Origin of the sequence: Salipaludibacillus neizhouensis (assembly GCF_002886185.1) — a bacterium.
In the GTDB taxonomy this organism is placed as follows: Bacteria; Bacillota; Bacilli; order Bacillales; family Salisediminibacteriaceae; genus Salipaludibacillus; species Salipaludibacillus neizhouensis.
Map to the genome: position 1 here is coordinate 2,271,671 of NZ_KZ614146.1, position 230,686 is coordinate 2,502,356.

At 37.0% G+C, this 230,686-nt stretch carries 239 protein-coding genes, 5 tRNA genes, 1 other RNA gene, 3 pseudogenes and 3 riboswitches (2 of these 251 cut by a window edge); of the genes and pseudogenes, 69 read left to right on the forward strand and 179 right to left on the reverse strand.

The features are described from left to right. From murG to CEF18_RS10690, 14 genes are all read right to left on the reverse strand, one after another. On the reverse strand, positions 1-312 hold the 5' end (the start) of the coding sequence (gene murG / locus CEF18_RS10625) for an undecaprenyldiphospho-muramoylpentapeptide beta-N-acetylglucosaminyltransferase (protein ID WP_110936451.1). It extends 783 nt beyond the left edge of the window; only the first 312 of its 1,095 coding nucleotides appear in the window; its start codon is at positions 310-312; its stop codon lies beyond the left edge, outside the window. A gap of 227 nt (positions 313-539) precedes the next feature. After that, the gene (spoVE, locus tag CEF18_RS10630) at positions 540-1,640 is read right to left on the reverse strand and encodes a stage V sporulation protein E (protein ID WP_110936452.1); all 1,101 of its coding nucleotides are present in this window, start codon (positions 1,638-1,640) and stop codon (positions 540-542) included. A 105-nt stretch (positions 1,641-1,745) separates the two neighbouring features. Then, positions 1,746-3,119, reverse strand: coding sequence for a UDP-N-acetylmuramoyl-L-alanine--D-glutamate ligase (gene murD, locus CEF18_RS10635; protein WP_110936453.1), 1,374 nt, complete (start codon positions 3,117-3,119; stop codon positions 1,746-1,748). After that, on the reverse strand, positions 3,116-4,093 hold the full coding sequence (gene mraY, locus CEF18_RS10640; RefSeq protein ID WP_110936454.1) for a phospho-N-acetylmuramoyl-pentapeptide-transferase: 978 nt from the start codon (positions 4,091-4,093) through the stop codon (positions 3,116-3,118). The genes murD and mraY overlap by 4 nt, the downstream gene beginning before the upstream one ends. A 15-nt stretch (positions 4,094-4,108) precedes the next feature. Beyond that, the gene (locus tag CEF18_RS10645; protein ID WP_110936455.1) at positions 4,109-5,446 is read right to left on the reverse strand and encodes a UDP-N-acetylmuramoyl-tripeptide--D-alanyl-D-alanine ligase; all 1,338 of its coding nucleotides are present in this window, start codon (positions 5,444-5,446) and stop codon (positions 4,109-4,111) included. Position 5,447: 1 nt separating this feature from the next. Beyond that, on the reverse strand, positions 5,448-6,914 hold the full coding sequence (locus tag CEF18_RS10650) for a UDP-N-acetylmuramoyl-L-alanyl-D-glutamate--2,6-diaminopimelate ligase (RefSeq protein WP_110936456.1): 1,467 nt from the start codon (positions 6,912-6,914) through the stop codon (positions 5,448-5,450). Positions 6,915-6,994: 80 nt separating this feature from the next. Beyond that, positions 6,995-8,932: a stage V sporulation protein D gene (locus CEF18_RS10655; RefSeq protein ID WP_110936457.1), complete on the reverse strand. Its 1,938-nt coding sequence runs from the start codon at positions 8,930-8,932 to the stop codon at positions 6,995-6,997. A gap of 322 nt (positions 8,933-9,254) precedes the next feature. Continuing rightward, a complete protein-coding gene (locus CEF18_RS10660; protein ID WP_110936458.1) occupies positions 9,255-11,447 on the reverse strand; it encodes a penicillin-binding protein in 2,193 nt (730 codons plus the stop codon). A gap of 38 nt (positions 11,448-11,485) precedes the next feature. Next, entirely contained in the window at positions 11,486-11,857 is a 372-nt protein-coding gene (gene ftsL, locus CEF18_RS10665) for a cell division protein FtsL (RefSeq protein WP_223292284.1), read from the reverse strand. A gap of 2 nt (positions 11,858-11,859) precedes the next feature. Continuing rightward, the gene (gene rsmH, locus CEF18_RS10670) at positions 11,860-12,807 is read right to left on the reverse strand and encodes a 16S rRNA (cytosine(1402)-N(4))-methyltransferase RsmH (RefSeq protein ID WP_110936459.1); all 948 of its coding nucleotides are present in this window, start codon (positions 12,805-12,807) and stop codon (positions 11,860-11,862) included. A gap of 107 nt (positions 12,808-12,914) precedes the next feature. Continuing rightward, entirely contained in the window at positions 12,915-13,346 is a 432-nt protein-coding gene (mraZ, locus tag CEF18_RS10675; protein ID WP_110936460.1) for a division/cell wall cluster transcriptional repressor MraZ, read from the reverse strand. A gap of 114 nt (positions 13,347-13,460) precedes the next feature. Then, entirely contained in the window at positions 13,461-15,098 is a 1,638-nt protein-coding gene (gene bshC, locus CEF18_RS10680) for a bacillithiol biosynthesis cysteine-adding enzyme BshC (protein WP_110936461.1), read from the reverse strand. A 196-nt stretch (positions 15,099-15,294) separates the two neighbouring features. Beyond that, positions 15,295-15,675 (reverse strand): DUF3397 domain-containing protein, encoded by a 381-nt coding sequence (locus CEF18_RS10685; protein ID WP_110936462.1) that lies wholly within the window; start codon positions 15,673-15,675, stop codon positions 15,295-15,297. Between the two features lies 1 nt (position 15,676). After that, positions 15,677-16,564 carry a 2-dehydropantoate 2-reductase gene (locus CEF18_RS10690; protein WP_110936463.1) on the reverse strand — a complete coding sequence of 296 codons (888 nt, stop codon included), beginning with the start codon at positions 16,562-16,564 and terminating at the stop codon, positions 15,677-15,679. A 173-nt stretch (positions 16,565-16,737) separates the two neighbouring features. On the opposite strand from CEF18_RS10690, the gene CEF18_RS10695 reads away from it, so the two are divergent. Further along, positions 16,738-17,211: an N-acetyltransferase gene (locus CEF18_RS10695; protein ID WP_183040902.1), complete on the forward strand. Its 474-nt coding sequence runs from the start codon at positions 16,738-16,740 to the stop codon at positions 17,209-17,211. A 118-nt stretch (positions 17,212-17,329) separates the two neighbouring features. On the opposite strand, the gene CEF18_RS26845 is transcribed toward CEF18_RS10695, so the two are convergent. The 3 genes from CEF18_RS26845 to CEF18_RS10710 all read right to left on the reverse strand — a co-directional run bounded on the left by CEF18_RS26845 (position 17,330) and on the right by CEF18_RS10710 (position 19,140). Continuing rightward, entirely contained in the window at positions 17,330-17,878 is a 549-nt protein-coding gene (locus CEF18_RS26845; protein WP_110937658.1) for an RsfA family transcriptional regulator, read from the reverse strand. Positions 17,879-18,396: 518 nt separating this feature from the next. Next, positions 18,397-18,570: a 50S ribosomal protein L32 gene (gene rpmF / locus CEF18_RS10705; RefSeq protein WP_110936465.1), complete on the reverse strand. Its 174-nt coding sequence runs from the start codon at positions 18,568-18,570 to the stop codon at positions 18,397-18,399. A 54-nt stretch (positions 18,571-18,624) separates the two neighbouring features. Next, entirely contained in the window at positions 18,625-19,140 is a 516-nt protein-coding gene (locus CEF18_RS10710) for a YceD family protein (RefSeq protein WP_110936466.1), read from the reverse strand. Positions 19,141-19,356: 216 nt separating this feature from the next. Between CEF18_RS10710 and CEF18_RS10715 the strand changes: the two genes are divergently transcribed. Then, positions 19,357-20,589, forward strand: coding sequence for a nucleotidyltransferase (locus CEF18_RS10715; protein WP_110936467.1), 1,233 nt, complete (start codon positions 19,357-19,359; stop codon positions 20,587-20,589). Positions 20,590-20,762: 173 nt separating this feature from the next. On the opposite strand, the gene CEF18_RS10720 is transcribed toward CEF18_RS10715, so the two are convergent. Next, positions 20,763-21,806: a SepM family pheromone-processing serine protease gene (locus tag CEF18_RS10720; protein ID WP_110936468.1), complete on the reverse strand. Its 1,044-nt coding sequence runs from the start codon at positions 21,804-21,806 to the stop codon at positions 20,763-20,765. 429 nt (positions 21,807-22,235) lie between these two features. Between CEF18_RS10720 and ylbJ the strand changes: the two genes are divergently transcribed. Beyond that, on the forward strand, positions 22,236-23,456 hold the full coding sequence (gene ylbJ / locus CEF18_RS10725; RefSeq protein ID WP_110936469.1) for a sporulation integral membrane protein YlbJ: 1,221 nt from the start codon (positions 22,236-22,238) through the stop codon (positions 23,454-23,456). 78 nt (positions 23,457-23,534) lie between these two features. Here ylbJ and coaD read toward each other — a convergent pair whose 3' ends face one another. The 8 genes from coaD to CEF18_RS10770 form a co-directional block, all read right to left on the reverse strand. Beyond that, complete coding sequence (coaD, locus tag CEF18_RS10730; protein WP_110936470.1) at positions 23,535-24,017, reverse strand: pantetheine-phosphate adenylyltransferase; 483 nt, start codon at positions 24,015-24,017, stop codon at positions 23,535-23,537. Then, the gene (rsmD, locus tag CEF18_RS10735) at positions 24,018-24,614 is read right to left on the reverse strand and encodes a 16S rRNA (guanine(966)-N(2))-methyltransferase RsmD (RefSeq protein WP_407690393.1); all 597 of its coding nucleotides are present in this window, start codon (positions 24,612-24,614) and stop codon (positions 24,018-24,020) included. 294 nt (positions 24,615-24,908) lie between these two features. Further along, on the reverse strand, positions 24,909-25,184 hold the full coding sequence (locus CEF18_RS10745) for a YlbG family protein (protein ID WP_110936472.1): 276 nt from the start codon (positions 25,182-25,184) through the stop codon (positions 24,909-24,911). Between the two features lie 264 nt (positions 25,185-25,448). After that, positions 25,449-25,892 carry a YlbF/YmcA family competence regulator gene (locus CEF18_RS10750; protein WP_110936473.1) on the reverse strand — a complete coding sequence of 148 codons (444 nt, stop codon included), beginning with the start codon at positions 25,890-25,892 and terminating at the stop codon, positions 25,449-25,451. 127 nt (positions 25,893-26,019) lie between these two features. After that, complete coding sequence (locus CEF18_RS10755; protein ID WP_110936474.1) at positions 26,020-26,259, reverse strand: YlbE-like family protein; 240 nt, start codon at positions 26,257-26,259, stop codon at positions 26,020-26,022. 28 nt (positions 26,260-26,287) lie between these two features. Next, on the reverse strand, positions 26,288-26,707 hold the full coding sequence (ylbD, locus tag CEF18_RS10760; RefSeq protein WP_110936475.1) for a spore coat protein YlbD: 420 nt from the start codon (positions 26,705-26,707) through the stop codon (positions 26,288-26,290). 73 nt (positions 26,708-26,780) lie between these two features. Next, positions 26,781-27,875 (reverse strand): CAP domain-containing protein, encoded by a 1,095-nt coding sequence (locus CEF18_RS10765; RefSeq protein WP_110936476.1) that lies wholly within the window; start codon positions 27,873-27,875, stop codon positions 26,781-26,783. A gap of 223 nt (positions 27,876-28,098) precedes the next feature. After that, positions 28,099-28,527: a CBS domain-containing protein gene (locus CEF18_RS10770; protein ID WP_110936477.1), complete on the reverse strand. Its 429-nt coding sequence runs from the start codon at positions 28,525-28,527 to the stop codon at positions 28,099-28,101. A 153-nt stretch (positions 28,528-28,680) separates the two neighbouring features. On the opposite strand from CEF18_RS10770, the gene CEF18_RS10775 reads away from it, so the two are divergent. Continuing rightward, positions 28,681-29,034, forward strand: coding sequence for a YugN family protein (locus tag CEF18_RS10775; protein WP_110936478.1), 354 nt, complete (start codon positions 28,681-28,683; stop codon positions 29,032-29,034). A gap of 329 nt (positions 29,035-29,363) precedes the next feature. Then, positions 29,364-30,422 (forward strand): sporulation integral membrane protein YtvI, encoded by a 1,059-nt coding sequence (ytvI, locus tag CEF18_RS10780; protein WP_110936479.1) that lies wholly within the window; start codon positions 29,364-29,366, stop codon positions 30,420-30,422. 459 nt (positions 30,423-30,881) lie between these two features. Here ytvI and CEF18_RS10785 read toward each other — a convergent pair whose 3' ends face one another. The 6 genes from CEF18_RS10785 to cyoE all read right to left on the reverse strand — a co-directional run bounded on the left by CEF18_RS10785 (position 30,882) and on the right by cyoE (position 36,468). After that, on the reverse strand, positions 30,882-31,340 hold the full coding sequence (locus CEF18_RS10785) for a DUF420 domain-containing protein (protein ID WP_110936480.1): 459 nt from the start codon (positions 31,338-31,340) through the stop codon (positions 30,882-30,884). 272 nt (positions 31,341-31,612) lie between these two features. Beyond that, on the reverse strand, positions 31,613-31,960 hold the full coding sequence (locus CEF18_RS10790) for a cytochrome C oxidase subunit IV family protein (protein ID WP_110936481.1): 348 nt from the start codon (positions 31,958-31,960) through the stop codon (positions 31,613-31,615). 4 nt (positions 31,961-31,964) lie between these two features. Then, positions 31,965-32,585: a cytochrome (ubi)quinol oxidase subunit III gene (locus tag CEF18_RS10795; RefSeq protein ID WP_110936482.1), complete on the reverse strand. Its 621-nt coding sequence runs from the start codon at positions 32,583-32,585 to the stop codon at positions 31,965-31,967. Further along, positions 32,585-34,420, reverse strand: a complete 1,836-nt coding sequence (gene ctaD / locus CEF18_RS10800; RefSeq protein ID WP_110936483.1) for a cytochrome c oxidase subunit I — start codon at positions 34,418-34,420, stop codon at positions 32,585-32,587. The genes CEF18_RS10795 and ctaD overlap by 1 nt, the downstream gene beginning before the upstream one ends. A 26-nt stretch (positions 34,421-34,446) precedes the next feature. Next, positions 34,447-35,502 carry a cytochrome c oxidase subunit II gene (gene coxB / locus CEF18_RS10805; RefSeq protein ID WP_110936484.1) on the reverse strand — a complete coding sequence of 352 codons (1,056 nt, stop codon included), beginning with the start codon at positions 35,500-35,502 and terminating at the stop codon, positions 34,447-34,449. Between the two features lie 33 nt (positions 35,503-35,535). Further along, positions 35,536-36,468: a heme o synthase gene (gene cyoE, locus CEF18_RS10810; RefSeq protein ID WP_407690394.1), complete on the reverse strand. Its 933-nt coding sequence runs from the start codon at positions 36,466-36,468 to the stop codon at positions 35,536-35,538. A 486-nt stretch (positions 36,469-36,954) separates the two neighbouring features. Here cyoE and CEF18_RS10815 point away from each other — a divergent pair, with 486 nt between their 5' ends. After that, positions 36,955-37,872, forward strand: a complete 918-nt coding sequence (locus tag CEF18_RS10815; protein WP_110937660.1) for a COX15/CtaA family protein — start codon at positions 36,955-36,957, stop codon at positions 37,870-37,872. Between the two features lie 122 nt (positions 37,873-37,994). Here the strand turns inward: CEF18_RS10815 and CEF18_RS10820 are convergent, their stop codons facing one another. Both CEF18_RS10820 and glsA read right to left on the reverse strand, forming a co-directional pair. Next, positions 37,995-38,276 (reverse strand): Fpa/YlaN family protein, encoded by a 282-nt coding sequence (locus tag CEF18_RS10820; protein WP_110936485.1) that lies wholly within the window; start codon positions 38,274-38,276, stop codon positions 37,995-37,997. 136 nt (positions 38,277-38,412) lie between these two features. Next, positions 38,413-39,345 carry a glutaminase A gene (gene glsA / locus CEF18_RS10825; RefSeq protein ID WP_110936486.1) on the reverse strand — a complete coding sequence of 311 codons (933 nt, stop codon included), beginning with the start codon at positions 39,343-39,345 and terminating at the stop codon, positions 38,413-38,415. 93 nt (positions 39,346-39,438) lie between these two features. Here glsA and CEF18_RS10830 point away from each other — a divergent pair, with 93 nt between their 5' ends. Then, positions 39,439-39,927 (forward strand): hypothetical protein, encoded by a 489-nt coding sequence (locus CEF18_RS10830; RefSeq protein ID WP_110936487.1) that lies wholly within the window; start codon positions 39,439-39,441, stop codon positions 39,925-39,927. 93 nt (positions 39,928-40,020) lie between these two features. On the opposite strand, the gene CEF18_RS10835 is transcribed toward CEF18_RS10830, so the two are convergent. Continuing rightward, positions 40,021-41,349 carry a PhoH family protein gene (locus CEF18_RS10835; protein WP_110936488.1) on the reverse strand — a complete coding sequence of 443 codons (1,329 nt, stop codon included), beginning with the start codon at positions 41,347-41,349 and terminating at the stop codon, positions 40,021-40,023. Between the two features lie 183 nt (positions 41,350-41,532). Further along, on the reverse strand, positions 41,533-41,985 hold the full coding sequence (locus tag CEF18_RS10840) for a pyridoxamine 5'-phosphate oxidase family protein (protein WP_110937661.1): 453 nt from the start codon (positions 41,983-41,985) through the stop codon (positions 41,533-41,535). A gap of 203 nt (positions 41,986-42,188) precedes the next feature. Between CEF18_RS10840 and CEF18_RS10845 the strand changes: the two genes are divergently transcribed. After that, positions 42,189-42,392 (forward strand): YlaI family protein, encoded by a 204-nt coding sequence (locus tag CEF18_RS10845; protein ID WP_110936489.1) that lies wholly within the window; start codon positions 42,189-42,191, stop codon positions 42,390-42,392. A gap of 106 nt (positions 42,393-42,498) precedes the next feature. On the opposite strand, the gene CEF18_RS10850 is transcribed toward CEF18_RS10845, so the two are convergent. Then, on the reverse strand, positions 42,499-42,849 hold the full coding sequence (locus CEF18_RS10850) for a YlaH-like family protein (RefSeq protein WP_110936490.1): 351 nt from the start codon (positions 42,847-42,849) through the stop codon (positions 42,499-42,501). A gap of 199 nt (positions 42,850-43,048) precedes the next feature. Here CEF18_RS10850 and CEF18_RS10855 point away from each other — a divergent pair, with 199 nt between their 5' ends. Beyond that, on the forward strand, positions 43,049-43,246 hold the full coding sequence (locus CEF18_RS10855) for a DUF5325 family protein (protein ID WP_110936491.1): 198 nt from the start codon (positions 43,049-43,051) through the stop codon (positions 43,244-43,246). A gap of 13 nt (positions 43,247-43,259) precedes the next feature. On the opposite strand, the gene CEF18_RS10860 is transcribed toward CEF18_RS10855, so the two are convergent. Continuing rightward, entirely contained in the window at positions 43,260-44,042 is a 783-nt protein-coding gene (locus CEF18_RS10860) for an inositol monophosphatase family protein (protein WP_110937662.1), read from the reverse strand. Between the two features lie 133 nt (positions 44,043-44,175). After that, positions 44,176-44,364 carry a hypothetical protein gene (locus CEF18_RS10865; protein WP_110936492.1) on the reverse strand — a complete coding sequence of 63 codons (189 nt, stop codon included), beginning with the start codon at positions 44,362-44,364 and terminating at the stop codon, positions 44,176-44,178. 468 nt (positions 44,365-44,832) lie between these two features. Between CEF18_RS10865 and CEF18_RS10870 the strand changes: the two genes are divergently transcribed. Then, positions 44,833-45,453 carry a DUF1054 domain-containing protein gene (locus CEF18_RS10870; protein ID WP_110936493.1) on the forward strand — a complete coding sequence of 207 codons (621 nt, stop codon included), beginning with the start codon at positions 44,833-44,835 and terminating at the stop codon, positions 45,451-45,453. A 54-nt stretch (positions 45,454-45,507) separates the two neighbouring features. Further along, positions 45,508-45,561 (forward strand): annotated as a pseudogene (locus CEF18_RS27165) (hypothetical protein); the annotation flags it as partial. A 113-nt stretch (positions 45,562-45,674) separates the two neighbouring features. Here the strand turns inward: CEF18_RS27165 and CEF18_RS10875 are convergent. Beyond that, complete coding sequence (locus CEF18_RS10875) at positions 45,675-45,953, reverse strand: UPF0223 family protein (protein ID WP_110936494.1); 279 nt, start codon at positions 45,951-45,953, stop codon at positions 45,675-45,677. Between the two features lie 249 nt (positions 45,954-46,202). On the opposite strand from CEF18_RS10875, the gene CEF18_RS10880 reads away from it, so the two are divergent. Further along, positions 46,203-47,681 (forward strand): aminotransferase class I/II-fold pyridoxal phosphate-dependent enzyme, encoded by a 1,479-nt coding sequence (locus CEF18_RS10880; RefSeq protein WP_110937663.1) that lies wholly within the window; start codon positions 46,203-46,205, stop codon positions 47,679-47,681. A 75-nt stretch (positions 47,682-47,756) separates the two neighbouring features. Here the strand turns inward: CEF18_RS10880 and CEF18_RS10885 are convergent, their stop codons facing one another. Beyond that, complete coding sequence (locus tag CEF18_RS10885) at positions 47,757-48,902, reverse strand: M23 family metallopeptidase (protein WP_110936495.1); 1,146 nt, start codon at positions 48,900-48,902, stop codon at positions 47,757-47,759. Positions 48,903-48,927: 25 nt separating this feature from the next. Beyond that, the gene (locus tag CEF18_RS10890) at positions 48,928-49,830 is read right to left on the reverse strand and encodes a polysaccharide deacetylase family protein (RefSeq protein ID WP_223292285.1); all 903 of its coding nucleotides are present in this window, start codon (positions 49,828-49,830) and stop codon (positions 48,928-48,930) included. 248 nt (positions 49,831-50,078) lie between these two features. On the opposite strand from CEF18_RS10890, the gene CEF18_RS10895 reads away from it, so the two are divergent. Both CEF18_RS10895 and CEF18_RS10900 read left to right on the forward strand, forming a co-directional pair. Beyond that, positions 50,079-51,593 (forward strand): glycine betaine uptake BCCT transporter, encoded by a 1,515-nt coding sequence (locus CEF18_RS10895; protein WP_110936496.1) that lies wholly within the window; start codon positions 50,079-50,081, stop codon positions 51,591-51,593. A gap of 196 nt (positions 51,594-51,789) precedes the next feature. Then, positions 51,790-52,206 (forward strand): hypothetical protein, encoded by a 417-nt coding sequence (locus CEF18_RS10900; protein ID WP_110936497.1) that lies wholly within the window; start codon positions 51,790-51,792, stop codon positions 52,204-52,206. Positions 52,207-52,494: 288 nt separating this feature from the next. Here the strand turns inward: CEF18_RS10900 and lpdA (CEF18_RS10905) are convergent, their stop codons facing one another. The 5 genes from lpdA (CEF18_RS10905) to CEF18_RS10925 all read right to left on the reverse strand — a co-directional run bounded on the left by lpdA (CEF18_RS10905) (position 52,495) and on the right by CEF18_RS10925 (position 58,471). After that, on the reverse strand, positions 52,495-53,904 hold the full coding sequence (gene lpdA, locus CEF18_RS10905; RefSeq protein ID WP_110936498.1) for a dihydrolipoyl dehydrogenase: 1,410 nt from the start codon (positions 53,902-53,904) through the stop codon (positions 52,495-52,497). Positions 53,905-53,906: 2 nt separating this feature from the next. Beyond that, positions 53,907-55,208, reverse strand: a complete 1,302-nt coding sequence (locus CEF18_RS10910) for a dihydrolipoamide acetyltransferase family protein (RefSeq protein WP_110936499.1) — start codon at positions 55,206-55,208, stop codon at positions 53,907-53,909. A gap of 91 nt (positions 55,209-55,299) precedes the next feature. Beyond that, positions 55,300-56,277: an alpha-ketoacid dehydrogenase subunit beta gene (locus CEF18_RS10915; protein WP_110936500.1), complete on the reverse strand. Its 978-nt coding sequence runs from the start codon at positions 56,275-56,277 to the stop codon at positions 55,300-55,302. A gap of 3 nt (positions 56,278-56,280) precedes the next feature. Next, on the reverse strand, positions 56,281-57,369 hold the full coding sequence (pdhA, locus tag CEF18_RS10920; protein ID WP_110936501.1) for a pyruvate dehydrogenase (acetyl-transferring) E1 component subunit alpha: 1,089 nt from the start codon (positions 57,367-57,369) through the stop codon (positions 56,281-56,283). Between the two features lie 448 nt (positions 57,370-57,817). Then, complete coding sequence (locus tag CEF18_RS10925; RefSeq protein WP_110936502.1) at positions 57,818-58,471, reverse strand: YkyA family protein; 654 nt, start codon at positions 58,469-58,471, stop codon at positions 57,818-57,820. A 234-nt stretch (positions 58,472-58,705) separates the two neighbouring features. Here CEF18_RS10925 and CEF18_RS10930 point away from each other — a divergent pair, with 234 nt between their 5' ends. From CEF18_RS10930 to CEF18_RS10950, 5 genes are all read left to right on the forward strand, one after another. Next, positions 58,706-58,894 (forward strand): YjcZ family sporulation protein, encoded by a 189-nt coding sequence (locus CEF18_RS10930; RefSeq protein ID WP_110936503.1) that lies wholly within the window; start codon positions 58,706-58,708, stop codon positions 58,892-58,894. A 241-nt stretch (positions 58,895-59,135) separates the two neighbouring features. Then, a complete protein-coding gene (gene def, locus CEF18_RS10935) occupies positions 59,136-59,717 on the forward strand; it encodes a peptide deformylase (protein WP_110936504.1) in 582 nt (193 codons plus the stop codon). Between the two features lie 419 nt (positions 59,718-60,136). Continuing rightward, the gene (locus tag CEF18_RS10940) at positions 60,137-60,349 is read left to right on the forward strand and encodes a DNA-dependent RNA polymerase subunit epsilon (RefSeq protein WP_110936505.1); all 213 of its coding nucleotides are present in this window, start codon (positions 60,137-60,139) and stop codon (positions 60,347-60,349) included. A gap of 3 nt (positions 60,350-60,352) precedes the next feature. After that, positions 60,353-62,017 (forward strand): ribonuclease J1, encoded by a 1,665-nt coding sequence (gene rnjA, locus CEF18_RS10945; protein WP_110936506.1) that lies wholly within the window; start codon positions 60,353-60,355, stop codon positions 62,015-62,017. 195 nt (positions 62,018-62,212) lie between these two features. Then, a complete protein-coding gene (locus tag CEF18_RS10950) occupies positions 62,213-63,157 on the forward strand; it encodes a DUF4349 domain-containing protein (RefSeq protein ID WP_183040899.1) in 945 nt (314 codons plus the stop codon). Positions 63,158-63,444: 287 nt separating this feature from the next. Here CEF18_RS10950 and CEF18_RS10955 read toward each other — a convergent pair whose 3' ends face one another. Beyond that, on the reverse strand, positions 63,445-64,113 hold the full coding sequence (locus tag CEF18_RS10955; RefSeq protein WP_110936508.1) for a potassium channel family protein: 669 nt from the start codon (positions 64,111-64,113) through the stop codon (positions 63,445-63,447). Between the two features lie 221 nt (positions 64,114-64,334). Between CEF18_RS10955 and CEF18_RS10960 the strand changes: the two genes are divergently transcribed. Beyond that, a complete protein-coding gene (locus CEF18_RS10960; protein WP_110936509.1) occupies positions 64,335-65,174 on the forward strand; it encodes a mechanosensitive ion channel family protein in 840 nt (279 codons plus the stop codon). Positions 65,175-65,260: 86 nt separating this feature from the next. Here CEF18_RS10960 and CEF18_RS10965 read toward each other — a convergent pair whose 3' ends face one another. The 6 genes from CEF18_RS10965 to CEF18_RS10990 all read right to left on the reverse strand — a co-directional run bounded on the left by CEF18_RS10965 (position 65,261) and on the right by CEF18_RS10990 (position 70,377). Next, complete coding sequence (locus CEF18_RS10965) at positions 65,261-65,503, reverse strand: YkuS family protein (RefSeq protein WP_110936510.1); 243 nt, start codon at positions 65,501-65,503, stop codon at positions 65,261-65,263. A gap of 255 nt (positions 65,504-65,758) precedes the next feature. Further along, positions 65,759-66,901, reverse strand: coding sequence for an N-acetyldiaminopimelate deacetylase (locus CEF18_RS10970; protein WP_110936511.1), 1,143 nt, complete (start codon positions 66,899-66,901; stop codon positions 65,759-65,761). A gap of 2 nt (positions 66,902-66,903) precedes the next feature. Continuing rightward, positions 66,904-67,623, reverse strand: coding sequence for a 2,3,4,5-tetrahydropyridine-2,6-dicarboxylate N-acetyltransferase (gene dapD / locus CEF18_RS10975; protein ID WP_110936512.1), 720 nt, complete (start codon positions 67,621-67,623; stop codon positions 66,904-66,906). Between the two features lie 104 nt (positions 67,624-67,727). After that, complete coding sequence (locus CEF18_RS10980; RefSeq protein WP_110936513.1) at positions 67,728-68,780, reverse strand: HD-GYP domain-containing protein; 1,053 nt, start codon at positions 68,778-68,780, stop codon at positions 67,728-67,730. A gap of 41 nt (positions 68,781-68,821) precedes the next feature. Beyond that, a complete protein-coding gene (locus CEF18_RS10985) occupies positions 68,822-69,901 on the reverse strand; it encodes a mechanosensitive ion channel family protein (protein ID WP_110936514.1) in 1,080 nt (359 codons plus the stop codon). Between the two features lie 44 nt (positions 69,902-69,945). Then, entirely contained in the window at positions 69,946-70,377 is a 432-nt protein-coding gene (locus CEF18_RS10990) for a universal stress protein (RefSeq protein WP_110936515.1), read from the reverse strand. Positions 70,378-70,498: 121 nt separating this feature from the next. On the opposite strand from CEF18_RS10990, the gene CEF18_RS10995 reads away from it, so the two are divergent. The 6 genes from CEF18_RS10995 to CEF18_RS11020 all read left to right on the forward strand — a co-directional run bounded on the left by CEF18_RS10995 (position 70,499) and on the right by CEF18_RS11020 (position 74,536). Continuing rightward, on the forward strand, positions 70,499-71,155 hold the full coding sequence (locus CEF18_RS10995) for a potassium channel family protein (protein WP_110936516.1): 657 nt from the start codon (positions 70,499-70,501) through the stop codon (positions 71,153-71,155). Between the two features lie 16 nt (positions 71,156-71,171). After that, positions 71,172-71,867, forward strand: coding sequence for an ATP-binding cassette domain-containing protein (locus tag CEF18_RS11000; RefSeq protein WP_223292286.1), 696 nt, complete (start codon positions 71,172-71,174; stop codon positions 71,865-71,867). A 434-nt stretch (positions 71,868-72,301) separates the two neighbouring features. Further along, entirely contained in the window at positions 72,302-72,742 is a 441-nt protein-coding gene (locus tag CEF18_RS11005) for an Hsp20/alpha crystallin family protein (RefSeq protein ID WP_110936518.1), read from the forward strand. 4 nt (positions 72,743-72,746) lie between these two features. Next, complete coding sequence (locus tag CEF18_RS11010) at positions 72,747-73,103, forward strand: YppG family protein (RefSeq protein WP_110936519.1); 357 nt, start codon at positions 72,747-72,749, stop codon at positions 73,101-73,103. 87 nt (positions 73,104-73,190) lie between these two features. Further along, entirely contained in the window at positions 73,191-73,943 is a 753-nt protein-coding gene (gene nfsA, locus CEF18_RS11015) for an oxygen-insensitive NADPH nitroreductase (RefSeq protein ID WP_110936520.1), read from the forward strand. Between the two features lie 128 nt (positions 73,944-74,071). Beyond that, the gene (locus CEF18_RS11020) at positions 74,072-74,536 is read left to right on the forward strand and encodes an S-ribosylhomocysteine lyase (protein WP_183040898.1); all 465 of its coding nucleotides are present in this window, start codon (positions 74,072-74,074) and stop codon (positions 74,534-74,536) included. 112 nt (positions 74,537-74,648) lie between these two features. Here CEF18_RS11020 and CEF18_RS11025 read toward each other — a convergent pair whose 3' ends face one another. Both CEF18_RS11025 and CEF18_RS11030 read right to left on the reverse strand, forming a co-directional pair. Continuing rightward, complete coding sequence (locus CEF18_RS11025) at positions 74,649-75,074, reverse strand: GNAT family N-acetyltransferase (protein ID WP_110936521.1); 426 nt, start codon at positions 75,072-75,074, stop codon at positions 74,649-74,651. Next, on the reverse strand, positions 75,074-75,589 hold the full coding sequence (locus CEF18_RS11030) for a YjcG family protein (RefSeq protein WP_110936522.1): 516 nt from the start codon (positions 75,587-75,589) through the stop codon (positions 75,074-75,076). The genes CEF18_RS11025 and CEF18_RS11030 overlap by 1 nt, the downstream gene beginning before the upstream one ends. 389 nt (positions 75,590-75,978) lie before the next feature. On the opposite strand from CEF18_RS11030, the gene CEF18_RS11035 reads away from it, so the two are divergent. The 3 genes from CEF18_RS11035 to CEF18_RS11045 all read left to right on the forward strand — a co-directional run bounded on the left by CEF18_RS11035 (position 75,979) and on the right by CEF18_RS11045 (position 77,014). After that, positions 75,979-76,539 (forward strand): phosphatidylglycerophosphatase A family protein, encoded by a 561-nt coding sequence (locus tag CEF18_RS11035; protein ID WP_110936523.1) that lies wholly within the window; start codon positions 75,979-75,981, stop codon positions 76,537-76,539. A gap of 146 nt (positions 76,540-76,685) precedes the next feature. Beyond that, entirely contained in the window at positions 76,686-76,865 is a 180-nt protein-coding gene (locus CEF18_RS11040) for a hypothetical protein (RefSeq protein ID WP_110936524.1), read from the forward strand. A 74-nt stretch (positions 76,866-76,939) separates the two neighbouring features. Further along, a tRNA-Val gene (locus tag CEF18_RS11045) sits at positions 76,940-77,014 on the forward strand. Positions 77,015-77,372: 358 nt separating this feature from the next. Here CEF18_RS11045 and CEF18_RS11050 read toward each other — a convergent pair. Next, on the reverse strand, positions 77,373-77,702 hold the full coding sequence (locus tag CEF18_RS11050) for a hypothetical protein (protein WP_110936525.1): 330 nt from the start codon (positions 77,700-77,702) through the stop codon (positions 77,373-77,375). Positions 77,703-78,305: 603 nt separating this feature from the next. After that, positions 78,306-78,605, reverse strand: coding sequence for an HPr family phosphocarrier protein (locus CEF18_RS11055; RefSeq protein ID WP_183040897.1), 300 nt, complete (start codon positions 78,603-78,605; stop codon positions 78,306-78,308). A 190-nt stretch (positions 78,606-78,795) separates the two neighbouring features. On the opposite strand from CEF18_RS11055, the gene CEF18_RS11060 reads away from it, so the two are divergent. Then, on the forward strand, positions 78,796-79,089 hold the full coding sequence (locus CEF18_RS11060) for an MTH1187 family thiamine-binding protein (protein WP_110936527.1): 294 nt from the start codon (positions 78,796-78,798) through the stop codon (positions 79,087-79,089). Between the two features lie 57 nt (positions 79,090-79,146). Here the strand turns inward: CEF18_RS11060 and CEF18_RS11065 are convergent, their stop codons facing one another. After that, positions 79,147-80,142, reverse strand: coding sequence for a zinc-binding dehydrogenase (locus tag CEF18_RS11065; RefSeq protein ID WP_110936528.1), 996 nt, complete (start codon positions 80,140-80,142; stop codon positions 79,147-79,149). A 256-nt stretch (positions 80,143-80,398) separates the two neighbouring features. Between CEF18_RS11065 and CEF18_RS11070 the strand changes: the two genes are divergently transcribed. After that, complete coding sequence (locus CEF18_RS11070) at positions 80,399-80,704, forward strand: hypothetical protein (protein ID WP_110936529.1); 306 nt, start codon at positions 80,399-80,401, stop codon at positions 80,702-80,704. A gap of 226 nt (positions 80,705-80,930) precedes the next feature. Here CEF18_RS11070 and ppc read toward each other — a convergent pair whose 3' ends face one another. Next, positions 80,931-83,687, reverse strand: coding sequence for a phosphoenolpyruvate carboxylase (ppc, locus tag CEF18_RS11075; RefSeq protein WP_110936530.1), 2,757 nt, complete (start codon positions 83,685-83,687; stop codon positions 80,931-80,933). Between the two features lie 680 nt (positions 83,688-84,367). On the opposite strand from ppc, the gene CEF18_RS11080 reads away from it, so the two are divergent. From CEF18_RS11080 to CEF18_RS11095, 4 genes are all read left to right on the forward strand, one after another. Next, complete coding sequence (locus tag CEF18_RS11080; RefSeq protein ID WP_110936531.1) at positions 84,368-85,117, forward strand: sulfite exporter TauE/SafE family protein; 750 nt, start codon at positions 84,368-84,370, stop codon at positions 85,115-85,117. Between the two features lie 83 nt (positions 85,118-85,200). Further along, a complete protein-coding gene (locus CEF18_RS11085) occupies positions 85,201-85,686 on the forward strand; it encodes a DUF456 domain-containing protein (protein ID WP_110936532.1) in 486 nt (161 codons plus the stop codon). 21 nt (positions 85,687-85,707) lie between these two features. Then, positions 85,708-86,406 carry a hypothetical protein gene (locus tag CEF18_RS11090; RefSeq protein WP_110936533.1) on the forward strand — a complete coding sequence of 233 codons (699 nt, stop codon included), beginning with the start codon at positions 85,708-85,710 and terminating at the stop codon, positions 86,404-86,406. A 51-nt stretch (positions 86,407-86,457) separates the two neighbouring features. Beyond that, positions 86,458-86,910, forward strand: coding sequence for a hypothetical protein (locus CEF18_RS11095; protein WP_110936534.1), 453 nt, complete (start codon positions 86,458-86,460; stop codon positions 86,908-86,910). A 140-nt stretch (positions 86,911-87,050) separates the two neighbouring features. On the opposite strand, the gene CEF18_RS11100 is transcribed toward CEF18_RS11095, so the two are convergent. The 3 genes from CEF18_RS11100 to CEF18_RS11110 form a co-directional block, all read right to left on the reverse strand. Further along, on the reverse strand, positions 87,051-88,496 hold the full coding sequence (locus CEF18_RS11100; RefSeq protein ID WP_110936535.1) for a DEAD/DEAH box helicase: 1,446 nt from the start codon (positions 88,494-88,496) through the stop codon (positions 87,051-87,053). Positions 88,497-88,535: 39 nt separating this feature from the next. Continuing rightward, a complete protein-coding gene (locus CEF18_RS11105) occupies positions 88,536-90,779 on the reverse strand; it encodes a poly(ethylene terephthalate) hydrolase family protein (RefSeq protein WP_110936536.1) in 2,244 nt (747 codons plus the stop codon). A 233-nt stretch (positions 90,780-91,012) separates the two neighbouring features. After that, on the reverse strand, positions 91,013-92,302 hold the full coding sequence (locus CEF18_RS11110) for a glycosyl hydrolase family 18 protein (RefSeq protein WP_110936537.1): 1,290 nt from the start codon (positions 92,300-92,302) through the stop codon (positions 91,013-91,015). 276 nt (positions 92,303-92,578) lie between these two features. On the opposite strand from CEF18_RS11110, the gene CEF18_RS11115 reads away from it, so the two are divergent. Next, entirely contained in the window at positions 92,579-93,634 is a 1,056-nt protein-coding gene (locus CEF18_RS11115) for a DUF3900 domain-containing protein (protein ID WP_110936538.1), read from the forward strand. A gap of 1,264 nt (positions 93,635-94,898) precedes the next feature. Here the strand turns inward: CEF18_RS11115 and CEF18_RS11125 are convergent. The 3 genes from CEF18_RS11125 to CEF18_RS11135 form a co-directional block, all read right to left on the reverse strand. Then, complete coding sequence (locus tag CEF18_RS11125) at positions 94,899-96,530, reverse strand: DUF1593 domain-containing protein (protein ID WP_223292287.1); 1,632 nt, start codon at positions 96,528-96,530, stop codon at positions 94,899-94,901. 779 nt (positions 96,531-97,309) lie between these two features. Further along, positions 97,310-98,404, reverse strand: a complete 1,095-nt coding sequence (locus tag CEF18_RS11130; protein WP_110936539.1) for a UDP-N-acetylmuramoyl-tripeptide--D-alanyl-D-alanine ligase — start codon at positions 98,402-98,404, stop codon at positions 97,310-97,312. A 289-nt stretch (positions 98,405-98,693) separates the two neighbouring features. Further along, positions 98,694-99,470, reverse strand: a complete 777-nt coding sequence (locus CEF18_RS11135; RefSeq protein ID WP_183040895.1) for a YheC/YheD family protein — start codon at positions 99,468-99,470, stop codon at positions 98,694-98,696. 359 nt (positions 99,471-99,829) lie between these two features. Here CEF18_RS11135 and CEF18_RS27170 point away from each other — a divergent pair, with 359 nt between their 5' ends. Then, on the forward strand, positions 99,830-99,991 hold the full coding sequence (locus tag CEF18_RS27170) for a DUF3898 domain-containing protein (RefSeq protein WP_223292373.1): 162 nt from the start codon (positions 99,830-99,832) through the stop codon (positions 99,989-99,991). A 191-nt stretch (positions 99,992-100,182) separates the two neighbouring features. Here CEF18_RS27170 and CEF18_RS11145 read toward each other — a convergent pair whose 3' ends face one another. Together CEF18_RS11145 and CEF18_RS11150 are read right to left on the reverse strand one after the other, a co-directional pair. Next, on the reverse strand, positions 100,183-101,241 hold the full coding sequence (locus CEF18_RS11145; RefSeq protein ID WP_183040894.1) for a homocysteine S-methyltransferase family protein: 1,059 nt from the start codon (positions 101,239-101,241) through the stop codon (positions 100,183-100,185). A gap of 95 nt (positions 101,242-101,336) precedes the next feature. Beyond that, positions 101,337-102,257, reverse strand: a complete 921-nt coding sequence (locus tag CEF18_RS11150; protein ID WP_110936541.1) for a LysR family transcriptional regulator — start codon at positions 102,255-102,257, stop codon at positions 101,337-101,339. A gap of 158 nt (positions 102,258-102,415) precedes the next feature. On the opposite strand from CEF18_RS11150, the gene CEF18_RS27020 reads away from it, so the two are divergent. Both CEF18_RS27020 and CEF18_RS11155 read left to right on the forward strand, forming a co-directional pair. After that, positions 102,416-102,505, forward strand: coding sequence for a DUF3900 domain-containing protein (locus CEF18_RS27020; protein ID WP_317624110.1), 90 nt, complete (start codon positions 102,416-102,418; stop codon positions 102,503-102,505). Between the two features lie 43 nt (positions 102,506-102,548). Beyond that, on the forward strand, positions 102,549-102,809 hold the full coding sequence (locus tag CEF18_RS11155) for a DUF3898 domain-containing protein (RefSeq protein WP_223292374.1): 261 nt from the start codon (positions 102,549-102,551) through the stop codon (positions 102,807-102,809). Here the strand turns inward: CEF18_RS11155 and CEF18_RS11160 are convergent. The 8 genes from CEF18_RS11160 to CEF18_RS11195 all read right to left on the reverse strand — a co-directional run bounded on the left by CEF18_RS11160 (position 102,806) and on the right by CEF18_RS11195 (position 110,229). Then, positions 102,806-102,997 (reverse strand): hypothetical protein, encoded by a 192-nt coding sequence (locus tag CEF18_RS11160; RefSeq protein WP_110936542.1) that lies wholly within the window; start codon positions 102,995-102,997, stop codon positions 102,806-102,808. The genes CEF18_RS11155 and CEF18_RS11160 overlap by 4 nt on opposite strands. A gap of 392 nt (positions 102,998-103,389) precedes the next feature. After that, complete coding sequence (locus CEF18_RS11165; RefSeq protein ID WP_110936543.1) at positions 103,390-104,061, reverse strand: ribonuclease H family protein; 672 nt, start codon at positions 104,059-104,061, stop codon at positions 103,390-103,392. 125 nt (positions 104,062-104,186) lie between these two features. Further along, a complete protein-coding gene (gene thiE, locus CEF18_RS11170; protein ID WP_110936544.1) occupies positions 104,187-104,864 on the reverse strand; it encodes a thiamine phosphate synthase in 678 nt (225 codons plus the stop codon). Further along, positions 104,857-105,678 (reverse strand): bifunctional hydroxymethylpyrimidine kinase/phosphomethylpyrimidine kinase, encoded by an 822-nt coding sequence (thiD, locus tag CEF18_RS11175; RefSeq protein ID WP_110936545.1) that lies wholly within the window; start codon positions 105,676-105,678, stop codon positions 104,857-104,859. The genes thiE and thiD overlap by 8 nt, the downstream gene beginning before the upstream one ends. A 23-nt stretch (positions 105,679-105,701) precedes the next feature. Further along, positions 105,702-106,508, reverse strand: a complete 807-nt coding sequence (thiM, locus tag CEF18_RS11180; protein ID WP_110936546.1) for a hydroxyethylthiazole kinase — start codon at positions 106,506-106,508, stop codon at positions 105,702-105,704. Positions 106,509-106,737: 229 nt separating this feature from the next. Beyond that, positions 106,738-106,841: riboswitch (TPP riboswitch) on the reverse strand. A 161-nt stretch (positions 106,842-107,002) separates the two neighbouring features. Continuing rightward, a complete protein-coding gene (locus CEF18_RS11185) occupies positions 107,003-108,340 on the reverse strand; it encodes a C40 family peptidase (protein WP_183040893.1) in 1,338 nt (445 codons plus the stop codon). A gap of 392 nt (positions 108,341-108,732) precedes the next feature. Further along, complete coding sequence (locus CEF18_RS11190; RefSeq protein WP_110936548.1) at positions 108,733-109,296, reverse strand: DUF2179 domain-containing protein; 564 nt, start codon at positions 109,294-109,296, stop codon at positions 108,733-108,735. 138 nt (positions 109,297-109,434) lie between these two features. Then, entirely contained in the window at positions 109,435-110,229 is a 795-nt protein-coding gene (locus tag CEF18_RS11195; protein WP_110936549.1) for an SDR family NAD(P)-dependent oxidoreductase, read from the reverse strand. A gap of 160 nt (positions 110,230-110,389) precedes the next feature. Here CEF18_RS11195 and proC point away from each other — a divergent pair, with 160 nt between their 5' ends. The 3 genes from proC (at position 110,390) to CEF18_RS11210 (ending at position 112,886) form a co-directional block, all read left to right on the forward strand. Beyond that, entirely contained in the window at positions 110,390-111,205 is an 816-nt protein-coding gene (gene proC, locus CEF18_RS11200) for a pyrroline-5-carboxylate reductase (protein WP_110936550.1), read from the forward strand. A 194-nt stretch (positions 111,206-111,399) separates the two neighbouring features. Further along, the gene (locus CEF18_RS11205) at positions 111,400-112,215 is read left to right on the forward strand and encodes an ion transporter (protein WP_110936551.1); all 816 of its coding nucleotides are present in this window, start codon (positions 111,400-111,402) and stop codon (positions 112,213-112,215) included. Between the two features lie 350 nt (positions 112,216-112,565). After that, complete coding sequence (locus CEF18_RS11210; protein WP_110936552.1) at positions 112,566-112,886, forward strand: MerR family transcriptional regulator; 321 nt, start codon at positions 112,566-112,568, stop codon at positions 112,884-112,886. A gap of 213 nt (positions 112,887-113,099) precedes the next feature. On the opposite strand, the gene CEF18_RS11215 is transcribed toward CEF18_RS11210, so the two are convergent. Further along, positions 113,100-113,354, reverse strand: a complete 255-nt coding sequence (locus CEF18_RS11215; RefSeq protein WP_110936553.1) for a hypothetical protein — start codon at positions 113,352-113,354, stop codon at positions 113,100-113,102. A 201-nt stretch (positions 113,355-113,555) separates the two neighbouring features. Between CEF18_RS11215 and cbpB the strand changes: the two genes are divergently transcribed. Beyond that, positions 113,556-114,017 (forward strand): cyclic-di-AMP-binding protein CbpB, encoded by a 462-nt coding sequence (gene cbpB / locus CEF18_RS11220; protein ID WP_110936554.1) that lies wholly within the window; start codon positions 113,556-113,558, stop codon positions 114,015-114,017. A gap of 299 nt (positions 114,018-114,316) precedes the next feature. Here the strand turns inward: cbpB and CEF18_RS11225 are convergent, their stop codons facing one another. The 7 genes from CEF18_RS11225 to CEF18_RS11255 form a co-directional block, all read right to left on the reverse strand. Further along, positions 114,317-114,748, reverse strand: coding sequence for an SRPBCC family protein (locus CEF18_RS11225; protein WP_110936555.1), 432 nt, complete (start codon positions 114,746-114,748; stop codon positions 114,317-114,319). A 22-nt stretch (positions 114,749-114,770) separates the two neighbouring features. Next, positions 114,771-115,208 carry a YaaR family protein gene (locus CEF18_RS11230; RefSeq protein WP_110936556.1) on the reverse strand — a complete coding sequence of 146 codons (438 nt, stop codon included), beginning with the start codon at positions 115,206-115,208 and terminating at the stop codon, positions 114,771-114,773. A gap of 289 nt (positions 115,209-115,497) precedes the next feature. Continuing rightward, complete coding sequence (gene hag / locus CEF18_RS11235; protein WP_110936557.1) at positions 115,498-116,346, reverse strand: flagellin Hag; 849 nt, start codon at positions 116,344-116,346, stop codon at positions 115,498-115,500. A gap of 20 nt (positions 116,347-116,366) precedes the next feature. Next, entirely contained in the window at positions 116,367-116,789 is a 423-nt protein-coding gene (fliS, locus tag CEF18_RS11240) for a flagellar export chaperone FliS (protein ID WP_223292375.1), read from the reverse strand. A gap of 85 nt (positions 116,790-116,874) precedes the next feature. Then, positions 116,875-117,174: an EscU/YscU/HrcU family type III secretion system export apparatus switch protein gene (locus tag CEF18_RS11245; protein WP_183040892.1), complete on the reverse strand. Its 300-nt coding sequence runs from the start codon at positions 117,172-117,174 to the stop codon at positions 116,875-116,877. After that, the gene (locus CEF18_RS11250; RefSeq protein ID WP_110936559.1) at positions 117,171-119,540 is read right to left on the reverse strand and encodes a hypothetical protein; all 2,370 of its coding nucleotides are present in this window, start codon (positions 119,538-119,540) and stop codon (positions 117,171-117,173) included. The genes CEF18_RS11245 and CEF18_RS11250 overlap by 4 nt, the downstream gene beginning before the upstream one ends. 275 nt (positions 119,541-119,815) lie before the next feature. Further along, positions 119,816-121,096 (reverse strand): DNA polymerase IV, encoded by a 1,281-nt coding sequence (locus CEF18_RS11255; RefSeq protein ID WP_110936560.1) that lies wholly within the window; start codon positions 121,094-121,096, stop codon positions 119,816-119,818. Positions 121,097-121,307: 211 nt separating this feature from the next. Between CEF18_RS11255 and CEF18_RS11260 the strand changes: the two genes are divergently transcribed. Continuing rightward, positions 121,308-121,496, forward strand: a complete 189-nt coding sequence (locus tag CEF18_RS11260) for a hypothetical protein (protein ID WP_110936561.1) — start codon at positions 121,308-121,310, stop codon at positions 121,494-121,496. Positions 121,497-121,534: 38 nt separating this feature from the next. Here CEF18_RS11260 and CEF18_RS11265 read toward each other — a convergent pair whose 3' ends face one another. From CEF18_RS11265 to CEF18_RS11285, 5 genes are all read right to left on the reverse strand, one after another. Beyond that, on the reverse strand, positions 121,535-122,035 hold the full coding sequence (locus CEF18_RS11265) for a MarR family transcriptional regulator (protein WP_110936562.1): 501 nt from the start codon (positions 122,033-122,035) through the stop codon (positions 121,535-121,537). A 113-nt stretch (positions 122,036-122,148) separates the two neighbouring features. Further along, on the reverse strand, positions 122,149-123,267 hold the full coding sequence (locus CEF18_RS11270) for a M20/M25/M40 family metallo-hydrolase (protein ID WP_110936563.1): 1,119 nt from the start codon (positions 123,265-123,267) through the stop codon (positions 122,149-122,151). A 362-nt stretch (positions 123,268-123,629) separates the two neighbouring features. Then, positions 123,630-125,177 carry an acyl-CoA carboxylase subunit beta gene (locus tag CEF18_RS11275; protein ID WP_110936564.1) on the reverse strand — a complete coding sequence of 516 codons (1,548 nt, stop codon included), beginning with the start codon at positions 125,175-125,177 and terminating at the stop codon, positions 123,630-123,632. A gap of 1 nt (position 125,178) precedes the next feature. Beyond that, entirely contained in the window at positions 125,179-126,015 is an 837-nt protein-coding gene (gene mce / locus CEF18_RS11280; RefSeq protein ID WP_407690416.1) for a methylmalonyl-CoA epimerase, read from the reverse strand. Positions 126,016-126,030: 15 nt separating this feature from the next. Beyond that, entirely contained in the window at positions 126,031-127,674 is a 1,644-nt protein-coding gene (locus CEF18_RS11285) for an acyl-CoA mutase large subunit family protein (protein ID WP_110936566.1), read from the reverse strand. A 203-nt stretch (positions 127,675-127,877) separates the two neighbouring features. Here CEF18_RS11285 and prli42 point away from each other — a divergent pair, with 203 nt between their 5' ends. After that, on the forward strand, positions 127,878-127,964 hold the full coding sequence (gene prli42 / locus CEF18_RS27175) for a stressosome-associated protein Prli42 (RefSeq protein ID WP_183040939.1): 87 nt from the start codon (positions 127,878-127,880) through the stop codon (positions 127,962-127,964). Between the two features lie 43 nt (positions 127,965-128,007). On the opposite strand, the gene CEF18_RS11290 is transcribed toward prli42, so the two are convergent. The 13 genes and pseudogenes from CEF18_RS11290 to CEF18_RS11345 form a co-directional block, all read right to left on the reverse strand. After that, positions 128,008-128,517: a L,D-transpeptidase gene (locus CEF18_RS11290; RefSeq protein ID WP_110936567.1), complete on the reverse strand. Its 510-nt coding sequence runs from the start codon at positions 128,515-128,517 to the stop codon at positions 128,008-128,010. Positions 128,518-128,568: 51 nt separating this feature from the next. Beyond that, positions 128,569-129,537, reverse strand: a complete 969-nt coding sequence (locus CEF18_RS11295) for an aromatic acid exporter family protein (RefSeq protein ID WP_110936568.1) — start codon at positions 129,535-129,537, stop codon at positions 128,569-128,571. Positions 129,538-129,692: 155 nt separating this feature from the next. Then, positions 129,693-129,767: transfer RNA gene (locus tag CEF18_RS11300), tRNA-Arg, on the reverse strand. An 85-nt stretch (positions 129,768-129,852) separates the two neighbouring features. Beyond that, positions 129,853-130,203: a hypothetical protein gene (locus CEF18_RS11305; protein ID WP_110936569.1), complete on the reverse strand. Its 351-nt coding sequence runs from the start codon at positions 130,201-130,203 to the stop codon at positions 129,853-129,855. Between the two features lie 152 nt (positions 130,204-130,355). After that, the gene (locus CEF18_RS11310; RefSeq protein ID WP_110937669.1) at positions 130,356-130,769 is read right to left on the reverse strand and encodes a BrxA/BrxB family bacilliredoxin; all 414 of its coding nucleotides are present in this window, start codon (positions 130,767-130,769) and stop codon (positions 130,356-130,358) included. A gap of 372 nt (positions 130,770-131,141) precedes the next feature. Beyond that, positions 131,142-132,341 carry a metal ABC transporter solute-binding protein, Zn/Mn family gene (locus CEF18_RS11315; RefSeq protein WP_110936570.1) on the reverse strand — a complete coding sequence of 400 codons (1,200 nt, stop codon included), beginning with the start codon at positions 132,339-132,341 and terminating at the stop codon, positions 131,142-131,144. Positions 132,342-132,557: 216 nt separating this feature from the next. Continuing rightward, positions 132,558-133,853 (reverse strand): dihydrolipoamide acetyltransferase family protein, encoded by a 1,296-nt coding sequence (locus CEF18_RS11320; RefSeq protein ID WP_110936571.1) that lies wholly within the window; start codon positions 133,851-133,853, stop codon positions 132,558-132,560. A 17-nt stretch (positions 133,854-133,870) separates the two neighbouring features. Further along, entirely contained in the window at positions 133,871-134,854 is a 984-nt protein-coding gene (locus tag CEF18_RS11325; protein ID WP_110936572.1) for an alpha-ketoacid dehydrogenase subunit beta, read from the reverse strand. Positions 134,855-134,858: 4 nt separating this feature from the next. Further along, on the reverse strand, positions 134,859-135,854 hold the full coding sequence (locus CEF18_RS11330; RefSeq protein WP_110936573.1) for a thiamine pyrophosphate-dependent dehydrogenase E1 component subunit alpha: 996 nt from the start codon (positions 135,852-135,854) through the stop codon (positions 134,859-134,861). 85 nt (positions 135,855-135,939) lie between these two features. Continuing rightward, the gene (gene lpdA, locus CEF18_RS11335; RefSeq protein WP_110936574.1) at positions 135,940-137,364 is read right to left on the reverse strand and encodes a dihydrolipoyl dehydrogenase; all 1,425 of its coding nucleotides are present in this window, start codon (positions 137,362-137,364) and stop codon (positions 135,940-135,942) included. 177 nt (positions 137,365-137,541) lie between these two features. Then, a pseudogene (locus tag CEF18_RS26455) lies at positions 137,542-137,714 on the reverse strand (butyrate kinase); the annotation flags it as partial. 115 nt (positions 137,715-137,829) lie between these two features. Continuing rightward, on the reverse strand, positions 137,830-138,930 hold the full coding sequence (gene bcd, locus CEF18_RS11340; protein ID WP_110936575.1) for a branched-chain amino acid dehydrogenase: 1,101 nt from the start codon (positions 138,928-138,930) through the stop codon (positions 137,830-137,832). Between the two features lie 271 nt (positions 138,931-139,201). After that, positions 139,202-141,268 (reverse strand): sigma 54-interacting transcriptional regulator, encoded by a 2,067-nt coding sequence (locus CEF18_RS11345; RefSeq protein WP_110936576.1) that lies wholly within the window; start codon positions 141,266-141,268, stop codon positions 139,202-139,204. 179 nt (positions 141,269-141,447) lie between these two features. On the opposite strand from CEF18_RS11345, the gene CEF18_RS11350 reads away from it, so the two are divergent. Beyond that, positions 141,448-141,687, forward strand: coding sequence for a DUF2627 domain-containing protein (locus tag CEF18_RS11350; RefSeq protein WP_110937670.1), 240 nt, complete (start codon positions 141,448-141,450; stop codon positions 141,685-141,687). Positions 141,688-141,764: 77 nt separating this feature from the next. Here CEF18_RS11350 and spo0A read toward each other — a convergent pair whose 3' ends face one another. The 27 genes from spo0A to CEF18_RS11485 all read right to left on the reverse strand — a co-directional run bounded on the left by spo0A (position 141,765) and on the right by CEF18_RS11485 (position 165,825). Beyond that, on the reverse strand, positions 141,765-142,562 hold the full coding sequence (gene spo0A, locus CEF18_RS11355) for a sporulation transcription factor Spo0A (protein WP_110936577.1): 798 nt from the start codon (positions 142,560-142,562) through the stop codon (positions 141,765-141,767). Between the two features lie 421 nt (positions 142,563-142,983). Continuing rightward, positions 142,984-144,264 (reverse strand): SpoIVB peptidase, encoded by a 1,281-nt coding sequence (spoIVB, locus tag CEF18_RS11360; protein WP_110936578.1) that lies wholly within the window; start codon positions 144,262-144,264, stop codon positions 142,984-142,986. Positions 144,265-144,431: 167 nt separating this feature from the next. Continuing rightward, positions 144,432-146,156 carry a DNA repair protein RecN gene (recN, locus tag CEF18_RS11365; RefSeq protein ID WP_110936579.1) on the reverse strand — a complete coding sequence of 575 codons (1,725 nt, stop codon included), beginning with the start codon at positions 146,154-146,156 and terminating at the stop codon, positions 144,432-144,434. 32 nt (positions 146,157-146,188) lie between these two features. Then, a complete protein-coding gene (ahrC, locus tag CEF18_RS11370) occupies positions 146,189-146,638 on the reverse strand; it encodes a transcriptional regulator AhrC/ArgR (protein ID WP_110936580.1) in 450 nt (149 codons plus the stop codon). 161 nt (positions 146,639-146,799) lie between these two features. Beyond that, complete coding sequence (locus tag CEF18_RS11375; RefSeq protein ID WP_110936581.1) at positions 146,800-147,612, reverse strand: TlyA family RNA methyltransferase; 813 nt, start codon at positions 147,610-147,612, stop codon at positions 146,800-146,802. A 3-nt stretch (positions 147,613-147,615) separates the two neighbouring features. Further along, positions 147,616-149,505 carry a 1-deoxy-D-xylulose-5-phosphate synthase gene (dxs, locus tag CEF18_RS11380; RefSeq protein ID WP_110936582.1) on the reverse strand — a complete coding sequence of 630 codons (1,890 nt, stop codon included), beginning with the start codon at positions 149,503-149,505 and terminating at the stop codon, positions 147,616-147,618. A 9-nt stretch (positions 149,506-149,514) separates the two neighbouring features. Then, the gene (locus tag CEF18_RS11385) at positions 149,515-150,129 is read right to left on the reverse strand and encodes a hypothetical protein (protein WP_110936583.1); all 615 of its coding nucleotides are present in this window, start codon (positions 150,127-150,129) and stop codon (positions 149,515-149,517) included. A gap of 697 nt (positions 150,130-150,826) precedes the next feature. After that, positions 150,827-151,702, reverse strand: a complete 876-nt coding sequence (locus CEF18_RS11390; protein ID WP_110937671.1) for a polyprenyl synthetase family protein — start codon at positions 151,700-151,702, stop codon at positions 150,827-150,829. An 18-nt stretch (positions 151,703-151,720) separates the two neighbouring features. Continuing rightward, positions 151,721-151,954 carry an exodeoxyribonuclease VII small subunit gene (locus tag CEF18_RS11395; RefSeq protein WP_110936584.1) on the reverse strand — a complete coding sequence of 78 codons (234 nt, stop codon included), beginning with the start codon at positions 151,952-151,954 and terminating at the stop codon, positions 151,721-151,723. Positions 151,955-151,965: 11 nt separating this feature from the next. After that, the gene (gene xseA, locus CEF18_RS11400; protein ID WP_110936585.1) at positions 151,966-153,318 is read right to left on the reverse strand and encodes an exodeoxyribonuclease VII large subunit; all 1,353 of its coding nucleotides are present in this window, start codon (positions 153,316-153,318) and stop codon (positions 151,966-151,968) included. A gap of 12 nt (positions 153,319-153,330) precedes the next feature. Then, a complete protein-coding gene (gene folD, locus CEF18_RS11405; RefSeq protein ID WP_110936586.1) occupies positions 153,331-154,182 on the reverse strand; it encodes a bifunctional methylenetetrahydrofolate dehydrogenase/methenyltetrahydrofolate cyclohydrolase FolD in 852 nt (283 codons plus the stop codon). Between the two features lie 40 nt (positions 154,183-154,222). Then, a complete protein-coding gene (nusB, locus tag CEF18_RS11410) occupies positions 154,223-154,624 on the reverse strand; it encodes a transcription antitermination factor NusB (RefSeq protein WP_110936587.1) in 402 nt (133 codons plus the stop codon). Positions 154,625-154,904: 280 nt separating this feature from the next. Then, positions 154,905-155,315, reverse strand: a complete 411-nt coding sequence (locus tag CEF18_RS11415; RefSeq protein ID WP_407690395.1) for an Asp23/Gls24 family envelope stress response protein — start codon at positions 155,313-155,315, stop codon at positions 154,905-154,907. An 11-nt stretch (positions 155,316-155,326) separates the two neighbouring features. After that, positions 155,327-156,691, reverse strand: coding sequence for an acetyl-CoA carboxylase biotin carboxylase subunit (gene accC, locus CEF18_RS11420; protein WP_110936589.1), 1,365 nt, complete (start codon positions 156,689-156,691; stop codon positions 155,327-155,329). Positions 156,692-156,703: 12 nt separating this feature from the next. After that, positions 156,704-157,225 carry an acetyl-CoA carboxylase biotin carboxyl carrier protein gene (gene accB / locus CEF18_RS11425; protein ID WP_110936590.1) on the reverse strand — a complete coding sequence of 174 codons (522 nt, stop codon included), beginning with the start codon at positions 157,223-157,225 and terminating at the stop codon, positions 156,704-156,706. 206 nt (positions 157,226-157,431) lie between these two features. After that, the gene (locus CEF18_RS11430) at positions 157,432-157,755 is read right to left on the reverse strand and encodes a hypothetical protein (protein ID WP_110936591.1); all 324 of its coding nucleotides are present in this window, start codon (positions 157,753-157,755) and stop codon (positions 157,432-157,434) included. Between the two features lie 318 nt (positions 157,756-158,073). Next, complete coding sequence (locus CEF18_RS11435; RefSeq protein ID WP_110936592.1) at positions 158,074-158,688, reverse strand: SpoIIIAH-like family protein; 615 nt, start codon at positions 158,686-158,688, stop codon at positions 158,074-158,076. Beyond that, positions 158,685-159,362 (reverse strand): stage III sporulation protein AG, encoded by a 678-nt coding sequence (spoIIIAG, locus tag CEF18_RS11440; protein WP_223292288.1) that lies wholly within the window; start codon positions 159,360-159,362, stop codon positions 158,685-158,687. Before spoIIIAG ends, CEF18_RS11435 begins: the two co-directional genes overlap by 4 nt. Beyond that, positions 159,355-160,008 (reverse strand): stage III sporulation protein AF, encoded by a 654-nt coding sequence (gene spoIIIAF, locus CEF18_RS11445; protein ID WP_183040891.1) that lies wholly within the window; start codon positions 160,006-160,008, stop codon positions 159,355-159,357. The genes spoIIIAG and spoIIIAF overlap by 8 nt, the downstream gene beginning before the upstream one ends. Positions 160,009-160,025: 17 nt before the next feature. Continuing rightward, positions 160,026-161,216 carry a stage III sporulation protein AE gene (gene spoIIIAE / locus CEF18_RS11450; protein ID WP_110936594.1) on the reverse strand — a complete coding sequence of 397 codons (1,191 nt, stop codon included), beginning with the start codon at positions 161,214-161,216 and terminating at the stop codon, positions 160,026-160,028. Beyond that, entirely contained in the window at positions 161,216-161,620 is a 405-nt protein-coding gene (gene spoIIIAD, locus CEF18_RS11455; RefSeq protein WP_110936595.1) for a stage III sporulation protein AD, read from the reverse strand. The genes spoIIIAE and spoIIIAD overlap by 1 nt, the downstream gene beginning before the upstream one ends. Before the next feature lie 15 nt (positions 161,621-161,635). Beyond that, positions 161,636-161,842 (reverse strand): stage III sporulation protein AC, encoded by a 207-nt coding sequence (spoIIIAC, locus tag CEF18_RS11460; RefSeq protein WP_110936596.1) that lies wholly within the window; start codon positions 161,840-161,842, stop codon positions 161,636-161,638. Positions 161,843-161,867: 25 nt separating this feature from the next. After that, the gene (spoIIIAB, locus tag CEF18_RS11465) at positions 161,868-162,380 is read right to left on the reverse strand and encodes a stage III sporulation protein SpoIIIAB (protein ID WP_110936597.1); all 513 of its coding nucleotides are present in this window, start codon (positions 162,378-162,380) and stop codon (positions 161,868-161,870) included. Next, complete coding sequence (gene spoIIIAA, locus CEF18_RS11470) at positions 162,377-163,291, reverse strand: stage III sporulation protein AA (protein ID WP_110936598.1); 915 nt, start codon at positions 163,289-163,291, stop codon at positions 162,377-162,379. Before spoIIIAA ends, spoIIIAB begins: the two co-directional genes overlap by 4 nt. A 259-nt stretch (positions 163,292-163,550) precedes the next feature. Continuing rightward, positions 163,551-164,108 (reverse strand): elongation factor P, encoded by a 558-nt coding sequence (efp, locus tag CEF18_RS11475; protein WP_110936599.1) that lies wholly within the window; start codon positions 164,106-164,108, stop codon positions 163,551-163,553. A gap of 22 nt (positions 164,109-164,130) precedes the next feature. Further along, positions 164,131-165,201: a M24 family metallopeptidase gene (locus CEF18_RS11480; RefSeq protein ID WP_110936600.1), complete on the reverse strand. Its 1,071-nt coding sequence runs from the start codon at positions 165,199-165,201 to the stop codon at positions 164,131-164,133. Positions 165,202-165,327: 126 nt separating this feature from the next. Further along, entirely contained in the window at positions 165,328-165,825 is a 498-nt protein-coding gene (locus CEF18_RS11485; RefSeq protein ID WP_223292289.1) for a YqhR family membrane protein, read from the reverse strand. Between the two features lie 248 nt (positions 165,826-166,073). On the opposite strand from CEF18_RS11485, the gene CEF18_RS11490 reads away from it, so the two are divergent. Together CEF18_RS11490 and CEF18_RS11495 are read left to right on the forward strand one after the other, a co-directional pair. Then, a complete protein-coding gene (locus CEF18_RS11490) occupies positions 166,074-166,451 on the forward strand; it encodes an SA1362 family protein (RefSeq protein WP_110936602.1) in 378 nt (125 codons plus the stop codon). Positions 166,452-166,519: 68 nt separating this feature from the next. After that, positions 166,520-167,329 (forward strand): hypothetical protein, encoded by an 810-nt coding sequence (locus tag CEF18_RS11495; protein WP_110936603.1) that lies wholly within the window; start codon positions 166,520-166,522, stop codon positions 167,327-167,329. A gap of 23 nt (positions 167,330-167,352) precedes the next feature. On the opposite strand, the gene CEF18_RS11500 is transcribed toward CEF18_RS11495, so the two are convergent. From CEF18_RS11500 to CEF18_RS11510, 3 genes are all read right to left on the reverse strand, one after another. After that, positions 167,353-168,243 carry a patatin-like phospholipase family protein gene (locus tag CEF18_RS11500; protein ID WP_110936604.1) on the reverse strand — a complete coding sequence of 297 codons (891 nt, stop codon included), beginning with the start codon at positions 168,241-168,243 and terminating at the stop codon, positions 167,353-167,355. A gap of 431 nt (positions 168,244-168,674) precedes the next feature. Further along, positions 168,675-169,100, reverse strand: a complete 426-nt coding sequence (mntR, locus tag CEF18_RS11505) for a transcriptional regulator MntR (RefSeq protein ID WP_110936605.1) — start codon at positions 169,098-169,100, stop codon at positions 168,675-168,677. Between the two features lie 247 nt (positions 169,101-169,347). Further along, positions 169,348-171,903, reverse strand: coding sequence for a vitamin B12-dependent ribonucleotide reductase (locus tag CEF18_RS11510; RefSeq protein WP_110937673.1), 2,556 nt, complete (start codon positions 171,901-171,903; stop codon positions 169,348-169,350). 452 nt (positions 171,904-172,355) lie between these two features. On the opposite strand from CEF18_RS11510, the gene CEF18_RS11515 reads away from it, so the two are divergent. Continuing rightward, on the forward strand, positions 172,356-172,730 hold the full coding sequence (locus tag CEF18_RS11515; protein ID WP_110937674.1) for a rhodanese-like domain-containing protein: 375 nt from the start codon (positions 172,356-172,358) through the stop codon (positions 172,728-172,730). A gap of 223 nt (positions 172,731-172,953) precedes the next feature. On the opposite strand, the gene gcvPB is transcribed toward CEF18_RS11515, so the two are convergent. The 3 genes from gcvPB to gcvT are packed head-to-tail and all read right to left on the reverse strand — an operon-like array spanning position 172,954 to position 176,877. Next, on the reverse strand, positions 172,954-174,417 hold the full coding sequence (gene gcvPB, locus CEF18_RS11520; protein ID WP_110936606.1) for an aminomethyl-transferring glycine dehydrogenase subunit GcvPB: 1,464 nt from the start codon (positions 174,415-174,417) through the stop codon (positions 172,954-172,956). Continuing rightward, positions 174,414-175,760: an aminomethyl-transferring glycine dehydrogenase subunit GcvPA gene (gene gcvPA / locus CEF18_RS11525; protein WP_110936607.1), complete on the reverse strand. Its 1,347-nt coding sequence runs from the start codon at positions 175,758-175,760 to the stop codon at positions 174,414-174,416. The genes gcvPB and gcvPA overlap by 4 nt, the downstream gene beginning before the upstream one ends. Positions 175,761-175,782: 22 nt before the next feature. Continuing rightward, on the reverse strand, positions 175,783-176,877 hold the full coding sequence (gene gcvT, locus CEF18_RS11530) for a glycine cleavage system aminomethyltransferase GcvT (RefSeq protein ID WP_223292290.1): 1,095 nt from the start codon (positions 176,875-176,877) through the stop codon (positions 175,783-175,785). Between the two features lie 201 nt (positions 176,878-177,078). After that, positions 177,079-177,185, reverse strand: a riboswitch (glycine riboswitch). 182 nt (positions 177,186-177,367) lie between these two features. On the opposite strand from gcvT, the gene CEF18_RS11535 reads away from it, so the two are divergent. Further along, positions 177,368-179,044, forward strand: coding sequence for a DEAD/DEAH box helicase (locus CEF18_RS11535; protein ID WP_110936609.1), 1,677 nt, complete (start codon positions 177,368-177,370; stop codon positions 179,042-179,044). Then, complete coding sequence (locus CEF18_RS11540) at positions 179,031-179,843, forward strand: YqhG family protein (RefSeq protein WP_183040889.1); 813 nt, start codon at positions 179,031-179,033, stop codon at positions 179,841-179,843. The genes CEF18_RS11535 and CEF18_RS11540 overlap by 14 nt, the downstream gene beginning before the upstream one ends. Before the next feature lie 98 nt (positions 179,844-179,941). On the opposite strand, the gene CEF18_RS11545 is transcribed toward CEF18_RS11540, so the two are convergent. The 7 genes from CEF18_RS11545 to comGC form a co-directional block, all read right to left on the reverse strand. Then, complete coding sequence (locus tag CEF18_RS11545) at positions 179,942-181,066, reverse strand: RNA-guided endonuclease InsQ/TnpB family protein (RefSeq protein ID WP_110937675.1); 1,125 nt, start codon at positions 181,064-181,066, stop codon at positions 179,942-179,944. A 339-nt stretch (positions 181,067-181,405) separates the two neighbouring features. Further along, a complete protein-coding gene (locus CEF18_RS11550) occupies positions 181,406-181,609 on the reverse strand; it encodes a YqzE family protein (protein WP_110936611.1) in 204 nt (67 codons plus the stop codon). A gap of 86 nt (positions 181,610-181,695) precedes the next feature. Continuing rightward, positions 181,696-182,076 (reverse strand): competence type IV pilus minor pilin ComGG, encoded by a 381-nt coding sequence (gene comGG / locus CEF18_RS11555; protein WP_110936612.1) that lies wholly within the window; start codon positions 182,074-182,076, stop codon positions 181,696-181,698. Beyond that, positions 182,073-182,570, reverse strand: a complete 498-nt coding sequence (comGF, locus tag CEF18_RS11560) for a competence type IV pilus minor pilin ComGF (RefSeq protein ID WP_183040888.1) — start codon at positions 182,568-182,570, stop codon at positions 182,073-182,075. Before comGF ends, comGG begins: the two co-directional genes overlap by 4 nt. Next, complete coding sequence (locus tag CEF18_RS25910) at positions 182,530-182,874, reverse strand: hypothetical protein (RefSeq protein WP_147421959.1); 345 nt, start codon at positions 182,872-182,874, stop codon at positions 182,530-182,532. Before CEF18_RS25910 ends, comGF begins: the two co-directional genes overlap by 41 nt. Continuing rightward, on the reverse strand, positions 182,861-183,304 hold the full coding sequence (comGD, locus tag CEF18_RS11565; RefSeq protein WP_110936614.1) for a competence type IV pilus minor pilin ComGD: 444 nt from the start codon (positions 183,302-183,304) through the stop codon (positions 182,861-182,863). Before comGD ends, CEF18_RS25910 begins: the two co-directional genes overlap by 14 nt. A gap of 5 nt (positions 183,305-183,309) precedes the next feature. Then, the gene (gene comGC / locus CEF18_RS11570) at positions 183,310-183,627 is read right to left on the reverse strand and encodes a competence type IV pilus major pilin ComGC (protein ID WP_110936615.1); all 318 of its coding nucleotides are present in this window, start codon (positions 183,625-183,627) and stop codon (positions 183,310-183,312) included. A gap of 137 nt (positions 183,628-183,764) precedes the next feature. Between comGC and CEF18_RS25915 the strand changes: the two genes are divergently transcribed. Beyond that, on the forward strand, positions 183,765-183,920 hold the full coding sequence (locus tag CEF18_RS25915; protein WP_183040886.1) for a hypothetical protein: 156 nt from the start codon (positions 183,765-183,767) through the stop codon (positions 183,918-183,920). Between the two features lie 75 nt (positions 183,921-183,995). Here CEF18_RS25915 and comGB read toward each other — a convergent pair whose 3' ends face one another. The 3 genes from comGB to CEF18_RS11585 form a co-directional block, all read right to left on the reverse strand. Further along, positions 183,996-185,018: a competence type IV pilus assembly protein ComGB gene (gene comGB / locus CEF18_RS11575; protein WP_110936616.1), complete on the reverse strand. Its 1,023-nt coding sequence runs from the start codon at positions 185,016-185,018 to the stop codon at positions 183,996-183,998. Next, on the reverse strand, positions 185,015-186,085 hold the full coding sequence (comGA, locus tag CEF18_RS11580) for a competence type IV pilus ATPase ComGA (RefSeq protein WP_110936617.1): 1,071 nt from the start codon (positions 186,083-186,085) through the stop codon (positions 185,015-185,017). The genes comGB and comGA overlap by 4 nt, the downstream gene beginning before the upstream one ends. Before the next feature lie 409 nt (positions 186,086-186,494). Beyond that, positions 186,495-186,986 (reverse strand): YtxH domain-containing protein, encoded by a 492-nt coding sequence (locus tag CEF18_RS11585; RefSeq protein WP_110936618.1) that lies wholly within the window; start codon positions 186,984-186,986, stop codon positions 186,495-186,497. Between the two features lie 250 nt (positions 186,987-187,236). On the opposite strand from CEF18_RS11585, the pseudogene CEF18_RS11590 reads away from it, so the two are divergent. Further along, a pseudogene (locus tag CEF18_RS11590) lies at positions 187,237-187,946 on the forward strand (helix-turn-helix transcriptional regulator). Between the two features lie 149 nt (positions 187,947-188,095). Beyond that, a complete protein-coding gene (locus CEF18_RS11595; RefSeq protein ID WP_110936619.1) occupies positions 188,096-188,338 on the forward strand; it encodes a DUF2626 domain-containing protein in 243 nt (80 codons plus the stop codon). 42 nt (positions 188,339-188,380) lie between these two features. On the opposite strand, the gene CEF18_RS11600 is transcribed toward CEF18_RS11595, so the two are convergent. Then, the gene (locus tag CEF18_RS11600; RefSeq protein WP_110936620.1) at positions 188,381-189,517 is read right to left on the reverse strand and encodes a class I SAM-dependent methyltransferase; all 1,137 of its coding nucleotides are present in this window, start codon (positions 189,515-189,517) and stop codon (positions 188,381-188,383) included. A 103-nt stretch (positions 189,518-189,620) separates the two neighbouring features. Beyond that, entirely contained in the window at positions 189,621-190,262 is a 642-nt protein-coding gene (locus CEF18_RS11605; protein ID WP_110936621.1) for an MBL fold metallo-hydrolase, read from the reverse strand. Positions 190,263-190,550: 288 nt separating this feature from the next. Here CEF18_RS11605 and CEF18_RS11610 point away from each other — a divergent pair, with 288 nt between their 5' ends. Then, positions 190,551-190,730 carry a DUF2759 domain-containing protein gene (locus CEF18_RS11610; protein ID WP_110936622.1) on the forward strand — a complete coding sequence of 60 codons (180 nt, stop codon included), beginning with the start codon at positions 190,551-190,553 and terminating at the stop codon, positions 190,728-190,730. A gap of 149 nt (positions 190,731-190,879) precedes the next feature. On the opposite strand, the gene CEF18_RS11615 is transcribed toward CEF18_RS11610, so the two are convergent. The 5 genes from CEF18_RS11615 to CEF18_RS11635 form a co-directional block, all read right to left on the reverse strand. After that, the gene (locus tag CEF18_RS11615) at positions 190,880-191,932 is read right to left on the reverse strand and encodes an MTH1187 family thiamine-binding protein (RefSeq protein WP_110936623.1); all 1,053 of its coding nucleotides are present in this window, start codon (positions 191,930-191,932) and stop codon (positions 190,880-190,882) included. Positions 191,933-191,965: 33 nt separating this feature from the next. Next, the gene (locus CEF18_RS11620; RefSeq protein ID WP_110936624.1) at positions 191,966-192,535 is read right to left on the reverse strand and encodes a hypothetical protein; all 570 of its coding nucleotides are present in this window, start codon (positions 192,533-192,535) and stop codon (positions 191,966-191,968) included. Positions 192,536-192,851: 316 nt separating this feature from the next. Further along, positions 192,852-193,820 carry an ROK family glucokinase gene (locus tag CEF18_RS11625; RefSeq protein ID WP_110936625.1) on the reverse strand — a complete coding sequence of 323 codons (969 nt, stop codon included), beginning with the start codon at positions 193,818-193,820 and terminating at the stop codon, positions 192,852-192,854. Between the two features lie 80 nt (positions 193,821-193,900). Further along, a complete protein-coding gene (locus tag CEF18_RS11630) occupies positions 193,901-194,080 on the reverse strand; it encodes a YqgQ family protein (protein ID WP_110936626.1) in 180 nt (59 codons plus the stop codon). A 48-nt stretch (positions 194,081-194,128) separates the two neighbouring features. Beyond that, a complete protein-coding gene (locus tag CEF18_RS11635; RefSeq protein WP_110936627.1) occupies positions 194,129-194,641 on the reverse strand; it encodes a hypothetical protein in 513 nt (170 codons plus the stop codon). Between the two features lie 148 nt (positions 194,642-194,789). On the opposite strand from CEF18_RS11635, the gene CEF18_RS11640 reads away from it, so the two are divergent. Then, positions 194,790-195,182 carry a YueI family protein gene (locus CEF18_RS11640; RefSeq protein WP_110936628.1) on the forward strand — a complete coding sequence of 131 codons (393 nt, stop codon included), beginning with the start codon at positions 194,790-194,792 and terminating at the stop codon, positions 195,180-195,182. A gap of 38 nt (positions 195,183-195,220) precedes the next feature. Here the strand turns inward: CEF18_RS11640 and CEF18_RS11645 are convergent, their stop codons facing one another. Further along, positions 195,221-196,678, reverse strand: a complete 1,458-nt coding sequence (locus tag CEF18_RS11645) for a spore germination protein (protein ID WP_110936629.1) — start codon at positions 196,676-196,678, stop codon at positions 195,221-195,223. A 148-nt stretch (positions 196,679-196,826) separates the two neighbouring features. On the opposite strand from CEF18_RS11645, the gene CEF18_RS11650 reads away from it, so the two are divergent. Continuing rightward, entirely contained in the window at positions 196,827-197,729 is a 903-nt protein-coding gene (locus CEF18_RS11650) for a hypothetical protein (protein WP_110936630.1), read from the forward strand. Positions 197,730-197,743: 14 nt separating this feature from the next. Here CEF18_RS11650 and CEF18_RS11655 read toward each other — a convergent pair whose 3' ends face one another. The 6 genes from CEF18_RS11655 to CEF18_RS11685 form a co-directional block, all read right to left on the reverse strand. After that, positions 197,744-199,321: a rhomboid family intramembrane serine protease gene (locus CEF18_RS11655; RefSeq protein WP_183040885.1), complete on the reverse strand. Its 1,578-nt coding sequence runs from the start codon at positions 199,319-199,321 to the stop codon at positions 197,744-197,746. 17 nt (positions 199,322-199,338) lie between these two features. Continuing rightward, positions 199,339-200,070: an HAD family hydrolase gene (locus tag CEF18_RS11660; protein ID WP_110936632.1), complete on the reverse strand. Its 732-nt coding sequence runs from the start codon at positions 200,068-200,070 to the stop codon at positions 199,339-199,341. A gap of 384 nt (positions 200,071-200,454) precedes the next feature. Then, positions 200,455-201,411: an L-lactate dehydrogenase gene (locus CEF18_RS11670; RefSeq protein ID WP_110936634.1), complete on the reverse strand. Its 957-nt coding sequence runs from the start codon at positions 201,409-201,411 to the stop codon at positions 200,455-200,457. A gap of 74 nt (positions 201,412-201,485) precedes the next feature. Beyond that, positions 201,486-202,508 (reverse strand): ThiF family adenylyltransferase, encoded by a 1,023-nt coding sequence (locus tag CEF18_RS11675; protein ID WP_110936635.1) that lies wholly within the window; start codon positions 202,506-202,508, stop codon positions 201,486-201,488. A gap of 27 nt (positions 202,509-202,535) precedes the next feature. Then, positions 202,536-203,366, reverse strand: coding sequence for a DUF92 domain-containing protein (locus CEF18_RS11680; protein WP_110936636.1), 831 nt, complete (start codon positions 203,364-203,366; stop codon positions 202,536-202,538). Positions 203,367-203,465: 99 nt separating this feature from the next. Continuing rightward, positions 203,466-204,041 (reverse strand): 5-formyltetrahydrofolate cyclo-ligase, encoded by a 576-nt coding sequence (locus CEF18_RS11685; protein ID WP_110936637.1) that lies wholly within the window; start codon positions 204,039-204,041, stop codon positions 203,466-203,468. A gap of 247 nt (positions 204,042-204,288) precedes the next feature. Between CEF18_RS11685 and CEF18_RS25920 the strand changes: the two genes are divergently transcribed. Further along, positions 204,289-204,450, forward strand: a complete 162-nt coding sequence (locus tag CEF18_RS25920) for a hypothetical protein (protein WP_183040884.1) — start codon at positions 204,289-204,291, stop codon at positions 204,448-204,450. 349 nt (positions 204,451-204,799) lie between these two features. On the opposite strand, the gene rpmG is transcribed toward CEF18_RS25920, so the two are convergent. Then, positions 204,800-204,949: a 50S ribosomal protein L33 gene (gene rpmG / locus CEF18_RS11690; protein WP_110936638.1), complete on the reverse strand. Its 150-nt coding sequence runs from the start codon at positions 204,947-204,949 to the stop codon at positions 204,800-204,802. Between the two features lie 385 nt (positions 204,950-205,334). Beyond that, positions 205,335-205,931, reverse strand: a complete 597-nt coding sequence (locus CEF18_RS11695) for a hypothetical protein (RefSeq protein WP_147421958.1) — start codon at positions 205,929-205,931, stop codon at positions 205,335-205,337. 199 nt (positions 205,932-206,130) lie between these two features. On the opposite strand from CEF18_RS11695, the gene CEF18_RS11700 reads away from it, so the two are divergent. Further along, positions 206,131-206,472, forward strand: a complete 342-nt coding sequence (locus CEF18_RS11700; RefSeq protein WP_110936640.1) for a hypothetical protein — start codon at positions 206,131-206,133, stop codon at positions 206,470-206,472. Positions 206,473-206,499: 27 nt separating this feature from the next. Then, positions 206,500-207,060 carry a hypothetical protein gene (locus CEF18_RS11705; RefSeq protein WP_110936641.1) on the forward strand — a complete coding sequence of 187 codons (561 nt, stop codon included), beginning with the start codon at positions 206,500-206,502 and terminating at the stop codon, positions 207,058-207,060. Positions 207,061-207,195: 135 nt separating this feature from the next. Here CEF18_RS11705 and CEF18_RS11710 read toward each other — a convergent pair whose 3' ends face one another. The 9 genes from CEF18_RS11710 to CEF18_RS11750 form a co-directional block, all read right to left on the reverse strand. After that, positions 207,196-209,241, reverse strand: coding sequence for a peptidoglycan D,D-transpeptidase FtsI family protein (locus CEF18_RS11710; RefSeq protein WP_110936642.1), 2,046 nt, complete (start codon positions 209,239-209,241; stop codon positions 207,196-207,198). 95 nt (positions 209,242-209,336) lie between these two features. Then, positions 209,337-209,528: non-coding RNA, 6S RNA (gene ssrS / locus CEF18_RS11715), on the reverse strand. A gap of 61 nt (positions 209,529-209,589) precedes the next feature. Continuing rightward, positions 209,590-210,846 (reverse strand): MFS transporter, encoded by a 1,257-nt coding sequence (locus CEF18_RS11720; RefSeq protein WP_110936643.1) that lies wholly within the window; start codon positions 210,844-210,846, stop codon positions 209,590-209,592. A 131-nt stretch (positions 210,847-210,977) separates the two neighbouring features. Beyond that, positions 210,978-211,586, reverse strand: a complete 609-nt coding sequence (locus CEF18_RS11725) for a superoxide dismutase (protein WP_110936644.1) — start codon at positions 211,584-211,586, stop codon at positions 210,978-210,980. Positions 211,587-211,875: 289 nt separating this feature from the next. Further along, entirely contained in the window at positions 211,876-212,232 is a 357-nt protein-coding gene (locus CEF18_RS11730; RefSeq protein ID WP_110936645.1) for an iron-sulfur cluster biosynthesis family protein, read from the reverse strand. 98 nt (positions 212,233-212,330) lie between these two features. Beyond that, a tRNA-Ser gene (locus tag CEF18_RS11735) sits at positions 212,331-212,423 on the reverse strand. 10 nt (positions 212,424-212,433) lie between these two features. Further along, a tRNA-Ile gene (locus CEF18_RS11740) sits at positions 212,434-212,510 on the reverse strand. Positions 212,511-212,534: 24 nt separating this feature from the next. After that, positions 212,535-212,611: transfer RNA gene (locus CEF18_RS11745), tRNA-Met, on the reverse strand. A gap of 148 nt (positions 212,612-212,759) precedes the next feature. Further along, a complete protein-coding gene (locus CEF18_RS11750; protein ID WP_223292293.1) occupies positions 212,760-214,382 on the reverse strand; it encodes a Na/Pi cotransporter family protein in 1,623 nt (540 codons plus the stop codon). Positions 214,383-214,615: 233 nt separating this feature from the next. Between CEF18_RS11750 and CEF18_RS11755 the strand changes: the two genes are divergently transcribed. The 3 genes from CEF18_RS11755 to CEF18_RS11765 all read left to right on the forward strand — a co-directional run bounded on the left by CEF18_RS11755 (position 214,616) and on the right by CEF18_RS11765 (position 216,575). Next, positions 214,616-215,425 carry a DUF1189 domain-containing protein gene (locus CEF18_RS11755; RefSeq protein ID WP_183040883.1) on the forward strand — a complete coding sequence of 270 codons (810 nt, stop codon included), beginning with the start codon at positions 214,616-214,618 and terminating at the stop codon, positions 215,423-215,425. Between the two features lie 317 nt (positions 215,426-215,742). Then, positions 215,743-216,078 carry a helix-turn-helix domain-containing protein gene (locus CEF18_RS11760; RefSeq protein ID WP_110936647.1) on the forward strand — a complete coding sequence of 112 codons (336 nt, stop codon included), beginning with the start codon at positions 215,743-215,745 and terminating at the stop codon, positions 216,076-216,078. A 260-nt stretch (positions 216,079-216,338) separates the two neighbouring features. Further along, positions 216,339-216,575: a helix-turn-helix domain-containing protein gene (locus CEF18_RS11765; RefSeq protein ID WP_183040882.1), complete on the forward strand. Its 237-nt coding sequence runs from the start codon at positions 216,339-216,341 to the stop codon at positions 216,573-216,575. Between the two features lie 106 nt (positions 216,576-216,681). Here the strand turns inward: CEF18_RS11765 and CEF18_RS11770 are convergent, their stop codons facing one another. The 3 genes from CEF18_RS11770 to CEF18_RS11780 all read right to left on the reverse strand — a co-directional run bounded on the left by CEF18_RS11770 (position 216,682) and on the right by CEF18_RS11780 (position 219,150). Continuing rightward, a complete protein-coding gene (locus CEF18_RS11770; RefSeq protein WP_110936649.1) occupies positions 216,682-216,831 on the reverse strand; it encodes an anti-repressor SinI family protein in 150 nt (49 codons plus the stop codon). A gap of 39 nt (positions 216,832-216,870) precedes the next feature. Next, a riboswitch (cyclic di-GMP riboswitch) is annotated at positions 216,871-216,961 on the reverse strand. 356 nt (positions 216,962-217,317) lie between these two features. Further along, a complete protein-coding gene (locus CEF18_RS11775; protein ID WP_110936650.1) occupies positions 217,318-217,953 on the reverse strand; it encodes an NfeD family protein in 636 nt (211 codons plus the stop codon). 285 nt (positions 217,954-218,238) lie between these two features. Beyond that, complete coding sequence (locus tag CEF18_RS11780; RefSeq protein ID WP_110936651.1) at positions 218,239-219,150, reverse strand: DUF1002 domain-containing protein; 912 nt, start codon at positions 219,148-219,150, stop codon at positions 218,239-218,241. 318 nt (positions 219,151-219,468) lie between these two features. On the opposite strand from CEF18_RS11780, the gene CEF18_RS11785 reads away from it, so the two are divergent. Both CEF18_RS11785 and ispG read left to right on the forward strand, forming a co-directional pair. Then, entirely contained in the window at positions 219,469-219,831 is a 363-nt protein-coding gene (locus CEF18_RS11785; protein WP_110936652.1) for a hypothetical protein, read from the forward strand. A gap of 96 nt (positions 219,832-219,927) precedes the next feature. Then, positions 219,928-221,037 (forward strand): flavodoxin-dependent (E)-4-hydroxy-3-methylbut-2-enyl-diphosphate synthase, encoded by a 1,110-nt coding sequence (gene ispG / locus CEF18_RS11790; protein ID WP_110936653.1) that lies wholly within the window; start codon positions 219,928-219,930, stop codon positions 221,035-221,037. A gap of 60 nt (positions 221,038-221,097) precedes the next feature. Here ispG and CEF18_RS11795 read toward each other — a convergent pair whose 3' ends face one another. Next, positions 221,098-221,697, reverse strand: a complete 600-nt coding sequence (locus CEF18_RS11795) for a hypothetical protein (RefSeq protein WP_110936654.1) — start codon at positions 221,695-221,697, stop codon at positions 221,098-221,100. Positions 221,698-221,871: 174 nt separating this feature from the next. Here CEF18_RS11795 and CEF18_RS11800 point away from each other — a divergent pair, with 174 nt between their 5' ends. Then, a complete protein-coding gene (locus tag CEF18_RS11800; protein WP_110936655.1) occupies positions 221,872-222,435 on the forward strand; it encodes a 5' nucleotidase, NT5C type in 564 nt (187 codons plus the stop codon). Positions 222,436-222,508: 73 nt separating this feature from the next. Here the strand turns inward: CEF18_RS11800 and CEF18_RS11805 are convergent, their stop codons facing one another. From CEF18_RS11805 to CEF18_RS11820, 4 genes are read right to left on the reverse strand one after another with little or no spacing between them, the layout of a single operon-like run. Then, complete coding sequence (locus tag CEF18_RS11805) at positions 222,509-222,934, reverse strand: Fur family transcriptional regulator (RefSeq protein WP_110936656.1); 426 nt, start codon at positions 222,932-222,934, stop codon at positions 222,509-222,511. A 19-nt stretch (positions 222,935-222,953) separates the two neighbouring features. Further along, positions 222,954-223,799, reverse strand: coding sequence for a metal ABC transporter permease (locus tag CEF18_RS11810; RefSeq protein ID WP_110936657.1), 846 nt, complete (start codon positions 223,797-223,799; stop codon positions 222,954-222,956). Positions 223,800-223,829: 30 nt separating this feature from the next. After that, positions 223,830-224,657 carry a metal ABC transporter permease gene (locus tag CEF18_RS11815; RefSeq protein WP_110936658.1) on the reverse strand — a complete coding sequence of 276 codons (828 nt, stop codon included), beginning with the start codon at positions 224,655-224,657 and terminating at the stop codon, positions 223,830-223,832. Further along, the gene (locus tag CEF18_RS11820) at positions 224,654-225,478 is read right to left on the reverse strand and encodes a metal ABC transporter ATP-binding protein (protein WP_110936659.1); all 825 of its coding nucleotides are present in this window, start codon (positions 225,476-225,478) and stop codon (positions 224,654-224,656) included. Before CEF18_RS11820 ends, CEF18_RS11815 begins: the two co-directional genes overlap by 4 nt. 169 nt (positions 225,479-225,647) lie before the next feature. Between CEF18_RS11820 and CEF18_RS11825 the strand changes: the two genes are divergently transcribed. Together CEF18_RS11825 and CEF18_RS11830 are read left to right on the forward strand one after the other, a co-directional pair. Continuing rightward, positions 225,648-227,183, forward strand: coding sequence for a Ppx/GppA family phosphatase (locus CEF18_RS11825; RefSeq protein ID WP_223292294.1), 1,536 nt, complete (start codon positions 225,648-225,650; stop codon positions 227,181-227,183). Positions 227,184-227,193: 10 nt separating this feature from the next. Further along, positions 227,194-229,299: an RNA degradosome polyphosphate kinase gene (locus CEF18_RS11830; RefSeq protein WP_110936661.1), complete on the forward strand. Its 2,106-nt coding sequence runs from the start codon at positions 227,194-227,196 to the stop codon at positions 229,297-229,299. Positions 229,300-229,551: 252 nt separating this feature from the next. On the opposite strand, the gene CEF18_RS11835 is transcribed toward CEF18_RS11830, so the two are convergent. Continuing rightward, entirely contained in the window at positions 229,552-230,265 is a 714-nt protein-coding gene (locus tag CEF18_RS11835; RefSeq protein ID WP_223292295.1) for a lytic transglycosylase domain-containing protein, read from the reverse strand. A gap of 308 nt (positions 230,266-230,573) precedes the next feature. Here CEF18_RS11835 and CEF18_RS11840 point away from each other — a divergent pair, with 308 nt between their 5' ends. Further along, positions 230,574-230,686 carry the beginning of a DUF2624 family protein gene (locus CEF18_RS11840; protein ID WP_183040880.1) on the forward strand. The gene runs 151 nt beyond the window's last position, so 113 of the gene's 264 nt are visible here — the first part of the coding sequence; the start codon lies at positions 230,574-230,576; its stop codon lies beyond the right edge, outside the window.

Below are 230,686 nucleotides of genomic sequence, written 5' to 3' on the forward strand. Positions count from 1 at the left end.
GCAAACATAACCGCCAGTTCCTATGACTACATCGGGTTTAAATTCTTTTATATATTTTTTGGCCACCCTGACAGCATTTAAAAACCGATAAACTGTTCGTATATTCTCCAAGGATAGCTTTCGTTTAAAACCTGAAATTTTGACCGTTTTAAAAGGGATTCCCTCTTTTGGAACAATAGAAGCTTCTAAACCATTATCCGTGCCAATATATAAGCATTCAAGCGAATGATCTTGTTTTTCTAAATGTCTAATAAGTGCAAGAGCGGGATAAATATGCCCACCCGTTCCTCCACCTGAAATTAATACCTTCATCAATATCCTCCTAATAACCGTTACCTAAAGATTCGTTAAACAATGTATTCTATCACGATAGTAAGGTTGCCATTATAATCTAATCATTCTTATTTTAACCGATATATAGAGTGATTTTAAGTGTATTTTAAATTCTTATTTATTTTTTTTAGTTATTCGATCATTTTAACGTAAAAACAATAAAAAAAACGCCTACTTTCTTCAGCAGGCGCCCTATTAAAATTAGTCTAAGCGGGAGTATGACGACTAATATTTAATAATATTCCAATTGTAGTAAGCATAATTGTTAATGAAGAACCGCCGTAACTCATCAAAGGTAATGTAATTCCAGTAACAGGCATTAACCCGATTACTACGCTAACGTTTATCATTACTTGAAAAGCAATCATCGCCGTGATTCCAGCAGCAAACAATGTACCAAATAAATCTGGTGCATAAAGAGCAATTCTAATCCCTCTCCATAAAAGAACTGCAAAACAGATTAGCACAAATCCACCACCGATAAAGCCAAGTTCTTCTGTAAGAATAGCAAAGATAAAATCGGTCTGAGGCTCCGGGAGATAGAAATACTTCTGACGACTTTCTCCAAATCCTAATCCAAGTAAGCCTCCAGGAGCAATTGCATAAAGAGATTGAATAATTTGAAAGCCACCCCCTAGAGGATCTTCCCAAGGATTTAAAAACGACGTAATTCTTTGAATACGATAAGGAGCTGAAGCGATTAAACCTATGAATCCAACGATACCAATACACCCTAATATTACAAAATGAGAAATCCTCGCCCCCGCAATAAATATCATCAGCACACTAGTTAAAATCATCACTGCCCCAGTTCCTAAATCCGGTTGGAGCATAATAAGCCCAAACGCAAGAAACAAAAGTGCCAAAGTAGGTATTAAACCTTTCTTCCATGTCACAATAAACTTTTGATTAACAGAAATGTATGACGCTAAAAATAATATCATCGCTAATTTCATGAACTCAGAAGGTTGGATCGAAAAAGCTCCAATCCCTAACCAACTCTGAGCCCCCCCTCTTACCAAACCTACACCTGGAATTAGTACGATGAGAAGGAGCAGGAAACAAACCCACAACGCTGCTTTTGAAAGGTCTCTCCATCTCCAATAGTCTATTTGGGTCATTAAAAACATAGAGACGAACCCAAGCGCAACAAAAATGAGCTGACGTTTCACAAAGAAATATGCGTCATCAAATCGATACTCTGCAGAAACAGAGCTCGCACTGTAAACCATCAAACATCCAACAGTCACGAGCATTAACGTGACAATAACTAAAAATATATCCGGTGAAGACCTAACTCTAGGCATAGAAAGAACCTCCATTCTTCATCAAGCTCCTTGAATGGAGGATCGCCAAGTAAAGAAGCTTGATTACATGTCTTTACTAACTATACCTATGAAAAATTAGGACAATCATTCCTGTAAGTTTTCATTAAATATTCTTTTAACAACACGTGTAAATTCATCGCCTCGTTGTTCGAATGTTCTGAATTGATCCCAGGATGCACAAGCTGGTGATAAAAGGATCACTTCACCTGAGACAGACTTCTCAAATGCTAGCCTCGTCGCTTCTTCTAAAGAAGACACCGTTTTGATAAATGGCACATTTGCTTTTCTTGCTGCTTCTGCTATCGCTTCTTTTGTCTCCCCGTATGAAACTATCTTCGACACGTGTTCGGATAGCAGCGGAATCAAGCCATCAAAGGAAAGCCCTCTGTCTAATCCACCAGCGATTAAAACAATTGGTTGCTTAAATGCACGTAATGCAGTCACCGTTGCCGGAACATTCGTTGCTTTCGAATTATTATAGAAACTTCTTCCAACCGCTTCCCCAACATATTCTAGACGATGTTTCACTCCTGCAAACGTCCTTAGTACATGTTTCACCTGATCCACCTTGCCTCCCGCTAATATAGCAGCAGTCGCCGCGGCCAAAGCATTGGATAAATTATGTTCACCCGGAAGTGATAATTCTTTTGCCTCCATTAACCGATGATTAAATACCTTTATCCAACCATCTTCAATCGAAGCGCCATTCTGTATCGTCACTTTAGTGGAAAATGGGATTAACTCTGCTTTCGCTTCCTGAACGATATCGCTAACAAGAGGATCATCTGCATTATAAATCAAGTAATCACTGTCGGATTGATTCAAAAAAATGTTTTTCTTAGCATTCATATATTCATCCATCGAGCCGTGATAATCAATATGTGCTTCCACTAAGTTTAAGAAAACTGCAATTCTTGGTGTAAATGTTTCAATGCCCATTAGCTGAAAACTGGACAATTCTACAACCATTTCATGCTGTGCAGTTGCCTGCTGAGCCACACCGCAAGAGACTTCCCCTATATTCCCAGCTAATAACGGTTCTTTTTCACCGCCATATAGCATCTCACCTATATACGTCGTTGTTGTTGTTTTACCATTCGATCCAGTAATACCAATCATTTCTGCTTCGGAAATTAAATACGCTAGTTCAACTTCTGTGTAAACTGGCAGCTTCATATCAATTGCCTTAACTACCAGTGGATGATCGTACCTTATACCTGGATTTTTCACGACATAATCGACTGTTTTGTTAATTAAATTTTCTGGATGCGAGCCGCAAACTACGGATACTCCAAGCTTCTCTAACTCTTGGGCTTGTGTATTTTCTTCATAAGGTTTTTGATCATTAACCGTTACCTTTGCGCCAAGCTTATGCAACAATCTGGCAGCCTCGGTACCACTTTTAGCCAATCCAATAACAAGCACATTTTTTTCTTCAAATTTTTTAATCATTTTCATGTCATCCACACCTCTAAATAAACGCCGGTTACAGCAAATAAAATTCCAACTGCCCAAAATGTTACAACAACACGCCATTCACTCCAGCCCGAAAGCTCATAATGATGGTGAAGAGGACTCATTTTGAAAATCCTTTTCCCCCTTGTTTTAAATGAAATCACCTGGATAATGACCGATAAGGTTTCAATAACGAAAACTCCTCCTACGATCACGAGTAAAAGCTCCATTTTCGTTAAAATTGCTATCATCGCAAGAGCTCCGCCAAGTGCTAATGAACCTGTATCCCCCATAAATACTTTTGCAGGATGTGCATTAAACACTAGAAACCCTAAGACTGCACCTACAACAGCTACAGAAAACAAAGAAACTGTGAGCATACCTGTTGAATAAGCAATAATAGCAAACGCCCCAAAAGCAACTGCTGATGACCCTGCCACAAGTCCATCCAAACCATCCGTTAAGTTAACGGCATTACTTGCACCAACAAGCATGATGATAATCAATGGAAAATAAAAGACCCCAATATCCACTGCCAATTCCGTTCCTGGTATACGAATATCTGTGGATAAACCTGCCTGTACGAGCACAATGTAAACGAGAGTTGAAATCCCTACCTGAGCAAAGAATTTCTGCTTTGAAGTTAATCCTAAATTTCTTTTTTTGGCTACTTTTATATAATCGTCTAAAAATCCTAGTAATCCGAATCCTGCTGTTACTAAAAGCAACAACCAAACTTCTACACCGATAGTATGAAATTGCCCTGCCATAACGAGAGTAGATAGAACGATAGAAAAGATAATCATCACTCCACCCATTGTCGGTGTACCTGTTTTTTTCTGGTGAGACTTTGGACCTTCATCTCGAATACTTTGACCAAATTTTAATCTCTTTAAAAAAGGGATAAAAATTGGCGATAGTACTACTGTTAACAAAAATGACACTAATAATGTAAATAACAAACCTTGTTCCAACATGAAAGGAACTCCTTTCTAACCTCTATTCAATTCTGTAATTATTTGTTCTAGTAGTGCTCTATTTGCTCCTCTGTATAAGATTAAACTAGAGGAATTAATGAGTTCTTTAAGCATATCAACTGTTTTAGCGTGATTTGGAAAGTGCCTAGTTATAAGTGTATCATTTGTCAATCTGTTTAATGCCTCTGTCACCCAAAAAGCTTTTTCTCCTATTGTTATAACATGCGTGATGGGGTCTGCTAACTTCGAAGCAAAAATTTCATGAAGCGTAATATCCAAGGGGGTAGATTGAAATCCTTCATCAACAATAACTACCCTATTTTCAAAAGAGTGTAAATACTTGACCATGTTAATACTATATTCAACATCACTGTGTTCTACTTTCTCATGGTCGAAAACTACTATAGAACCCGGAGCATTTCCTTTTACATCTAACCCCAGGTCTTCCATAGTCAGATCCTTTAATGAGTGAACTATCTGGTCCGCACCTATTCCTAAGTGAAGACCTGCTGCAATCGATGGTACGACACACTTCAGGTGATTGCTCAAATAAATTGGAATAATGAAATCAATGAGGATACCTTCCATTTGAAATCGGAGCGAATCTTCCTTTGTTTGAACAGATTTAATACTGAAAATATTACTGTCTTCGTAGCCAATTGTCATGACATCTGTTTTCCATTCACCTTCAGCGATCGGACGATCCCCATCCATCACAACAGTACCTGTTGCCTTCATACCTTCTACGATAGATATCGCTTGGGTATTTCCTCCAGTATTCTCACTAATAATTGCTAAAGAAGGCTTTACAATTTCACTTATTCTACTCACATGTGATGTTTTAGTAGAAGGAACATCCATAATAAAAACATCCGTATTACTTGGCATAGAAAGGATTGTTTCAAGTACATGAAGGACAGTGACACTGCTCCCACCTTCATATACAACAAACGGTTGATCGAGTACTTTTTTCAGAATTTTTTTAGTGGCTACTCTTGAGTAGTCACCTAGAACCACGATTGTAGTTGGATCTACATTAAACAAGTATTCATTTGCCATTCTTTCAAGCGCAAGATGGACATTATCAACGTAAAAGATTGGGAAACTTTCAGGCAGAGTAGTTGGAAGTTCTATTCCGTTCTGCCAAAAACTACCGACTGCACCATTTTCTATGGCTGTTTCAATTAATTGGTGTCCATCAAAACCACCATCGATAATCGGAGCATATATAATACCTTGTTTAATTCTATTACTATCGGTACTTACACCGGCAGAAACAAAATTAAATGTAAACTTTCCGCTAATCCGATCAGAAACAGTCTTGATGAGTTGATAATCAATATCGCCATTCATCTTATATCCGCTCCCTCATCGCTTCCCTTGCAATTTCCCGGTCATCAAAGGTGAAAGTTTGATCACCAATGATTTGGTATGTTTCATGACCTTTACCTGCAATCAAGATTACTTCGTCTTGACTCGCTTGGTTAATTGCAGTAATAATAGCGGTTTTCCTGTCTTCTATGATTTTATATCTATCTCCTTTAATTCCTTGTTTCATGTCATAAAGGATTGATAGGGGCTCCTCAGAACGAGGATTATCTGATGTTAAATAAACAAAATCAGCCAATTCATCTGCTATCGAAGCCATGAGAGGTCTTTTTGAGCGATCACGATCTCCCCCGCAACCAATAATGACGGATATTTTTCCTTTAGCAAAACCTTTGATTGTTTCCAGCACATTTTTTAAACTGTCTGGAGTATGGGCATAGTCTACAATGACGTGATAAGGTGTATCTCCTTCTATTCTTTCAAACCTTCCTGAAACGCCTTTTATAGCTTCTACACTTGTTTTAATAGAAGATATTGGCACTCCACTCGCATACGCTGCTGCGGCTGCTGCAAGTACGTTATACACGGAAAAAAGTCCGGTTAAATAAAGTTTAAACAGGTACTCCTCCCCCGCTACTTCCAATGTAAAGTTCGTGCCATCTTCCCGGATCTTTACATCTTTCGCACGGAAGTCAGCTTGTTCCTCGATGCCATAAGTAATAATGGGTACTGCTGTCATTGTTTCCAGCGTATTAAAATGTTTATCATCCACATTTAAAACAGCAATTTTTTTCACACTCTTATCAAAGTTACTGCCAAGTTGTGCAAAAAGTAATCCTTTTGCCTGTCCATATTTTTCCATCGTGCCATGATAATCCAGGTGGTCCTGAGAAAGGTTTGTAAAAACACCAATATTAAAGTCTGTTCCGTGGACTCGCCCTAATTCTAACGCGTGGGAAGAGACTTCCATTGTCACCGCTTCAACATTTTCTTTCACCATTTCCGCAAATTCTTTTTGCAATACGAGTGATTCCGGCGTTGTATTTTTCACACTGATTTCTTTTCCTTTGTACTTCATGTACATTGTACCAATTATACCTGTTTCCATTTTGAAATCAGATAAAATCTTCTCGATAATATGTGTCGTTGTCGTTTTGCCGTTTGTACCAGTCACACCAATCATATGTAATTTTGAACTAGGTAGTCCATAAAAATGAGCAGAAAGAATAGCCATTGCACGTTTGACATCTCTCACTTTAATCATTGGAACGTCTATAGTCAGCTCTTTTTCTACAACTAAAGCAACAGCTCCTTTCTGAATCGCGTGCTCAGCAAAATCGTGTCCATCTACTGTAAAACCAGGAACACAGAAAAATAAGCTGTTTTTTTTAACGAGACGAGAATCCATTTCAACATGGGTAATTTCAGGATTCTTTGTTCCGATATATTCAAAGGATGGTAATACCTCCGTCAGTGTTTTTAAATCGGTCATTTTGCTCCCTCTTTCATGTACTTCTTTATTTTGTAAAGCAGCACCTACAACCAAATCATAGGTGCTGACCCTTTAACATTTTACTGTTCTTCTTCGGTTTTGTCACCCAAATATATTCGAATTGTTGAACCTGTTTCTATTCTAGTTCCTGGATCAGGCGATTGTGAAACTACTTCCGTGCCATCCCCACTAATATCTAACTCAATATCATAGTATGCATCAAAAATCTCGCGCTTCGTTAAGCCTAATAAATCGGGTACTTCTATAACTGGTATGTCAGACCACGCCTCTTCTTTCTCTACTTGCTCTGTTCTTCTTGGAACGTCTAGAGCACGTAAACTGTCTTCAATAATATTTCCAACGATTGGAGCAGCTACAACCCCACCAAACTGTATCGTATCTTTCGGATTATCAATGGCTACATAAACAACAATTTCAGGGTCATCAGCTGGAGCAAAACCAATAAAGGATACAATATGGTTATTTTCTAAATACTTTCCGTCTTTTGCTTTCTGCGCCGTACCGGTTTTACCACCGACTCGGTATCCATCTACAAAAGCACCCCGTCCTGTTCCCTTAGCGACAACATATTCTAATGCTCTGCGAATTTCTGCAGAGGTTTCCTCTGAAATAACTTGTTTTTTCACTACTGATTCTTTCTTACTTATGGTGTCGCCAGTTGCGCCGTCTAGCCATTCTTTTGCTAAATAAGGTTCGTATAAAGTACCTCCATTTATTGCAGCTGAAACCGCAGTAACTTGTTGAATCGGTGTTACAGAGACCCCTTGACCAAATGAAGTTGTCGCCAGTTCAAGAGGACCAACTACATCCAAGTCAAATAGTATCCCTGTCCCTTCTCCTTGTAAATCAATTCCCGTTTCATTACCAAAACCAAAGTCATCGATATATTTAAAAAGTTTTTCTTTCCCTAACCTTTCGCCCAGTTCAACAAAACCGGGGTTACAAGAATTTTGGACAACTTCTAAAAAAGTTTGCTCCCCGTGTCCGCCTTTTTTCCAACACTTTAATCTTTTACCAGAAACTTTTACATACCCTGGATCATGAAAGTTATCTTCGTCGAGATCTACAACACCTTCTTCAAGGGCTGCAGCAAGTGTGATAATTTTAAACGTTGACCCTGGCTCGTACGTACTCCAAATTGGTTTATTTTGATTATAAATATCCGGTGGCACTTCCTGAAAGCTTTCCGGATCATAATCTGGCCGGGATGACATTGCGAGAATCTCTCCTGTTTTTGGATCCATCGCAATAGCCATTGCTCCATCTGGATTATAAGTGGCTTCGGCTTCATCCAGTTCCCTCTCGATAATTGTCTGAACGTTGGTATCAATCGTCAATTTTAAATCATCACCATTTTCAGGAGGCGTGTAACGATCTGCTAAGTTAGGCATCCTCTGTCCCTTAGCATCAGAGTAAAAGGATACATACCCTTTTTCCCCGGACAATTGTTCATCATAAAATAATTCGATACCAGTAAGGCCTTGGTTATCAATTCCAGCAAAGCCTAATACGTGAGACAAATACTTTCCATACGGATAGTGTCGCATATTATCTTCAGCAATATAAACACCCTCCAGCTGTAATAGACGAACTTCATTTGCTAATTCATTCGATATTTTTCTTCCCTCCGGATTTATGCGAACAATAGATGTATTTTGAGTCACATATTCATATGCTTTTTCAGAAGTCATATGGAGTACCTCAGCTAATTGCTCCGAAACCTTTACAGGATCCTTTATTTGCCTTGGAACAACTAATACGGTAGGAGCAGTGACGTTTATCGCGAGCGGTTCGCCATTTCGGTCAAGGATATCTCCTCTTTCGGCTTCAAAAGGAATATTTCTTCCCCAGGACTCTTCTGCCTTTTCAGAAATCTCCTCACCCATAACTACTTGCACGTACCATAAACGTGCTCCCATAATTAAAAACAGTACTACCCCCGCAATTAAAGTAAATATGAGTCTTTTTCTAACTGTTACAAAGGATACAGTTTTCATAAACAACCTCCTCACCAATCACTTGGTTCAGACATATGAAAGAAATGGACAGGTTAGAACGAAGCCACTGAAATATTATCTAAGAAAAACGCCGTAGCCGTCTTTTATTAAATACACCGTGATCTTTAGCCACCCCCGAGTAGCACCTACGTATTGCGTGTAGGTGCTACTCGAAAGGAGGTGGGTTTCCCTTGACACGTGTGGCGTAAAGATAGCTGTCAACTTATACTTTCTTATCTCCTCAAAAGGGCACTAAAAAAGTAAAAATCTCCTTTTTTAGTGCCCGTTAGAACTATTTCGTCCGAAATATCACCTTACTAAGCTAATCCATAAAGAATTCTTGCTCTTCTTCCTCCACAGCGTTATCTTCTGCAACCTCACCAATGTTCTCTTCATCTTCATTATCCTTAGAAAGGCTTACGCTCATACGACTAAGTTCATCCATTTCTGTACCAGCTTCTGGAGTTTGTTCTTGAACAAAACCGCTGCCATTCACTTCCATACCAATGTCTAGAAGTTTGCCTAATAAATAGACATCACGCAGTGACCAGCCAGAAATATCCGGAACTAGCGGCAGCTCATCGTCTGTTAAAAAGATAATTTTTTCTCCAGAGATTAATTGTGTGCCAGGTTCATGAGATTGACTGGTTATCTTATCGCCTTCTCCTATAACAATTACTTGAAGTTCCTTTTCAGTCAAAATAGTTTTGGTTTCTTCAAGGCTTTCACCTTGGTAGTCTTCCAACTCAATAGATTCTTGAACAGACGACACTTCATCATCTTCAGATGGAGCTATGTTTAAATATTGAAGACTTTGTTCCATCACATTACGGAAGATCATCGATACTGGTTCGGACCCAATTTGACCAGCATCTAGTTGTGGCCTGTCGACTGCAACATAAACAATCACTTCCGGATCATCTTTTGGAGCCATCCCTATAAAGGAATAAATATTTTCACCTGACAGATAGCCACCTGATTCACTAGGAATTTGCGCAGTTCCCGTTTTCCCAGCGATATCAAAACCGTCAATTGCATATGGTCTTCCCGTGCCATCTTCTTCTGTAACAACTGTCTCAAGAATATCCAGCACTTGGTTAGCCGTCTCTTCCGAAATCGGTTCCCCTGCAATAGTAGGCTCATTCTCATAATCCGTCTTTCCTGTATTCGGATTTACAATTCGATCAATAATGTATGGTTTCATCATCTTGCCATCATTTGCCACCGCTGTAGCTGCTTGGACTTGTTGGATAGGAGTAATAGCTGTCGCTTGTCCAAAAGCAGTTGTCGCTGCATCAATGGTATATTGTTCAGCAATGAGTCCTGTTGCTTCATTCGGTAAATCAATGCCTGTCGGTTCACGAAAGCCAAAGGCATCAATATAGCTATAAAGTTTTTCTGGTCCAAGTTTTTCAAGGGCAATTTTTGAAAAAGCTACGTTGGATGACCGTCTTACCCCTTCATCATAAGATATAGTCCCCCAACCTCTTCCACCATTATGATCATTAACTGTTTTATCTACAATTTCGATTGACCCTGACTCAAACGTTTCGTCCCCGTTGTAAACACCTTCTTCAATCGCTGCAGCCAAGGTGAATATTTTCATAGTAGAACCCGGTTCGAAACGTGAGGAAATGGTGTAGTTCGTATAGTTTTCAATGGATTCATATTCGTTCGGATTAAAACTAGGCCGATTTGACATGCCTAGGATTTCCCCTGTTTTTGCATTAGCAACAATCGCCATCACTCGTTCAGGATTAAAATCTTCAACCACTTGATTCATCGTCTGCTCAATAGCCATTTGAATTCGAGAATCAATGGTTAAATAGACATCATCGCCATTCTTTGGCTCTTTAATAGTCTCTTCTGAATCTGGAAGTTTTCGATTTCTTCCATCTTCTTGATAAGTAATCTCACCATCAGCTTCCAGAAGATATTCATTTAAACTGCTTTCAATACCCATTCGAGCGACCGACATATCTCTCTCTGTATAACCGATAATATGAGAGGCAAAAATTTGTTTTGGATAGTAACGTCGAGGATCCTCTCTGAACAAAATCCCCTCAAGCTTTAACTCTTCTATTTCTTCCCGCTTTTCGTAGCTCATATTTTTCGACTGTGCACCTAGTTCTACCTGAACAGAGTCTCGGGATAAGAGTTCTTCGAGTCTCTCTGCATCCATCTCTAATATAGGACTTAAACTTTGAGCGGTCGCTTTTGGATCCTTTACATAGCTATCAAATCTATCATCTAGAATCGCTATAACAGTATAAGAGGGTATTTCCTCCGCCAATACATCACCGTTATTATCATAGATAGACCCTCGTTCTCCATCAATAACATTTGTTTGCGACCATCGTTTAGCTACTAATTCCTCTAAGTCTACCCCTTGCACTTCTTTTGCAGCTTGTATGTAGACAAACCGAGAAAAGATCACCACGAATACAATAAACAAAAGAAACAAAAAGAAAACAGCTCTTTTTGTAACTTGGCTACTTTTTATTTGTTGCTGCATGAGAATCTGCCTCCCTTGTAATTTTCCAAAAGGAGCATTTAGTCATTACCATGAATAACTTTTACACTTTGGTCATTTAATTTCATACCAAGATCATTTTGCGCAATATCAAGAATTCTTTCCGGATCAGAAAGCTCTTTTACTTGAAGGGATAATCCATCATTCACACTTTCTAATTCCGAGATGCTAGTTTGGTTCTGTTCGATGTGATGATTCGCACTGTAAATAGTCGCATAATTTGATAGAATAAGATAGAGCGTAAACACGATAACTCCTGCTGTAATCATGTAAATAAGCTTTTCCCCTTTCGTAACCCCACCTTTAAATATGCGTTCTTTTACCGGTTTAGTAACTGTTCTTCGTTGCGGGGCAGTGGATTCATGCATTCTCTTTTCCACAAGTGGGCTCATTTTCATTCCTCCTCCTTCTTATTTTTTTCAGCAATCCTTAATTTTGCAGAGTGGGAACGGTGGTTCTCTTCCAACTCTTGCTCATTAGCTGTCACCGGTTTTCTCGTTATCAATGATAATTCTGGTTTTAAACTTTCAGGAATGACGGGCAAGCCTCTCGGAAGTTCTGGAAGACTGCTCTTATTTTTAAAAACTTGTTTACATATTCGGTCTTCCAAAGAATGAAAAGTTATAACAGCAATACGTCCTCCTGGTTTCAAGAGTGAGATAGCATCTTCGAGAGCTGTTTTAAATACATTTAATTCATCATTAACGGCAATTCTGATTGCCTGAAAGGTTCTTTTAGCCGGATGCCCACCTTTTCGTCTCGCTGGAGCAGGAATTGCTTCCTTAATGACCTCAACTAATTCAAACGTGGTAGTAATAGGAGCTGTTTCCCGTCTCTTTTCAATTTTACGGGCGATATATTTCGCGAATTTTTCTTCACCATACCGGGAAAAAATTTCTTGTAGCTTTTGAAAACTCCATTCATTTACGACTGTAAAGGCAGAAAGATCTTGGGATTGATCCATTCTCATATCTAACGGAGCATCATAGCGATAGCTAAATCCTCTTTCCGGTTCATCAAATTGAGGAGAGGAAACACCTAGATCGAAGACAAATCCATCCACTGCATCTATTTCTCTGCTTTCTAAAGAATTTTTAACAAACTCAAAGTTGCTATGTATGAAAGCTACTTGTGCAGAATAGTTAGACAGTCTTTCTCTCGAGTGTGCTAACGCCTTTTCATCTTGATCAAATGCAACTAGTTTCCCCTCAGGAGACAACTCTTGTAAAATCCGTTCACTATGACCCCCGCCACCTAAGGTACAATCGACATAAATACCATCAGGTTTGACATCTAGTCCTTTTACTGTCTCTTCTTTCAATACTGTTTCATGTTCAAACAAACGATCTCTCCTCCCTTCTGCATATGATTAACAAATAGCACCCTCCTATAAACCATAGGTGCTAATTTAACTTAAAAGTTGATGCAAAGCGCTTCCGCTTTTCCTTATTACAAATCAAAATCTACAATGCCTTCAGCAATTTCTGCAAACGACTCCTCTGATTCGGCAAAATATTCTTCCCAAACCTCTTTACTCCAAATTTCCACTCGGTTCGACACTCCGATAACCACACATTCCTTCTCTAAACCAGCATATTTACGAAGTGTAGAGGCAATATTTACTCTTCCTTGCTTGTCCAATTCACATTCCGCTGCTCCAGAAAAGAAAAATCTTGTAAATGCTCGGGCATCTTTTTTAGTAAAAGGTAAATTTTTAAGCTTGTCTTCTAGTATTTTCCATTCCGGTTCAGGATATACAAATAAACACTTATCCATTCCCCGTGTGACAACGAAGGTGGATCCTAATTCATCTCGGAATTTAGCAGGAACAATCATTCTGCCCTTATCATCAATGTTATGATGATGTTCTCCCATGAACATAAAGATCCACCTCCTCCCCACTTAATAACACTAACTTACCACATCCCTCCACTTTATACCACTTTCTTTTTGAAAATAAACGAAAAAAAATACTTCAGATTTCTCTGAAGTATTTTACATCGTCAAATATAAATGGTGACCTGTTTCAAGTAATTTTCGATGGTCTAACATTTCATTGAACGTATTTTTTACTAAATCTTCCCCGTATAAATTTAAAAAAGGAAAAATGTTCAAGTGTCTTTCTTGCCAATTGCCGTTTGGTCTGACCTCCACCTCTAAACACAATAATCTTTGAAGGTGAATCCTTTGCGTTGATTCGACAAAATGACTGATTTCTTTTTCATATACTTTTAATTGTTCTTTCATTTTTAGACGGAACTGGTCATGTAAAAGTAATGCACCTTTACCCAAAGGAGAAATACCTTCTTCAAGTTTATCCTCAAATTTAGCCAATCTCTTTTTTGCTTTTTTGAATACTTTCACATCATCAACAGCTTTTCCATCATTGATGATTTGCTCTCTTTTCTGCTGCGTTCCTTCAAACGTGATTTTTTTAGTATCTAGTTGATACCTTCTTATAGTTTTCTCGGACCTCCGTGATAAATAGGTGATATGATACCTTGGCTTCACCAATGGCATGCAACGGTCAAAGGAGTGAAAAACTTGTTTTAACGTCCCCCAATACTTTAACTCACCCGGTCCAGCTATAAACGTGTGCACGGGTAACAACAGGTCTTGCATTAAAGGGCGCGTGACAACATTATTACTTAATGCTAATTTCCCTGTAGTGACTGCTTCTAACATTTCGTCTTCTGACCACTTGCGAGAGCCTTCTTTTTCCTGATAGTTCCCATCCTCTAGTCGTTCTAGAAGAAAACGCTGCTTTTCCTCATGAAAGAAAAGATGAGCGTTTTGTTGGTCAATCGTAATAGGTTCTCCAAAGTCTGCCGCTTTCATCTCTCTGGCTTGTTCGAGAAACGAAGCTCTGATAGGGTCATTCTTTCGGATCATTTCCTGAAAGTAAGGCTGCTCAATTTGTCTGATTTGAGGGTCTGCAGCATCCATTAAAACCAAACCGGTGTCCGCAAACAAACGAGACAGCAACTTTGCACACCATTCGGAATACGTGTTTCCTTGCTCAATATCTTCTAGAAGTTTTTTGTAGAGACATGCCGTATGCTCAGTTTCAGGTAAAAATTGAAACGCATCCTTAACTAGCTTCTTCGCCTCTTCTTGATCGATGATTCTTTCAGATACAGGTTGCTTTAAATCATTCCGTTCTGTTATTTTAATTTTTTTTGTTTCTTTTCCGTCTGTGAAAAATGTGTGATTCACTTCATCAATGTCATGATCCTCACCGGCAATCCAAAATATAGGAATTACAGGACTAGAAAGGCTCTCTTCCAAGTTTCTTGCTTCAATAAGAATCGACAGAATTTTGTTCACCGTGTAAATTGGCCCAGTTAATAAACCGGCTTGTTGACCGCCAACTACGACAACACTTTCTTTTTGTTTCAAGCGTTCAATTTGCGCAAATGTACGGGGATATGCATTATATTTCTTATTATACGATGTTAACGCCTGCACGAGTTCTTCTCTCTGAAAGGACATCTTCATTAATTCGTCATACCTGGATCGTTGACTTTTACTGGATAAGTCGTAATCAAAAAAGGAAAGAGCATTACGGTTATTATTTAAATACTTATGTATAAAAGAGCCTGATTCATGCGTGTTAGTAATTTTCATTTCCATGACTGTGTTCAACCTTCCATTTTCAAATTGAACTAGATTAGTTTATCATTCGCGAGATTATGTAAAAAGTTCTATGATATTTATCTCTTGTGTTTGTAACAACTCCAGATGAAACCTTTCAAGTAGCGCTAAAGAAATTCTGCTTCATTATAACAGAAGATCATGCGACAACCAATGAAGAAGTCTTATGCTTTTCTTACGAGAATATTCGAAATACAAGTCCATAAATTGTTAAGATAAAATACAACGGTAAATACACGACAAACTGAAAGCGCCAAACGCTCTTAAACACCTTTTTTATTTGAATGTCATCATTATGCTTCCAATGTACAATCGTAAAAATAGTTGCAGACAGTAATAAAAATAAAAGTACGAAACTTCCAATTTCCAAGGACCATATTTCTCTACATAAAAAATAAACCGACATTATAAACAAAAATACGGTATAATCCACTGCTGTTTTAAAAGCATATTGCTTACTTTTCGTTATTTTAACTAACACAAAATATACTAAATAGAGTCCTAATATTGGAGCTGTTATAAGAGTAGCAATAAACCCAATAGCCAAGTCACCCATCTTACATCCCCTTTTCAATTTCTTTTACACGTTGATGAATTCCCCTTATCTTTTCAATAGGTATATTTTTCTTTTCGCTTTGTTCTAACAAATAGCCTGTTAAAGCGTCAATTTCAGTTTTTCTATTATGTAGAATGTCTATTAACATAGATGACTGGTTTTCTGCAGTTTTATGGATAACTCTCTGTACATTTTGCCATTCACTATCTGGAAAATCCAGTAAAAATCTAGCTTCTTGAAAAACTTCATAAGCCTTCTTCTTTAATTCACTATCTAGTAATAAACTTCCATTTCTAACTTTATGAATGGCAGTCAATGGATTAACGACGACATTCACCAGTAGTTTTTGTTTGATATCCACTAATATATTAGGACTCCATGTAATAGAAAAGGTACTGTCATTACTCCACAGATTAAAAAGAGGTTTTCCAGATAAACGTTCGCCACCTATTTTAATCTCTCCTTCCCCCGTATGACACACTCTAGTTAGAGATTGACGAATAGCTCCATGTGTAACAATACCAGCTAAAATAGGATTTTGAAGTGTCTTTCTAGCCTTTTCAAGATGTCCCATCCCATTTTGTAAAAACAACAATGGTGTCTCCGGAGGAATGATTTGTCGCAAATAATCTATCAAAGAATCCACACTCGTTTGTTTAACCGTTATAATAATTAAATCCTCTTTATTTGCTTGGAATTTGCTGAAGGTAACTACATCAACTTGATGACTCTTAATAAATCCGTTTTTTTCTTTAATAATACCATTTTCTTTTATCAGCCTGGTTTGTTCTTTTGTTCGTGTCACCAATTGGACAGTATGACCAAATGTCAATAGATAAGAGGTCACTAATAATCCAATCGCACCTCCACCAATTACCGTAACTTTCATAAGAACACCTCATTTTTCGATCCTAGGTCTTATTTTATCATAAGTGTTACAAAGAAAATATAAACCGGATAGATAACGTTTTCATTTTTGATTCATTTCAATTATAATATGAATATAGTTATCTTCTAACATTATCAAAATAAAATGGAAATGTAATTATGGAGGGGAAGCAATTGGATAAACATGAAGTGAGCAGACTAAAAGTAAATTTTAAAACCCTTGAGGAATTCGAAAATTTCAGAGAGTATGGTCAACAAGAGTTATCAATGAAGGAAGATTTAGAAGAAAATATTGTAGAAAATGATAGCGATTCTCCATTTTATGGCGTTTATTTCGGTAATAAATTAGTAGGTCGAATGAGTTTATATATGATTGATAAAAAATTCGATCAATATTTCGATCCATCGCAAGATTACTATGAGCTATGGAAATTAGAAGTTTTACCAGGCTACCAAGGAAAAGGGATTGGAAACAGTCTCGTGGATTTCGCTAAAAGCAAAGGACTCCCAGTAAAAACAAACGCTCGTCAAAGATCCGATGATTTTTGGGCAAAACAAGGTTTCGAAGCTCTGACTTACCAAACAGATCGGGATCGTGGAGAAAATCCATATGTATGGTTTCCAAAAGGAGTTTCTGAACAAATATAAAGAACCCAACAAAGCCCGAAGATTTGAAATAGTTCTTCGGGCTTTGCTATGTGTAAATTCGCTGTAACGGGAGTGTCCTGCTACTACATCGGTATTCAAAGGGGTTTCGCTTTTCTTATCATTTATTTAATTTTTCTCTATGTGTGGCACGTTGCATTGCGTGAATCATCACTTGATAATCCTCTCTCACTTCCTGGTAAGCATCCCTTAACTTCGCTAGCTCTGCTGTGAGCCGCTCATTTTCAAGGTGTAACTTAGATGTCTTTTCCGTCAAAGTTTGGTCTGAGTTGATTTTATTTTTTTGCCATGTCAAGAAAGAGATTATTTCATCCATCCACTCCAACTGTTCTGCGCTTGAGAGCTCTTTATGTGAAGCTATTGAGGTCAAGGAACTTTCTTGATCGGAAGGTTCTATGATCGTTGTTTGAAGTTGAGTACGTTTCAAATCTTTTCTTGTTTTTTTAGCTAACTGTATCGCTGCCACGTATTGTTTACGAATCGCAGAATTCCAACGAAAACCGCATGCGGCGGAAGTTCTAGAAAGTTTTTCAGCTACTTCTTCAAAGGCTGCAAGTTGAGTTCCACCTTCACGAATATGTCGCAACACTGTCTCAGCAAGCAATAAGTCCTCGTCTTGATTCCAAGCATCTTGTCTAATCAATACAATACCCTCCTTTCCGTGCCAATCTTTCAATTTCTTCTTATATGTATGCATATAGTAGAAAAGATAGACTTATAAGCACTAGAAATAGGTAAGGGACAAACAATGATTTTTAATATTTTTTATTTTTGAAGCCATCAACGGCTTTGTGCTTCACTTTCCGAAAGTCTTGCACACGCTGTTACTCCTTCATCCATAGAAGTGAAGATTGAATACCTTCTCTTGTCGGCAGAAGGGACTGGCACCAATGATATCTTGTTTCATTATCGATCCACCTATCAATAAATCCAAGGTTCTTCCATTCTCCCTCTTTATATATTTTAACAGAGAAAACAACAGAGCTTTATGATAACCAAACTTCCTCGTTAATGGACGAATGGTAAGCGAGGCATTGCCAAGTAATTTATTATGAGTGACCAGCTGTTAATCCCACAGGATTTGCTCTTTCATATTTAAACCGAAAAGTTCACAAAAAAACAGCATAAAAAAAAACAGGAAGGAGTTCCTTCCTGCTTCTAATTTATTTACTTACTTGCTACATCGCGTCCTTTATAAGATCCGCATGATTTACAAACACGGTGTGAAAGTTTCATTTCACCACAATCAGGACATTCTACCATTCCCGGCACACTTAACTTGATGTGTGAACGACGTTGATTCTTCTTCGTTTTACTTGTTTTTCTAAATGGTACTGCCATGAGTCCCACCTCCTTGGAGATAATTCAAATCAAGTAAACAATTAACATTGCTTACTATTTTTTGTCAAAAAACTTTTCCAGTTCTTTTAGCCGAGGATCCACCTTAACTTTCTCCTGCCCTTTGTCATCCATCGTTGTTAGTTCCCAACCACTTCCTGATTTCGGAGCCGGCCCTTCCTCTTTGTCACTGAATACGCGCAAAGGCTTCTCTAGCAAAATGCGCTCTTGTACAAAAGGTACTAGATCAATCATGTTATCCTTCAGTTGGTGAACTTCTTCATCTTCATCGAAGGTCGCCCAATCATTTAACTGAAATACTTCAGTTGCGTTCATGGTAAAAGGATACTCCACATCATTTAATGTCCGAGCACACGGAAGTGTCATAGAACCTGCAATTTCTAATTGAAATGTGACAGAATTTCTTGTAACAGAACCATCTCCCTTTACTCGAACGGGAGTAATCTCACGAATTTCACTATCTAGTTTTTTTAATTCACTAAAGTCGACTAATTCATCTAGTTGCAATCCTTTCTCCTGAAGAGATTGCACTTGCTGCACCGACCATTTCATTCTTAATCACCTCAAGACAACAAATGTAATTATATCTTTCAAAAAAACGTTTGTCAAGATAAGATCTTTACATCATAGATTCTTTTTCTACGTACATTTCTCGTTTATACAATATCATATTTTAAAACGTAATGCGAGTAGATGAAATGAAGCTTCATCTATGGTATTTTTTAATAAGACAAACAACCATAAAAAATTTAGAGAGAAGGTGTTATTTTGAACGTACTTGGGCTCATAGTGGAATATAATCCATTTCATAACGGTCATTTATATCATCTCCAAACTTCGATAAAAAAAACAAATGCTGATTTAGTTATTGCTGTAATGAGTGGACCATTCCTTCAAAGGGGCGAACCTGCACTAGTTAGCAAATGGGCTAGAACTACAATGGCATTAAAAGCCGGGATCGATCTGGTGGTGGAACTTCCTCACGTTTATGCTACCCAAAAAGCTGAAATATTTGCCGATGGAGCCGTACGTACCCTTGATTCTCTCGGAGTCACTCATATTTGTTTTGGTAGTGAAAATGGAGATATTACTCCTTTCATCGAAGCAAATACTTGGCTTATAAACAATGAAACCGAAGTGAACATTCGCATCAAAGAGGAATTAAAACTTGGAAAAAGTTACCCTAGATCTTTTTCAGAAGTTTATACTTCTTTGACTCAAAACAAGGACATGCTCGATTTGTCAAAACCTAATAATATCCTCGGTTTCCATTATACTCAATCCACATCGAGATTGGCATCTTCTATAAAAATGGATACTATTCAGCGAATAAGTGCTAATTATCATGACATTTTCATTAAGGATAAAAAGATTGCCAGTGCTACCGCCATTCGTCATAAATTGTTAATTGAAAAAGCGAGTTTTGAAAGCATTTCTAATTACCTCCCTGATTACTCCTTAGAGGAATTACGTCTTCACGAAGAAGTAAATGGAAAATTTCATAGTTGGGATGATTACTATCCTTACTTAAAATACAAGATCATCACAGAGGATAGCTTATCGCTAAAGGACATTTTCGAATGTGAGGAAGGACTAGAGCACCGAATTAAAAAGTGCATGATAAATAACGATTCATTTCAAGGTTTTTTAGATGCTTTGAAGACGAAGAGATACACGAGAACTAGATTACAACGGCTTTTAACCCATATCCTTTTAAATACTTCCAAAGAATTTATGAGAGAAAGCTTAGCGAATAAAGATCTTCCTTATTTACGTATACTTGGCATGTCCCCTGCCGGGCAACAGTACCTTGCACAAATAAAAAAGAAGCTGGATATTCCTATCATTACAAATGCCCGTCAATCTAAGAACGAAGTATTTTTACACGATGTTTTAGCCAGCAGAGTACATGAGATGGTTTTGCATCCTCAAGGGAAAACATTCAGAGATGAGTTTACAGCAACTCCTATTCAATACAATCCTTATCCTGATAATTATTAAGTAGGCCCGCGGAAAGCGTCCGCCTAGAGCGGATCCGAGCCATCTGTTTGAAAGCATAGATAACAATCTCTAAAAGTCAGAAACTTTTAAATTTTTTTAAGAAAGGCTGTATCAAAAGTAGAAACCACTTTTTGATACAGCCTCTGTAAGAAATGAGTATAGTCGTCTACTCCTTATGATAAACCTTCCAGGTATTCCAACGCATCTGTAAACGTGTTTACGGGAACAATCTCCATGTCTGTTCCTAGTGATTCTGCCGTTTCAAGAGCTATTTCATAATTAGATCCTTCTGCACCGAATTCATTAGGAGCAAAAAACACATCCGCTTCAACATTATCAGCTGCATATATTTTTTGTTCTATTCCACCAATTCTTCCTACAGTCCCATCCTCACTTATCGTACCTGTTCCTGCTATATCAAGTCCGTGAGTAATATCCTCTTCTATTAGTTGATTATATATCTCCAAGGTAAACATCAATCCAGCAGAAGGACCGCCAATTTGATCTGCATCGATCTCAATTTCCGGTTCATTAATTAACATCCGGTCTGTTACAGGATTAGCAATACCTATCCCCCCTCTTTCTCCTTCTGGATCTAATTCTTCCGGAAATTGATTGACCGTTAAATTAACAACTTCTGTCTCATCTTCGCGTTCAATTGTTATGTCTACATCCTCACCAATTTCAAGTTCTCCGAGTATATCGAACAGTGTCTCTACTTCCAACACTTCTTCACCTTCGATTGCAATGATACGATCCCCAATTTCAAGTTTTCCATCAGCATCCATGTTAGGAATGATCGATGAAACTAAAACCCCGTAATTCTCAAAATAGGCTTCCTTACCAGCCTGTTCATATGCTACTAGTACAGCAAGTTCCTGAGACCCTGTCATCATCATAATTTGACGGTGTTGATATTGGTCATCGGTTTCTCCTTCAGGTCTCACTTGATCTTCTGGGATCAGCTCACGACGGTCACTTAATAATGACCATATATAGTTTACAGTATTGGCCTGTCCCATTCGAATCGTTGTAAGCATAAAAGTTCCCTCATAGTCATTCGCGTCCTCTACCTCAATAACATCACTCAAAACTTTTGCTTCTCCGGGCACTGTAAAATAATATGGAAGCTGTACAAAATTAACCACTATCAGTATTGCAAATAAAATCCCCCATTTTATGAATGATTTATTTGAACTCTTTGTTGATTCCTTCATCTTCGTTCCCCTTTCATGACATTTCAGCTTTCCACTTGTCATTTAGCTAGTCTTTCTTTTGGGTTATTTTTTAAGCGCTTATTGCTTTAAACAGATAGGTTCACGATACACTTAAAGTTGCTTGCTACAGGCGTATGCATTCCACGAACAACGATTGGAAAATCGCTCTAGGGGTCTTCATTTGCTCCTGAGGTTATCGATGAAGATATAGCTTTACCGACTGTAGTCGTAATCTTTCGCTGGTTCAAGCTATCTTTGTTACTTTTTAATATATGATCAGTGGTCTAAAAATAGTTATCTTAGTATAAACATAAATGGACAAGGATTTAAGTAAAACATTTCGAAATGAATAAAGTTGATTTCCTTATGTTCTAATCGGAGGAACATGCTAAATGACATCTAGCTCACTTCATAAAAAGGAGAAATTCCATGAGTAAACTCCCTTTTATTCAAACAATGATTTATGGATTTTGTACTACTATATTAGCGTTATGTTTTATTATTTTTCCTAAGTATGCATTTGAGGCATCTGTTAACGGTATGACAGTTTGGTGGGAAGTTGTCTTTCCGTCTCTGTTGCCTTTTTTCATCTTATCTGAGTTTCTTATTCGATTTGGTGCCGTCTCTTTTGCAGGAACTCTGCTTGAACCGTTAATGCGCCCCTTATTTAAAGTACCGGGTTCTGGCGGTGTCGTCTGGGCAATGGGCCTAGCTTCAGGATTTCCAGCAGGAGCAAAATTAACCACTCGATTATGGCAAGAAGGTCATCTGACAAACATTGAAGGTGAAAGACTAGTATCCTTTACAAATGCTTCAAATCCTTTATTTATTTTTGGAGCAGTAGCCGTAGGTTTTTTTGCCAATCCTGAACTTGGTCTTCTCTTAGCTGTTTCTCATTATGCCGGAAATCTGGGTGTAGGTATCATTATGAGATTCCATGGTTATAAGACGGACAAAACACATCGCCGTCATAGTGAAGCCTTCTCATTAAAAAAAGCAATCAAAAACATGCATAAAGACAGACTGAAAAACCAAATTCCTCTTGGAAAAATGATGGGCGAGGCGATTAATTCCTCGATTCAAACTCTCTTAATGATCGGTGGATTTATGATTTTCTTCGCAGTCTTAAATCAGATGCTTGAAATTATCAACGTTTCGATGATCATCAGCATGATCATTTCTATTATACTCGGTTGGTTTCAGATACCCAAAGAATTAAGCCCTGGCATTATTGCAGGTTTATTCGAGATAACCATTGGAAGTCAACGAATTAGCAGCGTACAAGACGCTTCTCTTCTTCAACAAGCTGTCGTGGTCAGTTTCATTTTGGCGTTTAATGGATTTAGTGTACAAGCTCAAGTAGCAAGTATTATAGCAGAAACAGACATACGGTTTACACCGTTTTTTATAGCAAGATGCATACACGGAACCCTATCAGCCATATTTGCGTATTTTCTGTTTCATTACTTATACACGAATCGATCTATTCCCTCTAGTGACTTTGGTCCATCCTTACCTACTTTTTTTGAATCGGTTTCTTCGTTTTTCCTGGAAACTTATGAAATAATTAATCTTTACGGAAGTACTTTTACGCTTCTATGCCTTTTGATATGGTTCTGGATATTGTTTTTAACTGCACAAGAGCGTTAAACTATGAAGATTATAAGCCTTAAGAACTCAGCCTATATCGTATGGGTACCTATGTATAATGGAGTAGTACTTTTATAATCACTTTGTGAATTTTTTCTTTAAGGCAACTTCAACATTATTTGGCACTAAATCATCTAAAGGAGCATGATATTTTGCAACTTCTTTTACAATACTTGAGCTTAAATAAGAATATCGATTGTTTGTCATCATAAAAATCGTCTCAATCGAATCATCTAATTTTCTATTGATAGCTGCCATTTGCAGTTCATATTCAAAATCAGAAACAGCACGTAAACCCTTGATAATTGAAGTTGCCTTTTTGTTTTTAACATAGTCTATTAACAACCCATCAAAGCTGTCCACTTCAACGTTTAGAAGGTGTTTTGTTGCCGTCTGTAGAAGTTCAATACGTTCTTCAACAGAAAAAAGAGGTTGCTTATGTTGATTGTTCAAAACCGATACAATAACGTGATCAAAAACCTTCGCACCTCTACTAATAATATCTATATGACCTAAAGTAACAGGATCAAAACTTCCTGGAACAACTGCGATTCCACTCATTCATACTTCCTCCTTTGAAATGTTTTGAAAGATAGTTATATTAGTGTCACCATATTTTTCATCTTTTACTTTCTTAAAAGAGACAAGATTTTCTTCCATTACCACTTGAACAGAATGTTCGATCACAATGAAGCCATTCACTTGAACAAGATTATTTGTATCAATAAACGCTAAATCCATATGTAATTGCTCTTTTGCATAGGGAGGGTCTAAAAATATAAAGTCAAATTTTCTATTATTTTTATGAATTGCCTTAAGTGCCCTTTTCGCCTCAGCCCTGAAGACCTCGGACTCTTTTTCGGCTTTAGCCAGTTCAATATTACGATATATTGTTTCGATTGCTTTTTTATCTCGATCAACGAAAATAGCTTTCTCCATACCTCGGCTAAGCGATTCTAATCCTATGGCTCCACTGCCAGCATATAAATCCAACATCATTCCCCCGTCAAAGTAAGGACCTATCATATTAAAAATAGATTCTTTTACCTTATCTGAAGTAGGCCGTGTAGATTGTCCAGGTACACTTTTCAGCTTTAATCCTTTCCGGTTACCACTTATTACACGCATTATATTCTCACCCTGCCTTAGAAAAGTCATTATGTTTTAGCTATATTACCACAATTTTCTTTATCATTAAATAAAGTTGTATGCTTTGAAATAATTTAGATGTATAATCCAATTTTTTCCGTCCATAATAATAATAGTAGCATGAAAGACGATGTTACTGATAACCGCGGAGAAGACTTGTTATTCCCCACGAGCTCTTCCTCCGGTTTCTCCTCTCCCCTTGCCTTAACAAGTGAAAACCGGTTTAAGGCAGCCTGTAGGTATTACTTACAGGTTTTTTTTATTTGTCTACATATAAATAAAAGTCTTCAGTTTACCTGAAGACTAAATACCCATTTTATAATCGTCTTTTTTCTCCTTATCAGGAACAGAGTTTTGGTACTCTGTTTTAATCCAAGGGCGCATAGACTTTGAAACACTTTTTACAAAATGAAACGACTCTAATTTGGCGATATTCTCATCAGCACGGTCTTCGTCACAATAAAGAATAACATACTTCATTTTCTTGGATACGTAATGGATATTACCAAAGCGTTTTAATTGCTTCACTTGTTTTAACGATTGTACCCAAATGGCTAATCCAACACGACCAGTTACCATAAAAACTTCCCCTTTTCATTAAGAAAAACGCGTAGCGTCTTTTATTAATTACAGTATTATCTTTCCCCACCATCATTTAAGTGTCAAGGGTGGGTTTCCCTTGACACGCGTGGCATAAAGATACCTGTCAACTTATACATTCTTATCCTCTAAATGGCGTTCAAAAGGCAGGATTTAACCTTTTTAACATTGTTTTAGTCGCAGAACCAAACGTTTATAATATCCTAAACGCAAAAAATACGTCTTAAAATAGTCTCTCTTCTTTTAACCGCATCCGCAACTTCCACCGGAACCGCAGCCACCGCTACAGCTGCTTGCTTGATCAAAGAACGGATTCCCTGTTGGTACTTTGATTTGCGGAGAGACCGCTAGAGCAATAATTTGACTCACTTCATTCAAAAGATTCTCTAACTCTTTCTCAGCATTTTTATATTCAGCAATCAAAGGGTGTGTATCGAGTTCGCGTTTATACTCTCGCACCTCTTTGGTGATTTTTTTAAAATCCGGGTGATATTTCCCGAATCGCTGCACCTCGTCATAGCTCTCTTTCAAGCTGCGAAAGTGTCGAAGCATCGTTTGTGCTTCTTTATTTGATTGCACTTGTTGCTTTAAATCAACATAGTCATTAAATGTGTCGGACTCTAAGATTATTTCACTAAATTGATGAGACTCTTGGAGTATATTGATATCTGTCATTGTTGTCACCATTTTAAACACCTCCGCCTATTTATTATAACATGAATAGGCGGCGCGATGAAACAAGTCCATGTTTTATTCGAGATTATTCATATTTAATAGAACGATAAATAGTACTTAGAAAACTCAATCACACAGCTTAAACATTCTCATTTCCTTGCCTCATCATATCTAACATCATCATGACTAAATTCATGTTGCTTTGCAGTTTATCTATTCTTTGTGGAAAAGTCTTACCATAGTAACTGTTAGATTCGGAGATCATTTTATTATATGCATCGGGATCTCTACCTAGATTTCGATACCAATTTGGATGAGCTCTTAAATAGTAATGTGTTTCTGGATTAGCCTTAATTCTTTCATACACATTCCTTCTCATGACCAACCTCCTCTAAAATGACGTTAAATTAGTCTTCACGAAAACCAAAAAATGAAGACGGTCTTTCAGGTGGCGGCGGAGTTTGTGTTTGACTAGGTTGTTGCTGTTTGAATTGACCAATTAACTCCTGGACGGAACCAATAACAGTTGTAAATTGTCCTAAATGGTGCTGTAAGTCATTCAAATTCATTTTTTTAAGCATATTTAAAACATCGATATCTTTCGTACTGTCACTTTTATCCTTTTCCGCTTCTTTTTCGTTTGAGTCTTCGTTTTCCGACGTCTCTAAATAGGAATCCCATATATCATCTTCTTCACCAAACAATTTCCACTCTTCAAATAAATCTTGCAAAGTCTTTGATTCATTCTTAACATCCCTTAACACGTGAGGATTGTTTCGAACAAAACTTTTGAACTGTTTAATTTCAGGGTGTAAAGATTTACTCATGATACTCACCTCTCCTTCACAAGATAGCTATACTACATCATAATTATTTTGTGAAGGAGGCGTGCGCCCATTTTTACCTGGGTGTAAGGAAATTTTGTGTATAGTAGTCGCGATACACCCCCACTCCAAGGTGGGTAAAGTCATCTTTTAACAGATTGACTCGATGACCTTCACTATTCAACCAGCCCTCTACTGCTTCAATTCCATCTACATAATGGGCAGCAATGTTTTCTCCAGCCAATTGGTAATTGATGTCCCCCTCTTCCAACCTGTCACTTAATTCTCCTTGAGAAGGCGAGGTGTGGGAGAAGTACTTTTCATCATGCATATCTTTACTATGCAAATACGCCACCTCTGAAGTTTGTTCATGACCTTCCAGCGTCGATAATCCGTGTTTCTCTCGTATACCATTGGTAAGTTCGAGAATTTGTAATTCTTGTCCACTTACCCATTCCTCCTGATTAACCTTTTCCCAATCAACAGCCTCAGCGATTTCTCCACTATAAGTCATCGAATAGGCACGGTGCTTGATTAGCGATTCTTCATTGATATAACGAACAGAAGATAAATCCTCGTTAAACGTGTCGAAGTAGAGTTGTGCCCATATACCATCTTTGATTTTTACAAGTGGGCGCCCTAAAAGTTCTTGCTCGGTCAATTCAAAAGTAACTGTCTTTAGCCCGCTGTTTAATACTGTTTGACTTTTTTCAAAAGAATAAACGGAACTAATCGTTTCATAATTTCCCCCTATTGCAATTCCATCAAGTATTACATCCTCACTGTTCGTATAAGTAGTCACAACCTTGTTATCGTGTACTCCAATCATTTTAAATGGCCCACTTGAAGTATATACAAGCCACTTATATCCAAATGGAGTTTCATCAATTCTGTCTGGATCGCCAAGTATGTTATAAACATTCTCTGCATCTTGACCTATCCACTCGTGTAAAAAGAAGTCTTCAAGATTGTCAGCTGTTTCGTTTTCCGATTCGTGATTGGTCTCATTTTGTAATTGAACTTCCTGATTATTCTCTGAGTTACTATCACTTTCTAATTCAATCTCTTGATTATTATCTTTAAAATTTTCTGGTTCAATGCTTTCTAACCACTCAGAACCTAGAAAATATAAAAGAGCTATTGTAAGTAAAAATGCCAGAATTGCTTTCAAAAAAATTCTCCTTCCCTAATTATATAAACAAATTATTTTATGAGTAACTCAAGGAAATATAAATAATTATATCATCTATTGAACAGGATGGTATTGAAATTCACTGCAGGCAGATGGTTTCCGCGACCAACACTTCAGACTCCTCTAGACATCCTACATAAAAAAGGCAAAACAAAAAGGTTTCTCTTTTAATAACAAGAGAAACCTTTTACTTTTGATAACTTTAATGATGGTACTGCGGTAGTTCAGATATTTCTGATAAGGCTATGGCCGCTTCGTGTTCTGTAGATTGATGTACTGCTAAATCTCCTAAAGAGACAATTCCGATTAACTTATCACCGTCAACAATAGGCAGGCGTCTAATTTGATGCTCAGCCATTAACTTTGCAGCCTCTGTTACATCCATGGAACTCTGAGCAGTAAAAATATCATCACTCATTACTTCTTGAGCTTGAGAAGTGTTAGGTAATTTCTCAGCTATCCCTCTTATCACAATGTCTCGGTCAGTGATCATCCCCATCAGTTTACCATCAACACAAATTGGAATAGCACCAACATGGTCATTTTTCATTTTAACTGCTACGTCATAAATGTTGTCGGCTGGGGAGCAAGCATCAACCTCTTCTGTCATAATATCCTTCAATGTAGTCATTAAATTTCCTCCTTTCAAGATTCACACACCTAGGTTGTCCATAAATTAAAGATTTATTTTTATTTTTAATGATGACATCGTTGCAACAGAATCGATTTCATAATATTATTAAGGAAGAGTGATGTTTTACTGATACTAAGGAGGCTACAACAGATGAAATTTCATGACACTGGACTAGATGGTTTAACAGTTGAATATCAAGTAATAGAAGAAGCTATGGAGGCTGCAGGTTTTCACAATCAATACGATTATGAACGAATTACATTCGATTACAAAATAATTGACCAAGTTCACGACGACGTTTATTATTTTCGAATTCCTGCACACGTTACGCAAGGAGAAATCCCTTTACCTCATAGTTTAGTGGAAATTATGGTACCTTATGTAGGGAAACACTATTATCCTCACGGCGTAGAGTATGATGAAAAGTTCCCTAAAAAAGTTGTAGACAAATGTAATAAAAAAATCGAAGTTGTCTTGGCCAAATTAAAAGCAGAAGCACTTTAGATTGTAAACTACATATAACTACATTCGTTTATTCAAATTGCTTTCGATTCAGATTAGTGAGACCTTTTTTCATAGGTCTCACACACATGTATCGAAGGCTTTTTTCAAATTGAGACGTCTTATCTTCTCAATATAAACATAATTTTGAGGATTTCCACAAGCCTTTTAAGTGAGTCAGCCATGACTCTATGATACGATATAACTATATTTATTGAATAAGATTAATTTTTTTCTACTCTATCTTACTTATTTCATTGTTTTTCTTATATAATAATAGATAGGTGTTTATTTATATATACATTTAGCATTATCAAGAAAGGGGCATTACTTTGACACCACAATCAAAGAAAAAATATATTTATTTAATAATTGGCATCATTGTCGTTGCCCTGTTTACATATTTCGTGTTGCCTGTTTCACTACCTATCATACTTGCATTAGTAACTGCTTTATTTCTTTCTCCACCAGTAAAATTACTGATAAATAAAGCAAAGTTATCAAGGAGTATTTCAGTCTTTATTATATTTATAGCCTTCTTAATGATTATTGTGGTAATTGGTTACTTTACATTTACGAGAGCACTTACACAGTTAAACCAATTCGTAGAGAATCTACCTATGATGATCAACGAAATAAACATTGTATGGATGTCTGTTCTTGAAAATTTAAGGGTACAATTCGACCAATACTCTCCTGACATTGTTAATGACATTGATGCAGCAGTCACGACACAGTTACTTCATTTGCGGAATACTTTACAAGATGTGAATATCATCGGACATGCAACGAATATTTTAGTGAAAATACCATCTTATCTTGTTTCATTTCTTGTTTATTTGATCTCTTTATATTTATTTTTACTAGATCTTCCAAGATTAAAAACAAAAGTATTCGGCTATATGTCTGAAAATACTGCAGAAAAAGTACGTTTTATGTCATCAAGGTTATCCTATGTTGTATTTGGATTCTTTAAAGCACAATTTCTTGTCAGTATTATTATTTTTATAGTGACCCTTATAGGATTACTCTTTATTGCACCAGAAGTCGCATTAGTAATGTCTATCTTCATTTGGGCGGTTGATTTCGTTCCACTTATCGGATCTATAGCAGTTCTGGCGCCATGGGCAGGATATTATCTTATTGCAGGGAATACCGCAGTTGCAGTTCAATTATTGATCCTAGCGGCTGTACTGCTAACTATTAGAAGAACGGTAGAACCTAAAGTAATGGGCCACCACATAGGTTTATCGCCACTTGCAACGCTTATCTCCTTGTACATAGGGTTAATGTTATTTGGTGCTGTTGGTTTTATACTAGGGCCACTTGCCGTCATTTTCTTCACAAGTGCCAAAGAAGCCGGAATTATTAAAATGAATTTTAAAGTATGAATATGAAAAACGCAAAAAGTCTCTTATTTAAATTTGAAGCAGTTGCCTAATTAACACTGGATTTTAAAAAACTCGATTTAGTGAAGGCTGCGACTCCTGCTTGATTAGCAACGACTGAAGACTCCGCAGGGACGAGCCTTACTTCACGAGGAGGCTGACAGTCGTTCCCCGCGAAAAGCAGCCTCCTCGAGCGGATTGATCACCGCTGTTACATGGGAAACAACAAACTCTAAAAATATCACATTCCCTTAAGAAAACATCGTCTGAATTACACTTTCTACTTTCGAATAAAAGACCTAGCTTTTTAATAAGCTAGGTCTTTTCATATTACAAATTATTCTTTTTACTAACTATTGCAGAATGCACTACTTTAAAAAGGAACTTTTGAAATGTCCATATTAGGAGTATCCCTGCATAACTGCGATGAGTATACGGGGCAGAGTATTTAAAATATCAATGTTATCCGCTTATAATCGCTCGAAATAAATTTGTTGTTGGACCAGGTTCATAAACAACATAGAGTAAACAGTAAACGGCTATCCCAGTTACTGCAGAAATAAACCATATTACCGATGTAATTGGACCTAACCTTCTATGAGAAACTAATTTATTTTTATAACCAGTAACTAACTGAATAATTCCAAGAACTGCCGCAATGGTTGCCATTGATATATGGAAAAGAAGGAATATAGTATAGTATAATTTTATACTTTCAGGTCCCCCAAAAGCAGTGCTCCCAATAAACAAAGTTTTAGATAAGTATGTTGCAAAAAATATTGTTGCTAGTACAGCAGCCCAAAACATAACTTTTTTATGAACCTCAATTTTTCTCTTTGCAACAAAGTACCAACCTACAGCTACAAAAACAGCACTCAATCCAATAAATAGTGTACTTATAAATGGTAAAAATGTCGCCACCTTTTCTCGCCTCCAGATTCAATCTCTAACAAGCTAATTCTATCATGTTTTATAAAATTAACTCTACAGAAGTGGTTTATATAATCACATTTAACCATTCAAGATTTTGAATAGTTAAATGATGTTTTGAAAATATTATGCCATCCTAATTGTGGTCTATGCGGAAGGCCCTTGATAATTGTGACGTAAAGAGAGCTGCCACCTTCTTTATCTATCAATGAAAAAAAGTACCCCCTTAAATCATAAGGAGGTACTTCCATACCTTTGTTGGTTTAGTACTTAACAACACCAATCAGAAGCATTAAAGAAGCAACTGTTAATGCTGCTACAAACAAACCAGACCATATCATTGCGTTTACCCAACCAGTACCTTTTTCATTCATATGCATGAAAAAGTACAATTGGAGAACTACCTGGAGACCAGCTAGTATAAGAATAAATGGAATAGCAAATCCGTTAGGTATTACATCGCTGGCAATGGAAAAGAACGCCATTGATGTAATGAAAATCATGAGTACGAACGACACTAACTGAGTGCGCATTTCTCTCTTTAATTTTCGTTTTGTTTGATTTGAAGGCTCCCCTTGTAAAGGAGCACTTGGATCAGCATGCGGGTCCATCAGATCAACCTCCTATTCCGAGTAAATAGACGACTGTGAAAATAAACACCCAAACAACATCAATAAAGTGCCAATATAAAACAGCAGTATAAAACTTAGGTGCATTTGTTAATGTTAAACCTGATTTTCGATAACGAATGAGTAGAACAGTAATCCAACTGACACCAAAGGTAACGTGGGCACCGTGCGTTCCAACAAGAGTATAGAAAGCCGATGCGAAAGCACTGACACCGAACCCTAACCCTTGATGATTGTACTCATAAAATTCATATATCTCAAATCCGAGGAAAGCAAGCCCTAATACTACAGTAGCAGTCATCCATAATAGAAGTCCTTTGTAATTTCCACGTTTCATATTAATAATCGCAAAAACACTTGTCAAACTACTTGTTAATAAAAGCATTGTCATGATAAATACTAGATCCACATGGAAAAGATCGCTTGGTCCAGGACCATCAGCAGTTCCACCTCGGAGTCCCAAGTAAGTACCAAATAAACTTCCAAATAAAACTGTTTCTCCACCTAAGAAGAACCAAAACCCTAAATATTTATTTCTACCTTCCAACGTTGCTTTTTCGGGATTAGGAGGAAGGACTTGTGGTTCAATCGTATGATTATCAGCCATTATTTCCCACCATCCTTATCTCGTTTAACTGCCTCTGCCGGAATATGATACCCATGGTCCTCTTTAACTGATCTTAGGAACATACCGATAAACGAAATAATCAGACCAACAATTGCAAGAGGATATACGGCATAAATTAAACCAAAACTTGCTACAAATAAACCAAATGCGATGATCAATGGTAAAATACTTCCGTTTGGCATGTGAATATCTCCAATCGGCTCAGCTGCTTTCATTTTACCGTCACCTTCATATTTCTCATACCAAAATGCGTCTAATTCCCGTACAAGTGGTGTTTGAGCAAAGTTATACTCTGGAACCGGTGTTGTAGTTGTCCACTCCAAAGTCCGTCCATCCCAAGGATCGGAAACATTTGTAGTGTTCTTCATTGAAGTAAAGATTGTTACTAGGAGAATAATAAAAGCAACACCCATCAAAAAAGCTCCGATTGTACTAATAAAGTTCAATTGATCTAACCCTTGCCCAGGAAGATAAGAAGCAACTCGACGCTGCATTCCCATTAATCCAAGGAAATGTTGGACAAAGAACGTAAGGTGGAAACCTGTTAAGAATAACCAGAAAAAGACTTTTCCTAAAGTTTCATTTAATCTGTAACCGAATATTTTCGGCCACCAATAAAATACACCCGCAAATAATCCAAATACAGTTCCACCGATAATTACATAGTGAAAGTGAGCAACAACGAAGTAAGTATCATGGAACTGATAGTCTGCTGCACTTGCTGCTAGCATTACTCCTGTTACCCCACCCATGACAAATGTTGGAATAAAACCTAAAGCAAATAAATTTGCAGTTGTAAACTGAATTCTTCCGCCCCATAGCGTCAGAAGCCAGTTAAATATTTTGATCCCGGTTGGAACAGCTATCGCCATTGTCGCTACCGCGAAAATCGCATTAGCAACTGGACCTATACCTACTGTAAACATATGGTGAGCCCAAACCATGAATCCTAAAAATCCAATGATTAATGTTGCAAATACCATTGCTGAGTAACCGAACAATCTCTTTTTTGCAAACGTAGGCAATACTTCGGAGAAAATTCCGAAAGCAGGCAAAATTAATATATATACCTCAGGGTGACCAAATATCCAGAATAAATGCTGCCATATAATGACATTACCACCCAAATCTACTCCGAAGTATGTAGCACCAAATAAACGCTCTAACATTAACAACAATAATCCAATTGTCAACGCAGGGAATGCGAATAGGATAAGCATAGATGCTACAAATGAACTCCATGTAAATAGAGGCATTCTCATCATACTCATACCTGGTGCTCTCATATTAATAACTGTTACCAGAAAATTAATACCACCAATTAAGGTTCCAATACCACTAACTTGCAGACCTAGGACATAAAAATCCAGACCGTGGCCTGGTGATTCACTTGATAATGGCGCATACGCAGTCCACCCTGCGTCAGGTGCGCCTCCTGCAAACCAGCTAACATTAAGTAAGATTCCCCCAAATAAAAACAGCCAAAAACCTAAAGCGTTTAAAAAAGGAAAAGCTACATCTCTCGCGCCAATTTGCAAAGGAATCATGTAATTCATAAATCCGAACAATAAAGGCATCGCTGCTAAGAAAACCATGGTTGTTCCATGCATCGTTAATAATTCGTTAAATGTTTGAGCCTGTATAAACGAAGATTCAGGAAACATTAGCTGAATGCGCATTAAAATTGCCTCTAAGCCACCTACGGCAAAGAAAAATGCACCTGCGGCAAGATATAAAATTCCAATCTTTTTATGATCTACCGTCGTCAGCCAGTCCCAAATCACATTTTTAGACTGAGCCTTCTCATAAGACACGTTGTTTACCCCCTTTACAAACCTGTTTAATTCTCAAGTACTTTTAAAGTATTCATGTATTCAATAAGTGCTGTAACCTCATCGTCTGTAAGACTGTCAAAACTAGGCATTTCGTTCCCTGGTTTATATTCCTGAGGATTTCTAATCCATGCTTCGAGATTTTCATCCGTAGGGTCTAGAAAACCAGCAAGAACTTCACGCTCTGAGTAGTTGGTTAAATTCGGTCCAATATTACCACCATCTTGGCCAACAGCGTGACAGGTAATACAGCTTTCTTCAAATACTGCTCTGCCATCAACAGCAACTTCACTTTCAGGTTCCAAAAGCTCTTCAGCCGGTTCTGACATATTAGTAGCCCAAGTATCAAAAGTCTCAGGGTCTACAGCAATAACTCTGAAATCCATTAACCAGTGAGAAGGACCACAAAGTTCTGTACATTTCCCCTGATAAACACCTTCTTCTGGTGCTTCAAACCACATATCATTTTGAACACCAGGTATGTTATCTTGTTTCCCAGCTAGAGCTGGAACCCAAAATGAGTGAATCACATCACTTGACTGAAGTTCAACGATAATACGTGTATCTGTTGGAATATACATTTCTTGACCAGCAGTTGCATCGTAATCAGGATAATTAAATTCCCACCAAAATTGATTTGCGGTGACTTCTATCCTTACATGATCTCGTTCAGCATCTTCTGCATCAGCTTCACCTGACTCTTCTGCTTCTTCCCCCACTCCTACATCCGCAAGAGTAAACGTATCCATAACGTTTGGAACTGCTAACATTAATAATAAAATAATCGGTATTGTTGTCCATATAATTTCTAATGTACGATTTCCGTGTACTTGTTTAGGAATATGAGTATCTCCCGGCTTATCACGGAATTTAAAAAGCACAAAAATGTAAATTGCAAAGACAACAACCAAAACTGCAATCATAATATACAAGCTGAGCTGGATTAAAGAATATTGCATTTCTGCAACAGGTCCTTTAGGATCTAATGCAGATAAGTTCTCCACTCCACAACCAGTTATCAGCAAGATGAAAGATACCGGAATTAGTCGCCATATAAACTTCATCTCGTCACAACCCCCTCTTTCTTATGGTGTATTCTAAAACATATGAACAATAACCATTAATACAAACATTATTGTTAAGTAATTAAGAGAATATATAAACATATGTTTCGCCCATTTTAAGTCATCTTTCGTTTTTAAACCAATCAGTCCAAGACCTAACCAACCTCCACCAAGCAAAACTGCTACTGTAGTATAAACTGTACCAAAATCCGCTACCAGAAGTGAAACTGGAATTAGTGCCGCTACATACCAGATAATTTGCCGTTTTGTAATAGCAAACCCTGCTACAACTGGAAGCATAGGAATACCAGCAGCTTTATATTCATCAGACCGTTTCATCGCCAGCGCTAAGAAGTGAGGTGGCTGCCAAATAAACATGATTAAAAATAATGACCATGCATACGGATGCAAACCAGCGTCAATTGCGGCCCAACCAATTAGAGGAGGGACAGCACCAGCGAAGCTACCTACAATCGTGTTGAGAGTGGTTGTTCTTTTTGTCCACATCGAATATAAAACAACATAAATAATTAATCCCAATACTCCAATGACGGCAGCCATTAAGGTGGTCATTGCAAGAAAAGCTGTCCCCGCAATGGATATACTTAATCCATAGGTCAGTGTTTGCTTACCGGTTAGTTTTCCAGTTACGGTAGGCCGCTCCTTCGTTCGTTCCATTATATGATCTATATCACGGTCAATATAATTATTTAACGCACACCCCCCTGCCATTACCAATGCAGAACCAAGCAGAGCTAGAAACGCTGTGAGCGGATCACTCCCTAAGGTTGTGCCTGTATAATAAGCAGCTAAATATAGACCAGCAAATGTGGTGATTAAGTTTGACATCACAATACCTGTCTTTGAAATAGCTAAATATTCACGCCAGGTTGCTGGGCTGCTAGCTTCCAAGTCAGTTTGGCTCAAAGTATTTGCTGTTGAAGATATTGTACCTGTTTTATTCAATTTGTTCACCCCCCCCTAAATCTTCATCATTCCCAACCAAACCATGTTTCCATTTGAAAACTAATAATTTGTTCCCGATAATGTATGTAAACAAATTATTATTCTCTGAAAACTTAGAATTAACCCATGATTGATCAAAATCATTTTGAACCATTCCTTACACATTATAAAGGAAGACTCCATGATTTTCATCACATTTTTTAAAGATTGATTTACTTGTGACAAATTTGTGACAAATTTGTCGTATAAACTCATCTTCACTCTATGATAATAGTATATATTCGAACAATAATCAATTGACAGTAAACCAATTTAAAGTTCGAAAAATCTGCCAAACATGTTTCATTGACTTTTTCATGAAGACTTCTTAAAATGAAGAACGAGTTGTCTTTTATCAACAATCACAAATTTAAAAATTTATTGAAATAACTTTTTCATCGTAATTGGAATAGAAAGTAATGACTAACAATGAAAGATGGTGAACATATGCATCGGTTTTTAAAAACTTACGGTGTTATCACCACGATTGGAATGATCGTAGTTTTAATACAAGGAGCATTAGTTACCCAAACAGGTTCCGGAGAAGCATGCGGAGCTGAATGGCCACTCTGCTATGGTCAACTAATACCAGAGAACCCTACCATACAAACGTTGATTGAATATACGCACCGTCTGGTTTCTGGATTACTCGGTTTCATGGTTATTATCCATGCAATATGGAGCTGGCGCTCAATTGGTCATATGAAAGAAACGAAATTCTTTGCTCTACTAGCTGTATTATTTATTGTATTCCAAGGTTTGTTAGGCGCAGCAGCGGTCGTATGGGGTCAATCAAATGCGGTCATGGCACTTCACTTTGGTTTTTCTCTCGTTTCTTTTACAAGCGTATTACTTCTCACGATTTTAGCTTTTGAGGATGGGAAGTTCGACTCCATTAACATCCCCTCTTTATCAAGGAAAATGAAGCAATATATCTACTTTGTATTAGTTTATATTTATATCGTTGTCTACACTGGAGCTTACGTAAAGCATTCTGAATCCGGTTCCGCATGTTCCGGCTGGCCTTTATGTAATGGACAGATCATACCTAGCTCCAGTTTGGATGGAAGAGTAGCAATACAGTTTGGTCACCGAATAGCAGCTGGCCTTTTATTCCTCGCTATTTTAATACTTTTCGTGCAAGTGTTGAGAAAATACAGACACGAAAGAATTCTCGTGATCAGTTCAGCTATCAGTTTAGTGTTTGTTACATTCCAAGTAATTAGTGGTGCTGTGGTAATTTTTACCGGATTTACGATCAATGCGACAATATTTCATGCATTTATGGTTAGTCTTCTATTTGGAGCAGTTAGTTATACAGCTTTATTAGCATACCGTTCAAAAACAGCCATAAAAAGAGGATAGACAAATTGTCTATCCTCTTTTTATTTATCCATATACCCCACTAGATTAAGTGAAATACTTTAATGTTTTTCCCCTATTTTTATAAAACTAAGTGTACACTCTCACACTTAGCTTTGCGGAATTCAATTATTAATACATGCCTCATGAAGAGATGACAACTCTTTTTCCAACTGGCCTAATAATTTCTTCCCATCCTCTTGAGAAACGAGGTTCAATCTTATTGCAAAGTCAATTTCTCTTGATAAACCGAACATTTGTGTATCTAAAACCTCTTCGTAAAGAGGACACTGAGGCATTGTTAAATTTGTCATTTGCACTTCAATGAGTTTTAAAATCTTTTCCGCATCTTCTTTTAGAAGGGCATAAGCTTTTTCACTTTGTCCGGTTAGGGTTTCAATTGACATGCGAATCCCTCCTGTCATCTATAAAAATTCCAAACCTGAATAATAAGTCTACCTACTAAGATGTGCCTAAACTATTCTTCTTTCTATATTATCGGTTATTTCTTGAAAATGCAATAGTCACATCTTTCTTTACAAACTAAAATATGCTTAATTGATAGCGTTGAGCCAATGATTCTAATAATTTCATCCCTGCTATACTATTCCCTTTGTCGTCCAGAGCTGGACCATATATACCGATTCCAACTCCGTGTGGAATACATGCCATTATCCCACCTGATACACCGCTCTTTGCCGGTACCCCAACTCGTATCGCGAATTCCCCTGAGGCATTATACATACCGCAAGTCACCATAAAAGTCTTTAATATTCTGGCTATATGTAAAGGTATGATCTGGCGGGCAGATTCCACATGCTTTCCTTCGTTTGCTATTACAAAAGCAATTCTGGCTAAGTCTTGACAATCAACTTCTATCGCACATTGTTTCGTGTATAATTCTAATACATGTTCTACGTTACCCGTTAAGACATGGTGTTGTTTTAAAAAATAAGCCAGTGAACGGTTTAAGTCAGCAGTTTTAAACTCCGATTCAGAGACCTCACTATTATAACTTATGGAAGTATTTCCGCTTAATTCATGTACGAAAGCTAATAGTCTTCCTAATTTTTCATCTATTGTATTCCCGTTTATCAACGATGTAACGGCAAGTGCTCCCGCATTAATCATTGGGTTCAAAGGTTTTGATGGGGAGTGGGTTTCTAATTTTATAATAGAATTAAAAGGGTCGCCGGTTGGCTCCATTCCCACCCTAGAAAACACGCCTTCTTCTCCCCTGTCCATAAGTGCTAATGCAAGAGCGATAACCTTAGAAATACTTTGTAAGGTGAATTTCTCAGAAATATCCCCTGCTGCAGCACAAGTACCTTCTGAGTCAAAAATTGCCAATGAAAGTGTCGTGGGATTTGCAAAACTCAATGCCGGTATATAATCAGCTACCTTCCCGTTCTTTCCGTGCGGTAGCGCTTCTTGTACCATTAATTTTAAAGCTTTATTGTCCTGACATGGATTCATTCTTGTTGCCCCCTGTTCCTGACCTACTATATGATCCGTGACAAACCCTTTTTACACCTTTATAATAGAATGAAAAGGAAGGTGTTGTCATCTATGATTGTCTCCATAAAAGGACTTGTTAAACATTCAATAATCCTTGACCCCGGCGTCTGGATTTTTGACGATCGAAAACTAAATTTAGATACATACTTTTCAGAAGAGCGACCTGCTGACTATGATGCATCTTTAGAACAACTTGGAAAAGCTTGGTCGGAGCAACGCAAAGGTGCCCGACCACCCCAAACGAATGGAAACAAAATAACGATTGATAAAAAAGATTTAACTGAAAAATCGTTAGGAATTTCTTTAGCTCCATTTATTTCGAACGCCGCTCCAACAACTGAAGCTAGTATCGTTGAGTTTTCACGAGGAGAAACAAGAGAAGTATTTCAATGTTCTCTTGAGGAAGCTAAAAATGCAATAGTAGCCTTTTCGAACAAAGGAAAACCATTAAGAGAAACAGGACCTTTACATTTTTATTATGGTGATGGATCAAATCAAAAGGATCCAATCACATATATTGACGGTATTACTATTAAATAGATAGTAAATGTTCAATAACCATCTATTATCTAGTTAAAAAAGGGTGCAAGCAAAGAGATTATTCTCATTGCCTGCACCTTTTTATCTTCTATACTAAAGCAAATCAGCTGCTAATTGAGCGAGTCCGGATCTTTCCCCTTTTTCTAGTTTTATATGAGCCGATTCTGGCAAATGTTTTAACCGTTCGGCCACATACGTCAATCCATTTGTATACTCATCTAAATAGGGGTGATCAATTTGTTTTGGGTCTCCCATCAAAACTATTTTACTTCCTTCACCGACTCTTGTTAATATGGTTTTCACTTCATGTTTGGTTAAATTTTGTGCCTCATCGATAATAATAAATTGATCAGGAATACTTCTTCCCCTTATATACGTTAATGCCTCAACCTGTAAGGAACCCATTCCTGCTAAGATATGATCCAGTTCCCCTGGTTTTTTTGTGTTAAAGAGAAATTCTAAATTATCATAAATCGGTTGCATCCAAGGTCGAAGTTTTTCATCTTTTTCCCCAGGCAAGTATCCAATATCTTTTCCTACAGGAATAACAGGTCTCGCTACCAGTAATTTTTTGTAAATTTGCAGATCTTCTGTTTGCTGTAAACCCGCAGCTAAGGAAAGTAATGTTTTTCCTGTACCAGCTTTACCGACTAAAGTTACTAAAGGAATATCTTCTCTAGTTAATAACTCTAATGCCATCTTTTGTTGAACGTTTCTTGGTTTAATTCCCCATGTCACTTCTTTATTACCTAAAAAAAGCTTTATCTTCTTTGAATTCGTATCACTCATAGCCAATGCTGACCTAGTTCCGTTTGAGGAATCCTTAAAGATAAAAAAGTGGTGCGGATAAGCTTTTTCAATTTCCGCTTCTTCGAAAGTTAATTCTTTTTCCTTATATAATTTAGTCATCTTTTCTGGGGCTAACCATCTCTCTTCATATCCCTTGTACATTCTGTCGAATTGGACGACACGATCTGAAAGGAAATCCTCAGATCTTATCCCCAATGCGTCAGCTTTCACTCTAAGAAGCGCATCTTTACTAACCAAAACAACTTCCCTGTAGTTCCCGTCTCCCTTAATTTCTTCACTTAAATTCAATGCAACAGCAAGAATTCGATTATCATTTGTCGGTTCAAAGAAGTGACTCTTCATTTGATCGAACGAACGATGGTTTAATTCAACAATTAATTTTCCTCCGTTTATTAACTTAACTCCTTCATGTAACTTTCCTTGTTCGCGCAAATCATCTAAGAGTCGGGCTACTTCCCTTGCATTTCGTCCTATTTCATCCATGTATCTTTTTTTAGAATCTACTTCTTCCAGCACGACAGCTGGAATAATTACATTGTTTTCTTCAAATGAGTAAATAGCCAATGGGTCTTGCAGCAACACGTTCGTATCAAGAATGTAAAGGTTAGTCAAACGATTCCCTCCCATTAAATCTATATTCATGGTGGAACTTTGCAATGACTATATTCTATTCAAAACAGTATATTCGTGCGCCTTTTTAGAATACTGTTTACTCCACACGTTGTGTTTGAAATATAGCTTTAAAATAGAAACAAAAACGATGTCCCCATTTCAAGAATGAGACATCGTTTTATATTAATTTTTTAGTGCGCTCATCACTTGACTATCTAATTTTTGAGCAGCTTCTTCATCATATGTTTTTTCATACTTAGGTTCTGTTGTAATTTTTGAGCCGTAAAACATTACATCTCTAACTTCTCTTATTTTAATTTCAACTAATGCTAATTTTAACGGAATATTGTCTATCTTCTCCGTAATAACCTTTGCATTACCGGATATTGCATAGGTAGATCCCGCACCTAACATCGTAATCGTAATTCTTGGCTGTTTCTGTAAATTGACTAGCATTTTAGAGCGATTATCTACGGCAAATCGAATGTGCGAATTATCCTGAGCATACACCCACGAGATAGCATTCACATTTGGTCCACCGCTTTCATGATCTACAGTGGCAACTGTTACATAATTTTCTTCTCGTAAAAAAGGAAGAAGTTCTTCCGTTAAAACTGTTTCAACTTGATTAGCCATAATCATCCACGCCTCCTTCTATACTTTCCTCTACCGTAACTATACCTATATTTTCCGGAACTTAAAAGCAATCTTACTAAAATAGATATATTTTAAGAATTCAGGAATTAATAAACAGGCTAAAGCTTACCTACAATATTTTATGCTAGACATGTTATACTTATATCATTAAATAAATAATCTTCTTAAGTGTGAGGTGCAAAATGAGAGTAAAGTGCGTAATATGCGATATTGTTGAATCAATTAACAATGATTCCCCCCAAGCTAAAAAACTGCGGAACAGACCTATCCATACGTATATGTGCCAAACGTGCTATAGTCGTATTGAAGACCGGACCGTTGACAGGAAAAATACAGGTAATTTTAAAAACAATAAACCTCAAGAAGAAAAAGATGAATACATTTAACAAAAGAAAAGCGATCCAGACAAAAGGTGTCTGGGTCGCTTTTCTTTTGCGTTTGAAGTTTTTAAGTAAATGAGGTAATTAGTTAATTTCTCAAATGTTTTATTATTTATGATTCATTTTCTGCCATTGCTTCTTCTTTTTTGTGACGGCGCAGTTGTATTTTATATACACCTAAAATAACTGCGGCTATAAGCAAGGACTCTATAATTGGTAATGAAAATGAAAGAATAGTAATAATAAAATTTCCTAAAAACATAACTACATAAACAACAACTGTTTTGAGAATTGGTAATTTACGGGCAAAACCCAGATTAAACACGACAATACTGAGTGCATTTATTATTAAATACATCACAAAATATGCCATAACAGCATTCTCAGGATCAGATGCTCCCAGCCACTCTGCAATTGGTGCTAAATTAGGTGAAACAGTTTTGGCGGTTGTTGCTAAGTACATAATAGTCACTCCAATATATTCTTTAAATTCATTGCTGACACTTTATTATACCACGAAAAGACATGGATTCTAACGTTAAAAAAAATCGCCTATATTTCGAGCTCAATGTGAAATTAGACAGTTTCTGCATTATCTATATTTCGCCCTTTTTTTTAAGCAGGTTTTCCGCTACACTAATATAAGAAGGGGTTGATGAACAATGAAATCATTTGATCTTCCATTATTTATCTTTGCTGTATTAGGAACAATTGGAATCATGGGAATTGGAATTTCATTCGCACAGACGAGTATGCTAATGTTTCTCGGATTTCTTATTTTAAGCCTAGGAGCAGTTGGGGCTGGATTTAGCCGTAAAAAAATGCTACGTTCGAATTTAAATGACAAAGGACAGGCTTAACGCCTGTCCTTTTTTATTTCCTGTTAAGCACCTCTGTTATTTCCTTATAAACCCACGGATTAGCAGCTATCATAGTGTCTTTTTCTAGGAAAGTTAGCGGGTCCCCATTGTAATTGGTTACTATCCCTCCTACTTCCTGTAATAGAGCATAACCTCCAGCCATATCCCATGGCGCAAGATTAAAACTAATATAAGCTTCTAATCTTCCACATGCAACATATGCCATTTCAAGAGATGCAACGCCATATGAACGAATTCCTCTTGATTCTTCTAATAGCCACTCTAACTTTCTATCCTTCAACATCCAACCTGCATTAAAACTTAACAACGATTCATTCAATGAGACCTTTGGAATAGGCTCTATTTTAATGCCGTTTAAAGTTGCACCTTCTCCTTTTAGTGAAAGGAACATCTCATCTCGCATCACATCATACACAAGACCTATGATTGGGACTCCATCTTGAAAAATTCCGATAGATATCGCAAAATTACTCTTTTGTTGCACGAAATTAATTGTCCCATCAATGGGATCTAAAATCCATACAACACCATCCAAATTTTTTATTTCTTCAAAAGATCCTTCTTCTCCCATCAAGCGATGATCTGAATATGTATGACTGATTTTATCTAAAAAAAACTTTTCTACATTCTTATCAACATCTGTTACCAGGTCATGCTGATGTGCTTTCGTCGTAATAGAAAATGTTTCTTTCATTTGTGCTACTATAAGTTCTCTAGCTTCCCTAGCCCATCGTTCAGCGTTTTCTTTCACTTCAAGACGATCAAACTGATCCATTCCCACCGCTAACATCTCCTCAAAATTGAAGTTACAAATTCATTTACCTCCATCATATCATGCAGGCCCGTGAAGATATCTATATAATAGTGCAAAAAAAGTGAACCTTTATAAGGTTCACTTATATTATCATTTATGCTTCCAGTAGAAGCCACTCATTTCTTAACTTCTCTAGTTTTTCTTTGCTATCATCAATTTGGTCTTGTTCCTTTAGTTGCATAGCATCGTATAATGTTAGGAGTTCATAGTCAATCTCCAGCTTCAAGACTGGGATTCTTTTCTCCCCATCTCTTCGTTTTAATGTCTGAATGACTTTCTCCATAATGGTACACCCCTTTTCTTAGTTTCTCGTTTAGTTATACAAGACCACCCTAAAACGAAAATAATAATTCCTGTTACTTATAAAATATGTCATTTATCGAAATTTTGCAACTATTTTATTATTATTATTTTGTATTCCACTATTCTCACGATTTTAAACTTAATTGAGAAGGATAGTTCATCTTTCTTTTTTTTAATATAAAGATTTGCTAAAATAGAAAGTAATCTTGAAGATGGTCGGCCACTCCGAGGTTAATGAAAATCATTGTAGTGGCTACGATGTAAGGAACTGATATGATTATTAAAGTTCCATCTATTGCTAAATTTGAGCTGAATTAAATTGAAAAACATTTTTCTACTGTATTATTACCAAAATAAATGAGGGAATACATTATTACTATCAAAACTAACTAAGGAAAAGGTTATTCCTTCCTAGCTACACCAAATTATATGGAAATGAGGGTATATTATGAGTTTTAAAGGATTTGGTAAAGAGGATTTCACTTCGTTTGAATTTAAAGGCCTTGAAGAACGCATGGCGGCAATTCAGGAAAGAATTCAACCGAAATTCAAAGCAATTGCAGAGGACATAACAGATGATCTATCTTCAAAAGTTGGCCATGACATGTATTTACATATCGCAAGACATGCCAGGCGGAAAGTAAATCCCCCAGTTGATACTTGGTCTGCCTATTGTCATAATAAGCGAGGGTATAAACAACATCCGCATTTTCAGATTGGATTATTCGATGATCATGTATTCATCTGGTTGGCTTTTATTTATGAATTACCAAATAAAACAGAAATTGCAACCCGATTTCTAGAAGATATAGAATCAATAACTGAAACGATACCGAAAGATTTTGTTATCTCTGAAGATCATATGAAGAAACATGCAGAGCCATTAGAGACAATTGATCTGGAAAAAACGTTAACTCGTTTTCGTGATGTAAAAAAAGGCGAGTTTTTAATCGGACGTCAAATTGATGCAAATGATTCCCTCCTTGGAAATGGGGAAGAATTTATCAAATGTGTAAAAGATACATTTGATACTTTAACCCCTTTATACAAAATGGCATTACGAGAATAAGCTCTGACGGAGTTTGGAGTTTAGCAGTGTCTGCTTACACGACACTGAACGTACTTTCAGATATCGGATAAAGCAAAAATAGAAGTTACTCCTGTAGGTTGGGAGTGACTTCTATTTTTAATGTACTTATTAAACACTGCTGAGCATTGGTTATTTAAGGCCCAGAGCCTTCAGTAAATTTAAGTGCCGGCCCGAAATAACCTAGCAGGTTAACACAGCATTTATTTTAAATTAATAACTTTTAAATCGCTATTTTCCCTAGCCATTTTAATTGTGTGGTAAGCTGATTGACCTGATTGTTCTTGATAATCTTTAAAGTGCTGTTTTTCTTCTGACTGTGATGGTACAACTTTTTTATATTTTTGGTATTGATCTAAAAGTATTGATCTGTCTACTCCTTTTGTATAAGCAGCATCAATCAAATCAAAAAAATGCACGACATCTATTACCTCGTCTTTAGACCAATCTATAGAGATTGGCAAATTAATATCTTTATCCATTCATTCCTACTCCCTTCCAAAGCTTCTGGGTTTCTGATATACTTCATTTTGTTTCTATTTCTTCAATTATCATATAACATAGAAGAAAAATAGTATAATCCTTATAGCTTCAATGCAATATTTTAACAGTAACAAAGGATGAATTAAATGAAAAGAGGTTCTTTACAACAGGGCTGAATTAATACCTTGTAATAGGACAAACCTCTTATCGTAACTTACTTTAAACTTGAGGTGAAAGAAGTGTCATATATTCGTCGACAGCAACAGACTCCACTTTTTCATGGGGTACTTAACCATGCTAAATCTTTACCGGTCCAATTTCACATCCCAGGTCATAAACATGGAACTGGAATGGACCCTGAATTCAAACAATTTATGGGAGATAACGCTTTATCCATTGATTTAATAAATATTTCTCCACTAGATGATCTGCATCATCCTCATGGAATTATAAAAGAAGCGCAAGAACTTGCTGCTGAAGCATTCCATGCAGACCATACATTTTTCTCAGTACAAGGTACAAGTGGTGCGATTATGACTATGATCATGACAGTTTGCAGCCCTGGGGACAAAATAATTGTCCCCCGAAACGTGCATAAATCAATTATGTCCGCAATCATATTTTCTGGAGCTACACCAATTTTTATTCATCCCGAATTGGATGTTACTTTAGGGATTTCGCACGGAATTACAGTATCATCCGTGAAAAAAGCCATCGAGGCAAATCCTGATGCCAAAGGAGTTCTTGTGATAAACCCCACTTATTTTGGCGTAGCTGCAAATTTAGAGGAAATTGTCCGTTCCGCCCATGAATACGATATTCCCGTCCTTGTAGATGAAGCCCACGGTGTCCATATTCATTTTAGTGACAAGCTTCCATTGTCAGCGATGCAGGCTGGTGCCGATATGTCTGCTACGAGCGTTCATAAACTTGGAGGTTCTCTCACTCAAAGCTCTGTTCTAAATATTCGGGGAGATTACATTTCCTCTTCCCGTGTTCAAAGTATCATTAGTATGCTTACAACAACTTCCACTTCCTATATCTTATTATCCTCTCTAGATACCGCCAGAAGACATTTGGCAATAAGAGGGGAAGCTCTATTGGACGAAGCAATAAAACTCGCAGAAGCAGCCAGAGAGGAAATAAATCGGATTCCTGGTATTTACTGTCCGGGTAAAGAAATGCTTGATGATCATGCCATTTATGATCTTGACCCAACTAAACTCATTATCTCAATCAAAGACTTATCTATTAATGGTTACGAAGTGGAAAACTGGCTGAGGGATAAAGCGAATATCGAGGTCGAGCTTTCTGATTTGTATAATATCCTTTGTATCGTGACTATTGGTGAGACTAAAGAAAATATAACGGTTTTAACAGATGCATTAAGAGAATTGTCAGTACAGTATTTTGATGCTTCTAACCCTAATCCAGAAAAATCTGATGTTGAAATACCTAATATTCCAATTCTTTCTTTGTCTCCGCGTGAGGCATTTTATGCAGATACAGAGTTGGTAAAACTGGACGAATCGGCAGGCCGCATTAGTGCTGAATTTATTATGATCTACCCACCAGGTATCCCAATATTTATTCCTGGTGAAATTATTGAACATGACAACTTACACTATATTTCAGAAAACATTAAAGCTGGACTGCCAGTGCAAGGACCCGAAGACGCCACTTTAACTTATATTCGAGTCATCAGTGAACGAAAAGCAATTCTATAATTCTTAACTCTTAACAATAAACATAAAAAACATAGACATCAGAAATTTCTCTGATGTCTATGTTTTTTTATATCTTTAGCGAAACAATTGGCTTAAAATATCATGAGCTTCTTCCAATGAATATGGTTCCCAGAATAACTCTCCATAAATTAATAAGTCTTGATGTAGGTGGAGTCCACTTCCATCGTCATCCACTGCTCCACTTGTTCCAGAATTCCCAACATACCCAATAACAGTCTCTTCATCGACTTTTTGTCCTAATTCTAACTCCTCAGGTATCGAATCTAGGTGTGCAAAACGACTCATCACACCATCCTCGTATTGCACCCACACTTGTTTTCCTCTTAATCGATCCAGTATATATTCAGGTGTGTATCCTACTTCTCCCGCTACATCTAAATCCTCGTTTCTAATTTCGTGGGAAGGATAATCATCAAAGTCAGCATCTACTCTAACAACCACTCCATCAGCCATTGCACGAATAGGGGTATCTGTAGTTATCTCAGTACCCGTCGAATAACCATACCAGTCAATTCCCTCATGATAGCCATTACGATAAATACGAGGAGCACCAGGAAGATGACTCTCAACTGTACTAACACTGGCATTTTCAATAGGCTCTTGCAGAAATGACAAATATTCGATCATTTCAGACACGGAAAGAGAAGAGATATCTACCTCAGTTTGTCCGGTCGATGCCCAAGCATCTATTACTTCATCTTCCCAAGTAAATGAAAGTAGTTCTTCCTCTTCTTCATACGTATACTCGGTCTCCAAGCCTTGTTCGATAAACTCTTTTGATACATAAGGATCTCCATCTATTTCTTTTAAAGTGATTTCATCTGAAGGGATATATACCCCATCTACTTCCATCACTGGCACTTCGTAAACAAAATAAAATTCTCTTCCCTCTATTTCTAAAGTCAACGATTTATCAGTACTATTATATTCATAGTCTCCACCGAGATTCTCTGTAACCTCTTCCACTGATAAATAAACTTCCTCATCTCCCTCAATAGAATGAGTCTTAAATTCTTGTTTTTCTTGCTCAACGTTATTACTTTCTTGATTCAAATCTGGAACCTCATTATTCTTTTCATTGTTCGAATTGTTTTGATTAGAAGCCCCATCAGGTATCTCTGTTTGTTCTTCTGGTTGTTCCTGATTTTGACACCCTACTAACGTCGTTACGAAAAATAGGGTAATAAGACATTTCTTCATCGTACTGTAATCCCTCATCTCAACTCTATTTTATAGCTTCAGGGTCTACCATTTCATACCCTTTGTCACGAAGACCAGAAACTATATCTTCTAATGCATCTTTAGTAAAATCTCGGTCATGCATAAGCAAGTTTGCACCGCTTCTTAATAATTCGGTTTCGACCATTATTTCGGCGATAGCTTCTTTATTCATGTATTCCGCTTCCCAATCATAGCCGTAAGACCAGTTCATCGTCTGCATATTTTCTTCTTCCAAAACTTCCATCATATAATCTGTGCCGGCTCCATGTGGCGGGCGGAAAAACCTCGGCCTTTCGCCTGTTACTGCCTCAATCTCGTCATTAAGCTGAACAATTTCATCATATTGTTCTTCTTCCGATATATCACGTAAATTTGGATGAGTCATCGTATGATTACCTATCTCAAAACCAAGATCATAGATTTTCTGTAATTGTTCTTTCCCTTCATCAGACTGAATAAAATGACCATTCACAAAAAAGATAGCCGGTGCTTCTAATTCTGCTAATATTTCGGCCATTTCTGCACCATGACTGTCAGGAGCATCATCAATTGTAAGTAAAACAACTTCTTCTGAAGCATCATCAATTGGTTGCACAGAAAAATCATTTGGATTAATTTCATATTCAGGCACCACTTCTTCCTTCACAGTGGTGTTATCTTCAGCGGTGCTGTTACTATTACTATTTGTACTGTTTTCTTCAAGGTCAGTGTTTGTGTCATTTAATTCGTCGGAGTTATTACCGTTCGAATCGATTGTTTCCTCATCACTATCTTCTAGTTCATTCGATTCATTCACTTCAACAGGCTCGTTATTTAGAGATTCCTCATCAACTTCTTCATTGTTTCCGCAAGCCGTTACGACACCAGCCAGCATTAAACTAACACTTATGTATACAAATCGTTTCAATTTTACCCCTCTTTTCAGTATCTCTAAATATCACCTTCAAATTTTACCATAATTCAACACAAAAATGTATCGTTCTTCTAGCACATCTTATCTAATACTATGTTGTATCAAATTATAAAATATAAATTGATTAATTATGATAACCACCGGGCACTATAAAGATGGTTAGTATACCTTCACTATGATTCCCATAAATATTCCATTAATAATCAGTCATGAATTAAAAAATTAAATGAAAGGGTGATTACATGAAGAAGCTTACACCAGTGTTCATGATATCAGTCATCATTTCTCTTGCTTTTATTTTATGGGGAGTGATAAATCCTGAAAATTTAGAAGCTGTAACAGGAGAAATACAAGGTTTTATAACTGATCAATTTGGTTGGTTTTATTTATTAGCAGCAACGGGTTTTCTAGCTTTTGTGATATTTCTAGTTTTTAGCCCGTATGGGAGAATTAAATTAGGAAAACAGGATGAAGAACCCGACTACAACTACATAACTTGGTTTTCCTTCCTTTTTACAGCAGGTATGGGAATAGGTTTAGTTTTTTGGGGTGTATCTGAACCGATGTACCATTTTTACGAGCCTGCTCCTTCGGAAAATATTGAAAGTCAATCCATTCAATCTGCGGGATATGCGTTAAGATACGCCTTTTTTCACTGGGGTCTTCATCCATGGGCCATCTATTCTGTCGTCGCTTTAACACTTGCTTACTTTAAATTTAGAAAAGGAACCGCAGGAGTTGTTAGCGCAGCATTTGAACCTCTTCTCGGTGATAGGGTTAATGGTGTCATCGGAACAACTATCAATGTTATTGTTGTTTTCGCTACCGTCTTTGGTGTCGCTACCTCCCTTGGGTTCGGAACGGCTCAAATCGGTGGTGGAATATCAAATTTATTCGGTATTGATAATACAACTGGTTTGCAAGTGATCATCATTATTGTTGTGACATTCTTATACATGCTGTCTTCTCAAACGGGTTTAGATGTCGGTATACGGATTTTAAGTAAGACTAACATATATTTAGCTATTATTTTGATGTTGTTCTTATTATTCTCCGGACCGACAAACTTCATTATGAATTCATTTACACAGACTTTAGGTGGCTATGCTCAAAGCTTAGTTAGAATGAGTTTCCAATTAGATACATTCAATATGGAATCCACCTGGGTTGAGGATTGGACAATTTTCTACTGGGCTTGGTGGATTGCATGGGCACCTTTTGTTGGAACTTTCATCGCTCGTGTTTCAAGAGGCCGAACAATTCGTGAATTTATCATTGGTGTCATTGCTGTACCAACAATATTTGGAGCACTTTGGTTTTCTGTTTTTGGCGGAACAGCGATCCACCTCGAGTACATTCAAGGAATTGATGTCATGGGTGTGATGGAAGAATTCGGGATGGAAACTGCTCTCTTCTTTGTCTTACAGCAATATAATTTTGGGTGGATAATGTCGTTTGTAGCAGTTTTACTTATCGCATCTTTTTTTATTACATCAGCAGATTCTGCAACTTTTGTATTGGGAATGCAAACAACAAACGGAAGTATGAATCCTGCCAATTCAGTGAAATTTGTTTGGGGCATTATTCAGTCTGCTACTGCCGCAGTCCTTCTTTTGGCTGGTGGATTGGAGGCCTTACAAACCGCTTCAATCATTGCGGCCTTCCCTTTTGCAATCATTATGATCTTCATGATTATCAGTTTGATGAAAGCTTTAAGGAGAGAGACCATACCAGAGAGAAAAAAATACAAAAAATGATTCTTGGTAGAAGGTCCAACAAAAGTTCACAAAAAATCTTCAACACAATAGATGGCTAATTTCTATTAGATTACATTATTTGTTCAAGGTATCATTTATATAACATTTTGATTACGACAAAGTATTCATATATTGTATATGGTAATATTAGGGTATCTTAAGTACCAAATCCGTTTTTAATTATTGGAGGCTAATTTTGTTTAAGCGACTTATTCCCTTTATTGCTATTACACTTATGCTGGTTTTTGTTTCAAGTTGTAACCAACAGTCAACAATTAGTACAAGTTATCCTTTCCTGGAAAATTCTAAAGAAGACAATTCTCCGGTGACTATTTTATTTTCTAATGAACATGATGATATAAATTCCGAACATGATTATTACGATGCACTAATTAATTTTCGACAAGATCATCCTAATAAACTTTCTCAACTAAATATTATCTCAAATGATGACGAAGAGATTGTAAATTACTTTGATATCAAATCGTTTCCAACATTATTAATAGTTGATGATTTAGAAGTAATCATGCAGATAGATGGACAACATGATTTCCAGTCTATCTATAACAAATTGAAAGTAAACCTATTAAGCCTTAAAGAACGAGCCTCTTAACTTTAATTTCCGCGCGCCTGATAAGACGTTCCTAATAGACTTAAAGAACTGCTCTCATTTGCTCTTCACAAGCAATAACTGTAGACCCACCACACTGGGAAGAGCGTTACTTTACGGAGGAGAAGGAGACGTGTTATTTTCCCGAAGAGACCTGACATTGCTTCAGGAAAGCAATCGTCTGGAGCCTCTCTGTTCGATGGAAAACAACAAATCTCTAATAAACCGGTAATTTTATAAATTCCTAACTTATTAAAAATGCCACCCAAATTGGGTGGCATTTTTTTACTTTTATTTTACTATATGAATTGGCATTCCTAATGCTACTTCAGCAGTTTCCATCGTGATTTCTCCTAGTGATGGGTGTGCATGAATTGTCAAAGCAATATCTTCAGCAGTCATTCCTGCTTCTATTGCTAAACACGCTTCAGAAATCATATCAGAAGCATTTGTACCTGCAATCTGAACCCCTAATACTAAACCATCTTCTTTTCTAGTGATCATTTTCAGGAATCCTTCAGATTGATTTAAAGATAATGCTCTTCCATTTGCTTGGAAAGGGAATTTTGAAGCTACATAGTCATATCCCTCTTCTTTAGCTTGTTTCTCATTAAGACCAACACTAGCAAGTTCTGGACCTGAGAAAACAACTTCAGGAATCGCAGTATAATCGATCTCTGCTGGTTCTCCAGCGATTGCTTCAGCAGCGACTTTAGCTTCATAAGAAGCTTTGTGCGCTAATGCCGGACCATGTGTAATGTCACCAATTGCATAAATATGAGAAGAAGAAGTACGGCATTGCTTATCAATTTTGACTAAGCCTTTTTCATCTAGTTCAACACCAGCTTGTTCTAAACCAAGCTCGTCTGTATTAGGCTTTCTGCCGACTGTAACTAGAAGATAATCACCTTCAAATTCTTCTTCTTTTCCATTAATTTCTGCTTTAACTTTAATACCTGTATCTGTTTCTTCCATTTCTTTTGCCATTGCTTCTGTTTTAATCGTCACACCTGCTTTTTTCAAGCGTTTAACAACAAGTTGACTCATTTGTTTTTCAAATGTAGGTAAAACTGATTTTGTACCTTCAAGAATGGTTACTTCAGAACCTAGATTAGCATATGCTGAACCTAGCTCAATTCCAATATAGCCTCCGCCAATGACAATAAGCTTCTTAGGAACCTCGTCCAAAGCCAATGCACCTGTGGAAGAAACGACACGTTTACTCCACTTAAATGCAGGAATTTCAATCGGAGTAGAACCAGTTGCTACGATACAATCATTAAACTTATATGTTTGAGAACTTTTCTCGTCCATAATTTTAACTGTACTATCGTCAACAAAGTATGCTTCCCCACGAACTACTTCTACTTTATTTCCTTTAAGTAAGCTTTCCACGCCCCCAGTCAACTTGTCGACTACAGAACCTTTCCAGGCTTGTACTTTTGAAAAGTCTAACTTTGCTTCTCCAACAGTAATTCCCATATCTTCTGAGTTTCCTGCGTCGTGGTAACGATGTCCTGCTTCGATCAAGGCTTTAGATGGGATACAACCTACATTTAAACAAACGCCACCTATCGTCCCTTTCTCAACAATCGTTACCTTTTTCCCTAATTGTGCTGCGCGAATGGCAGCCACATATCCCCCTGGCCCAGAGCCAATGACGAGCGTATCTACTTCTACCGGAAAATCTCCTACTACCATGTTTACCCCTCCATTACAAGTAATTGTGGATCGTTTAACAAACGCTTTATATGGTTCAACGCATGCTGAGCTGTTGCACCATCAATGATACGATGATCAAAGCTTAATGACAAGGCTAACACTGGAGCAACGACTACTTCTCCATCTTTAACCACAGCTTTTTCAGCGATGCGACCAAGCCCAAGAATTGCTACTTCCGGATGGTTGATGACTGGTGTAAACCATTGACCACCTGCGGATCCGATATTTGTAATTGTTGTAGAAGCACCTTTCATTTCTGCAGATGATAAAGAGCCTTCTCTTGCTTTAGTAGCAAGCTGATTAATTTCATCAGAAATACTGAAAATATTTTTTCGGTCTGTATCTTTTACTACAGGAACCATTAATCCTTTTTCAGTGTCTGCAGCAATTCCAATATTGTAATAATGTTTATGAACAATTTCTTCTGTAGCATCATCTAGAGAAGTGTTTAACATTGGGAACTCACGAATAGCAGAAGTTAATGCTTTCACCACATAAGGTAAATACGTTAACTTAATACCTTTTTCTTGTGCTACTGGCTTGAATTGCTTACGATGAGCAACTAAATTTGTTACTTCAATTTCATCCATTAAAGTAACGTGAGGCGCAGTGTGCTTGGAATTTACCATAGCTTTAGAGATAGCTTTTCTAATTCCGGACATCTTCTCACGCGTTTCAAGTTCTCCATTCTCAGGCTTGTATGCAGAGACTGATTTCTTCTCAGATTTCGCTGTATCAGCTGATTCCTCAACTGTTTCAGACTGAGAATCCCCAGAAAGGTATGACTCGATATCATCTTTTAACACACGTCCGTTTTTACCTGAGCCGTTTACTTTACGGATGTTTACTTCTTTTTCACGAGCAAATTTACGGACTGACGGCATTGCAATTACTCTTGCACTTTCATCAATTTCTTCTTCGTTTGCTGCTTTTTCTTTCGGAGCTTCTTCTTTCTTTTCCTCTTTAGAAGAAGTGTTTTCCTCGGATTTCTCCTCAGCTTTCTCTTCCTCTTCATCTCCACCATGCGCTTCTGCCGGTTGCTCCGCGTCTGTTTCAAATGTAATAATTACGGTTCCAACAGTTGTAACAACACCCTCTTCAACATGAAGCTTTTGAACAACACCATCTACAGGAGAAGGAATTTCTACAACAGCTTTATCGTTTTGTACTTCACATAAAACGTCGTCCTCTTTTACTTCATCGCCTTCTTTTACCTGCCACTTAACGACTTCACCTTCGACAATACCTTCCCCGATATCAGGAAGTTTAAATTCATATGCCATATTTTTTGCCTCCAATTCTTTCTTATCTTTGACTCATACAGAACAAGGAGGAACAAATTTCTTCTTCCTCCCTTTTGAAAAATATATCTATTTAAAATTCAATAATGTATTTTGCTTTTTTAATCACATCTTTATGATTAGGTAACCAAGTATCTTCAGCTGATGCAAATGGGAACACAGTATCTGGTGACGTTAACCGAAGGACCGGCGCTTCCAAACTAAGGATTGCTCGCTCATTTATCTCTGCGACTACTTGTGCAGCAATTCCTGCTTGCTTCTGCGCTTCTTGAACTACCATTGCCCGATTTGTTTTTTCTACAGATTTGATGACTGTCTCAATATCAATTGGGCTTACTGTACGTAAATCAATTACCTCCGCTGAAATACCATCCTTTTCAAGCTCTTCCGCTGCTTTAAGAGAAGTATGAACCATCGCACCATATGTAATAATAGTGATATCTGTTCCTTCTCTTTTCACATCTGCTTTACCTAAAGGAATAGAGTAATCATCTTCTGGAACCTCTTCCCGGAACGATCGGTAAAGTTTCATATGTTCTAAAAACACAACTGGATCATTACTGCGAATAGAAGAGATCAATAACCCTTTCGCATCATAAGGTGTAGAAGGAATAACTACCGTAATCCCAGGTGACTGAGCCATTAAACCTTCCAAACTATCTGCATGAAGCTCAGGTGTCTTCACTCCACCACCGAAAGGAGAACGAATTGTAACCGGAGAATGATACGTTCCACCAGAACGATAACGCATGCGTGCAAGTTGGGCGACAATGGCATCGAATGCTTCGAAAACGAAACCGAAGAATTGAAGCTCCATTACAGGACGGAAACCAGTTACACTTAAACCTACTGCTAATCCACCGATTCCAGATTCAGCTAGAGGCGTATCAAATACACGATCTTCCCCATATTCTTTTTGTAGTCCTTCTGTAGCTCGGAAAACTCCTCCGTTTTGCCCTACATCTTCCCCGAAAACGAGTACTTTCTCATCGTTTTTCAGTTCGACTCGCATTGCATCAGTTATTGCTTGAATCATAGTCATTTGCGCCATAGCTTACTTCGACTCCTTTTCTTTATATTCGTTCATTTGCTCCTCTAAATTTGCTGGAAGATCTTCTCCCATAATTCCAATTAAGTCCGTAACTTTTTGTTTCGGAGCACTATCTGCTTCTTTAATAGCTGCTTTTATATCTTCTTTAGCCTGATCGACTACTTTGTTTTCATCATCTTCCGACCATAGATCTTTCCCTTCCAAATACTTTCGGAAACGGACAAGAGGATCTTTCTTTTCCCAAGCATCATCTAACTCAGAAGTACGGTATCTAGTTGGGTCGTCTCCTGCCATTGTATGAGGTCCATAACGGTAAGTCAGAGTTTCAATTAGTGTTGGACCATTATCTTCCAATCCACGTTTTCGAGCTTCTTTTGTTGCTGCATAAACTGCAAGTATGTCCATTCCGTCAACTTGTACTCCATGAATACCTGCTGCTACTGCTTTTTGTGCAATAGTTTTTGCGGCAGATTGTTTTTCAACAGGCACTGATATAGCAAAACGGTTATTCTGCACAATAAAAATTGCAGGAGAATTAAACGCACCAGCAAAGTTCATTCCTTCGTAGAAGTCGCCTTGTGAAGCCCCACCATCACCTGTGTAAGTAACAGCAACTGCATCTTCTTTATTCTTTTTAAGACCCATTGCTACACCAGCAGTTTGCGTGATTTGTGCACCGATAATAATTTGAGGCATCATTACTCTCACGCCTTCTGGCATTTGACCACCCATAAAATGACCACGAGACCATAAAAATGCTTGTGCTAAAGGAACACCATGAAAGTGAATTTGTGGGATATCACGATATCCTGGTAAAATCCAATCATTCTCCTCTAAAGCAAACTGCGATCCAATCATTGAAGCTTCTTGACCGGCTACTGGAGCATAGAAACCTAAGCGCCCTTGACGATTAAGTGAAATCGCTCTCTGATCCCATATACGTGTATATACCATTCTTGTCATTAATTCCTTAAGCTCGTCATCAGAAAGCTCAGGCATTGCTTCTTCATTAACTACTTTCCCTTCCTCATCGAGGATTTGGAAAGTTTGGAATTGATCCTCTACTTGTTGTAGTTCTTTCGTTTTTTCCATGAATCTTTTCACCTCATCCTTTCTAATCTTAGAAATATCTTTTAAAATAAGTCTCTTGAATCACTACTAACTAAGATACCCAAATTCAATTAAACCATGTGATACGAAACCGATAATTAAATATATAGTGGTTGTATACCCTTTTTCAGAGGCATTAATCCATTGTCTTTACGACAATTCCACACCTTCTGTAATAGTTTCATTTTTAAATTTATGATACAACCCTCTATTTACAATTTAAAGTTTACACAAGTTAATTTGATTCGTCAACGCTTTTGAACTAGCTTTCATTGAATTTTATCGCTTAATATTATAATTTTTTTCAGTTACAATGTTTAAACTGTTATAGAATTATTAGTAGATCTGTTATATATCATTAACTTGTTCAATTCATCACAAGTTGATATAAAAAAAGATGACTTTCGTCATCTCAAAAAAAGTAACTTTATTATTCAAAATTAATATCTAAGTCAGATGCTTCATAGAAAGCAACTTTTGCTTCATTATAGGAAGAAGTCAATTCATTAAATTGATCATTTAAAGAAGTGATTTGAGAATAAGATTCATTCACGATCTCATGCTGTGCCTGAAGGTCTTCCACTTCTACATCTTCAGTCTTCGCCATCTCATATAATTTAATATCATCTTCAATGGAAGCCATATACACTTCATGTAATTCTTGATAAACATCATATCTTTCATCCATAACCTGAATTAATTCTTCTCCATGAGTTTTTTGCTCAGCTTCTTCTTCATCTATTTCTTCAACATGTGGTTCAATTTCTTGAAAAACCGTGTAAGATTCTTCAATCAACTCATATTCCTCTTCCATTATCGTTCTTCTTGATTCAGCAGAGGCAATAGCTTCATCTGCTAATGGCTCAATTTCATCAACTGACGAGAGTGTTAACATTTCTGTATATAGTTCAGCTTCATTTTGTTCAGCTTCAGTTAAAGGTCCTTGCTTGGTCTCGATGTCTTGTTCTATTTGAACTGACTCTTCTAAGGGTTCAAACATTAATTCTGCCGGTTGTTCATTCGTACAACCAGATAGAATTATTAAGGTGACTACCATCACCAAAACGATATATATATTTTTCAAAAAAAGCCCCTCCTAAAAATAATCAAACGAAATTGTCATCCATTTAACAAGCTACCCTATTTTCTCTATTTTGACAAGATATTTTTTGAAGCTGGGTATAATATCCTGTTTTTCATTCCTTGATGAAGAATCCTCTTTTTCTAGGCATATATCCATTCCATCTCTGGTCTAATGCATACCATGTTATTACGCCGCTCAACAAAGACGGCTGACGATTAAAAAGGAGGATTTATTATGTATGGATACGATGGTTGTTGCGACCCTTGCGGATATGGATCACAAGTTGCTGGTGCTGGGTATGGTCATCCAGGTGCAGTTGCTGGTGCCTATGCCCCGGCTGCAGGCGCAGGAAAAGGCTTTGCTCTAATTGTGGTGCTTTTTATCCTATTAATTATTGTAGGAGCATCTCATTTCCACTGCTAAATCGCATATTCTGGAGAAAGCGAGTTAAAATGACTCGCTTTCTCTTTTCTTTCGCTTGAAAACTGGGTATGATAGGAGAAGAGGAGTAAATGGAACTCTTATCAGGTTTAGTCGAAGCAAGATTACTCCTTTAATTAGTGAAAACACTCCTCTAGCCAGTATTTTATCTATTTTAATTAAATAATACATAATTGGTATTATGTTATTATCATATTTTTTAAGTGTATAGGAGGACACAAATATGTTGACAATGGAAGATATCATAAGAGAAGGACATGCAACATTGCGGCAAGTTGCAGAGCCAACGGATATACCACCAAACGAAGAAGATAAGAAAACATTGCAAAGCATGATGGACTTCTTACTACATAGTCAAGATCCTGAAATTGCTGAGGAATATAACTTAAGACCTGGAGTAGGGATTGCTGCACCACAAATAAACATTCCCAAAAGAATGATCGCTGTCAGAACAACGAATCATAAAGATGAATTAGAAGAATATGGGTTATTTAATCCTAAAATTATTAGTCATTCAGCAGAAACAACGTTTCTTGAGAGTGGTGAAGGCTGTCTTTCTGTTGATCGTGAAATAACCGGAACAGTTCCGAGGTACTCACGGATCAAAGTAGAGGGCTACGATTTAAATGGAGAAAAAGTTGTGAAGAGATTTCGGGGATTCTTGGCAATTGTGTTCCAACACGAAATTGATCATTTAAATGGGATTATGTTCTATGACCGAATCGATGAAGATGATCCTTACAAGGAAACTCTTCCTCCAAAGGAAGTCATTAATAGAACTGAACATGAAGAGCCCCTTTCTTAAAGTAAAGGAAGGGTTTTTTTATGGAAGCCATTAAATCTTTGGTTTATATTATTCATAGCTATTAGCCATATAACCTTTAGATTAGGGTGAATTATTCTATTTTCAGAGTAAATACTGCCGTCTAATTAGACATCAAACTTGAATTGCAAGGGAACAGGGTTTAAAATGTTGAAAAGGTGGAGAGAACGATTATTGAAAAGTTACGAAGGGTTTATTTATTAGCTGATTCTACTATTTATTTCATCTTTTTTCAGATCGGAACTGAAAAAAGGGGGAAAATTTTGAAATCCTATCTAATTCATCGGTAACTCGGCATTTATTCAACGCTTACATAGGATCACTGAGCTTGAAAACGTATGAAGAAAAGTTAAAAGAGTCCTATACTATAAATTTATTAATATGAAAAAGGAGAGGATCTAATGATCTTTAAAGTGTTTTATCAGGATACATTAAACGAAGTACCTGTAAGAGAGAGAACAAATTCATTATATTTAGAAGCAGCATCGGAAGAGGAAGTACGTAAAAAGTTAACAGGTAAAGAATATAATATTGAATTTGTGACCCCGTTATCAGAAGAATCACTCGCATACGAAAAAGAAAACAATCTTGATTTTAAATTGGAGAATTTTTAAGGCATGAAAGCAAAAAATCATCAAGTTGCAATATTTGCCCTAGGGGGTCTGGGTGAAATTGGAAAAAACATGTATGCTGTCCAATTCCAAGATGAAATTATTATTATTGATTCTGGAATCAAATTTCCGGAAGACGAATTATTAGGAATTGATTATGTTATTCCTGATTATACGTACTTAGTTAAAAATGTAGACAAAATAAAAGGTTTATTTATTACTCATGGTCATGAGGATCATATCGGTGGAGTCCCATATCTTCTTAAAGAGATTAATGTGCCAATTTACGGTGGTAAACTTGCTTTAGCATTAATTCGAAATAAATTAGAAGAGCATGGCCTGCTTCGTACAGCCCAATTACATGAAGTTGCAGAGGAAGACATCATTAAATTCCAAAAAACTTCTGTATCATTTTTCAGAACAACGCATAGTATTCCTGATTCATTCGGAATAGTTGTAAAAACACCATCAGGAAATATCGTTCAAACTGGTGATTTTAAATTCGATTTTACGCCTGTTGGCGAACCTGCTAACCTTTCTAAGATGGCAAAGATTGGTGAAGAAGGTGTTTTATGTCTTTTATCAGATAGTACAAACAGTGAAGTACCTGGTTTCACAATGTCAGAAAGAAAAGTAGGAGAAAGCATCGATGCAATATTCCGAAAAGTAGACGGTAGAATTATATTCGCTACGTTTGCCTCAAATATGTATCGGCTGCAACAAGCAGTAGAATCTGCTGTCAAATACCAACGAAAAGTTGCTGTATTCGGGCGCAGTATGGAGTCAGCTATTAGAATTGGCCGTGAGCTTGGTTATATCAAAGCTCCAGAAAGTACATTTATTGAGACCTCCCAGCTAAATAAAATTCCAGCGGAACAGGTTTTAATTTTGTGTACTGGAAGTCAAGGGGAACCTATGGCTGCTCTATCAAGAATCGCGCACGGGACTCACCGTCAAATTCAAATCATCCCCGGCGATACTGTTGTATTCTCTTCCTCACCTATTCCGGGAAACACACTTAGTGTGAGCAAGATTATCAACCAACTATTCAGAGCAGGTGCTGAAGTTATACATGGTTCCCTTAATGACATCCACACTTCTGGTCATGGAGGACAAGAAGAACAAAAACTGATGCTTCGTTTAATGAAACCGAAATACTTTATGCCAATTCACGGGGAGTATCGCATGTTAAAAATGCATACGAAACTCGCACAGGATTGTGGTGTTCAAGAAGAAAACTGTTTTGTAATGGACATTGGAGATGTACTAGCCCTTGATAAAAACGAGGCTAATCTTGCTGGTAAAATTCCTTCCGGTTCAATTTATGTTGACGGTAGTGGTATTGGAGATATTGGAAACATTGTTCTAAGAGATCGTCGTATTTTATCAGAAGAAGGGTTAGTTGTTGTGGTTGTAACCTTGAACATGAAGGAATTCAAAGTAGCTTCTGGTCCTGATATTATTTCTCGCGGGTTTGTATATATGCGAGAGTCAGGTGATCTAATTAATGAAGCCCAGAAAAAACTTGCTGTTCACTTAAATAACATGATGGGAAATAAAACAACGCAGTGGTCTGAAATTAAAAATGAAGTGACAGACACTTTAGGACCTTTCCTATATGAAAAAACAAAACGTAAACCTATGATTTTACCAATTATTATGGAAGTTTAATTTAATTCAAATGGGATAAGTATTCCATTCATACGAATACGGCATGAGCTCGAATCCTCGAGACTTTATGCCGTATTTTTAATTTCGTTTCTTCCCCCTCCCCTACACCATCACGGTTCATTCCCTTCGAATTGTAACTTTCTCGCCTTATTTACGACTAAATATAGAAATAGTGAATGAGGAGGCGAATGAATCGTGACTAAGCTAGAATCACTGCGCAAATCTCTCTTTATTTTTTCATTACTACTTCTGTTCCTCTCTGCTTGCTCCAATGAAGGCTCTGAAACTAGTGCAAACGAAGCAAAAGATTCGGAAAGTCAAAATGTCGGCCTAGATAATTTCGACGACAATTCATCAGTAAGTGTGGAAGAATTGGAGACTGACACTCAAGATCAAGGTGCGGATAGAGTATCGAATACGGAAACATTACAAAATTTCGATCAAATGATCATTTACACTGGAGAGCTATCAATAATCGTCGATAATTATACAGACACACAATCACTTATCGAAGAGGAAATTGCTCAATATGGTGGATTTATCGCGGAAACTTCGGTTTACCAACACGGTGAAAATGAAAGTCAATCTGGGTATATAACTGTAAGAATACCACAAAAGTATTTCTATCCATTTTTAAATGAATTAGAAGCAAATAGCATAGAAGTATTAGAGAAATCAACGAACGGAGACGATGTTACCGAAGAATTTGTAGATTTAGATTCGCGGTTAAAATCTAAAGAAATAGTGGAAGAACGTCTAACATCCTTTTTAGAAGATGCTGAAAATACCGAAGACTTACTAGTAATTTCACAAGATTTATCTGAGGTTCAAGAGGAGATAGAACAGTTAGTAGGGAGAATGAATTATCTGGAAGATCGAGTAGCCCTCTCAACTGTTACTGTTCATATGGAAGAAAGAGCCGTGAATGTTTCTTCACTGCATGATGGTGAAACATTAAACACACTAGAGCGTGCCCAAAGTTTATTTATGGACACGATAAATACACTTATAACAATTTTTTCACGACTATTCGTATTTATAATTGGTCTTTCCCCTATCATCGTTCCTTTAATTATTTTGGGATTCGGGGTCTTTTTGTTAAAAAAGAGGCAAAAGAAAAATAAAACTGATCAAATATAACCTCTCTAAATGTATCTTCGCAGTATTTTATAAATTATGATGTATGTAAAGTAAAAAAGTGTGGAAGTTTCGCTCATTGCATTAAAAGGGCACTGAAATAGCAAAAATCGACTTTTCAGTGCTCTTGGTCTACTTCCTAAGGAGACTCAAGCATTGCCCGTGGAAGCGTACGCCTATAGCGTATTCGAGCACTCCTGAAAGAAATAAAACAACAATCTTTAGAAAACAGACTTACTAAAAAATAGCTATCTATTTGTATCTTTCATTGAGCTTAGCTTACTAAATGATTAATCCTCATCATCAAACAGATCTTCTTCCATCCGATTAATATCCTCATCGGCTCCAATAACGATAATAATATCACCCTTGCGTAAGTCTTGAGTCGCATCAGGAGAAACATTTATTTCTTCATCTCTTTTTATCGCCATGATATTACATCCATATTTAGCTCGAATATTCAAGTCAATCAAGGATTTCCCATGAACAGACTGTCCTGCCATTAATTCAACAATACTATATTCATCGGATAACTCTAAATAATCCAGAACGTTTTTAGAAACAATATTGTGAGCAATTCTTATTCCCATATCTCTTTCTGGATGGACCACTTTATGTGCTCCAATTTTGTTAAGCACTTTTTCATGGTAATCATTTTGAGCCTTTACAGTTATGTGTTTCACACCTGCCTCAACTAACATGAGGGTTGTTAAAATACTTGATTGAATATTATCTCCTATTGCAACAATCACATGGTCAAAGTTACGTATACCTAAACTCTTTAGTGTGTTCTCTTCCGTTGTATCAGCTACAACAGCGTGGGTAGCTATGTTTGCAAATTCATTTACTTTGTCTTCATTCAAATCAATCGCTAATACTTCCATCCCCTGCTCACTTAACGACTGACATATACTCCCACCAAATCTCCCTAAACCTATAACAGCAAATTGTTTTTTCATTCTCTTCCTCAGCCCTTCTCTTTACTTCTATTTATATCATACCGAGAATTACCATTCGTTTCAATGAACTTATCTCATAGAAATATATGCCGGTTCCGCCCCCCTATAAATTCCTGTTTAAAACAACAAAATTTAGCGTTAAATCAAAAATGTTTAACGAGTATGCCCATTGTGGTAAACTGTAACATGCAAACTATAGAGAATACGAAAGGAGTATACATATGTCGGAATGGATTGAAGCAATTAATTGGACAACCATAGGCACGAAAGCTTTAATAGTCTCTTTACAGTTAATCGGGATTCTTATCGTCTTTTTCATTGTACGTGCAATTGGGAACAAATTTATTTCCTCAAGTTTCACCAAAATGAGTACACAACGAAATATCTCAGGAGGTCGCGCTAAAACTCTTGAAAAACTAACTAGTAATGCTTTTTCTTATGTTCTTGTATTCATACTCATTACTCTAATTGTAGGGATTTTTGAATATGATGTGACAGCACTCATTGCAGGTGCTGGTATTGTTGGTCTTGCAATTGGTTTTGGAGCCCAAGGACTTGTCAGTGATGTCGTTACTGGTTTTTTCATCTTGCTTGAAAAGCAGATTGAAGTAGAAGAATATGTCACTGCGGCAGGACTTGATGGTATTGTAGAAGAAGTCGGACTAAGAACTACTAGGATTCGTGGATTTGATGGCACTGTTCACTATATTCCTAACCGTGAAATAGGCAGCATCAGCAACCACTCACGGTCTAATATGAGAGCCTTAGTAGATATTGGCATTGGATACAGTGAAAATATTGACGAAGCCATTGTCGTCCTTCAAGCAGCTTGTGACCGTGTGGCAGCAGAAGACGAACTTATTATAGAAGGTCCAAATGTTCTTGGTGTGAATAGCTTAGGTGACAGTGATGTCGTTATAAGAATTCTTGCCAAAACCGCTAATATGGAACAATGGGGTGTCGAACGTAAATTACGCAAAGCAATGAAAGAGGCACTAGACGCAAATAATATTGAAATTCCATTTCCACATCAAGTGAACGTACAAAAAGAAGAAAAATAAGATAAAAAGGGTCAAACACTTTTTAGATGTTTGACCCTTTTTCTTTAGGGATGATGTATAAAATTTTTGTTTCATGCTGTCTGATCTTATTTTACTTTACTCTCTACAAGCTCACACACTTCATCCGCCGTTAGACCTTCTGCTGATATTACAGATGCTTGTGTTTTAGTATCTGCCATCCCCATCATGTTATCGTGCTGACCAGACACCACACAACAATCACAATTCGCGGCGTCCTGATCACTATGAAGGGCAACTACCTGGTGTCCTCTTGCTTGTAAAGCCTGTTCTACATCTGTTAAAGATTCTTCTACTCCAACCTTCGCCATAATAATTCCTCCTTTATTTTACATAACGTAGTATGTCTCTATCAATCATTCTTATACGATGATAGCTAAAAGGGTAAAGGAAACGGCTGTTTCTTTTAGATTGTTGTTTTAATTAGAGCAGTGTGGCGCTCGAATTCTGTAAAATCCCGATGCTATGTTTCTTCCATTGCCAGCAGAAGTAACCGTCTTTCGCTTCTTCGTTAACTTCTATGAAAACAACCAAGGTGAAACATAAACCTTTGCAAAGTAACTCAATCAATTGGATGTTCGAGATTCAAGAAAGTCCACCATGTAATTCACAGCGATTGATAAAGAAGCTTCGTCTGCATTCAGTTTAGAAGAATGTAAACCATGTTCACTATTTACCCCCAGCCAAAACATTAATCCTGGAATTTCTTCTAGGAAATAACCAAAGTCTTCTCCAGTCATCGCCTTATCGCATCGTTTAAACGTAATCGGCGAATAGTTTTCTGCAAATGAAATGAAAGAATCAGTTAATGTATGGTCATTGTAAACCTGACAATAATTAGACCCGTAATCAATGGTTGTCTCACACCTGAATGCAACTTCTAATCCTTTCGCTAATCCTTCAATTCTCGCTTTAATATCTTTCATCGATTCTAAAGATAATGTCCGAATTGTTCCTTCGATTCGCGCATTTTCAGCGATGATATTTTGCTTAGTCCCGGCTTCAACCTTACCGATTGTGACAACGGCAGAGTCAAGAGGCGAGATGTTCCGTGCAACAATTGATTGAAGCTGAGTAACAAAATGACTTGCGGCCACAACCATATCTTCCGTCTTATGCGGGTAAGCAGCATGCCCGCCCTTTCCTTTGAAATCAATAAACAATTCACTTGTATTGGCAAACAAAATCCCCGGTTTTGTAGCAATAGTTCCTACTGGTAGTTCTGGTGCGATATGTAGAGCGTAAATTTCATCCGGTTTCCAAGTTCTGAATTCTTCTGAAGCCAAAATTGGCTTTGCCCCTCCTGGTCCTTCTTCTGCAGGCTGGAAAATAAATACAAGATTTTGCGCAGGTTGATTTCGGGAAAAATGTTCCACTAAACCCAAGGCGATAGTCATATGAAGGTCATGACCACAAGCATGCATTCGTCCTTCATGTTGAGAGGAAAACGGGGATGAAGTCTCTTCAACTATAGGTAATCCATCTATATCAGTACGGTATCCTATTGTCTTTGATGGATCTATTCCGTTTATTTTAACGAGTACACCAGTTTCCCATGTCTGAGTGTGCAGAAACTTTTGCGGACATTTTTCTAACACCTGCAAAATAAATTGTTGCGTTTTAAATTCTTGAAAACCAAGCTCTGGAATTTGATGAAGCGCTCGGCGGCGGGCCACCAAGCGCTCTTCTAATGCTTTATCATAACTCATGTTTATTCCTTATTTAACTTTCTAAGTTCTTGTTTAATTTCAGTTTTTCCCTTCGTGCGATCATCAATTTCTTTTATAACACGTGCTGGAGTACCTGCAACAACAGTATTAGGCGGTACGTCCTCTGTAACAATTGCACCTGCTGCTACTACAGCACCTTTACCTACTGTGACACCTTCAAGAACTACTGCATTAGCCCCTACAACAACCCCATCTTCTATAATTACAGGTTTTGCGGAAGGTGGTTCAATCACACCCGCAAGAACTGCGCCCGCTCCGATGTGACAGTTCTTTCCTACCGTTGCTCGACCTCCAAGTACAGCGTTCATATCGATCATAGTGCCTTCTCCAACTACGGCACCAATATTGATCGAAGCACCCATCATAATAACTGCAGAATCTCCAATCTCAACTTGTTCACGAATAAGCGCACCTGGTTCAATACGGGCATGAATATTTTTCATATCCAATAATGGAATCGCTGAATTACGTCGATCATTCTCTACGACAAAATCTTCAATTTTTGATTCATTGGTTTTAAGCGATTTTTGAATCTCTTTCCATTCACCAAAAAGAACACCAGTATTTCCTTGGATAAATGATTTTGTTTCCTTACCAAAATCAATACCCTCTAAATCTCCTTTAATATGTACTTTCACAGGTGTTTTTTTCTCACTATTAGAGATAAAACTAATAATTTCATTTGCATCCATTTGTTTCATTGATTATTCCTCCTCAGTATATCTGCATTCTTTTTCATCATAGACATTTCAGCCACAAAATGCAATTCATTAGCAATATGTAAAAAAATCACAAATTGTTTTGTTTATGTAAATACTTTTGTAATGAATGTTGTGGTTTCTTTCGCTAAATCAACCTCTTTAAAACTGAAATCATCGCCGTCCGATCGATACGTCCTGACAATTGGGCGCTGCGGTAATCCTTTATGTTGTCCAATCACTACTCCTATAGAGCCATCATTTAATTTCACTTGGATACCCGTTGGATAAAAAGCGACACATCTTAAAAACTTCCACACTACCTGGTGATCATATCGTATATTCGTGAGACCCATAATACGTTCACACGCTTCATGCGGAAACAAAGACATACCATCCTCCCCATTAGAAATCAAATGATCGTAATCGTTAGCAACGGCTACAATTTTAGATAGGAAGTTAATGTCTTTTCCCTCCATACCTCTCGGTTCACCACTTCCATCTACATTTTCATGATGTGTGAGAGCTATGTGAGCAGATACAGTGCTTATTTCCTGGACTTTTCGCAAGGTATTAAATCCTTTCCAAGAATGGTGCTTCATTAATTCATCTTCAGAAGAATACCCCACAGGGATATCTCTTTTTTTCACTCTCCCTTGCGTTTTTCCAATATCATGAAGTAATGCACCTACCGCGAGATCCTGAATACGCGTCTTAGCTAGACCAATCTGAACACCTACCATAACTGAGATGATACAGACATTCACTAGGTGGACAAAAAGATTATTATCTTTTGTTCGAATATCTGTTAAATGAAGAAGAACATCAGAGTTTAACATGACCTCATCAATCATTTTCCCAACAATTAAACTGATTTCTTTTCCATTTATCTCTTTGTCGGCTTGGATAAACTGGATGGTTTCCGCTAATGCTGTGATTGCTTGTCTTTTTGTTGTTTCAGAAACAACTTCTTCTATTTCAATATTTTCAAACCTATCATCTTGCACAAAAACCGAGGATACACCCATTAAACGCAATTTTGATAAAAGTCCTATTGTCAATGTTACCCCTTCACTCAATAGAATTCTTCCGTCATCTGCAAATATATGCTTTCCAAGCTTTTCACCTTGTTCAATTTTATTTATGGACGCATACCTCATAGCAGATCCCCCTCTTGCAATAATCTTTTATCCGCTTCAAATTACATTTGATTTTCTTCTTCATCTTTATTATTTTCCGATTCCATATAAATACTTCTGCTTGGAAAAGCAACAGAAACTCCCTCATCCTCTAATATTGCCATGATCTCTAAATTAATATTTTCTTTCACTTCCATATGTTCTAGCCAAGCTGTAGTCTTCGTGAAAAAGTAAATCATAATATCCAAGCTACTATCATTAAACTCATTAAACCTGACAATAATCGTTTCCTGGTCAATATCATCTCTCACTTTAAGTAGATTATCAATTCTCTCTGTACACCTTTTCACTTTATTTCTAGGCGTAGAATACTTAATACCCAAATCAAAGCTAACTTGCCGTTTTCTCATAGAAGACCAGTTTTGGATCGCTTCGTTCGCTAAAGTGGAATTAGGTATGACGATGATCGTATCCGCAAACGTTCTAATACTTGTACTTCTAAAGTTAATATCTTCTACTATTCCCTCAACGGTGGGCGTGCTGATCCAATCCCCTAACGTGAAAGGTTTCTCTGTAATAATAATCACGCCACCAAAAAAATTACCAAGAGATTCCTGTGCTGCCAAAGCAAAAGCCAATCCACCCAGACCAAGTCCTGCTACAAATCCGTCTACATTAAAATCCCAGACATCAGCGATAATACTAATTGCCATCGCTATCACCGCAAAGCGTATAAGCTTCGACAAAAATGGTAAAACGATCTGATCAAACTTTATATCAAGCCTCGTACCTACTCTTGTAAAAATAGTAGAGGATGAAGCCGAGATATTATATATTCCCCAAGCAATATGACCAATGATAAGTGTACGAAATATCCTATAAATGGTGACATCAAATGTTTCAGGAGTAGGCAGGTAATAAAAAGCCGTAAATAAACCAATCGCTACAAAAAATGATCTCAAAGGTCGTTCGAATGCCAGTAATCCACTTGTCAGAATGTCTGTTGGTGCTTTCTTGGAAAAAGCCAAAATTAATTTAAATATGTAAGTCGTAAAAAGCTTCCTGAACAACAAAAATAAAAAGAAAATTCCTATTGCAATAGAAATCTCCTGCCACGTCAACGCTAAAAACCAATAATTCATCTGCTTACTCCTTTAGTTGCGATAATCCTATACAAGATACATTTTTATAATGAATCCTTTCTATCTGGCACAATGGTAACAGGACAAGGTGACAAGTGAAGAACACCGTAGCTGACACTTCCTAGTATGGCACTCACTACAGGTCCATTACCCCTTGATCCCATAATAATTGCAGTTGCTTGCTGTTCTTTTGCCAGTGTCGTAATTTCGATGGAAGGGATACCCACTCTAATTATCGTTTCAAATGGTATCTTCCCTTCAATAATACTAATCGCCTCACTTAATTGTTGCTTCCCTTTGGTAAGTTTCTCTTCTGGCCATCTATCCATACCATTACTCTCAGAGAAAGATTGTTCATCATTCTTAGGTTGTACATTTAATAATAATAATTCTTCTTTTAAACTCAAAGCAATAGTAACGGCATAGTCTAAGGCGTGATGTGAATGCTGAGACCCATCTATCGGAACAATTATCATTTCGTACCCCTCTTCTTCATATAGTTAATACTAATATCTAAATATTAACTTGAAACGTTTAGACTGTAAATGATATACTTTTACCTCATTGATATAAACGAATGATAAAGAGGGAAAACTAATGAAAAAACAATTTGCCATTATAGGATTAGGAAGATTTGGAACCAGTATCTGTAAAGAACTCTATCACTTAGGCCATGAGGTTTTAGCCATCGATAAGAATCAAAAAAAATTGGACGAAGTAAAGGGTTTTGCTACACACACATTGAATGTAGATGGTACAGATGAAAGTGCATTACAGAAAGTTGGAATACGCAACTTTGAACACGTCATTGTAGCAATTGGTGAGGACATCCAAGCCAGTATTTTGTGCACCCTTCATTTGAAAGACTTAGACGTCAGAAAAGTATGGGCCAAAGCGCAAAATGATTATCATCATAAAGTACTTGAAAAAATTGGCGCCGATCGTATTTTCCATCCTGAGAAAGACATGGGAAACCGTATTGCTGAATTCTTAACATCCGAAAAAGTAATTGATTACATTGATCTCTCTGCCGAATACAGCATTGTCGAAATACTTGCAACGAATAAAGTCAATGGAAAAACGATTGTCGATTTAGATGTCCGCGCAAAATATGGCTGTACAATCATTGCTATAAAACAAAAAGGAAAAGTTGATGTTACACCTAACCCTATGGATCCTTTGTACGCTGGTGATATCATTGTTGTTATAGGAAATAAACGGGATCTAAGACGTTTCCAACTTAACGCGTTATAATTTTTAGGAGGGATTCATGATGATTGCTATTAAATTAACCAACATTTTAAAGCGATTTATACACGGGTCCGAGACGACATTATTGTTCAAGGACTTAAACTTATCCGTAAACGAAGGTGAAGTAGTCGTCATTTCAGGTGATGAAGGTACAGGAAAATCAACTTTACTCCGAATGATAGCAGCAATGACTCCCCCAAACAAAGGAATCGTGCAAGTTTTTGGAGAAGATGTCGTAACAATAAAGAAACGAAGCGATTGGCGAATGAAAAACATAGGTTATATTAATGATGAAGGGCTTCTAATGCCTTTTCTGACAGCCAAACAAAATTTACTGATGGATATTAAGGAGGACTCTCCTAAGTATATAGAACAAGAGCAAAAAGCTATAAACATATTAACTCAACTTGGTTTTTCAACAGAGAACTTTAATGATACTATTGAAGGTCTTGATGATAAACATCAGGTTCTTGCTACAATTGCACGTATATTGATGACAGGTCCAAAGTTAATCTTGGCCGATGAGCCTCTGAAATCGCTGCAGGGATCCGAAGGCGCTGGCATTTTAGAAGAATTACTTACATTTGCGAAACAAAACGATACTACCGTAATTATTTGTACAAATGATCCGGCCATATTCCCCCAAGCAGATCGTCATTATAAGGTTGAAAACAACAAGCTTATAGAAAAGAGTAAACAAGAGCCGGTACTTTAATTACATTACTAAGAAGCCCACTAACTAACGGTGGGCTTCTTTTTAGCTACCACTATAAAAAATAGCAAGTATAGTAAATATTGTATAAGAAATTACCACTACACCCGCACCTATTAACAGTACAATGATAATCCCCTTTTTCAGTTTTTCCAATCTCATCCACACCCTTTTTATTCCCTTTGGTTTTCCTAGTTCTATCTCCATTATGCCAACATTTGAACAAAAAAGAAAGAAAAGAGACAAGCATATGAAACGGTCTTTCAAACTCTCGGACTTTAGCGTAAATCTAGATCATAAAGAAACCACATTCAATGCTCTTTTACTCTAAAAATCCCTTCCAAGAATTCACCGTAAATTAAGTTTATTGCCCACTCTTTTTTGGTTGGTCTTGCATATTGTATCAGAGGAGAAACCGCTAAGTGAGGTGAAAGAGAATGAGTAAAGATAAGAAAGATTTTAATAAACCTATTCAAGAGCAAGCATTCGGAGATATTTTAAACTCCATGGACTCTTTTTTTAATCAAGCAATAAATCATTTTCAAACATCGCGACCAATTGCTGTTCATCAATATGAGACTGCAGATAATTTCATTATTGAAGCAGAGTTACCAGGAATTAAAAAAGAACAAGTACAATTAGATATTTTTCAAAATAATATTAAAATAAGCATTCACGATGAAGAAGCACGGGAAAGACGGGACAAAACAAACAACATTTCTCAACAAGCTTTTAGATACCAGCGCTCAGATCGTATCATATCACTGCCATTTGCAATCAACGAAACGGATCTAAAAGCAAACTTATCGCAGGGATTATTAACGATTAAAATACAAAAAAAGCGCAAACGAATTCAAATTGATTCGAAGGAGGTATAATCCAATGTTTTTCCCAAAGCAACCTTACCCACCTTATCATCAGCATAACTTCTATCGACCACATCCCTATCACCAAATGAATAATGCCCCTCCTCCTGCTTATCAACAACCTCCACCGCAGTTCTATCAAGCAGGTCCAAGTGGTCGATGGGGATACAATGCTCAAATCGGGAATTATTCGGGCTATCCCCCTCAGCCTCAGCAAGTGAGTAAGACAGCAAAACTCATGAAAGCATTTCAAACAACAGAGGGGAAATTTGATTATCAAAAAGCTTGGACGACAATGGACCAGGTAGTGAAAACTGCTAACCAAGTCAGCCCCATCGTAAAACAAGTTGGCAGCTTCTTCACCCGTCCATAGAACAGGAGGCAAAAGCCTTCTGTTTTTGCATTTATGGAGGTAGATAATCATTATGTGCTAAAATAATATTAAAGGAGTTGATAAAGTTTGTTAAATGACACGATTAAAACGATATTAAGTCACCGCTCGATACGAAAATTTACGGATGAATCCTTAAGTGATGAACAGATCAAACTACTCGTTGAATCTGCTCAAATGGCTTCCACCTCGAGCTTTATTCAAGCCTATACGATTATTGGCGTGGAAGACCATTCTAAGAAAACGAAACTTTCAGAGCTAGCAGGTAATCAGCCTTATGTGGAAACTAATGGGCACTTTTTTGTATTTTGTGCTGACTTATACCGACACCGTGTCGGTTCTGAATTAGAAGAGACGAACGTAGAAGATTCTTTGGAATCGACGGAGAAATTCATGGTATCCCTTATCGATGCTTCACTAGCTGCTCAAAATGCTGCTATTGCTGCTGAGTCCATGGGTCTTGGAATTTGCTACATAGGCGGATTAAGAAACGATATTACAAAAGTTTCGGAACTTCTAAATCTACCTGACTATGTCATCCCATTGTTTGGACTGGCTGTTGGAGTACCAGCAACTAAATCAGATCAAAAACCGCGCTTACCTATCGAAAATGTTTATTATAAAGATGCTTATCCTTCTAATAAAGACACAGTTACTGAGGGCCTTCATCATTATAATGATATAATATCCGATTATTATCATAAACGCACCAGTGGAAAAAGAAGTGATCGGTGGACAGAGCAAGTATCACAAATGCTAAGTCAGCCATCACGTCCAGATATGAAAGACTTTGTTAATAAAAAAGGGTTTATGAAATCATAGAATTCTGATAAACTCATTAGAAACTTGCTTTCAATATTGAACTGATATTTAAAAATCTCATTTCATGATTAACCGCTTGATAATGAGTGAAAAAATATTACACGATACTATTTCGAGGAGGAATACACATGGTTAAAAAAATGAATGTTGAAAGTTTTAATCTTGACCACACAAAGGTGAAAGCACCTTATATTCGATTGGCTGGTACCACAGAAGGGGCAAATGGAGATACAATCTATAAATATGACTTGCGTTTTTGCCAACCTAACCAAGACCACATGGATATGCCTGGACTTCACTCTTTAGAGCATATGATGGCAGAGTTAAGTCGTAATCATCATGATCAAATAGTGGATATAAGTCCAATGGGATGTCAAACAGGCTTCTATTTATCAATCATTAATGACAGCAGTTACGAGAATATCCTTTCACTTCTCGACAAAACGTTAAACGATGTTTTAGTTGCTACAGAAGTGCCTGCGTGTAATGAAGTACAATGCGGTTGGGCTGCTTCTCATTCTCTAGAAGGAGCAAAAGAAATCGCTCAAAAAATGCTCGACAGAAAAAATGAATGGACCGAGGTTTTTGCTTAATACACGATGCTGTTAACCAATTAATATCAACATACAGAATTTATAATGAAGTCTTATTAATTAAAAAGAGATGTACTAAGTTCATTGAACTCGTTACATCTCTTTTTTATAGTTATAACTTCTTCTCCATTGTCACATGTAAAATACCTGCATCATAAAATGTATCAGAAACGGTGGCATATCCATTTCCTTTATAGAACGATTCTGCGTGAGTTTGGGCGTTTAATTTTAACTTATCCATCCCGCGCTCCCGAGCAACTTGCTCCATTTCTTTCATTAATGCAGCACCAAGGCCTTTCCCTCTCATCTCAGCTAATATACAGACTCGTTCAGCCTTACCGTAATTCTCTTCCAATCTTAAGCGTCCTGCTCCTATCGGTTGGTTATCATGATAGGCAACAAGATGAATTGACTCTTTTTCTTTCTCGTCCACTTCAATTTCTGCGGGTACTCCTTGCTCTTCTATAAATACTTGTCTGCGAACATCATAAACGTCCCTTAACTCTTCTACTGTTCTTGCTACTAATACTTGAACCATTATTGACTTTTTCCTAACACAAACGTTTCATGGACACTCCATGCCCCATTCTCAAGCTGATACATTAATGAAAATCGATCAACTGTTTCTTCATGATGAATTGTCTCTAACTTTAAACGCCCGTACACGTCAGATAACTCGTCATAATTCATTTCTTGGCCAATCGTAATATGTGGAACATAAGGGTGTTCCACATCAATGGTTAAGTCACCTTCATTCAATTTTGCATGTAATGCAAACAAATCCTCGTTCTCCGTTACTTTCATATAAATTGTATTCGTCACAGGATGAAATGTACTGTACTTACCTATCTTTAACGTAAAAGGATTCGAAGTACTAGCGATTTCTCTTAGTTGATTAATCATATCATCTTCTTCGTCTTCGTTAAGCTCAAAAGCAGCTTTTAAAGTAAGATGCGGAGGTACTTTTGCATATTTTGGATCATAACGTTTTCGATAGGAATTAGCAATATCCTGGAGATCTTTTGATGGAAAAACTGCAATACCGTACTTCATAGTTAGTCCTCCTTGTTACATAAAACATTATATGTTTTATGAGTATAGTTTTGTAACTCTTCTTCAAGAAAATGACCATAAGAAAAACGCTTAGTGTCTTTTGTTAAACTTTAATGACCTTGGTTGAAAAAAACTTGTTATTCCCATGGGGCAACCCCTTTAACCAAATAATGCATAGGCTAAATTGCAAAAAGCCTGTCATCATACGTGCCTTTGTAATTTAATCTGTCTATATCATAGTACAATTCGCGTTAGAATTCAAAATATCCTTTTGATTATTCCTATTTCCTTTTTTCCTATAATAAGTTAACTGAAAAGAATGAATTTTAGAAATATGGTAGAATGTAAAATATACACAGTGACTTAACTAACATAAAGGAGAGGATTTCATGACAAACAAACAACCAGTGCATTGTCATGTTGTAGAAAATGCAGCAAGAAAATTATTAACCGAGCGAGGAGTCTCCATTGAGTCCATTGCCAAGATAGTTTATGATTTACAAGTTAAATATACTGATTCTCTAGATATGAAAGATTGTATTGATAGTGTAAATGCTGTACTTGAGAAGCGAGAGATACAACACGCACTTTTAGTCGGCATTGAATTAGACAAACTGGCAGAACAAAAGAAACTCTCAGAGCCTTTGCAGTCAATTGTTGAAATGGACGAAGGATTATTTGGGGTTGATGAAACGATCGCAATAGGTTCCGTATTTGGTTACGGTAGCATCGCGGTTACAACATTTGGCTTTTTGGACAAAGAAAAAGTTGGTATTATCAAAGAATTAGATTCAAAGGAAGGCAGTCACGTTCATACCTTTTTAGATGATCTTGTAGCAAGCGTTGCTGCGAATGCTTCGAGCAGACTTGCCCATCGCATTCGTGATCGTGAAGAGAAGCTTCGTCAAGATGAAATTGATCGAAAAGACGAGGAAGAAAGAATTGGTTAATAAACCTTGAGGAAGGCTCAAAAGGTCAAAAACCTTTTGAGTCATTTTTGTTTATTGCTCAAATACTCGTCCTAAACTTGATGTAAAAGCTTTGAAGTGCTATTATCTTAAACAATGATGCCAATATATTAATGAGGTGAGACCTTATGATAAAGAAACCTAGATGGATTTATTGGAAACAAATATTCACTTCAAAATTTCAAGCTAATTGCTTAAAAGCGAAAATAGAAGATAATTGGGTAAATGGATACGAAGTTGGGCCGTTAGTAGAGATAAGGAAAATAAAAAATGACAAATATGTTGTTCGTTACACTTATGACGAATAATATCCACCAAATCTATTGACTTCCGGCCTCTTTTCTTATATATTAGTAGTTGTCGTATTATTAATTTACATAACGATCCGTTAGCTCAGCGGGAGAGCACTTGCTTGACAGGCAAGGGGTCACTGGTTCAAATCCAGTACGGGTCACCATATTACTATAATGTTAATCCCTTGTATTTATACAAGGGATTTTTTGTTATCTAAATATACTAGTTTTTAAAATCCAATAAAAATGGAATAAATTGTAATAATATCCTTATAAATGAGGGAGAAGATAATTAAATAAATATTTGTAAATAAAAGGCGAGGAGAGTAAAAGAAATTTCGTTATTAAATAGTGACGATGAAATGTATTGTTATTACAAACCGATTGCGTAACCAAGCGCACTTATGGTCAAATAAATCGAACAAACTGTGATAGATACCCGCAGGACAATAACTTTACCAATAGCAAAAAGCTGATAATAGAGCATAAATTAGTTTCTATTATCAGCTTTTATTATGAAATTTATTTTTCTGCCCAATCAGAAAATTTTCCGCTGCCTTCACAACTAGCGCATTCGTAATAGCTAACAGAAAAATCATAGTACCCCATCGGCACATGCACCCCTCTACCTCTGCACTCTGGACATAACCCCTGTTCTCGCATTACTTCAATCTTTCGCTCATTTCTCTCGTTATTCCATTGTGAAATTGAATTTAATAATCCCAATTTCATCACCTCATTTTCCCTTTTGAATATAGTATTCTGGAAAAATGAAAATTCTATACTTACTTTTTTAAAAAAGTTTGATTTCATAAACGTTATTTCAAATTTATTAAAATACTGACTAAGCAAAAGGCGCGACTCCTGCGGAATAGTAAAAGGACATTAAAAAGTCGTTTTTTACTTTTTCAATGCCCTTTTGATTAAGCCGGTAGCACCTACCGAAAAATCGATCATCTTTCCTCTCTTATACTCGCTCATGCTCTTATTTTCTACCCGCTACTTTTGTAGGTGCTACACCGGTAGCACCTACCGAAAAATCGATCATCTTTCCTCTCTTATACTCGCTCATGCTCCCGTTTTCTACCCGCTACTTTTGTAGGTGCTACCTCGGTAGCACCTACCGAAAAATCGACCATTCTTTTCTTTCTTATACTCGCTCATGCTCTTATTTTCTACCCGCTACTTTTGTAGGTGCTACCTCGGTAGCACCTACCGAAAAATCGATCATCCTTCCTCTCTGATACTCACTCATGCTCCTGTTTTCTCCCCGCTACTTTTGTAGGTGCTACCTCGGTAGCACCTACCGAATATATCTAGAGTGGATTCGAGCTCCTCCATATTAAAAAAAGGGAATCCATTAGAGTTTTCTCCTAATGAGTTCCCTGAATCGATAAACTTTATTTGATATATTAGCAGTTTCTATTTCCCTTCTTAAAAGCAGATGGCTATTACTTACCTACTTTTAAACAAAACTTTATTTGTAGAATGTGGTGATTTCAACCCTGCAAAAAATTCTTTTATTTCTACCTCTGCATACTCAGCATCTTCTCCATTAACCGATACTGTGAATTTCTCCCCTTTTTTCAGCGTGAGAATCAAGTTTACAACCCCTAAAATTGCTTTAGAATTGTATGAGTTATTTCCGACTTGAATATAAACATCGCTAGAAAACTTACTCGTCATGGTGACAAATTCAATGATTTTCTGGCTGTTAAAAGCTTCCTGAAGGTAAAATACACTCTTATGTGGCATGCTTTCCACCTCCATTTATTGGGTTGACTGAAGTATAACAGGGGTTTTTTTACATCTCTACCATGTTGTCAGAAGACTTTCCAAATTACTTTCAGTAGTACGTATGTTTAAAATAAAACGAAACAGGAAATGTTATCTGTAAGAACGTTAAGATCATTTAACATTTTGAATATTTTTAGGAGGCTAAATCATGCCATTATTAGAAATAAGTGTTGTTCCCGTTGGAACTCAATCAGAAAGTTTTAGTAGTGACGTAGAAGAAGCCGTATCCATTATTAAGAAAAGAGGCCTATCTTATCAAGTCACACCGACTGCAACAATTATTGAAGGCGACCTAGATGATATTATGGATGTGGCCAAGGAAATTCACCATAATGAGATAGGGAATGGTGCAAAAAGGGTAGTAACAAATATTACGATTGACGATCGAATAGATAAACCTATCAGCTTAGATAGACAAGTCGATCACGTTAAAAATAGTTAGACAATTTTAGAACACAAGAAAAGAATGCTCCCTGAACTTCATTCAGGGAGCATTCTTTTAATTATCTATTTTTATAGCAATTTTGCCAAGCTGTTTTGCCTCTTTCAATCTTTCCATCGCTGCCTTTGTATCCGCTAATGGAAAAGTCTTATCCATAACAGGCTTAACCTCATGTTTTCCAATAAAATGAAGCATCTCCCGGAACTCAGCACGACTTCCCATAGTCGAGCCTAGAAGGTTTTTTTGACCGTAGAAAAAGTCACGAAGATTGAAGGTAACATCATCTCCAGTTGAAGATCCGAATGTCACAATGGTTCCACCACGTCTTAATTGATTTAATGACTTATTAAACGTCGCTGCTCCAACCGTTTCAATGACGATATCCGCTTTTTCACCATGCAATGACTCATCCCAGTCACCCTCGCTGTCAATCGCTACGTCAGCACCTAATTCTAACGCTTTTTCTAGTTTTTCGTTAGATCTTGAAGTGACGATGACTCTCGCACCTGCTGCTTTTGCAAATAACAAGAGTAACGTTGCAACACCTCCACCTATTCCTGGTAGCAGAACAGTGTCTCCAGTATCTATATTTGCCCTAGTAAACAAAGCTCGATACGCCGTGAGTGCTCCTAACGATAGTACCCCCGCTTCTTCCCACGATAAGTGAGGTGGTTTTGGTTCTATGTTATTTTCCGAAATCACGATTGATTCTGAGAAAGTACCATGACCTGGTAACCCAACAATTTGAAATCCTTCTGGTGGTGCTTCACTTTTATCTAACCATCCCAAACTAGGATTAATAATCACTTCGTCACCAACGGAAACACTAGTGACATCATCCCCTACCTCATCAATGATACCAGCACCATCAGATCCAATAATGAGGGGAGGATCAGTTTCTTCACGTTTTTCTAAAATTGAAAGGTCACGATGATTTAAGCCTGCGATTTTCATTCTCACTTTTACTTCTTTCCTACCCGGAGACTCTTCATTCATATCACGATATGAGGTTCCAGTTAGTCCTTTGCTTCCTTCATGTACAAACGCTTTCATTATTTTACGCCTCCTTATATTTTACCAATAACACAAATATATATTGAGCATGATCGGGATCAGCCTTCTTTTCCTCATTTTAGCAAAAATAAGATCGTATGTATAAGAAATAGGTCCTCCCTTTAAAAAGTTTACTTGATTATCGGATTTTGTATTTATAAAAAAGAAAGGGGTTCATGCCTGTTTATAGTATGCAAAAATCAAAGGTGTTACTATATAATTAATAGGAATGCTTCTGGAGAGGAAGTGGTATCAATTGAAGCTAGATGCAGAGGATTTACCTGAAAAAGAAAGACATGTTTTTGAGCAGATGAAACAACTATCACCCGCAAATAAACGTGTTTTATGGACGCTTATAAAAATTTCAAATAAAGATCACATATGTCTTATAAACAAGGAATATAGACCAAAAGAAATGAATGTCTTAATGAAAGAACACTTGATATCAATCAATCATGCCTATCTCCACTCCCGGAAAACAAGCATCTTTGTCCTTCGAAGAACCCCACATTTAATGAAAAAATTACAGCAGATTGCTACTGAAAATCAGTCCGGGTTTTAGAAAGTAAGAAAAACGCGTAGCGTCTTTTGTTAAATACAGCGTGATCTTTAGCCACAATCATTTAAGTGTCAAGCGTGGGTTTCTCTTGACACGCGTGGCGTAAAGATAGCTGTCAACTTATACATTCTTATCTTGATAAAAAAAAGAGGATGACTTTAGTCATCCCCTTTCTGTTTCAAGCAATATAAATGTTCCTAGTTAATTCCATCTTCTTTCGGAAAAGAGATCAACCAGTGTTCACTAGCCCTGCGGCTACTCCACTAATTGTTAACAATACATCAGTCAAACGTTCTTCAGACTTTTCATCTGATTCACGCATACTTTGGATAAGATCTACCTGAAGGAAATTCAGTGGATCTACATAAGGGTTTCTGCGATGAATGGACTCTTGGATGTTCGGTGTATGGTCAAGAAGTTCTTCATTTCCAGAAATCTTTAACAGCACATCTTTTGTTTTATTATACTCTTGTTGTATTTCCCCGAAAATTCTATCAGCAATACTTTTGTCTTCCACTAACGTCATGTATTCTTTTGCAGTTTGCATGTCAGCGGTCATTAGGGCCATTTGTAAATTATTAATGGTTGATTGGAAAAACGGCCATTTCTGGTACATATCTTGCAGCATTTCAAGGTTCCCATCATCCTTTGACGCAAAGGAATGAAGACCAGTTCCAGCTGCGAACCAAGCAGGTAACATTTGTCGGCACTGAGTCCAAGCAAACACCCATGGAATGGCACGTAAATCTTCAAACTTTTCGCTGCCTTTTCGACTCATAGGTCTAGAACCAATGTTTAGTTCTCGTAATTCCTCTAAAGGAGTTGTTTGTTTGAAATAGGTTAAGAAATCTTCATCTCCAAAGACAAGTGATTGGTATTTATCTAATGAATTTTGGGAGATCTCTTCCATTGCATCTTCCCATGCTTGATCACGGAAGAATCCTTCGTCTGAAGCATGATTCCATACTTTAGAAGATGCACTTATTAGCGCTGATGCCGCTTGCTCCAAGTTACGATAAGCGATGTCTTTAAGAAGATATCTGCTTGAAAGTACTTCCCCTTGTTCCGTAATCTTCACACCATCGCCAAGCGTCTCTACAGGCTGAGAAAGAATACTTCTATTAAGCGGTCCGCCTCCTCGTCCTAATGAGCCACCACGACCATGGAAAAACTTCAGTGCAATATTAAATTCCTTCGCCATATCATGAATTTCCTGCTGTGCTTTAAATAGCTTCCAGTTAGCTGTTAGCGTTCCTCCATCTTTACTGCCATCGGAATACCCTAACATGATTTCCTGGTGATCACCACGCTCATGAATGTGATTACGGTAGACGTCCATCTTGAACAACGTCTTCATAATTTCCGGTCCAGCAATAAGGTCGTTAACTGTTTCAAGAAGTGGTGCTACGTGCAAACCTGATTCTACAGTTCCATCTGCATGAAGACGATAAATTCCCGCTTCTTTAGCTAATACTAAAACTTCCAGTAAATCACTGGCAGATTGAGTCATACTTACAAGGTACACTTCAATAGATCGTGGTCCAAACTCATCATGAGCTTGTTTAATCAGTTTAAAGTTATCAAAAATTTCTTGCGTTTCCTTTGTGTAATCTTCATTTAATAACATTAATGGACGTGGATCCTGAAGGACCTTTTCGAGAACCTTTAATTTTTCTTCTTCAGAAAATGAAGGGTAATTATCTGTAATATTAACAACCTTTAAGATTTCAGAGATCGCTGTCTCATGTTCTCCACTATGGTTACGAATATCCAGTGTTGCTAAATGAAATCCAAATAATTGAACTTGGCGGATTAATTTATTTAATGTCTTTAATTTATTATCAGACGGTTGATGATCTTTCGTACTTTTTTGAATCATCAATAAATCATCAATAAGTTCCTCTGAATTATTATAGCCGCTTTTCGATTTCCCGACTTGTCTTACTCTCTTTAACATAACTGCAAATTTACGACGATACATTTCTGTTTTAACTGGCCATGCTTCGCCTTTTTTCAAATACGTCTTCTCTTCTTCTTCAACACTTTGAATGAAATCATCGCTAAAGCTAATTCGAGTCGTAGATTGACTAAAACGCTTCATTAAATCTACAAGATGCTCATCGTATTTTTTTAATGCTAGTGCTCTTTGCAACTTTAACGTTTCCCAAGTTACTTCCGGTGTTACAAATGGGTTCCCGTCTCTGTCTCCGCCAATCCAAGATCCGAAAGAAAGAAAGTTAGGTACTTCCCATGTATTTGTCGGGTAGTAATTATCCAATTGCTCTTCCAATTCAGAGTGAATATCCGGTAAAACATCAAATAACGTCTGATCGAAGTAATAAATACCATTCTTCACTTCGTCTAAAACAGTTGGTTTACGATGGCGAAGTTCATCTGTTTGCCATAAAGCCGTTACTTCGTTAACAAGACTTCCATCTAAATGCTTTCGTTCTTTTTTCGTTAACATTGGATTATCAAATTCCTGTAAAATAGAAGAAATTCGCTTTTGAATTTCCAGCACAGTTCTCTTTGTTGCTTCTGTCGGATGTGCAGTAATAATAAGTTCAATCGATAAATCATTGATAATCTGTTGGATAACCTCATCGGAGTGGTTATTTGCCTTCATTGTTGTTACTGCACTTTCAATAGAAATCGGCTGAATAACACCATCATCTTCGAGCTGATATTGTCTAGCTCGGCGAATTCTGTGATTTTGTTCCGCAATATTTACTAAATGAAAATAAATTGAAAAGGCGCGAATAACATGTTGTCTTGTTGGTGATTGCAACTCGTGGATTTCTTTTTTTAGCTTGTCGTAAGAAACCTCATTATAATTTTTTCTCAAGTCTTTTGTTGTTTCTCTAATGCCTTCCACGATGTTAAAAAGTTCTTCTCCACCATGTTGTTTTAAAATGTCACCTAAAATGTTTCCTAGCTTTTTCACATCGTTACGTAATAATGAATTATTATCTTCTACCTTTATCATTGATTGAACCTCCTGTAAAAATGATTGCATTTAATCAAATATTACGCAGATTGTCGATCATGATGATAAGGACAAAACTTATCCACCATGGACAAAAAGCGTCCCGAAAAATGCAAAGAATTTTTCACTGCTATTAGTTCTATTCTATCAAACAGCTTGTGTAAAAAACAAATATTTCTGATTATTACTGTACAACTATTCTTCATTAGTCGAAAAACTAACCCAAAATTTCCCCTCGGAAATAAGTAATAGGTTTTAACATAGCATATTTCTGCCTATTCGACAAATTAAGAAGAATGGAATAATAGACATTTGTTGAACCTTCTGGTGATCCCTTTTTGACAACTGAAGCTATGAAGAGCTTGAGTTTTCCACTTCACACATATAGCAAGAAAAGAACAATAATCTATCGTTGCAAAAAGTTTTTTTATCTTACTCGTCTTTTATAAATAACCCTGTTATCGGACAAATCCATCTAACTTCTCTTCCTTTCTGCGGTTACTAGTTACATGAAGTCCGTTTGTTGCTTTCTACTTGAGTAGCCGCCTCTCGCTTCTCCAAACACTTCTTTAAAAATAATAAAACCATCTAATATTCAAATAATATATGACTAAATCATTTATTTTTAGTATAACTAGAGTAGTCATTAATAATTAATTTATTTTGGAGTTGAAACGGTAATGATTGAATTAGGCGCTATTCAAATCTCATTAATAATCCTCTCGGCAATGTTAATTGGCATATCTAAAACTGGCTTACCAACGCTCGGTATTTTAGTCGTCGCAACTATGGCATCTGTCTTTCCTGCTAGAGAGTCAATCGGAATTGTTCTGCCGATGCTCATTGCTGGTGATATTATTGCGGTCACCTATTATCGCAGAAGCGTTCATTGGCTTACCTTGTGGAAACTCGTTCCCTGGGTTTTAGGTGGTCTTATTTCAGGATATTTACTGTTACTGTTCAATTCAAGTAGCAGGTCGATTGAAATGATTATAGGTACAATTGTATTATCTCTCATTGTAGTTCAATTCAGCAGAGAATATTTCATGAACAAATCGAATGCAGCTCTTCCCCAGTCAAAAAGCTTTATCATTTTCATGGGGACGCTAGCGGGCTTCACAACAATGGTTGGAAATGCAGCTGGACCGATTATGGCCATTTTTTTACTAGCCATAGCTTTACCAAAAAAAGAATTTATCGGAACCGGCGCATGGTTTTTTCTAACCGTCAATCTCATTAAAGTCCCTATGTATACTAGCTTAGGTCTTATTTCATTGGAAACATTGTCAATTAATTTATGGCTGCTTCCTTTTATAATTATTGGTGCAGTTATTGGCATTAAGTTTTTACCTCTAATACCACAGAAACTATTTAATACAATTATCCTTGTCCTGTCTTTCCTTGGCGGATTACAATTATTACTCCCATAATTACTTTTGACCACATCTCCTATCTAAATAATTGTTTTAGAAGATCAAGTTGAGTAAACTATAATTTAGGAGAGGTGAATAACATGGACGTTCTTATTTGGATTATTATTGTTGCATTATTTATTATTAGCTTCATCGGTCTTATATATCCAATCATTCCGGCAGTATTAATGCTTTGGGTTGGAATTATTCTTTATTACTTTTTTATAGATGCCTCTGCATTGTTATGGTGGACTTGGGGATCTCTGATAGCATTGACCATTGCTATATTTGTTGCTGATTATCTGGCTAGCATGTATTTTGTTAAGAAATATGGTGCTTCAAAACATGGAATGACAGCTGCGACCTTAGGACTGATTGTTGGCAGCTTTATTATACCGCCTTTTGGTATTTTAATTGTACCTTTTGTATTAGTTTTAGTCATCGAATTGCTACAACAACACTCACTAAGCCATTCATTCAAAGCCGCTGTTGGTACACTGCTAGGCTTCCTGACGAGTACATTTGCCAAAGGAATGATTCAGCTTATACTTATTGGAATCTTTTTAGTAGATGTTCTTATTTTCTAGCACTCGGAAGGAGTTAAAATCATGGAAGGCCCGTTACATAAGTATTTTAAACAGCAATCCTTATATTGGTTAAAAAATAAAATGACTGACCTTTGCGCAAACGAGGTTAAGTTGTATGCACGAAGAAAAAAATTAAAGGCTGATGCACTTGGTATTAATTTCAAACGTAAAGAATCACGTATTATTGAAGTAAAGATATCTCGCGAAGACTTTCTCCGTGATGAGGTTTTGGCTGCTTCCTATGGCTATCATGCTATTGCCGACTACGCATATTTGATGACTCCAGTGGGGCTTCTATCAAAAGAGGAAATACCAATCGGATATGGTCTTTTGGAAATGGATGAATTTGATACTATTAAAGTACGAAGGAACCCGACACGTAATCCTAAACCCATCCTTAAGCTTGATACGTTAGTGAAACGAACCGCCAGGGCAGCAACAAACGCTGTTTTATTTCAAGAACTTACGAAAGAAAATAAAGATTTAACGGATGGGGCATTCTCAAAAGAAGCGTTAGCTCATCTTGTTCGGGCAACATGCACATTATGTAAGAAAAGAAAAATGTATTTGATTCACTCAAGGCAAGAATTCGTCGTGTGCGAATCTCGCACTTGCAAAAATGATATTCCTCTTTTAAAAGCAAGAGTTCACACGATGACGTCATACAATGAAAATTTTCTCAACGAGCTCGAGGATTTAATAAGAAATAAAATGACGTAGACTATGGTATAATAAGCAATTAGGATTTTGATTATGATAACTGGAGGAACTATGTTAACTTTTGAAGAAAAATTAGAAATTATTGAATCTTTTCCCGCATTAGAGAGAAAAGATGTTTCCTTAGGAAGAGTGAATTTTCATTTTAGTGAAAGTGCTACAGATAAGAAAAACGTGGTCTATCATTTACATCCAAACGGAAATGGCTTCGTGTATGCTGGTGAATTAACTGGTTACGAAACCAATGATAAAGGGATGGTAAACATTCGGGACTTCACGGAGAAGGCGCTTCGTAATGTACTGGAAAATGCGATTGTTTCTTTGACTCCTGAAGACGAGGAAGAATTTGAAGAGGAATTATTCATAAACCAGAACACGCAGACATTAGCGTTAGTGCACGAAGACGACTTATGGAATGTTTATGCAGATGAACAGTTAGATGGAACATTCACTTCTTATAAGGAAGCGACTCAGTATTTAACCGAAGAGGGTTTTACGAAAATTTAAGAATACTAAAAAAGGAGCACCAACGGTCATCAGGACCTGTTGATACTCCTTTTTTTATTTTATGGCATTTTTATATAAACAGTTGGTTTAATTAGAACAAGACAGTATTAGAATTACATGCAGGTTGACACTTGAAAAATTTATTTATTAGCTTTGTGAACCTTTAACTGTTTTCCTTTAACTGTTGTATCTCTCATTTCTTTTAATACATAAGGTCCTTTACCATTTAAAATATCCACGTAGGAGACATTTTCCTGTATGGTAATAATCCCAATATCATCTGCTGAAACTTCTTCTAACTTAGAAATTGTACCTACAAAATCGACAGCTCTAATCTTTTTCTTTTTCCCGCCATTAAAATACAATTTCATAATATCTTTATTTAGTTGCTCATTTTTATCTTTTTTCTGTTCAGGACGTGTTTTCATCTTTTCTAAAAAAGCAGGTTTAGCATTAGAAACTTCTTCTATTGTTGGTGGTTCCACGCGTTTAATTTCAAAGCCGATATATGCTTCAACCTCATCTAAGATTCTCTGATCACGAGGCGTCACAAAGCTCATGGCTTTTCCTTTTTCCCCAGCTCTTCCAGTTCTCCCTATTCGGTGTACATAGTCCGCAGCTTCCATAGGAAAATCAAAGTTTATGACGAGAGCAATCGTCTCGACGTCAATTCCTCTAGCAGCCACATTGGTTGCGACAAGATACCGAACAGAACCCCGCTTAAATTTATCCATCACGTAAAAACGATCTTTTTGCATCATGCCGCCATGCAGCCTTTCACAAGAATAGTCCAAATTTGTTAACTCCTCATATAATTCATCCACTCTCTCTTGTGTATGACAAAAAATAATACAGCTATTTGGATTTTCCACAACAGTTATTTCTTTCAATAATAAAAACTTTTCAGATTCATCCAACTCGTAAAGTGATTGATCAATGTCACTGCTAATTACCTCTGTCGATGCAATTTCAATTTGAACTGGATCCTTCATATACTGATTGGAAAGAGTCTGTACATCGTTAGGAAGAGTGGCAGAAAAAAGCATGGTTGTTCGTTCAGCAGGAATTTTTTTAATAATAGCTTCTACTTGATCGATGAATCCCATATTCAGCATTTGATCCGCTTCATCGATGACTAAAAATGCCACTTTTTCAAGACTTAATGTTCCTTTTTCAATATGATCGAATACTCTTCCCGGAGTCCCAACTACGACATGACTTTTTTGCTTTAATTCACTTTTTTGCCTTGCAAAAGGCTCTTTTCCATAAATCGCGGTAGCTTTTACACGTTTGAACCTGCCTATATTCGTTATTTCATCCTTGACTTGAGTAGCTAACTCTCGAGTCGGTGTCAATACGAGTGCCTGCGGTTTATTTTCATCCCAATCAACACTTTCACATATCGGTATCGCAAACGCGCCGGTTTTTCCGCTTCCCGTTTGTGCTTTGACCGTGACATCCTTTTTCGTTAATACGAGTGGAATGACTTGTTTTTGCACATCCGTTGGTTGATCATATCCTAAACTGTTCAAAGCACGAGTAATGTCATCACTTAACGACATTGTTGTAAATTCTTCCTCCGTCATACCTTCACTCCTTATCAATTTTCAGGTCAGTTACCAATCTCATTGTTCATTCATTAAAAAGCCAAAATTATCTATCATTATTTTTCCGGGTCCATTGGAAATGTATACTGTAATCTCTGTTATATTTTCAGATTGAAAAGCTCTGTTGTTCTCTTGAAATTCCTCCATAGGAAATTCATAAGTTTGAAAAACCGGTGCTTCCGATTCCTCATACTTCTCATCTCTCATAATATCATCAAACCATGGCAAGATCGTGTATTGTGTTTCAATTGGAAAATTCACCGGTCTAAATGGATCTGCTGTAACAAGAGACGCTTCTCCATTATCGGAAGTCATTTCTATTTCGATTACTGGCGTTTCTGTTTCCTCGCGCGCTTCTCGTTCCATATCCAAACTAGTTAGCGATAACTGAAAGCTGTCGAGGTTTTCTGAGAAAGACTCGGCTAGAAAATCCTCCTCTAATTCAATCGTGAATTGTGCTTCTTCTTTCCATGCCATTTCTACCCCATTTACTCCTTTGTTTACATCCCTGCGATCTTCAGCCCGATCAATATCCCAAGAATGGAAGCCTTCTTGCTCTACTTCAACTCCATCCATATAGTGGATTTCCTCTTGACTTTGATTAAAATCAGTAAAAGTCACATAATTTCCATCTTCAAACCGAGTGATATACTGATTATTAGGCAACCAATCTTGACCATAACGAACGTCACGAAATAAATCCCGGTATTCCTCCTGACCAAGCAAGGTTGTTTCAAGGAAGGCAGAAATATACACTTTGGCCACCTCCTGTTGCGCTTCTTCATTCATCATTTGTTGACGATTTAAAAAGATCCCTCCTGGAAGTCTCATATCCATTCGACCCCAGTCCGTATTGAATTGACTGTGATTCGCTTCCGCAATATACACAGATGCTTTAAAACGATTCGATACTTCATAGAAATAAGATCGTAAATATTGCCGATCTCCCTGGAAGGTGTTCACGTCTCCATCCCGGGATCCTTGCAAAAGTAAATAATTTACTTCTTCTAACCTGGCTCTCTCATCATCCACTGTTTTATCCGTTGGGGCAATGCCAACCACCGATTCGATATGGATATCTTCCATTCCTGAGAGAGTAGTATCCTCTTCAAACCACTTCTTATAATCGGCGACCATGGCAGCTGCTTGTCCACCTCTTGAATGACCAACTATTGCTACCTGATCAAAATTTATACGATTATAAAAAGGATTGTCTTCTTCTTTTTCATAGTCTTGGATTTGCTGCAGATGCTGCATTAAAACCCATGCCCTCATTTTCATATCATCATTCGGAATGCCCGACCATCCTGAATAGTTCAAGAAGTTTTGATCAACGGAGACAGCAATAAAACCTCTACTAGCTAGAAGCTCACCTAAATATTGATATCCTTCATCGGAAAAGTGCTCCATGCGATGATTTCCATGCACCATAAGCACTAGTGGGAATTCCTTTTCTCCTTCAGGCATCCAAACTCGTCCATTTAAAGGCAATGCAGTTTCATCAAACCCCCAAAAAGATTCTTTTCTTCCACTCCACTTCGTAATATATTCAGAAGCATCCACTGATTTTGAAACAATTCCAACTTCTTCCCCGTACTCGCTGCGACGTTTATCCGTGCCACTTCCGAAAGTAAAGAATGAAAACTCATTCTCTCCCATTAATCCAGGATTTTCTAGTTGCAAAGGTTCGAATGGATCATTCTCAGAAAATGAACGTTGAATTTCACTTTTATCACCAGATACAATGAACGCTGTTACAATGAACAATACTGAAATGGGTATTAATGAGACAATAAATTTCTTCTCCAGTTTCCATGTACTACGCGTATAAACAGCTACAACAATACCTAGAATCATCCCTACAACAGGAAAACTAAAACCAATTACTACTGAAAATAAAGGACTTAAACTTTGTGCATCAAGAATAAAGTAAACTAATCCTCCCGCATACACTAAACTGCCAAGTAATAGCCGTGGTACAGGTACGTACATAAAAGAAAGAAGCGTCGCAAGAACAACTGCAGCGATCATAAAAACAAAATTATTGATGATAAAATAGATGATTAGATCAATTAATGTACCAATACCTGTTGGGTTTCCAAGCCCCGCGAGGATGCCACTAACGATTACTGATATCCAAACTCCGATTGTCGTCATCCGCCAAAAGTAAGTGTCGTACTCAAAAGTACGTTGTATTCTTGATTTCATCCATAAAGAAATTCTTTTCAATTTATTCTTCGTTATCCATCTGCTCATGCTCATTAGTATATATTTACTCCTTAATTTGCTTGAAATGATAATCAGTTCTACATTCGTAGTACTAAGAGAAACTATTATTTATTCTGTCATTATACCAAACCAAACTGCTATCAGGAAAAATGAATTTAGTAAAAGTTTGTTTCCCCAAAAAAATAAGCACCGACGCTGAAGAACCCCTAACTGATTTAGAGGTACTTCAAGCTTTGTGCACTGCAATAAAACTTATAAATTTATTTTTAAACCCGTTTATTAATTTGAAAATTATCCTCTAGAAGCAACCAATTTTGAGGGAAATCCCATCCGAGAACCCAATAATATAAACCTCTCAAGTCGAATTCTTTCACAAGGTCAAATTTTGCTTGGATACTTCTTGCATCTTCAAACCAGACTTCGTGCTCATCTCCTTGTTCGTCAACATAAGTGAAAAATGGAGATTGTGCTTCCTCGTCGTATTCTATCACAGCATTATAAGTAAGAGCTAATTCAATCGCTTCTTGATGATCGATCGCTTTAGCACGTGTTTCCCCTTGAACAAACGGTAACGTCCAATCATATCCGTAAAGTGGGATGCCCATCATTATTTTTTCATTTGGCATGACAGATGCCGCATATTCAATGACTCTCCTTACTTCATTTATGGGTGCGACAGCTCTAGGTGGCCCCCCTGTCCATCCCCACTCATAAGTCATTAAAAATACAAAATCAGCAATTTCTCCATGAGCTTCATAATCATGACCTTCGTATAAAACCCCAACCATATCTTCTTCAACCTGTGGTGCAAGTGCACTTGATAAAAAGTATCCTAACTCGTCTAACCTTTCTTTCGCTCGCCTCATAAATTGATTGTAGGGCTCTCTGTTGACTTCCCCTAAATACTCTAGGTCCATATCTAAACCTAAATACCCTTTTTCATTCATGATTGCTATCGCTTCGTCCAACATTCTTTCTTGTAATTCTTCACTCTGCAATATCGTCGTCACCAGTTCAGGACTAAATTGCCCATCTTCAATATTCGTTATAACCATTAATGGAACAACACTATTTTCATAAGCAGTATTAATAATCTGTTGATCTTCTATCGACGTTAGGCTGCCATCTTCATTTAATTCATAGCTGAATACCTGTACAAAGGTTAAATAATTACCTACTTCACCTAATACTTCTGGTGATTCTGCTCCCGTTATATTTATATCTACGTATGCCCCAACATCAATTGCCTGATTTTGACGGTTCATTCCAGGAATATACAAACGAGATCCTACAGGTACAAATGCTGGATTTACAATATTGTTCATTCTCAGTAAATGTTGTAAGGAGATATGATATCGTTCACTAATCTGTTGCAAATTTTCCTGTGTCCCCATCCAATGAAACCTGCCAGCCACAGGAATAACCAACGCTTGCCCTACCACTAGTTGTTCCGGGTCCGGCAATTGATTCGCCTCAGCGATCGCGAGATAATTCACACTATACGTTTGAGAAATCGACCATAAAGACTCACCATTTGAGACTACATGAATCTGCACTTTATCATCCTCCTACAATTTCCTCATATCATTTATATTCCGGAACAACATTTAATATGAACTGGTTTCCGTAAAATTTTTTATAATGGGATAAGAGTCCCAGAGAAACAAAAGGTGTGGATTCAAAAGCCTCTTTTCTAAAATGAAACAACAAACGATTAACTGCCAAAATCTAGTTCTTCATGCAATCCTTATCAAATGTGACACATGAATCGTTCGATGGTATAATACGAGAGTTGTTTTTGCTCGTAACGTCATAAAATAAAGGTGATAGCCATGGACTTTACCATACAATACCTCTCTTTTTTCGTCTTGCAAGGAGAGGGTCAAGGAGATCAAGGAAACAAATCATTTAAACATTATCAAACACTGGATGAAGAGACATACCTAGACCACCCATTAAAAGATTTCCTAGATGGAGAATTAATGAAAATTACTAAACGTAAATCAGAAAGAAACCCAAAATCAGAGCAAGTTCCTACTAAAATAGGTCACTTTGTTGTGGAACCTGGCTATGAGTTGGATACAAATCCTAACTATAACTTGTTTCAACGATTGCGTTTGGCAAATGTCCTAGATGAATTCAAAGACCATAGTGAAAAACTAGTAAGATCTTATTTAGAAACGAGCTCTATCAGAGCGGGTGCTATGCTTGTAATTCGTGCAAAACTAGACAAATTTATGGACGATCCGTTTATCTTTATTTTAAAATGTGATTTTGAGCCAAAGGTTGCCTCAATCACAAATGAACAAACATTAATTCAGCATGTTGAAATGGCCATTACCGCTAAGAACATGAAATCCATCCAATACCCTTACATGCCTGAAGAAGGCATGCTCGAGGAATGGGAGCTGAAAATCCATCAGTCCTCTCACGCACGTTATTTTGAGGACTTCTTAAAATATGTAGAATACAACCGGTCGATGGTGGAAATCATTCGAGATAAAGTCGTCGAAACTGCCCAGCAATACATCGCTGAAACATATGAAGAAAACAGTGAAGAAAGAGCACAGGAAGAAGAATCGATCGAAGCATGGTCAAATACACCTGAACGTCAACTGCAGGAAAAATGGACAACTGAGCAAGTCGTAGAGGCTTCTTACCCGATCATTGATCATCAGCCTGAGGTCGAGTTAAAGCTTAAGTTGGATCACATGGAAGTAAAGGCTCTCTTATCCGATTTCAGTGACAACCTTCATATTGCTAAGGTAAATGGGAAGTATGTAATATTGATTGAAGGAGAAGCATTTTCGTTTGATAAAAGTGCGTCACCTGTAGAGTTTTTACAGCCGGATTCGTTGGAGAATGTGTTGAAGAGGATTGGGAAGTAGCGGAATTGGTGGTTTTAGTGACCAAAAGTGTGACCAATTAGATATAGTTAAAATGTTGTTACGAAGGAGTTTTCATAAGTTTTAGTGACCAATAATGTGACCACGAAAATACAAATAAAAACCCTGTTGTCGTAAAGGTTTCCTATACATTTATAATAATAAGAAGTGGATTTCCGCTTCTTATTTTTTATATACGAGTTATTAACTATTGACTAATGGCTGGCATGGATATAATTACGTTACAGGAACTCTTCTGACATTCCAATTTGAGGATATGATCTAAAATAACGATCAGAGGAATACAATTCACTTAATACAATGGATATTTAGGAATCGGTTAACCACATGAAAACTATATATATTAATGTACATGATATTATTTTCAATTGATTGTCCTCAAAAAGAGTCCTCTTAGGGCACTCTTCCTTTATTATTCGCTAAAACCCCACCCTAATGATGTTCAATATATGGATTATAGAATTGAAGTATGTGTGAATAGAAGATCTAAAAAATAACTTTCTATTTCATCATCTATCATTGAAAATGCTTCATTTTTAGCTACAATTAAATTGGAAAAGAGACCCCTTAGGGAGTCCCTTATTTGACTAACTTGTTGATACTCTTTGATTAACAAGCTGAGACTTTGATACTTCTCTATCCATTTATCGTTGATAATGTTTGTCGAAGTCTGGATTGAAACTTCTTTTCGTCCTTTGTACTTTCCTTCTGCTTTTGCTATCGCAATGCTTCACGCTGTTTTCGAGCATATTTTCACGTTCAAAATCATTAATAGCACTAATCATCTTTAACATTAGTCTGCTGTTGCGTCAGTTAGTGATATTTTATCTTACTCGATACCTCAAGATCATAAATTGGAATTCATAGCTTCTTTATCCTAGGGAAAATCAGTGGAATGTCGCCGGATATTAAAAAAGAAGCCACAAAATATATGAAAATGATCCTTGATTTTGCCGAATCACCCTTCTTACGAAGGTCATGGGGTCACTTATCAACATACTTTATGGCACATTAATTCTACCATATTTAGTCGATTTTAAAAATAATGATTGTCCCACATACCTTTTTCATAGTCAGAATATAGCTGAAAAAGTAGAATAATAACATGGATGACCGGTCGTCCTTCGGAGTAACTTGTTCTGAAAGAGAGTATTACTGGTGTAAATCAATAGGTATCTGTAATAATATCAGCCATTGCTTGACTTAAAAATCCACAATCTTATAAGGAATCCGGATTTTTTGTTCTTTATTTTACTGTTAATATCACACGTTGATAATGCTTTAATCCATGTGCACCGTCATCTTCTACTTCTGCAATAATATGAATCGTGTCCCCAGAATTAGCATCTTCAGGTACAGTAAAGGTCACTGTGTCTGTATCGCTTCCTGAAAGCTCAATTGTGTTAGTTACTTCACCCTCGGCTAAGTTACGGTGAAGGCCTAATTGTAGGTCTCCTGCCATTTCTTTTTCAACTTCTAATGGCTCTACATTTGAATCTTCATACGTATCTACTTCAAAATATCTCCACCAGCTATAAGTTAAGTTGTCACCATCTGGGTCAGCAGCGTTTGCATGAAGCGTTATTTCTTGCCCTTTTTCCACTTCTAAATCTAATCCTTCTTCGACTGTAAGTGTAGGATTATGGTTCGCATCTGCATAGTCAGACTCAATTATCCAGTCTGCACGTGCTGCAAAATCATCTTGAATATCATCAAACCAGCGCATTAATGAATACTCTGCCTCATAGTGCTCTGTGTATGGGTTATAATCTAACACTGTATTTTTAAATAGTTTGTCCCTTTCTGCACCAAATCGGCCGCCCCATCCTCCGTATGAAGGATTTTCTAAGCTTCTCAATCCGTTATCGATTAAATAGAAGAATGATGGTGAGTCACCTTCAGAAATGAAATCATAACGATTATATTGTGGATTGTTTTCAAGATATTCTTCACTACCACGTTGTTCCTCTGGTAATTCTCCTTCGATGATGTTGCCATCGCCCATTAACGCATACATATCTAATAACTTTCCATGACCTTTAATATGCTCGTTATTCCAATCACCTTGTAGTCTGCTATTTACTTCTTCTGTATGAAATTGCCAAGCATAAGCAAAATGCCAGAAGTTAGATCGGTCATTAATAATTCTAATCTCCGGCCACTCTTTTGCAATATAAGATCCATAGCTATCATCCTGATCTAATATGATATATAAAATTAACTTATCACTAACTGCTTGTTTAATTTCTTCCCAATTTTCCATGCCTTCATATTCTTCTTGGATAGATTTCAAAGCTCTTGCAGTAGTATTTGTTCCACCCCATGTTTGAACATATAAATCGCTTTCATCCTCATTTAAGAATAATTCTTGTAGGAACTCCGATCCTTCTGTTATTTCTTCCATTTCACCTACATTAGAAATGTTACCTATTTTTGTATTCTCACGTAAAAATTCAGGTTCAGGATAGCCCTCTGCATGTGTTGTTAAGTTAGGATATGCTTCTTCATAAGCATCAATCATTTCGAATAACCACTCTGTTCCTGTCCATCTGAACGGATCGATTCCTTGCTCTTCATCACCAGCATAATGATACATGGAGCTAGTAAGAACAATACCTTCTAATTCCATTTCATTCGCATACAAAAGATAACGAAGGACAGAGTTCATATCGTCCACTTCTCCATCTGTTGTAATAACCGTACGAGCCTTAGCATTTAAAGTCTCCTCTGTTCCTTCCGTATCCTCATTCACTTCACTATTTTCGATGTTAACGCTTTCTTCATTGGTAGCCGTATCTGTTTCACTGTTACTATTACAACCTGTAATGAAAAATACGCTAAGTAGCAACATTAGTAAAAGCTGAGTACTTTTCTTCATCTTGTTCTTCCTTTCTATTTCATAAATTTAATATAGAAGTAGCAATCAAGACATAAAAAAAACCTAAATCAAGGCAAATTTTACATTTGCCTTGATTTAGGTTATGCCCATTCGGTAACATTCCTATATCATGTTGAGATTATACCAGACATTAAAAACGGTTGCAAACATTTTAATAGACGTCTAATACAGTCTTGAACTAAATCATAATTAACAATAAATTAGATAGTAACATGCTAAATACTAGATTTACCAAACCTTGTAAATAAATAATGCAAAAGGTAATATGACTCTGGGATAACCCCCGTTCAACAGCCTTCATTTTATATTCTTTTTGATAAATAGAACTCTGTTGATTTGTTCATATCAATATCCTAATAGATGCTCGCTTCGGTATACGATAAATTTCTTTCAAGTCGAAAGGCTCATATCAATGCTCGAATAAATTATTGACCGATTGGCCATGTTGATAATTAGATTACGAAAAATGCCTATCTCCATGTAACCCATGAAAAAAACTTTCCATAAGTTTAAACAACTTATGAGAAGCCTCTGTTAAAATCACATTGTTAAGGAAGTGTTAGCATTTCAATCTAACCTTACTCAAAAACCAAATCATATAATGGGTCGAGGGGCAACTTACATCATGCCGCCCATGCCTCCCATATCAGGCATTCCGCCGCCGGGAACTGCCTTCTTCTATAAATAATTGATATTATAGGGGTTACTGTACACTGGAATACCCAAAGGATGTTCCGTTCTATCTCCCTTTAGTTGTTTCATTTGCTTTTTTTGAATACATTTCGAATAAAACGGACAGTTTGATTCATTCTCAGTTTGTTTGAACCTTTAACTAAAATCGTTGAATTAGCTTCAAGTTTATGCCGTAATACTGCATGGAGGGTTTTTTTCGATGAAAAGTGCTTTACACATGTTGATGGAAATCCAGAATTAATGGCACTATCGCCAATCAATTTTGCTTTAGAACCTACCGTAAATAAAAGATCTATCTTTTTCTCTGCAATATACTTTCCAACTTCTGTATGCCCCTGAACAGAATACTTCCCTAAATTAAGCATGCTTCCTAAGACAACAACTCTTTTATGATCACTAATGCTTTCAACAAGAACATCTATAGCTGCTTTAGCTGAATGCGGATTAGAACTATAGGTATCATCAATTACTTTTATTCCTTTGCCGAGATGAAAAAGATTAAATCTCCTTTTCATTTTGTGAAATCTTTCTAACCCTTTTTTTATATCCTCTGCATTAAAACCAAGCTGATGACTAACAGCAATAGCGAATAGAGCATTTGAAATATGATGAAAACCGAAAATAGGAATAAAAAACGAGTATTTTTTCCTATCGAGATTTGTATCAAAGGTCATTCCTTTATCAACATATTGAATATTAGAAGCAAAATAATCTGCTTTTTGTTTATAACCAGTTTTGACTATTTTTCCTTTAAAGCCAGTATATAGTAGTCTAGAATTTGGATCATCAGCATTTAGAAACAAAATTCCGTTTTGTTTCATACCTTTAATCAACTTAGATTTCTCCTTAGCAATGCCCCTAACTTTACCTCCAAAATAGCCAACATGAGCAGTACCTATATTTGTAATCACACCGATTGTAGGCTTAATAGTATTACAATGTTTAGTAATACTGCCTTTACCACCCATACCGTATTCTAAAACAATTCCTTGATGCCGTTTTTTAATTTTTTGTTTATGCTTTTGAGTTGCCCTATAATGGTTTAAATTAGCTCTACTTTTATAAATATCCCATCTTTTTTTAAGAATAGAAGCAATCATTTCCTTTGTTGTTGATTTTCCTGCACTACCAGTAACAGCAATGATTGGTCTTTCTTTCAAGTTTTCACCTTCACTTCTTTTTAAACGAAATATTCTTTAATTTATAGTTAACTCTTATCTTTGTTGATTTTCCATCTCTTTCTATACGCATTTATTCTGTAATACATCGTTCTATCTTTTAATTAAAGATAGGATATTTTTTAGAAGAATAATAGACAAATGTTTCACTGTTTCAAAGTCTATACTCTGCTTATTCTTGATATTAACGTTTTATAGGAACTAGTTTTTACTGAAGACTTTTTAATAGCTTCTTTTTTCTACAAACCTTCCGCCCCATGCTAACCATAAATTAAATTATTTTTTTATTTTCCCGGCGGATATTCTTAATTCTCCGATACATTGTTTTATCATTTAATTTATAGAAACTTTTTATACCGGGACATAAATTCCCCTCGATAATCCATACGTGACCCTCTCTATCTATCCCAACGTCCAAACCCATGATTGTTTGTTTTTTCCAATAGGAAGCAAGTTCTTTTGTTGCAATCAATACGACTCGTTCTATTTCCTTCATTATTTCTTTTCTATTCCTTGCTATATCATCATTTGCTTTTCTTAAAGCAGAAGTTACTGGAAGGATTATTCCCCCACCTGATCTATCGTTCGTTACCACAAAACCTTTTCCAGCCACCTTTGATACCATCCCTGTTACGTGCCACTCTCTCGACTCCTTTCGCTTTTGCACAATCACTCGGATGTCAAAGGGTTTGTTTTCATAGGTTGCAAGGTCAATGTACCTTTGAACGATATACGTTCGTTGAAGAATATGTTTTCGGTTTCTAATAAACTTCTCAATATAAGCAAGAGTTTCTTTCTCACTGGTGAAAATTATCTTTTTATTTTTTAAATGAATTTCATATTGGGATTCGCCTAAACGAGAGACCTTTAATATATTCCTTCCTTTTCTTCCTATTACTGGTTTCAAGACGACTTTATTGTATTTTCGTAAATAGTTCCATAGTATTTCTGGCGTGAATTTAGCCGTTTCCGGTAAATGGGGTTGTACCTTTATATTTTTCATCATAAGCTTATGTTTTTTCCACTTACTTCCTCCAGTGTATCTCAAAGTTCTTCCTCCCTCTATTTTAAAGTGCCTATCTCTCATTTACCTTGCATTGCTTTTGAGTCCTTAAGGTACCGTCTCAAACTTACACACCTTTGTTTTAACAATATATGTCAAGAGTGTAAATGCGAAATAATGAAGGTAACCACTTATACAAAATTAATGAAAAGATACATGAAGAAAAATAGTAAGGAAACAGTACAATAAGGAGAGTCGATCGAAGCTTGGTCTGATACACCTGAATGCTAGCTGCATAGCTGCAGCAAAAATGGACAACAGAGCAAGTCGTAGAGGTATCCTCCCCGATCATAGCATCAGCCCGAGTTCGAGCTTAAGCTCAAATTGGATCAGAAGTATAGGCTCTGTTATCGGGTTTTAGTGAGAACTTACACATCGCTAAGGTAAATGGGAAGTATGTAATATTGATTGAAGGAGAGGCATTTTCTTTTGATAAAAGTGCGTCGCCAGAGGTGTTTTTGCAAACCGATTCGTTGGAGAATGTGTTGAAGAGGATTGGGAAGTAGGGTTTACACGAGAGAAAGAGTTGTTTTTATGACCAAAAGTGTGACCACTCTCACATACTCAAAATGTTGTTATAAAGCATTTCGGTTTATTACTTGTTTAATAGGAAAACGGTATCAGGTACCATCAGTGGACAGTTTGTCCATAAACAGTATCTGATACCTTCCCCCTAATAATAGATTACCTTCTATGCTTATGCTCTTGTACGGTAGTTTAGATTATGATTCTTTAACGTTTTATCTTTTCCAAATAAAAAGTGCTTTTCCATATCTGGTGAATATTTAGAGTTAATGGTTTTGTTGCCTGTTGCTTCTGCTACTGCCCTCAGCATGGCAGGTGATGCTCCACAACAAAGGCCAATATAATTAACACCAATATTTTGTGCTTCTTTTGCCCAATCCGCTAATTCATACCGGTTATGGTAAAGAGGATCTAACGATGTTGGGAAAGTTGTTTCAGTTGGCAGGGAACAACTGCATCCTCCATCAGGTAAATTAAAGAATGTGGGGTGTTCTTCAGTAGTTCGGTATGGAATTGGTAATCCACCGACAAAACCTTTTACCTCTTCTCTAATTCTCCTTAGGTATGGCTGCATCGTATCTGGGCCACGGAAACAGTTCATTCCTACAACTAACGCACCTTTTTCTGAGAGAATTTTACAGGATTCTTCTACCGTATAACCCTCTCGCAATATATTCTCGCCCATCAACCCTAATGTAATAACTGCTGGCAAGTCTTGTTTCTGAATTTCTTCTAATGCTATAACAGCCTCTTCGTGGTAATAAAAGGTTTCAGCATGTATAAAATCAACCTCTTCTTCTTTACACCACTTTACCATCTCCGCAAACATACTTCTTACTTTTTCCTTAGATTCGAGATCTTGAGGATCAAAAATATTCGTATTAGAAATGTTACCTGCCACTAATGCTTCCTCTATAGGATGTTCTTTTGCCACTTCCTTCGCCAAACGGATTGCACTTCGATTTAATGGCTCAAGTAAATGTTCTTTACCTATAATTCTCATTTTTTCACGGTGGGCATTATATGTGAAAGCTAAAACTACATCTGAACCTGCATTCATATAATCTCGATATGTTTGTTTTAAAACCTCTGGGTTTTCCAAAGCTACATCGGGTACGAAAGAACCTGCTTGTAAATATCCTCTGCGTTCCATTTCAAACAAATACCCTTCTCCTACAATGACGGTGCCTTCTTTTAATCTTTGTTCTAAACTTCTTTTCTCCACTACCATCTAAACCCTCTCCCTTTTTTAATCTAAGGTTAGTGTAGCAAAGAAATAGTAATATAACATAACACCTAAAGTCTATCGATTGCCATAGTTTTAAACTATAATACATTTAATTCATCGGCAATCGTTTCTTTTAAATAGTTAATATAAATCGTTGCTAGCGGGCTGTTTGTGACATCCTTATGTGTAATATAGCCAATCGCGATTCGCTCATCCACATTTAAAGGAAGCGCCACAATATCATCATCGTTGATATCATAACTAATTACTCCTGTTGAAATCGTATATCCGTTCAACCCTATCAGTAGATTAAATAAAGTAGCTCGGTCACTCACGCGAATGTTTTTTGGTCTCGAAACCGTGCTGAGTATCTCCTCAGAAAAATAAAATGAGTTATAATCCCCTTGTTCAAAAGATAGATACGGATAAGGAATTAAATCATCTAAGGACACAGATTCCTGAATCGCAAGTGGATTGGTAGAACTTATAAACACGTGCGCCCTTGCTTCAAATAGGTCATGAAATATCAAATTTCCCTCTCTTAGAAACTTACAAATCACCTGTCGATTGAAATCATTCAAGTATAAAATTCCAATTTCACTACGAAGGTTTTTTACATCATCAATGATTTCATACGTCCTTGTTTCTCGGAATGTAAATTCATATTCATCACGATTATAGTCTCTTAGAAGTTTTACAAATGCACTGACTGCAAAGGCATAATGCTGTGCTGATACAGAAAAATGCTGCTGTGGTGATTCTGTCGCATTGGTATAGCGATTTTCAAGCAATTCTGCCTGCTCAATGACCTGTCTTGCGTAACCTAAAAACTCCGCCCCCTCTGGAGTAATGACAATTCCCTTATTCGTACGTGAAAAAATCGTAATTCCCAATTCTTTCTCTAATTCTTTAATTGCATTGGATAGACTCGGTTGACTAATAAACAATTGCTGTGCTGCATAACTAATCGATCTGTTCCTAGCCACTTCGATTACATATTTTAATTGTTGTAATGTCATCTACTTTTCCTCCCCGCTCCCATTACATAATTTTATCTTAGCATAGACAGCTTGGGAAGAATTTTAAACACAACTAAGCACTATCTGTGGACGGTTGTCCATAAACAGCACCAGGGAACATTAACCCTACCACTTTTGTACTGCAGAATGAATGGGGACTGAAAAACCATCAATCCTCTCATGAACGTTTATCCGAGGACTTCTTAAAATATGTAGAATACAACAGGTCGATGGTGGAAATTATTTGAGATAAAGTCGTTGAAACGATCCAGCAATACATCGCTGAAACATATGAAGAAGACAGTGAAGAACGGGTACAGGAAGAGGAATCGATCGAAGCATGGTCAAATACACCTTGAACGCCAGCTACAAGGAAAATGGACAACAGAGCAGGTCGTAGAAGCCTCTTCCCCTATCATTGATCATCAGACTGAGGTCGAGTTAAAGCTCAAGTTGGATCACATGGAAGTTAAGGCTCTCTTATCCGATTTCAGTGACAACCTATACAATTCATTTTCTTCAGGTCGATCTTATCACTTAGTAAACTTCTAAAAAATATCAAATACATTCCTTAACCCTCTTCCTACACCACGTATCAACCAAATAATTAACCTGAATGGAAGTAAAACCAATTCCGGCAACCAAAATAAAAAATCTACAATAAAATCTAAAATTGAATACTTTTCATTATTTTTCTTTCGTCTCGTTTTTATTTTCTTTCTATTCCACCATTCTTTCATGTAAAGCGTCTCCCCCTTTACTATTTAAAATTACAATTTTGTTTAAGCCCCTCTTTTTATCACCTTCCATTCATTTACCAGTATTTTAACATAAATATCCATATTTAATCTAAAAAACGTAGTGTCTTTTTTTCTATTTTGTCGCTTTTGTTATTAAGGAAGGTTGTTTCTTGGCTTGGAAAAGCAAAAAACACCACTCATTAAGAAAGGGTGTCCACACAGACTATTTTTTGCATCAATAACTCGAAGTAGCGAAGGCGGCGACTCCAACAGGAAAAGCAATAGCTGAAGCGTTGCCCGCGGAAAGCGTCCACCTAAAGCGTATTCGAGCATTCTGTTCGATGAAAATACAATCTCTCTTACTTCAATACCTTTACAAACAATTAAAGAAATTATTTTGGTTCCTCAAACTCTATCTCAATTTTACTCCTGATGTCGATATTTTTTAACGCTTGGGAAGCTAAATGATCGGCTTCACGATTCTGTTTTCTTGAAATTGACTCATACTCCGGTCTTATGCCTAATTGTTTGAATTTAGCTTCAATCCGATCTGCCCAATTGTTCAAGACTTCCTCTGTACACGCCCATTCGCCGTTTAATTGATTAATCACAACTTGTGAATCTCCAATAAATTGAACAGGTAAATGATGAACTCCCAGAAGTTCCAGCTCTTGTAAAGCGAGATGAAGAGCTGCGTATTCAGCCTCATTATTCGTCTCAAGCTCTAATATTAATGCGTTTTTTCTAAGTCGAAATGATTTACCATTTTGTTCAAAATAAATCGCACAGCCTACGCCTGATTTTCTTGTATCCCGTTCAAAACCACCATCAAAATAAACAGTAACATTATGGGGCTCGGTTTGGATTTCCTCCATAAACTTTTTTAGTTCCTTTAAAGACCATGTAGTGTCTTGGCTATCAACAAATGTTAAATGTTGGATGCGACCAGTTCTTTCGAGATCTTCTGCAATTAAAATCGCTTTACCGGCACGCATCTCTTCCGAACTAAAAGAAGTTTCCAGTCCTTTGGGTGTTTTATATGTTAACTCAAATCTAACATTCATACTAAACCACCTTATCTAGGTTTTATTTATAGATTAGAACATACAATCAATTATGTCCATTGTTCCCTTCAAGATGGAGAATTATTTCTCTCTAAATTTTAAAAAATGACTTGGAAGAAACCAAGTCATTTCGTGAACTTTATCTTTTTCGCTTGAGTTACCTCTGATTTTATTTCCTGAGATGCCTTATCAGGTGATTCCGCTTTGCTAATAGCTGTAATCACGGAAACACCATCAGCACCTGCTAGAATAACCTCCTGAGTTCTCTTCGCATTGATCCCGCCAATTCCTACAATTGGAATCGTGTAACCAAGATCACGAATTTGTTCAATTAATGTTGTTCCTTTAACTTCCTTCGCATCTTTTTTCGTTTCTGTCGCATAAATAGGTCCTACACCTAAATAGTCTGCTCCGCCGGCTACTGCCTTTTCCACTTCTTCTAATGTATGTGCTGAAATACCAATGATTTTATCAGGAAATTCACGTCTCACATACTGTAGATCTTCATCGTCTTGTCCAATATGAATTCCATCAGCATCCAATTCTTTCGCTAGTTCTAGATCATCATTAACGATAAATAAAGTATTATTTTTCCGACAAATAGCTTGTAGTTCTTTGGCAAGCTGTCGCTTTTCAGTCCCAACGAACGCACCCTCTCCTTTTTCCCGAAATTGAAAGATAGAGACGCCTCCATTTAAAGCCAAATCTAACGTTTTTTGCGGAGAAGTTATACAATTTTGGCTCCCCATAATAAAATACACGCCAAGTGCTTCTCGTAATGTTTCATTTTTAAGATTACTCATCTAGATTCCCTCTATTCAGCTGTCTGTTATATGCCCAATGATTGGTAGGTCCATGGCCTTGTCCAATATTTAAATCTTCTGTTATCGCAGCCTGAGTAAACATAACCGCTATTCTTACGGCTTCTACGATTTCCTTTCCCTTTGCCAATTCAGCCGCTATTACTGCTGAAAAAGTACATCCTGTCCCATGAGTATTCACCGTATTTTTTCGAGTATTTTTAAATTCATAGAACTCTTCGCCGTCGTAAAAAAGATCAATTACGTTTTCGCCATCTTCTGCGTGCCCGCCTTTAATAACGACACTTTTTGTACCCATCTTAGAAAGGCTTACTGCGGCATCTTTTCGATCCTTTATTGTAACGATCTTTGCACCTGTTAAAACTTCAGCTTCCGGTATATTAGGTGTAATGACTGTTGATAGCGGTATTAAATCATGAATAATTGCGGTTACCGCTTCATCTTCGAGTAATTTACTACCACCTTTTGCAATCATGACAGGGTCAATCACGATATTTTTCCATTCATAGTAACGTATTTTATTTGCAACTCCCTTAATAATTTCACTTGAAAATAACATGCCTGTTTTCAAAGCATCTACGCCTAAATCTTCACCTACAGCTGTTAACTGTGCTTCCACCGCTTCCACTGTCATTGGATAAACACCATGGACTCCAAGTGTATTCTGTGCTGTAACAGCAGTTATCGCTGACATACCATATACTTGTAATTCTTGGAAAACCTTAAGGTCAGCTTGGATCCCTGCTCCTCCACCACTATCTGAACCCGCAATTGTTAGTGCGTGCTTCACGTTCATAGCTTCCCCTCCTCTCTTTTGAATCACACTTCTTTAACGAGTAAGTGTTTTGCGATTATTTCGGAATTAATATTGTTGAGTTGATTTAAAAATTCTATTTGAAAAGAACCAGGTCCTTTTTCTCCACCTCTTGTCATGGCTCTTTCTGCTGCAATACCATAGGTTGCCAATGCAGCTACTGTGCCAGTTAACAGATCCTTTTCCGTAGAGATAAAAGCTCCAATTACAGCGCTTAACAGGCAACCAGCCCCAGTAATTTTGGATAACATCTCGTGTCCATTTTCTACTAAGTAAGTCGACGTTCCATTTGAAACGACATCTTCTTTTCCTGTAATCACTACTGTCGTGTTAAATTGCTTGGCAGCATTTTTTGCTAAGTCTACTTTATTTCCGCCGGTTTCTCCAGCTTCTACACCTCTTATTTCCCACTGCTGTCCAATCATGTGAGATATTTCTGCTGCATTGCCTCTCAGCACAGTTACCGCTATTTTATCCATCATGTTTCTGGCCACCTTTGTACGGTATGGCGTTGCTCCTGCTCCAACAGGATCAAACACTACTGGGATACCTTTTTCATTAGCAGCTTTGCCGGCAAGCACCATGGATTTCACCTTGTTTTCATCCAATGTTCCTATATTTAAAATGAGTGCTTGTGCGTTACTTGTCATATCTTCAACCTCTTCTTTTGCATGGGCCATTACGGGTGCAGCGCCGAGCGATAAAAGACCATTTGCGGTGAAATTAGTCACAACCTCATTGGTTATATTGTGGATTAGGGATTTACGTTCTCTTAATTCGTTTAAAATTTCTGCAATTTTTTGATTATTCATTTTCATTCTCCTCTCAATTTATGTAATAAGAAAAACGCATAGCCGTCTTTTATTAAATGCAGCGTCAGCTTCCACCGCCATTTTTTTAAGTATCAAGGATGGGCTTCCCTTGATACGCGCGGTGTGTAGCTGCCATCTTATCTTTTGAAAACAAAAAAGCTTCCTCAGTTAGGAAGCGGGTAAACGCGATACTTTATGAACTAACTAATTGTAACCTATGTTAATTCGATAAAGGAATCATCCACTTTCCTACGCTGGTATCAACCAGATCAGGTTAAAAGGGTTAAGGTAACGCACCTCTCTCAGCTAGATAAAGCACCCCTAGTGTCTCTTATTCAATTGAAATTTTCTCCATGTTAGCATAATACTTCTTTTCTTACAACGAACTCGCTGTACTCTTATTATTCTATTTAGGTAACTATTGGACTTCCTAATATCATTATACAGAAAAAGCTAGCTTAGAAGATATCTAAACTAGCTTTTCAGAAACATTATTAATTAACTCGGACAACAACTCCGCTGAAATTATCCGCCCAATATCCGCTATTCATATTAGCAACTGCAACTCCTGTTGAACTTTGAGAACCAATAAATTGGCCTCCACCAATATAAATACCTACATGTCCATTAGTTTTGTAAGTATTAAAAAATACTAGGTCTCCAGGTTGCTTATCACTACTAGAAATTCTTTGTCCTGCATTAACTAATCCACCAGTACTAGCAGGTAGTGATTTACCGACTTGCGAGAATGACCAGCTTACAAAAGCTGAGCAGTCAAAACGACCATTTGCTATATCAGAGGATGATCTCCCTCCTCCAAAAACATAGGTTGAATTCCCAATGTATTTACGTCCAACTTGGGTGACTGACCCACCATAGCTTGAAGGAGCAGGCGCTGCCTTTGTTTCACTTGATGAACTTTTACTTTTATTATCAGTATTAGTTACTGTTGTATTAGTGTTTGCATCTGAAGCAGAAGCAACATTTGGACTTGACGAAGAATTAGTGTTACTCTGAGTTGCTGCCGCCTCTTCCTCTGCTTGTCTTGCAATCTCAGCTTCTTCTGCCTTTCTTAAGTCTTCTTGACGTTGAATTTCAGCATCAATCTTAGCCTGTATTTCTGCTTCTTCTGATTGAAGATTACTATCTTCTTCTAACAATCTTGCCATCTTTGATTCAATTTCAGCTTCTTTTGATTTTAACTCGTTTTTAAGTTCATCGTTACGTTGGTTTTGGTCTTCTAAATGATGTTTCATTCCAACTAGTTCTGTTTGCAATTCTTCAAGTTCATCTAATTTCCCCTGAACGGTTGCCTGTTTTTCTTCTAGTTCTTTTTGGTTGATCTCTAATTGTTCAATAAAATCATTATCAGCTTTAGCAATTCGAGTGATTGTAACAGAACGAGTAACAAAATCTCCAAAGCTGTCAGCGCCTAATAGAACTTCTAAATACCTGGAACTGCCACCATTTTTTTGGTAAGCGTTCGCACGGTCTTTCAACATTTCAAATCGAATTTCAATATCATCTTCCAATTCTTTGATTTCAACTTCGAGTTTTTCAACTTCTTTTTCTGTAGAGTCCACTTCTTCATTTGTATCATCAATCGTTTTTTGGTTCGCAACCAAAGCTTCATCAATACTAGCAATCTCATTATTAATCTCATCTAAATCACTAACTAATTCCGCTAACTCTTGCTCAGCATCTGATAAACCCGACTGGATTATTGTTCTTTCTTCTTTTATAGTATCTAATTCAGTATTTGCGAATACATTAGGTATAACTAGCAAGCTACCCATACCAATTATGAATGATAGTCCCAATATTTTTTTCAACATTCTTCCCCCTGTGATTTGCTGTGTTGGATAAGCGACTTTTGACTTATGTCTTCTGTTTGAATTAATTATGTAATAATAACAATGATGTTTACTATAAATGTCCTAATTCATAGCTTTAGAATAATTATTTTTCTGTATCACTAGATGAATAATATCATCCTAAGATAACAGTTGTGTAATAGAAATATTACAGTTGTGTTTCAATGTAATAAAAAGAAGACCATCTGACTATTAATAAGCTATTCTGTCACATCATACAGCTTTTTACCTACCATATAACATGAAACACCAAATTTCTTCAGTAAAATCCTTACATTCTGCCTATGAACTACTAGTCTAATATTCAAAAAAAAGACTAGTGAGTTATCACTAGTCCCTCTTATATCTAGTTATGCAGATTCTTGCTTTTCTTTTCTCTTTTTCAGAAACAGTTCCCGACGTTTTTTCATCCCCTTCGTTATATAGCCACCTTTGAAATTCCGAGGCTCATAAGAAGCGACAAACGCCTTCTCTTCATATTGATCAATTAATCGATAGAACTCTTTTTCACGATCTCTTCTAGATGTACAATAGAGTAAATATCTATCGGTATCGATTCCCTCGACAGAAGAAGTAGATACACTAAATCCAACTTCACGAAGTCTATTTATTAATTCCTGGTTCTTTCTTGGAATGTTTGCTTCAATGGATACATAACCAATAGCCAGTTTTTCTTCAATTAATGCTCCTAAATATAAACCAACACCAAAACCTAATGCATAGGCTCCCATATTGTAATAATTTGATAAGTCACTTAAAACGATTCCTATTGCAACCACGTAAATCATACCTTCTAAAATACCAAGTCCAGAAGCCTTACCTTTTTGAGACTTTACCATCATTATAGTACGTAACGTGAAGATTGGCACATACAAAAGTTGTGCTAAAAATATTAACAATGCTTCTAATAACATAACATCCACCTCTTTCTAATTCCAAAATATATTCTATACAGAGAATAGAGAAAAAGATATAGTTTTCATAAAAAAGTTTTCGAGAAATTTTGGCAACGACTTTTCGGTCCGTTTTTAAATGTAAATTTGCCAAACATTCTATTTTTGGCGGAGCTGTTTACCTGCTACTTTCTCAATTAGAGATGGAAATAGCTGATAGAGTTTCGAACCTATCCCCATCCACAAAGGTAAATTAAGTTCTCTTTTAGGTTTATCTATGAGTCGAACTATTTTATGAGCAACAACATAAGGATCAAGCATGAATTTCTTCACACTTTTTTCATACTGTCCGGTTTTATCTGCATGCTCAAAAAAAGCAGTTTGGACAGGGCCCGGATTCACAACACTAACGTAGATCGGCTTATCATGAAGTTCCATTCTTAAGGCATTAGCAAAACCCAACACCGCGTGTTTACTAGCTGAATATGCACTTGATTTCGGTGTAGCCAGTTTTCCTGCTTGTGAACCGATAAAAATTATTTGTCCAAAACCTTTTTCAAGCATACAAGGAAGAACTGCTTTCGTACAGGCAATCGTTCCTAAAACGTTTACCCGAAACATTGCTTCAATATCATTTATGTCCGCATCCTCTACAAGATCAAATTTGGCGAAGCCTGCATTGTTAATTAATGTCGTTATCATCCCAATATTTTCATAAATGTGCTGGAAAGTATAGTGGATATCTTCTGTATTAGACACATCCAATTTATAAAAAGGGACTGTTATTCCTGTTTCATCAAAAATAGCTTCGGCTACTTTTTTTAACTTATCCTCTGATCTGGCTAGCAAAATTGGAGTGCCGCCTCTTCTCGCAACCTCAAATGCCATCTCTTCACCTATTCCTCCCGAAGCTCCTGAGATAGCTACTAGTTCATCTAAAAGTTTCTTTGTCACGCAGACAACATCCTTTCTTATATTCAAGTTGGTTATATTATAATTGTCAATTCAACGTTAGTCGAAAATAATATATTATTTCAAGTTGACATACTTCTTAAGCACATCCATAATAAGGAGAATTTAAATAATCAGAAAGTTTAGAAAAGGTGGAATCTTAATGACATTGAATATTACAATGATTGGTGCTGGTTCTATGGCTGAGGCACTAATCGGTGGTTGGGTAAAAGATAGCAAGGTCTCCCCTGACAGCATTATGGTCACTAACTATAGCAATGATTTTAAACTTCAAGAGCTTAAAAAGAAATACGGTATTTCAATATCTAGATCGGTAGATGAACTCTCCGAACATGCTGATGTTGTTTTCTTAGCATGTAAACCAAAAGATTGGGAAAAAGCCTTAGATCCCTTTCGATTTACCATGAAGCAAGGTACTCCATTAGTGTCCGTGATGGCAGGAGTAACCATACAATCCATGGAAAATTTCTTTGGGGATCATGCTATCCCAGTCATAAGAAGTATTCCAAATACTTCTGCCATCGTTCAAGCCTCGATGACTCCTTATTCAATCGGAAAGTGGATCAGCCTAGAAAACAAAAAAGCAGTAACGCATTTGCTTCAATTTGTTGGACAAATCGCAGAAGTACCTGAAGAGAAGATTGACGCGATGACTGCTTTAACAGGTACTGGACCCGCTTATATTTATTATCTAATGGAATCAATGGAAAAAGCCGCCGAGAAAATTGGCATCGATCCAGAATTGGCTCGTCACCTTGTTTCGCAAACATTACTAGGCGCTAGTATTCGGGTGCAAGAAAACGTGTTCTCCCCAAAGTCACTTTATGAGCAAATCATGAGTCCGGGTGGAACAACAGAAGCAGGATTTAACGTACTGAAGGAACGCGGCGTTCAAGATGCTATGGTCGAATGCATTGAGAAAGCTTATGAACGTTCACAAGAGTTGGGGAATAAGTGAAACCAAAGTAAAGGCTGGAAAAACGAACTCTAGGCGAATTCAAAGCAACAATCTAAAAGAAACATCTTTTATTTAATTGAGCATCACCACCTCCAATGATGAAAACATTGGAGGTTTCTTCTTTTATCCCATTCAAGTAAAATTGAAGAGTATTTGACTATTACACAATCAAATGACCTTCGGAGGAAATTATAATGACAGAAGAAAAACCGCAAAAAATCTGGAAACATACATTGCATAAGATTGTAGAAAGCACTCTTTTCATCAGCATCATTATCACGTTAATAGTAATAAATGCAATTATAGTAGGCTTAGAAACCTATCCTACTATTTATGAGGAATACAGCTCTTGGTTTTGGGCTGCTGATACTGTTCTTCTATGGATTTTCACAGTCGAAATAGCTTTAAGGTTACTGGCAGCGCCAAGTCTAAAACAGTTTTTTAAAAACAATTGGAACTGGTTTGATTTCCTCATAGTTGGTGCCAGTCACTTATTTATAGGGGCACACTTTGTCACCGTCTTAAGGGTCTTACGTGTTTTGAGAGTATTCCGTGCTATTTCTGTCATACCATCACTAAGAAAACTAGTAGATGCCTTGTTAATGACTATTCCGGCTTTAGGTAACATCTTGTTATTAATGGGAATTATCTTTTATATTTTTGCAGTTATCGGAACAATGCTTTTTCAACAAGTCGCGCCAGAATACTTCGGAAGTTTACAATTATCACTTCTTACCCTTTTTCAGGTAGTCACTCTGGAATCTTGGGCAAGCCAGGTTATGAGGCCTATTTTTGCGGAGCTCCCATGGTCGTGGGTCTATTTTGTGAGTTTTGTATTAGTCGGCACCTTTGTTGTCTTTAATTTGTTTATAGGCGTTATTGTTAACAACGTAGATAAGGCAGAGAATAATGAAGAAGAAACTGAAGACACACATGCAGAAGTGAAAGAATTACGTAAAGAAGTAAAAGAGCTCACAGAACTAATTAAAACCGAATTCTCCAAAAAGTAAAGATGCCCTCACTTCAATATCTGATCGTTTATTTGAAATATAAGTATTCTTTTAGAAAACACCCTTAAAGCAGTTCCAATTTTTTTAGTGAAAACCAATAATTTTATAAATTATCTTGCTAAAAAGAACATTATTTTTATTCAAGAATAATGTTCCTCTATAAAGAATATGCTCTCTGACATTGCATCCAACAACTATGAAATCGGCGTATTTCCACGGTATATAAGCAAAATTGATATAATATTCCGTTTATTAAGGATGAAGAAAATATAACCAATAAGGATCGATTGTTAGATTATCTAACGAAAATTATTTCCTTCTAGCTATTCCATGATATAGTATGAAAAACGATGGAGAAGGAAGGGGTTCCTTTGGCATTTTCGTACAAAGACAAAAAAGTTATAGGAATAGGTATTGTCAGTGAGTTAACTGGTTTATCTGAACGTAAAATTCGATACTATGAAGAAAGAAAACTTATATTTCCTGATCGAAGTAAAGGTGGTACGCGAAAGTATTCATTTGATGATGTGGAAAGACTCGTAGATATTGCGAATAAAATGGAAGATGGTATGCAGACTTTTGAGATTCGCCGCGAAGAAATGAAGAAAACAGATGTTCGTGATAAAATGCTACGTGGACAATTAAATGCTGCATTTAAAATCAGAAAATAGTTTGTGCTCTGAAAAATGTGACAATGTTTTGGTTTTCATACACAGTTTTTAGCAAGATTTTTAGTATCATTCAGCAAGATTCATTTTCATGGAATAATAGTATTTATTCTTTATAGAATTTCCGTTTCAGAAAAGCTGGGATTAACTTTTAAAAAAACTGAATAAAAAGAACATTGTGGTTTTCACAATGTTCTTTTTATGTTCCTTCTTTACTTAGGACATTTGTCCGGTCATGCTCGGGAAAGGGATCACGTCTGCTGGTGATGTTTTCATTTGATAGCTATAACATTTATAACCCTCTTCATTGCGTTTCATAAATGTTTTTTTAGTTATTGGTCGCAGTGCTCCCCAGATAAGGGTTTCTGGCTGATCCCACGAATGACATGCAATAATTTCTTGTTTAAAATAATAGGAGTAGCCCGAGATATAGTTTTTACAAATGTACCGAACTGTTTGTTTACTATGCACGCCTGATCACCTCTGAACTAGTATGTCATAAAATTAAAATAAATAAACGTTGTCATCATAGAATTGAAAAAACAGGCGTGTAAGCGATATCATTCCATTTGACTTTTCAACATTATTTGTCTACTATAATATAAGAGAGTATCAAAAAGGTTTGAATGATGTTAGCTAGGAGATGGTCAAATCTTACCAAGGAAAGTGTGCATGAATTTGCAAAATTTAGAAAATGGAAAAATATTGAGTCACCCTATTCATACTTTAATATTGCCAGCTGAAGAGGTTGCTCATGTTCAGCCTGATAATAACTTAGAGCACGCCTTACTAGTCCTGGTAAAATCAGGCTATACCGCAATACCAGTTTTAGATGCAACTTTTAAACTAAGTGGATTAATAAGTAAAGCACAAATATTGGATTCAATATTAGGAATGGAACGAATTGAACTGGAAAAATTAGATCAATGGAAAGTTAAAGATGTTATGACAACAGATATTGCTTGTGTCGATGAAGACATATCATTTGAACGAGTTTTATCATACTCCATTAATCATCCCTTTGTATGTATTGAAAACGAACATAAAGCCTTTCTTGGCATCATTCCAAGAAGTAAAATCTTAGCGTACCTTAATGGATATTTTCATGAACAAAGAAAGCTAGAACGTCCGTAATCAAGTTATGTGCCGAACTGAAACCTAGTTCGGTTTTTTTCGTCTTAAAGCCTTTTTCGATATTAAAGATGCTCGTTCATTTATGGAGATGCATATTTTCGCTGTAGACCATCTAATAATTCGGTAATTGCTTCGAAATTCTAATTGGCAGAGTTTTGTGTCCAATACGATCGAGCTAGAAGGATTAAAAAGCTTCCAATATTATAAAAACTCAATGCTAAAAGCACCTCACATTTTTCACACGATGAATGAGGTGCTTAACTATTTTATTAAACGCGGCAGCATTTCCACAAATAAATTTAATTCATAAATTTATTTAACTGTTTTTCCCTATCAGAAAACATCCCTTTTAACATAAGGTTTACAATGAAAGGAGGCACGAATGATTCATATTCTACTCGATCAATCATCTTTGTTTTATAAGAACCTAGCTCTTTAAATGCATGCACATGGCGCCAAGTTTTGAATGGAAAAGGTAATTTCTCTCCTTCATCCATAAAATAAGCTTCTGGAACTACTTTAGTAATCCTCCCTTTCCAGTGTAGCCGTAGCAGAATAAAATCTAAACGAAGATGTACCGAAGCTCCTTCTTTTACGTCTTTATCCCCAAGAATATCAATCTTTGGAAAAGCAGTAATACTAGCTAAATTCTCATTCGTCTGAAAAAATGACCAAACCTCTGATATCGAACGTGGAAGCTCAGTTTTATAATAAAAAGTATGACGAAACATAGACAGCCTCTTTTCCCTCTATTTACGCATAAACATTTACGAGTAAGCCGCGTATTTCTCCAACCATATTCAGGATATCTAATCCTTTCTTTTGTTCATTAAGAACAGCGTCAGTTAAATTCAAGAGTTTTTGGTCAACTTCTCTAACAATTTTGTAAACTTTAGTCCTTCCTCGTCTATTAAAACCTTTTCGCTCCTCCAGACTCAATCCAAGTTTAACAGCATCATCCATAAATTCTTTAACCAATTGCTTGTACTTTCGAAGTTCATCTATTGTTCTCGATTCAGATAACGTTTTTCCTTGGTCATCTATTTTAGTCAGCAGCTCATTCAATTTTTCATACTGAGCGTTATTACGACCTTGTTTCATAATTTCTTGAAAAGAAACCTTTGCTTCCGTACTGGCTTTTTTTTGATCTATCTTATTTAAACTGGCTCGTCCAACACGTTGCACATCCATTTTAGAATTCTCCTCTTTAAGTGGTTATTGTTTCTTCATTATATAAAATTTTTATTAAATTAGATAGAGACCATCTTGTATATATCCTATCAATTTCTTTGAGTATTGAACTTTATTCTATTTACAAAGTAAACTTTTTGGAAGGGTTTCTTCAATAAATCTTTATCAAAAAACATAAAGAAGCATCCAATTGCATTGTATTTTAATCGTATCCTATCAGCAACCTTCTATTGCAACCTACTCTACAAATAAAAGAAAGACTACCGAGGCAGCCTTTCTTAGTCGAATTCTACTGTAATAATTGAAGAACACCTTGTGGCAGCTGATTGGCTTGAGCAAGCATTGCTGTTGCTGATTGATTAAGAATATTGTTCCGAGTAAATTCCGTCATTTCAAGGGCCATATCTGCATCACGAATACGAGACTCTGCACTCGATAGATTTTCATGGGTCACTTGAAGATTATTTATTGTATGCTCCATTCGGTTTTGTAAAGCACCTAGTTGCGCGCGAGTATCAGATACATAACTAATTGCTCTGTCCAAAACAGATATAGGGTCTTCACCTTCTGCATATTCATCTTCATTTGCAATATTAATGTCTTTAATAGTGGTGGTAGTAAACTCTTCGTTTGTACCTAAGATATCAGAACTCATTTCTGGTATATTTATCTCAACGTTCTGACCTGAATTGGCTCCAATTTGAAAGAATAAATTATTATCATTACCATCTAATAGAGTTCGTGTGTTAAATTCTGTCTTGTCTGAAATGCTGTCTATTTCTTTCACTAATTCATCAATTTCTTTTTGAATTTGCTCTCTGTCTTCTTGTGTATTTGTATCATTAACACCTTGTACAGCTAACTCTCTCATTCTCTGTAACATCGAATGAACTTCAGTCAATGCACCTTCTGCAGTTTGGATAAGAGATATACCGTCCATCGCATTTCTTTCTGCTTGTTTTAAACCACGGATCTGAGATCGCATTTTTTCAGAGATTGCAAGCCCCGCCGCATCATCAGCAGCACGATTTATTCTTAAACCAGAAGAAAGTTTCTCTAAGTTTTTTGATGTAGCGTTTTGATTTTGATTCAAGTTCCTGTATGCATTTAAAGCTTGTATATTATTATTGATTTTCATTACGTGAGCACCCCTTAAATTTATTCGTACTTAATATTTTGTTCATAAGCACTGTTTTTCATCTTCAATGTTTTCTGAGAAGGATTATCGTTTGACTTTAATGCCTTCACCCAAGCTTCACTTAATGATTCAATAGTTGTGATAACTTCATCAATAATAGTTGTGTCTTTTTTAAAATTTGCGGTTACTAGCCTATCTGCCAAATAATTATAGAGTACATCTAACTGATCTGCTATTATCCCAGCTTCGTAGTTAATCCCCGCCCCTAATCGTTGGAGAATATCATTTGTTTTTTGAAGTTTTTCATTAGCGACAAAATAGTTTTTTTCATCTATAGCTTGCTTCGCATCTTCCAGATTATTTAGGCAGGCTTCATACAGAAGTGCCGTAATTTCCTGAGGAGATTTTTTATGTAAAGCTTCTTTTGAAATCAATTCGTTCACCTCCATGAAAACATCGCCACATCCATGTATGTTTTCGTGTCCATCCGTGTCTCTAATAGTATTATCGGTTACTTCCTATAAATAATTAATAGTTTCTTTCCATTTCTTCTATAAGTAATAACATTTCAGCAATAACCGCGTACAGCTGAGGAGGGATATTGTCTCCCAAATCCAAATCCAATAAATTTTCAAGTAGCATCGTGTCCTCTTCCAGGTGGATATTGTTCTCCTTGGCAAGATCAATAATTTTTTGAGCAACATATCCTTTCCCCTGAGCAACAATTTGAGGTTCCTCTCCATTTGCTTCATCATAACGAATGACCGCTGCAGAAGGACCATTTAATTTTCGCCGATTTACATGATTAAAATGCTTCGAGATCATCATATTTTAAAGTCAAATCCTTCCTTCGTCATAAATGGCAGCAATGGAGTTTCTTCTTGCGGAGCCTCGGCTGTTTTTTTCGCTTCTACTGCTGGTGACATTGTACTCGTTTTAATAGCATTGATATGGAAACCAACCTCTTTAAGGTTATCTAGATATTTTTGTCCTATTGCTTCCGCTTTCTCGTTGAAATCCTGGGAATCATTTTTTAACGTCACATTCAATGTTCGGTCAGAAACGTTCAAGGAAATTCCTAACGCCCCAAGTTTCTTCGTTTCAATATGGAAATATAGGTTACAATTCTCCCAATCTACTTGTTCTCCTTCATTTCTAGAATTCACAAATACTTGTAAATTCTCGGCTGCTCCTTTTAACATGATGGGTATTTGAAGCATTAACGTATGCATGTTTTGCTGAGAATCACTTCGACTGACTAATTGCTGTCCTGCCAAATGTTGAAGTGTTTGCTGAGCCTGCTGCTGGCTTCGGCTTCCTTCCTCTTCCCCTTTTGCCAACTGCATTAAAATAGATTTCATGTTCCGTTGCTGTAAATCTGGCGGGACTTCTTTACCTGCCGCAAGTAATTGTGCAAGCTCCGTCTCCCTGTTCATCCCCATCGCTCTTACGCCTTCAAATACTTGACGTCCAGATCCTTCTTGCGTCACGAAAGACCGAGAAACGTGATCCAAATGTTGTGATAATCTATGCACAGTAGGTTGTGGTTGTCTCCATTCTTGTTCTTGCGTTAAAAAGTGTTGCACCCGTTGATTCGATGGTTTAAATTGCATCGCGTCCATCGTTTGTTGCACACTTCTCACTAATTGCCTTGCTTCCTGATAATTCCCTTTTGCCAACAAATTTTTTGCTTGAGCAAGATCACTGCTAGCTCCTAACATTTTTCTTTCTGTCTTCATATCCGCAAAAAGCATCCAGTCATTTTTCATAATTGACCGATCCAACTGTTGGATAACATTCTCAAGCATCGGTCTAGTTTGTTGAACTGAATTTTGCCGGAATTGTTGTATCATTGTATCAATTCGACCTAATTGTTTTGACATATCACGTTGAAATTCCTTGAATTGATCTGTTGCTTGCGCTAGTCGCTCAGTTACTTCTATTACAAGAAAACTTTTTGACGATATTGGAGAAGACTGTAAAAAATCATTTTTCATATATTGTTGCATCTCTGTTTTAGAGTCGCTTATTAATTGAGCTTGTCCTTCTTTTGGAATGGCTTGTTCCACTTGTTGAAGAGTTTCTACCATTATTTGTCTTGCCTTTAGCTCTCTCCCTGATTCAAGGCGGTCCGTTGCTTGTAACATCCCTTGATTTAATTGTTGGGTGGATTGAGCAGAGAGGCTCGCCTGTGGCATCTCTGACTTAACCGTTGCAATTGCTTTTGATAAGTCAGATTCATTTTCAATCATTCCGAGCCAATTGGAAACTGTAGGTATACTTTGTTGCACTTGGTTAGTTGAGTGTGTTTGATTACTTAGAGATGTTTTCTGTAGCTGCTGAGTTAATTGAAGCATTCGATCTGCCGCTGCTTCCCTTCCTATTTTTGCTTGCGTAACAATCATTTCCCGAAGTGCTTGATTTACCTCTTGACGCAATTTCAGGTCACCAGTTCGCTGAACAACTTGCTGTAATTGCTCGATCGATTGCCGTACATTTTGCCCCGATTGCAAACTGTTGCGAACATTGTCTATTGCGCGTATAACTGCTTCTCTCGAAGGCATCCGGTTAGCTTCCTTCAATGAATCAGTCTGAGTAACAGGCTCTCTATTCACAGATTTAGTCATCTCTTTTATCTGGTCCGTTACTTTGGGTCCATGTAAAGCTTCATGCACCGCCCGAAGTTGAGAAGAACTTGGTTCCAATCTTTTTTGTGCCATCATTTCAATCGTTTGACCTCGTTCTTTTTGCGTTCCACGTCCAGATTCTAAATACTGTTTCAGGTCATTCGCTGATTCTTTCGTTAAAGGTACCCCTCGATCCAACAGCTTTTGTGTTGATTGTACAAGTTCCTTACTAGGTTCCTTATGTCCTAGATCCCGTAATACGCGCTCAGCAGATTGTCCACCAGGGTTGTTTGTTGCCGTCTCTTTTGATTGCCCAGTATCAGCCTGAACCTCTTTTACTTTTATTCCGTCATTTGATTTTTCTTGGACTTGGATATTAATTCGATCGTTTTCAGGAACTTTCCCTTCAAACTTTGCGCGAACCTCTTGTCCTCGAATCGATAAAACAGCTTCTCGGTCAGATATTCTTGATTCCACTCTCGCTTTATATATATCGCCTTCTCTTAATTGAGCAGGACGTTCGTTTCCTTTTGTTTGTATATTCAATTGTTGATTTTGTATTTCCATGGGTGATTCTCCTCCCAATACATCTCTACTTTCATATACATTATCGGTTTATAGGTGCAGGATGTTAAGACAATATAAGAAATCTGTAGCTAGCCAAATCAACGTAAGAAAAACGGCATAGCCGTCTTTTATTAAATACAGCGTCAGTTTCCACCGCCATGTTTTAAGTATCAAGGGTGGGTTTCCCTTGATGCGTGCGGTGTGAAGGTAGCTGCCAATTTTATAAATTCTTATCTCACAAAAAAACGTCAACAGTTATTCTGTAGACGTTTTTGCTAATTCTCTTCTTCTTTATTAAATAAATCATTACGTAAAAAATCCTTTTCCAGACTTGTTCCCCGTCTCTTTCTGTCTCGTAACTGATCGCTTCGATCTGATTTTCCTATTTGGGTTCCTTTTAATAATGCACTCTCACCGTACTTATTTCTCAAGGCATCGACTATTCCGTTTAATTTGTCCTCTTTTTCCTCTTTATCATAGGCAAATAAATCTAATTGTTTATATGCTGATCCTTTTTCAACTAAATCCATTCCAGTCACACCTAGCAACCGTATCGGATCTCCATTCCAATATTTCACCCATAACTCCCATGCGGCTGTAAAGATGTCATCGTGCGAATGAACCGGATAAATAAGCTTATGTGACCTTGTTACCGTATTGTGATCATGGTAACGAATCGTCAATTGAATGTTACCGGCATAAACATTTTTTCTCCGTAAACGACGTCCAACAGAATCGGAAAGGTTCATGATTACTTTTCGGACAAGAGCTTGACTCGTTGTGTCTTTTGGTAATGTTGTGGAGTTCCCGATGCTTTTAAATTCATTCACAGAATCCGGATCCACAGGACGATCATCAATTCCATAGGCTTTTTCGTAAATTCGCATTCCGCCTATTCCTAGTTTCCGTTGAAGTTTTTCCGGATCAGCGTTGGCAATATCTCCAATTGTATAAATACCCATTTTTTCTAATTTCTCTGAAGTTTTACCGCCAACTCCATGCATTTCTATCGTTTTCAACGGCCACAGAACAGAGCTGACTTCCCGCTTTCGTAAAATGGTGATTCCCATCGGTTTTTTCATATCACTAGCCATTTTAGCCAGGAATTTATTTGGGGCTATACCAATACTACTGGGAAGCGCTAATTCTTTTTTTATGCGAACTTGGATATGTTTTGCTAGTTCTAGTGCTTCTAAGGAAATATTTGCGTCAGTTACATCCATATAACCCTCATCAATGGAGACTGGTTCTACTAACGGTGTGTACTCATATAATAGTTGAAACATTTGTTTAGAAGCCTGACGATACCGGTCAAAATTTGGTTCCCGTACAATAAGTTCGGGACACTTCTTTAATGCTTCCCAAAGAGGCATCGGCGGTTTAACTCCTCTTGCTCTTGCCTCGTAACTGGCCGTCACAACAATCCCTCTTCTTTCTTTAGCATTTCCCGCAATGGCTAAAGGCTTACCTAAAAGCTTTGGGTCATAAGCTGCTTCTACAGAGGCGTAAAAACTATTCATATCGACATGAAAAAGCACTCTTCCTTTAGCCATCATCTGACACCTGCTCTCAATAAATCTCTCTTTCTATTTTGCCTCTTTTGAACAAATAAATCAACGAACAAACGTTTCCCAAAAAATAAAAACCTCACTCTTCAGTATTCAGAGCGAGCTTTCCATTTTTTTACATATGAACGTTTATTTCTTTTCTTCCAGTTATAATATGTGTTATTATAATGATTAATATAGTTGAGAGGTGGTCAGAACTATGCCGCAATTTGTCCGAACTTATGATCTGGTTTTAATCCGAGTAGTGGAGGTAGTGACTGATTACGTAAGAAAGGAATGGCCATCACCTACCATACGACAACTTTCATCCAAAATAGGTTATTCCGAAGAAGTAATTCTTGAATCAATAGAATTTGGTACCATCGAGCCTGCCACCCTGTTGCAATAAAGAGAGTGGGGCTCTTTTTTCTTACATCTATTAGTATTCTATTTATCTTTTAAGTTAGTACTATTACTTTTCGTAGCACTCCCAACCCAGTCAACAAACTCTTTGCCATGAAAATGCAGATTAAATTCTCTGCTGAATTCCGCAACATATTCCATCATGACCGGATCATTATCCCACTTTTCTTTAATGAAATTAAGTACTTTAAACTCTTTAAGTTGCGATTCTTCCCTCTTCCTATCTCCTTTTTCCGTTAATTCAACATATGTAACTCGCAAATCTTTTGTGTCCTTTGACATGACTATTAGTTCTTTTTTTGCGAGTCTCGTCATCATTTGCATAACTGTGGACCGGTTCCACAACCCTAATGTCGCAATTTCCGAAATAGAAATTTTATGCTTAGAATAGATAATCCACATGACGTGCTGTTCGGCAAAAGTTAAACCTAACTCTTTTGCTTTACATTGCCACTCATCTTCTAAAGCTTTCCCTATCCCACGTACATAATTTAAAATGCGATGTTCCAGCATTGCTTCTTCCATCTTCTTCACTTCTTTCTAACAGTATATTACAAGTATCTTACCATATATTTCATAAAAAAAAAGAAAGAGGACATTCTCATAAGCCGATCACTCATCGAACTCCTCTTTAACTGTTATTGCTTTGCGGCCGTTTGGGTAATAGCAACCACTAGTTCTGCAGTTTTCACCAATTCCGTAATCTTAAGTCGTTCATTCGTTGTATGGATTGCTTCATAACCAACTCCTAAATTAATTGTAGGAATCCCAAAACCTGCAAATACATTAGCATCACTGCCGCCTCCACTTTGTTTCAATGTTGACTGCCTTCCTATATTAGAAACCGCTTTTTTTGCAATTTCAACGACCTGTTCGCCTTCCATATGCTTAAATCCTGGATAAATTAGCTGGATATCAACATCTACACTACCACCCATTTCAGTCGCTGCTGTTTCATACGCTTGTTTCATTGCTTGTGCCTGCGCTTCCATTTTTCCGGGAAGCAATGATCTCGCCTCTGCAAGAATCTCAACACGATCACAAACGATGTTTGTTTGACTTCCGCCCTCGATACGACCGATATTTGCTGTTGTTTCGTCATCAATTCTTCCTAGTGGCATTGCTGCAATTGCTTTAGAGGCTATGGTAATTGCGGAAATACCTTTTTCAGGAGCGACACCTGCGTGAGCTGTTTTTCCGTGTACAACTGCTTTAACTTTTGCTTGAGTCGGTGCAGCCACGATGATCGTTCCAACATCCCCGTCACTATCAAGCGCATAACCATACTTAGCTATGATATCCTCTGCGTTCAAAGCTTTCGCTCCTACCAATCCGGATTCTTCCCCAACAGTAATAATAAATTGAATCGTTCCATGCGTAATTTCTTTTTCTTTAATCACACGAACAGCTTCCAGCATCGCTGCTAAGCCAGCTTTATCGTCTGCTCCAAGAATCGTTGAACCATCCGTTTTTATGTAACCGTCTTCTATTAGGGGTTCTATCCCTTTGCCTGGTACTACTGTATCCATATGAGAAGTGAAATAAATTGGATCAACTTGCAAAGTTCCTTCTAACGTGCAAATCAGATTTCCTGCACCATGTCCAGTAATAGCAGTACTTTCATCTTCTTTCACAATCACTCCTAAGTTCTCAAATTTATTCTTTAAAACATCTGCAATTTTGCGTTCATAACGGGTTTCCGAATCCACTTTCACTAGTTCTAAAAACTCTTCGATCAATCGTTGTTCATTTACCATCCGTAATTTCCCTCCAATGTGAAAATAGTTTGCTTTGTTATTGTAGCAAACTATTTGATCCCTTCCCAATTATAAAGAAATCTCGGTAGTAAATGCTATTAATTAAAGTACTCATGATAAAAAACTATGAAGAACCCTTCATTACAAAATAATAGAGTTACATAGATCGGATTTATCGATGAGCCTGAACCCCTATCACGGTATCGTCCTACCTAGAGCCGATTCGAGCCTCTCTGTACGGCGAAAATACAATCTCTAATACACCAAAATTTTATACATTCCGGTGTAAAAGGACCACATTCGCCCTTAAGAGAAAACGTGATCTGAGTCTATACGTCCCTTATAAACTAAACACGTAAAAACTATAAAGGTATATTTCCATGCTTCTTAAGCGGACGAGTTTCTTCTTTATCAGCTAGCATATCTAAACTTTGGATAAGCTTTATTCTAGTCTCCCGCGGATCTATGACATCATCAATCATCCCATTTGCCGCGGCTATATATGGGTTTGCAAATTTCTCCCGATATACTTCTATTTTTTCTTCGCGCGTTTTAGACGGATCATTACTGTCCTTTATCTCTTTTGCAAATATAATATTTGCCGCGCCATGAGGTCCCATTACAGCAATTTCAGCATTCGGCCAAGCATAAACGATATCAGCACCAATCGCTTTACTGTTAAGCGCAACATAAGCCCCTCCGTAAGCCTTTCTCGTAATCACGGTAATCTTTGGTACAGTCGCTTCAGAATATGCGTAAAGTATTTTAGCACCATGACGTATAATCCCTCCGTGCTCTTGTTGTACCCCAGGAAAAAATCCGGTTACATCCTCAAATGTAATAAGAGGGATTTGAAAGCTATCGCAAAAACGTATATGTCTTGCTATTTTATCTGATGAATCAATATCGAGACCACCTGCCATCACTTTCGGCTGATTGGCTATAATCCCTATCGAATATCCTTCCATTCTCGCAAAACCAACCACTGCATTTTTAGCAAATTTTTTATGTACCTCTTTAAACGTGTTAGGATCCACAATCTCTTTAATGATACCTCTTACATCATAAGACTTACTAGGATCCATCGGTACAAGGTCAAGTAGATCAAAAAGGAAGTCTTCTTTTTTCTTAAAAGCCGTTTTAGGAGGTTTTTCACCTTGATGCTGTGGTAAATAACTTAATAATGATCGGACCTCAAGAAGTGCTTCTTCTTCTGTTTTACAGGAAAAATGAGCATTTCCGCTCTTGGCACTATGAACAGATGCTCCGCCTAACTGTTCCGCAGAAATAGTTTCCCCTGTCACTGTTTCGATAACTTTAGGGCCGGTAATAAACATCTGACTCGTATTTTCCACCATAAAAACAAAATCAGTTATAGCCGGCGAATACACTGCTCCGCCTGCGCAAGGTCCCATGATCACTGAAATTTGTGGAATGACTCCCGAATAAATTGCATTTCGGTAAAAAACATGTCCATATCCATCAAGAGAAAGCACTCCTTCTTGAATGCGTGCTCCTCCTGAGTCATTTAATCCAATAAAAGGAGCTTTATTCTGCACAGCTAAATCCATCACTTTTGCTATTTTTTTAGCATGCATTTCACCAAGTGCACCACCGTAAACCGTGAAATCTTGTGCAAAAAGAAAAATTTTACGCTTATTCACCTGACCATAGCCGGTAACAACACCTTCTCCTGGTGCTGACCCTTTTTTCATACCTTCTTCATCAAATCGGTGTTCCATAAACGGATTTAGTTCCACAAATGTTCCTTCATCTACGAGTATATCAATGCGTTCTCTTGCAGTGAGCTTTCCTTTATTATGCTGCTTATCTCTTCTGTCATCTCCCCCGCCCATCTCAATTTTTCGCCGCTTATCATATAACTCGTTAATTTTATCGTACATGTCCATATTACTCGCCCCCTTTCTTTGTTTCACAAAGTTCGAGTAATGCGCCATGTGTGCTTTTAGGGTTTAAAAAAGCTATTGGATAGCCTGCAGCACCTTGTTTTGGCACCTCATCAATTAACGACACTCCTTGAGCTTTTAATTGATCTAACCGCTCCTGAATGTTATCTACTGCCAACGCAATATGATGGACCCCTTCCCCTCTTTTATTTAAAAATTTATGGATAGGACTGTTATTTCCAAGCGGCTCTAATAGCTCTAATTTCATATTCCCAATCGGTAAAAAGGCTACTTTAACTCCTTGTTCCGGTACTTCAATAATTTCCTGGACTTTAAGTTGAAAATGATTTTCATAAAAAGCTGTCGATTCTTCTAAAGAATGGACGGCTATACCTATATGATCAATTTTTTTTGGTGGATCTATTTTCCCTGTATATTCTCCGCGATGTTTTCTGACAGCTTGTTCTATAAAAGTTGCCACGACTTTTGTAGACGTCCCTGGAGTAAAAATCTTTAGAATGCCTTTTTTTTCAAGTGTTTTGACATCTTCCAAAGGAATAACTCCACCTCCAAAAACTAGAATATCCTCGGCTTCATTTTCTTTCAAAACGTTAAGCACTTCTGGAAAAAGCACATTGTGCGCTCCTGACAAACTCGATAAACCAATGACATCTACATCTTCTTGAATAGCAGCTTTTACGATTTGTTTCGGTGATTGTCTCAGTCCAGTATAAATAACCTCCATTCCTGCATCACGCAGCGCTTGAGAGATAACTAAAGCTCCTCGGTCATGTCCATCTAATCCTGGTTTAGCAATTAATACCCGTATCTTATCCACGATAGACTCCTCCTTGTATTACTCCTGATATTCTCCAAAAACATCTCTAAGGGCATGGCAAATCTCTCCAACCGTTGCATATTCTTTTACCGCTTCTATAATCACGTACATTAAATTATCTGTGCCTCTTGCAGCTAACCTAAGCTGGCCTAATAATTCTTGTACCTTCTTTTCATTTCGACGATTACGGATAGCGGTCAGACGCTTTAATTGAGCTTCCACAAAAGCTTCGTCTACCTTCATTAAATCCGGTTGTTGTTCGTCTCCAACCTGAAATTTATTGACCCCTACTACAATATCTTCTTGATTTTCCAACCGCTTCTGCGTGTCATAGGCCGCACGATGAATTTCCCTTTGCATGTATTGTTTTTCAACTGCAGCCACAGCCCCGCCCATTTCATCAATTTGTTTAATATATTTTTGTGCTTCTCTTTCAAGATCATCTGTTAATGCCTCAATAAAGTAAGAACCACCTAAAGGATCAACTGTATCGGAAACACCAGTCTCATGAGCAATGATTTGTTGCGTCCTTAATGCGATTCTTGCAGATTCTTCTGTCGGTAGAGATAAAGCCTCGTCTTTTCCATTTGTGTGCAGACTTTGAGTTCCTCCCAGAACAGCAGCGAGCGCTTGAAGAGCAACACGAACGACATTATTTTCCGGTTGTTGAGCCGTTAAAGTAGATCCTGCCACCTGGGTATGAAACCGCAATTGCCAACTTTTCGGTTTTTTTGCATGAAATCTGTTCCTCATTATATTTGCCCACATTCTTCTTGCTGCACGAAACTTCGCAATTTCTTCGAAAAATCCATTATGGCCGTTAAAAAAGAATGCTAGTCTTGGTGCAAAACGATCCACATCGAGCCCTGCTGCGATCGCAGCCTCCACATATGCTATTCCATTGGCTAACGTAAAAGCTAACTCCTGCACCGCAGTAGAGCCAGCCTCACGTATATGGTAACCACTGATACTTATCGTATTGAACGCTGGTACATTCTCTGAACAATATGCAAAAATATCGGTTATGAGTCTCATTGATGCTTTAGGAGGATAAATATATGTGCCCCTAGCAATATATTCTTTTAAAATATCATTTTGTATCGTCCCTTGAATTTCTTCTGTCGGAACCCCTTGCTTTTCTGCCACAGCAATATACATTGCCAGTAATACAGCAGCCGGAGCATTAATCGTCATCGAGGTGCTCACTTGGTTCAACGAAATTTGATCAAAGAGCATTTCCATATCCTCTAACGAATCAATCGCCACACCAACTTTTCCTACTTCCCCTAGCGCCATTGGATCATCTGAGTCGTATCCGATTTGAGTCGGTAAATCAAATGCTACCGATAATCCTGTCTGCCCTTGATCTAATAAGTAGCGAAATCGTTTATTCGTTTCTTTGGCTGAACCAAAACCCGCATATTGCCTCATCGTCCAGTGCTTACCGCGATACATCGTTCCACGTATCCCCCTTGTATAAGGAAATTCGCCAGGAAAACCAATATTATTAATGTAAGCGCTGTCAATTTTACTCGGAAAATGACTTCTATTAACTGTAATATTAGAAGAAGTATGGAATGTTTTTTCTCTTTCAGGGCGGTTGATTAACTCTTTTTCTATGCTTTCCTGCCATTTTCGAAGTTCACTTTTTTCCTCTTCCATTGCTTTGTCCTCCTTCACGCCCTACTTTAGTGGTAAAAGAATGATCTGAATATAACATATCATGACTCCCCTTAAGAATGAAGTGTTTCTTTTCTTTTTTCAGTCATTCTCATGTTTCCTTTGATTTTCTTTTCATATCTACTTGAAAAATTGCTCATAACACTATAGTATATAAAGGAGAAATGTTAGAGGAGGGAAGAAACATGCCCCGTAAATTTCGAAAAGCAATCGTGTACATGATGATTATTGTCATGTTTTTAGGTACTGTTTTAATGGGAATCTCATTGTAATATTGACATACGAAAGGGCAGCCACAATTGGCTGCCCTTTTTTCTATCTGCTTAAAGCTCCGTTCTCTATTCCTAGCTCTTCCATTGATTTTTCACTGGATGTAACCAAAATTCTTGTACCTAATGGAATCTCTTCAAACAATATTTCCACATCTGCATTTTTTAATCGAATACAGCCATTCGTTACATTATGCCCTATTGAAGAAGGTCTATTTGTCCCGTGAATACCATAAACCCTGCCGTCTGTTTCCTTTGCATCGAAACCAATCCATCGGGATCCAAGTGGATTTTTCTCATCACCGCCTGGAATATCCATTTTTCGATAATAAGGATTTTTTGCCTTTACACTAGCAGTGAACTCTCCCTGCGGGGTATCCTCACCATTCTTTCCAATTGCTACCTCAAATTGTTGCTTCACTTCTCCATCATCTATAAAGGCAAGCTCGTGAGAAGTTGTTTTTACTATGATATAAGGATCCCCTACAAGAGGATTCTCACCTAACGGCCAAATGGGTGAAATAACATATAGTACAGCAAGAAAGATAGAAAACATCAAGTCTCAGTCCTTTTTACGCTTATTCTCCATCATTTCAATGCTTCTTATTCAACGAAACACTTTATATTCTTTGATTGGTTTAAATTGCTCTTTTATCATTAAGTATTGTTCTAGTTCTCTTACGAGATGTGCAAGAGCAGACCTAGCTTCGAACTCATCCCTTGTTGTAGGTAAGGGCATATTTTTAAAAGATTCCCGAAGTTCTTCAATTTTTTCGATATAAATATGTGCCGTATTCTTTGGATGTACTCCGTCGGCCAAATCATCCATAAAATCCGCGAGCATATCACCTTGAATAACCTGATAGTCCATAGATGTTAAAAGTGGCATCATTCGTTCAATAATATCCAACTGTTTTTCACGCATTTTAAAATAATGATAATAGACATCTTCATAACGGAGGACATGGTTTTCTAAATTTTGCAAAGCATGATTTTTACCTTTTTGGAGTATCGTGGTGGCTTCTGTAATTTCATTGCCATCCCAAATGTTATCACCTACACGAATATACGCTGCAAATTCATGAAATATTTTGCCGTAACAGTCTTCGATTTCAGACTGAAGTTTTTCAAGACCCTTTTCTTTACTTGGCATATACAAATTTGCGATTAATGCAATACCAATACCAATTGATATTAGTGCTAATTCATTCAAAAACAATTCAAAACTAAAATCAGATACTGTATATATGTGCATCATAAGTACAAAACTTGTGACTATTCCTTCCTTGACCTTTAACAAAAGCGTCGTAGGAATAAACACTAGTAACACGATTCCTACACTCAAAGGAGTGTAACCAATCGTTTCAAAGATCAACACCGCAAAGGCAATTCCTATTAATGCTGCTAAGAATCTAGCCCAGGATATAGAAATTGATTTACGTCTTGTTTTTTCAATACATAAAACAGTAATAATTCCTGCTGATGCAAAAAAGTCTAATTGAAATGCTTGAGCAATCATGATTGCAATCGATGCCCCAACTGCTGTTTTGACTGTCCGATAACCGATTCTAAACATGTAGTTCACCTGATTTCTACTAAATAAAACAGTTTTGTTTTCTATCCGTATTTTTTGTAAGTCTACACTATATATTCTTTTAAAACGATATGTTCTCTGCTGTTAATTAAAAAAAACTTCAGTATCTATACTGAAGTTTTTTTAATATATGTATATGGTGCGCCTGCCAGGATTCGAACCCGGAACGCGAGAGCCGAAATCTCGTATGATATCCATTTCACTACAGGCGCAAAGGTGCGGAAGAACTTCATCCGCACTATAGGAGTATAGCAACTTCATTCAAAAAAATCAACCATTTCTAACAATTTCTTTAGATTACTCTGCTTTTTCTTCAAACATTTTCTCAAAACGCTCGTTCAATTGTTCTTCGTTATAGCCTAACTCCCCAAGTCTTCCGGCAAAATTCTTTGCCCACAAGGTAAGTCTTTGTGACATTTTGGCAAACTTTTTCGCTTTTTGTCCTTTTTCCTGTTTTGAGCGGTCTTCTGCGTTTGACATAACATTTTCGGAAATAAATAATGCTTTCCAAACGTCCTCTTCTGCAAACTGATCCGCTTGTTCATTAAATGTTTTAATAATCTTTTTATAATAATTTTCAAACTCATCAAATGGAATTTCCTCTTCCATTTTCAAATAAACTTGGATTTGTTTATATAATTCTTCCATCCTAACACTCCTTACCTATATTAAAATTTAATATGTATGAAAAATTCCGTGATAGCGTGCATTTATATGTGAAATCAGTCGACCGAAAATATTATACCACAAAGAAAAGACGGTTTCCACCGTCTCTTCAATAAAATGTTATTTTAAAGGGTTTACTTAAAGTATGTCTCAAATCCCTGTTCGAGTTTTTGGACTACTTCAATTGGTTCATGACCTTCAATTTCATGTCTTTCTAACATCATTTTGATTTCCCCGTCTTTTAAAAGTGCAAAGGAAGGAGATGAAGGAGCATAACCTTTAAAAAAGCTTCTAGCCTTTTCTGTAGCTTCCTTGTCTTGTCCAGCGAACACAGTTAGATAATTATCTGCTTTGATTTCGAAGTTCTTCATATAGGCTGCAGAAGGTCTTGCAATGCCCCCTGCACATCCGCAGACAGAATTTACAAGAACAACGGAAGTTCCTGGCTTATTAAAAACATCTTCTACGTCTTCTGGACTTTCCAGTTGCTGATATCCAGCTTCAATCATATCGTTACGAGCAGCTTGCACTACATCATTCATAAACATTTGAAATTCCACAAGTTACACCCTTTCTATAGTTGGACTGTAATTCTATTTTACATCGTTAGACGGTTGTTTACCAATATATTGTTTGATTATTTATATAGGATGTTCAAAAAGGTAGTTTTTTACCTTTTTGAACATCCTATATGCAATGAGCGAAACCGCTGCATTGTCTTAGCCTGGGCTGAGTGGTTTTCTCAGAACAGGCGTGCAGCGTGTGTAGCCATGAATTTGTTGCTTTGTTATCAAGGAGGCTGAAGCATTGCCCGCGCAAAGCGTCCCCTTATAGCGGATTCGAGTCCTTTTGATCGAAAGCATACACCTGTTAAAAAAGTAACAGCAAGTAATGAAAACTTGCTGTCACCTCCGTTGTATTTATTGTAAAGCTGTTCTTAGTGTTTCAATGTTTTGCTCCATAAGGGAAAAATAATCTTCATCATTTTCGACCTCTTCTTCTGTTAGTGCTTCAATGTTATGTAACCATAACTCTTCCGCTCCAACTTCTGTCCGAACTGTTTCGGCAATATCTGTAGGGATGCTCTGTTCAAACATTACGTAATTAATCTTATTAGTACCCATAAAATCGATTACATCCTGAATTTGTTGAATCGACGGTTCGTTTGTTGATGAAAGACCGGAAATAGCAGATTGTTTAATACCATAACGCTCTTCCCAGTACCCGTAACCAGCGTGAGAAACAATAATTGTATCTTGAGTTATTTCATTAGCCATTTGTTGAAAGGAATCATCTAATTCTTCTAACTCCAATTTAAGTTCTTCAAAATTCCCGGTAAATTCTTCTTCCATTTCTGGATTAATTTCCACTAAAGCGTCTTTAATATTTTCTGCAAGCTGGATTGAACGGATTGGATCCAACCAAACATGAGGATCTTCTTCCCCATGAGCATGCTCCGTGCTTTCAGTGTCTGTTTCATTATTTTCATGTGCATGATTATTCTCTTCGTTGCCCTCATGTGCATGATTGTTCTCTTCGTTGCTCTCATGTGAGTGATTGTTCTCTTCATTGTTTTCATGTGCATGATTGTTCTCTTCGTTGCTCTCATGTGCATGATTGTTTTCTTCGTTGCTCTCATGTGCATGATTGTTCTCTTCGTTGCTCTCATGTGCATGATTGTTTTCTTCCTCATGGCTTGCTTCATCATGACTATGATCAAACCCAATTAGATCTATTCCGTCTGAAGCAGCTAGTATTTTCACTTCTTGAGAGTCAACCGCATCCTTAATACTATCTGCAAATCCCTCGAAATCTGCACCATTATAAATAAATAAATCCGATTCAGCAATTTCGATCATTTGATTAGCAGTAGGCTCAAACGTATGTGCATCTGCTCCAACTGGGACGATGTTATTCACATTTACGTGCTCACCGCCAATGCGGTTTGTAAACTCTTCTAGAGGGAATAACGTAGTCATAATCTCTATCGTTTCGGTAGATTCATTTGCTTCGTCTTCCCCATTGTTGTTTGAATTCACAGTGTTTTGGCTATCTCCACAGGCGGATAACATCACTGCTGTAACTAAAAGAACAGAAAAAATAATCATTCGTTTCTTCATTTCCTTCCCCTTTCGTAACTATTACGTTTTGTTTTATTCACAAACAGAAGTATATCGTACAAATTACGATTTGTAAATAATAATGATTACGATTCATGATTGAATATGTATTCCTTATTTATGAAGTCCAAGAACAATAAAATAACACACAGAAAGATACGCTTCTCGCGCTCATTCTATGCGTTATTAAAACACTCTATTGAATCTTTCAATTTTTTACATATTTAATGTATTCTCATTCATATTCTCTAATACATATTTAATGTGCCCCATAAATTTACCGGAGATTAAACCATCCAATACACGATGATCTAATGACATGCATAAATTCACCATATGACGAATAGCTATCGCATCATTTTCCAGAACAACTGGACGCTTAACAATCGATTCCACCGAAAGAATCGCTGCTTGAGGTGAGTTTATAATTGGCTGTGATTGAATCGAACCGAAGGAACCTGTGTTATTTAAAGTAAATGTTCCATCTTGCACATCTTCTTGCTTCAATAAATTGTTTCGCGCTTTTTTGGCAATGTCATTCAATTCACGGGCAAGCCCTTTGATGTTCTTTTCATCAGCGTGTTTAATGACAGGCACAAACAATCCGTTATCAGTAGCAACGGCCATGGAAAGATGAACATCCTTATATTGAATGATTTTATCTCCTGCCCATTTCGAATTTACTTCAGGATATTTTTTTAACGCATCTATTGTGGCTTTCATAAAAAACGGTAAAAAAGTTAATTTAATTCCTTCATTTTTTAAAAAATCACCTTTTATTTTTTCCCGATAGCGCACAAGGTTCGTTACATCTACTTCGATCATCATCCATGCATGAGGTGCCTCATGTTTGGATTTGACCATATTTTCAGCAATTGTTTTACGAACCCCGCTTACGGGAACCTCGATTACCCTATCGTCAGAAGAAGTAGCTGACTTTTTATAGTTCGAAATTTCAGCGTCAGCAACACTGTCTCTTGCAGACAGTTTAGCAGCGGTTGAAGATTCGGATATTTCGTTTGATTCTGGCGTAAAACCTTTCTCAATAAGCGCAAGCAGATCTTTTCTGGTCACTCTGCCGCCTTTTCCTGAGCCATTGACTTCAGTGAGATCAATACCATGTTCTTGTGATAATCGAAGCACAGCGGGTGAATAACGCTTTTTATGAGAGGAATCTTCAACCTCCTGTGAGGAACTAGTTTGTTCCTGAACAGCATCTGATGTTTTTTTATCTTCAGAGGAGGGACTATCTTCTTCCTGTTTCACAGTTTGTCCTTCTACATCCATATAACAAATAACTTTCCCAACATCAATTTTTTCATCTTCTTGTGCAATTAATTCTTTAATAACCCCCGTGTATGAGGAAGGAACCTCTGCATTGACTTTGTCTGTCATTACTTCCGCAAGAGGATCATATTTATTCACTTTATCTCCTGGCTTCACAAGCCATTTTGTAATCGTTCCTTCTGTAACACTCTCACCTAATTGAGGCATTGTAATTTCTGTTACCATCTATATAACCTCCTATTCTAGTACTCCGCTAAATCCCGCATAGCTTTTTCCACTTTCTCAGGATTAATCATAAAGTTTTTCTCCAATGGAGGTGCGTAGGCCATTGCAGGAATATCTGCTCCCGCTAATCTTTTTATTGGTGCATCTAATTCAAATAAACAATTCTCAGCGATAATAGCTGCTACTTCACTAATAATACTTCCCTCTTTATTATCTTCCGTAATCAAAAGAACTTTACCTGTCTTTTTAGCTGCATTTATAATAGCTTCTTGATCTAAGGGGTAAACTGTTCGAAGATCTAATACATGTGCTTCATATCCATCTTCAGCCAGACTTTCTGCTGCTTGCAATGCAAAATGAACACAAAGACCGTAAGTAATAACTGTGATGTCTTCTCCTTCACGTTTTATATCTGCTTTCCCGATTGGCAGCGTGTAATCCTCGTCTGGTACTTCTCCTTTTATTAATCGGTACGCTCGTTTATGCTCCAAAAATAAGATTGGATCGTCTGAACGAATAGAAGCTTTTAATAAACCCTTCGCGTCATAAGGAGTCGAAGGCATAACTATTTTCAAACCAGGGACATTTGCAAACATCGCTTCAATCGATTGTGAATGATATAGTGCACCATGAACACCACCACCGTAAGGAGCACGGAAAGTAATCGGACACGTCCAATCGTTATTTGACCGATAACGAATCTTCGCTGCTTCTGAAACAATTTGGTTCACTGCAGGCATAATAAAATCTGCAAATTGCATTTCTGCAATAGGACGCAATCCATACATGGCTGCACCAATTGCAACTCCAGCAATTGCTGATTCTGCTAAAGGCGTATCCATCACACGGCTTTCTCCGAACTGATCATAGAGTCCAGCTGTTGCCCTGAAGACTCCCCCGTGTTTGCCAATATCTTCTCCAAGCACAAAGACATTTTCATCTCGTTCCATTTCTTCTTTCATTGCTCTAGTTATTGATTCGATATACGATATTACTGGCATATAATCACTCCTCTCCGTAAACGTGGTTCATCATCGATTCAGGTTCAGCATAAGGCGCCTTTTCTGCATAATCCGCTGCCTCGTCAATTTCAATACGAAATTTAGCACGAATCGCTTCTTCTTTCTCTTTTGTTAATAAGCCAATTTCTGTTAAATATGCTCCAAAAGTGTGAATCGAATCTTGTTCTTTTGCTGTATCTACTTCTGTTTTTTCACGGTACTTACTATCATCATCATCACTCGAGTGCGGTGTTAAACGGTATGTAACCGTCTCAATAAGCGAAGGGCCTTCACCCTTTACAGCCCGTTCTCTTGCTTTGAAAATCGCTTCATAGACGGCGATAGGATCATTGCCGTCTACTGATTCTCCATGGATACCATATCCTGCTGCGCGATCGGAAACTTTATCAATGTTCAGCTGTTTATCTAGCGGAACTGAGATAGCATATTTATTATTCTCGCACATAAAAATAACCGGAAGATCGTGCACACTGGCAAAATTAATGCCTTCATGAAAATCTCCTTGATTTGAAGAACCTTCTCCGAATGTGGTAAAAGCGACGAAATCTTCTTTTTTCATTTTAGCGGCCAGTCCAAATCCAACTGCATGCGGGACTTGCGTCGTTACAGGGGACGATCCAGTTACAATCCGATTTTTCCTTTGACCAAAATGTCCAGGCATTTGTCGACCTCCTGAATTAGGATCCTCTGCTCTCGCAAAGCTGGAAAGCATCAAGTCTTTTGCAGTCATTCCAAAATGAAGAACGATCCCCATGTCACGGTAATATGGCAATATATAGTCTTTCTTTTTATCTAATGCCATTGCGGCTCCGACTTGCGCTGCCTCCTGCCCTTGGCAAGATATAACAAAGGGAATTTTCCCTGCTCGGTTTAATAACCACATTCGTTCATCGATCATTCGTGCTAAAAGCATCGTTTCATACATTTTCAAAACTTCTTCATCAGTTAATCCAGCTTTATGGTGTTGAAGTTCACTCATAAGAACTACCTCCCCTTGTTTTTAAAAGTTATCTATTTTTTGTCGTCTGTTTACATGAGAATCCATTACGCATTCCAATTGTTTATTAACCGTGTATTTCTTTTCCGTCTACCGCCAGCGCAGCTTCTCCCATAATCTCTGATAAACTTGGATGGGGATGAATAGTTGAAGCTACTTCCCAGTGCGTGGCATCCAGGACTTTTGCTAATGCAGCTTCTGAAATCAGATCAGTCACATGCGCACCTATCATATGAACTCCGAGTAAATCCTCTGTTTTAGAATCGGATACAAATTTTACAAAACCTGAACTATCCCCATTAACAAGCGACTTGCCAATTGATTTAAACAGGAACTTACCGGTCTTCACTTTAAAGCCACGTTCTATTGCAGTCCGCTCCGTTAACCCGATACTTGCTACTTCAGGAGATGAGTATGTACATTTTGCAACGAACTCTTCTATGACAGGGTGTGCTTCTTCTCCAGCCATGTGTTCAATAGCAGCGATACCTTCATGTGAAGCTACATGAGCTAGTTGTAGTCCACCAATCACGTCACCAATTGCGTATATGTGAGATTCTTTCGTTTGGTATTTTTTATTCACTGCGATGACATCATTTTTCACTTGGATGTCTGTATTCTCTAGACCAATATCCTTTATGTTAGCAGAACGTCCAACAGAGACCAAAGCTTTCTCGGCTTTGACAGTTTTCTTTTTTCCATCGTGTTCGAAAGTTACAAGGACTTGTCCATCTGTTATCGTTACTTCTTCAGATAACACCTTCGCAGCGGTTAAGACGTTGACTCCCTTTTTCTTTAATGCTCGCTCCATCTCTTGAGATATGTCTTCATCTTCTAATGGAAGAATGCGGTCAACATATTCAAGTACCGTGACTTCTACGCCGAAGTCTGCAAACATCGAAGCCCACTCTACTCCAATAACCCCTCCGCCAATGATTGTAATTGTCTCTGGCAGCTTTTCTAAACGCAGAGCACCTTCTGAAGAAAGTATATGTTCTTCATCCATCGTCAAACCTGGAAGTGACTTTGGATGACTTCCGGTTGCAATCAACACATTTTTTGGAATGAGCATGTCATTCTCAGAACCACTATTATTTTCAACTGAAATTGTTCCTGCTGAAGGTGAAAATATTGATGGCCCTAAGATCCTGCCGAATCCTTCAAAAATATCGATTTTACCTTTTTTCATAAGATATTGAACACCTTTATATAGTTGTTCAACAACTGCGGCTTTTCTTTCTTGCACCTTTAAAAAATTCAACGAAGTATTTTCTGTCATAACACCGAATTCTTCTGCATTCTGGACAGTTTTAAATACTTCAGCACTTCGTAATAAAGCTTTACTTGGGATACACCCTTGATGTAAACATGTACCACCGAGTTTTTCTTTTTCAACTACCGCTACCTTCAAACCAAGCTGACTAGCACGTATAGCAGCAACATAACCACCTGTACCAGCTCCTAATATGACCAGATCATATTCTTTAGTCATGATAAACCCCCATTCTTTATTTTGACAAGATAAAAGAATAGTATTGATAAAATATTATATTAACCGAAGTGCAGAGAGATAATGAAAATTCTTATGACCCCTTACACATTCGGTCTTATGATCAATAGAATTCAAAAAAAGATTTGTATTCACTGATTTTACCAATAAATATGATGTTTATACAATGGAATAATCTTTTGTTTCTTCAAATCCTCGTAAAACTCTTAACATACCTGGGATTAAAGCCTGCATTTCATTCTCACCTGGTTTTACAATTACCTTGATAACCATTCTACACGAGAGATGATTTTATAGACAAATTCTTTTCCATAGGCTGCGACTAATCCGCCTAAATTCAATGCACCTGTCCCGAAAATTCGTCTCTAAGATCCTTTAACATTAAAGCATTTACTTTGTATGTATCAACTGGAATTGGACGGAGTAGACCACCCCGCCTTCCATTATCTATCCTCTTCCACGACTAAGCACATTCATTTCATTGGATAAGAATTGTCTTCTCGATTTCCTCATTGTTTCAATTCTTTCTTCAGCCATTCGGTTGGCTGCCACGTATGAAGGAATACGGTCACGCTTGGAAATCTCAAATATTTTAGAAATACTATCATAAATTGTTTCAACTTTTTTCATCGCTCTGTCACGATTGTATCCAATTAATTCATCCGCTACGTTTATTACCCCACCCGAATTAATGACATAATCAGGAGCATAGACAATCCCGTTTGCTTGAATAATATCCCCATGACGATTTTCTTTCAATTGATTATTGGCAGCTCCAGCAATTACTTTAGCTTTGAGTTGAGGAATCGTTTTATCGTTAATCGTTGCCCCTAATGCACAAGGAGAATAAACATCACAATCTACTGAATAAATATCATTAATATCAACTGCTTCGGCTCCAAATTCTTCAACTACTCGGTTTACAGCTGCCTTGTTGATATCTGTGACAATAAGCTTTGCTCCTTCTTCATGAAGATGTTTACAAAGATTATAAGCCACATTTCCTACACCTTGTACAGCAACCGTTTTCCCTTCTAATGAATCATCTCCAAATGCCTCCTTAACAGCTGCTTTCATCCCCACGTAAACGCCATATGCAGTCACAGGTGAAGGATTACCAGAAGACCCAAACGCCGGTGAAATACCTGTTACATAATCTGTTTCCTGATATACAAGATCCATATCTTCCACAGTAGTACCGACATCTTCTGCCGTAATGTAACGTCCGTTTAGACCTTGTATAAATCTTCCGAAAGCTCGAAACATCGCTTCATTCTTATCTGTTCTTGGATCACCGATAATTACGGCCTTCCCTCCACCCAAATTAAGTCCTGCCGCCGCATTTTTGTACGTCATCCCCTTCGATAATCGTAAGGCATCTTCAAAGGCAGCTTCTTCAGAATCGTATGTCCACATTCTAGTTCCACCTAAAGCAGGACCTAACGTTGTATCATGAATAGATATAATTGCTTTTAGTCCCGACTCTTTATCTTGACATACGACAACCTGCTCGTAATCATACGATTCCATATACTTAAATAATTCCATTTTATTTTCCCCCTACTGGTATTTTTTGAATTTTTAACAGGATGATGAAAAATCATTCGCTTTCAAAGCTTTTCTGCAGCATCTATCATTATCATTACCTGTCCGGGTCAATAAAGACGCTTTGCGTTTTATTAAGAATCCACACTTAGCTTTAATGCAATTATTATGCCAACTCTGATTCAAAAGAGAATCGTTCACATAATCTTAAATTCTTTAAAAAAGTTGTGCAAAAAAGTGCATTGTCTGCAATAATTTGCACGCAAATTATTGCCTATTTGATTCCATATTTATCAAGTTTATAATAAAGATTTCTAATTGAAATACCTAACATTTTTGCAGTATTTGTTTTATTTCCACTGTTATGATTTAAAGCATTTAATAAAATCTTTTCTTCCTGCTTGTCCATCATGTGTTGCAATGTTTGTTTTTCTTGGAATTCAATATTCACTGTTTCTTGTTGATGATTTGGTTGTATTTCTTCTTTGAACAAAATGGGTAGATGAGCCTCTGTAATGTTTAGCTCGGTGTAGCCCATGTGGATGATTGCCCTACCTAAAATATTTTCTAATTCTCTTATATTACCCGGCCATTCATATTGCATTAGCTTTTCTAACGCTTCCATTGTCATTCCAACTATATTTCTACCGTAATCCTGGTTTAACTTGGAAATTAAATACAAGGATAATTTATATAAATCATTCTTCCGTTCACGTAAGGAGGGAATAAAAATAGGCATTCTATTTAAACGGTAAAATAAATCTGCTCTGAAAGTTTGGTTTATCATCTTCATTTCTATATTTACATTGGTGGCCGCAATAATTCGGACATCAATTGGAATAGGTGTTGTACCACCAACTCGAACAATTTCTTGCTCTTGTAATACACGAAGAAGTTTTGCTTGCATATTAGCAGAAACCTCCCCTATTTCATCAAGAAAGATACTTCCTTGATCCGCCTCTTGAAATAATCCTTTCTTGCCTCCGCGCTTTGCTCCCGAAAATGCCCCGTCTTCATAGCCAAATAATTCACTCTCTAGCAGAGTCTCAGAGATAGCGGCACAATTTACTCGAATAAACTTATTATACTTTCGATTACTTTCATTATGTATCGCATGGGCAAATAACTCTTTACCGGTGCCACTTTCCCCCCTAAGAAGAATAGTAGCAGGTGTTATTGCTGCTAGTTTCGCTTGTTCGATTGCAAATTGAAGTTCAGCAGAATCACCAATAATATCTTTAAAAGTATATTTTGCTTCTAACGTTCGAATAATCCGTTTTGCTTTTTCCAATTTATATGTCAATTCCTGCATTTCAGACATATCATGAATGACTGCTACACTTCCTTTTAATTGATTGTCGACGATAACAGGCGCAACATTTACGATGACATCTTTTCGAAGGGGACCCACTTTCATTTTTGTTCCTCGGATTGCCTCTGTGCGCTTAAGAACTTTCATATGCACACTTTCACCTTCGGAAATATCAGTACTTGCTGGCATCCCTACTACTTGATCCTTGGTTAAGCCGGTAATTCTAGTGTAGGCTGGATTAATCATTACCCCTTTACCGCTCTCATCTACCACCGAAATAGCATCATTTGAAGAATGAATAATTGCTTCCAGCATCGTTTGAATACTTTTAAGACTAGTTACTTCTTCCGCCATTTTTTCAATTTCTGTAATATCTTTAAATACTGCCAATGCACCAATTAATTCCTTTCCATTAAACATCGGTACTCTTGTTGTAACAATTGTAAGGTCCTTGGAAATTATCTGTTTGCGGTTTGTTTCTATTTTCTTTGTTTTCAATACTCTCGGTAACTCGCTAGAACGAAGAATGTTATTAATTTTCACCCCTAATACTTGTTCCTCGCTAAATCCCGTTATTTCTTCTGCTCGTTTATTTAATAATGTAAATTTTTCCTCTATATCTATCGCGATCATTCCATCATGGGTTGACTGTAAAATACTATTTATTTTTTCGTTATGAGTTTTAACTTCTTTAATCAATCCTTCTTTTTCTTCTAATAAATAAAATAGAATCGATGCTATTGAACTTGGAATAACAGTCACAGGTTCATCTTTTACATACTTTCGTATCTCTTCCAATAATTCATAATCACCTGTCGCTTCTATCACCACATCAATAGAAGCAAGTTTTTCCAACGCCACTTCCCATTTTGCAAATTGAAGAATCCCTGCTCTTTCACACTTATTTCCACCTTGATAAACAGGATTTTTGTCAACGACACCAATAACCTGTAATTGATTGGTTTTAGCTAAAACTTCTAGAAGAGCAGTCCCTTCCTTACCACCACCGATGATAACAACTTTTTTCATATATATTCAGCTCCTTAAATTCTTTCTTTCTGATTAAGGTATGCAATTTTTTTCATTATCCCCCACTACTATACACCAATTTATTCTTTTAAAATATTTACTCAAGAGTTTGCCTAGAAGGAGATAATCAGATAAAATAGATTAGTAAGTGTCTATTAGGAAGGATTGGAACCATGACTATTCAACGATTTATCGCTCTTGTTATTTTACTAATTCCCATTTTCATTGCCGGGTATGGCATTAAATTAATGAGAGATACATTATTTCAAATATTAAACTGGCCATATGGAACACACTACTTACAATTTTTTGTTGGCATTATTGCTTTAGTTGTCGGAGTCTGGTTCATTGGAGGATTTATTCTTCATCGGGACAGAAAAAATAATAAAGTAGCACCGCGCTTTCAAAAAAAAGCGTAAAAAAAAAAGAGCCACTCGGCTCTTTTTTTAATGTTTTTTAAGCTATTGAAAAAGTACTGAAACACTATACAATCATCCTAGTTTGCATGCGTACTAATATTATGTTCAATACGTAACTTGTCAGCAACCATTGCGATAAATTCTGAATTAGTTGGCTTTGCTTTAGATACACTTACTGTGTAACCAAACATTTTAGATATAGAATCAATATTACCGCGACTCCAAGCTACTTCAATCGCATGACGAATAGCCCTTTCCACTCTACTGGCAGTAGTGTTAAAATGTTTCGCTATCTCTGGGTAGAGTACTTTAGTAATCGAACCGAGCAATTCAATATCTTTATACACCATCGTAATGGCCTCTCTTAAGTACATATAACCCTTGATATGTGCTGGTACACCGATTTCATGGATAATACTTGTTATACTCGCGTCTAAATTCATCGGTTTATTTTCCCTTTTATATTCATTAGCCATAGAATTTCTTGTATAAGGTGTTCCCTGACCGGACACATCTCTAATTTTATTCATCAATGTATCCATATCAAAAGGCTTTAATACGTAGTAAGCCGCTCCCAATTCCACTGCCTTTTTCGTTACATCTTCTTGTCCAAAAGCAGTTAACATAATAATATTTGGGCGCTTCTCAAGTTGACGATCATTCAGCTTTTCCAATACAGCAAGTCCATCTAAATGTGGCATTATAATATCAAGGATTAGTACATCCGGCTGAGCCTCTTCAACTAATTCCAAACATTCTTGACCATTGTATGCAGTCCCCACCACATCCATATCTTCTTGAGACTGTATGAAATCCTCAAGTAAATTCACCAGTTCACGATTATCATCTGCAACGCACACTTTCACTTTTTCCAAAATTATTTCCTCCTCGATCTTAATTTGTAATGGATGTTTTATATCTTCCTCTTTGACATATTCGACAGAGCTTTAACGATCCCTTTAATTTTTTTCGATTTTTTTGCTTAAATCTTACGTATTCTCTTGATTAATCATTAATGCTACCTTATTCGACTTCATTCGATTTTAAAAGTGTGATTTCTCACCGTTTGTCGAATAATCTTTATTTTAATTATACCAAAAAAAGCAGACAATGTCGGACCTCGGATTCGATCCTCTTCGTTCGACGAAAACAACAATTTCTAAATAACCAATAATTTTATTAATTATCTTGTAAGAAAAACGGATAGCCGTCTTTTAAATACAGCAAAAAAGAGCACTGAAAAAGTTCAAAACAACCTTTTTCAGTGCCCTTTCACTCCATCTATCCAATTTTCGTTTAACTTGCTTCGTTCAACTCCGATTTATTATCAAGTGATATATCTGCATCCCGAAGCATCCATTCAATATGGCAACCGTAACCTGACGATGGATCGTTCACAAAAACATGTGTGACCGCTCCTATTATTCGATCGTTTTGAATAATTGGACTTCCGCTCATACCCTGAACAATACCACCTGTCTTATTCAAGAGATCCTCATCCGTAACTTTAATGACCATTCCCTTTGTAGCAGGACCCTTTTGTGGAGTGCTACTGACTATTTCAATATCAAATCTTTGTACTTCTTCCCCATCAACTACGGTTAAAATTTCTGCCGGACCTTCTTTTACTTGCTGAGCAAGCCCAACTTCCATAGGTTCCATATTTTGATTACTTCTTATATCCCCATGAAGCTTGCCAAATATTCCAAAATCCGTGTTATTGGTAATATTCCCTAATATATGTGAGTCCTTTGAAAACCTAGCTAGTTTTTCTCCCGGTTCACCTGTAAGTCCTTTTTCTATAGAGGTCACATCCGAATAAATAATCTCTCCGTCCGAGACTTCAATTGGTTCTTTTGTTTCCATATCCGAAATGACATGACCTAAAGCACCATATTTTTTCGATTTTGGTTCGTAAAATGTTAGCGTTCCTACACCTGCAGCAGAATCCCGTATATAGAGACCTAATTGATAATTTTCATCATCGTCTCTTTTTATAGGTTTCAGTTTTTTTTCAATCGTTTTTCCATCACGCTTAATTTCAAATAAGATTGATTCATTATTTTCACCAGCTTTTTGGACTAATGGTTGAATCTCTTTTATTTCCGATATATTTAATCCATCCATTTTTAAAATTGCATCTCCCACTTGTATTCCAGATTCTTCTCCTGGAGATTTCTTTCCTGCATTTGTATCCAAAATATGATGACCTACTACTAATACTCCATTTGTTTGAACACGAACTCCGATTGACTGCCCACTAGGAATTACTTTTAGTTCAGGATGGACTGTAACATCAACTGAGCGGAAGGGTATTCCATTAGCGCCCAGGACCAACTCACTTTTTGATGCCGACTTCCCAGTCAATAATTGCGATGAAGCTGCTTCTGTTTCAATGGAATCATTGTCCATTTTCAATACGGAGACTGATGAAGGAACTTCGAAAGACTGTCCCTCAAAAACAGCGACCTCGTCTGGTATTTGGACATAGTTTTGTATAGGTGGATAAAATGCAGCAGAGAATAGTATTGCAAGGAGAAGTATCCCCACTGTCTTTCGTATGATGCGATAACTCACTTTTTCACTCTCCTCGTTTGAAACCTTCCACCTCCACCATGGCTGTAATACTAATTTTGCCTTGAACGGTCACATTTATAACCTGAGAACAATAAAAAAACTAACCTCATTTGGTTAGTTTTATCATCCTACACCGCTCTAGTGTTATACATAGACAAACTTAAAAATTATTTCATATTTTGGGCTTGACTTAACAATTCCTTCGCATGTTGTCTCGTCAAATCAGTAATTTCTACTCCTGAGATCATTCTTGAAATTTCCTCTGTCTGTTCTCTATAAGCTAATGCATCTACATTCGTGCTCGTTCGGCCCTTTTTTTCATCTTTAGAGATGAATAAATGCGTATCGGCCATTGCCGCTACTTGAGGCAAATGCGTAATGCACAGTACCTGAGATCCTTGGGAAATCGTATATATTTTCTCTGCAATCGCTTGGGCAACCCGACCACTAACTCCTGAATCAACCTCATCAAATATAAGTGACGTTACTCCTTCATGTCTTGCTAATATTGATTTTAAAGCAAGAATCATCCTAGATATTTCTCCACCTGATGCAACTTTTGCTAGTGACTTCAATGGTTCACCCTTATTGGTCGCCACCATAAAAGAAACGTGATCCATACCGGTCCGGTGAAAAGGTGAAGACTTTATTAAATTTTGAGCGGTCATATCTGGTACTGTTTTATTCGAAAAATCAACTTCGAATACCGTATCTTTCATATATAAATCCTCTAGTTGTTTCTGGATTGCAGCTTTAAGTTTTTTTGACTCAGACTTTCTTATTTCGGTTAAGTGATTTCCCTCAACCACCAAATCTTCCGCAAAAGCCACTAATTCTTCTTCCCACTGCACGACCCGCTGTTCACGATTAGTCAGGGTATCTATTTCACCTTCTAAATTAGCTGCAAATTCCAGGATGTCATCGACAGATTCTCCATACTTACGTTTTAATTGATTAATCTCACTCAAGCGTGCTTCAATTTCATTCAAACGATTAGGGTCAAATGCAATATCCTCATAATAGTCCCTTAAAGAAAACGAAGCCTCTTCTAACATATAATAAGAGTTAGCGATCGATTCATGAAGATTATGTAATTCTGGATCAAGCGTGGCGGCCTCTTCCATTTGATTCATAGCTGCCATTACCCACTCTAATCCCTTTCCATCTCCGTAAAGCGACTCATAGGTACCGTGAACTGTTCTGTAAAGGTCTTCACTATTATCTAAGCGGTGCTTTTCCTCTAATAATTCCTTATCTTCGTTTGGTATTAACTCTGCTTCATTTATTTCTTTAAACTGATACTGTATTAGATCCAATCTTTGTGCCATTTTTTGTTCATTATCACTTAATTGTAAAAGTTGTTCTCGCTTCTTGGTGAATTGTCGAAATAACTTATCATATTCTGTCCTTGTATTATGAAGCGAAGTTTCTGCAAATCTGTCTAGAAATAATAAGTGTTTGTCAGTCTGAAGTAACTTTTGATGTTCGTGCTGTCCGTGGATATCCACTAATGATTGGCCAACTTCTCTTAACACAGCTAATGTAATTAGTTTCCCGTTAGCCCGGCATATACTTTTCCCCTGTTTCGTAATTTCCCTTCGTAAAACCATTGTTTCCTCTTCATCAACTGCTATTCCCAGTTCTTCAAAAAAGACTAACAAATCATGATTTGATGATTTTTCTATCGAAAACAAGCCTTCTATTTCAGCTCTTTTTGAACCATGCCTCACAAAATCTACAGAACCCCGTCCTCCAATAAGTAATCCAATTGCATCAATGATAATTGATTTCCCTGCACCAGTTTCTCCTGTTAAAACGGTTAAACCTTCTTCAAAAGAAATTGTCGTTTCCTCAATAATTGCAAAATTTCGAATGGATAGTTCCATTAACAAAATTTTCCACCTCCACAACTTTCATTAAACGCTTAAAGCATTCCTAAAAAACGTTCTGTGATTGGTCCTGCATCTTCTTCTGTACGACAGATTATAAGGATCGTATCGTCTCCACAAATATTACCCATTACTTCATGCCAATCTAAATTGTCAATTAAAACAGCAACAGCATTGGCGTTGCCCGGTAATGTCTTTAACACGATCATATTTTTTGTAGAATCAATGGATACAAAGCTATCCATCAGTGCACGTTTTAATTTTTGCAACGGATTGAATCTTTGATCTGATGGCAAGCTATATTTATATCTTCCATCCATCATTGGAACTTTCACTAAATGCAATTCTTTAATATCACGACTAACGGTTGCTTGTGTAACATTAAAACCTGACGTACGAAGTTGCGTCACTAAATCGTCTTGAGTTTCTATTTCCTGGTTCGCGATAATATCTCTTATCTTAATATGTCTTTGTCCCTTGTTCACTTATACTCCTCCAATACCGTTCTTTTCTTTCATTCATTATAAACGATTACTTATATTTATACAATAAATGAATAAACATTAGAATTTTGGAGAAGAACATATGAAATAATGGTTTTTATTCTCACCTAATAAAAAAGAAACAGATTAACTTACATCTGTTTCTAATCTTTTATTGGAGTGTGAGCAGCCTTTACTACCTCATCCGCCTCATCTGACGAAAAAGGTATATTTCGTTTCTCACCTAATGTTAAATGCATGAGAAATTCAATATTTCCTTCTCCTCCTTTTATAGGTGAGGGTGCAAGTCCACTTACTACAAACCCTAACTGCTCTGCAAAGTCGACCATTTCTTGAACTACTTTCAGATGAATTTTTTTATCTCTAATAATCCCTTTTTTACCGACATCATCTCTTCCAGCTTCAAACTGAGGTTTAATTAATACAGAAACATGACCATCTTCTGTAATGATTGTTTTCAGAACCGGCAGAATTAACTTGATTGAAATAAAAGATACATCAATCGTCGCAAAATTTGGCTTACCCTTTGTAAAATTTTCTTTAGTCGCGTAACGGAAATTTGTCCGTTCCATGACTTCCACCCTGCTGTCCTCTCGAAGTTTCCATGCAAGCTGATTGTAACCTACATCGAGCGCATATACGAGACGTGCACCTTCTTGTAAAGAACAATCCGTAAAGCCGCCAGTGGAAGCTCCAATATCCAACACAATCTTATCCTGAAGATCCAATTCAAATACTTCAATGGCTTTCTTGAGCTTTAATCCACCCCGGCTTACATATGGGATCGCGTGACCTTTCAACTTAAGTTCAGCATCAACTGCAACTTTAGCACCTGGCTTATCTATGCGTTCCCCATTAGCTAGAACAAGTCCGGCCATAACATTTCGTTTTGCTTTTTCTCTTGTTTCCACAAGTCCATTTTCTACTAATAATACATCAATTCGTTCTTTCTTCATCTGTTATGCCCGTTGCCTCTTTCTTGGTAAAATCTGTTGAACAGTAGCCGCAACGTTTGATGCCGTTAACCCTATTTCCTCTAATAATTCTGGAACACTTCCATGTTCAATATAACGATCAGGAATTCCCATTCTTTCAACTACCATCGTATGGTAATGGTTCTCATGATAATGTTCCAGCACTGCACTGCCAAAACCTCCTAATAACGCTGTTTCTTCCAACGTCAGTATAGGACGATTATTATCAGCTAACTCTTTTAGCTTCTCTGCATCGAGTGGTTTAATGGAACGCGCATTGACAACCTCTACATTAATTCCTAATTTCGTCAGAATTTCTGAGGCTTCCATCGCAACAGGAATCATTGTTCCAAAGGCTAAAATGGATAAATCTGTTCCTTCTTTTAGATTTTCCCACTTCCCTATCGGAAGAACCTTTAACTCTTTATCCATATGAACGCCGAATCCACCGCCACGAGGGTACCTTACTGCGATAGGTCCACCGTCATACTGTGTTGCTGTATAAATCATATGTTGCATTTCATTTTCATCTTTTGGACTTAAAATTTTCATGTTTGGCAAATGCCGTAAATACGAGATATCGAACACACCTTGGTGTGTTTCCCCGTCCGCACCGACCAAACCTGCTCTGTCTATCGCAAAAAAGACATTTAGATTTTGTCTGCATACGTCATGAACTAATTGATCATAAGCTCGCTGTAAAAACGTTGAATATACAGCAAACACCGGTTTCATCCCTTGTGTTGCAAGCCCGGCTGCCATTGTTGTTGCATGCTGTTCTGCTATCCCAACGTCAAACATACGGCCAGGGAATTCTTTAGCGAACTTGTCCAAACCGGTACCACCTGGCATCGCTGCAGTGATCGCGACAATTCTCTCATCATCTTTTGCAATACGTTTAAGGGTGTCGGTAAAAACTCCACTATAACTTGGAGGACCAGGTTTTTTAACTACTTCACCTGATTCAATTTTATACGGCCCTAACCCGTGCCAAGTTCCTTTTGCATCATTTTCAGCAGGTGCATACCCTTTACCCTTTTTCGTGATAACATGAACGAGAACAGGTCCCTTTGTTTTTCTAGCATAGGTAATATTTTTCTTTAAATCATCTAAATCATGACCATCAACTGGACCTAAGTAAGTAAACCCCATTTCCTCAAAAAACATTCCGGAAACAAGCAGATATTTTAAACTATCCTTTACTCTTTCAGCAGTTGCTGCAAGTCTACCCCCAAAGGCTGGTATTTTTTTAATTAGCATTTCCAGCTCTTCTTTAGCTTTATTATATTTCCCCGCTGTTCTCATCCGGCCTAACATCGAATGAAGAGCCCCAACGTTCGGCGCAATCGACATTTCATTGTCGTTTAAAATAACAACAACATCTGTTTGCTCATGACCAATATGATTAAGCGCTTCCAACGCCATTCCTCCGGTCAGTGCACCGTCTCCGATTACTGGTATGACTGTTTCATCAGTACCTTTAAGATCTCTAGCTAATGCCATACCCATGGCAGCAGAAAGAGACGTCGAACTGTGTCCCGCTTCCCAAACATCGTGCTTGCTTTCAGAACTTTTAGGGAATCCACAAAGTCCTTTGTATTGTCTTAATGTATCAAATTGATCTGCTCGACCCGTTAGAATTTTATGAACATAAGCTTGGTGACCAACGTCCCATAGAAATTTATCTTTAGGACTATCAAATAATTGGTGCAGAACGATGGTAAGTTCCACTACTCCTAAATTAGGACCCAAATGTCCACCAGTAACAGATAAATTTTCTATTAAAAAATTTCTAATGTCTTCAGCAAGGTCTTCTAGATCTTCATTGCTGCATTCTCTTAAAAATGTAGGTTCTTTTATGCTTAGCAAATCCAAGAAAAACCCTCACTTTCTCTTATTATTATTGGTATTCTTTTTTTTACGCTTCTTTCCTTTAAATATTGTTATTTTCAATTTTACCTCTATTAAGTAAAATAATCTACCCACTTGATAGATGATTTCTGTCGAAAAAGTTATCGCTATTGTTTTCCCAACTGATTTACCGCCGACAGTTAGTGCTGCAACTATACTAGTAAATAATATTGAAATTCCAAACTGAACAGAGCTGCCATCCGTGTGTCCCATTTGTAATGCCAGTTGCAGGACAACATACGCGGAAGCTGTACCACTTATAATACCAGCAATGTCACCGATTACATCATTTGTGAAGTTAGAAAATCTGTCTGCATTCCGTGTAATCAAAACGGCATGTCTAGCTCCTGGAAGCTTTTCAGCAGCCATTGCATGAAAGGGTCTTTCATTAGCAGCAGTTGCCGCTACCCCTATAGTATCAGATAACACCCCTAATAATACAATCAATAAAACAATGACCATTCCAATTCCCCAATTAACACCACTTAAAACAGCTGTTGAGACAACGGAAAAAATAGCCGCCAGCACCAAAGTGACAGCCGCTATTATCAGACTCCAGTTTAATGATTTCTTCACAGATTCTTTCATAATCTAATCCAAACTTTCAAGTTACTCATAATATCTATGATTTATATGTAAGGAGTGGTCATTCAAAGAGTAAAAACTGTGTCATAGGTCCAGTTGGTTTTCCCAAGCGAGTATCACAGCGTCGCCGCTATGACGGTTTCCCTTTAAACTCACCTTGCCGTTGTCGCCATACGTCAGACTGGATTACCACTTAGAACACACTATAATCCTCTTTAAATGTCAAGTAGAACAGTCTAGGAGTTTTCCCCAACAGCTCTTAAAACAATCTCTATCCTCTTTTGCAGAGAAGATTTCATATGGATGATTCCATTTACAACCTAGCAACCATAATCCCCTCTATCTCCACTCAAGGCAGGCTACGCTGCTCACGGATCCCCATCCGCAAAGCAGGTTCATACCCTAACACATAGGTAACGCATATAACGAACCCACATGCTAGGGCCTCCGCGGCTGCAGGGTCATCGCCCACATGCCATTGTGGATCGCCCTACAACCTTTACTCCCAGTCAGGACCCAAAGCTGGGCGCCTCAAGCCAAGACTAGGAACTTCATCGATATGCCCTTTAGCGGATTTTTAGACCCGCCTTCGAGAAAGTAGAACCGACTAGAATACTGCACCACTCTCTTAAGTTATTATAGCATGAGATGATTAAAACAGACAATAATTATCATTAGCAACTTTGCGAATGATTTCCAATTATGCTGTTCTGTTTTTTATAAAGTCTGCGATCTCTTCTAAAAGGCCAAACTCATAAGGCAAGTTACTTAAATGCGATTTTGCTGCATCTATATGATAATCTAGTTTTTCTTTAGCTTCTTCGAGTCCGAGTATGCTTGGGTAAGTATTTTTATCACTTTCTGCATCACTGCCTACAGGCTTTCCAATACTTTCTTCATCACCTTCAACATCTAACACATCATCCTTTATTTGAAACGCCAATCCAATATGTTTACCAAAAGCGCTTAATTCAGCAATTGTTTCCATTGACGCTGAACCTAAAATCGCACCACATTCCAAAGAAACTCCTAGTAAGTCACCTGTTTTTCGATGATGTATTTGTTCAAGTTCATCAAGGGAAAGAATTTTACCTTCTCCTTCCATATCAGCTACTTGTCCTGCTACCATTCCGGATGGTCCTGCAGCTTCTGATATTCGTTGCAACAATTGAATCTTAGTAGCATCAGAAATATCCTCTAATCTGGATATTATATTAAAACTATGAGTGAGTAGACCATCACCGGCTAATATTGCCAGTGCCTCACCAAAAACTTTATGATTTGTCGGCTTCCCTCTTCGTAAGTCATCGTCATCCATTGCCGGTAAATCATCGTGAACGAGGGAATACGTATGAATCATCTCAATCGCACAGGCTACATCATAGCCTAGTTGCAAGGGCTTATTTAATCCTTGCAAAGTTGCTAGCAACAAAATCGGTCGTATCCTTTTACCGCCAGCCTGAAGAGAATAATCGATCGCATCTAATAGAGATTGCGGTCCTGTGAGAGTCTCGACTATACTTTTAAGTCTAGCTTCAATATGCTGGCGTTCTTCAAGAAAAAAGTGTTCTATCATTGCTTGTGATTTCACGGTTTACTTCTCCTCTTCTATATCAAATGTACTGATTTCCCCGTCCTCAGACAAAACTTCAGTCATCTGTTTTTCTACATGCTGTAAACGATCGTGACAATTCTTTGATAGTTTCATCCCTTCTTGAAACATCGTAATTGCTTCTTCAAGAGGTACATCACCTTGCTCTAATTTTTCTACAATATTTTCCAAATCATTCATTGATTGCTCAAATGATTGCTTTTTCTCTTCTGCCATGTTCCCGCCTCCTATGAATTTTCGCTTCGCTTCACGTGGTTTTCAACTCTGCAAACAAGCTGACCATCTTGTAACTGAACAGTCAGAGAAGTTTTTAACGGTGCTTCTTCCATATGTTTCACTAACTTGTTGTCTTCATTATATACAAGGCTGTAACCCCTATCCATTAGTTTTAATGGACTTAAAAGTTCTAATTTAGATATTTGTATCGACAATTGATGCCTTTTTTCTTTCATAACTTCAGTCATCCCTCGTTTTACAGCATTCTCAGAAAGAGCGAGACGATCTAACTCCTTTTTGATTCTCTCTTGAGGATGAAGAGACGATAATCGCCTTTCCCAAGATAGAGTTTGCTCTTTGTATCTTTCTATTAAACGAGCATACTCCCGCTTCAGAGTATCCTGTAACCGATCTAGTTCCTGCTCTTTTTGTTCAACTAATTGCTTTGGATACCGAAAAGCATAGGATTTATCTAACGAGGCAAGCCGTTCTCGCTTTTGTGTAAGTTTAGCTTCCATTACTCGAATTAATCTAGCTTTACGTTCAAAAATAGTAGTTAATAAATCTTGGATATTCGGTACAGCAAGTTCTGCCGCTGCTGTAGGTGTTGGTGCTCGTAAATCTGCTATAAAATCACTGATTGTAATATCTGTTTCATGACCTACAGCAGAAATGACGGGGACAGTTGATCGAAAAATCGCCTCTGCAACACTTTCTTCATTAAAGGCCCATAATTCTTCTATTGACCCTCCACCCCGTCCAGCAATGATAACATCGAACCTATTCGCTTCATTGGCTTGAATGATTGCCCTTGTGATCGAAGCAGGAGCGTCTGGCCCTTGAACGAGGACAGGTAATAATGTGACCTTTACTAACGGGTAACGGCGAGTTAATGTCGTAATAATATCCCTTACAGCAGCTCCTGTGGGTGAAGTTATTACTGCAATAGATTGCGGCATTTTCGGAAGAGATTTTTTATTTTCCTCTGCAAAATACCCTGCCATATCCAGACGTCGTTTTAAGTCTTCAAACGCTAAATACAAATTACCGATACCGTCTGGTTGCATTTCTTTCACATAAAATTGATATTGTCCGAACGGTTCATAAATAGAAATATCTCCTCTGACTAGCACGCTCATACCGTTGTCCGGCAGGAATTTCAAATATTGATTATGTCCTGCAAACATCACGCATTGCACTCTAGAGTTAGGATCTTTTAATGTGAAATACATGTGGCCCCTACTATGACGCTTAAAATTAGAGATTTCCGCCCGTAACCAAACATTTTGTAACTGGGAATCCTGATCCACGAGTTGTTTAATTTTTTTAGTCAGTGCACTTACGCTTAAAAAATTCTCAGTCATCAGTAAAACCCCTTAGTTTACTAATCTTCGGGCAGAAATAATTGTATTGTGAAGCAGCATAGTTATCGTCATTGGACCTACTCCACCTGGAACAGGAGTTAAATAGGATGCTTTTTCCTTTGCCGTTTCGAATTCCACATCTCCGACAAGTTTTCCAGCACTGTTTCGGTTTACCCCAACGTCTATCACAACTGCACCTTTTTTTATGTAATCACCATTTATAAAGTTTTCCCGTCCTACAGCTACTACAAGAATATCTGCTGATGTCGTAATTTCTTGCATATTTTTTGTCCGGGAATGGCAATAGGTTACTGTTGCATTCTCATTTAAAAACAGTTGACCGACAGGCTTCCCGACAATATTGCTCCGTCCAACTACGACAACATGTTTCCCTTCAATTTCAATACTTTTGGATTTAACCATTTCAATAATTCCAGCAGGTGTACAAGGGGAAAATGCATCTTGTCCCGTCATCATTCTACCGATATTTATTGGATGAAAACCATCTACATCTTTATCCGGACTAATCGTCTCCACCACTTTTTTCTCCGATATATGATCTGGTAAAGGTAGTTGAACAAGAATACCATGTATATGAGATGCCATATTTAAATCTTCAATTTTCTTTAGTAATTCTTCCTCGGAAATTGACGTGGGTACAATGTCTAATTCAGAATGGATTCCTGTTTCTTCACAAGCTCTTGCTTTTGCTTTTACATAGGATTGTGAAGCTGGGTCTTCTCCTACAAGGATCACTGCCAAACCAGGCGTCATTCCTTTTTCTTTTAACACTTCAACTTCTTTCTTCATTTCTAGCCTTTTTTGTGCTGCTAATTCTTTTCCGGAAATAATCGTTGCTGACATCAAAAATCCCCCTTTTAATGGTCTTACTGATTTATTGGTATTATGAGTTTTTCAACACATTCGCTACATTTGAGAGAACTCCGTTTACAAATTTCCCTGATTCTTCTTCGCCGATAAAACCTTTTGCTAAATCAATCGCCTCATTTAAACTTACATTTATCGGAATATCGTCTACATACTTCATTTCATACACAGCCATTCGTAAAATAGCCCTCTCTATTCTCGAAATCCTCTCAAGGGACCAATGCTCTAATGCACCATGGAGAAACGAATCGATTTCATCCGTATACTTTAACGTTCCATTGACGAGTGAATCTAAAAAATCGTCTTGCTTGTCCCCCTTTTCCAGTACGGATTCGATTGCCATAGAAGGATCAATATCTGTCATTTCAACTTGGTAAAGTGCTTGTATCGTTCTAATTCTTGCTAATCTGCGGTTCATGATTTTCTATCTCCTTTTATATCTTGCTAGTTTGATTAAACAAACTACATACATCCTCCCCTTTTTATGAGGAGTTATTCTATTTTTATCCACTCTAAATCATAGCATAACTTCCCGTTGGAAAACAGGAGTGATACAAGGTTATCATGTATCTTGAGGCAATTATTTTGCATCCGTCGAGACAACTCGAAGCTTCTTCGAGTTTTTCCCAGAAGAACAAGGTTTACTTAAACAATATTAAAATAAGAAAAAGCCAAAGATTATCTTTGGCTTAGAGTCCTTAATCTTTCTTGCTAGGTTCAAGATCGCCTTTGCCTTCGAAATGCACTCCTACGACATGAACGTCTACCTGCAGTACTTTAATCGCGATCATATTTTTCAATGTTTGAATAATATTTTCTTGCATTTTTTGGCAAACATCAGGAATGGAGACACCGTAATTAGTAATAACATAAACCTCAAGTGATACCCCGGCGTCCTTAAGGTCTACTTTTACTCCTTTGCCATGAGAACTTTTTCTTCCGAATCGCTCTGCAACACCGGAAGCAAAATTACCCCGCAGCATTCCAACACCTTCAATTTCCAACGCAGCCAAGCCCGTTATAACTTCGATAACTTCTGGCGAAATTTCTATTTTGCCTAATCCATTGTTATCTTCTGCCATATGAACGACCTTATTTTCCGACATCATAAATTCCTCCTTTATTCGTTAGGATCCTCTGTCATTATCGAATATGTTTCCAAGAATTTCGTGTTGAAATCCCCACCCTTAAATACATCATGATCTAACAAACGTAAATGAAAAGGAATCGTCGTATGGACACCTTCTATGATAAATTCCTCTAGTGCTCGTTTCATCTTTGCCATTGCCTCATCGCGATCTTTTCCATAAGTGATGACTTTAGCGATCATCGAGTCGTAATAAGGTGAAATAGTATAACCTGGAAAAACTGCACTATCAACTCTTACACCTAAACCGCCAGGAGGCAAGTACATTTCAATCTTGCCAGGTGATGGCATGAAGTTCTTGCTAGGGTTTTCCGCGTTTATCCGGCATTCCATCGACCAGCCTTCAAATCTTACTTCCTCTTGAGTATAGGAAAGCTTTTTACCAGAAGCAACTAAGATTTGTTCTTTAATTAAATCAATGCCAGTTACCATTTCGGTTACGGGATGCTCTACCTGGATCCTGGTATTCATTTCCATGAAATAGAAGTTCTTCTGATGGTGATCGTAAATAAATTCAATAGTTCCAGCGCCTGTATACTCTACTGCTTCAGCAGCTTTAACAGAAGCTTCCCCCATTTGTTCTCTGATTTTTTCATCAAGGGCCGGGGACGGACTTTCTTCTACCAACTTCTGCAACCTGCGCTGAATGGTACAATCTCTTTCACCAAGATGAATGACATTTCCGTAATTATCCGCTAATACTTGTATTTCGACATGACGGAAATCTTCTATATACTTTTCCAAGTAAACACCTGGATTACCAAAGTTGGCTTGTGCCTCTTTTTGCGTAATCGATATTCCTTTATGAAGTTCGTCTTCATTACGTGCTACCCGAATCCCTTTTCCTCCGCCGCCTGCTGTGGCTTTGATGATAACAGGGTAACCAATACTTCCGGCTACTTTGGCACCTTCTTCAGGAGACTGAATGATCCCCTTTGAACCCGGTACAACGGGAACACCTGCTTTTTCCATTGTAGTCCTGGCTACATCCTTTGTACCCATTTGATTAATTGCCCAAGGACTTGGACCAATAAAAGTGATATTACACGCCCCACAAATTTCCGCAAAGTCGGCATTTTCAGAAAGAAAACCATATCCAGGATGAATACCGTCTACTTCTGTTAATGTGGCCACACTCATGATATTCGTGAAATTTAAATAACTGTCTGTGGAAGAAACAGGCCCAATACAATAGGCTTCATCCGCGATTCTTACATGAAGCGCGTCGTGGTCAGCCTCAGAAAAAACGGCAACTGTTTTTATATTCAGTTCTTTACACGCTCGAATTATTCGAACAGCAATTTCTCCCCGATTTGCTACAAGAATTTTCTTTAACATTGCTGTCATCTCCTATTCAGGCTTCACTAAGAAAAGTTCTTGCCCATACTCAACTAGTTGTCCGTTTTCTACGAGAACTTCTACGATTTCCCCTTTTATTTCCGCCTCGATTTCATTCATAAGTTTCATGGCTTCGATAATACAAACAACACTCTCATTATTTACTTGATCGCCTGACTTAACGTAAACTGGAGAGTCAGGTGATGCGGCCTCGTAAAATGTTCCGACCATTGGTGATGTAATCGTATGTAAACCAGCATTTGTATTTACGGATTTTTCCTCTTCGTTACCCATTACTAGGGACTGTTGCTCGCTGTCCGAATCAGTAGCTGGTGGCCTCTCAGATTGGACCTCTGATGATTCCTGGGAAATCACCCTTGAATTTGCTTCGTCATTCACCTGCGACGACTGCATTTTTCCATAGATGTTTTTTCTCATCGTTACTTTAGAGCCATTTTGCTCAAATTTAAATTCATTAATGCTAGATTCATCAATTAACTTAATTAGTTCACGAATTTCTTGAATCTTCAACATTCCTTCCACTCCATTCTTTTTTTCTCATCATATAAATAAAAGTTAATTTTATAATTGCAGTTTTTTTTATGACTTAGTCCTAAAAAATATGCTACCTTAAAAAAGACTAAAAGGGAACCTTTTTTTCTGGTCCTATGTATAAATTGAACAGATAAAAAACCTTCCTTCGAAGGTTAGCCATGGCGAGGAAGGTTTAATCAGTGCAATTATTCAGCTGTGTTTTTATAGTCACGAAATATTGGGAAGTCTGATAAGTTATCCGGAATTTTCTCATCTACTAATAAAATTAGTTTGACGATATTTTTATTTTTTGCCATATGATACTTATCTCCATAGTTATTCTCTTCCACGAATTTCTTTAAACTCTGGTAATCTTCTTCCTTGATGGATACAGGTTCTCCATCTCCTGCTTCTTCTTCCGTTTGAACAAAACCAACTTCAAATTCTACAATTTGGATTTTATCATTTTTTATGTTTCTAGTTTGTTCCAAAACTGCTTTCGCACCCTCAGTTAACTCGGACCATTCCATTAAAAATCTCTCCCTCTGTAAAGCATATTGTTCCATAAATGATTACAATAGGGTATTATACCACCACTGAAAGTAAAAATCATGTATTACTATTATTTCATACTCCGCTTTAATTATATACCTATATAAACAAAGAAAAACGCACCCTCTTTTTTAAAAATGCCTTCTTAACCTTTATATTTTTTAAAAAGATCGAAGTAGCGAAGGTGGTGACTCGGGAAAAGCAATAGCTGAAGAAGTTGACCGTGGAAAGCGTCCGCCTAGAGCGGATGCAAAACACCTCTTTTCGAAAAAAAAAAGGAGCATATAGCTCCTCCTTTAATTACCTGGTTGAAATCCTACGCGCACTGTCTCTATGCCTAAGTGTTCATAAGCTAACTGGTTAATTTCTACAACCTCTTCTTTAGATAGCTCATTTGCTCTAACGTAAATGTTAACCTGGTTTTCATCAGACATAACAAGAACATCTTCATATCCCTGCGAACGAATAATCGTTTCTACCATTTCTTCTTGCTGTGACATTTTTTGAAGTGATTCCACTTTTTCCATTGCTTCTACTTGAATCTCCGGATTGGTTTCTGCAGCTGCTATCACGCTAACGTACTCTTCATTTAACTTGCTGCGCGCATCTTGCCGTTGTAACTTAATCGTATCGAACATTTCTGCTGCACTCATATCACCGGAAACATTTCCGATAACATCTTCTGCCTCTTCTAACTCGATAAATGTTTCTTCATCGCCTTCTAACCATTCTATCTCCAACTCGTCCGTTAGTTTATCTAGATCCATATCCTCTATCGAATTAACTTCTTCTACCTCTTCAATGGATGCTTGCTGGTTTTCAATTCGATCCATTGAAATATAATATACAGACAGTACAATAATTAAACTTAACATCGTCAATAACCACACCGTTTGTCTTTTTAAAATCATGTTGTATCCTCCTTTTGTTTTCTTGGCATGACAGATACTCTGTGTGATGGTATATCAAGCACTCTACTTACAGCTTCTACCACCCATGTCTTTACTTGAATATTGTCTACACCGTTTGCCACAATCAAAACACCTTTAATATCCGGCTTATTCGACTGAACGAGAAGCGGTTCTTCTTTATCACCATTGCGTATGATCACAACTTCTTCGTCCTTCGTGGAGTCCCTTACGTCTCTTGTCCCCCCTTCACGATCCGTCTCCTCTGTCTGCTGTTCTTTCGACTGTGTATTTTTTTCGAAAATATGTGTTTCAGTCCCAGAAACAGTTACCATAACAGAAACGTTCGTTACCCCTTTCATTTGTTCTAATGCATTTTTCAATTGATCTTCTAAATGTCTCTCATGCTTTTCATCTTGTTCTGGATCTTGATCCTGCTCCTTATCGCCTGATCGGAAAACTGGCTCGATATCTTCTCCCTCCTTATCCTCAAGTTCTTCCGTTTCAAGAGACATGGAAGGTTGTGACGGGTCATCGTTTTGAAAAAAGCTGCCTAAGAGCATAAAAGTGACTCCTAGAAATACTAATACAACGAGATAAGTTAGTCGGACTTTCTTTCCTTTATTATTTAAAGAAAAGGAGGCGAACAATGATTTTGGGTTAGGTTTTTTAATCAACGAGGCTCTCTCCTTTATCTTGAATTGTTATTTTTTCTACTGGTACTTGCCATATTTCTGAAAGACGATCTATCATTTGGATTTGTCCCTCCAATTCCTCTTCTGCTGCCTCTGTCTCGAAACTTTCAGAGTCCCGTTTAATTTCAATCCGCTCCACATGAATCTCGTTATTCTTACTTTCCTCATCCACTTGAATCTTTTGTGAATCTTCGAGGATGACATGAAGATTATTAAGATTGTCCGTTTCTTCTGTTGCATGCAATGCTTCAAACGAAACCTCGATCGAAACTATTTGCTTGTCAAACTCCTCTAGCATAAAAGTTTCTGCATCAGCTTTTAGTTGGACAGCCACTTTTTCAGAAATATATGCAAGTGATTCTGATTCTATATCTGTTTTTTCTAATTCTTTAAGAATTGATTGATCTTCTTCGACTCCAGTTTCAAATTGAACAAGTTCTTCTAAAACTTTTTCTGGATCTTCTTGGAAAATAGAGATAACTGGTTGCAGCATTGCTACAAGTATCATTAACCCTATAACAAGCTTGACGTAACGGTGAGTAGATGAATTAGGTAACATTAACTCTAAAATAGTAGCAAATAAAATCAACAATATGATATTTGCTATCCAACTGTTTATAAGTGCCACTCGCACATCACCTCTTATTACCTCATCATGATGGATAGATTTCCGGATATTACAATGATCGTAATAGATAAAAAAAACATTAATGAAACTGCTGCTAAAGCTGCAAAAATCAATAACACATTTTTTCCTATGATAGATAAACATTCGATGATCGGACCCCCGCCAAGCGGTTGTAATACAGCTGCTGAAAAAGAATAGATCATTCCTAACGCCAAGACTTTCAAAGCGGGAAAAATGCAAACGAGTAACAGCATCACCAAACCGAGCACCCCGATTGTATTTTTCAATAATAACGAAGCTCCCATTACAGTATCTGCTGCATCCGTAAACATCCTTCCTACTACTGGAATGAAATTTCCTGTAACGAATTTAGCTGTCCGAATCGCTATCCCATCTGCAACAGCGGCTGTCGCACCTTGCACAGATAAAACTCCTAGAAATACAGTAAGGAAAATCCCCAGACTCCCAATCGATATATTTCTTAAAAGGACAGCCAGTTTAGACACTTTATAATGCTCCGTCATCGTACTAACGATCGAAAGTAACGTTGATAAAAGTAGAAGAGGTAATACAAAATACTGCACAAATAAACCAGTCGTGTGAACGATAAACATGATGATCGGATGAAAAAGAGCAACGGACGTGACGCTTCCAACCGAGGCCATCAAAACTAATATGAGAGGGATAATCGCCATCATGAAATTGCTCATCGTAGAAATTGTTGTTTCCGCTAATTCCATCGCTAAATAAAAACTATTTAAGGCAATGATGATTAATACCATGTACGTAACCGCATAGGCGACTTTGCTAATTTGATGTTTTTCAAAAGCTTGCTGAAGTTGGACAAGGATCATACTGAATACAGTGAGCAAGATTAAGGTTCCAAGTAGTTTTCCTTGCGCTACTATTTCATGAAGAAAATAGGAAGCGAACCCGGTTAACCAGCCTTTGAATGATAAATTATCAGTGTTTCCGATTAAGTCCTTAAGATTATCTCTTTCAATTTCCGGTAAAAAACCTCCATACTCATCCTGAAGACTGTCCCAAAAATTCATTACCTCACTAATATCTAACGAACCTAACTGCTTTTCCACCATCTCTTCTTCTGTTATTGGAGTTGTTTCTTCCTCTGCAAAGACAATACTTGTCCAACCTTCACTCAGAAGAAAAATAATCGCACATCCTAACATAGCGAATAAATATTTCATTAAACGTCCCCCATGGCCGACGGAATAAGCGTTAATATCGTATCAATAATGACACTGATAATTGGGATTGCCATAACCAATATGAGTATTTTCCCAGCCAATTCTATTTTAGAGGCGATGGAACCTTGATCAGCGTCCCGAGCGATCTGAGCAGCAAACTCTGCGATATATGCAATTCCAATAATCTTAAAGATAGTCTGGACGTAAATCATATTTACATTTGAATTCTCCGCCAATTCTTCCAGCGTTTGAAAAAGAACTGCTATTTTATCGATCAGAAAAATAAAGATTATTGCTCCTGTGAAGACGGTAATAAGAAGAGCAAACACCGGTTTCTGCTCTTTGACGATGATAGCTAGGAAGGTGGCAATCATTCCTAAACCTACTATTTGAATGATTTCCATCCCACTACCTCCCTCCTAACTTTGAAATAAAAACACAGAGCGGATTTTCGTAAACAAATCATCAATCACTGTTGCCACCATGTAAAGAACAAGGACAAATGCGATCAGCGTCACCCAATTCGCAATTTCTTCCTTCCCCATCTGTTTTAATACGGTATGAATCATGGCAACAACGATTCCAACCCCGGCTATCTGAAATATTAGACCTACATCATTGGCCATTGGACTTCCCCCTCACTGCTTTCCATTACAGCAACATAATTACTAACAGTAATCCGCCTAAAAAACCTAAACTCCGATACATAGACTGATATGTCTTCTGAGAGTCAACTGCCACTTGCTCTCTATGCGTCAAGTAAGATTGGGTAAGCTGAATTTGCTTACGCTGCCCCTCTAAATCTTGTTTTCCTAATGTCTGACCGAATTGCCTTATTACTTCAATATCCTGGTTATTTAGATCAATATTTTTTTTCCATAAATCAAGTTCTTCTTCCCAGATCTCCACAACAGATCCCCTGTTTTCGCCTATCCGTTCGCCGACACTAAACAAAAATTGCTTCGCGGGGTCTGGTAATTGCCGAGAAATTTGAATAAGCGCTTCAGATAATGGCATCATTGCAAATGCTACTTCTGTATCAAAGGTTTCTAAAGCAACCTTCATATGCCTTAGTAACAACGTTCTTCTTTCCAACCTTTTTGATAGTTCCATGCCTATCAGTGCTGAAGCCAAAACAATAAATATTGCTCCTATCCATATCATCTTGAGATGACTCCAGGTTCCGTTTTATCTAGATATTTGAATACACCTTTTTTGCCTACAGCCGAAATTTCAATAATTGTTTCAAAAGCCGATTCTTCCAACAAGGCCTTTATAGTAGGACGTTTTTTAACATTTTCTAACGTCGTTCCATGAACAGTTGAAATAACAGTGACTCCTGCATAAATAGCTTCCATCATTGCTCTTCCATCTTCTTCTCTGCCTATCTCATCGACAACCAGTACATCCGGACTCATGGAGCGAATCATCATCATCATCCCTTCAGCTTTAGGGCACGCATCCAACACATCTACTTTCGTACCGAAATGATGTTGAGGAATACCATGAATACAACCAGCTATTTCAGATCTTTCATCGACAATGGCAACATTTTTAGCTGGAATCCCTATTTGAGGCATGCCTAGACTTATTTTCCTGGCTAAATCTCGTAATAATGTTGTCTTTCCAGTCTTCGGAGGCCCTATTATTAACGTGTTTGTCCAGTGATTTCTCCTGTATAATTCACGGATATAATCATCACTCACACCTTGTTTTTCTTTTGCAATTCGAATATTATAGGAACCAATTTCACGCAATCCTTTTACATGTCCTTTATCCATGACCACTCTTCCGGCAATTCCAACGCGATGGCCTCCGGGAATAGTTATATAGCCTCTTTTTAATTCTTCCTCTAATCGATATAAGGAGTGCTGACTTAATAAAGACATCATTTGAGAAGCATCCTTTTCTGTGAAAATTGGAGGATGATTCTTAGTTTTACTTTTCAAACCCACAATCTCAACTGGTCTGCCTATTCGTAAGCGAATTTCTTCCATATTTTCTCTGTCTTCCGCAGGATACCTTTCCACATAATCTTTTATGATTGTTGGTAGAATATGAAATATTTCTCTCATTGCGACATTTCCTTTCTATACCTAAAAATTTTCCTTCGTGTCTATAATGAAATATATGAATCCTTGTCCTAATTATTACAACAATAAAAAGACAAACCTCGATTACAAGAAATTTGTCTGCCTGAGTAGCAGACAACAAAAAAAAGACTGCGTATCCAGGGCGTTTAAGCCGGATACGCAGTCTTTTGTAAATAACACTATCTTGTTTTTTTATACTTCCCCTCAAACAAAGAGAAAGCCTAATGTCAGCTTCTTTTAACTAACCTCTTGAAACATATTTCCCTTCACGTGTATCAATAATTAACGTGTCGCCTTCGTTTACAAAGAATGGCACTTGAACCGTCAATCCTGTTTCTACAGTAGCTGGTTTTGTACCGCCCGAAGCTGTATCGCCTTTTACTCCTGGTTCAGTATCCGTAACTTTTAATTCAACGGTATTAGGAACTTCCACACCTAAGATTTCATCACCATAGGTTAGAATTTGCACTTCCATATTTTCTATTAAATACCTTAACTGATGGCGAATTTGATCTGATGATAATTCCAACTGTTCATAAGAAGATGTATCCATAAATGTATGAACATCTCCACTTGAATATAAATACGACATTTTACTGTTTTCCAAATGAGCTTTTTCAACTTTCTCACCCGCACGGAATGTCTTTTCCTGAATATTACCGCTTCGCATACTTCGAAGTTTCGAACGAACAAATGCCGCCCCTTTACCTGGCTTCACATGTTGGAACTCTACTACTGACCAAATATCATTATCCACTTCAATTGTTAATCCTGTTTTAAATTCGTTTACTGAGATCATTTTTTTCCTCCTAAGTATTAAGCTACTCGCCTAAAATGAGTAGTTCCTTGGTAGATTTTGATAAAATATCATTTCCACTTTCAGTAATAACAATGTCATCTTCAATTCTTGTGCCACCGATACCCGCAACGTAAATACCAGGCTCTACGGTGACAACCATGCCTGGCTCTAATACTTTATCTGATTTATAAGATAAACCAGGTCCTTCATGAACTTCCATACCCATGCCATGACCAGTGGAATGGCCAAAGTACTGTCCGTATCCCTGTTCTGTTATATAGTCACGGGTTAATGCATCCGCTTCTTTACCAGTCATACCCGGCTTAATTCCATTTACACCACGTATTTGTGCTTCAAGCACTGTTTGATATATTTTTCTTAGTTCTTCATTTGGATCACCTATGGCTACTGTTCGAGTAATATCAGAACAATATCCTTTGTAATAAGCGCCAAAGTCTAACGTTACAAGTTCACCCTTCTCAATAACTTTAGAACTTGCAACCCCGTGGGGAAGTGCAGAACGTTGTCCAGATGCTACAATTATATCAAATGAAGAGGATACTGCCCCATGTTTTCTCATAAAAAATTCAAGTTCAGTTGAAATATCAATCTCTTTTACACCGGCACGAAGGTAAGCTTGAATGTGTGAAAATGCTGCATCTGCAATATCAACAGCTTCTTGAATAATGCTCAATTCTTTGGAATCTTTAATTAAGCGCATCTGCTCGACCATACCGCTTACAGGCATAAATTCTGCTGATCCTAGCACTTTTTTATATGTATCATATTCACTATAGGTAAGTTGGTCTTTTTCGAATCCTAACCTGGTAATTCCCATTTCCTTGACTTGATTCGCTACTTCTTCGTGTATCGGGGTTGTATGTTGAACGATATTAAATCCATTAATTTGACTTTCTGCTTGCTCAACATATCGAAAATCCGTGATAAAAGTTGCTTTATTCTCTGAAATGACCGCTACTCCTGCGGTCCCGGTAAAGCCAGTAAGGTAACGACGATTCGTGTCACTGGCAATGATTAAACCGTCTATATTTTTCTCGGAAAATTGATTTCGTAATTGATCCAGTTTTTTCATCCTTTCGTCCTCCTTGCAAACCATGCGATTCTGATAAGAAATTGTAAATCATCGAAAGACCTGAGCATACAGGCATTTTTTAGACAAAAAAATAGAATGTTCCATAGAACATTCTACCACAGGAGCTTATTCTTGGATAGACTCACCCTCATGAACTGTGCGTTCGTGGTACTCGTATGAAACGGAATACCCTATAAACAAGCCATAAACTACATAAAGCGATATAGAGGTTGTTAAAGTATTACGATTCATTTCGGTAATAGGGTCTATGGTATTAAACAAGGGATGCAATACTACAAATACAACAAGCCATAACACAAAACCAAAAACGATTCCAGGCCATATAGAATTAAATTTTGCAAGTAAAACTCTATATAAAAATGCTACACCAATCGATATTATAGCAATGGCCAAAATACCCAACCATTGTCCTAAAGTTCCAGTCTTCCAATCTCCTAATGCCCACGGCTCTAAAATGACTGCAGGTCCGAATGGAATAAACTTAAACGTATAGGCGAAGTAAGCCACTAAACTCCATAATGCTCCACCTACAAAACCTATTACAGCAACTGTAGAAATAAAAGATTGACTTGCTTCTTGTTCATTTTGTTCTAATTTTCCCATTGACTTCACCTCGAAAATTAGTGTATCCATTTAGGGAATAATTTATCAGCAAAACAATATTAGGTGTAATTCAACTTCAATATGGGAATAGTTATATAATAATTAATATTTTTAATAAGATCTTTATATTTAGATGGTTAGAATTCGTTTTCTAATGTAAAATAGAAAGAAAGTGTAAGCGGTCGAAAGCAACGAGGAATAGAATAAAGAAAAGTTTCATCCATAATATTGAATAGAGGTGTTGAGACATGTTCCGTCGTTCTTTTCATCCGATCATCCTAGTGATTATTGGGTTTGCCATCTTTGGTATAGGAATGCAACTATTTACAAATCCAACTCAATTTTTCACTCAAATTTTAGTGACGGTCGGTATTGTTGCAATACTTCTCCTAGTGATGAAGAAATTTATAATTCCAAGACTTATGGGTAACCAAGCTTCTTTCACGCAACAAAGAAGCCAGCAAATCAAGCAAACCCAAAGCCGTAAACCAACTGCGTCCTTCAAGAAGAAGCAAAAAGAAAAGAAAAAGTCCATCTCTCGCCCGTTAGTTAAACGTCAGTCTGATGTTAAGTTAACTGTTATTGAAGGTAAAAAGAACAAAAAAAAGAGCCGAGCTTTATTTTAATGCTTGGTTTTTTTCTTTATCATTTTTCATTTTTTCGCAAATTATTATTGGAAAGGGGACTGGGATAAATGATTCCTCCATTTTCAAGCCCTTTTTTAATTCACAGTGTCTGGTCTGAGTGGTTATTGATTAGTTTTCTTGTACTGGTAGGTATTATATATTGGACAATAAGTAAAAAGATCGGTTTTCAAGCCTTATATTTAACTATATTCTCGCTTTCGCTGGGTTATATCATCACGATGTATCTCCCTTACTTGTATACTAATGACCAATTACTCCCGTTAACTCACCCGCACATACAAGCAGTTATGACATTATTCTCGATATTTATTCCACTAGTGAGAAGACAAGTGGAGATAATTATGTGTTTAATACCACCTTTGTTCATTAGTGTCATCTATTTGCTTCTTCAAGGTACTCCAGTGTTCTCCATTGTAGGAGGAATATTAATAGGCGGTTTTATTAGTTATATGTATTACCGAAGTTTTGATTGGATAGAAGCAATGCCTGAACGATATGTTTTTGGGTTCGCTATTATTGTTCCTATCTTTATAGGTATCCTGATTTATCCGCAGAATGATTTTCTTATATTACCCGGTTTACTTCTTGGGTCGGGCATCGGGATTGCTCTTGAACAATATAAATTAAGAATTAGCATTACAACCAGTTCAGGGATGAGCAAACTGATTGCGTTAATGATTGGATCATCAGGTTTGATTTTGTCTCACTTATTTTTCTTATTCAATCCTGTTATTTTCACCTTGTATTATTCACTCTTAGGTTTTCTAGCAGGATTATGGATAACTTTTCTCATTCCACTCCTCCTTTTTAGCACAAAACTTTATGGCCAGCAAAGTAAGAGAGGAGATACTGCCTAAGTCTTTTTATAAACTGATTTCTTCTAATACGACCATTTAGCCAGAAATTTTCGGGTTGATTCAGCTCCAAGCTGAATTAACCTGTCTTTTTCTTCATCGGACATTTTAAATTGTGTTGCCGTTATTTCATTGACCGGGATAAATATAATATCTTTTGCATGAAACTTAGAAACATATCGTTGATCATGGGCCTTTCTCATCGTATCAAACATTGAAGTCAGCATAGATAGACCGTTTGGTATTTCTTTAGGTGGCGACTGATCAAATTCAGGAGAAAGTTTCATTCCTAATACAGGGCGTTCCGCTTTCATCCCTTTCCTCACGAATAACCATAACGGAAAATTACTTAACACCCCTCCGTCTACAATTAACGATTCTTTTCCGTCTTCTCCTTTTAATTTAACTGGTTCGAAAAAGAAAGGCAGACTACAGCTCATTCTCACAGCTTTTGCGATAGAAAACGTTACCGGGTCTATTCCGTAACGCGGCAAATCATCTGGCAAAACGATAAATCTTCCATTTGTTAAATCCGAGGCAACCAACTTCAAAGTTCCCGATGGCAGATCACCGAAAGTTCTAATTCCTTTCTCATACAAAGCACTAGCGACCCAGTCTTCAAATACTTTCCCTTTATATAGACCCATACGTTTGTATAACTGAATCCACCGTAGAAATGGAAAGACGGTGCTAAAAGGATTTTGGTCAAGAAATTGGTTCATATCCAATTGGGTAAAGAGCTGATACATTTCATCATTTGTATAATTAGCTTTAACAAACGCCGCTGTTAGAGCACCTGCACTAGTTCCAGCAACCCGATTTATGTGTATCCCCTTTTGTTCTAATGTACCTAATGCACCAACAAAAGCCATTGCTTTTATACCGCCACCAGCAAAAACTGCGTCTACTTGAGTCATTGGAGGATTCCTCCTTTTAGTTTAAGTGTATTTTATTAAGTGAATAAAATGACAAAAAAACTTGAGGTTCCTAATGCGATTTTAAATTTGAATTGTTACAACATTTCGTTAGAAATTAATAATTTGTATTATCAAACTTGGTGAATTAGTTGATTTATTATCACGGAGGGTTGTTTGGAAGAATTACCGCTCGCTTTCCGTGGATGATCCGCGAGCCTCCTCGAGCAAACGAATGCTCTGCGGGGTCTCTCTTGAATCATTCTTCCACAGGAGTCTCACGGATTCTGCCAAACAACATCTTTTTATACAGGCAGTTTAGGTAACCGTTATTGTTTCTGATGAGAGGCTTGAAAAATAACAGAAAGTTAAATAAATTCATCATTCAAAAAAACTGGACTATTGAATGTTTCACTTCAATAAGTCCAGTCTCGTTATTTAATCTCATTATTTTGTTTTTCAATGCTTCTTAAATCATCTACCCGCTTTGACTTTTCTTCAAAATATTGTACTAAGTCTCCGATACGGTCAATAGCATCCCAACTTAGATGATGTTCAATTCCTTCTACGTCGCCATAAATGTTTTTTTCATCCACACCGATAACCCGCATGAAATCCTCTAATAGTTCGTGGCGATACACAAGGCGTTTGCCGATTTTTTTTCCTTTAGCAGTCAGCACCAATCCTCGGTATTTTTCATAGATCAAATACTCGTTGAGATCTAATTTTTGCACCATCTTCGTTACCGATGAGGGATGAACCTGAAGGGCATCTGCTATATCGGACACTCGAGCATATCCTTTTTCTTCTATTAGTATATATATTCGTTCTAAATAATCTTCCATACTAGGCGTTGGCATTAAGGTCCCTCCAAAATCTTAAGTTGCGATATACTCTAAAGCTAAGATAATTATACTATAAATAAAACCGACTCTCCATACAAACCCCTAAAAAGGTGCTTTTCACGTTGCTAGAGAATACATAATAAATACACGTGATGACTTTTTTTCTATTATGTTGCTTTTGTAATTATTAAGGTTTGAAAGAATTCTAGCAAAAAAAAGTCCCAAGGGTTTTATTTAACCCTTAGAACCTTTAATTCTTTCCTTATAATCCACACTTTAGTTGAGCCGAACAATTCGTACACGTATTACAACCGCCGATGTCTTCTACTGTCCCTTTACGGCATACGGGACAAGTATCTCCGACTTCACTTCCAAATGTTACAGAAGTAGATCGTAAATCAGAGATTGTTTCTACTAAGACAACTGGTTTTTTATGTTGTTCATCTTCAGCTTCGCCACCAGTTAAATCAACTGTATAATCATCGTTATCCTCAGCTTTTAATGTCAGCACTTGTGAATCTCGGCTACCATCCACGTAAACAGTACCACCTTTTGCTCCGCCTTTATAAAGTCGTTCATAGACACTTTTCACTTGATCAACAGTGTAACCCTTAGGCGCATTTACTGTTTTACTTAATGAACTATCGACCCATTTCTGAATGATACACTGAACATCCGCGTGGGCTTCGGGACTCAATTCCATACTGGAAATGAACCATTCCGGTAAATTGTTTGGGTCCACCTCCGGATGTCTATCTAAATAATCTTCAAGAATTTTTGCTTTTACCTCAATAAACTTTCCTAAACGTCCACTTCGGAAATAAGAAAAAGAGAAATATGGCTCCAGTCCCGTTGATACACCGACCATCGTTCCTGTTGATCCAGTTGGAGCTACTGTCAAAAGATGAGAATTTCTAATTCCATGCTCTTTAACCCCTTCAAGAATATCTTCTGGCATTTTTTTCATGTAACCAGTTTGAGTATACTTTTGCCGTAAAAAGTTCGTTTCATTTTCAGAAGAACCTTCTAAAAACGGAAAGCTTCCTTTTTCTTTTGCAAGCTCGATACTTGTCCGATAAGCAGTGGTAGCAATTGTTTCAAAAACTTTATCAACCAAAGCATTACCTTCTTCTGAACCGTAAACTGTTTCCGTATTGATAAGTAAATCATGAAGCCCCATTACCCCTAGACCAACACGACGCTCACCTTTAGCTTGCTTTGTATTATCCTCTAAAAAATAAGGGGTTGCATCAATCACGTTGTCTTGAATTCGAACTCCAGTAGCTACTGTTTGTTCAAGTTTCTTGAAATCGACAACTTTTTGATCTATATCGGCCATCTCTGCAAGGTTCACAGCTGCAAGGTTACACACGGAATATGGAGCAAGTGGTTGCTCTCCGCATGGATTAGTAGCGACTACCTTTTGCCCGTATGCCTGTGCATTTGTCATTTCATTGGCGTTATCAATAAAGAATATTCCCGGTTCTGCAGAATAAGTGGCACAAATGTTAATTAGATTCCAAAGCTCTTTTGCTTTGATTTTTCGATACGTACGAACACCAAAACCTAATGCTTCCCACTCTCTAACATCACCATATTCATGCCAATCACGATTATAGGCTTCCATCTCATCTTTAGTATAATTTTCTACGTCAGGAAAACGCAGTTCATATTCCTGATCATTCTCAACAGCTTCCATGAATTCTTTTGTAATACAAACAGAAATATTTGCACCTGTCAGGAATTCAGAATTGTTCACCGAGTAGTTCCCGCCTGCGCGCAGCTTTGATTCAGCTTCAGCAATTATTTTACGGTCGAAACCACCTTGGCCTTCGATGTTTTTATAATTAGCAATACTTTGATACATCGCTTCTTCTATTTCGGATAAAGGTGTGAATTTTAATTTTTCTTGAATCAGACGTTTTATTTGCACATCTTCACTATTTTCAGACAAATAACGTAAAATCCGCGGATTTTGCATCTTAGAGATAATAAATTCCAATATATCCGGGTGCCAATCAGACAACATGATCATTTGAGCTCCACGTCTGCTTCCACCTTGTTCAACAAGGTGTGTCAGCTTAGCGATATCATCTAACCATGAGACTGACCCTGAAGATTTTCCATTTACCCCTCTGGCCAATGTATTACGAGGGCGCAGTGTTGAACCATTCGTCCCAACCCCGCCTCCGCGACTCATAATCTCCATCACTTGTTTCCGGTGTTCAGAAATACCTTCTCTTGAATCCGCTACAAATGGCATAACGTAACAATTAAAGTAAGTTACATCCGTGCCAGATCCTGCACCATACAAAACTCTGCCCGCTGGAACAAAATTCATATTTACTAACTCGTAATAAAACTTTTCAAAGGATTCATCCCGTTTTTGAGGATCGACTTCTACATTAGAGAGGCCACGCGCATTTCTCTTAGCTATTTGTTCATAATATACTTCCAATGGTTTATCAATCGTATCTAACGACCTGTCCACAATTCCGGTTTGTTTTTCTTCCTCATCTAAGACACCTAAAAATTCTTCTTCAACTGAAATTTTAGCTCGGCTTTCTTCCCAGTTTAACTCGACAACATATCCATAACCTCTTGCTGGAAACTTTGGATCTGCTTTCACTGTTAAAACAACAAAATCTCCTACTTTCAACGTCTTTTTCTCTGTATCTTTGAATGTGTAACGATCTAACATGACTAAACGTGAGACACCGCTTTGTTTTAATTTCATGTCAGGGGTGATTGGGAACACTTGTGGAAATTGCTCGATATCACGGTTCAATTCCTCCACATTAATCCCTTTGTTCGACATAAATGTTGTCACAGGCTTTCGCTCCTTTATATATAATGCAATGTATGTATACATCTAGATGTTTACTTCAATCAAGAACGAGGTATCCAAAGTTAGATACCTCGTTCTTTTCCTTTTTCAATATATCATAGCATCTTTATTTTATCAATATATAGTGTGGTTTATTTTGTAGGTAACACCATATATAGACGTGTGGGTTTCTTTTATTCATTTTGTCAACTTTATAAAACTCTATAAAAAAGAGGAAACTCAAGCTATCGAGACATAATATTCGATAATATGACAATAACCAAAAAATTTGGGGTTTGCATTCTTTTACCTTCTATCAGGTTATTCTTTTATTCTTTTTCTTAAAATCAAACGGAATCGTTTGCCAATTCACCAAATTACGTTTATCATTTATAAAGGAAACCATCCAGCGAACTAAAAGGAGTGGCAATTTTAACATGGATATGAGTATTTGGCTATTAATTGCAGTAACTGTTGTACTAGTAGTAATCATAGTGCTTCGTACTAAGAAACCGAAGTACCTAAAAACGCTCGATCAAGAAAAATTTAGAGAAAATTATCGAAAAGCGCAATTAATTGATGTCCGGGAAGAGAAAGAATTTCTAGGCGGACACATATTGGGCGCAAGAAATATTCCACTGTCCCAAATGCGTCAAAGAGTAACAGAGATTCGTCCTGATAAACCAGTATACCTTTATTGTCAGAATGGAACGAGAACAGCTCAAGCTGCAAAAATTATCCGTAAAAAACGTGGAGCAGAAGATATCAACCAATTAAAAGGTGGATTTCGTCAATGGACTGGAAAAATTAAAAAATAACTTCCGGCTTATATAAAGATCGGCTACTCATGGTGCTAAAGCTCCAGGTAGCCGGTCTTTTTTAATAGAATAGCGTATATACTCCTTCAAACTAAGGGACTCTTCAGATTCCTCGGGAAAAGGCCATGTCTCTGCCTTCGCCATCGACGCTGAATCGACCATCCACCGAAACATTCAGTTGTTGTTTGAGCTTCCCGCTCTAAAATTCCTGGCAATTACTTCTTCAAGCTTCAGTGATATATCTTAAAATTGGTTTTCTTGCTGCTGTTGTTTCATCTAAACGATCAATGACTGTATGATGTGGAGCTTCTTGAACGACTTCCGGCGTTTCTTCAACTTCTTTTGTAATTTGGATCATTGCATCACAAAATTCGTCCAGTGTTTCTTTCGATTCCGTTTCGGTAGGTTCGATCATCATGCACTCTTCCACGTTAAGCGGAAAGTAGATGGTTGGTGGGTGATATCCGAAATCCAACAATCTTTTAGCGATATCTAACGTCCTTACGCCTAGTTTTTTCTGACGCTTACCGGATATAACAAATTCATGTTTACAATGTTGCTTATACGGCGTCTCAAAATAAGGTTCAAGTCTTCGAAGCATATAATTTGCGTTAAGAACCGCATATTCAGATACCTTTCTTAATCCTATAGGTCCCATCGTCCGGATATACGTATAGGCACGAACATTAATTCCAAAATTACCATAGAATGGTTTCACCCTCCCGATCGACTCAGGAATGTCAAACTCCAAACGATATGTTTCCCCATCTTTCATTACTAATGGTGTTGGCAGATAAGGAACGAGATCGCTTTTAACTCCCACTGGGCCTGATCCCGGACCGCCACCCCCATGAGGTGTAGTGAACGTTTTATGAAGATTTAAATGTACTACATCAAATCCCATATCACCTGGTCGTGTTATTCCTAAAATAGCATTCGAGTTTGCCCCATCGTAATAAATTTTACCGCCTACCTCGTGAATGATTTCTGTCATTTCAACGATTTGTTCTTCAAACAATCCAAGTGTATTAGGATTAGTAAGCATCAGGGCGGCAGTATCATCCCCAGCCAATTCTCGTAAATGATCCAAATCTACAAGACCTTGATCATTGGATTTTACTGTGACCGATTCAAATCCAGCCACTACTGCTGAAGCAGGATTTGTACCATGGGCAGAATCAGGTACAATGACTTTTGTCCGTTTATGATCGCCATTAGCTTCATGATAAGCTCTAATGAGCATTAAACCTGTCCATTCACCATGAGCACCTGCTGCTGGTTGTAATGTCACCTGATCCATGCCTGTAATCTCTTCTAAGGAGCGTTGGAGCTTGTACATGAGTTCTAATGCACCTTGTATTGTAGACTCATCCTGATATGGATGTAAATGTGCAAACCCTGGGAACCTGGCTACATCTTCATTAATTTTAGGATTATACTTCATTGTGCATGATCCTAGTGGATAAAAACCTGAATCCAACCCGTGATTTCGTTTCGAAAGTGCTGTATAATGTCTAACAATTTGTAGCTCGGAAACCTCAGGCAATTCAGGACTTTCTTGCCGTTGAAATTTTTTTGGTATGAGTTTACTGAGTTCTATATCTTCAATGTCAAGCTCGGGTAGACTGTACCCAATTCTGTCCTCTTTACTTAATTCAAAAATCAATGCTTGATTTTTGTTGTTCATTTGACTCCCCCCAATACTGACGCAAATTGATCCATTTCCTCTTTCGTTCTTAACTCTGTAACAGCCACTAACATCAAGTTTTCTTTCTCTTTATAGAACCTGGATAAGTCCAAACCACCGATGATACCGTGATCAAGAAGTTCTTTGTTTACGTCTTTTATGGCTTTTGGTAGCTTAATTACAAACTCATTGAAGAAAGGTTGGTCTGTTATCACCTCAACTCCTTCTTCTTGCAACTTATTTTTAGCATAGTGGGCTTTTTGAACATTCTGAGTTGCCATATGCTTGATTCCTTTTTTTCCGATTGCACTCATTGCTATCGAAGCTCCGAGCGCATTTAATGCTTGGTTTGAACAAATGTTACTTGTCGCTTTATCGCGTCTTATATGCTGCTCTCTAGCCTGTAAGGTAAGTACAAAACCACGTTGCCCGTGATCATCCGTTGTTTGACCGACTAATCTTCCTGGAACTTTCCTCATTAATTTCTTTGTTACCGCAAAATATCCACAATGAGGACCACCTAATTGTGTTGGAATTCCGAACGGTTGTGCATCCCCTACAACAACATCCGCGCTGTAGTTGCCAGGCGGCTGAAGCACACCTAAGCTTAATGGATTGGAAGAAACAACAAACAATGCCTTTTTCTGGTGAGTAATCTTTTCAATCGTTTCAAGATCTTCTATTTGCCCAAAGAAGTTGGGATATTGGACAATCACTGATGCAGTATCGTCATTATATTCTGCTTTTAGATGCTCTAAATCCGTCATCCCGTCCTTGTCATCAATTTCAATTACCTCAAGGTTTTGTCCTTTTGCACTTGTCTTTAACACTTGACGTGCTTCGGGATGAACGGTTTTAGAAACAAGTATTTTCTTCTTTTTTGTTTGCGCTGCACTCATCATCGCCGCTTCGGCTAAAGCTGTTGGGCCGTCATACATCGATGAATTCGCCACCTCCATGCCCGTTAACTCACAAATCATCGTTTGAAACTCAAAAATCCCTTGAAGTTCTCCCTGTGAGATTTCCGGCTGATATGGTGTGTAAGCAGTATAGAATTCGGAGCGAAGAAGCATATGGTTAACGACGGTCGGAATATAATGCTCATATACGCCTGCTCCTAAAAAAGATGGATATTCTTTTATATTTTTATTCTTAGTTGCCAATCTTGTCATTTCTTTAATTAAACTTATTTCATCCAAGCCTTTTTCAATGTTTAAATCACCTTTAAATCGCACTTCTACCGGTATATCTTGAAAAAGTTCTTCCACTTGACTAACACCGATTGTATCAAGCATGTCGCGCTGATCCTTCTCCGTCATTGGTAAATAACGAAATTTTTCCATCTTCTTATCCCCCTTCGTTACATTAAGACCGTTTATAAAACGGCGTACTTACAACCTTAGCCTTTAAACGACGCTTCCTTACTTGTACTTCCACTTCTGTGCCTAATTCTTTATATTCAGAGTCAATCAAGGCCAATCCGATATTTTTCTGAAGCGTTGGAGATTGTGTTCCAGTTGTAATAAAACCAATCTTTTTCTCCTTATAAAATACCTCATAGTCCGTTCTTGGAATTCCTTTATCCATCATCTCAAGTCCAACCAGTTTTCTTTTAGCACCTAGCTCTTTCTGCCTTTTCAATACGTTTTTACCGAGAAAGTTTTCCTCTTTATCTGTTTTCACTGCAAAACCTATTCCAGCTTCTACAGGCGTAATCGATTTCGATAATTCTTGGCCATATAGTGCAAGCTTTGCTTCAAAACGCAATGTATCCCGAGCTCCAAGTCCACAAGGTAAAAGCCCTTCTGACTCCCCGGCGCTTAGAATACTCCTCCATAAGTGGACGGCATCATTTGGAGAACAATAGATTTCAAATCCATCTTCACCTGTGTAGCCGGTTCTGGAGATCAAAACCAATTTATTAGCAAAATTTACTTCTGACTTAAACCTAAAAAATGTTATCTCGGATAAATCCGTCTTTGTTAACTTTTGAGCAACATTTTCTGCGAGTGGCCCTTGAATCGCTAACTGGGCAAAGTGCTCTGATTCATTTTCCACCTTTACATCAGTGTTAGCATGTTGCTTCAGCCACTCAAAATCTTTCTCAATATTAGAAGCATTCACAACGAGCAGAACTTCTTCCTCGGAAAACTTATAGATAACAAGGTCATCTACCGTCCCACCATCTTCATAACACATGGCATTATACTGACAAGCACCAATTTTCGCTCTTTTCACATTATTAGTTAAGATTGTTTGCAAATAGTCCATGGTTCCTTTTCCTGTGACACGAATCTCTCCCATATGAGAAACGTCGAAAAGACCAGCCTTTGAACGTACCGCATGATGCTCTTCTTTAATACTGGAAAATTGAACTGGAAGATCCCATCCACCAAAATCAATTGTCTTTCCATTTGATTCTTTATACTCCGCAAATAGCGGCGTTTGTTTTCCTGCCAATGCTAGCACCTCCATTTAATTCTTTAAAAATTAAACATACAAAAAAAGACAGAAACATGCCTGTAAGCAACATGTCCCTGTCTTGTGTACCTGAGAGTTTCGTTTTATTTAATATCGCTGTGTGCTAGAAACGTACTAGCAAACGGCTTATAAAAGTGTCCCCATGGGTGTTCTGCCTTGAGCAGATTCTTTCCAGAGCTGCGTCCAATAAGAGTCTTTTTGCCTGAGAGATTCACGTCAAAGACGCTTGCTCCTTCGGCGATGGTCCGTTCATTTACGTACGGAACATTCTCTCCCCATATTTTCATTCGCAATTATTGGATTGTATGATTCATGAAACAAACACATTTTGTTCATACTAGGAAACAGACATCTTTCAATAACTTTACTCTATATTAACACTTTTCTTTTTTTCATGGCAATAGTCATTATAATATTACAATTTTTCACACGTTTAAATAGGTACTTTATATGAGAAAGGAAGATTGCTATGGACGTAATGATACAGCGAGACCATCAATGGGGCGAACAATTTTCTGAAGCCCTCTCTCAGCCAGGGTCACTTTCTACTTGGAAACACTATAATATGGGAGTACAAGTAATGAAAGAAATGGTTATTTCCGATTTCAAAGGATTAGTTACTCCAAAGCACCTTCCTCATGTTACTTTTCATGACTATCAAATGGAGACTGCCAAAAAAGTGATGGAAGAGATGCATGGAAAAGCTATTCTTGCTGATGAAGTAGGGTTAGGAAAAACAATTGAAGCTGGCTTAATTCTTAAAGAATATATGATTCGAGGACTAGTATCAAAGGTACTCATTCTCTCTCCAGCCTCCCTTGTGACACAATGGTGTCAGGAATTAAATGAAAAATTTTTCATACCTGCTGTGGAGCAGCGTAAGAAACCTCAGTGGGAATCCGTAGATGTTATGGTGACGTCTATTGACACTGCGAAAAAGGAACCACATGCAGAAACGATCAAAACAATTGATTACGATATGATTATTATTGATGAAGCTCATAAGTTGAAAAATAAACGCACAAAAAATTACCAATTTGCCAGGCAACTGAATAATAAATTCTGCCTATTGTTAACAGCAACTCCGATTCAAAATAAATTGTCGGAAATTTACTATTTGATCTCTTTGTTAAAACCAGGTTATTTAGGTTCTGAAGAAACGTTTTCTTCTCTTTATAAATCTGGCAATAAAAATGATGAGCTCCAGCAGCTTATTCAAAAAGTGATGGTACGTAACAGACGTGAAACAACCAATATGAAGTGGACAAAACGTATTGTAAAAACAATCCCTATTGAATTTTCTGAAGCAGAAAGAAAGGTTTATGACTCGATTACGAATTTGAAAACACCGTTAAAAGAAGAATCCAATCCGCTACAGGGTGGTTTGCTCACGTTAACGATGCAAAGGGAACTCTGTTCAAGTAGAGAGGCTGCTTTTATGACACTCAAACAAACACTTGAAAAAATGGATTCTCCTTCGCCAACTATTGTAGAAGAAATGCAATCCATCATGGTCGCTTTACATGAGCTTCCGGCTCACCCTAAAGCAGTAAAAGTCGTTGATTTAATTAACTCATGGGAAGAGGATGAAAAAGTCGTCATTTTCACGGAATATCGAGCTACGCAACTGTATCTTCAATGGTACTTATCGCAAAATGGTATCACTTCTGTGCCATTCCGGGGTGGTTTTAAAAGAGGGAAAAAAGACTGGATGAAACAACTCTTTAAAAACCATGCAAGAGTTTTGATTGCAACAGAAGCCGGTGGAGAAGGGATCAATCTTCAATTTTGCCACCGAATTATTAATTACGATCTCCCATGGAATCCGATGAGAATTGAACAAAGAATAGGAAGATTACACCGTTTAGGACAAGAGAGTGATGTATACATTTACCATCTTGCCATCCAAAATACGATAGAAAATCATATTTTACAGTTACTCTACAAAAAAATTGGATTATTCGAAGGTGTTATTGGAGAATTAGATCATATTTTAGAGAAGTTTAATCAGCAAAGTGTTCAAGAGTACCTTTCATCTACCTTTTCTTCCTCCGAGACGGAAGGAGAAATACGGATAAAGATGGAACATCTTGCTTCTTTAATGCTAGAAAAAAATGAAGGAGAGAATCGCCATGCAACAAGCTGATATCCATTTATTTTTATCTGACTTTTTTCAAGAAAACAGATGCTCCATTCAGCCCCTCTCCTCCACAGCTTTTGAGGTGCAGTTATCGAATGAAATTGATAAAGAAATAATGAATCGTCCTTTTTATTGGCATTACATTGAAAAAATGAACGGACAACCGAGTCCTTTTAAACTAAAGATTGAAACTGATTCGTCAAAAATGAACGATGATAAAAAAACTGAGTTTATACATTATGGCTCTCCTAGGCTTAGACAGCTATTTTCACTCGCCATCCAAAAAGGGAAATTCGGCCGTTTCTATGAACAAGTGCAGCCGGAACTACAGTCTGTTCCTTTGAAACCGTGGCTTTGTTTGAACGGATTTATCAACTATCACAGCCATCTCAAAAAAAATCGTTTTTTTTCTATCGGATTAAGTTTAATTACGGGAGAAATGTTAAACGACTTTCATGATCTAGTTCAGAATTGGAAAATTGACAGTCAGTTGCCTCATTACACATTTACTTTATCACCTTTGGTGAAAGAATCTTCTGGCATTGAGCGAATACAGCACTATCTTGTGTCCAGTGTCGAAAAAGAAACACATCATTGGGCAGATGAGGCCATAACAAAAATGAATGTTGATTTAAAACTTCTTGAACAATTTTACACTAGTGAAACATCAAGTAATGAAACCTATGAGAAAGAAAAACAAACGATTAGTGAACAATTTCAGCCCTATGTCACTTTATCCATTGAAAATGGCGCCATGTTTTACTTAAACAGTCATCCAGTGAACTACCCACCACTTAAATTCTAACGAATGTTGAAGTGGGGGCTTCTCGAATAATAGGTGCTTTTATTAGCCACCCAAATTGACCGAGCTATCCCCGCTGAACCAGCGGCTCCATCTATTATTTAGGCTATTTTTGTTTCAGAAAGGAGTCTTTTTCCTTCGTTTTTAATATTCTTTGCCGCATTTTCGTCACGGTCAGATTCGTTCCCACATGAACATGTATAAGTCCTTTCTGAAAGAAATAGCGTTTCTTTCACTTCCCCACATTCGGAACACATCTTCGAAGAAGGGAACCATTTGTCAATTTTGACAAATGACTTCCCATGGTCTTCGAACTTGTATTGTAAGAAAGTTGTAAACCTACCCCAACCATTATCAGATACGCTTTTCCCGAATGTAAGAGACTTAGACATGCCTTTCATATCAAGGTCTTCGATAGCGACAGCATCGTACTTATTTGCCAACGCATAACTCTTTTTATGAAGGAAATCACGACGTTGATGAGTCGTTTTTTCTTGTAACTTTGCCACTTTCCGTTTCTGTTTGTACCAACGATTCGAACCCTTTTTACGGCGTGACAAAACTCGCTGTTCTTTCGCTAGTTTTTCAAGAGATTGACGATAAAATCGAGGGTAATTGCCTTTCTCACCATCGCTTGTCACGTACAATTCACTCATAGAAAAATCAAGTCCAACAACGTTATTTGGTTCAACTGGTTTCGTTGCTTCTTCAAATTCCGTTAGAATCGAAGCGTAGATTTTCCCAGAACCAGTCATCGAGATGGTAACAGACTTCAAACGATGTGTTTCTGGAATGTCTCTATGTTGCGTTAACTTTACCCATTTCAATTTAGGCAACTTGATATGACCATCCAAAATTTCTATATTTCCATTCACAAGATTGGTCGTATAGGATTGCTTATGTTTCTTGCTTTTGAATGTTGGAAACTTGGTATTCTTTTTGAAGAAAGATTTATACGCTTTATCTAAGTTCATTTGAGCATTCGCTAAAGAAAGACTATCCACTTCTTTCAGAAACGGATAATCCGTTTTGTATTTAGCTGGAGTCGGGTGCTTTTGTTTCAACAACATCTCTTTGTTATCCTTGAATCTCTCATACGTATCCATTCTATCTTTCAGCATTTTGTTGTACGTAAAACGTACACAACCAAATGTTTTCTTCACTAAGTGAAGTTGTGCAATTGATGGGTATAAACGAAATTTGAATGCCTTGTTCTTTTTGGTCATATCAAGCCACCTCCAAACATTTGTTCGTAGGTTTATTTTACCAAACCACTGTCTATTTGTCTTTGTTTTTTCTTTTTTATTTTCTGGGAAAAAGATAAAAAAGAGCCATTTATCTCCCACCTAAAATTCTACCAAATTTTTGAGGAAGGAGACTTCTGGCTATAGATCGTTAAATTAATCAAAATCCACTTATTTTCTTAACTACAGCGTGAGCTTTCGCCACCCCAAAAAACACTTCTGTACTTCGTGTAGGTGCTCGAAAGAAGGATGTGGTTCCCTTTATACGTGTGACGTAAAGAGAGCTGTCATCTTATATTTTCATACCTATTAAAAAAAGCATCATGAGTGTTTTTCACTCTTGATGCTTCTTCTCCGTTCTTTAGCTATACTGAAAGCGATGGGTATCAACCCAAATAATCGAAATGACATGGGAGCTTTGTATTCTTTTTTTTCCGCTTTTATCGCTTTGCGTACATCTCTTGGTTGATCAACATACGAAACCAATTGCTCTGTCATGTACTTTACGTAATCATTAGTTTTCATCGAATTTTCCTCTCTATCCATACTTAGCTTAGGATAGACGAACTTCAAACATTTTATTCTTACTGAGGCATCTAATACAAGTGTTTTTAAATATTTCCTTCTATCCAGCCGCTAATATTTTTAGTATTCTTATCATAATTATACTTCACCCTTTTTTGTCGACTTCTGATAGTAATTACTTCAAGTATAATTTCCATATTTGAGTTGCTTCCTTCTATTTCATACTTTACCACCCCCTCTAAATAAGAAAGTTCGCCTTTCATTAGTGTTACTTGCTCAACTTCATCAATCTGTTTCTGAATCTCCACCACGCCATTGAAAATTAACTGCTCCATTCTATACTGATCTTGCTCCATCTCTAGAAATCTTTTTTCATTCTCATATAACACCAAAAAATGAATAAATAACATTGACGATAAAGAAAGAATCATTAATACAAGGAAGAGTGAAAAACCTCTTTCGTTCACTGTTCTTCCCCCTCTTCATAAGTAACCATCGGTATATATGTAGACGGATGAGTTAAAACTTTTTTATACGTATTTTCATTTGCCTCAATTTCAATGACCACTCCATATGGTATCTCCTGAACATGAAAGGAGTTGATTCGCTGTAAAAAAACTTCATGCCCCCCCTCACTTACCTGACGACGGATTTTATCTTGATACTGTTCATAATGTACAATATTTTGATCTTCAGGACGGTCAAAGTAAATTTTGTTGCTTTGGTTATTTAATGAGAAAACTGTACTTTTTCTAAAGTCTACTTGCAGTTGAGTAGTGAAAATTACGAATTCCTCATAAGAAAACGAGTTCTGATCTGGTATTGTATCCGCCCACAATCCGGAAATAGGAGGGACTAGAGATACTATTAGCAGAAAAATACTTAGACTAATCAACGTACCAATCAATGTAAAACCACTTTTATTCCTTATTTGGCGTTGAAATACACCAATTTTGCTCACGATGATTACTCCCCTCCCAAGAAAGACAAAGATCTTTAGCGTTACCATAGTACGATGAAGTAACCAAGAGCGTATATTCTTGCTTCTCACTGGTTATTTGAGATGGAAAAATTGAGGCATCCTCATACATATGGAGAAATGCAAATTCTTGCAATAGCATCATCGCCTCTTGCTGTTCTCTAATTGTTAATCTCTCGTGTTGAACAATAACAAAATAAGGAAGAAAACAAATCGTAATTACCATCAGAATCAGAAGTGCGATCATTCCCTCATAAAGCAGAAATCCCTTACTAGAATTTTTCAAAATAGAACCTCCCTCGAACTAGTTGAAAAATTAGATGGCACCTTTCATCATTAAACTGAATCTCAATTATTCCAGCTTTCGAAATATTTCCATTAGGTAGAAATCTTAATTCATTTAACAATAAAGTTCGAGGTAGAAAGGCTGTTCCATCAGGAGTTTCTTTTTTAAATAAGACATTTAACCCGTCCATGACTTGATAAGTTGAACCATCGGTTGCAAAATTAAAGCGAATGCCCTTTCCATTTGTCATGGCATACATTTGGTAGTAATGAAGATCTTGTTCCATTTCCTTTAGGAAATACTCAAATTCAGTTTCCTCCATAGCTCCTTGAAAAGTTGGCAAGCTTATTAAAAGTAAAAGCGATATAATCACTAAGACAATGAGCATTTCTATGAATGTAAAACCATTTTTCATCGAATTATATACCATTTCACCTATTCATCTCTCGTAATTTCGTCACCATTTAATGTTAGACTAGTACCATCAGGGCAAGTTACACTCTTTACATAGTTCTCGGTTTGTAGATCGTTTAATGACGTTGGACGTTTATTGTGTTCAATTTCATAAGCAACAACTTGTGTTTTAAGAAGCTCAATTGTTGCGTCACAACCTTTATTACTCGCCATTTCCTGATTCTTCGTTAAATTTGGTAAAACGATTAATAGTAATATTGAAATAATTACTAACACAATCATCATTTCAATAAGAGTAAAAGCACTTTCTGATTTTAAAGTTCGGATAATTTTTTTCATCTCATTCACATCCTTTATATTGTTTGTAAAGATATCGAAAAGAATATCGAAATTTTCTATTAATTATTTTACAGTTCGGGTATAATTCGTAGATAGGATTCATATACGTGAGTTAATTGATATAGGGAGGTATTTTTTTGTCAGCACTGTCTAAACACATAGCCGAGGCTCACACAAAAACAATAACGTTAGAATTAGGAAGATTGTTAACACAAAAGGAAAAGGATTTCATATACTGGTTCAGTAAAAAACAGTCTTTAGAGGATTTTCAAAAAGCGAACAGAGAAACATGAGGCCTTGCATTTGCAGGGTTTTTTGCTGTACTTTAGATAATTTTACGTGGATTGTAAGTAGAATTTTATATTTTCTCACCAACCTTCAAGGATTGAAAAAATAGGTAACATCATAGACAGGAATAAGAATAGGATCATAACCCCGATCACACATAAGAATATTGGTTGAAAATAACCTATATAACGGAACATTTTCTCATGCATGTGTTGAAATAAAAATGTGGAAAAGCGCTCTAATTCGTCTCCTAATCGTCCTTTCGATTCTCCAAGCGCAATAACGGAGGATAATTGATCTAGATAGACATTCTTTTTCTGTATCAATTCTGGGAATGATTCACCAGCTTGAAGTCCAAAAGAGATTGCTTGAGCATCATATCTAAAAAAATCTAAATAAGAATCTTTTTCTATCATTCTCAAAGCATCGTGTAATGAAAGACCATTCTTTAACATCGGCGCTAATTGGGAAGTTAAATAATATGTTAAGAGGTGTCTCAAGTAATTATTAAGCAAGGGGACTTTAAGCAGAGTTTGAACTTGTTCTAGTAGAGGTTTACGTCGTAGCCAATAAATTAATAAAAATATACTCAGAGCTATTACCAGAATCAGCGGTATTTTTACCCATTCGGAAAAAATTAATAATACTTTAGTCATTAATGGTAGCTCTTGATCCATTGTTTCAAAAAAAGTTTCAAATCTGGGCAGCACACCTTCTATCATCAAGGATCCTAACATAACAAAACCCAAAAATAGAAAACAAGGATAATGTAAGATTTTTTTTGTCTTTTGTTTTAAATCATGGCGTTTCTTTAAAATAACAGATGCTTGCAATAATCCTTTTTGGAAATCCCCAAAACGTTCAATAAACAACAAATAACTGACTAGTTCTTTTGAAAATGATGCATCTAAAAGTTGGTCAGAAAAACTTTCTCCGACTATCAACTGGCCATATAGTCCTTCCAGCCATTCTTTTTTACTTCCTGCTGTAAAAGCCGTATATAATTGAATTGTTTCAGAGAGTGCATAACCTTCCTTTAACAAAGCTGATAGTTGAAATAAAAAGTCTCCACGCTCACCATCATGACGAAATGCTTTTTTCACGTTTCATATCCACCTTTCCCTCGCCGCGTCCATTCGGCTGCAGGAAGATATCCCAGAGATATTCCTTTTCTTAGCCAACTATTTAATTTTAATCGCGGTACAGTCAATTCCCCTTCAGTGCCTAATATTCTCATCGCTGTTTTCAGTTCATCATCAACAAGTAATTCATAAATCGCCCCCCTTCGTCGTTTTCGTCTTTTACGGCAATAAATTTGACATTCCTCTCCACAATATGGACACATCAAATCCACTAGTCGTTGTGCCACAATTCCATGGAGTGTTTCCTCTAAATCTGTAAGACTGACTCCTAAATCCAAAAGCCTCTTTAAAGCCCCCGTCGTCGAACTGCTATGTAATGTTGTTACCACTAAATGACCAGAAAGTGACGCCCGTATCGCCATTTTTGCAGTTTCAGGGTCTCTAATCTCACCTAACATAATTAGATCGGGATCATGTCTTAACAGGCTTTTTAATCCACTGGCATATGTTATTCCTGCCTTTTCATTAATCTCCATTTGCAAAAAATTAGTTTGTTTCTGCTCTACCGGATCTTCAAGCGTAATAATATTTTCATGGGATTCTTTGACTCTTTTTGTGAGTAATGAATATAGAGTGGTTGTTTTTCCAGCCCCGGTAGGACCACATAGGATAATTAATCCTTGTTTTACTTTCATTAGTTCTAGTAGCTCTTTCGTTTGAGTTGGAAATAAGGATAATTGAAGTATTTCTTTTTCACTTTCAAGGGGGAACAAGCGGATAACCAAACTTTCCATAGCAGAGGATGGAAATGTTGAGAGTCTCATAAATACCTTTTGATTGTTAACGATTAACTCTAATCCTTGATTTTGGGGTCGACGTCTCTCACCGATATCCATACCGGATACAAATTTCAAGTGTGAAATCATTCTCTTCATAAATATTTCTGGCATTGTTTCCATATCCACTAATCGCCCATCTACTCGAAACCGTAACATTCCTCCTAGTTTATCGGGGACTACATGAATGTCTGAAGCACCATATTGAAGAGCTCGCTCGACAATCTTTCTTGTTTTCTGTTCAATATCCATCAGTTCTTACCACATCCTTTTCAAGTTTTCTGAGAAAAACGGCATAGCCGTCTTTTGTTAAATACAGCGTCAGCTTCCACCGCCATCTTTTAAGTATCAGGGGTGGGTTTCCCTTGATACGCGCGGCGTGAAGGTAGCTGCTAATTTTATAAATTCTTAACCCTGTAAAACATACATTCGACACAAAATGATTAATTCCTTCTTTATTATTAAATAATTTTTTTAAGATAAACTAATCTTTTTATTTAATTAGTTACTTTGTTATCTCGTAGGTTGTTTAGAAGAATTACCTCCACCATACCGCGGATTTTCCAAACAAGCAACAATCTCTAAAAACCGGAAAATTTTAGTATAAAAAAAAGATGTACCAATTTGTCATAAGTGACCATTTGGTACATCTTTTTTATTTTTATTGGTCTTTATTTTCATTTTCTTTAAGTTCATTAACATCATTTTGAATTCGCTCTTTTGTATCTTCAATTTCTTTTACAACTTGATCTGCCAATTTTTTACCTTCAGTTTTTTCCGTTTCCATAATCTCTTTTACATCCGACGCTAAATCGTCACCCATATCACTAGCTTTCTCTGTAACACTAGTTGTTTTGTCAGCAACTCTTTCCCAAGAATCTTTTGCTAACTTAGAAATATTATCTGACTTTTCTTTAGCAAGTTGTGTCCACTCATCGGATTTCTCTTTAGCAAATTGACTATATTCGGTACCTTTTTCCTTAGCTGCAGTTGAAAACTCTACTGTTAAATCCTTAGCAACTGTTGCTTTATCATTAATGTCCGACCGTAATTCACTTCCGGACTTGGGAGCTAAAAGCATTGCAGCTGAAGCCCCAACAATACCTCCAATAATAGCACCTATTGCAAAATCTTTTGTATCCATCTTACTCATAATCATCTTCCTCCCTTAGTTTATATTATGTAATGATTCTAGGCTATATATCTTATTCCTTCTTTTAGAAGGAAATAAACCTCTAATTTCATACCACTAATTTCCTATGCTCTTCCTTAAACAAAAAAAGACAGTCAAAAAACTTTACTAAATTAGTCACATCTTTATCTATAATGACCATTATAATATACTCCTCTGTATTATAATATACTTAGACGAAAGTTTAAATGAAGTGAGGAGTGAATTTGTCATGGTTGAGCAAACTCTCAAAATTACTGGCGTCCTTTCAGATCCAACTAGATTTTCAATTTATCAGTTTATCGCTCGTCTTCATTGTGAAGTCACTGTCCAGGAAATTGCTGAAAGTTTTCATATCCATCCAAATGTTGCCCGTCTTCACTTAACCAAGCTGGAAGACGTTAACATGCTAGTATCTTGCACGAAAAAAACTGGCGAAAGTGGTCGTCCAAGCCGTTCTTATCAACTTTCTGATGAACTAGTCAGTCTACAATTTCCTTACAGAGATTATCAACGATTAGCGGAAATTGCTATCAATTATTTGTCTTCTCTAGGTGAAGCAGGAGAGAAGGCATTGGTAGACACAGGTCACCGTTTTGGATTTGAAGTTGCACGTGACTTTGTTTTGAGTTTCGATGAAAATATAGATCTAATGAATACCACAAAAAAATTAATTTCATTGAAAACATTGCCCTAAATCAAGGCTTGAATCCAGAAATTCATTTTAATGAAGACACGAGTGAACTGGTTTTCCGGATTTTTAATTGTACTTTTAAGGAGCTAGCGCCTAAAAATAATGCAGTATGCCAAATGCACCATGCACTTATCTATGGTATATTCAGTTATTTTTTCGCAGATATTCACATTACTGAAAAATCAACTATGCTTGAGAAAAACCAAAAGGCATGTGCGTATACAACTATCATTTTAGACAAACAATAAAATTATTATAACGTAAATGTAACTATATATTAAAAGGTTCCCTAAAATTGATTCCTATAGATTGTTTACAAAAAACGATGTTCGATTTATAATAGGGTGAACCTACATACGTTCATAATAGTTCTATTTGACATAAGGAGGGATAAGTCTTGGATCGCATGTTTAGAGTTTTAGGTTTTTGGACTGGTATTTTCGCTGTGCTTTTCATGGTTGGAGATATGCATTCAGCCGCCATTTTATTTTTTGCACAGACAGGCATATTTGTTGCAGTTAGTTATTTAAAGTTAACAGAAAGAGTTTATATTTACATCTTCGGTGCGTACTTAACAGTATTTTTTGTTGGTTTTACTTATTACACAACGTTCATTATGCAACCTTCATTTGGACATTAAGACTTCCTGAACCTCGTCGGATGACCCGAACGGGGTTTTATTTTATTCTTCTATTTTATAAGAATCTTGTTTATTCAAAGCATAATCGAGCTGTTTCTCCAATCCTTTCTCTTGAATATTTACCTGAAAAGCTGCACTAATCCCTCCAGGGTGGACAAATGCTTGAATAGCTTGATTTCTTTTAAATTGATCTGAAAAAGGATTTAATGTTCCATCAGCTGAAGTTTCTAGCAAAGAAAAGAGGCCTGCTTTAACTAGAAACTTATCTTGTCTCACATGCATCACTTCAGTTAATCCCACCTCCTCAGTAATCAGTCGGAAAGCATCCCACTGAACATGAGAAGTGATATCCATTTCACCCGGATTTTCCAAAGGGTTCCGGACCATCTTATGTTGTTTATATCCCCTGATAGAACCATCCTTTCTTTCTGGAAGCAGTAATTCACTGTTCTCATATCCATAATCCACTGTAAAAATTACTCCTTTGCGGAGCCAACTAGCTATTTTTTCTATCCACGTTTTCATCACCAGATTTATTTCCGTCCGGTAGTATTCAGGCAGTTGGGGACCGTATCTATCTATCCAATGAAGTATTTGTGGATTTTCACAAATTATTTCCTTCTCTACAAGCGCTCCATCTTCATTTAATTCAACTTGAATCTCATACAAGGATTGTCTTGTTTGCTTAATCAAATGAATAGGCATGGCATCAAGAAACTCATTAGAGAAAATAATCCCTTGGAAACTAGTAAACTCACTCAGCATCTGTTCCATCGAGGCGAATATTTTCACGCTATCCGGGAATTGTGCTAATTGTTGTCTTAAAATTTCACGATGATAACTACTAGATTCAACGATTAGATAAGTAACATCTTCTAGGGAGTTATCTTTAATATAAGTTAATGTATTGCGAGCAAAGGAACCGTCTCCGGCTCCGAACTCACAAATGGCTAAAGGCAGTTTTTCTTTTTCCACTATGTCCAGAAATGTCATTGCAAATGATTGAGAAAAAACTGGATGCACATGATTACTTGTATAAAAGTCTCCATATTTCCCTAGTTTAATTCTATTATTCGAATAATATCCCACGTCTCGATCGTAAAGTGCTACACTCATAAATTTAGCATAGGTCCATGGAGGCGATGAAAAACTTTCTAACTTCTGTATGAATTTAGTCATTTAAAAGCCCCCTACTACATTATTTAGCCTTGATATGGTATTGAAGCTTTAAATGAAAAACCAGTTTTTTTAGTCTTATGATCAGTCGGTTCCGCTTTTCTACCTACCAACCGAATCCGTTAATAAAAGGGTTTGTTTCTTTTTCTTCAGTAATTGTTGTTTCGGGACCATGCCCGTTTGCTACGATTGTATCGTCAGGTAGTGTTAGCATTTTGTCGCGAATAGTTTCCATCAACACGTCATGACTCCCTCCTGGAAGATCGGTTCTGCCAACACCTCCACGGAACAATACGTCCCCTGAAAAAATTATCTTTTCCTTTGGAAAGTAAAAAGATACACTTCCAGGAGAGTGACCTGGAGTTTCCAAAAGTTCACACTTAAAACTGCCAATCTCTAATATACCTTGTTTCATAAATGTTTTTTCAGCTTTATTGGCGACTACTGACTCTATTCCTTGAAACAATCCCGATCCATTAAGTTCAGGTTGTGAAAGCCATTCTTTTTCTTTCTCATGAACGTATACAGGGCATTTATATTTCTCACGTACTGCTTCTACTCCTCCAATATGATCAAAATGAGCATGAGTTAACAATATCGCTAGGATAGTTAAGTCTTCCTCTGCCAGCAATGTGAATAACTTGTCCTCATCCCCACCTGGATCAATCATTAAAGCTTCCTTAGATTCATTGTAAATGACAAAGCCATTTGTTTGTAAAGGTCCTAATGAGATACGTTTCCAGTTCATGTATTATTTCCCCTTCCAATATTATATCTTCTTATTGTACTACGTTATTATATCCGTTTAAAAGCAGTCTTCCGACAGGGAAGAACTAAAGAATTAAAAGTAGTCTTCTTACTTTTACGATTCCCTCAATTTTATCAGTGTATTTCTTTCATATACTCGACAAATTCATAAAAAAAAAGTAAAATATAAGTGAACTTATGTTTGTGAAGCGAAGAATAGGTAACAGGATAAAATGGATCAATTCTACATAAGATATTCCATATTTATTACGTTAAAGGAGGAAAAAAGATGGTATTAGGAATTATCACTCTTTTAGTTGCGATATTTTCTTTATTGGGATTAATAAGCCAATTAAAAGTTAAAAACTTTTTCGGTGTCGGATTTGCAGCAATTTCATTCGCTGTTTTTGGTTGGTTCTCTGTTCGAACACTCATTTCAGTGATTATCAGTAGTGGCGGAACAGTTTAATCCGAAACTTATACTCAAAAACCGAGCATTCGGGCATTTGCCAGAAGCTCGGTTTTTATTTATTGCCTCGCGGAAAGCGTCCTTCTCGAGCAGATTCGAGTTTAAAACAAAGCCACCTATAAAAAGAATTCCTACGTTCTAATACTCCTTTATTCCTCTCTTTTTTCATTAACCGAAGCTATTTTACCTTGCATAGAGGAAGGTTTATCTCGTCTTTCGTCTATCCTTATATTCACCGCAACTCGTTGATGCCCCATGCTAAAAGGAACCTCTTGAATTTCTTGCAAAATCTGAAATATATCCTTCGTCTCCCCTTCAATAATTGTACTCATCGAAGTTAATTCATATTTAATAGGTAAAGACGTCTCTTCTAACAGTTGCTGAATCTTAGCAACAACATCTGACATACTTGTTGATTTTGAGCCCAAGGGCATAATCGTCACATCTGCAATAGCCATTTTCTTCTCTCCTTTCTTCGTTTTCCTTAGTCGTAATTTTCCAGGGAATTCTTTCATAGCTAATCTTCGATAAGAGCGTATCGCGGTTTTTACATGCTTTTCTTCTGGTTGTTCCGTTGTAATATTTCTTTGAAGCCAATAGGACATTTTCAGAAAGAATCGATGTACTTTCATTTCCCTTGTCCTATTAAGCCAGTATGTTGCGAACGGAAACACGACAAGAGCCGAGACCGTTCCCCATTGCAAAACGTCGGGAACGCTAATAAGCTTTAATCCTACGGTTAAACAAGGGACTAGCAGGAAGAAAAGTAAAATACCATTAGTAGAGCAAAATCTATTCGTTATTGTTGCCTCAGTAATTTCTTTTCGTTTTCTTACCGAAATAACACCATTATAGCTAAACACTTTGTGTTCAGCTCCATGATATTTTTTCAATTCTTTAGGAAACCAAAAATGTGTTCCTAATAAAAAATAGATTAAACTATAGACTGGTAAACCATATACTCTGTCCATTCCAAATGCATTCATTACATAAGGAAGAATAATTAAAAGTCCCCACAAAAAGAAACATATATGATACCAAACAGGCATTGCTTTAAAGACCAACCAGCTAATGTACAACATATTTTTAGGCGAAGCAGGCTTTATCCATGTTTCTATTTTTTCTTTATGATCATACGAACAAGCAATATATTTATTTCCAATAAATATTATTCCTTTTTGAAACGACAGTCCCTTAACCATTTAAAAATGAGACTCCTTTCGTAAAGCCACATTTTATAAATTACCTATTACGGACCAATAGCTTTGTATTTGCTCATCTATAAAACGGTCTTCCATGTTTATGCCATTATCTTCGTTAATCGTATGTTCCTCCCATGTATGGTAGTACCTCCACCGTAACTCAGTTGCTACATTTACATATTCAGGGAAGTGTAAAGTAACTTGCCCGGACGGACCTAAAATTTGTTCGTCTTGCATTTCATTTGGAATGGGTATAACAATTCCTTTATCAGATAAAAAAAACTCGGTACTTTCGTAAACAATTTGATTACCTTGCCATAAACTAACTTCAATTCTTTCTATGACAGAGTTCAAGTTTTTTTCTCCTTCACTTAAAAACAATTCAATATAATCGTTTCCTTGAATTCCTTCTTCAGGAAAGTCTCCCCATTGCCAGTTAACCTCAACTGTATTTTCATTCATTTCAGTTGCTGTTATAGTGATTAACTGTTGTAAATCTTCATTTGTAATACTTTCCTTTTGAGAAATGCTCATATAACCAAACAAAAAAAGACCAATCATCACGACAACAGGCAGGATAATTACAATTGCATTCCCTTTCATTTCAAACTTCCTTTCTTGATCTCCTAAAATGATAAGTTGCGTAAGAGTTGTTTAACACTTAAGAATAACGCATAGCGTTTTTATTGTACGTAAATCTATTATAAATCCCCTCATCTGTCTAAGCAACTTCACGAAGTAGAGTATTCATTTAATTTTGATCTCCATTTGCATATAATACTTTAAAATTCTTAACTCTCAAGTTAAAGAAGGTTGTGATACAAAGTGGTTTTTAACTTTGTATCACAACCTCTTAATCAACCATTAACCAACTAATAGTTAGATGTTTTAAAGTTATTATTAAGGTTTATATACTAATTTAGTGAGCACTTTTTTGTTTCGCAAGCCATGCCGCTCCAATTACTCCTGCATCATTTCCTAGAGTTGCAATCTTTATTGTGGTAGATTTTGCGATAAGTGGAATCGCATATTTATCAAAGGACTGCCTTATGTAATTAACTAATAGTGTACCGGCTCTCGATACACCTCCACCAATCACAATTATTTCCGGATTAAGAGCATTTGCTAAATTAGCCATTGCAAACCCTAAATGTTCTGTCGAATCCCTCACGATACTTAGTGACAGCTCATCACCTTGATTCGCTCCATCAAACACATCTTTCGCAGAGACGTTTCCATGTTCATCTAAGATACGTTTTAAATATCCTTGAGGCTTTGTATGCACTGATTCCATTGCCAGCCTCGCAATACCTGTCGCAGAAGCGACCGTTTCCAGACAACCTGTTTTTCCACAATTGCAAGAAGCCCCGCCACTTTTTACTGAAGTGATATGACCAATCTCTCCAGCCATTCCTATTTCTCCATGAACAATCTCTCCGCCAGCAATAACACCGCCTCCTACTCCTGTCCCGAGTGTAATTGCTAACAGATTATCTGCTCCGTTTCCAGCACCTTTCCACTTTTCCCCGGCGGCTGCGACATTCGCATCATTATCTATCACTGCTGGTAGTTGCAACCGATCTTCTAATTCCTTTTGAATAGGATAGTTCTTCCATCCCAAGTTGACAGCCTCAATGATAACTCCATTTTCTACATCTATATAACCTGGCGCACCAACGCCAACAGCAAGAAGTTGACTTTTCTTAAATCCAAGTTCCTTGGCCTGAGTTAAAATTGATTCAGAGACATCACGTAAAATATATTTTCCTGCCTCTTCACGAGCCGTTTTTATCTCCCACTTATGTTGAATTGTCCCTATTTCATCAATAAATGCCAACTTAACTGTTGTTCCACCAATGTCTACTCCCACGAATACATTTTTATTCATTTCAATCATCCTTTTTAACATTTTTACAAAAGATAGTTCTTATTTATCGGACTATAAAAAAAGAAGTTGGCCAGGAGACCTTAATGTCTTTCTTTTCGAATAACTAATAAAGCCTTTATAAAGAAATCTTTCTCTATCATCCCAAGTCTGTTTAATTCTTTTATTTCTTCTTCCATTAAATCTAAATCTGCTTGGCGGTCTCCTGTGTAAATAAACGTCTGATACGTCTTCAAAAACTGCAGTAACTCAAAGTAGGTCATTAAAAGATCTCCTTTTACCATGTCCAAACGTTATTTTCACTTTTCTTATTATACCAGTTTTAGAAAAGCAAGGACGATAAAAAGAAAAATAGGAACGAAATGAATCAGTTTTAGAAAACGAAAATGAATGAGTAATTTATTCATAAGGATAAATCCAGCAAACATGCCTCCTGCAGCCCATGGAATAACCAATAACAAAAACCATGCTGAAAAGCCATATGCAGCAAATTCAATCCCTAAAAGAAGATAAAAAAGAGAAATGATAATCCAGTGTTGGTGTCCTTGGTAAGGAAAATAACCAAAGGATGGGTGATACGCTTTAAAGAAATAGACAATAACCAATAATACAAATAAAAACAAACCAATTTTCATAAAGAAAATTGGTAACCAGTAAAAAAACGCTGCTCCAATAATAATTCCAATTATTAAAGGTAAAATAGTAATAGTCAAAAGAAAAATATAAATAAAAGGAAAGGAAAGTCTTGCGTTTAAAGCAGGCATCGTCCCAATTGATAGCCCTGCAAGAAAAATACCTGTCATTACAATTAAAAAATTCATCATTCTGTAACACCTCCTCTGGAAAGGATATGAAAAGAAGATGAATTTAAGGACAAACAATTGAGTTGTTGAACAACCTTTCCGTTGGTATACTTACAACTACAGTAAATTAATTTTTTGTGATGATTTCTGACAGAAAGAGGGAAATAGAATGGCTAATGATAAATTAGATGAAATTCTAAAACAAGGTATTTACGGGAAACCTGAAATTCGACCCGAGGAACGCAAACTATTTTTAACTACAATTGCAGAAAGAATTTATCTTTATTTAACACATTCACAAGTGAGACATCAGGGATTCTATCCAGAAGCTGAAAAGATAATGAAAGAGAAAAAGAATGCTCATTTATATTTAAATGGTCGGTTGAGTTACCAGTTTTACAGTAATTATATTCAATTGGCAAATAAACACTCTATTCCTTTCACCATTATCAATGACGGTCACGATACACCAGTAGGAATTGTTCTAGCAGCTGATCATGCGATAAATCAAGAAAGTAATATGTTTATTGACGACGAGTTGTATCAAGATGATATGAAATAAGATCGGGCATTCGCCCGATCTTATTTTTTCTTTCTATTCTATCTATCAGGATCTGCTGGATGAATGGCTCTAGGTCGTCTATTCTTAAGTGGCATTGGTGCACGAAGTATAACGTCTCTGGCTCCCTTCCACTGAAAAGGAATAAATGGCCAAAAATAAGGAGTCTCAAAAACACGCATGGATGTTAACAGGATCAATAGCATGGCAATCCCAAATACAAATCCAGGAACATTAAAGACAGACACAATAATCAATAACATTACTCTTACTAAGCGATTCGCCAGTCCCATTTCATAACTTGGTGTTGCAAAAGAGCCTACAACAGATACCGCTAAATATAAGACTACTTCGTAGGAAAACAGTCCAACTTCTATAGCTACCTCGCCAATTAATATCGCTGCAACTAGTCCAAGTGCTGTTGCCAGTGCTGACGGGGTGTGTATAGCAGCCATTCTTAACATTTCAATTCCTGATTCTGCTATCAAAAACTGGATGATTAAAGGTAACCTTCCAGCATCCTCTATTCCGATGTAGTCCAATTGAGCAGGAAGAAGGTTGGGATTTTTAGCTAATAAATACCATAACGGTAGCAGAAAAATAGAAACCCACACTGCCAGAAACCTTACTAGCCTTAACGCACTTCCTATAACCGGCTTTTGTCGATACTCTTCAGCATGCTGCAAGTGATGCCAGAATGTTGTTGGTGAAATAATCACACTAGGTGAACCGTCTACAACGATAAGTACATGGCCTTCAAACAGATGACTCGCTGCAACATCCGGCCTTTCCGTATAACGTACAAGGGGATATGGATTCATGTGCTGCCCAAAGATAAACTCCTCTAACGTTTTGTCTCCCATTGGTAAGCCATCGGTCTCTATTTTTTCCAAGGCAGTGCGTATGTATTTAACAAGTTTCGCATCCGCCAAGTCTTCCATATAAGTGATACACATATCTGTATGCGATCTGACACCTACTCGTATATATTCATTGCGTAAGGATTTATCTCTAACTCTTCTTCTAATAAGACCCGTATTAAAAACAACCGTTTCAACGAATCCATCCCGAGCACCTCGAATTACTTGCTCCGTGTCAGGCTCTTCTGGTCCTCTAATAGGATATTCCCTTGTATCTATTAAAATTACTTCACTAGACCCATCGACAACCAGAGCTGCAGGACCCGAAAGTACTTGAATGACAATTTCATTTAAATCTGTTTCTGTTTCCAATTCAATATATGGAATTTTTGATTTTACTAAAGTTTTTACGACATCGCCTGTGAGGTCTTCTGCTTTCAATTTACTTAATTCACGCTGGATCTGAGTTAATGACATATCCTTAGCAAAAGCATCTACTACAAATATCGCCATCCGTAATCCATGAAACTCAAGTTCCAGCAGGATTAAATCAAAACTTTTATCAACCGCAAGCTCTTCTTTTAAATAAGCAACGTTCTTATCATAACTGCGAGAAGCTAGCTTTTTATTTAACGTCATTACTATCTTCACCTCCTAGACAATAGCTTCACCTACTTTATTCCACATCATGCAAGAACTATCGCAACAATCTCAAATCTATGAAGCATAATTATTGCTATGTTTTCATAATAAAAAGTAGGTGGACTTGTCTTAGAGGAGGGATAGAATGATAAAAAAAATAAATAAGCATTTTTATAAGATTGTATTTATTTCATTTGGAATCGCACTGCTTCTCATTTCCCTTCCTGCCTTTTCAAGTTGGACACAAAACAAAGAAGCATTTATTTTCTTTCCGGAAGACGAAACTGTCTTTTTCAAACATGCAAAGTCATCTATTGAGTTATTGAATAAGAAGGATGATGATGAATATGTACTGAACATCGCATTTGCATCGGAAACGAATAAACCCGCATTCCTGCGAAAAGATATGTCCCTTTTGTTTGAAAATGGAACATTTGTCCATGCCATGAAACAATCGTTAAAGGATCAGTTGTTTATTGAAGAGGTAGGGACATATGATGGGGAAGACAGTGGGAGATTTGACTCGATCACTTTTCATCATGCAGAGACTCATTATTCAAACGAACAAATAAACAGTAAGTACACGTGGAGTTCAGATCGATTATATGTCGAGGATTCCCCTTTCTCACTGCTTCATTCCTTTCATGAACCAGCAGACAAAAATGATGAGAAGGACAAAGAAATATTGGATAGTATTTTAACGCAACAGCTTACTTATGAATTAGAAGGATTATTAGAAGAGTTTCAAATTAATGGTGATTATTATCATGCTTTTACACTTCTTGACTTGCCTCAATATAAGGAGGTTGCTTTGCCAGGTCTTACGGAAAAAGAAACATATGCATCGCTTGGACGAATATGGGAAAATTTATACCGCTACTATGTATTAGGAATAAACACGTTCACAGAAGAGACTTACTCTCCATTAGGAAATAGTATTCCTCATATTTTACTGCATAAAGACGGCACTCACCTTTTGCTGCTATATGAAACTAACGATGGGACCAAACAGCAATTACTGCAATTAATTCAAAAATTAGACAGCTGATAACCCAGGATGAATTAAAGTAATTGCTTTAATTCATCCTGCAGGTTCTGGTAATCTTCATTATCTGGATTTAACTCCACTGCTTTCTCAACCATTTCTAATGCCTCATTTATTTGACCGTTTTCAGAATAGACAAGTGCTAAATTATAGTAGGCCTCATGGAAGGTCGGTATGAGTTCAATTGCAAGAAGAAGTTGTTTCTCTGCGTTTTCATAATCGTCCAATTTAATCATAACGTACGATAATAAGAAATGCCCGTTCGCCTCTGATTCCTTATCCGGTTGATTCTCATTTGACACCCCCATCTCCAAGTAAGGAAGTGCCTTTTCGTAATTTTCTGCTTCAATATATTCCTGTCCAACCTGGTAATATATCATAGATATTTGTTCAGAATCCGTCTCCTGTTGGTATCCAATCCAAAGTAGTATTGTTGCCGTTATTATCGTCACCACGAGTGATATCGCTTGAAAAATATTTTTCTTGTGCTTTGGAAGTCCTACTATTGCGGAAGCTAAAAATCCACCAATCAGACCTCCAATATGAGCACCATTATCTACCATCGGAACGAGAAATCCGAATCCTAAATTTATGATCAATATAACAATCACATTCATACCCATTGTTCGAAAAAACAACCGCTTATGATTTACACCGAAATACAGCAACGCCCCAAAACAGCCGAAAATTGCACCACTAGCTCCTGCTGACACATTATCGTTAAACATAAAACTTGACGCAGAACCTATAAATCCTGCTATAAAATATATAATCACAAAACGTCCTGTACCAAAAATTCGTTCGACAGCGCCACCGAGATAAAAAAGTGCGAGTGAATTCATAAATAAGTGCAAAAAACCGATATGTAAAAACATGGCATTAAATAAACGCCACCATTCTCCTTCAAGGATCAAAGGGTCAAATTTCGCACCAAACTCAATAAGTGTTACTGTACTGGTTGTGGACCCACGCATTTCGACAAAGGCAAAAATAGCTAAAATGATTCCTAAAAGCAAAAACGTAAAAAGCGGTTTCCCGTGAAGAAATAAATTCCTTTCTTTTTCCTCTCTCTTTTTTAAAGACTGCTTTACTGATTGCTTGAGCGATACTAGTAACTCATCTTGTCTGTCTTCATCTATATAATCCAAATTTATGTAACGAGGCATCTCACTTAGATCCCATTCGGTTGCGAGAGGGAACATTTTATCCTGTAATTCTTTGATCGGAATAAGGATCGTTCGAAATTGATTTTTTCCCCCTGCCGTTAAAGGCAATGCCTTTTGTACAATGCTCTCATAATCATCCACGGGAGTATGAATCGAGAGAATAACATTTACCACATTTGCTTGTCGAAGATTAAGTTTTTTGCTTATCTCTTTTGAGTACTCAAATGTTCTAGCAATACTGCGTCTTAAGTGATTACTCCAATCAAAATCTCTTTGGGTTAATTTAATAATCTGATAAGGCTTTTTGCGATCGTCTTCCAACCATACTTCTTCGTTATTGTTACTTATGTAAACAACCCTCATCCCTTCTCGATTAACAAGATGATGAATGGATTCCCAAAATCGAATAGAGAGTTCATTTCTGTCCATTTTCAAGCCCTCCTCTCTTAGAACATGTTCATGATTTCCCGCTTGCATTCTTCCATTGTTTTAACTTCCGCATACGGATGGACATCCTTACACGAAACTTCTTCCCGCGAATTTAGATAGATGACTTCCCAGCCAGCTTGTATCGCGCCTTTCACATCATGATCCCACGAATCACCAATAAACAGCATTTCTTCTGCTGCTAATCCTAGCCTTTTTTCTGCTATTCGAAAGATTTCTCTTGCTGGTTTAGAATATCCTACCTCTTCTGAGACAATGATATTGCCAGAGGGGATCCATTTATTCGCTCCGATTTTCTCCACTTTTTTATATTGTGTATCCGTAGTGCCATTAGTGATAATAGCCATTGGTATTCCTTTCTTATCAATATACGACAATAATTCATGCAGCCCCGTAAATGGTTCACTGTATTCATCTATAATATTATAGTAATATGCGTGAAATTCATCCGCTAACTCATCACCATAGGGCAACTTTAAAAATTTCATCGATTCATTAAACCTTAAACGTCGATATTCATCCCCACTAACTTCTTTTTTTTCGAATTTCCCCCAAAAACTATCGCTGTTTTGTTTGAAGACAGGGAAAAATTGTTGATAAGGGACATGCTCTTTTTTTAGGACATGTTTACCCAAGTATGTTAAATAGCACTCTTCTATTGCTTGTTTAAATGCTTTTTCATGACTGAATAATGTATTATCTAAATCAAACGCGATTCCTTTCCATTTCATGCAAACTTCACCTCTGACTATATGATATCAAAATACTGTGCGAACCTATATTATCTTATATTTCCCTCTCCATATTTATGCAAACAAAAAACCCCAGTTGCCTGGGATTCAATGTAAGGTCTGAAACATCATTTTTTCTCGAACAAATGGAATACGCATCATCCAAGAGACGGCTAATACTCGTAACCAACGCCTTTTCAGAAACATATTCAAAACTCTATACCTTTTCTTCCATAATACATATACTAACAATGCTACCATTATGCTTCCAACAAATCTCATTCTGCAATCACACTCCTTTAATACATAGCGTGATTCAAAAGCACTTATTTTATCCGAAGAAGCATCTGAATAAAAAATTAATTTACCGTCATCGTAAACTTTTTATGGATTACGTATTACGTTTATGGCATCGTTTAAAACCTTCGCAGAATGATGCAACTGTTTCGTTTCTTCCTCGTTCAAGTCTATCTCCACGATACGTTCGATTCCTTGGTTACTTACAATAGCAGGAACGCCAATATAAAGATCATTTAACCCATATTCTCCTTGCATTAAGGTTGAAATCGTCAAAATAGAACGCTCATTGCGAAGTATTGCTTTTGTTAATCGCGCTAAACCCATCGCAATCGCATAATGTGTAGCACCCTTCCGCTCGATTATATGATAAGCGGCATCGCGGACATTTATAAATATTTCATCTAAATCTTGTTGTGTTCCCGCTTGTTTGTATTTAGACATATATCTTTCAATCGGCTCTGAACCGATTCTAGTTTGACTCCAGACTGGTAATTCCGTGTCTCCGTGCTCACCGATGATATAGCCATGAATATTTCTAAAATCTAATTGGAAATATTCGCTTAACAGAAATCGAAATCGTGCAGTGTCTAAAATTGTTCCAGACCCGATTACCCGTTCCATCGGCAGCCCTGAAAATTTCCATGTTGCGTATGCCAGTACATCAACAGGGTTAGTGGCTACAATAAATATTCCATTAAAACCACTGCTCATCACCGATGCAACGATAGTTTTGAATATAGCAACGTTCTTTTCAATTAAATCTAATCTCGTTTCACCGGGTTTTTGATTTGCTCCAGCTGTAATAACTACAATATCAGCATCCTTACAGTCACTGTAATCTCCTGCCCAAATAGTTGTTGGTGCACCAAAAGGGATTCCATGATTTAAATCCATGGCGTCGCCCTCTGTTTTATTCTTATTTAAATCAATTAAAACCAATTCATCGGTAATATTTTGATTGATAAGGGAAAATGCATAGCTAGATCCTACCAACCCTGTTCCAATAACAACTACTTTTGACGTCTTACTTGCTGAAATCATCTTGAACCTCCATCACAGTTTAAGTCTCTTATAAAAACGTACACTACTTCTAACTAATCCGCAAGATGGTTTTATCACATTCCAATGTATTTAGTAAAAAGGGAAGTCGCTCTGGTAGTGTCTTCTGTCCCTTGAATAAGCGTTCTTCCGTCTGGAAATAACACTAAAGTTTCGCCTTCATGAAGTTCGGCTCTTAATAAAAAGGGCGTCTTTTTAAGTTTCTTCGATGATCTTCTCAGTATTCCTTCCCACTCGTTCAAATCAAATCCAGGGGTGTGATTAATTTGTACGGTTTCACGGCCACATAAAGTCGTTATATTATCTACATTTCTAGCTTCTAGACTTGGAAATGTCTTTAACTGGCAAGTTGGACATTTAACTTTAGCCTTGCCCATTTTCATCGTGAATTCGTTATTTTTCCATATATCAAACGTCGTCAATACTTGAGCAACTTGATCATCGTTTCCAGATAGTAATTTTAAGCAAGCCAACGCCTGAAGGCTTGCAACGATATCGACTACCGGAGAAAGAACGCCAATCGTATCACAAGTTTGCCCTGCCGTGTCATTCGTGGGGAACATGCATCGTAAACAGGCTGTTTTACCAGGAATAAAAACAGCACCCATCCCCCGTGAACTTACTGCTCCGCCATATATGAACGGTATTCCTTTCTTATACGCAACGTCGTTCATCAGGTATCTTGTTTGAAAGTTATCGGTGCCATCGATGATGACATCAACATCTTGCGTATAATCCTCGATATTTTCAGTAGAAACATCGGACACATATCCTTCTATCTTTATAGAACTATTTAGCTTTTTAAGTTTCTTTTCTGCGGCTACAGCTTTTGGTAAATAGTTTGCAACATCTTCCTCATCAAACAACATTTGACGTTGGAGATTACTAAGCTCCACATAATCCCGATCACAAAAAATAAGGTGGCCGATCCCTGAACGTGCAAGATGATTTGCAACAACTGTTCCTAAAGCTCCCATCCCAACTATAAGGACTTTGGAATCGCCCAGTTTTCTTTGACCTTCTTCACCGATAGGCTTAAATAGGATTTGCCTAGAATACCTTTCCCAAGAAGCTTCCATACGACGACCTCCTCGATTCATTAATCTTTATAAAAAATAAATGTACCCAATTATTCCACCAATAACCGCACCTGACAGTGTACATAAATCATTCACACGATCATTTGTTATCCATGAATAACCTTTTACTAAAATGGTGGCTTGATCGCAGTGTCTCCTTCTTTCTGTTAGTTCTCCACACGTTCTGCATTTATACAGCCCTTGGAACTTTGAACCAGCCATTGCGTCAATTACCTGACCTAAATAACCTGCAAAAATAAGGAATAGAGCTATCCACCATGGAAAGAAAAAGTCAACAATCATTCCCTGCATGCTAAAGGCGATGATAACAATAACCGTACTTCCCAGTATTCCAGCGATGTTTCCTAAAGCAGTTGTTCCTCCCGATTGTCCAACTAAGACTTTCCTATTAGTAAAAATCACCCTCGGAGTTTGTTTACTCGTTTTACCGATAGTGGAGGCCCATGTATCACTTGTTGCGGCTGCTAATGAACCAATAAAGGCCGTGATAAGAAACGTTTCTTTTGTGATTAAAAACAAAAGAGCTAGAATTGCTGACACACCACCGTTTGCAAATACTTGAGAAGCATCTCGAGTCTCCCCCTTTTCCTCAAAGGGTATTGAATTTCTTCCCGTATTTTGTCGTCCTTCAATTTTTTTACCTAAGATTGTCGAAGTTAGAAAAAAGCTAGCTAACAATACTAATCCATACAAGGAAAGCCCCAACGAAATAATTGCCCCAATCAAAACACTTGCAAAAGCTCCGCTCCGATTTAACGATTTCTTTTTATAGGAAATAATAGCAAGTAGACATACACCGGTAATAAAAAAAAATTGGATAGTTTGAGAAGGTGGCAATACAAGTCACTTCCTTCGTAGTTTGGCTATGTATTAAAACATGTGTATTTAAAATCCCTCTAGGCGGCTGAGTACTTTTATAAAATTCAACCTCGGATGCTATAAATAAGTATCGTTGACGTTTGAGATCACTTTTGATGGTGTAACAATTTTATTAACCGGAATATCATGACTTTCAACTGGAAGTTTCCCTTTAATTTGGAAGTCAAAACAAATGGATACTGTATGGAATAAGTAATCTGCTAACATTCGGTCATAATATCCACCACCATGACCAATGCGGTAGCCCCTATCATCGAATACAATTCCGGGAACAATCATTAGATCAATATCTTTCATGTCTACATACTCACATTTATGTGGATCAGGTTCTTTTAAACCATAAAAGCTAGTTTCAAGCTGATTTACATTCTCTAAATAATAAAAGTCTAATTTTTTGTCTTTAGGGGAGCAACGTGGAACAGCTATTTTTTTTCCTTGTTTCCAAGCTTGCTTAATGAGTGGCATTGTGTCTAATTCGATACCTACTGCTATTGTGACAGCAATAATTTCACTGCTTTTCCAATCCACCAATTGATACAATTGTCTATATATTTCGGTCAATTCTTTTGTCCGTATTTCTGGACTATGTAATGAAAGTTCCTTTTTCGTATTCTCTCTTAAGTTTTCTTTCATAATAGGATCCGCTCCCTAGTTAAATAGTCATTTTCATCATCTCATTTTTTATTTAAAAAGTAAAAAATGAAAGAAATAAGTTTAATTTGTAGCTGGAGAATACCACTGGTTTCTTTTTGAGACATTTATCAAACAGCAAGATGGTTTCACCTTTAGATGTCATTTTGTTTTATAATGCGACATTTTCACCTTTATTTAAGTGTATTATTTAAATTGTCCTCCCCTTGTATGGAGGGAGGTGAAAACTATGGGCCTTAAGGATTTAGAATTAGCAAGTTTTTCTAAGTATGAACTTGATTGCCTGTTAAATAGCATCAAGACGTATTTAGCGAAAAATGATGGAAGTGGAAAACGTAATCTGAAAGATCTTTTATTTATGTTAGAAAAAGAAATCAGTAATCGAAACTAATTAAAAAATCTTGTTGATAAACAGATTTTTTAATTCTTTAGGCATTATTAGGGGAGGACTTTAATATATAAAATAACTGACTTTGACTCGAAACACCTTTTAGTAACTAATCACTTCTAGGAAAGTATTGGTTTATCTTTTTAACCTATAACTCAAAGGATCTACTAGGTCTTTTGAATCCTGAATACATAATTACCTAAGGTTAGTAGCCTTTAAGTCTGCCTCTTTTGCAAGCCATTCTATGGATAATTATATGACGTTATCTAAGCTTCTCTTCATCATATAGAAAGTAAAAGAGCGACTATAAAACCTCTTGTGGGAGGTTTATAAGTCGCTCTTCCAATACTTATTACTTTGTTTCACGGTGAATCGTGTGACGCTGCAATCTAGGGCTGTATTTTTTGAATTCCATACGGTCCGGGTTTGTACGTTTATTTTTTGTCGTAATATAATTACGGTCGCCTGTCTCAGTGCAAGCTAAAGTTACTTGTACGCGCATATATTTCCCCTCCAAACTCTATTGTTACTCACACCTTAAAATAATAGCAGATTTTCGCAACAGATTCAAGCTAATAAATTATTTTTTGTGTACTTAAAATATTAGTTCGAAAATATTGGCTTTATTACTTAAACTTGTTAGTCGGACAATTCTTGAACTTTCTAAGGAAAAACAATGCCACCTGAACCGACAGAGCTTTCGCCGCCCCCGAGCAGCACCTATACAGTACGTGTGTCTTAAAGAGAGCTGTCAGCTCATACTTACCTAAAAACCTCCATAGAAATTAAAGCCTTAACTATTAGAAAATGTAAATAACGGAATATTCTTTTTTAACAAGTCATAGAATGGTGGTGGCTTCAACCATTAGAAAAACTATTTTTTGTGACTACTTAACCTTGTCCCCTAGTAATTGCTTGAATTCCTCGTGAGCAGATTCTAGATCATAAAGCTTTTCTCTCTTCACTGTCCAGTCGTAAAGAGAGACATTTTTATGAGGCTCGATTGTAATATCATAAACCATCCCCCAACCATAACTATGCTGGGATATCGGTGCATAAATCGTACTTCGAGATTTATCTTCTAGATATGCCTCCATGTCAATTTCATTCGTTTGATATTGTGAGGACCCTCCATTTGGACCAATTCCACTAACCAAATAATATTCTTGATCGTCACATACCATTATCGACTCATTATGAGGAGAATAATAAACAAACGGGACTGAAACGGAAGATTTCATATGGTATTGAATCATTAACTTTGCATGACAAATATCGCTTTTATCATTATAAATAACCAACTTATGCAACTGACTTTCTCCCGAGGATATTGGTAAATGAAACCACTTCATTCTTATTCCATTTTCTTCATTCTCTAAAAATTTTAACCCTTGTTGGGGAATAATAGATTGTTTTATGCCTTGATTTATTGTAAGTACGTATTCGTTATAAAAAGGGGCGAGACCTGATGTTGTTATTTCCATTCTGTTCATCTCCTTGTTCATTGTCTTTCTTCTCCTTCTATCGTACCTAGAATAATTCATTTCAACAAGAAGGTATTTTTGTTATTTTTTGTCACTATTTCTGCAGTATCACTAAAGAATAAATATAAAGAACCTAGGAACAAATCGTAATTTATGATATAAAATAATAGTAGCATTCTATTCACTAGGAGGAAAAATTATGGAATTAGTTATTATTGCATTATTAGGTGTGTCCGCTCTCTTATTTATCTTGTCTTTTTTTACTAAAGATCGCTATAAAGTAGTGGAAAAACAGCAAGAAAATATTTCGATTCAATTTATGCAAGAAATTTATCAATTAAAAAAGAAAGTAAAAGTTCTAGAAGAGGAATATATGCTTGAAGATGGCAGTAGCTCACCTAATAACAGTTTGAAAGAAAACATGAAGGTAATTAGCAGAGATGATGTGTTGGCTATGTATGAGGAAGGATACTCGATTGAGGAGATTGCTTCAATGAGTGAATACAACGCGGAGGACATCAAGGATCTATTGGAGAATTAATACATAGGATAGGAAGTGGAAAAGAATATGGCTTCTAAAGAAAACATACGCGGAGCAGCAGCTGGGTTATTCTTTGCTGGTGTTATTTTAGCCGGAATAAATTATCTTCAACCTACATCAAGTGAAAGTGAACAAAATTCAAAAACACGTGTAAATGCAAATGATATTACAACTGAAGAGGCATCATCTTTTTTGGCAGAAGAAGGTTTTTCAACAATACCAACTGAAGAATATGAGTTGCTCACTGAGCAACAAGACGACCTAACCGAAGAAATTACCTCACTGACAAGTCAACTAGAAGAACTCGAGCAATCTCAGGTTAATGAAGAAGAAACTACCCCGGACGAAACAAGTACTGAAGCTTCTGACTCAGAAGTCATTTATAATAGTGTACTTTCGATCAGCTCTGGAATGACAACGCAAGAAATAAGCGAACAACTAGTATCTCTTAATATTATTGACGATGCTGAGGAATTTTCTAACGCGATATTTGACAGGCAGTTAGAACAACGTCTTCAAATAGGTGAATTTACCCTTGATAGTCAAATGAGTATTAATGAAATTGTCGAAAAAATTACTTCCTCATAAATTAGACTGTTTCTTATAAATCGATGTTTTAATTCGAATTTCACGAAATTGTTCTAAATAAAAACAGGCGTATGATCAAGGATAATTCCCCCTTGTCATACGCCTGTTCCCTTTATAAGTTAGTCTTCATTGTTATCAATTACTAAGGTCATTGTCAATCTCATCAACCTCTTCCGCGTTATCAGGAGCATTAGGTCCTTCACGATACTCTTGAAGCTCAAAATAAGCTCCTAACGCACCTTCTGCAATACGATTGGCTACACCACTGGTATCAATATTAGCCGTACCAGGTACGACCACTGAGATAGCAACTTCCGGATTATCATATGGCGCATATCCAACAAACGTTTGGTTATTTGCCTCTATCCCTTCAACAAACACCTGTGCTGTTCCTGTCTTACCTGCAACAGTCTCCCCTACGTCACCAAAATAGGATCTTGCTGTCCCTTTAGGACCATTCACAACACGATTAAAACCTTCTTGTATTCTATCTAAATAGGTTGGATTAGAATCGAGATAGTTTAGAATATTTGGTTTAATTTGCTGCGAAAGAGCTCCCATCTCATTTAAATCCGAGTTAGGCTCACGAATTTCTTTGACTACTCTTGGTGCAATTCTAACTCCATCATTCGCAATTGTCGACACATATTGTGCTAGCTGCATAGTGGTATACGTGTCGAACTGTCCAAATGACAAGAACAATAACTGACTTGGGAGATCATATCCACCATTAATTCCTTTAAATTCATTTGGCAGATCAATACCTGTTTCAACCCCCAGACCAAATTGCTGGTAATATGATCGAAGGGTATCAAAACCATGATAATAACTGCCCCAGTTTGTTCCTGAGACACCTGGCGTGTAATCTACGAGCCTCATAGCTACATAAGTCATATATATGTTTGATGAACGTTCTAAGGCTGTGCGTTCATCTACGTAACCTAATGTACTCACAGAACTAATATCCTGTGACCCCGGTAATTGAAGCGGGCGATCATAAATCCCTACTCCCGGTTGCATAACTCCCGAATCTAGACCTGCAAAAACTGTTGCACCTTTTATAGACGAGCCGACAACATAAGCTGAGGTAAAAGTTCCAATGTCATTGTTTAGACCTGTCATAGAGAGCACATCTCCTGTATTCGGGTCCATCATGACGACATATGCCTCTTCATCATCAATAAAGTTACTGGCACTGCTGTTAATTTCATCTTCAATAACATCTTGAACACGTTGATGCAGTTCCAGATCAAGCGTCAGGACAAGATCATTCCCTCTACTTCCAAGGCTCTCTTCCGGATTACTGAGGATATTACCATCCTGATCAATTGAGTTTTCAAGTTCCCCTTTTCTCCCTTTGAGAACAGACTCATACTGCGCTTCTAAATAACTTCTTCCGACTTCTTCGTTTCGTTCATACCCTTGGGATAGAAATATATCAATTTCATCTCTCGGTATCGAACCTACACTACCTATAATTCCTCGTAATTCATTTCCATACATGTACTTTCTCGCTGAATCACGAATAATGTCTACTCCTGGCAACTGGTCCATATGTTCCATTATTTTAGCACTTTCTTCATATCCGATTCCACGATCAACTTTATGAGGCAAATTATTATACCCTGAATTAAACTCACGCCAAATTAGAAAAACTTCCAAATCATTGTCTGTCAGCTGAGAAAGTTCTTCTTCCGTAATATTATCTAGTCGCTGTAAATGTGCTTCTGAATCAGAAAGATCCATTTCTTCAGCTTCTTTTATCGAAAGTTTTCCCAAGTATTCCTCTTCGTTTAAAATTGACCAAAATTCTTTCCGGTCCCGTTCAAACTTATCTCCTAACTCTTCTACTTCATCACTCATAGAGATAAATTCACTGAGTTTCGTTGCTGTCTCTATCATTTCAGTTTGTGAAGTATTTCTGTTTGTGTATGTCACAGTAAATTGTAATTCATTATCAACTAAGAGATTTCCATACCGGTCATATATTAATCCACGAGGGGCTTCGACAGGTTGACTTACATTAACCGTACTTTCGAGCTGTTCTTGGTAAGATTCCCCCTGCACAATTTGTACAACACCCAGTCTTAATATCAATGCAGAGAAAAGCATGAATACAACAAAGAACAACAAATTGAGTCGAATTGATAAATGTGGTTTTGTTAATTTTTTTTCACTCATAGCGGAAACCCTTTCTGTCCTTCTGAAATAAAAAGTATGAATATTAAGAAAACATTTAGAATAGACACCCTATTTCATAAGGTGTCTATAAGACGACGTTGCCCGCATATGCGGTTATCTTCCAGGTTTCACGAACCCGCCAATGACAGGTGGGTGCTTGCAAAAATATCTTCAGCTTCCTTTCATTTTCAATAAGGCATGCTGTTAACATTTTAATATAAAGCTCCCAAAGTGAATAAATGTTCGGCTCGAATTATACTTGAAGTTCACCAACAAAGCAGGCATCTTTATTTAAGATTATTATATCACACGATACTCACTTTTCAATATGAAGCGATTGTCCTGTATTTATCTTTTCTTAAGCGCGCTATAGCTCTCTTTCTTGTTTGACTCTGGTAAAGAAATATCCTTGATAAACCAAAAGATAACGAAATGTCCTAGCCCAAGAAAGAGCAAAGCTATCGGTACCCCCTTTTCTTCACCTAAACTTAATATGGCGACAATCAGTATGAGAATAGAGGCAATTCTTCCGAAATTTAAAAATAATTCACGAACTACAATATATTCTACTCTCATTGTCGCAGCATCACGGCTGCTTCCTATGACATCATATGTTAAGGAAAGATAAGGAACTAGTAATAATGGATATGCAATGGATGCAAATACCCCGTAAATAATTAAATGTGTAAAATCTGCACCAAATGCGATGATAAAAACTGCAAAGTATAAAATAGTTCCTCCAATAAGGACCGCATATTTACGTTTGGTTTTCGGCAAAAATCTTCCTACAATAAAATAACAAATAAAGGACAAAAATGAAGTTATTAAACCATATGTGCCAATAGCTAGTTCACTTCCCGTTGCAATGTACAACCAGACAATGACAACAAAAATAAAACTCCCTTCCCTTAAACCTTGAAAAAAGTTCGCATGCAGGATATTTTTCCAATGACGATATTCTTTTCGATACGAAAAACCTTCAGCGAGTCGATATTCTCCTTTTGCTGACCTTCTCCCTAAAAAAAAACTTAAAAATACGGCTACTGAGAAGAGAAAAAGGGATCCTGAGAATATCACTTGATAACCGATTAGGTCTTCCATATATGTAATAACAAAACCAGCAAATATCGGGCCTATCATTCCTGCAAAAGAAGTAAGCAAGCCAAGAAATCCGTTGAAAAAGTCTCTTGTTTCAGGTTCCGTAATCTCAAAAGTAAGTACGTGAAAAGAAAGCCAGTAAAACCCATAGCCAATACCTAAGAGTGCACCTAAGAGGATTAAGTATTTTCCCGCCTGATCACTTAAAATAAGTACCGTCAAATAAAAACAGGATAGTGATATAACACCTAATCGCAATACGATAATCCGGTCTATTTTCTTTGCCCATCTGCCAGCTAGTATAAATGTTATGGGCTGCATAATAACTGCTGATAAATTATAAATAGAAAGTTTAATAAGATCCTCTGATTGTTTCCACAAGAACACATTCACAAAAGTATTTGATAAAGCGATACTTAAAGCATAAAGCCCTCCAATAACCAAAAGTAATGTAATGTCTTTATTTACTTCTATATCACCAATTAATTTTTGAGTCCATTTTTTCACACTACCAACACTCCTTTCACCAACATCACTTAGTTTGTCACGAAGGTAAAAGGATATTCTTGATTCTGTATGTAGAATTCAAAAAAGTGTTCCGAAAGCATAAGCTTTCGAAACACTCTAATTAAACTTTATTATTTAGCTGCAGAATAGCGCTTAGCTACTTCATCCCAATTAATTACGTTGAAGAATGCATCAACATAATTAGGACGCAGGTTTTGATACTTTAAGTAATAAGCATGCTCCCAAACGTCTACACCTAAGATTCCAGTCTTGCCTTCCATAATAGGTGTATCTTGGTTTGGTGTGCTTGTTACTTCAAGCTTGCCATTATTAACTGCAAGCCAAGCCCAACCTGAACCAAAACGAGTTAAAGCTGCATTTTTGAATTCTTCTTTGAACTTATCAAAGCTGCCAAAAGTTTCTGTAATAGCGTCCGCTAATTCACCTGAAGGTGCGCCGCCGCCATTTGGAGACATGATTTCCCAAAAAAGTGTGTGATTAAAGTGTCCGCCACCATTGTTTCGAACAGCACCTCGAATACTTTCAGGTAAAGCATCAAGATTAGTAAGTAAGTCTTCTAGGCTTTTTCCTTCAAGATCACTGTGACCTTCAAGTGCACCATTAAGCTTTGTTACATACGTGTTGTGGTGCTTGCTATGGTGAATTTTCATCGTTTCTTCATCGATGTGTGGTGTTAGTGCGTCATGTGCGTATGGTAGTTCTGGTAAAGTAAATCCCATTCATATCTCCTCCTTATATTTAGTATTGCAGGTATAAATTTTATTGAAAAATAAAAAATCCCCCACAATGATAAGGCCTTTTCTAATTTTTATTAGAAGAGGACTTCTTATCTTATTTCACATTATCAAATATTCCCTCAGCTTACAAATAATAAACCTTTGTTTTCAGATAAATCTACTTAGTCTTTAAATTTAACTACCGTAAAAAAGATTGTGTTTTAGAAGACTCCACGAGAATTTTACAAGGATAAAACAGAAAATAATTTTAACTAGCACTCAACATACCACTCTATACATTTTGAGTTGACTTGCTCCATGACATGAATGACATCCGGGGATTTATCATTTGGTTAGGACTCTTCAATTGAAGCATATTTGCGTTCTTAGAAAAATCAATAATTAGTTTTTCATCATATATCCATTCGACACGCTTTTCAATAGCAACGCGAAAAGGTAATGGTGTAGTTTCTATGAGTAATTCTCTATCTGTAATGTCTTGTTCCTTTAATTCAACTAATTGACTGACTCCACTTACGACACAGCCACATCCATCTGTTTCATACTGAATAAACAACACTTGATCTTCTTGAAGAGATGCTGTTTCGTTAATTACATTTATCGCTTCATTAGTTATAAAAACTTCCATTACATTCACTCCCTTACTTTCTTCATTATGAAGGAGGAAAAGAAAGAAGACAATTAAAAAGCTCACTAGCAATAGCTAGTGAGCTGTTAAAGTCAATATGGAGGAGGAAGAGGGATTCGAACCCCCGCGGGATTTGACTCCCCTGTCGGTTTTCAAGACCGATCCCTTCAGCCAAACTTGGGTATTCCTCCTAGAAAAATATGGTGGACCCTGTAGGACTCGAACCTACGACCGGACGGTTATGAGCCGTCTGCTCTAACCAACTGAGCTAAGGGTCCAAACTGGATAAGTCTATAAAATCATGGTAGCGGCGGAGGGGATCGAACCCCCGACCTCACGGGTATGAACCGTACGCTCTAGCCAGCTGAGCTACACCGCCTTGCTGTCCATCGCTCTTTTAAAGACAATGATTATCTTAGCACGGGAATCAAATACAAGTCAACACTTTTTTAAATCTTTCTCACAAAAGTTGAAGACAGCAGGAAGAAATGACCCCTTCCCGCTGCTAACAATCCCCATAATTAACTTTATTCTTCTTCCAAAATAGCTTCAGCAATATTCACTGAATGATCGCCTACCCGCTCTAAATTACTAATCATATCTACAAACACGATTCCTGCAGAACCTTGACAACTACCATCATTTAACCGCAAAATATGTTTTTTGCGAAGCTGTCTTTCCATTTTGTCAATTTGTTCCTCTTTTAATATAACAGATCTGGCAGCATCAACATCTTCATTTTCTAATGCTTTTATTGCCTCATCTAACGTATCAATCGTCAAACTGAACATTTCACGTAAATCTTCTTTTGCTAATTCTGACATTTTCACTTTATTTGCAACTTGGAACTCAGCTAATTCAACAATATTCTCCATATGGTCCCCGACTCTTTCTATATCACGGACCGTATCCATAAGCATAGAGTGTAAACGAGAATCATTAGCTGTTAAAGAGTTTGTTGAAATTTTAACTAAATAATCCGTAATTTTCCGATCCAAGTTATTAATTGCATCTTCAAATTGATAAGAAAGCTCTGCGTGGCGCTTAATTTTTGTTTCAACAAATTGAGAAGCTTCGGTTAAGCCTTGCCTAGATAACTCCGCCATTCTCAACGTTTCTTTCTTCGCTTGACCAAGAGCAATAGATGATGATTGCGAAATCAACACAGGATCGAGATGCTGCGCTTTGTACTCAATCACTGTTTCATCTCCTGGTATAAGTTTTGTAACTATAAGAGCCAATACTCCAATAAATGGTAGTTGGATTAATACGTTAGAAAAGTTAAAAATACCGTGAGCCACAGCAATGGTCATTTCTGGATTCAATACTAAAGAATCTTGTAAAAAAGAAATCATTGCAATATATGGACGTATAATAATTAAAACTAAAATCGTTCCAATAACATTGAAAATAACATGAGTTAGTGCTGCTCGTTTCGCTGCAATGGATGCCCCAATCGCAGCAAGTACTGCTGTAATTGTTGTACCTATATTGTCACCAAACAAGACTGGCAATGCAGCACTCAAGTCCATAGCACCTTGAGCAAAAAGTTGCTGTAATAAACCGATCGCCGCTGATGAACTTTGAACAGCTACTGTGAAAATGGTTCCTATTAACACACCTAATAATGGATTTTGACTCATACTAACCGTTAAATCCGTGAAAGCTTCCATCTCTCTTAACGGTTTCATACCATCGCCCATTAATTCTAATCCATAGAACAATGCGCCAAATCCGAAAAATACTTGCCCGTAATTATTTGCTTTTTTATTTTTCAGGAAAAAAATCAGAAAAGTTCCTACTGCAATTACGGGTAGTGCATAATCGGAAACTTTAAGTCCGATTATAAATGCTGTAACAGTTGTTCCGATATTTGCACCCATTATTACACCAATTGACTGGCGAAGAGTCATAAAACCAGCATTTACAAGTCCAATCGCAAGAACTGTGGTTCCTGTACTGGTTTGTAAAAGTATTGTTACTACAATCCCCGCAATAACACCCATTACAGGATTACTGGTAAACTTGTCTAATACATCTCTGAGTTTGTCACCCGCAACCTTTTGCAGTCCATCTCCCATGTATTTGATTCCAAATAGAAAAATACCCAATCCACCGAAAAACATAAACAACAAATCTCTTAGTTCCAATACGTCATCCCCTTGATCTACCAAGTTTCGATTTAATTCGATCTGTTTCGCTAACCTTTACTATCGTAAACTCTAATTATTAATAAAATATTAATGGATTGTAAAGATTATATTAAGTTTATAAATTGATTCAAAAAAACACAAGGAAAGTTTACTTGTCCATTATGTTATGTTCCTTTAGAATAAGAGTCATTAACCAAATAATTTACATAAATAACCCAAGGAGTGAACAAATGAATATATTTAAACAATTTATTAGCAGTTTACATTCTCCAGAAACTATTGCAAAATTTCGCATGCAAAAAATTGGCAAAACAATTCTTTATGTATTTTTCCTCATGTTAATCACATCTATCCCTTTTTCCATTCAATTAGGTGCCAATGTTAACAATCTTTATACGTACGTAAGTACAAATGTGGAAGAGTCTATTCCTGATTTCTCCGTTGAGAATGGAATTCTTAAGTCTGATGTAGAGGAACCAATTATTACAGAAAACGATAATACGGTGATCATTTTTGATCCGACAGGAGAGCTCACACCATTAGATTTAAATGAGTATCAAACTGCTTTTGCTCTATTAGATCGGGAAGCTGTATTGGTTATTGAAGGGAATCCCCAACCTGTAAGTTATCAGGACCTAGGTACAGACATATCAAAAGCAGAACTATCAGAACACATAGAAACTTTCGGAGGACTCTTACCGTTAATAATCGGTGTCATGATTGTAGGACTGTATTTATTTACAACAGCATTGAAATTTATCGGTATCTTTACTTTGTCTGTTATTACCCTTCTATTGAAACGAAAAACTGCTAATCAGCTAAACTTTAAACAAGGCTGGGTACTCTCCGCTTATGCGGTAACGTTACCAACTATAATTTTCGCGGTCTTTGATGCTATTGGTTTAAATATTCCTTTTTCTTTTGCTATATACTGGGTCATCGCTATCGTTATGATTAACCTAGTTTTAAGAAATATACCTAAACCAAAACAAAAACCAATAAGTGATAAACCTTCAGATCCACAACAACCACAAATTTAGTTCTCAGCTAAATTAAAGCCACTAAAAACAAAATTTGAGCGAATCCTCTAAAGGGCTCGCTCAAATTTTTAATATCATTCTACAATAAACCCATTCGCACGAACTGAACTAGATTTGTTCATGCTTTTAAGGATGTCTAAAAAGTATAATAGACTCCCGTAATAAATCTTCCTATAATATTAATTCTTAATTAATGTAATTTAGAGGTTTTTCATTAAAAAATGTGATATATTAATATTATATAACGAACAGTAAAGTTCTTGATATAAACCAACACCAAGGCTAGCTGGTGTTTAAGACTTTTAAGGGGGCCTCAAATGATAGGAGAGCGTGTTAAAAAATACCGGAAAGAAGCCGGATTATCTATGACTGAATTAGCTGATAGAGCAAGTGTTGCAAAGTCATATTTAAGTGCATTAGAAAGAAATATACAAACAAATCCATCTATTCAGTTTCTAGAAAAAATAGCTACCGTCTTACATATTGATATGAATGTGTTATTGAAAGATGAATCAGATTTAGACAATATACATACCAGTAATCTTGATAATGAATGGCAAGCTTTAGTTAGAGAAGCGATGGATTCAGGTGTGTCAAAAGACGAGTTTAAAGAGTTTCTTGAATTTAACAAATGGAAAATAAATAAAAAATAATGAAAGTCCTTCGCGGAGCTTTTTATTTTGCCCTTAAGTAAATTACTAAAATGACGTTATTTATAAAGTTATATAATGTACATTATACAGAATGTAAAATAAAATATAAAATCTCATAATTCGTTATAATTACTATATAACGAACAGTTATCGTCTTTTATATAGTCCATCTCACATTTACTTCCTTTTTCATTTTTCCTATATTTAGGTTTGTGCGTTATAATGAACTAAGTGCAATATACATTCAAGGAGGAATGAAAGTGATTAGTGAAATGATCAAGCGACGCCGTAAAGAAAAAGGGTATACGTTATCAGAATTATCTAGAAAGACTGGAGTATCTAAATCTTATTTAAGCTATTTAGAACGTAATATGAAGAAAAACCCTTCAATTGATGTAGTAAAGCGTATATTCTTAACGTTAGATTTACCTCTTAGTCCTTTATTGCATCACGAGAGAATTGTGGAAGATTTACCAAAACAACAGCAACAATCATAAAAAACACATGATTATAACCTTAAACCCATCAAATTTCTGTAGCACCAGGTATTTCCAAAGGTGCTACGGACTTATTCTATACAATAAAACAGATATTATGCAGAACTTAAATTTTGTCCTGACGCAATTCACTATTTTTGGTTATCGTTATTAATAAAAACTCCCTTACCTCTTCTGTTTTCAAACCTAAATTTTTTGCTTGTAGTATTAGATCTGTCCATTCTTCATCTAGCTGATACCGGTATTGTTTTTCCATCCTAATAGTTAACTCCTCCTAACGGGACTTTTTAACCGACTAGACAGTTCAGCAATCATAGGAAATGCCAATACCCCTTAGACCCGAAACTTTGCGTCTCTATTTTTCAATAGATTTGCCATTTACTAGAATATGTATTTATTCATTTAAATTTGCAAAACCACAACTAATCACACCCTATATTTTGTAATATATAGCGAAGAGTATCTAAAGTATAGACTATATAATTAGAAAATTTTAGGGGAATTTGTCATGTGCTTCAAAACACATCTTTTTACTCACTTTTTTTCATATTACTGAGAAAGAATCTAATTATAAGTTACTCTTTCAAAGATTTGCTTATGTGAATTTCTTTAGAATTTACTATAAATTGATATCCAAATTACGAAAACCAAGTAAATTAAAACGCTTGGATATAATTTATCCAAGCGTTTCAATAGTATTGGCATTTAATAAGAAATTTTCTGTGCTGATTTCCTAGTTACTTTACTTATTCTCTGGCGCTATTAAAATTCTCGTCCCATCAACAGAAATTATCTTCACACTTACCTCTTCATTAATCCAAAGATTATCCGAAGTGGCGCTGAATAACTTACCGTCAATCTCCACAGTCCCTGTTGGTCGAAAAGGCGTTTTGGTTACTCCCATTTTTCCAATTAACTCATAATAATCCTCGTTCATTGAATTGTATCCATTTTCACTAGATAATTTGTCTTTTAACGTCATCTTTTCCCACATTTTTCTTGGTCGGAACATCTTAGTAAATAAATATGAACTAGGTGCTGCTATAATCAATGCCAATCCAACCAAAACACCATATACCAAATCCGGTGCCGGGAGAGCCAATCCTAATACCATTAGAAGTATTCCTATAAAAGCTATCGTACCATCTCCGGTCACCTTACCATCAAAAATAACAAGACATAATCCTATCAGGTAAAGTATGACAACCCAAAATCCCTCATCTATTGAGGTTAGGTGGTAGGAGAAATACATTGTCATAATTGCAATACCTAACAACCCGAATAATCCTTTTGTCCTCACCATTATTTCGCCGAATATTAGCAACGTCGCTAGGAAAATAACTAAGAACCCGATGGAAGCTTGGTCTAAAAATTCCATATGGTTTCCTCCTCTCAATCTAAATCCTAATGTCTATATTGTATCAAATGTTTTCCTTATATGTGTAAATACGAATCTAAAACTAAAAAGTTTCATTAGTTTCAAAGTAAAAGAACTAAAAAATAAACAGAAGCCTGAAGCATTATCCGGGGAAGATAGCCCCTAGAGCGGATTTGGGCCTCTCTGTTCGACGAAAAAATAAACTCTAAAACCCCAGTAATACTATAGATTTCAGTGTTAAAAAGGGCACTTCAAAGTATAAACTTTTGAAGTGCCTTTGATTAACTAAGCTGTTTTCTTTGTTTCTGGAATATAGAAAGCTTCAGAGCTAAACCAACCTCTAATAATATCAATTAAACTGCTGAAAAACTCTAAAATAGAGTCAATGAAACCTTGCCCTTCTTCACTGCTTAAAAAATCTCCAATATTTTCACGAATATGGCTAATCTGGTCCTGAACTTGGTCCCAGTCTATATTTAAATCTTTCATTCGATCAAACAAAGAGACAAGGCCATTAAGTTCTTCTTCAGTTAGTGTCATTCCCAGCTCATCCGCTAATCGCTGAATAAGAGCTCTTAAATCTTCTTCCGTTTCAATATTTTCTTCCGCTAATGCTTCCTTTATTCTGGCCATTAGTTCTGTTGCGTCTTCAACACCATATTCTTCGCCTAATTCGGCAGTTTTAACTAACTCTTCATTTGCTACTTCTTTTTGTTCCTCCGGTATAACCTCGTCTATTGATGCTTCATAAGCTTTAATAAGACCAGTTAAAGCTCCTGTACCAGAGACATCAAAAGGAGCCGAAACATAAATTTGAGCATCTTTAACACCTGCAGTAATTAAAGCATTTGCATACATTCCTTCAGAAACCCAATTAATACGATTCGTTTCTACATCAATGCCTTCTCCTGCTTCTAACATAGTAATCTTAGAAGATGAAAGGGCATTACTCCCTATAATGGAAGCACTAATATGTTCCCCTAAATATTTGTGTTCCTCTTCATTACTAACTGAGATCATCATGGCTGTTTCTTCGTCTACATTCATTTCATCTAGTAAAGAGGATCGTTGTTGAGGATTCAGATCCTCTCCTAATGTAACTATTTCATCTCCTGGTGCAGCATCAGCAAAGCTCACCGAGACAAAAAGTATCCAAATAGCAAATGTTGATATCATCACTCTATATATTTTATCCATCGATCATTCCCCTTTTCTTTTGTAAATCATATCACAAATAATATAAACGCTTAATTTACTAGTAGCTAGAGACAAAAGTCTTAACATTTATAAATACTTTTCTCCTCCATTCTTATTTGTACTCTCTTTAAGACGTTTGACAGTTACAAAAAGTTACATCCCGTTGAGTTTTTCCGAAAAATTCTAGCATGTCTATATTATCAACGATATTTCGTCATAAGTTAACATAGGGCTTCATAGATTAGAATATAAGAACATTTTCTTGTATAAATGAATAAACACTCAAGGTAACAAAGGCAAATCAAAAGGAGGATTACCATGCGTCCAATAATAACAATATTACTTATAATTATCATTGGTTTCTGTGTAAGGATTGATCTGACAACGGGTTCTATTCCTACTACCCTTCCGCAAACCAGTCCAGAGAACGATTCTGTTTCTAACGAAGAAGAATCAGTAGTACCACCTCCTGTTGCTATCCCGAATCAAGTGATAATTGTTGAACCCGGGCAAACCGTATATGGAATCGTGCAAGAACTTCATGAAGGGCAGCCTTTTGCTATCCCGATCCATGAAGTTTTAGAAGACTTTGAAACCTTAAATCCTGAAATATCAGCTAATCAATTGATAGCAAACGAACAATATAAGTTTCCATTGTATAAAGATAATGTTACGAATTAATCATACTTCTTGCCACGCTTCTCCTGCGTTGTTACAATGTAATACGATAGAACATATTTTATTGACCTAAACGCGCAAAAGGGGCGATGATGAATAATGACCCAAATGACTCACAGGAAAGATACACGAGCTGTAAAAGTAGGATCCTTAACCATCGGAGGTAGTGATGAGGTCATCATGCAAAGTATGACCATGTCTAAAACCCATGATGTTGATGCTACTGTAGCAGAGATAAACCGACTTGAAGAAGCCGGTTGTCAAATCGTACGTGTAGCTTGTCCAGAAATGAAAGATGCAGAAGCAATATCTGAAATAAAGAAAAGAATAAATATTCCGCTTGTCGTGGATATACATTTCGACTATCGTTTAGCATTGAAGGCTATTGAAGGCGGTGCCGATAAAATTAGAATTAATCCTGGTAATATCGGCAAAAGGCATAAAGTAGAAGCCGTAGTAAACGCCGCTAAAGCTAAAGGAATTCCAATTCGAATCGGGGTTAACGCAGGTTCTTTAGAAAATCGTATTTTAGAGAAGTACGGTTATCCAACAGCTGATGGTATGGTCGAGAGTGCTCTTCATCATATTAAAATACTGGAAGAACTAGATTTTCACGACATTATCGTCTCTATGAAAGCATCCGACGTGAATTTAGCCGTAGAAGCATATGAAAAAGCTGCTCAAGCTTTTGACTATCCGCTTCACCTAGGAATTACGGAATCTGGAACACTTTTTGCAGGAACAGTTAAAAGTTCGGCTGGTCTCGGAATTTTGTTAGGTAAAGGAATAGGAAATACGATGCGTATCTCATTGAGTGCAGATCCGGTGGAAGAAATAAAAGTAGCGAAAGAATTACTTAAAACATTCGGATTAGCAACAAATGCTGCAACTCTTGTTTCTTGCCCTACATGCGGAAGAATTGAAATTGATTTAATTAGTATCGCTAATGAAGTCGAGGAATATCTTCAAACGATCAAGGCACCGATAAAAGTATCCGTTTTAGGTTGCGCTGTAAATGGTCCAGGTGAAGCTAAAGAAGCAGATATAGGTATTGCAGGGGCACGTGGAGAAGGTCTTCTATTCCGTAAAGGGAAAACGATCCGAAAGGTTCCAGAAGCTGAACTAGTAGATGAATTGAAAAAAGAAATTAATATATTGGCCGAAGCACATTATGCAAAAGAAAAAGAAAAACTGCAAGAACAAGAATAAATGGAAATAGCAGAAAGAGGGTGACTCTAAAGTCGCCCTCTCTCTTTTTTTTGTTGTTCACTAACTGACGAAAGGTGCGAAGAAAAAACTCATGATTAAAGAAAATGCTCCAATACCAATTGCTGTATACCCTATTCCCGGATGATCCTTTTTAGCTGAGATTGCGCCGAAAATAATACCTGCGATTGAAAATATAACTGGCAGAAAAAATAGTGACACAATGGAAAGAGCTATACCTAATGCGCCGACACCTTTGCCGGCTGCTTTTGTATCTTCCTCATTGGTCACTTCTTCTTTACCCTCTTCTGCTTCTGGTCTCGGTTCCCTAAACCCAGCTATACCAGCCCCTGCATTCGGTGCAATCTCTGCTGCTGTTTCTTCTCTATACACTTCTGTTATTTCTCTTTCTTCCGGTCGATCTAACGGACGTTCATCATTGTAACTTTCTTCTATCGTTTGGTCTTCTTGTAACGCTTGATCTTCCGTTTCATCTTCTTCTAAAAAGTCTTGATTTTCAGTTTCATCTTCCCCTAGTAAGCCTTGTTCTTCTTGAACCACTTGATCAACTTTTTCTTCTTGCTTCTCTTGATGATGCGCTAACAATTCTTCTTCTAAATCGTCCTCTATCTTTTCATCATCCAATTCATCATAACTTATCATTACTTTTCCCTCCTTTCAAAGATGCAAGGTGTACAATTAGTATGAGTATGAGACAATAAAAGCATAAGAGGAAAGATTACACAGTAGGAGGAAAGCAGACAATAGCCTTGCGAAGATGCTTTTTTTCTACAACAGCTTTAAAATTAAATCATTTATTAAAAGAAGGTGTTCATGATGGGAAAATACCGATTCGGTATTGATATTGATGGAACGATTACTAATCCAGATACATTCTTACCGTATCTTAACAAACATTTCGAGAAACAACTCACGCTGGATGATATCGTCGAGTATGAACTTAGCGGTGTACTGGGCTTAACAAAGCAACAGTTTCTAGATTGGATGAAAGTTCATGAACCAAACATTTACAAACAAGCTGAAATGGCAGAACATGCTAAAGATACATTACTTGATTGGAAAAAGTATCATGAATTGTATTTTATCAGTGCAAGACCTAAAGAGGTCAAGACCGTCACGGAAGAATGGTTTCACCGTTTAACAGTGCCTTATGATCACATTGAATTACTAGGCCAACACGATAAGTTGAATGCAGTAAAAAAACATAATGTCGATATCTTTTTTGAGGACAAACATGATAATGCTTGTAATATTGCTGAAGAGTGCCATATACCAGTAATACTTATGAACACCCCATATAACCAGCTCCCTGTACCAAGTAACGTCTTTAGAGTTGCTGATTGGAAAGAAGCAAAGCAAAAAGTGTCCACGATTTTCTGAAAAAGCTGACTTATATCAAAACGGGTACTCAGTCATATTCTACACAGATAAACCCGCCAAGACGGCGGGTTTATCAAACGTTTTTTTGTTCTCCACACTGTTCACAATAGCCGTATACTTCAAATTTATGATCGATTATCTGAAAGCCTTCATCAGATATAATTGACGTATCCATAGGGCATTGATGAATATGTTTTGTTTTCCCGCAATCTAAACAAATTAAGTGGTGATGATGATAATCTGTCGAGCAAGAAAATCGAAACTTCTTTTCACCATCCAAATCTGTGGTTTCTAAGATGCCTAGTTCGGTAAACAAGGATAAGTTGCGATAAATCGTGTCAAAACTCAAGCCATTATACTTATTCTGCAGAGCTTCGAGAACATCTTTTGCTGCTAAATACCTGCTTTCATCCGAAAATAATTGTAAAATGTCTGTTCGTTTATCTGTATGCTTATAACCTTCTGTTTTCAGCAGTTCTTTTGCTTCTACAACATTCATCTATTGACCCCCTTAGAAATTAAACCGTTTTCCTCAAACGTACAATTATTCGTTGGACAACGATAGATACTACAAGTATGGTAACTCCGCAAACAACGATCATTCCACCGGTAGCTATATTTAAATAATAAGAAGTGACAATTCCACCTATTACAGAGATCTCTCCAAATAGAATACCAAAGAATATTACTTGGCGAAAGCTTTTTGCAAACTGAATACTTGCCGCAACAGGCAGTGTAACCATTGCACCTACAAGCAATATCCCTACAACTTTTATAGACATAGTAATCACCAGTGCAATGAGTAAAGAGAATAAAAAGTTTATTTTTTTAACTGAGATCCCCGATGTGACAGCAAATTCCTGGTCAAAAGAAATAGATAATAATTCTTTGTAAAACCCTGCTAAAATAACAACAGTCACTATGCCAGTGATGACAATGAAAAACAAGTCGGATAAAGTGACTGTAACAATACTTCCGAAAAGATAACTGTACCATTCTGTATAACTACTCTGTACTAAACTAATTAAAATTGCACTCATACCGATCCCCGTTGAAAGAATAATCGGAATAGCCAACTCTTGAAAATCCTTGTAAATCTGCCTAAGTTTCTCGACTAGGAGCGAACCGGCCAATGAAAATAAGAGTCCGGTATATAAGGGATTGACAGGTCCTAACCAAAAAGCACTCTGACTCATGAATATCCCCGCTGTAATACCAGTGAGGGTAATATGAGAGAGCCCTTCTGAAATAATCGTCATTCTTCTTACAAGCAAAAAGGCTCCGATTAATGGACTTAAAAATCCTATAATAATACCTGCGATCACACCTCGTTCTAAAAATGTTAATTGCTCTAATATTTCCAACCTTCTCACCTTACTTCTTTTTTATAATGCCTAACGTTTTTTGGTCAGTGTGATAGAAACAAGCAGGATAAGTACATTAACCATAACAATAGTCCCTCCCGGTGCTAAGTCGAGATGAAAGGCACTAATGAGACCTGTTAATACTGAAATTTCACCGAATAAAATGGCATAGAAAAACATTTGTTTAAAGCCTCTTGCCCACCTCATTGCAGCAGCTACTGGTAAAGTCATTAATGCAGAAACAAGTAATATACCTACTATTTGCATGGAAATACCTATAACCAGCGCTACCATAATCATAAACAGAAAATGGAGCGTTCTTCTCGGAATCCCGGAAATAACTGCTTGTTCTTCATCGAAGCTTAAAAAGAACCACTCCTTATAGAACAAAATTAACAATGCTGTCACAATAATTGTAACGATGATGACAACATAAAAATCCTGTTTGTTAATTGCTATAACACTTCCAAACAAGTAATTAAATAAGTCATTATTAAAGCCATTGGCAAGTGAAATAAACACAACACCTATACCGATCCCCGTTGACAATATAATAGGAATCGCCAATTCTTTATAGAATTTATAGACATTTCTTAAACGTTCAATAAAAATAGAACCTGTAACCGAAAAAGCTATTCCCATATATACCGGATTAAGTGCTGCAAATAAAGGATAATGCCTTCCAAGCAATAAACTAAACGCTATCCCAGTCAAAGTAATATGAGATAAAGCATCCGCCATCAAAGAAAGACGGCGTACTACAATAAATACTCCAAGAAAGGGTGCTAAAAAACCAATCATTAAACTTGTATACAAAGAGTACATTAAAAAATCGTACTGGAAAAAAACGTCAATCATTGCTTATCTCTCCATACATCATCGTGGTCATGGTCATGATGATGGTGATCATGTTCATGATTGTGTTCTAAAAGATTAACATCATGACCATACATTGCTGACATCATTTCTTCTTTTTTATTTTCAAACGTTTCTTTGTTTCCATGAAAATGAAGACATTTATTTAAGCAGGCAACCTCTGTGACATATTCAGACATTGCACCTATATCATGAGTAACGAGCACCAAAGTAATCCCTTTTTCATTATTAAGCTTTTTCAGCATCGTATAAAAGTTCCGTACTGATTTAGCATCCACACCAACTGTCGGTTCATCTAAAATAAGTAAATCAGGATCACTTACCAGCGCACGTGCTATAAATACTCTTTGCTGCTGTCCCCCCGATAATTGACCAATATTCTCAGATAAATACTCTTCCATGCCGACTTGCTTCACTGCTTCATACACCTTTTGTTTGTACTTCTTTGTCATGAAGCGAAATAAGCCTATTTTACCGAACAACCCCATTGAAACTACTTCAAAAACAGTTGCTGGAAAACCACTGTTGAAACTGTTTGCCTTCTGAGAAACAAAGCCTATTCGACTCCAACTGTCGAACTTGTTAATCTCTTCTCCAAATAATTTCACTGTTCCCTCGTTAGGTTTTAACAGTCCTAATATACTTTTAATTAATGTAGATTTACCTGATCCGTTTGGTCCAACTATTCCTAAGAAAGACCCTTGAGGTATTTTTAAGTGAATGCCTTCCAAGACATTTCTTTGATTGTAAGCAAATGAAACCCCTTCTACATCAATTGCTAATGGGTGTCTTTCTTTTTTCATATTGATCCTCCAATGTTTATGATCAGAATCATTCCGATTTAACTTCTCACAAAAGTATACATGAGCCTGCTAAATTTGTAAATCATTTGAGATGTGTCGTATCTTAACAGTTTCTCGCATTTTATGTCTTTCCCCTATATACTATAGGTATAGTTATAAGGAGGCATTAATGATGAAAGCAGAGCAGATTGGAATCATCGATATGGGCTCAAACTCCATTCGATTTGTTGTTTACGATATTAATGAAAAGGCTTGCTATAAAGAGATTCAAAACTTAAAGGTTGTCGCAAGATTAAGTAGTTATATCACAAAAGAAGGCATCATGTCGAAAGAAGGCATTGATATCATTATTAAAACGTTACATAAATTTGAAGAAGTCCTTGCAGATTATAGTATTTCCCGTGTAAAAGGAGTAGCAACTGCGGCAATTAGAAATTCTAAAAATAAACAAGAAATTTTAAAAGCTATGAGAAAATACTCCAATTTTGATATAAAAATACTTTCTGAAGAAGAAGAAGCATATTACGGGTATTTAGCAGTTACAAATTCCACACAACTAGAAGAAGGAATTACGATTGATATCGGTGGTGGCAGTACGGAAATAACGTATTTTAAAGATCGGCTTCTTCAGCATTCCCACAGTTTCCCTTTTGGAGCAATTACATTAAAAAATCAATTTGTTGCTGGAAGTACCCCTACAAAAGAAGAGTGGACAAAATTAACATCGTTTTTAAAAGAATCCTACTCTTCCCTTCCTTGGCTGCAGGACAAAAGTGTTCCTGTTATAGGTATTGGGGGTAGTGCGAGAAATCTCGCACTCGTCCATCAAAATATTATTTCTTATCCTTTATCCGGGCTTCATCAATATCAGATGTCAACCGTCGATGTTACATCTGTTCAGAGCAAACTTTCTGGTCTTCCCCTCAGCAAAAGGGAAAAGGTAGATGGTTTATCCAAAGATCGTGCAGATATCATTCTTCCTGCCATAGCTGCCATAGAAGAACTTCTTTATCATGTGCGAGCAGATGAGTTTGTGGTCAGTAATAAAGGCTTAAGAGATGGCATTTTTTACAAACTTTTTTTGGAACCACTAAATACTAGTCACTTTCAAAACGTTACCGAGGAAAACTTTTATCAATTATCGATAAACTATAGTTTAAACATAACGAAGCATAAAAATATTGCTGTCCTTTCCAGTTTCCTTGTCCATGAATTGCTTCATCACGAGCTCATTTCTCTAACATCTGAAGATTTAGATCTTATGAAATGGTCTGCCAAAGTGTTTTATATAGGGAGTTCTATTCACCCAGAGGCTAAAAGTCAACACACCTTCTATTTATTGACAAACCAAGCAATAGACGGTCTTTCTCACATGGATCGGCTAGCCGTGGCCTTTATTTCTTCCTTCCAATCTAAATCTAGCTTAAAACAATTTGCAAAACCTTTTAGTGATTGGATAAATAAAGAAGAAATATCTAAGTATGAATTACTTGGAGCTATTCTTAAGTTTTCTCACGGCCTGAATGCGTCCGATAGAAATGTTATTAAAAAAATAAAAGTATCATTTGTTCATAAAAGAACCATTGGTTTGAATATTTTTCACACAGACGATCCATTCTTTGAAGAATTTAATGCAACGAAATATAAGAAACATCTTGAACGCGTATTGAATAAATCAATTCAGTTAACGTTTGTGCCTATTTAGGAGGTCTGCTATGAAAAATAAATCCAAACGACAAGCAGTGAATTTAGACGATCCTCTATACTATAATAACCGCGAATTAAGCTGGTTATATTTCAACAAAAGAGTATTGGAGGAAGCATCTGATACACGTAACCCATTATTAGAAAGATTGAAGTTCCTCGCAATTTTTGGAACAAATCTTGATGAGTTTTTCATGGTACGGGTAGCAGGCCTAAAAGATCAACTAAAGTTAGGATTTAACAAGTTAGATAGTACCTCTGGAATGACACCTAATCAGCAATTACAAAAAATTAGTCAACAAAGCCGTCGACTCGTTAAATCACATGATCAACTCTTTAAAGACACGTTGAAACCAATACTCAAAGGGGAAGGTATACAGTTTTTCAATATAGAAGATTTAAACGCTACTCAATACAACTTTGTATCGAACCATTTCAAAAACTATATTTTTCCTGTACTGACTCCTATGGCTATTGATGCTTACCGTCCTTTTCCGATACTCCTTAACAAAAGTCTTAACCTAGCCGTTTTATTAGAGGACAACTCTTCTGACACATCTGCCAGATTAGCAATTGTACAAGTCCCAGCTGTTTTAGACCGAACACTTAACATTCCTTCCTCTAACAAAAATAAAGGGTTTGTGATGCTTGAAGAGGTTATTAGCTATTTTATCAAAGAACTATTTCAAGGTAATAAAGTTCATTCCGTATCTCCTTTCAGAATTACAAGAAATGCTGATTTAACCATTCAAGAAGAGAGTGCAAGTGATTTATTAGGTGAAATTGAGAAGGAATTGAAAAAGCGCAAGTGGGGCTCTGCAGTAAGATTAGAAATTCAAAAAGGAAACATGGAAAAGAAAGTATTGCTTTTTTTATTAAAAGTTCTGGAGTTAAAGCAAGATGATGTTTATGAAGTCGAGGGCTCTATAGATCTTTCGTTCTTGTTAGATTTTTACGATCAGGAATCCACATACTTTGAACATCTTGTATATAAAAAATTGTTCCCTCAGTATCCTGCAGGTTTATCAATGGATGACGATATATTTGATGTTGTAGATAAAAAAGATTTATTTTTCCATCATCCCTATGAATCATTTCAACCTATTGTCGACATGATTGCTCAAGCGGCTACAGACGACCGAGTTCTTGCTATTAAACAAACTCTCTATCGTGTTAGCGGAGATTCCCCAATTATAAAATCGTTAGCAAAAGCAGCAAAATTTGGAAAACAAGTCACCGTTTTAGTCGAAATAAAAGCAAGATTTGATGAGCAAAAAAACATTCAATGGGCGAAAAAGTTAGAAAAAGCAGGTTGCCACGTCATTTATGGCCTGACAGGATTAAAAACACACAGCAAGATCACGCTTATTATTACGAAAAAAAATGAAAAAATTCAAAGATATGTTCATCTTGGTACTGGTAACTACAACGATACTACCGCCAAATTTTATACGGATATGGGGATTTTAACTTCAAAGGAATCGTTTGGAGAAGATGCTACCAATTTTTTTAACGTACTAAGCGGATACAGTGAAAATCCTTCTTGGCGGGAATTAGTTCTCGCTCCTTTTGAAATGAGAGATACTTTTGTAGAGATGATTAATCGCGAAATTATCGAACATGAGAAAAACTCAGACGGGCGTATCATCGCTAAAATGAATTCCTTAACCGATAAACCCATTATTATAAAACTTTATGAAGCAAGCCAAGCAGGGGTGAAAATTGATTTAATTGTACGAGGAATATGTTGTTTGAAACCTGGGATTAAAAATGTAAGCGAAAACATTCGAGTAATCAGTATTGTTGATCGTTTTCTTGAGCATAGTCGTGTTTTCTACTTTCATCAGAATGGAGCAGATAAAATATTTCTTTCGTCTGCTGATTGGATGACAAGGAATATGGAAAAACGCATTGAACTTCTTTTCCCTGTTTACGAAGGTCGAGCTAAAAAACGAATTAAAGAAGTTTTGGAAACTACTTTATTAGACAATAAAAAGGCTCGTTCTCTTCAAACTGATGGCAGCTATTGCTATGTAGACAACAATGAAGAAACGAAAAATATCCAAAGCCAACATATTATCTATCAGCTAGCCGCAAAGAATAATACTACTAAATAGAAAAGTGAACCGCCTTGCGTATAAGAATAGCGGCAAAGCAGTCTTTTATTAAATACAGCGTCAGCTTCCACCGCCCCCGAGTAGCACCTACGCAGTGCGTCTAAGTGCTACTCGGGGGCGGTGGGTTTCCCTTGATACGTGTGGTGTGAAGGTAGCTGCCAATTTTATAAATTCTTATCTTCGAACAAAAGGATGTCTCGTTAGCTCAAAGTTTGAACAAACGAGACATCCCCTTTTATTAGAATTTATATGTTACTGATCATAAGCCAAAAGTTCTGTAATTTCAGCATTCTCCTGTATTTCCACGGCATACTCACTTTTGGCATGCCCATTTTCATCTTTATAATTTTCTAAGCCAGTCATTCCTCGATGGTAAGCAGTTAAAGCATGGTTCCAATCCCCATATTCGTTATGCAGAAATTCTAAATAAACGACAGATAATTGTATGGAAAAGTGCGGATCAAATAATTTCTCATCATTATATGGAAGATCTGCCATATCTGCTATCCAAGGACCAGTATTTTTCATAAATTGTGCTAACCCATAAGCATGCCCATACTTTGTTTCAGGACCGACTAACGACGGGTCAAACTGCCCTCCAGTCTCTACCTTTAAGAGTTCATAAACAATATAGGGGTCAACATTTCTCTTTTGAGATTCAAGTGCTAATAAAGTCCCCCATTCTCTTTTAAAGAGTTTATTGCTATCATCATACAACTGATCAGCTACGTGACGCGCTTCGCCCCATCCGTCATATTCACTTGCATCATAATCATCTGGCAGTTGCTCAAAAAAAGCTTCCATTCTTTCCAATTCTAAATTGACTAGCGGTTCTCGCTGTTCTACTTTTTCAAGTTTCAATTCTTCAATTGATTTTTGAGTAGTCGAATACTCGCTGCCTAAAATAATTGAAGCTCCAACGAGGACAACAATTGTAATGATCATTATAATCATTTGATTGCGCATTGTTTGTTCCTCCTTCATAATATAACTACAAATTAGCATAATAAACGTTTTACACACAACTTGCAACTTATTACACTCATATACTAGTACCCTTAATAGTAGAATTACAAACAACAGCTATTTATGTTTTGAATTAAAAGGGTGATCAGAATCCTGATCACCCTACAAACGATAGCTGTGAAAACAAAAAATCAATTCCCAGTCTTCAACTGCAATTAAACATGATTATTGCACATTTCTCCTAATTTGACATATTTTAAATAATCTTAAGTTAATCATATCTGTTTACTACAGTAGGAGGTAATACATTGAATCCGTTTATAAAAGATGTTGTTAATCAAAAAATCAAAAATCTAACAGCTAAAGAACTTATTCGTATGGGACGTCAAGAAGGCATTTCACTCACAGTGAAAGAAGCTAA

Excerpts from the sequence above, each read along its gene's own strand:
- CEF18_RS11125 (WP_223292287.1), bottom strand. The coding sequence starts at position 96,530 with ATGAAGAAAAGTACTCAGCTTTTACTAATGTTGCTACTTAGCGTATTT.
- CEF18_RS11610 (WP_110936622.1), top strand. The coding sequence starts at position 190,551 with ATGGTATTAGGAATTATCACTCTTTTAGTTGCGATATTTTCTTTATTG.
- CEF18_RS11415 (WP_407690395.1), bottom strand. The coding sequence starts at position 155,315 with ATGATGTCGGAAAATAAGGTCGTTCATATGGCAGAAGATAACAATGGA.
- CEF18_RS11685 (WP_110936637.1), bottom strand. The coding sequence starts at position 204,041 with ATGAAAGAAAACTTAAGAGAGAATACGAAAAAGGAACTTTCATTACAT.
- rsmD (WP_407690393.1), bottom strand. The coding sequence starts at position 24,614 with ATGACTTTTCTAAGGCAGGGTGAGAATATAATGCGTGTAATAAGTGGT.
- bcd (WP_110936575.1), bottom strand. The coding sequence starts at position 138,930 with ATGGAATTATTTAAGTATATGGAATCGTATGATTACGAGCAGGTTGTC.
- CEF18_RS11615 (WP_110936623.1), bottom strand. The coding sequence starts at position 191,932 with ATGGTTAAGGGACTGTCGTTTCAAAAAGGAATAATATTTATTGGAAAT.
- spoVE (WP_110936452.1), bottom strand. The coding sequence starts at position 1,640 with ATGCCTAGAGTTAGGTCTTCACCGGATATATTTTTAGTTATTGTCACG.
- CEF18_RS11190 (WP_110936548.1), bottom strand. The coding sequence starts at position 109,296 with ATGTTATTAGAAGCATTGTTAATATTTTTAGCACAACTTTTGTATGTG.
- CEF18_RS11395 (WP_110936584.1), bottom strand. The coding sequence starts at position 151,954 with ATGGCAGAAGAGAAAAAGCAATCATTTGAGCAATCAATGAATGATTTG.
- rpmF (WP_110936465.1), bottom strand. The coding sequence starts at position 18,570 with ATGGCAGTACCATTTAGAAAAACAAGTAAAACGAAGAAGAATCAACGT.
- CEF18_RS10875 (WP_110936494.1), bottom strand. The coding sequence starts at position 45,953 with ATGGATAAAGATATTAATTTGCCAATCTCTATAGATTGGTCTAAAGAC.
- glsA (WP_110936486.1), bottom strand. The coding sequence starts at position 39,345 with ATGAATCCATGTCAGGACAATAAAGCTTTAAAATTAATGGTACAAGAA.
- prli42 (WP_183040939.1), top strand. The coding sequence starts at position 127,878 with ATGCCCCGTAAATTTCGAAAAGCAATCGTGTACATGATGATTATTGTC.
- ylbD (WP_110936475.1), bottom strand. The coding sequence starts at position 26,707 with ATGAGTAAATCTTTACACCCTGAAATTAAACAGTTCAAAAGTTTTGTT.
- CEF18_RS11495 (WP_110936603.1), top strand. The coding sequence starts at position 166,520 with ATGATTCCTCCATTTTCAAGCCCTTTTTTAATTCACAGTGTCTGGTCT.
- CEF18_RS11485 (WP_223292289.1), bottom strand. The coding sequence starts at position 165,825 with ATGGGAAAATTAGAACAAAATGAACAAGAAGCAAGTCAATCTTTTATT.
- efp (WP_110936599.1), bottom strand. The coding sequence starts at position 164,108 with ATGATCTCAGTAAACGAATTTAAAACAGGATTAACAATTGAAGTGGAT.
- bshC (WP_110936461.1), bottom strand. The coding sequence starts at position 15,098 with ATGGAAATGAAAATTACTAACACGCATGAATCAGGCTCTTTTATACAT.
- ispG (WP_110936653.1), top strand. The coding sequence starts at position 219,928 with ATGACCCAAATGACTCACAGGAAAGATACACGAGCTGTAAAAGTAGGA.
- ylbJ (WP_110936469.1), top strand. The coding sequence starts at position 22,236 with ATGAGTAAACTCCCTTTTATTCAAACAATGATTTATGGATTTTGTACT.
- CEF18_RS11585 (WP_110936618.1), bottom strand. The coding sequence starts at position 186,986 with ATGAGTAAGATGGATACAAAAGATTTTGCAATAGGTGCTATTATTGGA.
- ftsL (WP_223292284.1), bottom strand. The coding sequence starts at position 11,857 with ATGAGCCCACTTGTGGAAAAGAGAATGCATGAATCCACTGCCCCGCAA.
- CEF18_RS11670 (WP_110936634.1), bottom strand. The coding sequence starts at position 201,411 with ATGATTTCAGCAAGTAAGACGTCAAAAGTAGTTGTTATTGGAACAGGG.
- CEF18_RS11025 (WP_110936521.1), bottom strand. The coding sequence starts at position 75,074 with ATGGTTCAAGTATTAGTAGCAAGAACAGTAGAAGAGTTAAGGGACGTT.
- rpmG (WP_110936638.1), bottom strand. The coding sequence starts at position 204,949 with ATGCGCGTACAAGTAACTTTAGCTTGCACTGAGACAGGCGACCGTAAT.
- CEF18_RS10685 (WP_110936462.1), bottom strand. The coding sequence starts at position 15,675 with ATGGGTGACTTGGCTATTGGGTTTATTGCTACTCTTATAACAGCTCCA.
- CEF18_RS11265 (WP_110936562.1), bottom strand. The coding sequence starts at position 122,035 with ATGGAAGAAGCAATGCTGGAACATCGCATTTTAAATTATGTACGTGGG.
- CEF18_RS11725 (WP_110936644.1), bottom strand. The coding sequence starts at position 211,586 with ATGGGATTTACTTTACCAGAACTACCATACGCACATGACGCACTAACA.
- CEF18_RS10720 (WP_110936468.1), bottom strand. The coding sequence starts at position 21,806 with ATGAAGGAATCAACAAAGAGTTCAAATAAATCATTCATAAAATGGGGG.
- CEF18_RS10965 (WP_110936510.1), bottom strand. The coding sequence starts at position 65,503 with ATGGCGAAGGTTGGAGTAGAAGAATCTTTAACAGATGTAGAACAGGCT.
- CEF18_RS11650 (WP_110936630.1), top strand. The coding sequence starts at position 196,827 with ATGATAAAAAAAATAAATAAGCATTTTTATAAGATTGTATTTATTTCA.
- CEF18_RS10710 (WP_110936466.1), bottom strand. The coding sequence starts at position 19,140 with ATGAAATGGTCGGTGCAGCAAGTGCAATCTCTTCAGGAGAAAGGATTG.
- CEF18_RS11835 (WP_223292295.1), bottom strand. The coding sequence starts at position 230,265 with ATGCGCAATCAAATGATTATAATGATCATTACAATTGTTGTCCTCGTT.
- CEF18_RS11550 (WP_110936611.1), bottom strand. The coding sequence starts at position 181,609 with ATGAAAACTAATGATTACGTAAAGTACATGACAGAGCAATTGGTTTCG.
- CEF18_RS11775 (WP_110936650.1), bottom strand. The coding sequence starts at position 217,953 with ATGGAATTTTTAGACCAAGCTTCCATCGGGTTCTTAGTTATTTTCCTA.
- CEF18_RS11675 (WP_110936635.1), bottom strand. The coding sequence starts at position 202,508 with ATGGAAGCTTCTTGGGAAAGGTATTCTAGGCAAATCCTATTTAAGCCT.
- CEF18_RS10930 (WP_110936503.1), top strand. The coding sequence starts at position 58,706 with ATGTATGGATACGATGGTTGTTGCGACCCTTGCGGATATGGATCACAA.
- CEF18_RS11320 (WP_110936571.1), bottom strand. The coding sequence starts at position 133,853 with ATGGTAACAGAAATTACAATGCCTCAATTAGGTGAGAGTGTTACAGAA.
- CEF18_RS11150 (WP_110936541.1), bottom strand. The coding sequence starts at position 102,257 with ATGACATTACAACAATTAAAATATGTAATCGAAGTGGCTAGGAACAGA.
- CEF18_RS10990 (WP_110936515.1), bottom strand. The coding sequence starts at position 70,377 with ATGATAATTGTTCCGATAGATGGGTCTCAGCATTCACATCACGCCTTA.
- CEF18_RS11480 (WP_110936600.1), bottom strand. The coding sequence starts at position 165,201 with ATGAAAAAACTGGATCAATTACGAAATCAATTTTCCGAGAAAAATATA.
- CEF18_RS11205 (WP_110936551.1), top strand. The coding sequence starts at position 111,400 with ATGACAGAAGAAAAACCGCAAAAAATCTGGAAACATACATTGCATAAG.
- CEF18_RS11210 (WP_110936552.1), top strand. The coding sequence starts at position 112,566 with ATGGAGAAGGAAGGGGTTCCTTTGGCATTTTCGTACAAAGACAAAAAA.
- CEF18_RS11700 (WP_110936640.1), top strand. The coding sequence starts at position 206,131 with ATGGAATTAGTTATTATTGCATTATTAGGTGTGTCCGCTCTCTTATTT.
- CEF18_RS11785 (WP_110936652.1), top strand. The coding sequence starts at position 219,469 with ATGCGTCCAATAATAACAATATTACTTATAATTATCATTGGTTTCTGT.
- CEF18_RS10690 (WP_110936463.1), bottom strand. The coding sequence starts at position 16,564 with ATGAAAGTTACGGTAATTGGTGGAGGTGCGATTGGATTATTAGTGACC.
- CEF18_RS11255 (WP_110936560.1), bottom strand. The coding sequence starts at position 121,096 with ATGATGGCTAAAGGAAGAGTGCTTTTTCATGTCGATATGAATAGTTTT.
- lpdA (WP_110936498.1), bottom strand. The coding sequence starts at position 53,904 with ATGGTAGTAGGAGATTTTCCGGTAGAAGTAGATACGCTCGTCATTGGC.
- CEF18_RS11270 (WP_110936563.1), bottom strand. The coding sequence starts at position 123,267 with ATGGTAAATGAACAACGATTGATCGAAGAGTTTTTAGAACTAGTGAAA.
- CEF18_RS10985 (WP_110936514.1), bottom strand. The coding sequence starts at position 69,901 with ATGAATTATTGGTTTTTAGCGTTGACGTGGCAGGAGATTTCTATTGCA.
- CEF18_RS11055 (WP_183040897.1), bottom strand. The coding sequence starts at position 78,605 with ATGCCACATAAGAGTGTATTTTACCTTCAGGAAGCTTTTAACAGCCAG.
- CEF18_RS11515 (WP_110937674.1), top strand. The coding sequence starts at position 172,356 with ATGAGTATTTGGCTATTAATTGCAGTAACTGTTGTACTAGTAGTAATC.
- CEF18_RS11640 (WP_110936628.1), top strand. The coding sequence starts at position 194,790 with ATGGCTAATGATAAATTAGATGAAATTCTAAAACAAGGTATTTACGGG.
- CEF18_RS11435 (WP_110936592.1), bottom strand. The coding sequence starts at position 158,688 with ATGATTTTAAAAAGACAAACGGTGTGGTTATTGACGATGTTAAGTTTA.
- coaD (WP_110936470.1), bottom strand. The coding sequence starts at position 24,017 with ATGAGTGGAATCGCAGTTGTTCCAGGAAGTTTTGATCCTGTTACTTTA.
- CEF18_RS11620 (WP_110936624.1), bottom strand. The coding sequence starts at position 192,535 with ATGAAAGGGAATGCAATTGTAATTATCCTGCCTGTTGTCGTGATGATT.
- CEF18_RS10955 (WP_110936508.1), bottom strand. The coding sequence starts at position 64,113 with ATGAAAAAACAATTTGCTGTTATAGGTTTAGGGAGATTTGGTGGGAGT.
- spoIIIAD (WP_110936595.1), bottom strand. The coding sequence starts at position 161,620 with ATGGAAATCATTCAAATAGTAGGTTTAGGAATGATTGCCACCTTCCTA.
- ppc (WP_110936530.1), bottom strand. The coding sequence starts at position 83,687 with ATGATAAAGGTAGAAGATAATAATTCATTATTACGTAACGATGTGAAA.
- CEF18_RS10770 (WP_110936477.1), bottom strand. The coding sequence starts at position 28,527 with ATGACTACATTGAAGGATATTATGACAGAAGAGGTTGATGCTTGCTCC.
- CEF18_RS11645 (WP_110936629.1), bottom strand. The coding sequence starts at position 196,678 with ATGACGTTAAATAAAAAGCTAGCTTCTCGCAGTTATGATAAGAACGTT.
- CEF18_RS11005 (WP_110936518.1), top strand. The coding sequence starts at position 72,302 with ATGAGTAAAGATAAGAAAGATTTTAATAAACCTATTCAAGAGCAAGCA.
- CEF18_RS10790 (WP_110936481.1), bottom strand. The coding sequence starts at position 31,960 with ATGGACCCGCATGCTGATCCAAGTGCTCCTTTACAAGGGGAGCCTTCA.
- CEF18_RS11500 (WP_110936604.1), bottom strand. The coding sequence starts at position 168,243 with ATGACTCAAGTAGACGCAGTTTTTGCTGGTGGCGGTATAAAAGCAATG.
- spoIIIAC (WP_110936596.1), bottom strand. The coding sequence starts at position 161,842 with ATGGCCAATGATGTAGGTCTAATATTTCAGATAGCCGGGGTTGGAATC.
- CEF18_RS11660 (WP_110936632.1), bottom strand. The coding sequence starts at position 200,070 with ATGAAATGGAAAGGAATCGCGTTTGATTTAGATAATACATTATTCAGT.
- mraZ (WP_110936460.1), bottom strand. The coding sequence starts at position 13,346 with ATGTTCATGGGAGAACATCATCATAACATTGATGATAAGGGCAGAATG.
- CEF18_RS11345 (WP_110936576.1), bottom strand. The coding sequence starts at position 141,268 with ATGAAAAAAGTTGTTATCATCGGTGGTGGTAAGGAAGGGACTGCTCTT.
- gcvPA (WP_110936607.1), bottom strand. The coding sequence starts at position 175,760 with ATGGAAAAATTTCGTTATTTACCAATGACGGAGAAGGATCAGCGCGAC.
- dapD (WP_110936512.1), bottom strand. The coding sequence starts at position 67,623 with ATGAAACAAATGGATGCAAATGAAATTATTAGTTTTATCTCTAATAGT.
- CEF18_RS10660 (WP_110936458.1), bottom strand. The coding sequence starts at position 11,447 with ATGCAGCAACAAATAAAAAGTAGCCAAGTTACAAAAAGAGCTGTTTTC.
- CEF18_RS11800 (WP_110936655.1), top strand. The coding sequence starts at position 221,872 with ATGGGAAAATACCGATTCGGTATTGATATTGATGGAACGATTACTAAT.
- CEF18_RS10895 (WP_110936496.1), top strand. The coding sequence starts at position 50,079 with ATGAAGAAGCTTACACCAGTGTTCATGATATCAGTCATCATTTCTCTT.
- pdhA (WP_110936501.1), bottom strand. The coding sequence starts at position 57,369 with ATGGAAAAAACGAAAGAACTACAACAAGTAGAGGATCAATTCCAAACT.
- CEF18_RS11315 (WP_110936570.1), bottom strand. The coding sequence starts at position 132,341 with ATGAAGAAACGAATGATTATTTTTTCTGTTCTTTTAGTTACAGCAGTG.
- folD (WP_110936586.1), bottom strand. The coding sequence starts at position 154,182 with ATGTCAGCAACGATTATTTCCGGAAAAGAATTAGCAGCACAAAAAAGG.
- CEF18_RS11155 (WP_223292374.1), top strand. The coding sequence starts at position 102,549 with ATGAAGAAGACAGTGAAGAACGGGTACAGGAAGAGGAATCGATCGAAG.
- CEF18_RS11260 (WP_110936561.1), top strand. The coding sequence starts at position 121,308 with ATGCCGCAATTTGTCCGAACTTATGATCTGGTTTTAATCCGAGTAGTG.
- murD (WP_110936453.1), bottom strand. The coding sequence starts at position 3,119 with ATGAAAATGATTAAAAAATTTGAAGAAAAAAATGTGCTTGTTATTGGA.
- spoIIIAB (WP_110936597.1), bottom strand. The coding sequence starts at position 162,380 with ATGATATGGATAGGAGCAATATTTATTGTTTTGGCTTCAGCACTGATA.
- thiM (WP_110936546.1), bottom strand. The coding sequence starts at position 106,508 with ATGAATAATCAAAAAATTGCAGAAATTTTAAACGAATTAAGAGAACGT.
- CEF18_RS11385 (WP_110936583.1), bottom strand. The coding sequence starts at position 150,129 with ATGAAAGAATCTGTGAAGAAATCATTAAACTGGAGTCTGATAATAGCG.
- CEF18_RS11230 (WP_110936556.1), bottom strand. The coding sequence starts at position 115,208 with ATGGATGTGCAACGTGTTGGACGAGCCAGTTTAAATAAGATAGATCAA.
- CEF18_RS11600 (WP_110936620.1), bottom strand. The coding sequence starts at position 189,517 with ATGACTAAATTCATACAGAAGTTAGAAAGTTTTTCATCGCCTCCATGG.
- CEF18_RS10840 (WP_110937661.1), bottom strand. The coding sequence starts at position 41,985 with ATGGCTAATCAAGTTGAAACAGTTTTAACGGAAGAACTTCTTCCTTTT.
- CEF18_RS11830 (WP_110936661.1), top strand. The coding sequence starts at position 227,194 with ATGAAAAATAAATCCAAACGACAAGCAGTGAATTTAGACGATCCTCTA.
- CEF18_RS11755 (WP_183040883.1), top strand. The coding sequence starts at position 214,616 with ATGAATATATTTAAACAATTTATTAGCAGTTTACATTCTCCAGAAACT.
- CEF18_RS11820 (WP_110936659.1), bottom strand. The coding sequence starts at position 225,478 with ATGAAAAAAGAAAGACACCCATTAGCAATTGATGTAGAAGGGGTTTCA.
- CEF18_RS11100 (WP_110936535.1), bottom strand. The coding sequence starts at position 88,496 with ATGACGGAGGAAGAATTTACAACAATGTCGTTAAGTGATGACATTACT.
- CEF18_RS11815 (WP_110936658.1), bottom strand. The coding sequence starts at position 224,657 with ATGATTGACGTTTTTTTCCAGTACGATTTTTTAATGTACTCTTTGTAT.
- lpdA (WP_110936574.1), bottom strand. The coding sequence starts at position 137,364 with ATGACTAAAGAATATGATCTGGTCATATTAGGAGCTGGTACAGGTGGT.
- CEF18_RS11080 (WP_110936531.1), top strand. The coding sequence starts at position 84,368 with ATGATTGAATTAGGCGCTATTCAAATCTCATTAATAATCCTCTCGGCA.
- CEF18_RS10750 (WP_110936473.1), bottom strand. The coding sequence starts at position 25,892 with ATGGTGACAACAATGACAGATATCAATATACTCCAAGAGTCTCATCAA.
- CEF18_RS11165 (WP_110936543.1), bottom strand. The coding sequence starts at position 104,061 with ATGAATGTTAGATTTGAGTTAACATATAAAACACCCAAAGGACTGGAA.
- CEF18_RS11795 (WP_110936654.1), bottom strand. The coding sequence starts at position 221,697 with ATGATAAGTTATGATGAATTGGATGATGAAAAGATAGAGGACGATTTA.
- CEF18_RS11760 (WP_110936647.1), top strand. The coding sequence starts at position 215,743 with ATGATAGGAGAGCGTGTTAAAAAATACCGGAAAGAAGCCGGATTATCT.
- CEF18_RS11285 (WP_110936566.1), bottom strand. The coding sequence starts at position 127,674 with ATGGAAGAGGAAAAAAGTGAACTTCGAAAATGGCAGGAAAGCATAGAA.
- CEF18_RS10830 (WP_110936487.1), top strand. The coding sequence starts at position 39,439 with ATGATTGTCTCCATAAAAGGACTTGTTAAACATTCAATAATCCTTGAC.
- proC (WP_110936550.1), top strand. The coding sequence starts at position 110,390 with ATGACATTGAATATTACAATGATTGGTGCTGGTTCTATGGCTGAGGCA.
- hag (WP_110936557.1), bottom strand. The coding sequence starts at position 116,346 with ATGAAAATCAATAATAATATACAAGCTTTAAATGCATACAGGAACTTG.
- CEF18_RS11635 (WP_110936627.1), bottom strand. The coding sequence starts at position 194,641 with ATGATGAATTTTTTAATTGTAATGACAGGTATTTTTCTTGCAGGGCTA.
- xseA (WP_110936585.1), bottom strand. The coding sequence starts at position 153,318 with ATGACTGAGAATTTTTTAAGCGTAAGTGCACTGACTAAAAAAATTAAA.
- CEF18_RS10970 (WP_110936511.1), bottom strand. The coding sequence starts at position 66,901 with ATGAGTTATGATAAAGCATTAGAAGAGCGCTTGGTGGCCCGCCGCCGA.
- CEF18_RS10885 (WP_110936495.1), bottom strand. The coding sequence starts at position 48,902 with ATGAAGAAATGTCTTATTACCCTATTTTTCGTAACGACGTTAGTAGGG.
- CEF18_RS10655 (WP_110936457.1), bottom strand. The coding sequence starts at position 8,932 with ATGAAAACTGTATCCTTTGTAACAGTTAGAAAAAGACTCATATTTACT.
- CEF18_RS11805 (WP_110936656.1), bottom strand. The coding sequence starts at position 222,934 with ATGAATGTTGTAGAAGCAAAAGAACTGCTGAAAACAGAAGGTTATAAG.
- CEF18_RS11090 (WP_110936533.1), top strand. The coding sequence starts at position 85,708 with ATGGAAGGCCCGTTACATAAGTATTTTAAACAGCAATCCTTATATTGG.
- CEF18_RS10960 (WP_110936509.1), top strand. The coding sequence starts at position 64,335 with ATGTCGGAATGGATTGAAGCAATTAATTGGACAACCATAGGCACGAAA.
- CEF18_RS11295 (WP_110936568.1), bottom strand. The coding sequence starts at position 129,537 with ATGTTTAGAATCGGTTATCGGACAGTCAAAACAGCAGTTGGGGCATCG.
- CEF18_RS11040 (WP_110936524.1), top strand. The coding sequence starts at position 76,686 with ATGATAAAGAAACCTAGATGGATTTATTGGAAACAAATATTCACTTCA.
- CEF18_RS11780 (WP_110936651.1), bottom strand. The coding sequence starts at position 219,150 with ATGGATAAAATATATAGAGTGATGATATCAACATTTGCTATTTGGATA.
- CEF18_RS11290 (WP_110936567.1), bottom strand. The coding sequence starts at position 128,517 with ATGTTTTCTATCTTTCTTGCTGTACTATATGTTATTTCACCCATTTGG.
- CEF18_RS11065 (WP_110936528.1), bottom strand. The coding sequence starts at position 80,142 with ATGAAAGCGTTTGTACATGAAGGAAGCAAAGGACTAACTGGAACCTCA.
- CEF18_RS11490 (WP_110936602.1), top strand. The coding sequence starts at position 166,074 with ATGTTCCGTCGTTCTTTTCATCCGATCATCCTAGTGATTATTGGGTTT.
- CEF18_RS10910 (WP_110936499.1), bottom strand. The coding sequence starts at position 55,208 with ATGGCATATGAATTTAAACTTCCTGATATCGGGGAAGGTATTGTCGAA.
- CEF18_RS10795 (WP_110936482.1), bottom strand. The coding sequence starts at position 32,585 with ATGGCTGATAATCATACGATTGAACCACAAGTCCTTCCTCCTAATCCC.
- thiE (WP_110936544.1), bottom strand. The coding sequence starts at position 104,864 with ATGAGTAATCTTAAAAATGAAACATTACGAGAAGCACTTGGCGTGTAT.
- comGC (WP_110936615.1), bottom strand. The coding sequence starts at position 183,627 with ATGAAAAAAATTATCCGAACTTTAAAATCAGAAAGTGCTTTTACTCTT.
- CEF18_RS10980 (WP_110936513.1), bottom strand. The coding sequence starts at position 68,780 with ATGAGGTATGCGTCCATAAATAAAATTGAACAAGGTGAAAAGCTTGGA.
- CEF18_RS10995 (WP_110936516.1), top strand. The coding sequence starts at position 70,499 with ATGAAAAAACAATTTGCCATTATAGGATTAGGAAGATTTGGAACCAGT.
- CEF18_RS11060 (WP_110936527.1), top strand. The coding sequence starts at position 78,796 with ATGCCATTATTAGAAATAAGTGTTGTTCCCGTTGGAACTCAATCAGAA.
- thiD (WP_110936545.1), bottom strand. The coding sequence starts at position 105,678 with ATGAACGTGAAGCACGCACTAACAATTGCGGGTTCAGATAGTGGTGGA.
- CEF18_RS11305 (WP_110936569.1), bottom strand. The coding sequence starts at position 130,203 with ATGGAAGAATTATATAAACAAATCCAAGTTTATTTGAAAATGGAAGAG.
- CEF18_RS11030 (WP_110936522.1), bottom strand. The coding sequence starts at position 75,589 with ATGAAGTACGGTATTGCAGTTTTTCCATCAAAAGATCTCCAGGATATT.
- CEF18_RS11250 (WP_110936559.1), bottom strand. The coding sequence starts at position 119,540 with ATGGAAATACAAAATCAACAATTGAATATACAAACAAAAGGAAACGAA.
- CEF18_RS11825 (WP_223292294.1), top strand. The coding sequence starts at position 225,648 with ATGATGAAAGCAGAGCAGATTGGAATCATCGATATGGGCTCAAACTCC.
- CEF18_RS11275 (WP_110936564.1), bottom strand. The coding sequence starts at position 125,177 with ATGGACATGTACGATAAAATTAACGAGTTATATGATAAGCGGCGAAAA.
- coxB (WP_110936484.1), bottom strand. The coding sequence starts at position 35,502 with ATGAAGTTTATATGGCGACTAATTCCGGTATCTTTCATCTTGCTGATA.
- CEF18_RS10645 (WP_110936455.1), bottom strand. The coding sequence starts at position 5,446 with ATGAATGGCGATATTGATTATCAACTCATCAAGACTGTTTCTGATCGG.
- CEF18_RS11145 (WP_183040894.1), bottom strand. The coding sequence starts at position 101,241 with ATGGTAGTGGAGAAAAGAAGTTTAGAACAAAGATTAAAAGAAGGCACC.
- CEF18_RS11105 (WP_110936536.1), bottom strand. The coding sequence starts at position 90,779 with ATGAGCATGAGCAGATGGATAACGAAGAATAAATTGAAAAGAATTTCT.
- mraY (WP_110936454.1), bottom strand. The coding sequence starts at position 4,093 with ATGTTGGAACAAGGTTTGTTATTTACATTATTAGTGTCATTTTTGTTA.
- cbpB (WP_110936554.1), top strand. The coding sequence starts at position 113,556 with ATGAATTTGCAAAATTTAGAAAATGGAAAAATATTGAGTCACCCTATT.
- comGD (WP_110936614.1), bottom strand. The coding sequence starts at position 183,304 with ATGGTATATAATTCGATGAAAAATGGTTTTACATTCATAGAAATGCTC.
- accC (WP_110936589.1), bottom strand. The coding sequence starts at position 156,691 with ATGTTAAAGAAAATTCTTGTAGCAAATCGGGGAGAAATTGCTGTTCGA.
- CEF18_RS11375 (WP_110936581.1), bottom strand. The coding sequence starts at position 147,612 with ATGAAGAAAGAACGAATTGATGTATTATTAGTAGAAAATGGACTTGTG.
- CEF18_RS11325 (WP_110936572.1), bottom strand. The coding sequence starts at position 134,854 with ATGCCAGTAATATCGTATATCGAATCAATAACTAGAGCAATGAAAGAA.
- nusB (WP_110936587.1), bottom strand. The coding sequence starts at position 154,624 with ATGAACCGCAGATTAGCAAGAATTAGAACGATACAAGCACTTTACCAA.
- CEF18_RS11630 (WP_110936626.1), bottom strand. The coding sequence starts at position 194,080 with ATGACCTACTTTGAGTTACTGCAGTTTTTGAAGACGTATCAGACGTTT.
- CEF18_RS11085 (WP_110936532.1), top strand. The coding sequence starts at position 85,201 with ATGGACGTTCTTATTTGGATTATTATTGTTGCATTATTTATTATTAGC.
- CEF18_RS10845 (WP_110936489.1), top strand. The coding sequence starts at position 42,189 with ATGAGAGTAAAGTGCGTAATATGCGATATTGTTGAATCAATTAACAAT.
- CEF18_RS10865 (WP_110936492.1), bottom strand. The coding sequence starts at position 44,364 with ATGGAGAAAGTCATTCAGACATTAAAACGAAGAGATGGGGAGAAAAGA.
- CEF18_RS11535 (WP_110936609.1), top strand. The coding sequence starts at position 177,368 with ATGGACGTAATGATACAGCGAGACCATCAATGGGGCGAACAATTTTCT.
- CEF18_RS10940 (WP_110936505.1), top strand. The coding sequence starts at position 60,137 with ATGATCTTTAAAGTGTTTTATCAGGATACATTAAACGAAGTACCTGTA.
- CEF18_RS10820 (WP_110936485.1), bottom strand. The coding sequence starts at position 38,276 with ATGTCAATTGAAACCCTAACCGGACAAAGTGAAAAAGCTTATGCCCTT.
- CEF18_RS11510 (WP_110937673.1), bottom strand. The coding sequence starts at position 171,903 with ATGTCGAACAAAGGGATTAATGTGGAGGAATTGAACCGTGATATCGAG.
- CEF18_RS10745 (WP_110936472.1), bottom strand. The coding sequence starts at position 25,184 with ATGGTAACTGGTCGTGTTGGATTAGCCATTTGGGTACAATCGTTAAAA.
- CEF18_RS11605 (WP_110936621.1), bottom strand. The coding sequence starts at position 190,262 with ATGAACTGGAAACGTATCTCATTAGGACCTTTACAAACAAATGGCTTT.
- CEF18_RS11545 (WP_110937675.1), bottom strand. The coding sequence starts at position 181,066 with ATGACCAAAAAGAACAAGGCATTCAAATTTCGTTTATACCCATCAATT.
- CEF18_RS11160 (WP_110936542.1), bottom strand. The coding sequence starts at position 102,997 with ATGAAAGAATGGTGGAATAGAAAGAAAATAAAAACGAGACGAAAGAAA.
- CEF18_RS11225 (WP_110936555.1), bottom strand. The coding sequence starts at position 114,748 with ATGTTTCGTCATACTTTTTATTATAAAACTGAGCTTCCACGTTCGATA.
- CEF18_RS10850 (WP_110936490.1), bottom strand. The coding sequence starts at position 42,849 with ATGTACTTAGCAACAACCGCCAAAACTGTTTCACCTAATTTAGCACCA.
- CEF18_RS10860 (WP_110937662.1), bottom strand. The coding sequence starts at position 44,042 with ATGGATCAGTTTGATCGTCTTGAAGTGAAAGAAAACGCTGAACGATGG.
- def (WP_110936504.1), top strand. The coding sequence starts at position 59,136 with ATGTTGACAATGGAAGATATCATAAGAGAAGGACATGCAACATTGCGG.
- mntR (WP_110936605.1), bottom strand. The coding sequence starts at position 169,100 with ATGCCAACGCCTAGTATGGAAGATTATTTAGAACGAATATATATACTA.
- rnjA (WP_110936506.1), top strand. The coding sequence starts at position 60,353 with ATGAAAGCAAAAAATCATCAAGTTGCAATATTTGCCCTAGGGGGTCTG.
- CEF18_RS10815 (WP_110937660.1), top strand. The coding sequence starts at position 36,955 with ATGCATCGGTTTTTAAAAACTTACGGTGTTATCACCACGATTGGAATG.
- CEF18_RS25920 (WP_183040884.1), top strand. The coding sequence starts at position 204,289 with ATGGGCCTTAAGGATTTAGAATTAGCAAGTTTTTCTAAGTATGAACTT.
- CEF18_RS10855 (WP_110936491.1), top strand. The coding sequence starts at position 43,049 with ATGAAATCATTTGATCTTCCATTATTTATCTTTGCTGTATTAGGAACA.
- CEF18_RS11245 (WP_183040892.1), bottom strand. The coding sequence starts at position 117,174 with ATGATGATCTCGAAGCATTTTAATCATGTAAATCGGCGAAAATTAAAT.
- CEF18_RS11770 (WP_110936649.1), bottom strand. The coding sequence starts at position 216,831 with ATGGAAAAACAATACCGGTATCAGCTAGATGAAGAATGGACAGATCTA.
- CEF18_RS11020 (WP_183040898.1), top strand. The coding sequence starts at position 74,072 with ATGGTTAAAAAAATGAATGTTGAAAGTTTTAATCTTGACCACACAAAG.
- CEF18_RS10775 (WP_110936478.1), top strand. The coding sequence starts at position 28,681 with ATGAAATTTCATGACACTGGACTAGATGGTTTAACAGTTGAATATCAA.
- CEF18_RS10915 (WP_110936500.1), bottom strand. The coding sequence starts at position 56,277 with ATGGCGCAAATGACTATGATTCAAGCAATAACTGATGCAATGCGAGTC.
- CEF18_RS11010 (WP_110936519.1), top strand. The coding sequence starts at position 72,747 with ATGTTTTTCCCAAAGCAACCTTACCCACCTTATCATCAGCATAACTTC.
- CEF18_RS11730 (WP_110936645.1), bottom strand. The coding sequence starts at position 212,232 with ATGGAAGTTTTTATAACTAATGAAGCGATAAATGTAATTAACGAAACA.
- CEF18_RS11095 (WP_110936534.1), top strand. The coding sequence starts at position 86,458 with ATGTTAACTTTTGAAGAAAAATTAGAAATTATTGAATCTTTTCCCGCA.
- CEF18_RS11540 (WP_183040889.1), top strand. The coding sequence starts at position 179,031 with ATGCAACAAGCTGATATCCATTTATTTTTATCTGACTTTTTTCAAGAA.
- CEF18_RS11310 (WP_110937669.1), bottom strand. The coding sequence starts at position 130,769 with ATGTTTATGAATGATGTAGTGCAAGCTGCTCGTAACGATATGATTGAA.
- CEF18_RS11000 (WP_223292286.1), top strand. The coding sequence starts at position 71,172 with ATGATGATTGCTATTAAATTAACCAACATTTTAAAGCGATTTATACAC.
- CEF18_RS10650 (WP_110936456.1), bottom strand. The coding sequence starts at position 6,914 with ATGACCGATTTAAAAACACTGACGGAGGTATTACCATCCTTTGAATAT.
- spoIIIAE (WP_110936594.1), bottom strand. The coding sequence starts at position 161,216 with ATGAAATATTTATTCGCTATGTTAGGATGTGCGATTATTTTTCTTCTG.
- CEF18_RS10870 (WP_110936493.1), top strand. The coding sequence starts at position 44,833 with ATGAGTTTTAAAGGATTTGGTAAAGAGGATTTCACTTCGTTTGAATTT.
- CEF18_RS11625 (WP_110936625.1), bottom strand. The coding sequence starts at position 193,820 with ATGAATAAAAATGTATTCGTGGGAGTAGACATTGGTGGAACAACAGTT.
- CEF18_RS11695 (WP_147421958.1), bottom strand. The coding sequence starts at position 205,931 with ATGGAAATAACAACATCAGGTCTCGCCCCTTTTTATAACGAATACGTA.
- spoIIIAA (WP_110936598.1), bottom strand. The coding sequence starts at position 163,291 with ATGAGAGAAATATTTCATATTCTACCAACAATCATAAAAGATTATGTG.
- comGA (WP_110936617.1), bottom strand. The coding sequence starts at position 186,085 with ATGGATATTGAACAGAAAACAAGAAAGATTGTCGAGCGAGCTCTTCAA.
- CEF18_RS11035 (WP_110936523.1), top strand. The coding sequence starts at position 75,979 with ATGACAAACAAACAACCAGTGCATTGTCATGTTGTAGAAAATGCAGCA.
- CEF18_RS11430 (WP_110936591.1), bottom strand. The coding sequence starts at position 157,755 with ATGGAATGGTCCGAGTTAACTGAGGGTGCGAAAGCAGTTTTGGAACAA.
- CEF18_RS11710 (WP_110936642.1), bottom strand. The coding sequence starts at position 209,241 with ATGAGTGAAAAAAAATTAACAAAACCACATTTATCAATTCGACTCAAT.
- CEF18_RS11330 (WP_110936573.1), bottom strand. The coding sequence starts at position 135,854 with ATGAGTGAACTTCAACACCATAAAGCTGGATTAACTGATGAAGAAGTT.
- gcvPB (WP_110936606.1), bottom strand. The coding sequence starts at position 174,417 with ATGAACAACAAAAATCAAGCATTGATTTTTGAATTAAGTAAAGAGGAC.
- CEF18_RS11115 (WP_110936538.1), top strand. The coding sequence starts at position 92,579 with ATGGACTTTACCATACAATACCTCTCTTTTTTCGTCTTGCAAGGAGAG.
- CEF18_RS11705 (WP_110936641.1), top strand. The coding sequence starts at position 206,500 with ATGGCTTCTAAAGAAAACATACGCGGAGCAGCAGCTGGGTTATTCTTT.
- CEF18_RS10755 (WP_110936474.1), bottom strand. The coding sequence starts at position 26,259 with ATGAGAAGGAATGTGTATGAAAGAATTAAGGCTAATCCAGAAACACAT.
- CEF18_RS11655 (WP_183040885.1), bottom strand. The coding sequence starts at position 199,321 with ATGGACAGAAATGAACTCTCTATTCGATTTTGGGAATCCATTCATCAT.
- CEF18_RS11390 (WP_110937671.1), bottom strand. The coding sequence starts at position 151,702 with ATGATAGAACACTTTTTTCTTGAAGAACGCCAGCATATTGAAGCTAGA.
- accB (WP_110936590.1), bottom strand. The coding sequence starts at position 157,225 with ATGTTGAAGATTCAAGAAATTCGTGAACTAATTAAGTTAATTGATGAA.